Consider the following 230686-nt stretch of genomic DNA (forward strand, 5'->3'; position numbering starts at 1 on the left):
TGTACTGCCGGTGGAAGCGTTTGGCTCCGGGTTTGATAATGTGTTCAAGCAACGGATCGATGAAGCGGACCGTTATTCTAAATCGCTGGTCTCGCCGGGACTTTCGTCGGACGAACAGCAGATCATGAGGCAGGCCAATGCCGGCCTGTTATGGACGAAACAATTCTACCACTATGTGATTCCCCGCTGGTTGAAGAATCCACGCAAAGGGGAAGACGAAACCCCCTCACCGGGGTTGCCGAGCCCGCGAAATGCCGACTGGGGGCACTTGTACAACCGGAACATTATTTCGATGCCCGACAAGTGGGAATACCCGTGGTACGCCGCCTGGGATTCCGCGTTTCACCTGATTCCGTTTGCCAAAATCGATCCCTATTTCGCGAAGGATCAGGCGATCCTGTTCCTGCGTGAATGGTATATGCATCCCAATGGGCAACTGCCCGCTTACGAGTGGAACTTCAGCGATGTGAATCCGCCCGTGCATGCCTGGGCCTGCTGGCGCGTGTATCAGATGACTGCGTCCAATGGTGACCGCGATCGCAACTTTCTGGAACGCGTGTTTCAAAAGTTGCTGTTGAACTTTACGTGGTGGGTGAACCGCAAAGACATCCGCGGCAAGCATGTCTTCAGTGGTGGCTTTCTCGGGCTGGATAACATCGGGATCTTTGATCGTTCCAAGCCCTTACCCACGGGGGGACACCTGGAGCAGGCAGACGGGACCGCGTGGATGGCGTTCTACTGTTCCAGCATGCTGTCCATTGCCTTTGAACTGGCAGATGGCAACCCGGCTTATGAAGACATGGCGTCGAAATTCTTCGAGCATTACGTTTCGATCGCCGAAGCGATGAACTCGCTGGACGGGACCGGTCTGTGGGATGAAGAGGATGGTTTCTATTACGACCATCTACACCTGGATGGTCGGAGTATCCCGTTGAAAATCCGTTCGATTGTCGGGCTGATTCCGCTGTTTACGGTCGACGTGCTGTTTGACGAGACAATCGATAAGCTGCCCGGCTTTCGCAAGCGGATGGACTGGTTCCTCAAAAGCCGTCCCGATCTGACCAAATTCATGACGTATATGGAACGTGATCAGGAGACGGAAAACTGCGGTCGCCGCCTGCTGGCGATTCCCACCCGCGAGCGTCTGTTGCGAATGTTACGTTATCTGCTGGACGAAGACGAGTTTTTATCAAACTACGGGATCAGGTCGCTTTCGAAATATCACGAAGAGCATCCGTTCGAATACGACCTGAACGGAGAACGGCTGTGTGTGCAGTATATGCCGGCGGAGTCGGACAGTGGCCTGTTCGGCGGTAATTCCAACTGGCGGGGGCCGATCTGGTTTCCGCTCAACTATCTGTTGATTGAAGCGCTGGAACGCTATCACCTGTTTTATGGCAAATCGCTGCGGGTGGAATGTCCGACACGTTCAGGTAATTACATGGATCTGCAGGAAGTGGCTGACGAAATTCGTAAACGACTGTCGAGGCTGTTTCTCTCGAAAGAAGATGGGGGACGTCCCAGTTACGCGCGAACCGATAGCTTACTGAATGATCCGCACTGGCGAGATCTGGTTTTGTTCTATGAATACTTTGATGCGGAAACAGGACGCGGATTAGGAGCCAGCCACCAGACTGGCTGGACAGCGCTGATTTCACCGATTCTGGGGACGCTGGCCAGTCGCTGTAAGGAGGGTGACCAAAGCCAGCAGACAGCACCGGGAACGATGCAGCCAGAGGAAACTGAGCAGGGTCCTTAACGGGCAGGGGCTGACGCTTATATTCCAATCTTGAAATTATCGATTGCGAAATTGATCAGGGACACGAAATCGAGTAGCCTTTATGGCTGGTTCTGATTTCTTTTCCACTTGTCACCTGCAATCGATGGAATATATGATGCTGCTCAAATCGAAACATTTCTGTTATTTTCTCACAATCGCTGTAGCTGGATTTACTTCCAGTGTCGTGTTTTCTGCTGAGAAATATACAGAAGATCCAGGCAAGCAAGGGAATGGGAATCATGTGATTGGCCCCGACTACAAGATCGCCGCCGATCTGACTGACCAGGGAAATCCCAAAGGAAAACATTTTGAATTCGAGATGCCTCTGGCGGACAGCAAGATCTTTCCCGGTACCGATAAGACTCTCGACCCGAAAAAGCCGGTGCGGAAAACACGCAAGATATTCGTCTACGTTCCCGCTGAGTACAAAGATGGCACGAAAGCGCCGATTCTGGTGACGCATGATGGGCCGAGCCGTATGGACCTGGTCTGCAATGCGTTGGACAACCTGACGATCTCCAAAGACCCCGCACGTCGACTGCCGGCGTTTATCGTGATTGGCGTCCAGAATGGCGGTAACGACGGGAAGGGGAGTGAGCGTGGCCTGGAGTACGATACAATGTCCGATCGCTATGCCCGCTTCATCAATGACGAAGTCCTGCCAGCGGTTCTTAACAACAAAGAGATCAAAGCTGCTTACCCCCATATTGCTTTTACCGACAATCCCTGGGGCCGGGCTACCATGGGCTGCAGTTCGGGCGGAGCGGCGGCGCTGACAATGGGCTGGTTCCGTCCCGATTTGTTCCGTCGCCTGATTACCTATTCCGGCACGTTCGTCGATCAGCAGGACGACGATGCCCCTGAAGAAGCAGAGTTCCCCCTGGGTGCCTGGGAATACCATTCCAGCATGAAGCTGATCGAAAACAGCGACAAGAAGCCGCTGCGAATCTTCACGCACGTCGCCGAAAATGACCTCCGTGCCAACGACCCTGAAGAAACTTATCACAACTGGGTGATGGCCAACAAGCGGACCGCCGCTGCCCTCAAGGCCAAAGGCTACGACTACCGCTACGTCTTCAGCAAAGGCACCCGACACTGCGACCGCAAAGTCTTCGAACAGACTTTGGCTGATACACTGATCTGGATGTGGCAGGGATATCATGCTGAATGATTCGGTTGTAAACTATGAACAGTTCTAAAAGTACGATTATGGAAGGAAAAAGAGTAGCCTCGAACGCAATTCGGGGTGAGCGCAGCGAACAGGAAACGGTCAGTGTAAGCTTACTGGATTTGAAGTCTGGGCGTTTTACATTGCTCAATAGTTTCAGGTAATGTCCATGTCGATGCAACTCGATACGTGGAACAGACTGACGAACTCTGAACGGGTCGATGCGGCGATCGCAGCTGTGAAAGCGCTCCCCGTCCGTTTTGCCTATTCCGGCATCAGGACGTTTCAGTCGGGGGAGCAGAAAAATACCCTGGCGATCTTCACATACGATTGCGAGGAATTTGTGCTCATTCCCGGACAGACGCTCCAGCTGGGATTTACCTGGGAGCGGCCATTTCCGCTTACGGAAGAAGAAACAGAACTCTGGGAGATGGCCCGTGCGGAATTCGAATCTGAAATTTCCTTCGACGATTATCTTGATGAGCTTTTGACGCCGTCGCGTACGGTCTCCCTCTCTCCCTTTCTTCTGGAGGCACAGGCCCGGATTCCCGGAAGGAAGCAGGTCCAGGACAATCCCCCCGCGTATTTAGAACCGGCAGTGCGTCATTCACAGATCAAAGCGGAGCTGGAATCCCAGGGGTTCCGGCTTCCCACTTCAGACGAATGGGAATATGCCTGCGGTGCAGGGGCCGGCACACTCTATCGCTGGGGCGATCATAGACCACTCAACCGGAGCCCGTCTGCAGATCAGAACTGGCTGCATGCGTTACCCAATGCTTTTGGGTTAACAATCGCGAACAATCCCTGGAAATGGGAACTGGTGGCAGAACCCGGTGTCATGCGCGGCGGGGATGGCGGCGGAATGAGTTGTGGGGGAGACTTACCTTATATGTTCGAGTGGCACCTGCTGGCAACGTCGTATTCTTATCATTCTCAAACCTCTTTGGAAGATAAACCGATCTTCGGTGCGCATGTCCGTCGTACCGTCTCGGTTCAGCTCTGAAACGGCCTCTGTTTTATACCCGCGCATTCATATTTCAATGAGGGCTCTTGTCCTCCCGCAATGTTGTTATGTGAGAAAGCATCCGATGAAGCCGAAGTTTTATAAATTTGAAGACCACTTTGAGGGGGTAGGCGTGGTCCCGCAACACCAGACGATGGGGGCCGACTATGATTATGATGCGCCGGATTCCATACACCAGCTGTCCTTCGATGAGTTACCCGACTTCGCGCCCAACTTCAATACAGTTCTGCTGGCTGACCGGGCGATCGTTACTGATCTGATCAGCTCGGCACCGATCCGGAACTGCGGCTGGCTGATCAGCGGGAAGTTCAAGTCAATCCTGGAGACGTTCAAACTGCCACTGCACCGGTTTTACCCGGTACCGGTCATCCATCGCGGCACGGAGCTTCCTGATTACTGGTGGTTGCAGTTGCCGCAACCACCGGTGAGCATTCCACCTGAGGCAGCTTATGCCGAGGCGGAAGATCTGATTCTTGACTGTGAAGCTTTACATGACGTTGCCTTGTTCAGTCTTTATCGACCAGCCCGTTTTCCTGGATGTTATATACGCAAAGATCTAAAAGGGGAAATCGAAGCAGCTGGACTCACGGGCTATAGACTGAGTACTCCCCGCCTGTTCCGTTAGCTGGTGTGGGCGCTTTAGTTTCTCGATCCAGCAATCAAATCACGATCGAGTTCAGCGCTGCATCCACGAGTATCTGACAACTGGCAAACAGGGTGACTGTGGTCGCGACCAGAGTGGTCACATCAAACCGGCGAGAGCGGATTTCCGCGCCGAGCAGAATTGTTACATACAAAAAAACTGGTAACGAGCAGAGTAAAACGATCAGGTAGCACGAATCGTCCAGACGTTTCGCAATCGAGACGGTCACAAAAAACAGCCAACCTGCGGTATAAGAGGCCCAGAGTATCACTGCCGGTTCCAGCCGGCGGTCGCAGATCCGTTGACAGAGTAGTACCAGTGTCCCTGCCAGGAGAACAGAGAAGATGACTTGAACTCGATGGCATATCTGGATCGTGCTGTTTCTCACCTTGAACCGGAACAATAAGCTTATGACAGATGCCGAAATCCAGGAACTGGAATCTGCGACCGGCTGACAGTTGCGACTACTCAACTACCCGCAGCAGTTAGCCGATCTGGCGAATACGCTCGACATCGAAGAACTGAATCTGCTGTATCATTCCCAGGAATCGCTGGGGAGTATTTCAGTATCTGTTTGAGTCTGCTGCGTGTACCTTTTCTATTTCTCTATATGCTACTTGTCCTGATGTTAGCTGGCCCGATTGATATTCTGACTCAAGCATAGGACAGAATCCGACCTGCGAAGGGGTGATGTGAAGCGGAGGTAGACCGTTGCCATCGATTACTCAGGCTCGCTCAGCTTCCAGGTGAACGGGGGCTGGATGACGTGGCCGTCTGCGAAGAGGGCGTACTGGATTGTGGGTGAGGTACTGGCCTGGTCCCGCTGCAGTTGGTCGATTACCTCGGAGATCGAATAATCGACCGGTCTGGTCCAGGTGACACGTTCCGCTGCAGCGACGCCGACGCAAAGGACCGGTTTGCCGTTAATAGAAAGGACCGGCTCGCTGTCCGTGTCGGTGCCGTTCCAGTTGCCGCTGGGATTTTTCACCCCCAGGGCACTCGTCAGGCCGACCACACGCTGGTCACTCAGAGTGACCGGCCTGTCGTTGCCCGCATGTTCATACAGATCGGGAAGCAAACCCGTCAGCTCGCGGTTGCCGGGGGCGTCCCACGGTTCGGAATTTTGATAACCAGGCAGCGTCTCACTCACTTCTTCAGGTAGAAGCACACGCCAGCTGAGCAGGTTCTCGCCCGTTGATGTGTCCCTGATGTCATCTGGCAGTGACCCATGTCGCTCTTGATAATTATGGAGCGCCAGCCCCAGCAATTTCATCGTGTTTTTGAGCGGGGGAGTGCCGTTATAAGGTTCAAGTCGAGTCTGACAATAGCGCAAGAACTGATCAAATGCCACAACCAGAACCAGGAGCATCAGGACTGTGTAACCGATTTTCTTGCGAAGTGGTGAGTTTGTCATCAGGGAGCCCTCGGCGGAATCAGGGAGCATATAATGCTTGTAGAGAGCTCATCATTACAGGAAAATCAACGGAGAGCAAATTTATTTTCAGCTGGCTGCAATTCCACTTAAACATTCGGGACCAGAGATGATTCAGATTCACACCACCTGCCATCAACGTATCGCTGCTTTGACATTTCTCTGCCTGCTGGTGCTTCCGGGGTTCAGCGGATGCAGCCAGGAATCCCCTTCGCCGGTCTCAGAAGTCGTTGCGACGGAGGCGACTCAGAACAAGACAGGAGAGGTCAGCCTGGCGCAGGTGTATGAGGTCCTGCAGCAGAAGAAGTTCGTCGACCTGACGCATGCTTTCGAGCCGGGAATTCCGCACTGGCCTGGTTTTCCCGATGAGAGTGTGAAGACCATTTACTGGTACGACAAACGGCCCGATACGCTCGGATCGGGTTTTTTCGCGCAGATGTACTGTCATGTCGGCCAGTGGGGGACACACGCCGATCCGCCTGCGCACTTTGTCAAAGGGGGCCGCACGCTGGATGAGATTTCTGTCAAAGAGATGATCATGCCTCTAGTCGTATTTGATGTGCATGCAGCGGTCGAAAATAATCCGGATTACACGATCACGATGGACGATGTCCGCCAATGGGAGGCGCAACATGGCCTGGTTCCGAAAGGCGCGTTTGCGGTGATGCGGACCGACTGGTCGAAGCGCTGGCCCGATCAAGGTGCCATGCACAACTCAGACAAAAACGGCGTTGCCCATTACCCGGGCTGGAGCCTGGATGTGCTCAAATATCTCTACGAAGTTCGTGGCATCACCGCTTCCGGACACGAAACGACCGATACCGACCCCGGCATCGCTACCACCAAAGACGAATATTCCCTGGAAACTTATATTCTGAGTCAGGACCATTATCAGATTGAACTCTTAACGAATCTGGATCAACTGCCCGAAGCGGGAGCCCTGGCGGTGGTGACGTTTCCGAAACCCAAAGGGGGCTCAGGCTTCCCGGCACGGGTGTTTGCGATCCTGCCGTGAATTTTCCTGACACTTCTATTCTGCTTTCTTTCCTGACCGTGTCTGGAACTGCCATTCGTCCTGGGGGTCGAGTTGTTGCTGGCAAGGTTTGCCCTGGAGCCAGACTCGGGCGTTTTCGTTCCGGCGAAGATAGGTGTCCCAGAAAGCGGTGGTGACGGCCAGGATCTCTTCATGATATTTAGGATTGCGACGAAAACGGCCCGGGCGTTCGTTGCCGTCAGCAAAGGCGGAGTGCGGGGCGTCGATCAGCACGAGTTCGTATCTGTCGATTGAGTCGGGCAGACCCTGAAAGACTTTGCGGCGGTCTTCGACGGTCGTGTCGTTGATGGGGGAAGTATCTTTCGTGCCGGTCAACAGCAGCCAGGGAATTTTCACTTCGCCAAACGAGAGCGCGGGGTCGGTTCTGCCTTGTGTACTGGGGCTGAACATGATGGCGGCTTCGATGCGGGGGTCGGTAAACCGCTGGCCAACGAGCCGCCAGGCCTGGCCGCTGACTCCCTGGGTGGTGACCGCGCCATAGGAATGACCGGACATGCCGATGTGCTGCAGGTCCAGTTTTTTGTGGAACTGACTTGTGGAGTCGTTATTCCATAGTGCCAGTTGATCGAGTACGGCAGAGACATCCTGGTAGCGGTCGACCGTATTCTGCACCGTGGTCGCTGCTTTCATCGCCTTGAGTCGTTCGAGGAGGGGCGCCTGTTTCCACACTGCTTCATCGCTACCGGCATGCTGCATGTAGACGACGACATAACCGCGGGCTGACCAGTGTTCTCCCAGATACTGGCAGCCGGTTCGCGAACCACCCAGACCATGGCTGAACAGCACGACCGGAGCCGCCTGTTTCTGTGCGGGGAGGTAAATTCGCAGGGGAATGTCCCGATCCCGGTTTTTGTCCCGCATCGTAATGTCGATTGGTTTCGATGAGCTGTTTTCTATCGTTTTCAGGGGATTGTATGGCTCTGCCAGTGCGGAATTGTGGTCGAGCAGCAGCAGACTGGCGGTCAGAAAGAGACAGAGTGACAGAAGTTTCATGGGTTCATCCTGCTTTAGCTTACTGCTTTATGAGCGACTGGATTTCGATAGTGAGTAAATATGATGGCGCTCAGATCGCAGAGCAGTGAAAAGGTTACACCTGTTTAACACCTGGGAACAGCAAGTGTGTCGCTTGATTTTATGAAATCCGGATTGAAAAGCGAGGGGACTTTAGTATTAACCGGAATGGTTAACGCAGAAACAGGCGATAGACGGGGTTGGCTGTTTCATCGACGTGGCGGTAACCTAATGTGGCGAGAAAGTCCTGGAAGTCCGGCAACTCGTCAGCGGGGACCTGGATACCGACCAGGATGCGTCCGAAGTCGGAGCCCTGATTACGGTAATGAAACAGACTGATATTCCAGCTGGGATGCATGCGTGAGAGAAACCGCATGAGTGCGCCGGGGCGTTCGGGAAACTCGAAGCGGTAGAGCCGTTCATTGCCGACGAGGGGACTGCGGCCGCCCACCATGTAGCGGAGATGGTCCTTGGCCAGATCATTATCGACCAGGTCGAGGGCGACGAATCCCCGGGAAGCGAAGTCGTCTGTGATTTCCGGAACTTCGCTGCGATTACGGATCGACAGGCCGACCAGCACATGGGCTTCACGTTCATCACAGATACGATAACTGAATTCGGTGACACTTCGCTGGCCGACAATTTCACAGAACTGTTTGAAACTGCCCCGTTCCTCGGGGATGGTGACGGCAAACAGAGCCTCGCGTTCTTCCCCGACCTCGGCCCGTTCGGCGACAAACCGCAGGCGGTCAAAATTCATATTAGCGCCGCAGGTGATGGCGACCAGGTCCTGTCCCTGCAGTTGCTGCTGTGCGACAAACTGTTTCATCCCGGCGATGCCCATGGCACCGGCGGGTTCGAGGATGCTGCGTGTATCTTCAAAGGCATCTTTGATGGCGGCACAGACGGCGTCGGTATCGACGGTCACAAAGTCGTCAACCAGTTCTTGTGTCAGGCGGAAGGTTTCCGTGCCCACCAGTTTGACGGCGGTGCCATCGGAGAAGAGTCCCACATCGGGCAGGGTGACGGGGTGACCCGATTCAATGGACTGCAGCATGGCGTTGGAGTCGGCCATCTGAACGCCGATGACTTTGATTTCAGGACGCACGGCTTTGATGTAAGCGGCCACTCCCGAGATGAGACCACCCCCGCCGATGGCGACAAAGACGGCGTGAATGGGATGCTGGTGCTGGCGGAGGATTTCCATGCCGACGGTTCCCTGGCCGGCGATGACATCGGGATCGTCAAAGGGATGGACGAAGACGTACTGATGCTTTTTCTGAAGTTCGAGTGCGTGCAGGTAGGCATCGGAATAGCTGTCCCCGCAGAGGATGACCTGGGCCCCCAGTGCGCGGACCGCGTCGGATTTGAGTTCGGGAGTGGTTACGGGCATGACAATATGCGCCTGGCAGCCGAGCTGACGGGCACTGAGGGCGACACCCTGGGCATGGTTTCCGGCGGACGAGCAGACGACGCCGCGCTCGAGTTCGGCGGGTGTCAGTCGCGACATTTTATTGTAGGCACCACGGAGTTTGAAGCTGTGGACCGGCTGTTTGTCTTCGCGCTTGAGCCAGATCTTGTTTCCCAGTCGGTTTGACAGTTTTTCCGCCAGTTCCAGCGGGGATTCTATGGCGACATCATAGACGCGGGAATTGAGAATTCTCTGCAGGTAATCCAGCAAACGTGTTTCCATGAAGTGTGACTTTTACAGCAGGGGGTCGTTAATAGTAAAGTGTTTCTTATCTGACAAAGCGGAACCGTGCAGGTTCAATATGTCTACAGTCTGGTTCTATGTGTTCATCTGCATGCAGTTGGTTGAGATCCGTTAGAATACAGGTAAATTCAATATTAAGCCAGTGTGCTGTTAGCGAGTTGCGTTTGGGATCTGATTTGCCGGGTTGGGAGAGTTTATTCTGCCCTGTGAAACGATCATTCAGTTTTCTGCTCGCTGCGCTCGTCCCGGATGTGCGTCCGGGACCATCCATTCTTATTTTTTATCGTGAAAGGGACCTGACATGGTAGATCTCAAACAATGTTTCTATTTCGAAAGAAGGAGTTTCTGGCTCAAGTATTATGATGCCCTGCTGTTTCATACGACAGGATTTTCTTCAGCGGCGCGGGGGCGTCAAGGGGGGCGGCATCAAAGGATACGGCGATATTTGTTGATACGGGTACGATACTGGTATGAGCAGTGGTGGTGCCGGAACGAAAGGCTGCGATGTGCGGCGACCCGCAGGGATACATCACGAAGGGGTGTGGTTTCAGGCAGTGCAAATCTGGAAAAAACAGGCTGTATTGCAGTGAAGATTCAGAACAAGTGTCGTGTGTTTCAGTGCACTGTAAACTGGGCACGCGCGCGACTCAGTTTAGCACTTATCGCCAGCGGCGCAGCGAGGTCAAGTCGAATATTCACAGTTGGCAAAGTCTGAGCAGGTGTGGGCTGATGTCTCCTGCTGACTTAGGTTCACAGTTTATGCTGCCGGGGAAGGCACTGGGAAAGATCATTTTCAAAAAGAGGTGAGTAAAACGTCTGCCGCCTGCGCGGATTTCCCGGAATGAGACAGAGTGCAGTGAAAAGACAGGAGAGATGGTATTATCGCGAGTGTAGACTGCTGCTCTCGTTCGCGCCCGTTTGCTCAAGTATCATTGAGTTTAAACGGTATGTGACCTTACGAAACTTATCTGGAGAAAGAAGTTGTTCACCTGCATCTGCCGAGTCCAGTGGGAACGTGCGAATGAGGGTTGTGTCAGTTAACGAGTAGTCATCCTTGCCGTGGTATCCCGACGTGTCTGTGAGTTCTGGAATCACAATCTTTTGAAGAAATGTCCGGCTGTCTGCTGAGTAGATCAAGAGCGATTCTCCGTCGGTGTCATCGTTGATAAAGATAAACAATTCGGGCGTTCCATCCTGATTGAGGTCCCTGGCTTGGATGTCGGATATCAATCCGGTCAATGTTTCTTCGATCACTTTTTCCGGATGGAGTTTCGATGACGCTGTCAGTGTGAATGAATTACCAAAGTGAATGCCGGGTGAATTGATCCGAAAGACAATACCGTGGGATTTGAGAATATGCCTGTAGGGTGCGCCTGGGTTGATTCGATATTTTGTGGTTTGCTCAAATGCGAACGCCCGAGACAGGAGCTTTCCATCCTCTCCCTGCTTACCGATAAAAGTGACTCCGATGGGGGAACCAGCGTCATCCAGACCAAGGGGTATCGTTATTGCCGGATAACCTGCTGTGGAGTAAAGGGCAGACTGATCATTCGCGAGGCTGACGATCAGATCGATTTCATTGTCACCAAATATACTGGTGAGCGTGGCGGCGGCCTGTTTTCGCAGTTGCAGAGCCAGCTGCTCATACTGTTTTGCCAGATCATCTTGTTCAGAACCGACCTGATCTGCAAATACACCAATCAGTTTACAACCATAGTGGACCAGCAACTGTCCATAAGGGACGCGGATCTCAGGCTGTTGTGCATTGTAATCTCTCAGGTCTGTGAGCGAGCTAACAGGCGCACCTGCTTTCATGAGGTATCCAACGGTATCTTGTGCAAGCCCCATAAAAATGAGTTGATTTAAAGCACCGGAAGATCCTGGTGGAATCTGGATCGTATGTGGAATGGCGTGCGATTTTTCCAACCCCTGATCAATTCGCTGCATGATTGCATGTTGGTCAGATAAGAATTCCAGAGGGAGCGAAGGACCCGAAGACCAGAGAATTTCATCTCGCAGAATACCGACCGACACGTCTTTTAACGCATCTCTGTTTAACCCGGAAAGATAATCAATGTCTTTGGTATCGATTGCCCCCAGCATGATCGCGGCATCCGTAACATTTCGCGTGATGGGGCCGGCAGAGTCCTGGAACCGGATCAGCGGGATGACTCCTCTGCCGCTGACCATTCCCAGGCTGGGTTTCATGCTGACGCATCCATTCTGGGAAGCGGGAGAGATGAGTGATCCAGAAGTTTCCGTGCCGACACTGGCTGTGGTCAGATAGGCGGTGGTCGAAATGGCGGAGCCACTACTGGAACCGGAGACCTCAAGTTCTGGATCGTAGGGATTGACGCCGGCACCACTGACGGCATTGGCGCCCGTCGGATCCATTGTCAAAGCACCTGCGAATTCAGAGAGGCTGGCTTTTCCAAGAATGATGGCACCTGCCTCGCGTAATTTAGTCACAAGTATGGCATCCGATGCGGGACTGTGATTGAGCAGGATTTGCGAACCACCGGTTGTATGGAGGGGCGACTTTGTATTGATATTATCTTTGAGATTGATGGGGATCCCATGTAATTGACTACGTACGATGCCTTTTACTCTCGAGGCATCTGCGGCTCTGGCTTCTGTTAATGCATTTGGATTCAACTCGACATAGCTCCGCAGGTTCTCATCAAATCGCTGAATACGATCGAGAAAAAAGAGCGTGAGTTCTTCTGAAGACAGTTTGCCGGTTTGAAGCGCTGCCTGAAGATCCAGGATGGTGGCATCAAGGAGCAAATCCTCGATTTCCGTAAATCGGTGGCTGGAAAAGTGATCCAGTGAATTTTGAAAGGGCGAGAAGTCGAGTTTTCGTAACCGCGGCGTGTTATCCTCTCCCGCGAACAGTCTGCCCCACAACAGAGATGCCATCAGGGTAAATAAAACGCCATAGATCCTGCCGAGGCGATTCATACAATCTTCCTACTAAATCATTGCAAACAGTGCCAGTCCTGACAGCGCCAGTTACAAACTAACTGAACAGTACGTGAATTTATACATGTTACACGGATAAAAACCATGCTCCAAGACTGGGCTTCCTACTTAAGAAAAGTCGATTTCGTATGAATCAGCCTGTTAGCAGAACATTGAGTCGTTTCCTGTCGCAATGGGAGTCTCTGAATACTTTATTTGAGTCCTCGTTAAGTGTCCAGTTCAAGCGGGGAGCGGACCGTCGGCAAACCACGCATGCGAAAATACCCGTCCCATCTTCTGATAAGTTCAGAAACACAAGCGAGGAGTGACTTGCTGGGATCTCGTAAGCTACCTGCTGGATGGTACTTAAGCATGGATTCTTCTGCAGGGCATTTCAATCAGCAACTTCATATCAGAGAACAGAGTTCTCACGCGTAATCTTCAATACTGTCTCGCTGTGCCAGAAATCATACATTATTTTATTTGATATATAGTAATATCGTGATATAGCGATATAATGTGAATGCAGGACAGGAAGTCAAGGCGAACTGCTCGTCTGTAGCCTGCGAAACAGAATATCTGGACAAATCGGAACAGTGTCATGTTTTATATTTTGACTGGTTCTCTACTGATTGGATTGACCTTAGGTCTTCTGGGGGCAGGAGGGTCCGCGATCACAGTTCCTGTTCTGATCTATCTGGTGGGACATGGGACGAAAGAATCCATTACTGAATCGATGGCAATCGTGGGTATGATTTCTATTGCTGCAGCGGTTCCTTATGCAACTTCGAAGCAGATCGACTGGCGTAATGTTCTCTTTTTTGGGCTCCCCGGAATGCTGGGAACTTTGGTGGGGGCATGGTTAGGCGGACTTGCTGCTGAGGCAATTCAGCTGGTTGTTTTTGGCGGAGTCTTATTGGCTGCCGCATTGATCATGCTTAGAAGACCAGGAAAAACGGATGCAGCAGGTGAGGATTCGTCTCAACGATCCCCTGCCTGGAAAATTGGACTGGAAGGCATCGTCGCAGGCATTTTGACCGGGTTCGTTGGAGTTGGAGGCGGTTTTCTGATCGTGCCGGCGTTAGTTCTTCTCGGCAAACTTCCCATGCGTCTGGCCATCGGAACCAGTCTGGTCATCATCGCCTTTCAGGCTGCGGTTGGATTTACAAAATACGAATTCTATCTGCTGGCGAACAATATGTCGGTCGACTGGCAGACGATTCTGATTTTCACTGTCATCGGTATCATAGGCAGCATCATCGGGCGCCAAATTAACACTCGACTGAACCAGCAAAAGTTGAAAACAGTATTTGCGGGATTTCTGCTTCTACTGGGAGGATTTGTCATTGTCAATGAAGGTGGTAAATATTTGCATGCTTCAGTGCCCGACGCAGCCCCGCCTGGAATCGTCCATGCGAATCAAATTCAAACAAAGAGTCTGATCTCTGTTCATAATAACAAAGGAGAAAAGTGATGTTATTGAAATATTTCTATGACCCAAAACTGGCCCATGCTTCTTACCTGGTAGGGTGTCAAAAAACGAAAGAGGCAGTTGTCGTTGATCCGGGCAGAGATATCGATCAATACCTGGAAACAGCAAAACGCGAAGGCCTCAAGCTGACTGCAGTCGCGGAAACACACATTCACGCTGACTATGTTTCCGGTGCCCGTGAACTGGCTGATCGCGTGGGCGCCAAGTTATATGTATCAGATGAGGGTCCGGCAGAATGGAAGTATGAGTATGCAGGGCAGTATGACTCACAGTTGCTGAAAGACGGAGATACGTTTCTGATCGGAAATATTCAGTTTCAGGTGATGCATACTCCGGGGCATACTCCCGAAAGTATCTCGTTCCTGCTGACAGACCAGGGGGGCGGAGCGACTGAGCCGATGGGTATTTTCACCGGTGACTTCGTGTTCGTGGGCTCTATAGGTCGCCCTGATCTGCTGGAAGAAGCAGCGGGAATTAAAGGGAGTGCGGAAGCAGGTGCTCACCAGCTGTTTCATTCGGCGGAACGTTTCAAACAACTGCCGGATTACCTGCAGGTCTGGCCTGCCCATGGAGCAGGAAGTGCCTGCGGGAAAGGGCTGGGGGCGATTCCGTCTTCAACCGTCGGTTATGAAAAACGGTTCAATCCTGCATTGCAGTATCATGATGAAGCTGCTTTCGTACAATATATTCTGTCTGATCAGCCAGAAGCACCGAAATATTTTGCTGTCATGAAACGCGTGAATAAGGAAGGCCCTCTCATTATAGGGGATACTGGACTACCTGAATTTCTGGCCCCAGATCAAATTGGGAAATTCCAAAATCAGGCGACCATACTTGACCTCTCACCTTCCGCAGAGTTTTCACAAGCCCATGTACCGGGAACCGTGAATATTCCCCTGTCGATGCTGGCGAGCTGGGCCGGCTGGCTGGTGGATTACACGAGGCCTCTTTATGTCATTGCGGAAGCTGCTGAATTAGCAGAGGCAATTCGTGTATTACAGAAAATTGGTATTGATGAACAGTTACAGGGTGCGTTTCGCCGCTCCGAAATCATCACACAAGGGTTGGCGACAGAAAGTTATCAAGTGGCTACTCCCGCTGATCTGGCTCCACGGATCGAAGCGAACCAAGTCAAACTGATCGACGTACGTGCGGACGCGGAATGGAATGTCAGTCATATCCCGCAGGCAGAACATCATTTTCTGGGACGTCTTCCGGAACAACTGACTGAAATGGAGCGTTCTAAACCAATTGTCGTGCAATGTCAGAGTTCTGCGCGATCGGCGATCGCCGCCAGTTTTCTACAGGCTGCCGGAATGGATGTCATCAATCTCTCAGGCGGATTCCAGGCATGGCTGGCCGCTGGTTTACCGTCGACTTCTATGGTTCAGGATAAAGTCACCTGCAGTCCCAATAGTATCAAAGCCTGTTCTCTGGAGAAATAAGAATGATTCCGTACCTGGTTTTACTCTCAATCATCGCAGCATGGATCGTGTTTCATGTGTATCTCCTGCCTCGTCTGGGAGTCAATACATGTCGATTCAAAAGCTGCCACAGGTCGGGCCCGCCTCAAGTTGAAATACCCGGGGGCACAGCACGGCATCAGTCAAAAACTGACCACCATGATCAGAGTTCCCGTTTCATATCACCGTCTGCCGGAGAACAAAAATGATTTCCCATACCAGTGAAAACCGCCAGAAACCTGACCAGACCATACATGACTCTGATCAGGTGATTCACCATCAGGTTCTGATCGTCGGAGGGGGGACGGCAGGAATTACGGTTGCTGCCCAACTCACCCGTGGCTGGTCGAATCAACTTGATGTGGCTATCTTGGAGCCTTCGGACAGCCACTATTACCAACCTGCCTGGACACTCGTAGGCGGGGGAACCTTTCGCATGGCAAAAACACGCCGTGACGAAGCGTCTGTGATCCCCCGCAAGGCGAAATGGATTCGTGATGCGGTCGTCGAATTTGAACCACAGCAGAATCGCTTAAAAACTCGCGATGGAAGAACTATACAGTACGATTATCTTGTTGTGTGTGCCGGGATCCAGATCAAATGGGATGACGTCAAGGGGTTAAAAGAAAATCTGGGACACGCAGGAGTCTGCAGTAATTATTCCTTCGAGTCTGTAGGTAGTACCTGGGACAACATCAGTCATTTCAAGGGAGGGACAGCGATATTTACCCAGCCTGTCACCGGAATCAAATGCGGTGGTGCGCCGCAAAAGATCTGTTATCTGGCGGATGATTATTTTCGTCAGCAGGGGGTCAGGGAGAAGACTAAAATCATCTTTGTCTCAGGGACCAGTAGTCTGTTTGCCGTTGAGAAATATCGGAAGGTACTGGAACAGGTTGTTCAACGAAAAGATATTGAGACCCGGTTCAATCAGAGTCTGGTTGCCATTTCTGCTGACTCGAAGGAAGCGATCTTCCGCGATTTGGAAACAGGAGAGGAGAGCGCCATCGGCTATGACATGATCCATGTCACTCCCCCAATGGGGCCGCCGGCGTTTATCGCTGAAGGTCCTCTGGCTGATGAGAAGGGCTGGGTGGATGTTAATCAACATACGCTGCAGCATGTGCGGTTCCCCAATGTATTCGCGCTCGGAGACAGCAGTAATCTGCCGACTTCAAAAACGGCAGCTGCCATTCGCAAGCAGGCTCCTGTGGTAACCAGAAATCTGAAATCACTGATCGCGGGCAAACCACTGACAGCCAGCTATAACGGTTACACATCCTGTCCTCTGGTGACCGGATACGGAAAACTGGTTTTGGCAGAGTTCGATTATGACAAGCTTCCCGACGAAACGTTCCCCTTCAATCAGGCGAAGGAGCGCTGGAGTATGTGGCTGCTGAAGAAATATCTGCTGCCCGTGTTGTACTGGAAGGGCATGCTGAAAGGTCGTGTTTAAATGCTTTGAAATAAACTGATTGTTTCACGAGAACTGAGAATTTAAAAGGGAAGAAACAAATGAAGACATTACTTCTACGAAATGGGATGCTCATTATCCTGGTCTGTGTGGTAGCAGGTTCCGCTCTGGCCCAGCGTGGACCGGGTGGACGCGGTCCTGGTCGAGGAAAAGGAGGCCACGGGCAAGGACAGGGGCATGACCGCGATCATGTGGACTTTCGCTATCTGCTCACCAATCATAAGAAAATCAAACGCGAAGTACGGGAACTGCCAAACGGAGTCCAGACGCTAACGGAATCGGATGATCCTCAGGTTGCTGCGAAAATCAGGGAACATGTCTACTGGATGAAAGAACGAGTTGAAAAGCAGCAGCCCATTCGGATGCGCGACCCCCTGTTTGCAGAATTGTTTAAACACGCCGGACAAATCAAAATGGTCACCGAGAATACCCCCACAGGGGTTCGTGTGCTGGAGACTTCAGAAAATCCCTACGTTGTGAAACTGATTAAAGAACATGCGAAGACGGTTTCCGAATTTGCAAAACGTGGTTTCCCCGAAGCAATGAAAAACCACCCCGTTCCAACAACAAAAAATGAAGTGAAAAACCGGGAATACATTCATCCGGCAATACAACAGTACGGGAAAGTGGTTCAATTACCTGCCGCTGCCCAGCAACCACGGGCTGATAGTAAAATCTGTGTTGATCTGACCAAAGGGGGAGCAGTCGACCAGTTGAATCCTTCCATTGAGAAAATCGCGAGGTATATCAATATTTATCAGGGAGCCGGTAAAAGCCCGGCGTCGGTTCAAATCGCCGTAGTATTGCATGGGGATGCCACCCTTTGTGCGCTGAATGATGACGCTTATGCTGAACGGTTTAAAACAAAGAGTAATCCCAACCTGGAATGCTTGCACGAACTGCATGAGGCAGGAGTTGCGATTTATGTCTGTGGTCAATCGCTGATCGGAAAAGGGAGTCAGCCGGAAGAGGTGGTCGTGTTTGCCGATGTTGCGGTCTCCGCATTAACATCACTGGTTAATCTTCAGACAGACGGATATGCTTATGTGCCTTTATTAAAATAGTGTTTTGTATTCATTCATACAGAACCAGGATTTCTGAACGCGTATACTTCTGAGTTGAAAGGTATTGTGAGAAGTGGACGGGGGTGTACAGTTTCAGTACTAAATTGATAATCAGCACTAAGAAAGTATCTCATGCGACATCGTTGGAGTATTCTTTTCATTCTGCTTGTTGCGGCAAGTATTCTATCAGTCAAACTGTTTACTGAAGCATCTGAGGATCCACCTGAAGAATACAAAGTTCCAGCCGAATATCCTCCCCATGAACTGGGTGAGCATGTCAAACTGGGGCGCGCGATTGTAGAGCAGACCAATGTGCACCCGCTCTCAAAAGACTATGTCGGTAATTCACTGACCTGCAGTTCCTGTCATTTGAAGGCAGGAACCGATCCGCATGCTGCCACTTTTATCGGTGCGGCTGCAGCGTATCCTGCCTGGTCTCCCCGCGAAAAGCGAGTAATTACTCTGGAAGACCGTGTCTTGAACTGTTTCATGCGAAGCCAGAACGGCAAACGTCCTCCGCTGGGAAGTAAAGTCTCGACCGCGATTACTGCTTATATTACCTGGCTCTCGATGGGGCACATGATCAACATGAATCATCTGAAACCATTGGGGCCGAACCATGTCAAGCCTCTCGATATCAAAACAGATCTGGCGAATTCAGAACGGGGGGCGATCTTATATACAGACAAGTGTGCCGACTGTCATGGAGAAGAGGGGAACGGAACAGAAGAGGGACCACCTGTCTGGGGGGCACAATCGTATAATGCGGGGGCAGGAATGAGCCAGAATGCTAAGTTGGCCGCCTGGCTGAAGGTAGCAATGCCTATGGACAATACCGGTCTTACTGATCAGGAATCGCTGGATATAGCCGCCTATATCAATTCTCATGAACGCCCCGTATTTGTACTCGAGGAGCATTTACCAGGGGCAGATGGTCTGGGAAGCTACGGCTGGTGAGTCTCTGAATCAGAGTGCAGGCTATGTATTTATCAAAATCGAGTGAAGGGAGTCGATGTAACTGGTCCTTTTATTTTTTTGAACCGGGATACATCCAGCCTTTCAGCATCCAGCTCAAAAGTGGGATCATGACCCAGGTCATGAGAGGGACAGTGATAGTCGTGGTAATCGCACTGGCGAGCAAAAAATGCAGTTCACTCATGTAGGGACGAATGAGGGTGATAATAGGAATGACGGAGACATAGACGGCAATCCATACGATAACAGCAATTTTATATTTGGGAGGGTGATCGACCTGCTGTTGTTCGTCGTGATGTGTCAATTCAAACCAGGTTTCCAGCCCGGTGTTATGAGTGATCGCGGGAGGGCAATGTTCCAATGCATGCAGCTTGGATATCCAGTGCTCCCGTTCCGGTGAACTTTTCCAGCGGTCCAGATTCTCCAGTTGATCAAAACGCAAAACAATCTGGTAGGTAGGTTTCCGAGTGGATTCCTGTTTAAGGACCGTGGTTCCCAGATGGCCGGGGAACTTGAGTGAGGCCTGAATCGTATTCGTCAGCGTTTCTTCCCACTCTTTTTGATTTCCGGGAGCGGGATGGGCTGTCACCACCATGGTCACAGGGTCAGAATTGGTTGCGGACATCTAAATTTAGCTTTCATGGAATGTAAATTGCTTTCTTTAGTTACCAGCCAGAAACGATGTCGTCAGCAACATCATCCCACAGTAAATATTCCTGTATTATAGCAGTCACAAAGCAGGTTATTTTGGGTTTTTAAATATTAAAAACGATAAAAGATCATTGCATAACAGCTTAGGGGATCTGGTTGTGGCAAGTACTGAGACTGGTTTGAATAATTGTCTGTACAACATTTAAAATATCTGATAATTCAGGTCTGCAATCCCGATATATTTAGAGAGAGCCAATTGGACGGACTCTCTTACAATTTAAACTGCGCCAGGATTGTAAAAAGTGCAAGCGAAGGGTGGAAGGATTCACACAAATGAACTGTCTGTCACATAAATCAGGGGTTACTCTGCTGGCTCTGGGATTATTGACCCAGGTTGGTTGTGCTTCAATGAACCACACCGAAGCAGGAGCTGCCCATGGTGCTGGAATCGGTGCCATCACCGGTGCCATTATCGGGAATCATTCCGGTAACGCCGGCGCAGGTGCACTGATTGGTGCCGCAACCGGGGGACTGGCGGGAAGCCTGATCGGAAATGCAGAAGATGCCCGTGAAGAACGTGACGTGGCCATTGCCCAGGCAAATCACGAACGAATGGCCCGGGCTGCGATTCATAACAATGATGTCCTGCAGATGACCCACAGCGGTGTGAGTGACTCCGTAATTATGGGCGCTATTCGCAGTCGTGGCGGTGCATTCGATTTGAGCCCCCAGACGATTATTGCTCTCAAACAGCAGGGTCTCAGCGACCCACTGATCGAATTCATGCAGCAGCATAACTATGTGAGTTCAACACAGCCTGTGGTCGTACAACAGGCACCAACGGTTGTCAGTTCGCCATCTGTTGTTTTCGTACGACCACGTCCGCGGCCACGCTATGTCCGTCCACGCTATGGTATGCACGGACATTTTCACTTTTAACGGTTTAACTGCACGACCCGGGGCGCCTGGTTCTTCCAGTTAACGGTAAGCCATAAAATTGCCTGTCCATCCTGGCTGCCTGTTGCTACAAACCGTCCGTTTGGAGAAAAGTCGACCGAAGTGACTCCCTGTGCATGGCTGCTGAGTGTGAGGATTTCTTTCCCTGAATCGGTATCCCAGAGTTTGGCCGTGCCATCATCACTGGCAGTAAAGGCCCGGCTGTCATCAGGTGAGAAGACGACCGATTCCACCGGTGCGGTATGACCGGCGAGGACAGTTTTCTTCCCGGTGTCAATATTCCAGATAATCGCCGTGTTATCTTCGGACCCGGAAATCAGTCGTTTGCCATTATGTGAGTATGCTACTTCCCGTATAGGCCATTCGTGTCCCTGGAACGTTTTCAATTTTTTGCCATTTCCCGCATCCCACATGACCAGGGTTTTGTCGTTGGAAGCGGTTACAATTTGTGATCCGTCGGGTGAGAAAATGGCACTGCTCACATGAGTTTCGGGTTGATCCAGACTCATCAGCATGGCACCACTTTCGGCATTCCAGACTTTCGCGGTACCATCATCACTTGAGGTAAGGATGAGCTTCCCATCCGGAGAGTAGCGGACGGTGTTGACATAGCCATTGTGTTTCTGCTCCAGTTTCTTTTCCGCCTGGCCTGTCTGCGTGTTCCAGATTTTTGCAGAATTGTCCCAGCTACCTGTTACCAGCCATTTCCCATCTGGTGAGAACGCAGCAGAAGCAACGACACCATGTGGGTGAAATGCCATGACCTGTTGCGCGGTCACGTCGTTCCAGAGCCGGGCATCACGTCCGCCGACAGTCAGAATCGAATTGTGATAAGGCGAAAAGACAGCGGTCCACAGCATGCCCCCTTTGGTCCGAAAATCCAGAAACGGTTTGAGTTGACCATTCTTTCCCGGGACTCTCAGTTCGGCACCGGTTTCCAGAGCCCAGAGTTGAATCACGCGTTGTTGCACATTCGCAGTCAAGAGGCGTTTATTATCCTGGGAGACACTGACGGAGTTAATCAAACCGTTTACGGGTTGAATGGTTCGTGTGACTTTGGAAGTTTCCAGATCCCAGATGCGGACGAGACCGTCAGCACAACTGGTCGCCGCCTGCTTGCCCTGGTCAAAAATGGCCATGGACAGAATGGCATCGGGGTGCTTTAGAATCTGATCCTGATTTTCTTTACCTGTCACGACATCCCAGCTGCCGACCGTGTTATCTCCGCTGGCTGAGAGTACTGTTTTTTCATCAGGTAAAAAGGCAATCGCACTGATTCGTCGTGTATGCCCAGACAGTTTATGTAATAATTCACCAGATTCGACATCCCAGAGCATACAATGTCCGCGTGCATCGCCACTGGCACAGAATCGTTTGTCAGCTGAAATGGCGACCGCACTCACTTCAGAATGATGTCCGGAAAGTTCTTTGAGCAGTTCTCCTGAAGTGATATCCCAGATGCGAACCGTCTTTTCATCACTGCCTGTAACGAGCAGTTTTGAGTCAAACGAAACTGCAATAGCGGCACTGCGGCCGGTATGCTCAAATCGTTTGTGTTCGGTTCCAGTCTGGATATCCCAGATGCGAACCGAATTATCAACAGCAGCAGTGGCAAGTCGTTTGCCATCAGGCAGGAAGACCGCGCTCGAAGCCAGGAACGCGTGCCCTTCGGTGAATTCTTTATTGAGCTTTCCGGTAGAAACATCCCAGGAAATGGCGGTTTTATCACGACTGGCGGTGACCAGCTGTTTTCCATCGCTTGAGAAAGAAACGTCCAGAATCGCATCGACATGCTGAGCGAGAACCCGCCCCTTGAGGGTACGGATTTCAGCATAGTTGGCAATGTTCCATAATTTCAGCTGCGCATCGTGGCTGGCAGAAAGGATCCACTTACCATCATTCAAGATCGTCGCGTTCTGAACCCAACTGTCATGGCCACGAAATGTTTTCAGAGCTTTTGTCGTTTCAATATCCCAGAGTTTGACGGAATTGTCATGGCTGGCAGAGATAATCATCTTTCCATCGTTAGTGAATTCCGCAGACTGAACACTTTCCTGGTGACCATCAAAGGCGACGTAGGCTGGTGGCTCATTTTCTTTACCGGAGACCAGTTTTGAGAAATCGTAAGGAACGATATCTTCAGGTCGCCATAAAAGAATCCGGCGATCATAGCCGCTGGTAGCGACTTGTGTACTCTCTGCATCGGGTGAAAAGTGGGCTGAATACACGGGCCCCTGGTGACCGGTGAAGGGGGCTCCTTTTTCTCCGGTTTCGGTATTCCAGATGACCGCGGTTCCATCCTGGCTGGCTGTAACAATTCGTTTTTCATCCGTGGAGAAGTTCGCGTCCCAGACCCACCAGTTGTGTCCCCAGTAGCGTTTTAATTGATCGCCGGATTTCAGATCCCAGAGGCGGGCGGTTTTATCATAAGAACTGGTCAAAAGGCGTTTCCCATCTTTCGAAAACGAAATGCTTAATACGCCTTCAGTATGCCCCTGATCAAAGGGAGTTTTCTTTGAAGCATCTTTGAATGTGATCGGGATTTGTGCATACGAATCAAGATCCCAGACTTTGATAAATCCAGCTGGATCTTCGCTGCCTGTAGCCAGCGTTTTTCCGTCAGGACTGATGGCGACTGCGAGAACCGGGTGTTTCTGGTGATCAAAAGTGGCGAGGACTCTTCCGGTAGTACGGTCCCAGAGTCGGGCGACACCATCTTTGCCACCCGTTACAAACTGGGAATCATCCTGGGAAATCGCTAACGCGTCGATAGGAGCTTGAGCATCGAAAGTCCGACTGCTCTGGGAACAGAGATGCATTAAACGGCCCCACTCCCAGTTGCGCAGATTTTCGGGGCATTCGTTGAGTAATTCCACTGCGCTTTCGAATGCATTTTCATCGATTTTCGCAGCGGCCAGGCCGATGCGGGCGATATAGGCTTCGTATTCCTCTTTCTTTTTGGCTTCAATGGCCTTTTTCTCTTCGATTTCCGCTTTTTCTTTTTCAGAAAGAGCAACCTCGAGTGCAGCTGCTTCTTTCTTCTGTGCCTCTTTCGCTTTTGTTTCTGAAGCAATCGCTTCATCACGTGCAATGTCTGCTTTTTCCCGTTCTATTTTTTCCTGGGCGCGGGCTTCATCTGCTTTTTTACGTTCCTGGACTGCCGTGTCGCGTTCCGTTTCAGCGACTTTTTCTGCCTCTAGAGCACGATTGGCTTCTGCGCGGATCCAGAAGAAGGCACCCGTAACGACAAACATCACGGTTGCCAACATACCGACAAAAACGCGCTTCGCAGCGCGAAGACGCTGTTGACGTGCATCGCGTTCTGTCTGGGCGGCACGAATCTTTTCAACCAGTTCCTGGTGAGCGGGTTCTTCTGAATTTAATAGTGAGAGTCCCAGGTCATAGTCACCTTTGCCATACGCCAGACCGGCATAACTGAGTGTTGATTTTTCAGCACCGGCCTGCGCTGTGCTGTTTTCCGGCCAGAGCGAAAGGGCTTCCTGGAACCCAAACAGGGCACGAGAAAAGAGTTCGTAATTTTCTGTTTCAATGGCTTTATTCAAATCGGAATCGGCACGAGTTGCCAGTGAGATACTTTCCGAATGCGACTGATAAGCCAAGATCGCCTGTTGGAAGGCCTGCACGCTGGGATAACGATCCTGTGGCCGCAAAGCCATCGCTTTCATGGCGATCTCAATCAGCTCGCCTTTTTTCTCGGTTGGCACAATTTTATTCTTCGCAGCTGCCATCAGACATTTCATGGCAGTTTTACCGGTATGCGGCGGCCGTCCTGTTAGAATTTCGTAGAGAATGGCACCCAGCAGATAAATGTCCGAAAGTGGCGAAATTTTATCAACAGGACCAGTGGCCATTTCCGGTGCCATGTAAGCCGGAGTTCCCCCCATGCTGGAAGTCGTAATAATGCTGCTTGATTTGCGGAAACCGGAAGTCGATTGTGCCAGGCCCCAGTCCATGACCAGGACTTCACCAAATTCTCCCAGCATAACATTTTCTGGTTTCAGGTCGCGGTGCACGACGCTGCGGGAATGCGCAAACGCGACTGCATCCGCTACCTTCATTAGAATGTTAAGATTCTCTCCCAGTGTGTTTTTTCGAACGGTTTTGAGCCAGGGACGTCCTTCGACTTTTTTCATCGAGTAGAACAGCGCCCCGGAATTGTTACTGCCGACATCGTAAATGGGAACAATATTCGGGTGATCGAGTTCACCGGTGACGACAGCTTCTGCAAGAAACTTATGGCGTTGCTCACTGCTTTGCGCGGTTTTGCTTTTCAGCATTTTGACAGCGACCTGTCTGTCGATCGAAGTCTGTCGCGCAGTATAGACAACTCCCATACCACCCTGACCAAGGATCTCCAGCAGTTCGTATTCTGCATTGTCATTGAATTCTGAGTTTGTCGTATCGCTGAAATCACGTTTCTTGATCACCAGGGAGGTCTGATTTGAAATTAAATCCGCGGGGAGATCAGGGGCCTTGATCGTCATGTCCGGACGCTCTGCCATGGTTGCCATGTCATCACCCCAGGCAGAATTCATGGTCGCCATCAGCTCAGGCGGGACATCATCAGAAACCATGGTGGCTTCGATATCGGAGGGGGAGTTACCATCTTCAACAAAAGTGGCTCCCATATCGGAATTCTCAACGGAGTCATCCAGAATCATGGTCTGGTCGTTCCGGTCTTCTGGCTGCGCTTCGGGGTTTTCGTTAATCGTCTGCATGCCTGCCCAGTCACCTTGTTCATCCGATTCCATGGTCTGGTCAGAGTCACTGGAGTCAGGATCGACGATCGTGTCATAAATGTCCTCCTCGCCAGTACTGTCGACCATTGTCTGATCATTCGATGGCAGATCCTCAAACGTATCCTGCCCCGACTCTGCAGCATCGCGGGTCTGGAAAAGTTCTTCCGAATCAGCAGTGTCAAAGGTATCACTGCTGATCGTTTCAGAATCCCATTGATCAGAAATAATCGTCTGGTCAATTTCGCTGCTGCGATCATCAGAATCAAATTCCGAATCGGATTGAGTCTGGCCGTTTTGCTCATTCAGTTCAGCAGACGATTCTTCGTTTTCTTCATTTTTGTCTGGATTGTCATTCATAATGTTACCCGCGTTTTGACGTTACAGTCGATAGTGATCGTAACGTTGCTCTCTTTTCATAATTGAGAATGATGACTGTGTTCGGATATCTGATTTATTTATAACAGGAATGATGCAAGCAAAAGCTGACATCAGGGATTATTACGATAAATATTGTAACGGCGATTCAACAGCCGATTGCCATATTTCGCGAGTGCTGTTTCTCTCTCGTCAGTGGTCGCTGGCTTCTTCAGTAACGATTTTCCATGAAAATAACCTGAAAGCAGTGCCGCGCTACTCCAGGCCTGCTCGCCGCTGATCGTCTGCTGGTGTTCGGCTCGAAAGTCTGATTTGTTGATTTCCCGTAAAATATCGCTCGAATCCAGTCGGGGAAACTCATTCGCTCCCTCCAGGTAAGTCGCTTCAGACGGGAACCAGACCTGCATTAAATCGGAAATCCCGTTGTCGGCAAGAATGACTGTTACCATTTCCTCAATCTGTCGCAGTGAATCAGAAAGTGGATCTTCTGTATCCAGTTGACTTGTGCTTTGCTGATTTGTGCCATTACCCGAATCTTGTTCTGTCGGTGGAGCGGACTGCTCCTCTGTGACATCACTGGCTTTCCCATTACGAATATCGACATCCATCAGGAGACGAACTCGTTCTTCTCCCGCTTCTTTCAGGTAGATCTGATAGCGTCCGTCGGGCAGTGTTTTAAACAGTTTTGGCAGATTATCCAGATCTGATTCCTGGAGAGGGACATCATCGATGACATCGCCGTTGGGGGCCAGGATTCTCAAAAAGACCAGACGCTCTACATTTTTATTTGCTTCGTTAATTGCTGAGTCTATTAACTGCGTTTCTTTATTCGTGAAGATACTCTGGAAATTCGATGTGGAATCGAGAATCACTTCCTGTTGCGGAAAGATCAGGAGTGGCACTTGTGGAGTCGTGTCAATCGCGACGGTCGCGAGTCCTTCACCAGGAGTTTCCAGTAACCCTGATTGGGTCGTGAAATCCAGACTGCTGTTTCCATCAGTGAAAGTAAACTGCTTATCACCTTGCATTGTGACCAGAATCGGGATGTCAGCCGCCGGGTTTAGTGGATTTGGATTCCCGGCATAGGTATGCTGGAATTCGAATGAGCCGGGGTTATCGAAATTGAAGGTTTCAATAGTGCCATCACCCCAGTCGATGGTGATGAAGAAGTTCTGTTCCGTAAATCGTCCAAAGTCACCGGTCACAGTTCCGACACCGGTTGGTAGAATCTGAGGAGTGAGGATATTCCGTAAGTCAGGTGGCAAGCCTGCGATGGCGCCTGTCTGTGAATTTAGAGTGGTACTTGAATCAATGGAAACTCCACTGGTTCCATGGCCTGAAAAGATTCCGGTGCCTGCCACGCTGTAGTCAGATGTGTTGCCCGTGTCGTTGATATCGAGAATACCGTTACCTGCCTCGACATTTATATTTCCATTTCCACCAAAGGCACGGACAGGTGCATTCAGCGTTAAGTCACCTGGCCCTGTTGATTCCAGATCAATATTTCCACCAGATCCATTGACGACGGGCATATTAACGGTCAGCGGACTTGCATTCGAAATGATGATATCACCCGGCGTATCGGCTGAGTTTGTGATTCCCTCAACGCCATCTACGGTGCCAATGGTTAATAAAGCGCCTCCCAGATCGTTATTGATCTGGATATTGCCTGCATCGGTATTGACTGCTGCCAGCATTGACACAGCAGTCTCAATAGAGTCGGTTGAACCGACTCCAGTTGCCGTTTTGAAGACCAACTGGTTGGAGATGATGTCTCTGCCACCGGTATCACCGGAATCAGTCACGCCACCATCAGTACTTGTAAGTCGTGTGAATGTAGTTGTAATTAACTGACCGACGTCGATATTATCACCGGCTTGTAAATCCAGGCTTCCAGTTCCGGCATCAAAGATGGTGCCATCAGACATACTGATTCCGCCACCACCGGCGCCCAGATTAGCAGAATCGGCCAGTAATGTGATCATTCCATTATTCGAGCCGATATCACCGGCAGGACCGAAATTCAGACTCTTTTGTGCTGTCAGATCAATGGTTCCGCCAGCGGTCTGAATTCCATCATTGACTTGAATCAAGGAATCCAAGCCGCTTGCGGTAATATCGATGGTGCCTGATCCATCCGTTGATACAACATTGGTCAGAATTCCCGGATTTTCAAATAGTATCGAGCCATCAGTGATGATCGAGATTGCGGAACCGATCGTTGCGACTTCTTCGAAGGTTGTGTCTCTGCCGCCTGATTGTTGGAAATCAATAGTTCCGTTGCCTGTGGTCAGGCGGGTAAAACTGACATCGCCAGTTTCGGTCGAAGAAGTGTTATTCAGATCAATGTTACCGGTTGTGGTGTTGATTGAGAGTGTACCACCGGAAATTTCAACGGGGTCAATATTACCAATTCCGTTTTCGGCCTGAAGTGTAATTGATCCGCCGACAGCGTTGATATCAATTACAGGGGTGTCCTGATCGTCAACCGCATCATTGATTTCACCGGCTGAGGTGATGGAAATGATACCGCCCGGACCAGCCACGGAACCCAGCAGAATGTCACCTTCGCTGGAAAACGTGATATTTCCGGAGCCCGTAGTAATACTGGTTGCGGTGACCGACGTAATCGCTGTATTCTGCAGCAGAATGTCCCCGCCGGTTGTATCTGCCGTGAATGTGTCCACATTCAGCTCAAGCGTATCACCTGTGCCGATACCGGTCACAGCATTCATGGTCAGGCTGCTGGCATGGATATTAAGTGGGTCAGGTAATCCATCATTCTGGTCTATAATAGCAGCCTGAGAATCAATGAGAACATGCTTCGAGTCCGTCTCAATAAATCCGGTAAGGGTTACATCTCCTCCAGTCAGGATTTGAATATCTCCAGAGTTCGATGTGGTCTGAAGTATGTCATGCACGATCAGTGCATTGGTTTCTCTGATTTGTATTTCACCTGCCGTGGCGTTGACGATGTTAATCTGGTCGACATTCATTTCAATATGCTGATTAGAATCTGCGACTTTACCAACACCCTTTGTTGCGATAATTGTCACCAGTGCGCCGGATTTATTGGCGATCAGGTCTTCTTTGACGAGTAAACCTGTCCCAAGAGTGTCTCCCGAGTCAATCAGGCTGGAATCTGTTTCAATGTAGATCGCAGAAGTTGTCGCATTCGTCGTGATTATCTGGCTCAATTGAATATCGTCGGTCGCATCCAGTCTGACCGTTCCATCGCCGGCGTTGATGAGAGTACCGTCATTCATCATGATACCGAGGAGCGTATCCCCACCGCCGACTGCATCAGCGGTTAAAATAATGCTGCCTGACGTACTGGTGAGATTTGTTGTGTCTTTGAAGATGATATCATCGGCGGACATAATTGTGACTGCGCCTGCGTTGCTTAGAATATTGGCATTCAGAGTGAAGTCCGTATTAGTATCGGTCGTCTGTAGGAACAGGGTTCCCGAACCTTGTGTCTGTATCAAGTTTGAAGCAGTAATACTGCCTGTTGAGCTCAGTGATACATTCGTATTCGTTCCACCGAGCAACGCAATCGAATCGGAATTGACATCAACCAGTTCGAGGGCAGGGGAGTCATTGCTGATGATCAATTCGCTGCCGGTTGTTGTTCCGTCAAATCTTTGCGCTGTGATCTGAACTGTTTGCGCTGACTGTGACTGGAATAAAATTGTGTCTACTGCATTGATATCGATGACCCCGCCACCTTTGTTAACGATCTCAAAAGCATCAAGTCGTAAATTGGCAGATTGTAAATCTGGGCGAACCGTGATCGAACCATCAGAAACCAGGCCAATCGTGTCCTGAGAATTATCGACACCGTCTGTGGAAGAGACATCAATGTCACCACCGGTTACTTTCAAAAATGTGGTACCGGCTGTTCCGGGGCCTGCGTCCAGTTTGTGTAGCACTGGCGTTGTATCGAAATTGTGAATCGCAATTTGTGGATCGATGAGCGCATTGCTGGTGAGATTCATCTGGTTGACGGAAGTCTGCAGTGGATCCAGGCCTGCATCCGTAAAGATGTTTGCAATGCCGCCGATTTTGCCACCAGCAGTTATTGTTAACAGGTCCCCTGTAGTCCAGTTGGTGTCGCTGCTGTCTGAGTCCAATATATCGCGACCAGAATCGAGGGTGATGTCGGCCGTGTTTAGTGCAGTTGCCGTATTGATTGCATTTAATGTGGTGACAATAATATCGCTTTCAGTCCCAGTTGCCGTCAGTGTAATCCCATTGTCTGGATCTATCATGGTTTTATTGTTTGAGTTTACATTGACTGCATTGATGGTTCCGCCGGCATTCACAGTAATAAACCCGTCAAATGTAGTGAGCTGAGTCAATGTAACACTATCCACTTCATCGATGTGAATTCCTCCCGCATTGGTATTCACCTCTGCGGTAATGCTGTTGACGTCGGTGTCGACTTCAATTCCGTCGGCCGTCAGTCCCGCGCTGCTGGAGGTCAATTGCAGGTCGTCTGCGGTAATCCAGTGACCATCAGTCGCCGTGTCGAGAATCCCATCATCGGCAGTTAATATTACGTCAGCATTTCCAACCGCTTTAATTGTGGTGACGAGTATATCGCTGCTGCTGCCTGTGGCAGTTAAGGTGATGTCATTATTATCGTAGCTTGAATCATTGGTTGATAAAACAGAAGTAGCCGTGATCGTCGTTGTTGAATTGATGACGATTTCGCCATCGAAGGTGGTTAAGTGCAGCAAATTGATGGCGACGCCACTGTTATTAACAAATAAACCACCTGCTGCGGACACTGTTGCAGAAAGTGTTCCGATCTCTGTTTCCAGTGGATTGCCGGTCCCAATTCCACTTTTTGCGTTGAGAATGGCTACTGATGCAGTAATGTCGGTATGAGTAATACCATTGTCAAGAATGGATGCGGAGTGAGATTGTATATTGACGGTTCCACCGGTGAATACTCCGCCGAGTAACACGTCTCCATCTGCAGTCAGGTTAATGGTTCCTGTGACACTGTTGATCTGCGTTCCATCTTCCATAGTGATGGAATACCCGTTGGAGCCCACAGCATTATCGGCAATCAGAGTGATGGTTCCGTCCACTGTATTGAGCACACTGCTGTTCTTAACGATGATGTCTCGGGATGACGTCAACAGCATCGCGGCTGTTCCCATTGTAGACACCGTTGCACCGGAATCGAATGTCATCGTATCAGTGGAATCAATTGTGATGATACCTGCCATTGATTGTGTGTTTTCAACGACATCCAGAGTACCCGTGACATTGACCAGAATATTAGCCTCTGCTTTCAGCCCCACCTGAGAACTGATGCCACCAATTGTGAGGTCCCCGATATTATCCAGGAAGAAACCACCATCAGGTATTAATCCTCCCTGTCCGGCATTTGCTTCGAGGAAAGAAACCGCTGTGTTGATAGCATCCGTCGATTTGCCGACACTCAAATAAGAGTTCATGATTAACTGGCTGGCAGTGATATTAGCAGCGCCGGTACTGTCGTTGTCAGTGATACCACCATTCTTAGAGGTGATGTCAACCAGTCCTTCCGTTGTTGTGATCGAAGAAAGGGCGACATTATCGTAGGCAGACATCAGAATCTGTCCATCCTGCGATTCGATGGAACTGCCAGAGTCGAGAGTAATCGCGCCTCCACCCAAATTGTCTTTGTCAGCCGTCAGTGTGATCTGACTGCTGGATTGCGCAAAAATCCTGCCAGAGGATGTCAGATGAATATCATTGTCGGCAATGAAAGTCATGCTGCCGTGGGTGCTGGAAACCAGGGCAGTGATTATTACATCATTTCCGGCGACCGCTGAGATATATTCGTCGGTCGTGAACGCGCCATTGATGTTGATGTCGTTGGTGGAACTGATATCAACGGTAATACCATCTCCACCTGTAACCGATGCATTATAGGTGATATCGTCAGAGGTATTCGAAATGAATACCGTCGAAACTCCAAGAACTACATCATCCTGATATAGTTGGGCTCCTGTTGTCTGAACCAGACCACCATTAATATATGTAGTTCCACCATTATTTGTAGTTAGAGTTGAGAGTGGGTCTGTATTACCTGCAGAGCCGCCGAAGATCGTATCGCCTGCGGTGCTGATGATCAGGTTGATACCGCCATCGACCGTTGAGACAAATTCGATCGAGTCTCCGTCTGTACTGGAAAGCGTAATATCGTTCGTAAAATTGACAGCGTCATGATACAACTGTAACCCGGTCGTCGTGACAGTTGCTCCTGTCCCCGTAAATGAGATGGCGTCGAGTCCCAGGGTGTCGATTTCAACAGAAGCGGCAGTAATATTTCCCCGGATTTCTGCACTTTCCGCGAGGATATACAGGTCTCCGGGCCCCAGATCAAGGGAAGGCTTGATCGTCACCGGATCGTCATCCCCTGCCAAAATTGAAAGGCTGGCTTTGAACTGGCTATCAATACTTTCAACCAGGATGGTATCCACGCCCGCAGCGGTACCCGCACTGTTAGTCCGAATTGTCAACGAATTACTGGGGTTCAGGAACAGAACGGATTCACTGGCATCGGAATCAATAAAAGAATAGTGATCGACCAGACCAATATCGTCTGACAGAGAAATGGTTTCGACAGCGTCAGTAAAGTCAAAGTCGCGATTTGTTGCCAGCAGATTATCTATAATCGGTTCCAGACCCGTGAATGTGATTGTGGTGGAACCATCGCTGGGACTCCCCATGGGGAGCAGGCTGTTAAACATAATCGTAATGTTACCATCTTCCCCCTCGGCAGGAACGGAATCAGGGGTGAAGACGTAAGCGACCGAATCCGCTTCATCAGCTTCCAGTGGATTTGCATAATCGAGAACCAGAGTATCGCCACCGCTGGTGTTATTCAGATAATTACCGTCGTTGTTCTGCGAACCACCATGAAAGAAGATGCCGCCGGAAGGATTAGCAAACCCGTCATCAGGCTGGTTAAGGACTAAGACATCGTCGCCATCCAGACCATAGAAAGTGATTGAAGTAATGTCGGTCAGCACGACCGTATCCAGAATGATGGGAGTTCCCGTAACATCGCGTGTTAATACGAAGGTTGCTTCATTTTCACTGGTGAAAGTGACTTCGAGCAGATCGTCCTGACCAGTTCCATAAATGACGATATCACCGGTTCCATAAATACCGGGGTAAAGAGTCGGCGGGTTCTGGTACGCTCCGATATGCGGTGTCGTAGTGTTAGTGTCTGCGTCAAATTCAGAAGAACCATAGGCGGCCGCGGAGCCAAAACCGATGGTGAACTGTACTTCCAGTGATTCGGTTGGTGAGTAGTTCGGATCATTGGCATAAGCAAACAGAGGATCGCCGAATGTATTGGTTGAATCCAGAGTGACGTTAGAATCCAGGTCATTCCCATTGAAGGTATTATAAGTCACATTTGCATTCAGGGGAGCTAATACTCCGAAGCCTTGAATCGGGGGCAGGGGAGGCTCTGCTTGAATATAGAGTTGAATCGTCGTGCCACCATTTCCAGCAGCGATGGTAGTACCGGCGGTATCATTCAGATTCCAGTAAGCAATCAGGCGCGGATCACCATTTAGAGCAGAGCCTCCAATGCTGTTGTTCATAATATCAAGACGTTCTGTTTCTGACAAAACGTCATTGAACCAGCCGATGTCGTCCATCATACCATCAAAAGCACGTGAAGGGTCTCCCGGATCCCGTCCCACATTCATCAGACCGTTGATCGTATCTGTAAAATGAGTGCTGTCAAAACCTGACAGGTTTTGGTCATAGCCGGTAAGATAAGGATCCTCAACTCCATCAATATAGATATGCATTTCGCCGGTATCGGCGTCCCAGGTATATTGAATATTTGTCCAGTCGCCAGCTGCACTCCCCTGTCCACCGCCCTGGATTGTGAAATCGGAGCCATCCTGTGTGCGACCATAAAACTGACCGCCACTATTGTCACGATACTGGAACTCCATCCCACCATTTTCGGGGCCTTCGAACAGCTGATTCCGTCTATCAGTATTGTCCATCTTGACCCAGAAGTTGAGCGTTCCCTGGTAACCGACATCGAAGGTCGCATCCTGGAAGGTAGCGAAATCATCGATACCGTCGAATTCCAGAGCCCCACCAAATTGACCCTCTCCCGGTTTGAATTCCGGACCAAAGGGGACAATCCCATTGGTGGATATTAGCATTTCGATCCCACTGACGTTATCAATGGCAATATTGCCTGCCGTCTCATCAAAATCCCAGTGCGCGACCATACGACCGTCACCTGAGAGCGCCGCCGCACCATTAATACTGGTGCGGATGGTATCGAGATCGGCCTGATCTAAAGCTGCATTGAACCAGGCGACATCATCCATCAGACCATCAAAGAAGCGAGTGACGTCACCCGGGTCACGGCCCACATTCATCAGCTCATTGACCGTACTGACAGTGGCTGTCCACTGGCTTAGATCGGCATCGTAAGTTCCGCTGAGATAGCCGACCTCTGCACCACCTATGTAAAGGTGCATTTCAGGGCCAGAAGCGCCATTGAAATCCCAGGTGTACTGGATATTCTGCCAGTCTCCCGTTGTTCCTCCGGCTCCGCCGTCCTGAATAATATAGGTGTTTCCATTGCCATCATTACGATTGGGGCTGCCGAAGAACTGACCGCCACCGTTAGTACGATACTGGAATTCCATACCGCCATTGTTGGGACCCTCGAAGAACTGATTACGACGGCCCTGGTCATCCATATTAACCCAGAAGCTGAGAGTTCCCGCGGTACCAACATCAAAACTGGCATCCTGAAACAGACCAAAATCATCGACGCCGTCAAATTCAAGCGCCCCCCCAAAGACACCGCCACCTGGATTCCAGAGAGGGTCGGTTGTCGGCTGCGGTCCATCGTAGCTGAAACCATTAAAAATATTGTCGGTTATGTATACCTTATCCACAGCAACAGACAGGGCAGGATCGAAGTAAATTCCCCCTGGTTGTGCGTAGATTCCGTTACCATTGGTAACAGCGGAATCCTGCCAGTCAAACGTATTATGTAGGATAGCGATGCCATCGGCGGTCATACCACCATTGGTGATCGTCAGAGTGTAGTTCTGGTCTCCAGCTTCCTGGAAGTCGCCAGCGATCAGGCCATTACCAAAGTAGTTATATGAGATTTCTCCACTGAAGGCATTGTTGTACGGATCTCCAAATGTGCCCTGTGGTCCAATCGAGATCGGCCCCCAGCGGAAATGGTCTTCGCGGAATTCATTACGGGTGATCAGAAAGTCTTCCCCACTCCCGCTGTTTCCATCTCTGATCGCAGCGCGTCCGTAGATGCCTTCAAAGATCGAGTCAGAGATTTCCAGATGGTCTGCACCTTCAAACACAACTGCACTGCGGTAATTGTCACCGAACAGCAGATTATTTAACATCGTATAGTCAGCTGAAGTATAAAGGACATATCCACGGTAGTCTGTGGCTGACGTGTGAATTTCCCAACCCAGTTGTGCCCCTGTAATGGTGACATTATCAGCAGAGATGTTAACGGCAATGTCGTACGTTCCAGTCGGGGCGCCGGCTTTGCGGATTTCGACAACGTCTTTACCTGCGCCCAGCAGAGAGACCGATTCGTCAACCTCAAGAGTTCCATTCGTCAAGTAACTGCCGGCAGCAATATTGATGATTCCACCTGTGCCTGCGATATCGACAGCGTCCTGCAGGTCAGCTCCGCCAGCCGACCCTAATACATTGACAGTGGTCGCATCACCTGACACATTGTTAGAGACCAGGTCACCGTCCAGTACCACCGTTGTGGCATTGAACGCGATGGAAGAGGCAGTCAGGTTGATACCGTTGGCGACGGTGATATCCTCCACGTTGAATTCCAGGTTCTTCCCTGTATTGAATGAAATACTGTCGTTTGCATAAAGCGTATCAGCATCTCCCTCGCCATTGATGATGAGGTTGGCTGTAAAGTTTGTAGCCAATGAATCGAGAGAAATAATGTCTTCGCCGGCACCTGTGTTGATCGTCAGTGTGCCAGTGGGATTGTCAAAAGTGATGATTTCACCAGCCGTCGAGTCGACAGTCGTTTTACCGCCACCTGCGTCTGAAATGGTGATCGTTTCGTCAACACCACTGTAGTTCAATGTGACATTTGTTGTATTGACAGTTGAAGTAATGGGTTCGAGATCGGTGTAGATAATGAAATCGGACATTGTGCCGTTTACTTGAATACTGCCGGAACTACTGTTGACAAAGATGTATTCGACGGACGTGGAAGTTCCCTGTAGATTTAAGACATCACCAACACCACCCGGATCCTGCCCCTTACCATCGTAGTTGATCACGATCCCAGCTGCAGCCAGTGCAGTGTCGACAGTCAGGCTGTCATCTCCATCACTGCCGTTCACTGTAATGTTACTGGTGTCTGCTAGAGAACTGGTACCGATCAGAGTGCCGCTACTGTAGTATTCAACATTGTCACCCGAGACTCGGATCTCAATCTGTTTACTGCTGACGCCTCCATCAAACTGGAAATCGGCGTCCCCGGAAATCGTGAATTTTTCAATTTCGCTGTAAGTGACCGTGGAGAAAGTGCCGGTGACCGAACCTGAGCCATCCCCATTTGAAGAAACGACGGCAGTATCGGTTGTCGTGTTATAAATATTGAGCTGATCATTGGCGGGATCACCGCCTGCAATTGTAAAAGCTTCTGCATCGGGAGTGACATCAAAAATATCAGCCGCACTTCCACCAGTCAGATTAATAAAGCTACTGAAGTCGAGTGTATTGGTACTCTGGTAAGTATTGGCCCCAGTCAGGGTCCAGGTAGCATCGCTGTTAATACCAGTCAGAGAGTTCGTACCATCGCCGCCGGTGATCTGGTCAACATTCGCAAAACTGACTGATTTATTTGCTTCCGTACCGTCAAAGCCGTCCGTGCTTCCGAGAGCCGATAAAGTGACGTCCAGATCAGCGGTATAGCTGCTAAGGTTCAGATGATCGGTCCCGGCCTGGCCGTCAAATGTTCCGTTCAGGGTTGAACCATTATTGCTGAACTGCAGCGTATCATTTCCTGCGCCTGCTTTAATATCTACCGTCTGATTTCCGGAGATTATGAAGAGGTCAGTCTCACTGCCTCCCTGTAGCTGCTCAAAACTGGAGAAGCCAAAGGAATTCGTACTGCCATAATTCTTGGATGTTCCGATTGACCAGGTGGCGTCAGCATTACGGCCTGTTAACTGATCTGCTGCTCCTGTCCCTGCGATGGCCTGATTGATGTTGTCAAATCCACCAGAAATGGAAGTCACCGTTCCCTGATGACCATCAAACGATCCCAGAATGGACAATCCAATATCAATGGACGAAGTATAGAGTGAGTAGTCAAGCTGGTCTGAACCGGCCTGGCCATCGATGGTTCCTGTCAGAGTAGCTCCATCGGCAAAGGTGAAGACATCGTTCCCGGTATTACCGGCTAGATTGTGAGACTGACTGCCTGAGATCGTAAATGTATCGACCTGAGTACCACCGGAGAGATTCTCAAATCCATCGAAACTCAGGTTATTCGTCGACGTGTATTCATTGGTTCCATTAATTGACCAGGCAGCAGTCGCGTTGATGCCTGTCAGGGAATCGGTATTTGCACTTCCAACAATCGTATTAATGTTGTCAAATGAAGTCAGTGTGGATGAATCAGATCCGGAAAAGCCATCCGTAGTCCCGATGGCTGAGAGGATAAGATTCAATGCGATCGTGGAAGTGGAATAGTCAAGTACATCATTTCCAGTCAGACCATCAATGCTGCCTGTAATCTGTCCCGTACCACTGAATTGGAACGTATCTACTCCGGCTGCTCCCACCAGATGATTGAATGCTTCGAACGCGATGCCTGCAACGGTCCCCTGGTTGACGCCATCAATCAGGTAGGTCGTTCCGGCGGTATAGCCGATAATTCTGTCGAGTGAACCATCGCCGATGCCTTTGTCGATTCCGGTTGCCAAATTGATTCCGGTCGCGCTGCCATCATTGAGATTGACCGTCACCGCTGCTGTTACCGCTGAAAAATCGATGCTGTTAAAACCGATGCCACCAGCCAGGGTTCCGTCAATCTGTCCACCATCGAGCATGACGAACGTATCCGCGGCATCATTTCCAGTCAGGTTCTCCACATTCGAGAAGACAACCTCTCCGGTGAGCAGGCTACCGGAATTGACGCCGTCAATTATCCAGTCGTTGTCCTGGTTGGGAGCTACAATCGTATTCGAGCCAGCGCCGCCATTAAAGTTAATACCACCAATTGAGATGATATCGGCTTCACTCATATCGATTCGCAGAATGTTATCATTACCGTTTCCAGTAATCTGCACATCGGATACTTTGTCAAAAGCATGGGATGGCACAATTTCATTGGAAGTCCCGGTCTCCAGGATGCGAATCTGACTGCCATCTCTGATGATGGTAACATCGTCCACAGACCAGTCGACCGGATTAACGACCAGCGTTTCAGCCAGATCGTTCAGGTTGATTGTGATCGTGGCTGTTGCCGTTGAACCGGTATCATTAACAATCACATCCATGGTGTATGTGGGATTGGTTTCGAAGTTCAACAGGCTCTGGTCGGCAACAATAATCTGTCCGTCAGAAGTAATGTCAAATGCGGCAGATCCATTGACTACGGATTCCGTAAATGTAAGTGTGTCACCGGGCAAATCGGCGTCCGTGGCGACGATCACAGCACCGACACTCGTACCATTGGCAGAATTTTCATCGACAGTGCGAGTCTGATCGGCAATGACCGGATCGTTGTCATTCAGCGGATTGAGGTTAATGGTAATGGTTGCGGTATCTGTCGCCCCCGCACTGTCGGTGACCAGGATTTCCAACTCATATGAAGTCGCTGTTTCGTAGTCAAGTTGTGTTTGATCCAGAACAGTGATCTCACCAGTGGAACTGACGGCAAATGCCGTCTGACCGCTTCCCCCCGTGAGGCCGAAAGTCAGGCTGTCCGGTGGCACATCCACATCCGTAGCGACAATCGTTCCAACCGATGTGGTATTGCCGGTGTTTTCATCAATGGAGAATGCTTGGTTATCGGCAACAGGAGGGCTGTTCACAATCAGAACCACATCGTTGCCATCACCGCCTTTATAAGTGATGTAGACCTGATTGCCGTTAAAGGTAAACAGGGTTCCTTCCGCACGATCGACAAATTCACCGACAACCGGATCGACGTCATCGTTTTCAATCAGCAGAAATTCGGTTCCGGCTGCCGCGGTAAATGTACTGGAGATGTTGAGCTTCGCGCCGGTAAGATTCACTTCACCGGTGACCTGTACCTGATCGTATTCTGAACCAGCGGTGGTTCCGTTGATTTCAACATCCAGAGTAGAATCTGCTTCCAGTGTGAGGTGTTTTGTGCTGATGCTGCCGGGACTTGACCCCGGCGTAAAACTTCCATCACTGTAAACAGTCACATCCGCGTTGATTACGCCAGAACCACCAAGGACTGCGCCTGTATCCACAGTCACTTCAGCAGTGGTGAGTGAGCCATCAATGATTAATGTTCCGCTTTGTACGTAAGTAGAACCCGTGTACGAATTGGTTCCGGACAGAATCAACTCACCGTCTTCCAGTTTGATCAGACTGCCGTCACCTGAAATATCTCCTGCATAGGTTGCAGAAGTGGATGTGGGTATGAAAATGTTGAGTAATCCTGCCGCTCCTCCCAGCAAAACTCTGCCAGTCCCCTCCAAAGAAATGATTGACAGTTGGACGCCATTCACATCAAGCACACTGGAAGCCGAGGTAAGGCTCACACTTGAAGTTTCGGGAATAACAAAAGACTGTGCCAGTTGCAGTGTCCCATCATTGATAATGGTCTGGCCTGTGTAAGTATTTAAGGCATCCAGAATCACAGTTCCGGCGCCATTCTTAACCAGGTTGGTTCCATTCAATTGTGCGCTGACTGTGCCTGAGCGGAGATCAAGGTTCGACTGAGCCGTCAGGACGCCACCGGAGACGATGACGGTTCCATCTTCCAGAATAAAGTTGTTGACGGTTTCATCATAGTTGTCCAGATCCAGAGTCGCTCCACCAGCGAGTGTCAAGGAAACGGTATCAGCCAGCAGGTCACTGGCAGTCAGCTGGTACGTATCGCCAGTGTGGCCAGAGAGAATCAGATGGGTGGGGGCAAAGTCGACGTCAAATGAAACCAATTTTACGATTGAACCGCCACCGGAGGTATTGATTGTCAATGAATCTGCAGGGACTGCAAACGTAGTCAGTTCAAACTCAGACGATAAACTGCGGATCTGCATTTCACCCGGAATCGCCGAGTTTTCCAGAACAGCCTCAAATGTGTCGGCGGGAAGATTGATGACAATGTTGTCAGCAGTACTGTCACCACCAAAGAGTGGTTCCAGACCGCTGTAACTGATTTCGGTAATCCCGTTACCACTGATGTCGATGGTGCCTGAACCGGCGCCGGTCAAATCGTGCGTCACTGTCTCGAACGTGCCGCCTAGGAATTCCAGCGCATCATTACCGGCCGTGCCACCTTCGAAGATAATGGCAATTTGGGTCAGTTCCTGGTTGCTGTAATCCAGAGTCAGCAGATCTGATTCTCCATCTGTGCCAGAAAAATGGATTGAAGTTACTCCCGCTGCGGGAGTTGAGAAGAGCAGGGGAGTCGTCTGGTCGGGATCGAGAATCTCCAGATTCGAACCGTTGATTTGAACCACGAATGCATCATCAGCATTCAATTGATTCGGCAGAATCACATTTAATTGATCTCCCATCAGTTCAAATTGCCCCAGGTATGTTACCGTGGATTCCGTGCTGAACTGGGGGGGCGTACCGGAATCGACCTGCAGTTGGATTCCAATATTGACGTCACCCGTGAATCCTGTGAGATCGGCCGAACCTGATAAGACAAGCGACTCGTCTCCCAGAAACTGTACCGTCTGGGAGGGTTCTATCCCTGTTACGAGAATGGATGAGATCTGCGTCAGGTCAAACTGCAGAATACTGCCAGGCATACCCCGGCCATCGTCGACCTGAAGAGTATCGCCACCGTTGACCACTGAGACGGTCGCTTCATCGTCTGTCTCAGTCAGATTCAGCTCAAGCACACCGGTAGAAACGTCAACTCCTGCAGTGACATTGAGCACAATTCGATCTTCCAGTCGGACCAATTCCAGATCTGCGTTTCGGTCCTGCCTCAGACTGTTAAACTCAAGGTTGGGAGTAGGGTGAGATTTGCCCAGGCATCGATTCAGCCATTTTAAAAATCGCACGTGTAAGATGCTCCTTTGAGTTTTTGCCTGTGTCCAGGTTCATTTCAGTGTCTTCAGGTAATCAGACCCTGCAGGGAGTAGATGTGAAAACACTCTGGTTTAATAGATCGCGCTCTAAAATAGTTTATGTATTAAAATGGTATCCCTTTTTGAGAGATACCATTTTTGTGTGTCTCAAGTTAGAGGGGGATCGAGAACAGGGATGGTATAACGCAGGACCGGCCCTGAAATCCTGGTTTTACAGTAACACGGCAATGTCCCCGGTGCACTCAGGAAGTTGCCTGTGTCATGGCAGAATATCTCCCCCATATTATCTTTACCCACTCAATGTTATGTCAACGATATTTAACGGAGCAGATTCATCTCGTAAAAATCCAAAGCAGATGTCTGCACAAACGTCACATACAGTCTAATCAGTTGTTGGGGGTCGGTTTTGCCCCTGTTTTTAGTGCTGCTTCCTATAACCAGTTCAACTGTTGTACGTATTGTAACTGATAAAGTATGGGACCTGTTCGGTTAGATTTCATGAATGACTCACAATTCCCTACATTAAATAACCATAACCAGAATTTGTATGGCCTTGCGTACACTTCTTCTAGGTGCGGTATTGGCGTTGTGTATCAGGCAGGTTAGGGGTATTACAAAGACCTTGCTGCTATCTAAAGTGGTGATGCTCCCGTCTGAACCACGAAGCCGATAATTGAAAAGAGTACTCCCAGATTTCGAAATTGAGTTTTATTTACTGTTGTTTTCAGCCTAAAACAGCATACTTTCATGTGGAGCGCCTGATTCAATGAGGTTGCTATCTTATCATCCAATTATTTTGACTTGCGTATGCTGCCTGGTAATCAGTGGCTGTGCTGTGAATCAAGGTGCCCATTTCTCAGTAGCACCTGAATTTGATCACAGCAAGTACACCGCCATGGCCAAAGCAATGGAAGCCAGAAGCCAAGATACACCTCAAAAGACGATCGACGACGTAAATTCTGACAGTTTCAGGGTTACGGGTTTTAATAAATATGGTTTTACGACCAACCGGCGTAATCAGAAAGTATCAGGTACGACGATTCAGACAGATCAGCCAGTCGTTCCAGATCTCGAATTTGATGAAAGCTCTCAGTTTCAGTCGATAGAGCTGGTAGACGCTCGACTTGAATTGATTGAGGAACCGGTTGAAGCTCAAAAACCGGTTCTGGAAGTACCAGAAATCCAGTTTATTCTGGCCCCAAAACCGATGACCTTACCGTCTGTTCCACCCGCTCCCGAATCAGGGGCCGCTATTCCTGAAACAAAACAGATGAAACAGAAAACCAATTCACCACATCTGGTCGAACTGGGACTGAAACCTCTCACAGAATTAACGTTAAACACGAAACCATCCACTGGTGAATTACCTGTAAATACAGCAGGCGCGCAACTGGAAAAGATTCCCGTTGAACAGGTTGTCATGGGGACGACTCGTGACTGGTCTCTGACTACCAAAGAGTGGGAAGCCCCGGCGATTCCCTGTAATCCGCTGTATTTTGAAGAGCCGTATCTGGAACGCTATGGATACAATTACGGACCAGCGATTCAGCCATTTATATCTGCAGGTCGATTTTTCGGGCGCGTCCCGGCTTTACCTTACATGATCGGCGCTAATCCGATTCATGAGTGTGAATATGACCTGGGCTACGAACGGCCCGGAAATTGTCCTCCCTATCAGGTGGAACGGTTACCCTTCAGTGCACGTGGTGTCTTGTTTGAGAGTCTGACCGTGACGGGTCTGATCTTCCTGATACCCTGATCGGAATTCAGATCAGAGTCATCTCCCGTTCTTTCAGCCCTAGAATTAATTGCTTATCGACCGTGATACCAAGTCCCGGCCCGTTTAGTGCAGGAGCTTGACCTCCCCACTGAAACGAAAGGTCTTCCAGGATGATATTCTGTTTTAACAGATAGCGATCAAAACTGCCTTCCAGAAAATCAATCCCTTGAATGGAAGTCGCAAAGTGTCGGCCTGCTGCGGAAAGGATTCCCGTTTCTCCAACCTGACATCCCAGTTGAAACCGGATGCCCGCCTGCCGAGCCATTTGAGCCAGTTTTACTGTAGGAATCAAACCTCCCAGCTTCGAGATGCGGAGATTGAAGGCATCACAATAGCCTTCTGCTATCGCCAATTCAGCGTCCCGATCAGAACACAGCGATTCATCGAGCATGATCTGTGTTGCGAGTTGTCCTCGTATTTGGTGGAGTGTCTCGAGATCTTTATGAGATACCGGCTGTTCAATCGATTGAATCCCCAACGCATTGATTTCAGAAGTATGTTCTTCCAGAAAATGTCGCGACCAGGCCTCATTGGCGTCAAGGCGTAACCCCATCTTTCGTCCCGTGAGCCTTCTGATTTTTCGAAGCAGGGCAAAATCATCGATGTCAGGCAGTCCCACTTTGACTTTGCAGTTTTGAAATCCTGTCAGGCGGTAGAGCAATGCCAGGACGGTCTGTTTTACCGGTTTCATTGACGTAAGGACAGCACTGTATTGCACACTTTTTTGAGATTCACTCAGTTCCGCGGCACCTGGAAGTAACGGTATTAACTCTGAAAGCGACATGTTCCATTGACGTGCTGTGGCGTCCAGCAGACTGAGTTCAATCGCACAACGGGCTGCATTGCCGAAGCAGCCTCGTTCCTGGTATTCAACTGGTGCTTCAGTTAGTCCGGCCAACTTTAAATCAGAGCAGATTTGTACGACATTTTCGATCGTTTCCAGATTGTGCTCGACGAGAGACCGAAAATCAGTCGCCTCATATTGCGCCAGTACGGTTTCCGCTGACTCTCCAGTGACGTAAGGACGGGGAACCGATTCTCCCCAGCCTGTGGTTCCGTCTTCCAGCTCACATTTCACGATGATCGAGGTAGATTCCGATCGACTGAACGAGGCATGGCTGATTTTTCGCCGCAAGGGGACAGCAATCTGATATGCGTCAAGTCGGGTGATTCTCATGAGGTCGGCGTTAAACCTTCATTAACTCTATACTCTATTGAGACATAGGTACAAATTGGGGGTGACAGGAATTTCAGAAAGCACTAGGATTGCCGTATTCTGAATGGATTTCGAATTATTCGCAACATGGAGGCGATCGTGGGTGTTCCCCTTTCTCAAATGTGGACTGTAGCTAAGTATGTACTGACACAACGTATTAAAGGTGTCGAACGCTATCCACTGGTGCTGATGCTGGAACCTTTATTCCGTTGTAACCTGGCCTGTGCCGGCTGCGGAAAGATCCAGTTTCCTTCGCATATTCTGAAACAGAACCTGAGCCCCGAACGGTGTTTTGAAGCGGTTGACGAGTGTGGGGCACCCATTGTTTCCATCCCCGGCGGCGAGCCCTTGTTGCACCCCCAGATGCCGGAAATTGTGGCAGGGCTGGTTCAGCGAAAAAAATTCATTTATCTGTGTACCAACGCGATCTTACTGGAAAAACATTTAGAGAACTATCCCCCCTCAAAATATCTTACGTTTTCGATTCACCTGGATGGCATTCGCGAAGACCACGATGCAGCAGTCTGCCGGGATGGGATCTATGACAAGGCGATCAGCGCGATCAAAGCAGCAGTCAAAGCGGGGCATCGCGTGACGACAAACTCCACTCTGTTTGAGAATGCCGAACCAGAGAGGGTCCGTCAGATGTTTGATGAACTGGCCGAACTGGGTATTGAAAGTATGATGCTTTCACCCGGATATCAGTACGAGAAAGCCCCTGATCAGGAGCATTTCCTGAAGCGGAATCAGACCATTCAGAAGTTCCGCGAGATCCTGTCTGCCCCGAAAAAAGCCTGGAAATTCAATCATTCTCCGCTGTTTCTGGAGTTCTTGAAAGGCAACTGGGAGCTGGAATGTACTCCCTGGGGTAATCCCACTTATAACATCTTCGGCTGGCAGAAACCCTGTTATCTGCTGGAAGAAGGCTATGCCGAAACCTTTGCGGAGCTGATGTCTTCTACCCGCTGGGAACAGTACGGGAAAAAGAGCGGCAACCCGAAATGCCGCGACTGCATGGTCCACTGTGGCCACGAACCAACGGCCGTCGATCAGACTTTCTCATCCTGGAAAGGTTTCCTGAAAGTGGCTTCACTCACTCTGTTTGGTTCAAGAAAAGCAGACAAACCTCTGCCTGCCCCTGCAAACGAAAGCGTTGGCGCACCGCATTATACGATCAGTGACAGGGAACTGTTTCAACTGCCAACACTCGCCGAAGAATCCTCTGACGAAGAAGTAGAGGCATTGAATCTCTCGAATTGAGTTGTTTCGATAGAACCGCCACTATGCTCAGAGTTCGTGAATGCTGTGAGCCTCGCTCTCTCGGATCGTGCTTGACTTTCGCGGTACCGGCGACTACCACTATACACTGTTGCACAATCTTTGAATAATCAGTGTGTCTGACGCTCAGGTCGGCTGTTACAGGCTGATCGGTGGTCTCTTTCAATCTTAAGAGTCTGGCTGTAATTGAATTCGAATCACAGCCTCGACCGGTTTATCGTCCGGAGTTTTCAATGCGTTTCAATACAAACTATGGCTGGCGTACTCTTTCTCGATGTCTTCTCTTTGCGACCTTTTTTTTAGCTGTTGTCTATAGTGGACGCCCCTCTCTTGCTCAGGACAATGCAAAGCCAGACGCCAAGGGGCAAACTATATTGCCGGCGTTCCCATTCAGTTCGGTTCCTGATGTGGCATTCGGAGTGATTGCCGTTCGTCCTAAACAAATTCTGGCAGAAAAAGCAATGCAGCCGGTTCGGGAACTGATTCAGCAGGAAAAGAAGCAACCTCGAAAAATGGACTTATTGGGGATCGACCCCACTCAGCTGGAAAGCATTGTACTGATCTATCTGCCCTCAGATACGGGGGGCCAGGTGACTCCCTTCGTCAAGTATGTGAGTGTGATCAAATCGGACAGGGTGATTGATCGCAAGCAGGTGAAAGCAAAGTTCAGCAAGCTTGAGCTGAAAGCAGCTGACTACAAAGGCAAGCAGGTTCTGACAACAGGGGCTATCAATAGTGATAGTATATGTTTTCTAGATGAAAAAACCATAATCGTTTCAGACCATGTCAGTACGGTCATGCAGATCATCGACCAGCTGGAAAGCATGGACGAGAAATCCTGGAGTAAACGTCTACAAGCTGTGGGACAATCCTCTGTTGCCGCTGCCATCGATATACGGATTTTCCGCGAACTTGTCATCGGTCAACAGGTTCTTACGCTTGCTGAAAAATTGCCATTCTGGCCGGTACTCTCTCCCCTCTGGGATAATACTGATGTCGCTTTTTTCAGTCTGAAACTGGATCGCGAACTTTCAGTCAAATTGATTTTTGAACAGAAGGAAAATAGTGGGCAGATCAAACAGGCGCTGGAAGGGATCCTGTCACTGGGACAAAACATGTTCGCCCAAATACAGGAAACTGCCAGGCAAAATCCCCAGCGCGTTCAAAAAGACGATCTGGAAAAAATGAAAGTCATTGAATCTGCATTGCAGGCTGCCCGGGTAACACAGAATGCAGGTCAGATCACATTAGCAACTTCGCTGAATGACAATGAAAGTACCAGGCTCCTTGCCAGTCTGGTGCCGGGAATTAAGCAGGCACGGGAAGCGGCACGGCGTTCGCTATCCAAGAACAATATCAAGCAGATCATGCTGGCTCTGCATAATTATCATCAGGTTCACAAGCACTTTCCACCGGCTGTTGTGCTGGGGCCCGATGGAAAAACACCGCACAGCTGGCGAGTCGAACTATTGCCATTTCTAGACCAGCAGGAATTGTATGATTCCTATAAAATGAATGAGCCCTGGGACAGCGAACACAATAAAAAAATTGCGGAAACCCTGATTCCCACATATCACAATCCGAATTCAGAGAACCCGGCAAATGCTTCTTACTTCGTAGTGGTCGGAACGAATACTCCTTTTGGCACGAAAGAGGGCGTCCCTTTTTCGGCAATGACGGATGGGACTTCCAAAATCATTGCCATTGTGGAAGCCAATCGCGATATTCCCTGGACAAAACCCGAGGACATTGCTTTTGATGGCAAAAAGATGCCTGACTTCGGCGGATTTCATGACGGAGGATATCACACAGGTCTCTGTGACGGCTCCGTCCATTTCATTTCCAGCCGGATTGATCCAGAGACACTCAAAGGTCTACTGATCTTCAACGATGGTAAGCCTTGATCACCTGCCATGCCGTCCTGAATGCTTTGCAAATAAATAATTTTCAGATTCAAGTTGACATCCTTACTTATTGCATTACTATAAAACCAAATCTAAATAACCAAATATAAAATCAGAGCAGAGTTTCTTCAAGGAGCCGGAGATGGCCAGACCGAAAGCGAAAGAACTCACGGCACGTGAATTAGAAATCATGCATGTATTCTGGGAACGGAGTGCCTCAGATAAACAGATCGAATTAACCGTGACGGAAGTGCGCGATGCTTTAGAACGGGCAGGTAGAGAGCTGGCCTATACCACAGTGGCGACTCTGGTACGTATCCTGGTAGAGAAAGCTTTTTTGAAGCAGACAAATGAGGAACGGCCTTTTTTGTATTGTTCGATCCGGTCGTTTGATGACGTATCCGGCAGCATGTTGGGGGAGATGATTCAGAAAGTATTTGGGGGCTCGCATGAAAAATTGCTGCTGCGATTACTTGAAGAACGAGAGCTGAAACCTCACGAGCTTGAGAAAATCAAGGAAATTCTGAAGGAGAAGTCCTGATGCACACATTCGGAATCAGTCTGCTCTGGTTGGGGCTTCAGGTGACAATTGTGGCGATAGCGACCATCATCGTCTACTCGAGCACAAAGCATTTTGGCCCCCGTACGCGATCCTTTGTCCTGTCCAGTTCGATCGGAATGACACTGCTGCTGGCACTACTTGCATTCAGCCCCTGGCCGCGCTGGCAGGCAGACTGGAATACAAAAACGATCGTTGAGAAAACAGAACATATAAACCAGACATCTTCGCCCCCTAAAACTTCTACTCAGGAAGCGAAATCTCCGTTCATGGAAAGACCCCGCCTGGAGTCGGAGTGGGGAACTGTCTGGGACGGTTTCCTGAAAGGTTTAAAGCAGGAACCAGCGATCAATCAGACAAATTCGATACCCACCCCGGCCGGTCTGGTGGGCTGGCTGTTTGCAGGTGGATTTCTGATCGCGATAATCCGCTTCCTCATCGGTTTTGTGTCAGTAAAACACATGGTTCGTCAGTCGAATTCTCTGAATGGTTCTACTGCTGAAGAAACACTTGATATTCTGGCAGCGGAACAACAGCTGACGCGCCCTTTAAGGTTACTGGAACATGGTCAGCTGACGACAGCAGCAGTGATCGGCTGGTGGCGACCGAAGATTCTTCTGCCGACAGCCTGGCACCAATGGAGTCAGGAACAACTCCGCGCGGTCTTAGCGCATGAGTTAGCACATATCGAACAGAACGATTACCTGACGATCCTGGGGGCAGAACTCAGCCGGTCGCTCTATTTTTATCACCCGCTGATTCACTGGCTTGTCTCGCGATTACGCCTGGAGCAGGAACTGACGGCTGATGAGGCAGCAGCGGAAACCAGTGGTGGTGCCGGCCCGTATCTGGTCGTCCTGGCAGAGATGGCCGTCTCTCAGACACCCCATCGTCTCACAGGTCCGGCACGTGCCTTTCTACCCACTCATTCCACATTTATGAGGAGAATCGAGATGCTCAAACAGAAGCGATCACTGAAAACAGTCATCTCACACCCGGTGCGTGCGATGGTAATCTGTTCCATGCTGGCAACCGGTCTCCTGGCGGCAGGATTTAGGGGACAGCAGAGTAGTCTGGCACAACAGACCGCAGCAAAGTCCTTCGCACAGCCTGCGGAAGGGCCTGATAATTTGAATCAAAGCCTGCGAGGTCAGCATGAAGCGTTCAAGATCAACGCCGTCCCGAATGATGCGCTGGGGGTACTGGCGCTCCGACCGGCCGAACTGCTGTCGCAGCAGGCGCTGCAATATGCCAAGGCTCTGATGTTGCAGGCAGAAAAAGAAAATTCCCGTCTCTATCCACTGAGGATACCACTTACAGAAATCAAAACATTAACCGTGATCTTTCTGGCTCCCGAACCGGGAATACCTCACAGTCAGCTTTTGAACTATGCGACTGTGATTGAGACGACAAAGGATGTCGATCTGAAGCAGGTGGCAGTAGATTTTAGTGGCGGAAAACTATCCTCTCGTGATGGAGTCCACTACCTGCAAGACAAAATCAACTCAGGTGCCCGATTGGCGATACTTAACAAACGCGAGATGCTTCATACTGAAAACGAGAAAATTCTGCGGCAGATTCTGGATGTACGCAAGAACGAACAATCGGGACGCTGGGCAGAGCAATGGAAGCCGATTGAGAAGAATTCTATCGCAGCACTGTTCAACCTGCGGCATCTGCGGGAACTGGTCTGGAAAAACCAGTGGAAGGTGGACTTTAATGAATCAGTCTGGAAAGCTTCCCTTGCACCGGTTTGGGAGAATACAGATGTGATCACTCTGGGGGCTAATGTCAGTGACAAGACCTCGCTGCAGGCAACCCTCTATCAGCAACAGGACGGCAAACAGATCCTCAAAACTCTGGATGCTGCACATATCCTGGGGGCCAACTTGTTGCAGCAGCATGAACAGCAGATTCTCCTGCAAAAACAGAGGGAGCAACTTGTGAAGCTTCCCCTCGTAAAATTAGCTCTTCAACTGGTCAATTCAATCCAGTTCGAGCAGATGAATGAAAATGTCAGCCTGACAGCGTCTATGTCGGATCTGAGTGTATTGACTGAGAGCACTGCGATCTTTGTGCCGGCGATGATCGAAGCTCGCCAGGCGGCACTACGACTGGAATCAATGCGCAAACTGAAACGTTTGGTTTATGCTATGCATCTCTATCATGACAAACACCATCATTTCCCCCCCGCCGTCGTGATGGGACCTGATGGCAAAACTCCTCACAACTGGCGTGTGGCGCTGCTGCCTTACCTGGACGAGAATGAACTCTACAAGGAGTATCGGCTTGACGAGCCCTGGGACAGTGAACACAACAAAAAAGTGTTAGAGAAAATGCCGACTGTGTTTAAAAATCCGAATGAGAACCGACCCGGGTATTATACTTCCTACCTGGCAGTCGTGGGGCCCAATACTGTATTTGCCAAACCGACCCGTAATGCTGCTGGTGCACTAGGTGGAGAGTTTGGAATAAGCAGCGGTTTAGACGGGGAGATCGGCTTTAATAGCCGTCCAGAAGGAAAACAAGAGCCAGTTGCAGGTGTCAGATTGAGGGGTATCACAGATGGAACATCCAACACGATTGCGATCGTCGAAGCCAGACGCGAGATTCCCTGGACGAAACCGGAAGATATCTCCTTCGATGGAGAAAAACTACCGGAACTCGGTGGATTTTATGCGGGGGGCTTCAATGTCGGACTCTGTGACGGTGCAGTGCGTTTTTTGCCGGATCAGATCGATCCGAAGACATTGAAAAACCTGTTGCTGATCAACGATGGCAATGTTGTAGAATTTCCCTGACTTCAGTTGCTACTGAAGAGAATGAACTATCCCTTCAGGCTGGTTTGAATATGCTTTAGACGTTCAATTCTTTTGTGGAAGTCAAAGCTGATAAGCCGACTGAATTATGTAGTTCTCTTGATGGCAGGCACGATCCGGTTATGTCCATTTGTGTCGCAAAAATGAGTAGTGGAAGCAGAAAGATGCGGTGTTTGAGTTCCTGTCTCTGTTCCATAGCGTTTGACACGCATAAGAAATTGGTGAACGAGAAGTAGCAGATGCGGTATGCTCGAGATGAAAGTATTGAAATCCAGTAGTTTCTATAGGGTATGTCTCAACAGTGAGAACAATTTATCAGTTGCCGGAAAAACCGACTACGCGCGCGACGCATAATTAGCAGGATAAGCAAATGCGTCAACGCTTCAAGCTGAAAATCAGGAACAGGATGTGGCAAGTATTCACGTGTCTTAAAAGACAGGTTTTCGGTTTGCTTCGCTGGGGCAGCTCCGCTATCATATCAATCATAGTTTATATTGATTCGATGGTGCTGCGGATCAGAGTTCCCAGGGAAGAGATACTATGCTGACGATTCTTGGCAAACCGACCCGTAAAAACGGGCAATTTTGTGATGGCGTCTCCCGCCGCAGTTTCTTGAAAATTGGTGGTATGGCGTTGGGCGGAATTTCGCTGCCCGATGTGCTGAGAGCGGAAACCGAGAGCCAGTCTGGCAGTAACCACAAAGCCATCATCAATATCTATCTGCCCGGCGGGCCGTCGCATATTGATTTGTGGGACCCTAAGCCGGACGCCCCGAAGGAAATTCGGGGAGAATTCAGCCCGATCAAAACGAATGTACCCGGCATCGAAATTTGTGAGCTGTTCCCGCGCATGGCCACGATGATGGATAAGTTTATCCCTGTCCGATCAATTTCAGACGCAGATGGCAGGCATGATGCTTACCAATGTATGACAGGCCGCAAATTTGGTAGTCGTCAGCCTCCTGGCGGGTGGCCGGCAGCAGGCGCTTTTGTTTCCAAGCTACAGGGACCCGTCAATTCTGCCGTGCCCGCGAATGTTGCCTTGATGTATAAGACAGGAAACGGGACCTGGGGTGAACCCGGCACGGGAGGCTTTCTGGGGGTTCAGCATTCCCCATTCAATCTCGTAGGTCGCAAGGCCCGCAGTTCGCCTGAGAATATGGTTTTGCAGGGCATCACACTTGAACGGCTGCGTGACCGCGTCAAATTACAGCAGGCGTTTGACACGTTTCGCCGCGAAGCTGATACTTCAGGTCTGATGGAGAGCATGGATGTCTATTCGGAACAGGCCATGAATATTCTGACCACGTCCAGACTGGCTGACGCACTGGATCTTTCGAAAGAAGATCCTCAAATACTGGCCCGCTATGGTAAGAGTATTGAAACATTCCAGCGCGACGGTGCACCACCCATGATTGAGAACTTCTGCCTGGCTCGCCGTCTGGTTGAAGCAGGGGCGCGATTTGTCTCATTGAATTACAGCCGCTGGGACTGGCATGGTCCGGATGGAATGAACTTCCCTAAATCGCGCGAGGAGTTTCCATTATTGGATCAGGGTCTGTCTGCTCTGGTAACTGACCTGCATGAGCGGGGTCTCGATAAAAATGTGTCGGTCGTGGTCTGGGGTGAGTTTGGACGGACTCCCAAGATTAATCAGAATAACAGCCGCGATCACTGGCCTAAAGTCTCTTGTGCCATGCTGGCCGGAGGCGGTATGCGAACCGGGCAGGTCATCGGTAAAACCAACCGGAAAGGCGAATTTGCAAGCGATCGTCCCGTTAAATTCCAGGAAGTTTTTGCCACTCTGTATCAGAAAGCAGGCCTGGATCTGAATGGAACACGAATTTTTGATACCAGCGGTACGCCTCAGTATCTGGTGGACCAGGGAATCGAACCGATGCGGGAAGTGATTTAACCTGTATCCCGTTTCAGTGTAGCGTCTCCAGGTCCATTTGGACTGAGTAGATTAGATTGAGACGCTACTGGTAAAGGCGATGTGCTCTTAGAGCTTAACGCGTCCCGGTGCTTCCTCTGATTCTTCATCAAAGGAAGTGGGAGGTCGGAAAGGGTTCTGGTCGGGCAGGGGAGTCGAATCGTTTACTGGAAATGTTTCTGCATCTTCGAATCCGACGTTTGCTGGTTTCCATTGCGGCACCGATTCTGCAGGCACAGACCAGTTGGGTTCTGCCCGTTCTGCAATCCGCGAATCAATTCGCATGGGACGCGTCTCTTGCAGGGACGCCTGCTGTGACGGCAGATGTGCTCCCAGATCCAGAACCGGGTAGCCTGGATATTGTGGTACTTCCCAGACTTCACTGGGAACGTTGGCAGGATTGACGTCGATATTAGCCATCGTCATCGTCAACACGATTCCGGTTTGAGGCCAGTCGAGTTTAATGACGTGTGGCAGGATGGCATTGGTATTACTGCAATTTCGATATTCACCGAAGGTGGCAGTGGCAATACGCTGTCCCTGGCTGTCATACAGGGACTGTTCAATGATGTAGCCAGTACAGAGATTGACCACCAGGATTTTCTGAACGAGTTTCCCATTGGGTAACAGGCGATCTGAAATCAGTTTGACATTCGGTGAATTCTGGCCCTCTTTCTGGATGGAGAGTTCTTTTTCATTCAAGGGCACAACACGCAATGCTTCGAGTAACCAGTCAGGCTCGAAAGGGATATTCAGCTGGGACCCCATCGACTCATAGTGATCGTGCCTGAGTGTGAAGACCTGTTTGGGGTCGTTGCGTTTGACCCAGAACCAAAAGCGTTCGTGATTCGAGCCAAAATCGACTTCTGCTCCCAGCGGAGAACTGGCCCGTAAACGGAAGCGTTTGGGCTGTTCGACGATCAACATGGCATTTAACGCCGGCATCGGCAGCCCGCCTTTTTGACGCGCTTTGATTTTGACAGAAGAAGACTGCCAGCCATAAACGCCCGCCGTCTGGTTATTCAAATGATTTACGATTTGAGTGTAAGAAGCGTTGGGAGGTAATACACAAACAGGAGCCTGCTGAGGCAGGAAAGTTCGCACGGAAGCACAAGCGGGGAGGAACATGATAATGCAGAGCAGGAATACCATCTTTGTGGCCAGAAAGGGAGTGCGCATCGGGTGCGGAGACCTGCTGACTTCTGTTCTTCCTTGAACATCTGACATATGTTTAATCCAACAGCGGGGCGTACCCCTTATTCCCACTCTTCGAGAAATTGTGTATTCAGTTGTTGTTGTAATGCTTCAATCTCGGCTTCTTCGAGATCCTGGTCCCGGATATCAAAGTTTCCTTCGCCATGAGTCCCTGAAAGTTGCAGATATGATGTCTGGTCTTCCGATCGAGAGCCTTCCAGCTTTAATCGTCGTTTCTGAACTAGAAATAAAGCGAGAACGTAAAGAAATTTTTCCTGTACTTGATTGGGAGTTTCATAGAGTTGCTCGAAATACTGCATCAAAGCATCGGGGTCAATTTTTTTAGGGCCAGCAGCCACTGCTTCAGGGACCTGTAGTTTCCATTCCCCGACCGATCCTTCCGGCGGACCTGTCCAGGCTGCTTCTGAAAAATCCATCCTCACCAATTGTCCATTTTTTTCGATAATGACAGAATGAACCTGTTCACCAGGAACAAAGTCTTTGCCAGTTGATGAGCAGGATTTACCTAATGGTTTTAAATGATAGTCCATTTAAAATGCTTATCCTGTAGATTCAGATCACATTTCTATTACACACCGAATGATTTTGTACACACGGCGAATCCTAGAGTAATCTCGAAATTACCTCAAGGTGATTCTGAAGAGAATGGTACATTTCCCACGGTCATATTCAAAATATTCATGGGTGATAAAGGCATGACAGGTAGAGGTTTAGGGTTGTCCCGTCTTACAGTAGCATCTTCAAGGCCTTTGGGAGCGCGTGTATCAGATGGAGAGAAGTGATTGTTAAAGGCAATGTGATTCAGGAACCTGTAAAGAATCGGGTTGAAGAGCCCCCCTGTTCTACGATGGGGATTTCAATCTGAGCAGCACAACGGGGGCAATGGCCCGCATAGGCAGTCCCCGCATGATTCTGGAAAATATTGACATAGACATTGCAGCATTTGAAGTGCACGCCTACAGAGGGGCGAGGCTGATGAGGCGTGGGGCTTTGATCCGTCATCCTGTGACTCCAGATACAAAAATAAGCTGAAACGCGCGAGGCAATTCCAGCTTATTTATTAGATTCAACGTTGCAGATCAAGGTGAGTCTTATGATCTCAAATCGTTTATTTCTGATGAGCCAGGGCCAGCATGGCGCGAGCCCGGGTTTGATCTTTTTCACGAGTATTGCATTGATCGTCACCCACGGCAGTTCGGTTCAATGCTTCTTCAAGTAGTTTTTCAGCCTCAGCTGCATCCAGTTCGCTGACGGGGACCGCCTGTTCTGTAAGTACTGAAATGACAGTGCCTTGTACTTGAAGAAAGCCACCATCGACAAAGTATCTGCTTTCTGAACCATCGATCGACTCGAAGGAAAGTTCACCATATCCCAGACGCCCCACCATAGGCATGCGACCGGGTAGAATTCCGATTTGTCCGTCGAACAGGGTACAGCGCAAACTCTGAATCGGTTGATCCAGCAGAGTCGTTTCCGGAGTGACTAACAACAGGCGAAAATCTTGAGCCATTGGTGCTCTAACCACATCTAAAACAGGATTGCAGATAAAACCTGTAGCCGGAAGAAATATTCACAGCCACAGAGATGTCGAGTAACTATATAATCGAAAACTATTCAGCCATTCTCTTGGCTTGTTCTTCGGCTTCTTCAACAGAACCAACATACATAAATGCCGATTCAGGAAGATGGTCCCACTTACCGGCACAGATTTCTTCAAAGCTGCGGATGGTGTCTTCCAGTGGTGTGATTTTACCAGCTTTACCAGTGAAGACTTCCGCCACGAGGAATGGTTGTGACAGGAAGCGTTCGATACGACGGGCACGATGCACGATCAGCTTGTCTTCTTCGCTCAATTCATCAACACCGAGAATCGCGATGATGTCCTGCAGTTCGCGGTAACGCTGTAAAGTCTGCTGAACTTCGCGTGCTACCCGGTAATGACGCTCACCCACATATTGCGGGTCGAGAATACGACTGGAGGAAGCCAGTGGATCGATCGCCGGGTAAATCCCTTTTTCTGAAATCTTTCGTTCCAGATAAATGAACGCGTCCAGGTGGGAGAATGCGGTTGCCGGAGCAGGGTCGGTCGGGTCGTCTGCAGGTACATACACAGCCTGCACACTGGTGATCGCCCCATTCTTGGTTGAAGTAATACGCTCCTGGAGTTCACCCAGTTCGGTACCCAGTGTAGGCTGATATCCCACAGCAGAAGGCATACGTCCCAGTAACGCAGACACTTCACTACCAGCCTGTGAGAACCGGAAGATGTTGTCGACAAAGAGCAGGGTGTCAGTACCGGTTGTATCACGGAACCATTCCGCCATGGTTAAAGCGGACAGCGCGACACGCAGACGAGCTCCTGGTGGCTCGTTCATCTGACCGAACACCATACAGGTCTGTTCAATCACGGACCGGTCAGTCTGACCGATTTTAGTTTCCTGCATTTCGAGCCAGAGGTCGTTTCCTTCACGGGTACGCTCACCCACCCCAGCGAATACAGAGTAACCCCCGTGTGCACTGGCGATACGGGCGATTAACTCGGTCAGAATCACGGTCTTACCCAGTCCAGCTCCCCCGAACAGACCGGCTTTACCACCGCGAACGAATGGTGTCAGCAGGTCAACCACTTTAATCCCGGTTTCGAAGAGTTCAGTTTTCGCACTCAGGTTTTCCAGCAATGGTGGCTTACGGTGAATGGGCCAGCGCTCGTCTGTTGAAACTTCACCGCGACCATCAACAGGGTCACCCAGCAGGTTGAAGACGCGTCCCAGAGTTCCTTTACCGACAGGAACCGATACAGGAGATCCTGTGTCGATGACGTCCATGCCGCGGACCATACCATCAGTCGATGCCAAGGCCACGCACCGGACACGCCCACCACCCAGGTGCTGCTGAACTTCCCCAGTAACATTGATCTCAACACCTTTGTTGCTTGTCTTCACAGTCAAAGCGTTGTAGATTTCCGGCAGCTGATTCTCCGGAAATTCAGCATCAAATGTCGAGCCAATAATTTGAGTGATTTTGCCAACGGTCTGTGTTGTGCTGGCTTCGGTTGTCGCCATTGATATGTCTCTGCTTTCTGATATTGATCAATCTGTAAAAAACCATAAAGTGCCCACGTAAGGCATGACGGAAATTACTCCAGGGCAGCGGCACCACCAATAATTTCGAGGATTTCCGAGGTGATCTGTGACTGTCGTGCCCGGTTGTATTGAGCTGAGAGTGAGCCGACCATTTCGTTGGCGTTCTCTGTTGCTCCTTTCATCGCCACCATACGGGCAATCTGTTCGCTGACTGCTGCATCCAGGAAGCATTTAAACAAGCGTGCTTTAAATGCCGTCGGGACAATCTCTTCCAGGATTTCCTGGGCGGAGGGCAGAAATTCGTAGTCATATTTTTGAGTTGCTGGAGTCTCTGCTGCAGTATCCAGTACCCCAATTGGCAGCAGGGAGTGCACGGCAGGCTGCTGTCGGGAAGACGAAATGAATTCCGTATACGCGACGTCCAATCGATCAATCTTGCCTTCAATATATTGGGTAATATATCGACTGGCAAGTTCATCGACTTCTTCGAAAGTTGGACGGTCTTCGAAGTGAGTGTAGGAGTGGGAAGGCTCAATCCCCTGAAACTTCAGGAAACTGATTCCCCGCTTACCGGATATTTCCAGTCTCACATTTTGACCAGCGGCAGTCAGTTCATTATAGCGTTTTAAAGCCGCCTTTAATACGCCTGAGTTATAACCGCCACACAAACCACGATTCGAAGTTAACACAAGCAGAACAGTGTTTTTTTCTGTCTCATGTTTTTCCAGCAGTGGATGATGAAACTCCAGATTTGCCTGAGACAAATCTGAAACAAGCTCAGAAATCTTTTTGGTGTAAGCAGCAGCCTCCGACGCACGGTCCATGGCTTTTTTGAATCGCGCGGTGGCGATCAATTCCATGGTCCGTGTGATCTTACGGATGTTTTTTACCGCTTTTAATCGTTTAACGATGGCACGTGCTTTGGCCATTTGATTCTGAACCCGTTTTAGATTATCTGTTCAAACAATGAATTCGAAAGTTGATTAGGAATTTTTACGCAGAAACTGTTCTACGAAAGTCTTCAATACCGTTTTCAACTGTTCGATCGTGTCGTCTTCCAATTTACCTGTCTCAGTGATCTTATCAGTGATTTCCGGATACTGATCATGGATAAACTGTAGCATTTCTGATTCAGCTTGCGGTACCTGGTTGATAGGTACAGTATCGAAGAATCCTTTAGTACCAGCATACAGACTGACAACCTGATCGGCCATCGACATGGGATTGAACTGCGGCTGTTTCAGCAGTTCAACCATACGATATCCACGATCCAGTTGTGCCTGGGTTGCTTTATCCAGTTCAGTACCCATCTGAGCGAATGCTTCCAGTTCACGGAAAGCAGCCAGGTCCAGACGCAGACTACCGGACACACTTTTTGTTGCCTTAGTCTGAGCGTTACCACCCACGCGGGAAACACTGATCCCCACGTTAATCGCAGGACGAATCCCGGCGAAGAACAGGTCTGGTTCCAGATAAATCTGACCGTCTGTAATCGAAATCACATTGGTCGGAATGTAAGCAGAAACTTCCCCTTCCAGGGTTTCGATGATGGGCAGGGCCGTCATAGAACCACCGCCCAGTTCGTCACTCAGTCGAGCAGAACGTTCCAGCAGACGGCTGTGACAGTAGAATACGTCACCAGGATAAGCTTCACGTCCGGGAGGACGTCGCATCAGCAGTGACAGCTGGCGGTATGCCTGGGCCTGTTTGGACAGGTCGTCATACACAACCAGAGTATGTTTACCCTGATACATATAGTGTTCTGCAATCGCAGCACCAGCATAAGGGGCGATGTACTGCAAAGGAGCAGGGTCACTGGAAGAGGCACTGACGACAACGGTATAATCCATTGCGCCGTGTTCCTGCAACTGATTAACAATGCCAGCGATTGTCGCAGCACGCTGACCACAGCCAACGTAAACGCAGATGACATCTTTACCTTTCTGGTTCAGAATGGTATCGATGGCAATGGCGGTTTTCCCTGTTTTACGGTCACCAATAATCAACTCACGTTGACCTCGACCGACGGGTGTCATGGCGTCAATCGCCTTGATCCCGGTAGCCATGGGCTGCTTCACAGGTTGTCTGGCAGCAACACCAGGGGCTGCGAATTCCAGTGGGCGGGATTCCGTTGCCACAATGGGTCCTTTTCCATCAAGTGGAATTCCCAATGGATCAACGACCCGACCCAGCAGTTCATCACCAACGGGGATGGAAAGCAGGGTGCCTGTACTGCGAACTTCATCACCTTCAGCGATTGCCAGATAATCACCAAAGATAATAATACCAACTGAGTTTTCTTCGAGGTTGAAGACCTGGCCACGCACCCCATTCGAAAACTCTACCATTTCACCAGACATCGCAGATGAAAGCCCGTAAACGCGTGCGATACCATCGCCCACTTCCAGGACTCGTCCTACTTCACTGGTCTCAATTTCGCCGCGAAAGTCTTCAATTTCCTTCTGGATAACTGAAGCGATCTCGTCCGCTTTGAATTTCATGAATGCTCCTATTGCTCAACCGCCCGCGTAACTGTTTGAGACGCGTACGAAGAGAACCATCATATACTGTGTCATCAACCTGAATCACCAGACCACCGATAACAGACTGGTCTATAGATGTTTGTAATACTGGAGAAAAACCCAGTGTGTCACTCAAGCGTTGTTTAATACTCGTTAATGTTTCATCCGTCAGTTCAAAAGCAGAGCGAACAATTACCATTTTTTTACCAGATTCGGTATCACGCAGCTTAATCACCTGAGACATGATCTGCTCAAACAGTTCCAGCCGGTCATGCCGGGCCAGAACTCTGAGGAAATTCGTCAACAGTTCAGAAGCATGCGGGGCAATCGCACGATCAATCAGACTTAACCGTTCATCTTTATTCAAAGAATGTGATGTCAGGATCTGTCCGAAGTCCGGAAACTGAGTGGTCACCGCGTTCAGAAATTCAGAAACCTCTTCGATCGCTGAATCTTTATCAGACTCCTGAATCGTTCCCAGAAATGCTTTGGCATACACCTTCGCAATCGAAATTGCACTGGGGTCTTCCATTACACTGGGAATATGAGCTTTTACTTTTTTCTGATCGTTCACGCGGATCATAACTCACAACTAAAGGATAAATTAATTCAAACAAAACAACTGTGTTTGAATATGTCGTTATTACTGCAGATCAGTTAGAACTGCCGGAAATCTGAGACAGTGCCTCGTTAATCAGCCGATCACGATCTGATTCATTCAGGGCACGTCCGAGGACCTGCTCTGTGGCATCAATCACACGTCCATTCATCTGGTCGAACAGATCTTTCAAAGCCAGTTCACGTGCTCGTTCAATTTCGTCAACAGCATGAGTTTTGATGGACTCCGCTTCCTGACGAGCCTGTTCGAGAACGTCCTGCTTGATGCGATCTGCGTCAGATCGAGCTTCGACCATCATTGCCTGGATCTCATCCTGCGCCGCCTCGATTTTACGTGCATGTTCTTTAACTAGTTCTTCCGACTCTTTCTGCTTGGATTCTGCCGTATTGATAGCAGTGATCACTCGTAATTCCCGTTCGTCCAACGCCTGAATCAGAGGTCCCCAGGCAAATGCCCTGAGAACAAAGATGAAGACAACAAACACGATGAGTGACCACAGCGCCAAGTCCGTTTTCCAGTGCAGAGGTGGTCCTGATGGATGCTCAGCTCCTTCAGCCGCATACAACGATGCATCTAAGCCAAGCAATCCACTGCCCAGAATCACGCCACTGACAATCATCAGCATGATAAGACACCGGCTTGTAAAAAGACTTTTTAACATGATCAGAATTTCTCACATTGAAGTCGAAAGTAACAGTTGAGAACTCGCACGCTCACAAAGAGTGCGGCTTGTCCTGTAAGTTCGTAATACTGTTTAAAGTACAATTAAGACATGCAGATGATAAGTGCGAAGAATGTAGCACCTTCGATCAACGCTGCCGCAATAATCATTGCAGTCTGAATTTTACCACCAGCTTCTGGCTGGCGAGCAATTGCTTCTACAGCAGAAGCACCGATTTTACCAATGCCGAATCCAGCACCGATAATGGTAATGCCTGCACCGAGAGCCCCCAGTGAAATTCCGCCACCAGCTTCTTGCGCCATTGCAGGAACAGCTGTGGCCAATACAACAACACATGTCATGTACATAATCCGTAAAGCCTGGATCATTGTTTTTATCCCCTGACCTTTCTCAACGAGGAACACTCAAACGAAATATACTAAGCAAGTCTGTTACCAGGAGAGCTGATCCTCTAGTGAGGATTGACAGCAGCACCAATAAACAGAGTTGCAAGAAACGCAAAAACATATGCCTGCAGGAAGGCAACAAACAGTTCCAGCAGACCAACTAAAATCTGAGCGATGATGCTGGAAGGCATCACAATTGCCCACATGCCGGTATCAGCGGTCATGGCAATAAAACCCAGAAAGACAGCAATCACTGTATGACCAGCCATAATGTTGGCAAATAATCGAATTGCCAATACGGCATGTTTGATTAGAAAGCCGGCCAACTCAATCACCCAGATCATTGGCAGGAGTATCACTTTTAAGCCAATGGGTAATTCCATTGAGGGAGCCAGCGACAACCAGAAGCGAACCGGCCCCTGTTCCCGGGAACCATAGATAACCACTGCACAGAATGTGGTAAACGCCAATGCCATCGTCACATTCAATTCACCCGTCGCAGAACCCAGCCAGGGAAATACCCCCAGCAGGTTGCAGATGAGCACATAGAAGAAACAGGAGAGCACAAAAGGCAAATATTTATCAGCAGGGTGACCTACTTTCGGGCCATGGTGATGATGTCCATGCCCGTGATCGTCATCATGATGTCCTTCGCCGATGGTAGGTCGCACGACTTCATCCCGCATGTAGATGACAATCGATTCCCAGAAGTTCCACCAGCGTCCTGTTACTACCTGTCCTCCCGCAGCACGTTTTGCCAGGCCGCGGAATACTAAGAACAGGAATACAACAGCAACTAACTGCAAGAGCATAAATTTTGTGAGCTGCAATCCGAAGATCTGGGGCAAATCAATATGCATTTCCCAGGGGAGTTCGAAGTGCGAAATGTCGCGAACGTGATGGAATTTATCATCGTGACCGGCGGCCATTGTTTAAGCTCGATTCAAAATTATTTCTGATCAAAACATCGTTAACTAGAAACAGCTTCGGCAGGTTACCGAATGATCAACAAGGTTTCAACCAATAGAGAAGCAAAGTAACAAATCAGTAACCAAATCAGGAAATTCAAAAACTCTGCGGATCCAAAATCAGTTCGCAGCTTGATTATCACTAACGTACCGATGCCCACGATCATTAATCGGACCAGTGTGGAAACACCCATTACAGTGACGGGTGCGGCATCGCGATAAAGAAAACCCGAGATGAGAAACACCAGCATTCCGGGGACAAGACATAAAACAACAGCGTATGTCAAACCTTCAACGGCACGGAGACCCACAAACATATATGCGGGCACACACAGAAGGGCATATAAGCCCAGCAGGCTGAAAGTCAGAATGCTGCACTGCTTGAGCGGGTTTCTGGTTGGCGTATCTGGCGTTGATTGCATTTGACGAGTTAATATTGTTGCGATTTAGTGACCATCCAGTGAGAACTGTAATTTGACAGGAGTCGGTCGTCCACAGTTATCGTAATCAGTTATGGGTGATCGCTTCATCGGATTCACCCTTTGATCGATCTTTACTCTTTCGTTCTTTACGCTCTGCTTCTTTAGCCATATGCAGTAAATGTGTCATGCCGGTTGCAAAACCGAGCAGGGCACCTACTGCTGTCAGCCATGGAGATGTACCCCATTTTCCATCGAGCCAATGTCCCAGAAAAGCAGGCAGCGCCATCTCAAGACTCACTGACGTCAATTTACTGACCCACTGATGGGCTTCCGCTAATGACGAGCGAGTCTCCCGATCTGGTCGCGGCATGGTAGCTGCTTTCAGAAATGAAGCATTAACGCGAAAAACGTTACAGAACTGGCTGTCAGCTCAAGTCAAGCAGACAGATTAGAAACAGACTCTAAAGGCAATGTCCCGGATAGTCAAAGAACTCACTGGTGTAATTATTCGAAAACTATTTTTCTCAATATTGACATTGCCGCCGATCAGCAGCTATTAGCCATAGGAATCAAAATCAGACTTAAAGGTCAAAGTAACTGGTGTCGCCTGAGGCATCTCCCGCAGTATTCAAATTTATTCATGTAAATACGCCTGACGTTTGTTATCTCATCAACTTGTAAACGCCGGAAGGGCAACTTGTGCAGAGGGAGATTCGCTGGAAGTGATCTCTATGAAATTTTGACTAGACTAAATTTATAACTTCTATGATAGTAGAGTGATACGGTGTTGCACGGGATGATTCTTCATAAATCAGAATACTCCGATAGTTGCTTTTTGTATTGTCTCGTGTTAAAAGTAGACCCATGTTTCAATAATGATTCATACGTCAGCCTGTCGTGGTTGACAGTGAATCTGGGGCAGACAACCGCCTGAAAAATTGGCTTTTAGATTGTTAAACTGATTTTTCGACCTGTTTGAACGTCCATTGTTGTGGCACAAGGGTTACTGTAACAGGTTTTATGTAACTGGTTATGGTTCCTGAAAATGAGAATAACTACTTAGTGGCTTTCTGTTCTGAGGAGAGTAGCGTCCTGGTCGAAATTTAGATTTGACGTTTACATATTGTTCATCACATTACGGTCGTCCGAAATAAAGGACTTTTCATCTCAGGCGATTTGCTGAGTGTGCTGAAACGGGGCAGATGTGCTAAAACTTGAACCTGAGTGTCATGGATGACTAAAGCAAAATTAAGACGCCGACCAGTGTTTTAGTTGATATTTGGGAGTCATTCCTAATGTCCCCAACGATTCTAAAGTCCCTCGAGAGTCAAACTCGTCGTGATTTAGCAGCCACTGCAAAATCTCATGGTATTGCCGGTTGGCATGGCATGCGAAAGCAGGAGTTGGTGAAGGCCATTGCCAAGATCAAGATGGCGAAACCAAAACCGAAACGCAAAACAACGACTACAACACAAAAGTCCCCACCTGTTGAAGCTCCCAGACCTGCTTCTGTTCCTGCTTTCCCTTCTCAAAGTGCATCCAGCCAGACTCCTTCAGAGCATCAGGCCCGCATTCAAAAACTGCTCAAATCGAACGGGCACGCTTCTCATAGCGAAAAAATGCATCCGACATCCGAGTCGGTTGAAACAAAACTCAACGCTCAAGTGAAAGATTCTCACTGGTTACTGGCCAACTGGACGATTACCCAGGGAAGTCTTGACCGGGCGAAAGCAGCATTGGGTGCCTACTGGTATCAGGCGGTCCCTGTGATTCGTGTGTATGATATCACTACGAATGAAAATAGTCGCACCAGTAAAGCTTATGTCAAAGATGTCGAGATCAGAATCGACTCCGGCTTATGGTATGTTCAGATCGACCAGCCGGCTCGTTCTTACAAACTGCAACTGGGCTTCGTGACGCCTCAGAATAAATTCTTCGGCCTGGTTTACTCACATAAGCTGACTCCACCGATGCCTGAAGTCTGCGAAAAAGGAAGTAAAACCAAACGCGCTCTCGACAGTAATTATTCTGCCACACGTTCTCGCCGGTACACTTCCCGAAATGAGAATAGTGGTACTCCGATTTCTCGACTGTCTCTGCCATTATCACTGGATTCGAATGGTGATTCAAACGGATCGAAGAGTAAGAAAGCCAAAAAAGAGTTTCACGTTGAAACGGAGCTGTTGATTCACGGAACTTCAGACCCACAGGCAGAAGTCACTCTGCTGGGCGAAAAGATCCCGGTCAGCAAAGAAGGACGCTTCGCTCTGAGATTGAGTCTGCCCAACGGCAGACAGGTGATCCCGGCAGTGAATACATCCTCCAATAAACGTCGTCAGCAGACGATTGTGCTGGCAATTGAACGGAACACGAAAGATCTCGAGCCAGTTCAACTGGACGAGTAACGAATTCGCGCTCGCATCGCCAAATGACTGACAGAGAGCGCTTCTCTGTCAGTCGGCGTTTCCGTAGTAAACTTCGACCGGCAGCTTCGTTTGTTCGGTGACTTTGCGGGCGATATCATCCACTTGTGAAGTACTGAGCGAGGTGACATACTCCTCAGCAGTACGTCGCGCGATGGTATAGACCTGGACCAGTTTGATTTGCCCTCCAGCTTGTACAATCCCATTCAACCGTGAACAATAGGCGTCAATCTCTTCGTTCGACGGCGGCTGCTGATTCACCAGCATAAACAGACTCTGGATAACAATGGGGCGTTGTTTAGCTGCCAGTAGCAGATTATCAAGAACCTGGGAGAAGCGGATTTTGGTTCGATCGATGATTTTGAAATAGTCTTCCGTCCCCGCATCCAGTTTGGCCCAGATTTCCCCCTGGTTTTCATCGAAAACGGCAAGCGCTGCCTGAGTACTCGCTCGATGAAACATACTCGCATTGCTGATCAGCACCATCTTCACATCAGACGCGGAATGCTTTCGCTTCAGCCCTGCAACATCTTTCACGATCTGATCAAAGTTGCGATAAGTCGTGGGTTCCCCATCTCCTGAAAAAGCGAAGTCATTCAGACGTCTTAATTCCGTGGGGACTTCCGAAAATTTAGGGTCCTGATAGATCTCACCACTGAGTACAAACTTCAGCATGTGATCCAGTTCCTGCATCAACTGTTCTGTGCCAACAAATCGGGTTTCTGATTCTTCACGGCGATCAACCTGACAGTAGATACAGTCAAAGTTACAGATTTTATCGGGATTCAGATTGATCCCGATCGATATCCCCTTACTGCGGCGGGAAAGCACCGGGTAGACGAACTTATTATCATGATAAGTTCGCTGATGCTGTGAGTGCAGAGGCAGTGATGAAGACATGTCCTGGTTCCCATTGAATGAAAAAGTAGCTCTCTTTTTTATATGACTGATCCGTCATAAAGACAAGGCGCGCTGAAAATGTTATCACGGGGCGGAGGGAATCAGTCAATAAAAAAACGTGGTAGAAACTTCATAAGCTTCTACCACGTTTCCGGTTATGATTAATCATTTGAGTCGATTAAACTTCTTTGGAATCGATCCAGCTCATCATACGGCGAAGTTCTTTCCCAACGGTTTCAATGGGATGCTTTCGGTTCAGGCGACGGATGGCTTTGAATGAAGCCTGGTTTGCTTTGTTTTCCAGCAACCAGTTTTTCGCGAATTCACCAGTCTGGATCTCAGTCAGGATTTTTTTCATTTCCTGGCGAGTTTCGTCGGTGATGATCCGGGGACCACTGGAGTAGTCGCCGTACTCTGCTGTGTTAGATACACTGTATCGCATGTAGTTCAAGCCACCTTCGTAGAACAGGTCTACGATCAGTTTCAGCTCATGCATACATTCAAAATAAGCCATTTCAGGCTGGTATCCTGCTTCAACCAGCGTGTCAAAGCCGGCTTTCACCAGCTCACTGACACCGCCGCAGAGTACTACCTGCTCACCAAACAGATCTGTTTCTGTTTCTTCAGCAAATGAAGTTTCAATCACACCACCACGCGTACCACCAATCCCCTTAGCATAAGCCAAAGCGAGCTGACGGGTACTATCAGCGGCTCCATCGACCAGAGCAATCAGAGAAGGAACGCCGCCACCTTTGACGTATTCACTTCGTACGAGATGACCAGGGCCTTTGGGAGCGACCAGAGCTGCATCAACACCAGAGGGTGGAACAACCTGATTAAAATGAATGTTGAAACCATGTGAGCAGAGCAGCAGATTTCCTTTGCTCAGGTTCGGCAGGATTTCCGATTTATAGAGGTCACCCTGAACTTCATCTGGCAGCAGGATGTTTACCAGATCACCCTGTTTGGTTGCTTCTGCGATGGAGACGGGTTCGAAACCATGGCTGACGGCCAGATCGTAGTTTTCGCTCCCTTTACGCTGTCCAATAATGACATTGCAGCCACTATCGCGAAGGTTTTGGGCCTGTGCATGTCCCTGGCTTCCGTAGCCAAGAATGGCAATTGTCTTGTCTTTCAACAAAGACAAATCTGCGTCGTCATCGTAATAAATTGTTACTGCCATAATCCTGATCTCTTGTATTTTTCATGTAAGGCTGAGAGAAGCAGAACCGGATCTACTTCTATGGAAATTGGGCCGTCAATCGTCACTTTATGAGAAACAACATCCTGCCCGGAGAGAACAAAGCAACCGGGGTTCACAGCTTGAGTTGTTTGTTCTGGTGGAATATTTAAACTGTTTCTACAGTCTCTGAATCCACGTCTGCTTTCACTGTCTCTGAGCGTAACAGGGCGATTCGTCCTGTACGTACGATCTCCAGTATTCCAAACGGTCGCATAACATCAATGAATGCATTGATTTTTGATTCCTGACCGGAGATTTCGATCATCACGTTTTCAGTGCTCACGTCAACGATTTTCGCACGGAAAATGTCGACTAATTCACGAATTTCTGAGCGTGTTTTGCCAGGCGCTGAGACTTTCATCAGCATCAGGTCGCGTTCCACAAAATCCTGACCGGAAAAGTCAACCACTTTAACTACGGTGACCAGCTTTTCCAGTTGTTTTCTGACCTGATCGAGTTTGTTGTAATCGCCTACGACGAAAGTAATTCGGGAAAATTCAGGTTCTTCGGTCTCCCCGACGGCCAGACTCTCGATATTGAAGGCGCGCGAGGCGAGCATCCCCGAAATATGGGCCAGGACACCCGGTTGGTTCATCACAAGAGCAGAAAGAACGTGTTTCATCCCAAAACCTTAATTCGTAATTCAATCAGTTACAGAAGTATCGTGAAATCGATAGCAGACCACAGTTTAGTCAGGAAGCAGGGTCTCGACAAGTCACGTCATAGTTATCTCAGATTTCTGCCTTGATGATCAGTTCGATTGGATCGATTATGCTGCTATCGTACTGTGATGACTGACAATTCTCGGACAGAAGGGGTTCATCACCTGACAAACATCACCGGTTAGTCCTGTTTTTTGTTCATTTAGGGAATCCTGAAGTTTTGACAGCCGGACACGACTCTGTTTTAATTGTGAAACGCCGTACTTCTGATTTTAAACTTTATAACCTTGAATCGAGAGCAGGGATGACTCAAAACTGGCGTTTTGCCCCCCACGATGAATCACAGGTACGCGGTCTCAGTTCCGAAATGCGAATTTCGCCTTTATTGGCTCAGGTTTTGATTGCCCGAGGACTACAGGATGCCGCCACCGCCCGAAGCTTTATCGATGCCCGGATGACCGAGTTGCTGGAACCGTGTTCCATGCCTGGCGTCGAATCAGCCTCGGATCGGATTGTTGCCGCTCTGAAAGATAAACGTCGTATCACTATCTATGGTGACTACGATGTGGATGGGATGACGGCTACCAGTATTCTGTTGCAATGCATCACACTGGCAAACGGAAAGTGTGACTACTTCATTCCCAACCGACTTGATGATGGGTATGGCTTGAACTGCGATGCGATTCGGCAGTTGCACGAGGAAGACCCACAGCGATTGCTGATTACTGTCGACTGTGGAATCACCAGTGTGAAAGAAGCTGCTTTGGCCCGGGAACTGGGCCTGGAATTGATTATTACTGACCATCACCAGATGGCCGAGGAATTACCGGCAGCCGACTGCCTGGTGCATCCACGTCTGCCTGATAGTGATTATGAGTTCCCCCATCTCTGCGGGGCTGGCGTTGCTTTGAAGCTGGCCTGGGCGGTCTGTCAGAAACTGGGAGACGGTCAGAAAGCATCACCACAGATGCGCGAGTATCTCAAATGTGCCGTCGGTCTGGCGGCCATTGGTACGATTGCCGATGTCGTCCCCTTGGTGGGCGAGAACCGGATTCTGGTTCGCTACGGTCTGAGTGCACTGGCAGAACGAGCGCCACTGGGATTGCAGGAGCTGATGAAAGTCGCAGAAATTAAAGCCGGTCAAATGCTGGATACAGAAGATATTGGCTTTGCAATTGCGCCCCGCCTGAATGCAGCAGGCCGCCTGGGACAAGCCCGGCTGGCTGTCGAACTATTGACCACCAGTAATCAGGATCGTGCAGCTCAGTTGGCAGCCTATCTGGATGAGCTCAATAAGAATCGCCGGACCGTTGAACGGAGAATCTTCAAGCAGGCAAAGGAGATGGTCGAAGAAAACGCAGCCTGGGAAGATCATCAGACCCTGGTGCTGGCACATGCAGACTGGCATCCGGGAGTGATTGGAATTGTAGCAAATCGTGTTTCAGAACATTTTGAAAAACCAACTGTGCTGATTGCCTTGGATGCCACCACGCGAACCGGGCAGGGTTCCGCTCGGTCCTTTGCCGGGTTTGATCTCCATGCCGGCTTTTCTGCATGTGCAACTCATTTGACGCGATTTGGAGGACATCAGGCTGCGGCAGGGCTCAAAATCGAAGAAGGCAATATCGAAGATTTTCGGCAAGCGTTTGCGGAATATGCTGTTGATGCACCTAAGCTTTCTGACGACGAACTGCTCGTACGCATTGATGCCGAAGTCTGCCTGAATGAAATCACCAAACATGCGGTACGTGAACTGGACTGCCTGGGGCCCTTTGGTCAGGAGAACCCCCGACCTCAATTTGTGGCAACACGCGTGCAACTGGCTGAACCGCCTCGCACCATGGGTGAGGGGGGACGGCACCTCTCACTGGTCTTTCAGCAACATAATACCAAAATTCGTGCCATTGCCTTTGGTAAAGGGGAGTGGGCCAGTCAGATGGATGAAGATGGTGGTCCTTTTTCCATCAGCTTCGCCCCCGGTATCAATCGTTTTCGCGGATTTGAGAGTGTGCAGCTGCATCTGAAAGACTGGGTTTCGGAAAAATCAGAAGCCCCTGTCACATCCTGAGCTATTGTCCGGCTTCATTGATCAGCTCAACACCGGATATTACCGGTAAATACTTTGAGTTTTCAGCCGGTTTCAGCTCAATTTCGATGCGATCCTCAACCGGAACCTTATTAAACTGTAAAGCAAGACTCTGCATGGCCTGACCTGTTTGCCGTCTGATATCCAATGAGTCCTGGACCTGCTTTCCCTGTAGATAGATGTGGAACAACCTTTGGCCTGCTGCTACTTTTTCATCGGGCTCTGCGAAGGTCAGTTTCACTGTAAAATAATTTGAAACGGTAGTGTTGGCTGGTTTTGATATTGTATCCTGTTTTGCAGACGAATCTTTTTTCATTTTCAGAACCAGGCGTGCTGAACCTGATGTTGCCCCCTTATAGGACCGTGCGATGCGGGTACCTGTACCGGTTATCAGAAAACAGACAGAACTGCCTTTCGACCAGCCCGGCTGAGACTGCACTTCCTGAAGCAGCGTTTTCAAATCGGGGGTTGCCTGCCCGGCAGCATGTTCATCAACTTTCGACCAGGCAGGAGGTGACCATTCCACAGATGCTTTCGTTCTCTGTCGGGCAGAGAGATTCCGTTTCGATTCAACAAATGGTTTCGGGTTCGCTGAAGCTTCTGCTTCGATTTTCAATTGGACAGGAGACTTCCCTGTCTCATCCACGGTAAACTGAATCCACGCCGACTCCAGTTGATCACTGGATGAGAGTGGGACATTCGAAAATCGAAGTCCCACCACCTGTGGATCTCCCGCGTCTAACCCCAGTTCCAGATCGCTGCTGTGAAGCTTGACTTCTCCCTTGGAATCTTCTTCAGCATCATCCTCTACGCCGCCAATCGGAATGCCAGGTGGCGGCGCTGGGTTGGTCTCCTGCTGAATGGCGATCGTGATTTTCTGTGGATCGATCATGCCTGACGCGGCGACCCAGTTCATGCCATCCTTTCCGGATGAATTCTGAACCTTCAAGGCATGGTGGCGAAATACCTCATACTTTTTATTTGAAATAGTCACTTTCAAGTCCGGTGACCGCCCGCCTACGCTGGGATAATCCAGCCAGAGGGTCCCATTTTCTGAACTTCGGTCGCCTGGTGCACCAAAATTGATGCCTGCCTGTTTCACCATTCCCGCAGATTTTGCATCACTGCCTAACTGGCTGGTCGTCCAGAATTCTATTTCAGGCATATGAATCAATGCGAGCGAGGTCTGATTTTGATAGGAACAGCTGCAAGTACGTGTGTAATCAGGAGCATTCAAAACGCCGTTTGCTACTACCAGATTAGATGTGCAACTCGATTTGAAACCACCAAAATTTCCGGTTCCACTCTGGGATTGCAGATCATAAAAACCAGCAGCACCGGAGCGAAATGTCAGCAGGTTCTCACTGGCAATGACATAATTGCAACCATAACTTCGTGTAAACTTAAGTGCTTCCTGCTGTTGAGTAATCGGATTGGTAATGGTGTAGGGGGAGCCGTCCAGGATATTGAAAGCGCCTCCTGAGACTTCATAAGAATTCGCCGAGGTGATGATGAGATCATTATGCAGCACGCAAGGGCCGGTATATTTTCGCTTCTGATTCTGCCAGCGAATGGAGCCATCCTTAGCATTATAGGCGATCATTCCCTGTCCGATTTCATCGCTGAGCCGATCTTTCGCCCTTGCTCCGGCCTGCAGCAGCAGATCATGTTGTTCTGAATATCCCAGCCAGGATCCGAAAATGGTGTCACGAGTTGACCAGAGTTCTTTGCCGGTCAGAATATCAAGGCAGACGATGCGGTATTTTGAGGGATCAACAAGTCCACGCCGCGAAAGTTTTTTCTCGGCACTGGCGGGTAGTTTATCAAGACAGTAAATCCGGTCTTTGCCTGCTACGATGGCGTTATGCAGAAATGAATGAATCGCATCTGCCTGCCAGAGGACTTCTCCCGAATGGCGATCGAAGGCAATTAATCCCTGGCTGGCGGAAAGGTCTGCCGCAGCCGGTCCATCTTTACCCGGTTTTTCATCAACCTGTTTACCAAAATGGCCAAACCCGTTTCCTGCCAGGAGAATATCATCATAGACAGCGATGAACGCCCATTCCTTTCGTGGATCCGGCAGCTTAATGATGCGTTTTGTTGCTCCGTCTCGAGCGTCTAATACATGGCATTCGTGCTGCATGGCCAGATAAATTTCATCGGCAGTCGCAATATAATTTGTTCCGCGGGCATTCGCCCCCGGTATGTGGCGTTGATTGTATTTCGTACTGAGGGGGGTATCTTCATAAGTAGAGTTGAAATAAATTCCGAAGGTTCCCAGATCTTCAAACTCCCTATGCCAGAGGACCTGTCCCGTGTAGACATCACGCGCGCTGAGGCTGTTCATCCCTTCCAGAAAAGTGCGTCCGCCGATCACCTGTTCCGGTGGGCCATGTCCATGTCGGGGGAGAATGTCTTCGTGTGAATTTCCGCCGAACCAGAGGACACCCAAAGGAAGTTTCACGCGTTTGTCATTTGATTTGACGGTATTCGCAATGTCGCCATACTGATGCGTCCAGTCTGCAGAATCAGGCAGAGCACCTTCACGAGATAGCATATGGCCGGTTGCCGTTGTTTTCAGTTGTGCTTGAGCCAGATCGGATTCCTGCAACAGGCGATTGATCTTTTTCGTCAGGCTCTGACCAGCATCGGGGATCCAGATCACGCCTCCGTAAGGGCGGACAGAACGATAAATCTGCTGTAATTGTTCCGCGTTCAAGGATTGGGCAAAAGCGTTGCTAAGTAAAGTCAGCCGTGCTATATGCTGAGGGGCCTGGTAGGAATCGGGTGTCCCTTGATGGACTGAAATGCGGGAACCATACAAACCCAGAGCGTCGTAGCGGGCTCTCAAGCGGGCAATTTTGTCGCTGTTTTCTTCAACGACAATCAGTTGTAATTTCGAATTCAATAACAGTGCATCAAACAAGGCTGCATTCTCAGTTCCATGGCAGATCACATACCCCTGACTGGATTGTGCAGCATCAATGAGTGTATGAGCCAGTTGTACCGTTTTGGAGTCAGGAGCGGATAGAACACTCGGTGCCGGTTTTTCCTGTTCGATGGACTTACCCGAAGAGCCAAATGCCAGAATATCTCCACTCAATGTAATGGCAAATAATTTATCATCTGCGGCCAGCAAACGCATGATACCCTGCGGTACCTTTTGTTCCCAGGCAACGTTTGGTTTTTCATCAGGAGAAGCAGGAAGCTGGATTGCTGTTAACGAATTTTCACCAGCTGCATAGAGTCGTTTGCCGGCACGGATCAGGTCTCCCCGGCCATCAGCTGCGATGGTCCAGAGTGGTTGATGACTCATTTTACTAGCCTGGATCAAGGGCCGCTTATCTTTTTCGATTGTGGAGTAGATTCGGTCTTCATGGAGTACTGGTTCGTTATAAACAAACAGATTCGGCAGACCTGTCTCCAGATTATAAGCACGAACACCGCGGTAGCGAGTATGCACAAAGAACTCTTTCGTTCCGGCGATCACAAAGGAACCACCATTGCCTTTCCCCCCCAGGTGAAAATATTTGAGTGCTCCGGTTTTACGGTCCAAGGCAGCGGGTACGGAACGACCGCCGGGAACCAATAGCAGGTCCTCTGTTGCGACCAGGGTCCCCTGGGGAGCAACGCCGGCAAAAGACGGCGCACTGTGGGGCTGTTTGATATAACTGGCGCTGGTCGAATCATTGACCCAGACGACATTTCCGGTCTCTGCATCAAGCGCGTAAATAAACGTGCCCATGAAAGGCCAGATACTCGCAGCAAAATAGACTGTATCATCATAGAGTACAGGGCCGCCGCGCGCAGGCCAGGCTGAGATGCCCCGTTTGTTACCCAGGGCTTTTTGTGCTCCAGGAGCACCACTGAATTTCCAGACTAGTTTACCCGTTGCGGAATCAAGACAATATAAAAAACCATCATCACTGACCAGGTAGACGCGGGTATCAGTCGCGACCGGAGAAAACCGGATAGGACCTTCTGTGTAGAACGTCCAGAGTGTCCTGCCGTTCTCTGTATCCAATGCAAGCAGTTTGTCCGCCTCATTAAAACCGACATACATCCGTTTGCCGAACACAACCGGTTCAAGAACCTTATCATATGTCATCAAGTCATTATTAAGGGGATCATCCCACACCTGTTCGCGTGCACCAAATGTACGAGACCAGGTAGGAACCAGTTGATCGGGCAGATCGTCGGGAGAGGCTGCGGTGTGACCTGCATCGTATCGCCACATCGGCCAGTCCCCCGCAATAAGAGATCCCTGGTGCAGCGAGAGAAAACAAAGTAGACACAACAGATTTCGAAAAAACAATTTAGTAAAAGACATAAGCGTTTCTATGGGTTGGCAGGCTGGCTGACTGACAGGAGAGTGATCGTTAAAGCGTTCTCACTGATTTTAGTGTATAGGGAGTCCGCGATGCTATCATTTTATTGCTGATTATTTCCGGACCGGACATTCATACATAGCGTTGCGATTCCCCAGAAAAGGATAACAAATCCAGCGGAATTCCAGAACCAGGCAAGCTCTCTGTCAAGAGTGGCAAAATAAAGCATGCCCGCTCCAGCGGCGATGACAAACAAATCATCCTTATACATCTTGATGAATACTTTCAGGCGAGACAGCATATTTTAAATCTGATTTCTTTTCAAAAATAACGCACATCTTTAGAAGTGGATACGCAAAATGCAGGCCTGAAACTGTCTAACTCTTAGTCGGGCCCGGGGGAAGGTCTGTAAACATAAACAACAGATGGCTCCTGTTAACCATAGTGATTCTAACAACCTGTTCCAGTAAAGAGATAGGTCAGATCGAGCTTGTATTCATTATCTGGTGTTGTACAATTGACTATATATAAAAAGTTATCCTTTTCAAAGTCGGGGCAGGGATGGGCAGCCTCCTGAACCGGGTAAGTTCAACGCGATTGAGGATGGTGCTGAAGTGTTGAGTGAACTCAAACGGCAATTCGATCTCATTCAAAAGGCAGGTAGACTGTCTGGAGTGATTGTGATGCTGTTCGCTCTCATGAATTTCCAATTGCTTACTGCAATTGCTGATTCAGAAGTCCCGACAACTGCCGTTCCATTGTCAGCTCAAATCGATCGATTGATTCAAGAGGCACAACAACGCGAAGGGGTCATTGCTGCACCACGATCCACCGACGCAGAGTTTATGCGTCGCGTTTCTCTGGATTTGACGGGAAAAATACCGGCGGTCGCCGATCTGCGCCGTTTTCTAGCAGATCCGTCTCCGCTGAAACGGGAACAACTGGTAGATCGTCTGCTTGCCAGTCCTGGTTTTGTAGTGCACTTCACCAATGTCTGGCGTGATCTCCTACTGCCTGAATTGACCAAGAATCTTCAAGCCAGAGGGCAGATTCCAGAATTTGAAGCCTGGCTTAGATCACAATTTCAAACGAACACCCCCTACGATGAATTGGCCCGCCAAATCATCAATTCACCTCTGGGCGCCAATCCACAAAATCAGCCTGGTGAATTTGTGCAGGAACTGACGCCGCGTGCTTATTTTATAGTGAAACAGTTGAAACCTGAGAACCTGGCAGCGGGAACGTCGCGGGCCTTTCTGGGTGTGCGAATTGAATGTGCTCAATGTCATGATCACCCCTTTGACAGTTGGAAACAGCAGCAGTTCTGGGAGTACGCGGCATTTTTTTCGAACATTGATCAGCCTCAACCAAATCAGATTGCGACCGCTCTGAATCTCCGAGAATCAGGCGGTCGTCCTCAGATTAAAATTCCCGATACGAATCGGCTGGTGGCTGCCACGTTTCTGGATGGAATTCAACCCGACTGGGAAACGGGAGATCCTACCCCCCGGATGCTGCTGGCTGAATGGATCACAGCCAAAGATAATCCCTATTTTGCCAAAGCGACCGCAAATCGTGTCTGGAGTCTCTTTTTCGGACGAGGGATGATTGATCCGGTTGATGATTTTTCTTCCACCAATCGTGCCTCACATCCACAACTGCTGGAGTTACTCGCGAATTCCTTGCGTGAGCATGAACACGACCTGAAATTTCTGATCCGGGAGATTGTGAACAGCCAAACTTATCAGCTCACCAGCCATCAGACCGACCCCAGTCAATCCCGGTCTGAATGGTATGGAAAAATGCCGACACGGGGTCTGACGGCGGAACAGATCTTTGCCAATCTGGTGCAGGCAACCGGTTTCTTCCGACAAACAACCGAGGTCGATTCTTTTCTGTTTTCTCTGGGGAATAACAGTCCCGAGGCTGAAATTGGAGACTTGTTTCAGACGGATGCTGAGAATCAGCTGGACCCGCGGGCAACAATCCTGCAGGCATTGGCTCTGATGAATGGCACGTTTATGACCAACGCCACCAGCCTTGAACAGTCGGATGTTTTTACTGCTATCGTTGAATTTCCCGAACTGACAGTCTCAGCCAAAATTGAAGCATTTTACCTGTGCACATTATCCCGTTTCCCAACTGAGTCAGAAACAAAACGATTGACAGAATATATTTCGTCCGCCAAATCGGAAGATGAAATAACACATGCTTATTCTAATCTGTTCTGGGCGTTGTTAAACAGCAGCGAGTTTTTATTGAATCATTAGTGATGACACCTGTATTGAAAACTTTTATTTTGTTTTTTGCGACAGGGATATTGGGAACGCTTTTAACATCTCATATTCAGGCGGGAGAGGTACCGCCTGTTGCTGCTAATCAACAGTCCGCCCAGCGAATCATTCTGTTGGCGCCCTCTGCGCCCGTCATTCTGGAAATCAACCTGCTGGTTGATCAGGCTGATTTCCGTTCCATCAGTAACGATTACATCGACAGGATGTTCGCCTCGCTCGATCGGGATGAAGATGGGGTTCTTGATCTGAAAGAATTGCAATCTATACCAGCATTCGGAATCCAACGCTACGATAAAGGGACTCTGCAGGCACGTCTCAAACGGCTTGATACTGACCCGGTCGATCAGCGTCTCAGCCTGAAGGAGTTTTCCACCTATCTGCACAGTGGTCAGGGTTCTGCTTTTCGGATTGCCGGGGTACCGTCACGAAGCTCTCAGGTGATTGAACTGTTTCGTAAACTGGATCAGGATCAGAATGGCACGCTCAGCGATGCGGAACTGAAAGCCAGTCCTCAGACGCTGTTTCTGTTTGATCGGGATGAAGATGAAGTTTTGAATCTGGCAGAATTACGTCCGTTCGATTCAGGTCAATCGAATACAGCGTCTCAGAGCCCAATTCGCCAGACGAAAGTGGAAACCCCCTTTCTTCGGTTGGATCACGATCGCTCGGTCAATAAAGCCATTGATGAGATTCTGAAGAAGTATATTGAGCATACCAATCCCGCAAAAGATGCGATCGCAGTCGGCTGCTTTCAGCAGGATCGGCAGAACACAGAGTATTTACAAGAGGCAGATCGGAACACGGATGGTTTCTTAAACCGAGAAGAACTGTTTGATTATCTGCAAAACCCCAGCGCGGATGTTCAACTGCAAATTGCAATACCGCGTAAGCAAACTTTTCGGCCCCAGTTAAAATTTCTCAACAAAACCACAAACCGGGTCAATGAAGTTCAAGTCGTTTCGAGTTCGAAAATTGAATTTCATATTGATGGTCTGTTACTGGAATTGAGAGTCAAAAGTACCCGGCATCTGTTGGCTGATAATGTGAGATTTTATCAAACGCGATTTCGTGTAGTCGATGGTGATAAAAACGGGTATTTGACTGAGCCGGAATTTATGCAACTGAATTTGCCTGGCATTGAATATCAGAAAGTTGATAAAAATAAGGACGAGATGCTGTTTGTGGAAGAATTAACCGATTTTTTAATTAAAGATACTGCCGAAGTCCAGAATCAGGTTGTCATGAACGTCACCAATGATGGAAAATCACTATTTGAAATACTGGATACGGATCTGGATCGACGGTTAAGCCCGCGTGAATTGCGGAACAGTATGCAACGTGTTAAAGAATATGATGGCAATCGTGATCAGGCACTGGATCACAGCGAGTTGAAAGGGCATTTTAAAATCACGTTCGAACTGGGAAAACCGGAATTATTTGTTTTTGCCCCGCGAACGGCTGCCATGTCGATGCAACAGAATATGTCGATCCCCAGAACGGCTGACGGTCCACGCTGGTTTCAACGAATGGATCGCAACCGCGATGGTGATCTCTCCCCACGGGAATTCCTGTTTGATCAGGCTTTGTTTAAAGAATACGACACTGACCAGGATCAACTGATCAGCCCTGCAGAAGCAGCAGCGATCGGGGCATCAGAATAATACGATAGTACTCCTCCTTTACTTGAGGTGAGACCATGGAACAGATAACTAAATCCACTCGATTAATCGATCGTGTTCAACAGCGGCTGGTTTTAGCTGTGTGGGGGCGTAAGGTTTTCGTTTCCTTCTGTATCTCACTGGGGGGCTATCTGGCTGCCATGCTTTTCAGCCGTTTCTCAGGATACCTGACTGACTGGTTCAGCCTGCCTTCACTGGGAGCTGTGGTTGCCGGGACACTCGTGCTGTCGTTTATCCTTTTTCGTAAACCCGACAAAGAACAGGCGGCACGGCTGATTGACCAGAAGCAGAAAACCAAGGATCTGTTCCTGACAGTCATATTACTGGATGAGTCAATCGGCAACTATAAGCCACTGGTAATTCAGGATGCTGAACAACAGGCGGCGAAAATACAACCGGCTCATGTGGTTCCTTTTGTGTGGGCCAAACGATTTTCCATCTCCTGTTCTGCAGCGCTGGTGCTGTTTCTGTTACTGGAATACACACCACAATTTGATCCGTTTGACCAAATACAGGCGGCTGAAGTGGAGCAGGAAAAAGTGAAAGAGTTCCAGAATACGAAAAAAGCCACCAAAGCCCGGCTCGCAGAATTAAAAAATAAAGATAACGGCGAAAATGACGCAGAATCGAAAGATGTCAAGCTGGCAGTCGAAAACCTGAAATCCGATTTTCGCAAGATGGTACCTGGTAAAAAACAGAAAAACGCGGAGACCCTCGCCGCACATCAGAAATCTCTCGGCGGCCAATGGCGTAAACGGGCTGAAGAGAATATGAAAAACATGATGATGAAAACAGACCAGGCACAAAAGTTTGGCGGAATGACCAAAGCAGAGGGGATGCAGAAATGGAGCAAGGAACTGCAGGAAGGATCGACCCAGTCTCTGATGAAAGAAATGGAAGAACTGAAAGATCAACTGCAGAGATTACAGAAAGAAACAGATCCGGTAAAACGGGAAAAACTCAAAAATGAGATTCAGAAGAAAATGAAAGAGATGGAATCATTTGCCCGTGAGCAGACGAATTCCAAAGCGATGGCAGCAGCATTAAAACGGGCTATGAAACAAATGCAGATGGCACAATCCAAAGGCATCCCACAGGAGGAGGCTCTCAGAGAAGCCATGCAGTCAATGGATCTGGCAAAGATGGAATTAAAAGAAATCGCACAGTCGGTGAAAGATCTGAAAAAACTGGAAGAGGCGTTAACCGTCCTGTCCAAGGCGAAAAAAGCAAATGATAAATCAGGTCTGGACGGTGAAGCCTGCGAAAATTGTATGACACTGGAAGACTATGAAGATCTGTATGCTCAGCTGATGGGTGATATGCAGGGAGAAGGAACTGGCGGTGAAGGACAGGGGGGGGGTGGCAAAGTTGATGAAGATGATACCGGAGACAAAGGATTTAAAACTGAAAAATCAAAATCTGCCATTACCGCCGGTAAAGTACTCCTCTCCTTCAAGACAAAAGGGCTCAGTGACCGGGGAGAAGCTCAGAAGGATTACAAGAAACTGTTGGTTGATCTGAAACAGGGAATGAGTGAAGCGATTATGCAGGAACAGATTCCTCCCGGATATCATGAAGGCATCAAAAAGTATTTCAATTCGCTTGAGAAAAAAACTGAAGAGAACGCAACCGACAAATGAATGAAACCAGAGGACGCAGGACCTGGTCCGGATGGTTGATGCTGGCGTTTGTAGAATTCGCTGTTATCGGCATGATTGGAATGGTCTATTATTACCAGAAGCAGGATGAGGCTCTTGTTGTCTACTGCGCCCATGATGCTGTTTTCTCAGAAAAGATTCTCAAACAGTTCGAACAGCAGACAGGCATCAAAGTTGAACCCCGCTTTGATACGGAAGCCACCAAATCGCTGGGTCTGACGAATTTGATCATTCGGGAAAAAGACCACCCCCGCTGTGACGTATTCTGGAATAACCAGACACTGGGCACGGCAGCTTTAAAAGAGCATGATCTGCTGGCTTCGTATCAGGGACCAGGATACCGGAGAATTCCTGCTGAGTTTAAAGATCGGGAGGGGTACTGGACCGGATTTGCGGCCCGCCTGCGCGTTTATATTGCCAATACAGATTCGTATGTACTTTCCTATGAAAATGTTGAAACGACTTTAGCAGGGCCATTGAACCAGGTAGCGATCGCGAAACCCCTTTATGGAACAACTCTGTCGCATTTTTCCATTCTCTGCGATGCCTGGGGATTAGCTCATCTGCAGAAGTGGTACCATTCTGTACTGGAGCGGGGCATCCAGGTCACATCCGGTAATTCCAGTGTGAAAAACCTGGTCGCCTCTGGTGCCTGTATTCTGGGATATACTGACACGGATGATTACTTCGTCGCAGTCGATGCCGGGCAACCCGTAACGGCGCTACCGATATTAGTCGAAGAAAAAGCCCTGCTGATTCCCAACAGTGTAGCCATTATCAACGGCACGAAGCGACGTAAGCAGGCGGAGACGCTGGTTGATTTCCTGCTTTCAGCGGAGGTCGAACTGGAATTATCACAATCGCAATCACGTCAGATACCATTAGGTAAAGTCAACTGGGATCTGGTCCCTGAAGAAGTTCAGAAGTTTCGTCCTTACATTAAACAGGCATATCCGTTATCCGATCTGGTCAAACAGAGAAAATTGACTTTGGACTGGCTCAAGTCGGAGTATTTGAAATGAGCCTGACCACAATTTGTGGTGTGACCGTGTTACGTTGTCTCATCATTTCGCTGACCGGTGTCTTTCTCTGTCAGAGACTGTCAGCTCTGCTTGATCAATCGGAATCTCGGTTCACCTTTTTTTTATGGCTACTGATACTGTCTCCCTTACTGGTTCCGGAACTGATTGTCGGTTATGCCTGGTCGCTGTTGACTACACAACTGATTCATTTCCCGATTCTCGCTGAATTCGTCTATTCCTCTCTGGTTCTTTTAAGAGTCGTTCCTGTGGGAATCATCTGTTATCACATGACTGCTCGAACACAAATTTCGTCAGAATCTGATTTCATTCGCCGATCTGCTTCGATAGCAGGCACAGGGATTTCCCACATTTCTGTAATGTGGGGATTCTTTCTCCGCAAAACGTTAGTGCGAATTCTGCCCGTATGGTCTCTGCTGTTTCTACTCGTTTTTCAGGAATTTGAGATTGCCTCGCTGTTGTATCAGAATTCCTGGACGGTCTGGATCTTTGATGCGCAGGCAGGCGGGGTGCCCGTCAGAGAAACACTGGTTTATCTCATTGGTCCGTTGATCATTGAAATAATGCTGATGGCCGGTGTGTTAGCTCTGTTAAGAAATCTTGAGCAACGACCACATTATCTGCAACAGTATTCTGGTTCAAAAGTGAACCGATTGCGGCACCTGTTTGCTGGCAGCTATCTGGCTGTGGCAACGGGCTGCGTGGTTCTGATTCCTCTGGTTATGATCAGTTGGGGCACTTTACGTTCTCTGACCAGTGTTCTGCAAAAAAATCGCTTACAGATCATGGGCACGCTACAGGAATGTATCTGGGGATTGTTATATGCGACGATGTCCGCGATTGCTGCCTGGGGGCTGGCCAGCTTTTTTTTTCACCGAAATCAGTTCCCCATCATTAAAACAATGGGACTGGCGTGTTGTGTACCGGGCTTGTGTGGCGCTTTACCCCTGGCGCTTGTCATTGCCTCTTTGTTTTTGACTCAGGCAGGTGACTGGCTCTATGGAACCCCAGTGCCGGTTTTGACTGGCTTTGTGTTATACCTTTTTCCCAGAGCGGTATTCTTAAAGCTGGTTTTTCAAAAACAGAATGAAAACGATTCCTTATTCCTGGCTCATTTACTGAATCAATCTGATTGTCCTCAACAGGCAGCGAACGGCGGTCGTTTGTTATGGGTTACCAAGGGGCGTCCGCAATACTGGGCGGTCGCGGTCCTGGCTTTCTGGGTTTACTGGGATGTCACGATCAGTTCTATTCTCGCTCCTCACAGCGGCATGACTTCATCAGTCCGTCTGTATGGCCTGATGCATTATGGACAAAATTCAGTTTTATCTGCAATTAGTTTGATCAGTTTCTGTATTCCTGTTTTACTGGGGATCATACTGTTTCCTGTCGTCCGCAAAATCTGGATTCATTTCAACAACCAATCTGAACTCAGTCAGTTCGTTTAATGAGTATATCAACTCTCAGTCCAAAATCTGAATCGCTGTTATGGTCACTGACGGATGTCAGTCTGAACTGGGCAAACGGTACGAGGCTGACTGAGATTAATCTTAAGATTCCCACAGGTGTGACGTCGGTCATGGGATATTCAGGAGCCGGCAAGACGTCTCTTTTAAATTTACTGGTGAAATTCGATCGCCCTGATCAAGGGGCTGTGACAAGGATTGAAGAATCGTCGTCATCGGCTCACAGCCTGGACCTGTTCTGGGTTCCTCATACGCTGGGTCTGTGGCCGCAATATACGGTTTATGAGCATCTGACTTTAGTCTGCCCCCAATCTGAACGACCGAATATTTCAGCAGAATCACTGTTGGATGATTTTAATCTGAAACCTCTGGCAGCCAAATATCCAGGACAACTCTCACAGGGAGAAGCGTCCCGGTTAGCAGTCGCCCGCGCGCTGGCGAGCCATGCCCGTGTGATTGTGATGGATGAGCCGCTCGTACACGTTGACCAGGCACATTGGCCTGCATACTGGAATGTCATTCGAAAGTTCTGCCGCGCGCATCAGATTTCGCTCGTCTTTTCCTCTCATTCGCCGGAACTGGTTTTGCGGGAGGCAACTCATGTCGTGTGCCTCGAACAGGGGCGGGTCGTCTATGCGGGAGATGTCACAGAGTTGTACTATAATCCACCTTCTCTCCAGATCGCCAGCTATCTCGGCCGCATCAATGACCTGAGCATGATCGATACTCAAGCAATCACAGGCAGCGAGAGGAATTCACATTTCGCGCGCCCCGAGCAACTAGCCATCGTCAACGACGATCAGGGTGTCTGTGAGGTACAGTATGTGAAATTCAGTGGCTCAATTGAAGAAGTCACTTTAATCTGTGAACGGAACCCCCAAGTCATCACTACATTATTTCATCGTCCCGCTAGAGCCAAGCTGCAGAGGGGAGATCGTGTATCCGTTCGACTGCTACTACTTCTATTATGTCTGATTTTTCAAGTTGGTTGTGGAGGGGGCACTGCTCCCCAGTTGAAGTTTGCCGAAACCATTCAGTGGCCGGTACCCGCTGAGGGAATTAAAGTCCCTGCACCGCGTAGCTTAAATGTGGGGCCCGAGGACGAACTTTACGTTCTCGATAACGCTGGGCGTGTTCTGGTATATGATGCAGAGAATCAACTGGATCGACAATGGAAGATGCCCGATTTTGAAATTGGCAAACCCGAAGGGATCTGCCTGCTCAAAAATGGACAGATCGCAGTCGCCGATACGCACTATCATCGGGTTGTCTTCTTTGATCAGCAGGGGAAGGTCATTCAATTCCTGGGCGAATATGGAGAAGAACCCGGTCAGTTTATTTATCCGGTGTCTGTCGTTCAGGATCCGGCTGGTAATATGTACGTCAGCGAATATGGAAACAATGATCGAGTACAGAAATTTTCTGAGCAGGGAGATTTCCTGCTGGAATTTGGTACTGTTGGTACAGGACCGGGGGAATTTCAACGTGCTGCCGGGATGATCTGGCATGATGGAAAAATTTATGTTTCCGATGCGGTAAATAACCGGATTCAGGTTTTTACTGATGACGGTCAGTTTCTCGAGATTCTGGGCACGAAAACCGGTGGATTGCCCCTCTATTACCCGTACGACATTGCCATCGATCGCCATCACAATCAGCTTTATATCGTTGAGTATGGGGCCGGACGCATCACCAAAACAGACTTATCGGGTCAAATCTTAGGGGTATATGGTAAGACAGGGATGAATCAAGGGGAATTTCTGACTCCCTGGGGACTTACAGTAAATTCCAAAGATCAGGTATTCGTAGCTGACACGGGAAATCGATTGATCGTAAAATTGATACCATGAAAATCAAAGAACTTTATCGCCAGTTAGTTCCTCGACCACGCACACCTGTGACGTGGCTGCGGGCGATTCCCCTGGTTTTCTTTCTGGTCCTCTATGCGGGCTTGTGTATTGGACTGGAACAGACAGGAGTTCTGCTGTTCGCGCGACCCTGGGCGTTTTGTTTAATCCTGTTTTCCGTCTGGGTCTGGTGGCTGTCTATAGCTGGATATGGTGGCTTGAGTAAAGGCAGGGCGCTGGCGGCCTTGATCTCCCGACTGTTAATGCTGGGCCTGTTTGTGATGCTGATTGCAGAACCCCGGTCGGTCCGCGTGCGCGATGTCATTTCGGTCGTCTATGCCGTCGATCTTTCCGATTCGATCGGTGAATCCTCGGTCGAGTCCGCTCTGGAATTTGTGATGAAAACGGTGACCGAGAAACCCCAGACTGATGAAGCTGGTCTGGTAGTATTCGGCAGAAACTCAGCCGTCGAACTCCCACCCCGCGTTTCTTTTCCCTATGAAGCTTTGAATTCACGGATTGACCGCGATGCCACGAACCTGCAGCAGACCCTGTCTCTAGCCGCTGCGATGCTACCCGAAGAAAATCGGGGGCGGATCGTTCTGATCAGTGACGGAACGGAAACCGAGGGTTCCATTTCACAAGTACTGGATGAGCTGAAATCACGCGATATCGCCGTTGATGTTCTACCTCTTCAATATGAATATGACAAAGAAATCTGGCTGGAGAACCTGGAACTGCCCCGGTTTGTCAAGCTGGGAGAAAACTATGAAGCCGCGATTGTGCTCTCCTCATTGAAACCAGGTAAAGGAAAACTGGTTTTACGTGAAAACGGCAAAATGGTTGGTAATCCGAAAGAAGTAACATTTAAAGCCGGTAAAAACCGCTATGTGATTCCAATCTACTTAAAATCCCCCGGTTACTATGAATATTCCGCCACCATCGAAACAGACCGTGGAGAAGACCACCTTACTGAGAACAATACGGTCCTGAACTATCTCTATGTCGAAGGGGAAGGCAAAGTCCTGCTTGTCACTGATCCTAACCCTTCTGGCGACAACGAGGCTGACAAAAAAAAAGACTGGCTATCGCTGGAGAAAGCCATCCGGGAAGGGGAGCGAAATGTAGAGACGGTTTCTGCCTACGAGTTCCCCAGCGATTCACTTTCACTCATGCCTTATGATGCGATTGTATTTGTCAATGTCCCCGCCGATGCGTTCAATGTGATTCAACTGAAAGCAGTTCACGATGCTGTCTTCAACCAGGGCATCGGCTTTATGATGGTAGGGGGAGACAACAGTTTTGGTCCCGGCGGTTATCATCGCACTGTGATCGAAGATGCGCTACCCGTTACCATGGACATTACAAAAAAGAAAGTCCTCCCCAAGGGGGCACTCGCCATTATTCTTCATACTTGTGAATTTCCGGAAGGGAATACCTGGGGTAAAAGGATCACAAAGCAGGCCATTAAGGTGCTAGGCGCACAGGATGAAGTGGGTGTTCTGGTCTATGACTTTATGGATGGCGAAAAGTGGCTCTTTAAATTGATGCCGGCCGGCGACTATGAAAAAATGGTTCCGAAGATTAACGGAGCCCAGATCGGGGATATGCCCAGTTTCGCCAATACCATGCAACTTGGGCTGAATGGCTTAATCAATAGTGATGCTTCCACCAAGCACATGATCATCATCTCTGATGGTGATCCTCAGCCTCCTACGCCTCAGTTACTTGGCCAGTTTGTGAAAAATAAAGTCAGCGTCTCCATGGTTGCCATCTTCCCACACGGCGGACAAGACATTTCCTCAATGCGCGGCATCGCCGGGGCGACGGGCGGACGCTACTATTTTCCATCCGATCCGAATCAGTTGCCTTCAATTTTCATCAAAGAATCAAAAACGCTGAAGCGGAGCATGATTCAGAACGAAACGATTACCCCGGAAGTCGGCCTGATCTCACCGGTTCTGAAAGGGATCGATGCCATACCCGCATTACATGGATATGTGCTCGCAACAATTAAACCCCGAGCCGAAGGGGTTCTGAATGCTCCTGAAAAGAAAGAGGCGGAGGGTGAGATTGACCCGATTTTGTCATTCTGGCGGTATGGTTTGGGGACCACAGCTGCCTTTACTTCAGATCTCTCCCCCAACTGGGGTGCCGACTGGGTCAACTGGGATCATTACCAGGCATTCATCAAGCAGCTGATGATCAAAATCTCGCGGGTTCAGAAGCATGATCACCTGAAGATGTGGAGCCACACATCGGGGAATAAAACCACAATCATGGTAGAAGACTTTCATCCGGAAGAGTCATTCTTAAATGTGGCAGCCCGTATCTCTGGCCCGCATGATCGTCAGGAAACAGTTGTGCTCAAGCAGGTCAGTCCCCGACGATATCAGGCGACTGTGCCCCTCTGGGGAAAAGGCCGCTATCAGGTCATGGCAGTCGGGAAGTCAGGGGATCGGGAAGATCACGCAAACGGAGGATTCATAGTTCCTTATTCTCCCGAGTTCCTGCGGTTCCGATCAAATCCGATCGTACTTGAACAGATTGCAGCACGGACGGGGGGGCAGCAACTGCCACTGGAAAATGCATCTGAAATCATTTACGGTCGTCGGGCCCCCAAAATGAGCTCTAACCCGATCTTTGACTGGTTCCTGATTGCATTAGCGATTCTAGTGCCGTTAGATGTGGGAATCAGACGAATTCAACTTGACTGGTACATTATCAAAGGCTGGTTTGAGTTTGGTAAAGATGACAAAAAGAGTACAGCCACTATGGGCGCTCTGCTGCAGCGAAAACAGAATGTCACAGAAGAATTGGATTCACGCAAAGGTCAGCCAGACCCGCTAAATCAGCAATCAACGATTGCGAAACTGCAGGAGCAACGCCAGCAGACAACCAGGTCACCCAAGCCTGGCAAGACAGAAACAAAACCACCAGACAAGCACACGAAAGAACCTCCCAAGCCACCAGCAGGTGGTTCCGAGGGAAATCAGTCCACAACGGGGCGTCTGCTTGATTTGAAACGCCGCAGAAATTCCGACGACGATAAAGATAAATAAGATAGTTTAACATCGTGGAGATACGAAGATGAATCAGCCAGAAACCACTGAGGAACCAATTGTTCTGCAGGCGGAAGCCGACCATTTCAAAAAGGTTTTCAATGAAGCCAGATCCGAAATCGCGCGGATGATTATCGGACAGGAGCGGGTGGTAGAATCAACGCTATACGCCTTGTTTTGTGGCGGAAATGTTCTGCTGGAAGGGGTGCCGGGACTGGGTAAAACAGAGTTAGTCAAAGCCCTGTCACGTGTATTGGATCTAAACTTTCAGCGAATTCAGTTCACTCCCGACCTGATGCCGGCAGATATCATCGGAACCAATATCATGAGTACCGATGAAACAGGCACTTATCGTTTTGAATTTCGCAAAGGCCCCATTTTCACGCAATTACTGCTGGCCGATGAAATCAACCGTGCTTCTCCTAAAACGCAGTCTGCGCTGCTGGAAACCATGCAGGAGGGGACAGTGACTGCTGGCGGCACTCACTTCCGACTCGATCAACCCTTTTTCGTGATGGCAACACAAAATCCGATTGAACAGGAAGGGACATACCCACTGCCTGAAGCACAGCTTGATCGATTCATGTTCAAAATCAATGTCCCGTTTCCGAACCGAAGCGAATTGAATACCATCGTACAGCAGACGATTCTGAAACAACCGGTCGAACTGAAAAAACTGCTGAATAGCCAGCAGATCATGGAATTGAGAAGCATTCTGGAGAAAGTCGTGGTTGTCGAACCCATCCGGGACTATGCAATCCGCCTGGTCCTTTCGACCCATCCCGGGACCGATTTTGCCGTGGATGAAATCCGCCGGTTCGTGCATTGGGGAGCCAGCCCGCGTGCTGCCCAGTCATTAATTAAAGCCGCCCGAGTTCGGGCGCTCAGTGAAGGTCGGGCACATGCAGCATATGAGGATGTACGCTATTTTGCCAATGAGGTGTTACAACACCGTGTGCTGTTGAATTACGACGGCCAGGCCGAAAATGTCAGTGTGAAAGATCTGGTGGAACGAATCTGTCAGGAATTACCGGAAAAGGAATAGTCACAGGTGTCTCAGGGAACTCCACTCACTCAGTTCACAACATTATTCGATAACAAAACGTTATCGATGCTGGAACGGATGCGCTTAAATCCCACGCGCCGATTGACCAATCGCAGTCGTGGAGAGCATCTTTCGGGAAAAGGGGGGACGAGTACAGAATTTTCCGATTACCGCAATTATGTTCCCGGCGATGATGTCCGCTATATTGACTGGAACATCTTTTCCCGTTTGAACCGCCCCTTCATGAAACAATATCAGCATGAAGAAGAAATGCATGTGGTCTTAATTCTGGATGCTTCGTCTTCCATGGATTATGAAGATAAATTTCTGCGTTGTCGACAGTTGGCTGCTGCATTTGGTGTAATGGGGCTGCTCAATTTCGAAAAAGTCAGCGCTTATGTCTGCCATAACAAGGGAGGGCGTCCCGAACAGTACCTGCCGACAACCGGTCGTGGCAGTATGAGACGACTGTTTGATTTTCTGACCCAGATTGAACCAGGCGGCGATTCCCCCATTGAAAGTGCGGTCGATGATGTACTCCGGTCACATCGCGGTCGTGGAGTTGCGATCCTGCTTTCGGATTTTGAATCCTTTGGGGATTTGCAACGTCCGATGAACCTGCTTTACAGCTCGGGACTGGAAATATTTGGGGTGCAGATCCTGGCGCCTTCTGAAGTGAACCCGGAAATCAATGGCGATCTCAGACTGATTGACAGTGAAAGTGGTCAGACCCTTGATATTTCCTCCGCCGGGGATCTGTTAGGTCTGTATCATGAGCATCGCTGTTTACTGGAAGAGCATCTGGCATCACTCTGTCGCCAGCGTTCTGGTAAGTTCCTGATGGTCAACAGCGGCGATCCACTGGAACATGTCCTGTTTGATCAACTGAGACGGAAAGGTTGGGTCGTATGAATTTCTGGCCTGGCTTTTACGCTCTCCAGGGCGCCTGGTTTCTATTCCTGCTGGTACCACTGGTCATCTTTTATTTCCTCAAATTAAAACGACCACATCAGCGTGTACCTTCACTGGCACTCTGGAGTCAGGTGATCAATGACCGCCGTGTGAATTCACCGTTCCAGAAGTTTAAACGCAGCATCCTGTTGCTGCTGCAAATCCTGCTGCTGCTGTTTCTGGTATTAGCATTAATGCAACCATATGTTCAAAGTGGTGCAGAACGTGCTGAGTATCTCCCCATATTAATCGACTGTTCTGCGAGTATGGCGGCGACCGATTCGGAATCGGGTAAAACACGACTGGAGCTGGCGAAAGAACGTGTGACTGACCTGATTGATAATATGTTGCCTGACCAGCAGCTTTCACTGGTTGCAGTCAGTTCTACTGCCCGTCGTTTAACTGCTTTTACAGATAATCAGCGTGTCCTGAAGAAAGCACTCGCTGATTTAACAGTCGATGATGTTCCCAGTCAGCTTGAAGATGCACTGCGTATGACACAGGCGCTGTCACGTACTGCTCCTCTCAAAACAGTCCTGTTTTATTCAGATGGCAATTTTCCCCGCGAAGTGAATTTTGAACTACCCTTCGATCTGAACTTTCAGTTACTCCCGGCAGCAGGGGCAAACATGGGTATCACATCGTTCAATGCACGAAAAAACCAGGCTGGTAACTGGGATGTCTTTATTCGCATTGAAAACTCCAAACAGGCGGGTAGTCCCGCTGAAATAGAGCTGATTCAGGATGGGACCAGTGTCGCCAAAGAAGAGATCGTCCTGGGGAGTGGAGATTCTCAACGACTGGAGTTTTCCATTACTGCAGATAAAGAATCAAAACTGGAAGTGGTTTTAAATCCTGGATCGCGAGACAGTCTGGCTGCTGATAATCGTGCGTTCCTCACCATACCACAATCCAGATCCCTGTTGATCTACATTGATCCTGAATTAGCCAGCTATCGCTACGCGCTGGCCGATAATCAAGAATTGATTCTCTATCCACAGGAAAAAAGCCCCACGGCTCCACCAGACTATGATCTGATTATTGGAGGCTCAGAAAAAGATCTCAACAGGCCAGCGCTGGTGAAACTGGGAGTGGGGTTTGTCCCTGAAGATTTAAAAAAACTGATCTCGCTGGAGAGTAATCTGACGGATGTGGTAGACTGGAATCGCAGTTCATCGTTATTACGCCACGTTGAGTTGGCCGATGTACAGATTTCTCAACAACCAGTCTGGGCAGAGAATGCCAACATTGAAGATCTGGAAGCCATGGGTTACGAAGTTCTCATTCACGGGCGACTCGGACCTTTGTTATTACAGAAGCGTATTGGAGGGGAACTGGAATTCTATTTTCTGTTTAATACAGATCGCTCTACAATGCCTTATCGTGTCGGTTTCCCTATTATGGTATCGAATCTGATTCAATTGACATTACAGGAAGCGGGAATTTCCGAGACTCAGGCAGCGGCGACTCCAGTACTCCCTCCACTGGAGTTTCAGCCAGAAAAGCAGTATGAGATTTTAACTCCTGCCGGGAATGAATTGCGTGCGGAGAGTGATCAAAATGGTCGAATCTCTGGAGTCGCCGCTTTACATACTGGCCAATATACCATTAACGGGGCGGGAGCCGAGAATACAAAAATCAGCGTAAGTCTTTTAAACCCTTTAGAGACTTCTCTCGTTTCTGAAGAAGAGATTCAATTCAGTGAAGTGCCCGTCACAGCGACTCAAACGCAGATCGACAGCGACAAGCCCCTCTGGGGGGAGTTTGCCTTCATCGCATTTCTATTGCTGCTGGGAGAATGGTGGTATTTTCAGAAACGTCCGGCAGGAACAATGTCGTAAACAGATTATAAGAAAACAGGTTGGAAACGTATGAATTGGAAAGTCCTGCAACTGGTCTGGTTATCCTGCGTTTTGACAGCACACCTGGCGGCCGCGCAGACAACCCCGATCACAGTCGATATTTCTCAGACGGCTCAGTTCCCCAAAGGGAATGGTCCCCTTTCGTTTGTCTGGCAATGCTCAGTCTCCACTCCCGACCTGCTGGAAGGGCATTTTCTAGTCACTGCCTATGATGGGAATGAGCAGTTTGGACAGTTTCAGTCGCATGATGTCGCTTTGCATTCAGGATTTCATGAAGTCCCCATGATGCTACCGCCAATGAAGGTAGACAATGCCTATTCCGAGTTGAAATTACGCCTCAGTTTTATCACACCTGAGACTCGGTATGATTTTAAAGATCCTTATACTCTGAAAGTCGGTCGTAAATACCTGAGAACACTGACAGTTGGAGTCTGTGATCCGTTTATCGAAAATTTACCGCCTGCTCTGAAAACGTTTCTGGATCAATTAAAATTTGAAGCGATCAGCCCCGTAGGACCGATACAGATCGATCATGGTCAGGGAGAGGTCCCACCTCACGTCGCAAATCAGGGCGCGAAAATCGCTCCACCTCTTAAATTTAATCTGAAAACCTATTCGATTCACCTGCATCCGGAAGACTTTCCAAAGCTTCCCGTTGACTGTCATCAGTATGACATCCTGGTGATTACGGCCCGAGGACTGGAAGCTTTAGAATCGCGTCACCTGAATGCAATTCTGCAGTGGGTCCGTTCCGGGGGCAGTTTATGTGTACTTCCCGGTGAATCGACGGGGCCCAAACAGCTGGTATTTCTCAACGCCCTGCAGGAACGCGAAGGGGGCTCTCCCCTGTTACAGAATTCCAAGGGGCAAATTGACTTTTCTGATGAGAATCAAATCCTGTTTACCCGGACAGGTTGGGGGAGGTCCATTATTCTGCGCCAGCAGACACTGGAAAAAGGTTCGCTTACTTCCGATGAACAGGCGCGGATTCCATTCTTTTTATGGAAGCTGAAACAGTCACAAAAGAAATTCTATGACCAACGACATCACTGGGATGATCAGAAACTGATTCAGGATTACTTCCAGCGGGAACAACAAACGAACTATCGAAACTATAATGCCTATGCCGCTTCAGAAGTGCTCAGTATGGCCTATCAGCCCCTCTTTACCGGGGGGATGCTAATTACTGATCTCATGCCGGCAGAATTGCAGATTGTTCCCACCTGGATCATCGGTACCATTTTGCTGGGGTATGTATTGATGATTGGCCCCGGAGAGTATTATCTTCTGGGATATTTTAAAATACGACGGTTTACCTGGCTCACATTCCCTGTTATTTCAATTTTTGTTGCCTTATTTGCTTTTGTCATCTCTAATTATTTCATGCAGGCGTCCCACGAGCGAAAACCCCTTTCAATCATCGATCTGGACAGTAAAGGGAGACCAGTCAGAGAGAATGAGATTGAACTGCTCTTCACAGGTTCCTATCAGACCATTGAAACCAGGATCAAGTCAGGGCTATTCAGTCCGCTGAACCAAACGGAACTGGGCAGGGGTTTCAATAACTATAATTCTCCGCAGAGTACCTCACCTGCGATGGTAGGGGCTCCCTTCTATCAGGGATCCATTCCGACACAATACTCTGTCTATCAACGTATGCCTCAATGGACGCCTCAACTGAACCGAATTGTCAATAATTATCCTCAACAAGAACAACCTGGTTTTGACTGGTCGTCAATTACTGTCGATCAACTGAATTCGAACGATCGTCGCGCGAAACTGAAAACACAGGTTAAACAGGCTTATGGTGAGAATGCTATCCTGTTGATCTATCGAGGAACGACCGGTGGAAAACCAAAGCGATATACTGTTTATATGAACGCACGACTTTCCGGAAACCCGGTGCATGCTATAGGGGGCACCGCATTATTAACTCCCATTCACCGGCCGCATACACAGTATCAGATTCAGTCCCAGGAGCAAATCTGTTTTATGGACGATCTGTGTGTCCGGCAACAGCAGGGCATATTTCAGATTGTCTCCCAAACATCCCCTGCAGGCGGAAGTAATCTTGAGGACTTGAGTATTCTGGACTCCACTGACCCCCGTCAATGGCTGGTTGTTGTGTATGTTCCAGGCAAACAACAAAATACCATCTACCGTCAATTAATCGTGTCAGACACTTAACACCATACCCCATTTAGAGCGTTTTTAAATCTTATGAGTACACAACCTGCAATGGTGGAAGTCAAAAATCTTTGGGTCCGATACGGGAACTACGAAGCGGTCAAAGGTATCTCGTTTTCGATCCCCAAGGGAGAAGTCTTTGGCTTTATCGGACCGAATGGTGCAGGAAAATCATCAACGATCAAAGTTCTGGCGACTCTGCAACGTGAGTATGATTGTGACTCGGTCAAGATTAATGGGATTTCCGTGAAGAAAGCCCCGCATCTGATCAGGGAAATGATTGGTTACATGCCAGATTTTTTTGGGGTCTATGAAGATCTGACAGCCCGGGAGTACCTGCATTTTTTTGCAGCCGCTTATCGCATCAACCGCAATCGCAGAAAGGCAATTGTGAACGATGTTCTGGAACTGACCGATTTAACAGCAAAAATCGATGCGCCTGTGGATTCCCTTTCTCGCGGTATGAAACAGCGTCTGGCGCTGGCGCGTGTATTGCTACACGATCCGGACCTGTTATTGCTGGATGAACCTGCCAGCGGTCTGGACCCGCGTGCACGAATAGAAGTGCGGGAGCTGTTAGTCGCGCTCAAGGAGATGGGTAAAACCATTATCATTTCCAGCCACATTCTTCATGAATTATCACAGCTTTGTACCAGCATTGGAATAATTGAAGCCGGTCAGTTTGTGACACAGGGATCTTTAGATCATATCTACAAACGACTGGAACTCACGCGGGTTGTTCACGTGCAGATTGTCGGTGAAATGAATGGAATCTGTCAGAAAATCGAATCAATCGAAGGAGTCAAATCTGTCAGCGTGCAGGCCGACCGCCTGGCGATTCAACTTCAGGAAGATCAGCTGGCGGTAGAAGATTTACACACCAGGCTTGCTGCGACGGGCGCTAAAATCCGTATGTTTCAGGCTGAAGCGATGGATATGGAAACCGTCTTTATGAAATTGACGGAAGGAAAGACGGCATGAAACAGAGATCTCTCCAGCTCGGGCTGCCGCTGCTCTCCAAAGAACTGATCGAGATGGCAAACCGTCGCCGAACCTATATTATTCGCACGGTATATGCACTACTGTTTCTGGGATGGATGGCATTTGCTTTTATGGACAGGATGGCCTCACAAATGAGTAATCCTCTCGCGATGTTAGGGCGAGGGCGCGAAATATTTCGTGCCATGATCGAAATGCAGTTTGTCGCCATCTATCTCCTGCTCCCCGCGATCACCTGTGGCGTGATTACACAGGAAAAAGAACGCAATAGTTTGGGCTTGTTACTGATCACCCGATTAAGCCCAGCGACGATCATCCTGGAAAAGTATCTGGGGCGACTGATTCCCATGCTGACGTTTCTGATGCTGGGGCTACCCATTCTGGCGTTTGCCTACTCGCTGGGGGGAGTTTCTCCCGCCATGTTTATCAACGGTCTCTGGCTGCTGTTGCTGTCCATGCTTCAAATTGCGGCTCTGGGGGTATTATGCTCCAGTTTTTTCAGAACAACGGTAGGAGCTTTTATTGCAACCTATCTGTTTGGCTTTCTCTTACTGTTCGGCCTCCCGATCGCTTATGAATTGAATCTGCTGTATTATCAGAATGTCGCCAATCTGGTTACCGATGCACTCCAGCGTATCCCTTACCTGGGAGATATGTTTTTGCGGAGGAATCGTGGAAATGAGGAAATTAACTTTTTGTTTTTTGCCCCCTACTGGTTTAACAGGTTCTCCTGGAATCCGGGGGGATTTTCCGTTTTTAAAACTTTCATCTTCAGTCTCCCAATACTTTTGAGTACCTTTGTGTTTTTAACGTTCGCGCAATTCTTTCTGGTTAAACGTGCTTTTTTACCTTCGAATAACATCATCCTGAAAATATTTAAAAAGCTGGATCATCTGTTTTCCAATATCAATAACAATCGTGTGACACGTGGAATTGTACTGGTGAACGACAATGTTCGCCTCCCGGAGAGTAAGCCGATTGCCTGGCGAGAAACGTCCAAGAAATCACTGGGAACATTTCGTTATCTGTTTCGTATACTGGTTCTCCTGGAAGTTCCAGTTCTGTTTTTATGTATTGTCATCGCGACCGGCTCCCCAGAACCAATTGTCATGGGTGCCGTTCTATTACTATGGTTGATCTGGGGAATTACAGTGTTGTTCCTGGCAGTCTCTGCCACCAGTCTGATTGCCGGGGAGCGATCTCATGAAACGCTTGACGTATTACTGACCACTCCTATTTCGGGAAGTGAGCTATTGGACCAGAAAATTTCCGGTGTCAAACGTTTATGCCTGGTATTGCTGATTCCACTGTTAACAATAGTGCTGTTTGAAGCCTGGTGGAAATGGGAAAATGCCCAGATGAATCGAGGGAATCCCTATCAAGCCCAGTGGCTCCCCTATTTAGTCGGCTCCCTGCTGACCCTGGGGATCTACCTGCCAATGCTGGTCTACCTGTTCTGCTGGATTGGGATGAAAATCAAATCACAGACCAAGGCGATTTTGACAGCTCTGGGATGTATTCTTGTCTGGTGTCTGCTGCCGTTTATCCTGGCATTCCCGCTTTTTATTCTGACTCCCAATTTAAACGAAGAATCCGTTCTCTATGGTCTTTTTCTAGGTCCTGCCTCCTATCTGGTGTTGAATGAAATCGCTGAATTTCATGATTTTGGATCGATGTGGATACCCATGGTCGTCAATTCCATTATCTATGGTGGATGTCTTTTGTTGTTTCGTACGCTCTGTCGGAATCATATTGATGAAAAACTGGGACGCCTGGGTTATGATAACAGTAGCTACTATCGTCCTGATCTTGATTCAATCGATGGCATCTCCTTTGAACAACCATCTCAGCTGAGTTCTGATATATGAAATACCACTTGAGAATTTCCCCGTATTCTCCAATACCTAATTTAAAGCTGAGTTTCATATTGGGAACATTTATGGGAATGCTCCTGCCTGGCTCCGTTTTCGCAATTGATGTCGAAGAAGTTGTCTGGGGGTTTAACAATCAGCATACCAGTGGGAAGTGTATCCCCCTTTCGATCCTGCTTCGCAATAACACCCCTGAGGCATTTGATGAGCCAATTCAGCTAAACCGATTACTATATGGCGGCAGCAAAACAGGTGCGCCTTTGATGCGAAAAATCTTTCTGGCACCGTTCAGCTCTCAGTGGGTTCAATTCTATCCGTATATCATCGGGCCACGACAGGAAGACTGGTCGATTAACTGGGGACCAGAATTTATCTACGGTCAGAAACTAACCAGAGCAGAGAACAACATCGATTCCAACGCAGGTCTTCACGATGTGCGATCGCGAATCATATTGAGCCGATCTGATGCGCTCGTCACAAAAACAGGGCACTTCAAACGGTTTCCTGAAGAATTATTTCCACCATCAGTGACAGCAACAGACTCGCTGGATGAAATCCTCATTGGCCACGTTCCCCGCTGGGATACAGCCCGCAAGGTTTCATTTATGGATTGGCTTTACGAGGGAGGAATTGTTCATCTACTACCCGATGAGACAACAGGAAACAATCTGAGCTTCACAAGCAGCATGGTCGAATTAAATTCACCACTGGAATTTTTCAGAATTGGTGAAGGGCTGGTGATACGCCATACACTTAAGATGCCTCAGATGACTGAGAATGTGCTGACAGCGGCGGTCAATAAAATTCATGATCAGGAAGCAGAAAGCATCCTCCACCGTAAACCCGAAACCAGGCAGAGCAAAACTGTCACTGATCAATACAGTGTTCAACGTTATGGTGATATCAATTCCAGATTGATGCACCAACTGACAGACTTAACACATCCCGACCATAATTGGCCGCTCATCTATCTGATGTCTCTCCTGTATCTGTTCATGATATTTCCTGGATGTTTCCTGTTCAATAAACGCCAGAAAAATTCGCGCTACCGCAATTCGCTGTTATTCATCCTGTTGACCGTGGTCTGTTTCAGTACCATTTTCTGGAGCATCGGGAAACGGGGCTACGGTGAAAAAACCACCATTAATAGCCTGCTCGTTGCAGAACCTTTGCAGGGGAACTATTTCGACACGACCTGCTGGATCAACTCCTTTGTGACAAATGGAGGTAAGTATCAATTTACATCGAGCGGAGCAGGCTCCATCTTTACAACGGCTCAGGAAACGGAACGGATTAACGGAATCATAGCTAATGGAATCGATGGATTCTTTAAGGCTGATATTCCGGCGTTTTCCAGCCGACAGTTTATGTCTCGAATCAAAATACCGTATTCCAAACCAGAGTGTAAAGTTGTTGATTATGAACTCAATCGCGACGGGAACCTGAAAGACCTTACTCTCGAATTCCAGCCGGGCTTACCCGCCAACCATTCTCGTAGTCAGGTTTTATTTCGCGAGAAACTGTATTCCTTAGGTCAGAGTAAACAGAAAAACGGAACTCTCTTAAGGCTCAAAGAGGGGAGAGTGACTCCCGTTGCAACCTGGAGAACAAAACTGCAATCTGATTTAGGTTACGGACCGCGCTATGCGTATGGCAATCAAAATAAAGATCCCAAGAAAGTCTACAGTAAATTGTACGAAACCCTCGTCATCAAATCATTGGATTTGACTACCGAGGAGCAGGTTGTCAACTATCGAGATCATCAGTCTCGTTTCAAATTATTCTATTATTGCGACATTCCAGACGAATTTAAGCTTAAGACGGATGTGCGGGGAGACCAGCAGGGGCGCATCCTGTTCATCTATGATTTCGCCTTACCTGAGAAACAGATTGCGGAAAAAAATGAATCAGCCGATCAATAATAAACCTGTCATCGACATCCAGAATGTATCACATTCTTTTAAAGGGCATCGTGCATTACAGGGCATCAGTTTCCAGGTCCAGCCTCAATCGCTGCATGGTTTTGTCGGCCCGAACGGGGCAGGTAAGACCACCACTCTGAAAATCATCTGTACGCTGCTGCGTCCTCAGGGCGGAAAAGTGGAAGTCTTCGGGCATGATGTCCGGTCGGCTGTGAAAGAAATTCGAAAACGAATCGGGTTTATGCCGGACCATTTCAGTACCTACAGACAAATGACCGTATTTGAGTATCTCGACTTTTTTGGGGCTGCCTATGGTCTGGGGCTCGAGCAGCGGAACCAGGTGATCAATGATGTCCTGACGCTGACTGACATGGATGGCCGTAAGGATTCGCTGATCAGCGGATTGTCGCGGGGGATGCAGCAACGCGTCAGTCTCGCGCGTGTGCTGGTCAACGATCCCGACCTGTTATTACTCGACGAGCCTGCATCCGGGCTGGATCCCCGTGCACGCATTGAACTGATGGAAATATTGCAGGAACTGAAACGCATGGGGAAAACCATTTTCATCAGTTCGCATATCTTGAGCGAGCTGGCAGAATTGTGTGACAGCGTCACAATTATCGACAGGGGGCTGGTAAAGTACAGCGGTTCAATGGATGGGCTGCTGACGCACGAGCAGGAACATCCGGTCTACAAAGTCATGCTCGAAGCAGAAGTCGAAGGACTGATTGATTCGCTGTTAAGTGAACCTGGAATATTAAAAGTCGAAGCGACCGAAAAAGCACGTGAATTACGCATCATGTTCGATGTCTCGTTAACAAACACGGGAAATCTGTTATCTAAAATCATTGAGTTAAACGGAACCATTGAGTCGTTCCAGCGTGACAAGAAACACCTGAACCAGGCATTTCTTGATCTGACAGAGCAGGGAGTGCGTTAATGTTACAGGGAACATTTGCATTATTTCATCGTGCGTTATGTGTCGACTTTCGGTTGACGCGTACCCATTTATTCCGCTTTCTGTTTGCCGTTCTGATTTTATTTTGTCTGATGATTGCGCATTCCAGCAGCCGTTTCATGGGAGCTGCCGGTCTCTATTTATTCACACAGATTGTCTATCTGAATTTTGTATTTATTCTGATGGCCGGCATCAGTTTATTCGCCACCGCGATCACAGAAGAAAAAGAAGAACAGACGATTGGTTTACTGCTGATGGCGGGCGTGAACCCCATCGCCCTGCTGCTGGGAAAATCCCTCCCCCGACTGGTCTCAGCTTTAATACTGCTCTCGATCCAGTTTCCATTTACTCTTCTGGCAATCACTTTAGGTGGAGTCACTTTCTCACAGGTGATTGCGGCTTACGCGAGTCTGGCGGCATTTCTGATTGGATTATCCAACCTGGGTCTGGTCTGTTCGGTAGTCTGTGCACGTTCGCGGGCAGCTGCGACTCTGGTTCTGATCTCCCTGATCCTATATTTCCTGGGACCTCCCTTAGTGGGATGGTGTATTGATGGTGCTGTATCTGCAAAATGGATATCAGCCGGTTCATTATTTACCCGGGGCACAGAGGATTTCATAGAAAAATGTTACGAGTCCTCTGTCTTAATGCAGCTCAGTTTGATTCTGACTTCTGGTTTTAACGAAAGTGCCTGGGGATTCCAGTTCTGGACCAATATGGTTGCGGGTGTTCTGTTCTTCCTGTTGGCAAGTCTACTCTTTAGCCGTTTTGCACTGACCGAAGTCTCTACTGATCCGGGACGTGGGCTGATCTCCAAAAAACGGAACCGATTCCTTTCGCCTGGTCGTGCGTGGATGCAGGCATTGGCATGGAAAGATTTTTATTTTGTGAATGGTGGCCTGGGGATGGCGTTAATCAAACATGTCTGCTACGGAGTCGCCTTGTTTTCTCTGTGCGCCTATATCAGTTACACCTCGCGCAGTTATTCCCTGCGTGAAATGGGGCTGACTGTATTCTGGACCATGTTGATTGTAGTGCTGATTGAAATCAGTCTGATTTCGTCGCGAATTTTCCATGTGGAAGTTCAATGGAAAACCCTTGTATCTACCGCCATGTTACCTCAATCAATGGCGCAGTTAGCCTATGCCAAGGTCTTTGGATCATTGCTGGCAGTCATCCCCGCCTTCTTTTATCTAGTCATTGGAGGATTGATAGGAATTGAAGAGATGATTCAGGACCTGGGCCTGGTGCTTTCCCAGCCTGGATTCTGGCTGACCTGTATCGAGGTTCTGTTTTTCTGGCATCTGACCGCGCTGTTGTCGACATTTATTAAATGGGGGGCATTACCACTGGCATTTGTCCTGATGTGGGTCGGTAATATGGTCTTCCTCTTTTCCATGAGCATGGCTGTCATGGGAGGCGGAGGGGGCCCTGAAGTATATGAAGCAGTTCTTATCCTGTTTACTTTGTTTCTTTCAGCCGGTATCGTAGGGTCACATTTTTTAATTAATGAACGTCTGACATTTCTGGCTTCTCAATAAATGAGGCATTGACATTTCACAGAGAAATGGAGTTGTAATGGAATCTAAACTAAGTCGAAGAAGGCTTTTACAGTCATCCAGTATTTTAGCTGCTTCCGCACTCGGGCTGGACTTACAGCAGACAACAGCTGGTGAAAAACAACCGGTTGCACCTCAGTTACTGAAGGGGAATATCAATCAGTCAGTCGTGCACTGGTGTTTCAAAAAGTACTGGGATATCGAAAAAACGGCGCAAATTGCCAGTCAGTTGGGAATCAAAAGTGTAGAGCTGACTCCTGCGGAGAACTGGGACACACTGAAAAAGTATGGCTTAACCTGTGCCATCGCTTCCAGTCATGGTTTTAAAGCCGGTTTTAATAACCCGCAGAACTGGGATGAATGCATTGAGATTCTGCGCAAACGGATCGATGAGTGTGCCGCCGGAGGCGTCAAAAATGTCATCACGTTCACAGGCATGCGTGATGGCATTGATGATGAGACCGGGGCGAAGAACTGTGTCGCCGGTTTCAAAAAAATCATTGGCTATGCTGAGAAAAACAATGTGAATCTCTGTCTGGAAATGCTCAATTCCCGTGATGCCAGCCACCCGATGAAAGGGCATCCCGGTTATCAGGGAGACCATACAGACTACTGTATTGATATCATCAAGCAGGTGGGCTCTGATCGGATGAAGCTCCTGTTTGATATCTATCATGTACAGATTATGGATGGAGACGTGATTCGACGGATCCGTGAGCACAAAGATTATATTGGACACGTTCACACTGCAGGGAATCCAGGGCGAGGAGAACTGGACCAAAAGCAGGAAATCAACTACCCGCCCATCATGCAGGCATTACAGGAGATCGGCTACCAAGGCTTTGTCGGACAGGAATTTATTCCCACCCGTGATCCTTACGAGGGTTTACAGCAGGCAGTCATACTGTGTGATGTATAAACTGGATTCGGCTATAAAACGAAAGCGGCGGAGAACTGATTGATTCTCCGCCGCTTTTTTAGCTTAATTCAGAGTGATATTCAGGCAGAGAGTTCCTGAATAACACAGTCACCCATTTCTGTCGTGGAAATGCTTTTTCCGCCCGCAGCGATGTCGGCGGTGCGATGTCCGGCTGCCACAACCCGGGCGACAGCCTCTTCGATTGCAGTCGCTTCTGTTTCCAGATTCAAGGAATGCCTGAACAGCATGGCTGTTGCCAGAATGGTAGCCAGCGGGTTGGCAATTCCTTTGCCTGCAATATCTGGTGCAGAACCATGAATTGGTTCATAGAGTCCTGGCCCATCAGATCCTAATGAAGCAGAGGGCAGCAATCCCAGCGATCCCGGAAGCATCGAACCTTCATCGGTCAGGATATCACCAAACATGTTTCCTGTGACAACCACATCGAAGTCTGAAGGGCGGGAGATCAAGTGCATCGCCATCGCATCGACGAGTACGACATCATATTCGAGATCCGGAAATTCATTTTTGACCACATCTGCGGCGACCTGTCGCCAGAGTCGAGAAACTTCCAGTACATTGGCTTTATCCACAGAGGTCAGCTTACCACCACGATTGCGAGCAGCTTCCGCTGCCAGCCGAACAATGCGGGCAATCTCTTTGGTGGTGTAGGTCATGACGCTGAAAGCTTTTTCACCATCAGGATGCTCCATTCTGCCTGATTCGCCGAAATAAATACCACCAGTCAATTCACGGAAGAACAGGATATCAGTACCTTCGATAATTTCCCGCTTTAAAGGCGAAGCATCAAGAAGTTCACTGTAAGGCTTGATGGGGCGCAAATTAGCAAACAGTCCCAGCTCTTTACGAATTTTCAGCAGGCCTGCTTCGGGACGAGTCTTGGCAGAAGGATCATCCCATTTCGGGCCTCCGACTGCCCCCAGCAGAATTGCATCGGATGCTTTGCAGGTTTCCAGAGTTTCTGCAGGAAGCGGGTCTCCAAATTCATCAATGGCATTACCTCCCATCGGACAGGAAGGAGTTTCAAACTGATGATCATATTTTTGTGCGATTGTGTCGAGAACCCGTTTGGCCTGTTCTACGATTTCGGGACCAATTCCATCGCCGGGCAATAGTGTAATCCGAGCTTCCACAGTCATTTCCTCATTTGTTCTTTTTCAACGTGATGATTCAGGTGATTTCCTTTACGAAAAAACTAATTTAGCGACTGTATATCCAAAACTCCAGCCGGCCTCGTCATGAATTTTGTCGAGTCGACCTGCGAGCCCCTCACATAACGAAATCAATCAGTATTGATAAGTTTGTACAGGACGCCTGGCCGATTCTTACGACCGTTATAACCGTACACAAGAAATCAATGAAAAGCAGTTAATTCTACCTGTAAAATCAAGAATATCGCTCTTCGTACCGATAAGAGAGATTAGATCCCGCTATGGACTTTGTGTCTTGTCATAGCGGGCCAAACAATCAAATTCGTCGTCGATTCGCATTCACAGCCCTGAAATGAATTCAGGAAGATACTTCAAGACAAGGGCTTACGCTCAGGAGGAGCAAGCGAAATAGAAATCGATGTAAGCGACAGGACAGGGACATCGCATGTTTCGCTCTTCATTTTTTGCTACCGGTTTATTCGTCTTACTGACTGGTACTTCATTTTTATTTGTCGACAAGATGGTTCTCACCCACAAAGTAGCCGTGGAAGAAGAACCGGAACCAGTACGCGAACCTGAGTTTCGCGGTTTCCTGGGAATGACATCTCTGAATGAAGAGCAGCAGGAAGTATTAAATCCACCTGACTGGGCTGCTTTCAGTCTTATGTCAATGGGTGCCGTCACAATGCTCTATGCAGCTGCATTACCCAAAAAACGATCATAAAACCAGAGATTAATGCAGAACCAATAACCGTGATGAGCGCCTGTCGTTCATCACGGTTTTTTATTGATCAAACCGCAGCGTTGCCCAGAGACTGGGATCCTGGGCGAAAGGGAACTCATGATCCACAATCATGAACTGCTCTCCCAGTTCTGAGTCTGTGATTTTATAGTAAAAACCTGTCTGTGGATAAGAAGCCGGATCAAAACCATAGAGTTCAGAGGCTGGTAGCCAGACATCCAGTTCGTAGCCAGTTTTAGTGGTTTTTGACCAGAGTCTGACTTTTTTCAAATCTGCTGTGGGAGCATCTTCCTGCGCACGGTGAATCGGTTGTTGCTGGCAGATCGGTTTTGCTGAAGGACCAACTGGTTGAAATTCGAAGGAATGACAATAGCGGCTGGCCCGGTGGATGGTTTTGGTATCACGGGTATCAATCCAGACCTCAAGCGATTCTGCAGGTGTGACGGGATGCTGTTTCTGAGTTACCTGCAAGCTGATTGCCAGCCCCTCTGTATTCCAGGCGACTTTGAGTCCTCCCCATTTTTTTGATTTTTCAAATGTCAAATCAGGAATCAGTGCCGAATCAGGGAGGTTCAATAATCGTCCCCGCTTGCGAGGGATTTCCTGTATATGCGGCAGAGCAATAGAATGCCGAAACAAAAAAGAACAGGGAATAATTGACATAGTGAAACTGACTCTCTGATTGACGTGATCTTTTAAAAATGTCCTTACTGTGTAGAATCATAGCAGTCTGGTTTCTGAGATTCTATTCCCGACCCATCTACTTCACCCGTTTTTCAACAGCTGAATCACGTTCTCTCCTTAAGGCTCCCTATGCGATATCAGAATGAGCAGATGATTCGAATCCGGGGTGCACGCTGCCATAATCTGAAAAACATCGACGTAAACCTGCCGCATAATCAAATATCAATTGTGACAGGAGTCAGTGGGAGCGGGAAGAGCAGCCTGGTGTTTGATACCATTCACCAGGAAGGCCAACGACGTTTTCTGGAAAACCTGTCACCAGGTACCAGGCAATTGTTTAGCCAGGCTCAGCCCGTTGCTGTTGACCAGATTCTGGGCTTGCCTCCCACGATCTGCTTTGATCAAACACAAAGAGTACAGTCAAAGCGCAGCACATTGGCAACACTGACTGAATTGTATGACTATTTTCGACTACTCTATGCAAAACTGGGAATCGTTCACTGTGTGAATTGCGGGCAGGAACTGCATCAACAGACTCCGGAGCAAATCGTCGATCTGGTGCTGGCACTCGAAGACCGTAAAAAAGTGATGATACTGGCTCCGGTTGTCTCAGCCAAAAAGGGAAATCATGCTACTCTGTTCGATCAGATTGCTAAAGAGGGGTTTGTCAGAGCCAGACTTGATGGAGCAGTCATTGATATCACACAACCTCACGAATTCCCGGAGAATGTTCCGCATGATATCGAAATTGTAATCGACCGAATCATTGTCAAAGAGGGAATCCAGTCACGCCTGAAGGAATCGGTGGACCTGGCTTTAAAACAGGGGGGGGGCACCTGCCTGGTCAGTCAGCAGACAGAGGAAGGCTGGTCAGACCGGTATGTGAGCACCCGTCTGGCCTGCGGTCAATGCAATCTCAGTTTTCCTGATCCTGAGCCACTCACGTTCAGCTTTAACAGTTCCTACGGCGCCTGCGCAGCCTGTGATGGACTGGGGGTGATTGAACAATCCGATTCCGATGCAGATCAGATTTGTCCCGAATGCCAGGGAGCGCGCATCACTCAGTATGGACGTTCTATTCTGCTGAATCAGCATTCCATTGACCAGGTTTTGCGGTTAACAGCGCCTGAAATAATCGACTGGCTTGATCAGTGGGAATCAGTGGCTAATCAGGGATTGAGCCACCAGGATCACGTCATTGCAGATCAAATCGTGCCATCCATCCGAAAAAGGCTGGACTATCTGACTGAGATCGGACTGGGCTACATTCAACTGTCACGTCCATCTAAAACGTTGTCTGGTGGTGAATTACAGCGTGCCAGACTGGCTGCCTGCCTTGGTGCAGGAACAACGGGAGCCTGCTATATACTGGACGAACCCACGTCGGGTTTACACGCCAATGAAACTCAGAAACTGCTGACAATATTACAGCGTCTGAAGCAGGCTGGGAATACGATCATCGTTGTCGAACATGATCACGATGTCATGCGAGCTGGAGATTATCTGATTGATATTGGTCCCCGGGCCGGTATGGAAGGGGGAGAACTGGTCTTCTCCGGAGACTATGAAGAATTTATTCAGCATCAGGAATCGCTTACCGTTCGAGGTTTAACGGCACGCGCCCAACACAGATCGGAAACGGATCGTAGCAACGCGAGTAATGATCAGTTCCTGCAACTCACAGGAGCACGAACAAATAACCTGAAGACAGTCACACTCATGGTTCCGCTTCAACAGCTTGTCTGTGTGACTGGAGTCAGTGGTTCAGGAAAAAGTTCTTTGATCATCGAAACACTGGTCCCTGCCATCAAATCAGAGTTGTACCGGCGTCCGAATCCTGGTTTGCATTATGATTCATTACAGGGGGTTGAACATCTGCAGCAGATTAAAATCATTGACCAAACTGCCCTGGGGAAAAACGGGCGTTCCAATCCCGCGACTTATTGTGGGATCTGGGACGAAGTACGAAAACTGTTTTCGAAGACTAAAACAGCACGACTGCGAGGCTATACGGCACGACGATTCAGTTTTAATTCCTCTGAAGGCCGGTGTGGAGAATGCCGTGGCACTGGTGTGAAACGAATCGATCTGAAGTTTCTACCTCCCGTATTTCTTCCGTGTGAAAAATGCCATTCAAAACGATTTAACCAGCGAACTTTATCAGTCAGATATCGTGGCAAAACAGTCAGTGATGTTCTGGACATGTCCATTTCGCAAGCATGGGAGTTTTTTGAGTCGATTCCCCGAATCCGGAATGTTCTGCAGGTCATGCTGGATCTTGGTCTGGGATATCTGGCGTTGGGGCAGCCGGCAAATCTGCTTTCCGGGGGAGAAGCACAGCGGATCAGGTTGGCTTCAGAATTGATCTCCCCATTCAACGGGATGGCGCTGTTCGTTCTGGATGAACCAACCCGAGGTTTACATTCACATGATATCGATTGCTTACAGCAGACATTAAACAAGTTGATTGATGCTGGGAATTCGGTACTGGTAATAGAACATCACCCCCAGGTCATGTGTAAGGCTGACTGGATTATTGACCTTGGACCTGAAGCTGGTAATGCCGGAGGGGCCATCATCGATGAAGGTCCCCCCGCAGAAATCGCTGCCAACCGCCAGGGTGCGACGGGAAGACTACTGTACGAGTTGCTTGAGGATGATGTACACGATTGAGTTTTTTTAGAAGTCTATCAAAAGTAACTCCTGCAGAACCCACTCATTTTAATTATAATAGAGCGAACTGCATTTAAGAATCGCGTCTCTCAATCTAATTTACTCATCTCAAATGGCCGTGACGACGCTACAGTAAAACGGGTCCTAGAGCGCATCACATTTAACCATAGCGTCTCACAATCTATTATACTCGGTCCAAATGGCCCTGGAGACGTTACAGTAAAACTGGACACAGTCTAGTCCAATCACAGGCTGATCAATCGCGCACTGACTATCCGTCAACTCCCCTGGTTACCTTAGAGAAAGTTAAGCTGCAAGAATAATGAAATTATTTAATGAGTACGGCATTTCGTTTGAGTATCCTGATGACTGGGAACTGACAAAAGAAGTAAACGAAAAGAATGGAGAAATTCAAATCAGTGTCTCAGGCACTGACTCTTCGTTCTGGATGATTTCTCTGTTTCTGGTTGATATACCTGCTGAGGAACTACTGAAAAAGTCGCTGGAAGTTTTTCAGGAAGAATATGATGATCTGGATGTGTATGATGCCAAAGTCCGTTTGGCTGGCAAGGAATGTTCGGGTTACGATATCGAGTTTGTCTGCTCTGAATTAATCAACAGTGCCTTCCTGCGGGCCTTGAAAACCAGCCTGTTTACAGCATTTATCCTGTATCAGGGAACGGACCAGGATCTGCAGGACACTCTAAAAGATCTGGAAGCGATTTCTCTGAGCCTGGATATTTTTGATAATGAATTTGACGGATATCTGGATATAGTTTAAGTTTAATTCCTGCGAATGAACAATATCTCGGACAATCAATGATTGCTTACCAAAGTCGACCGGTTTTATATTTATAATAGTCAAACGAGACCGTTGCTAACTGGCGTTCAACGGCGTGACGCCGATGCAGCGTGATAGCAGTGGAAGCCGCAACCGTACCGTTACCGAAAACTGCAGGTTTATCGTTCAGGAGCATTTTGATGTCAGCGGAAATTGAATCACATCAGGTTGAGAGCATCGGTGTTGTTGCAGGGGTCGTCTGGCAATATTTAAGTGAACACGAACCGGTGACACTCAGTAAACTGTCACGTGAAATTGAAGCGCCCCGTGATCTGGTCATGCAGGCTGTCGGGTGGCTGGGCCGAGAAGGGAAAATTGAATTTCATCAGGGATCACGCAGTAAACTGATCTCATTAGTGAAAGAGTAAATAAACGAATACTCATGCTCATCTGACTGCAAAATACAGGGCACATTTTGTGGCAGAGCGGGGTGTCATTTTTCCGCCATCTGCCCTGCGGAGGTCACATCGTTGAGTGACTCAAAAATAAATGAACTGTATCAACAGGCACGTCTACTTCAGAAATCTCGTGAAATCGAAAAAGCCATCGAGATTTATCAGAGGATCATCAGTATCAAACCTGTTGAAAAGAAGGCACATGTCGCGATTGCTACCGCTTTTTTTCAGTTAAAACGGTATCCTGATGCCATCCACCATTTTGAAGAACTGACCCGCCTGGCTCCGGCAGATGCTTCCCCTTATATTAATATGGGAGCAATCTATAACCGTATGGGCGAATACAAACAGGCATTGAATGTCTTAAGAAAAGCGGTTCAGAAAAACAAGAGATCAACGGATGCATTCTACAACATGGGAATTGCTCACAAAGGGCTCAACCAGTTAAGCATGGCGGTCACCGCTTATAAACAGGCGATCGTATTTGACGATGAAATGGTCGATGCCCATTTCAATCTGGGAAATGTTTATCTGGAAATGAAAAATCATACACAAGCGCATTCCAGCTTTTCGCGGGCGCTGGAAATCTCGCCCGGTTTCAAGAAAGCTAGAAATGCCATGAATATCCTGGACGATGAATTAATGAAAGAGAAAGAGAAACTGAGTCCTTTTGGTCGCCTGGTAGATGAATCGACACTACAAAAAAAAGGCACTACCGTTTCTACTCGCGATCTCAGTGTTGAAGAACGTGAGAGTGACCGCCGAAAAATTCATCAACTGTGTGATGATGTTACTGAAATCACACACACCATCGTTGATAATTTAAAGAAAAGTGTGAATCCCGGTCTACTCAATCTGAATCGTTGTATCTCGCAGGGTGAAAAACACTACTCTGAACTGGATGAAGCTTATTCGACATTTCAGAAAAAAGTGAAATCACTGAATGACATGAGAAAGCTGTTAAAACATCGCATGCTCGAGTTGCGTTCTCATGAAGCATTAATCAATTCCAGCGACGTAGATTAAATTATACTACCGTTCAGTCAATTCGTAACTGTTACCAACCACCCTGAATGGATTTACCGTCAAGTTGCCTGCTTTGTCCACCTCACAGACAATTGCTCCATGCTGTTGCGTGGAATAAATCTGTGTGCTTTCCGGAAAAGTCTTTTTCAAATCAGGAATCGTCTGCTTCTTGCCTCCACTGACAATCACATGTGCAGGATTCGCCCATTCGCTCAGATCACGCGTATTTGCAGTTCGACTGCCGTGGTGAGGTGACAGCAGCACATCCACTTTGTCAGTTATTGGTTCACTTAACAGTTTTTTGAGTCCCGCTCCTTCTAAATCTCCCGTGAGAAGAATCTGACGCCCTCCATAACTGATGCGCAAAGTCAGGCTGGATGGATTGTCGTCCTCATATCGATCTCCAGAGTCGGGATGCAGAACCTCGATGGTCGTTTTTTCTCCCAAGGTAAAGTGGTCGCCTTTTCCGATAAGTTGTATGGGCACTTGAAACTCCAATGCTGTATCACACAATTCGATTGTACCCCGCTGCGACCGCATCAGAAACGATTGCGGAAAGGCAAGCTCACGCACATATCCATTTGTAACCAGTTCTGCTGCCGAATTAAAATGATCGCGATCGGCGTGTGAAATCAGTAGATAATCAACCCTGCGAATCCCACGTGATAGTAATGTGTTCTTAATTTTCGAGTAGGTTTGTTCCACAGGCGACATTGACCCCGCGTCGTAGAGAATCGTCTCTCCACCGGGAGCTTCAATCAAAATAGAGACTCCATGATTGACGGCAATAAAGGTACATCGCAGGGAAGGTTCCCGTATGTTCAACAGGGGCACCAACAGGCCCGTCACGATCCAGACAGGCAGTAGCAACAGCCTTATTTTTTTGACAGAGATGCTGGAGAACCAATGATGCTTCCAGAAAACCGTTAAAACGGATAATAGCAGCAGGGTATAATACATCAGTATCCACCAGAGGGCGGGAGCCGGTAACTCGAAATGGGACCAAGGCAAATTTGATGTCCACTCTACTATCCAAAGCAGCAACTGCAGACTCTGGTCAAAACAATAGCCCAAAAACCCAGCGGTAAACGGAAGCAACGAACCGACAAACATCAACAGATACCCCAACAGGAGTATCAGAAACAGAAAGGGGAAGATCAGAGTATTCACGACAAGCCCGACTGGAGCCAGCAGGTGAAAGTGATAGAGAACCAGAGGAGCTGTTGTGATCCAGATGAAGAATGTAACCAGAAAAATACTGTAAAGCATCCGAAAATACTGAAGACCAAACCGTTGTAAAGGTGTCTGTAAAAGCGGATCGCCGGCTTTCAGACGCCAGCGTAACGGAAGCCAGGTCTGCTGATACAGGTTTTTATAAAAGTCCTGGTTTACTGTCCAGAGAATAGACGCCACGGCTAGAAACGATAGCTGGGTTCCTACATCAAACAGGTCTGTTGGATTAATCAGTAGAATAATCAGCGCCGACAGACAAACCAGATTCAAGGTGGTAATCGTGCGCCAACTGACCAGCCCCAGCGTAACAAGCACACAAAATGAAGCAGCTCTTAAGATCGGCGGACGGATCTCGATGATCGACAGGTAAAACAGAATCGCCAGAATCAAAAAAGTCACTGTTACTGTGCGCGGCAGATTCAAGATATGGCAGCTACTCCAGACGATGATGCTGAAAAAACCTATATGTAACCCGGAGATCGCTAAAAAATGGATCAATCCGGACTTGCTGAATTCCTGACGCACTTTGGGGCTCAATTCCGCACGTTCACCCAGCAGGAGTGCCAGAGCGACTGGCTGAGAAGTCTCTGACGTATGCGCAACGATGCGTGTTTTGAACCAGTCATGAACTGACGCCCGAAGCCGGTTCCAGGAATAGTCGTTCGATTTCTGGATCAGTGCTATCGCTTCAGGGATTTTGACAGAGAGAATGGCATCAATTTTCTGTTTGCGAAAATAGATCGAAAAATCATAATCTTCAGGGTTATCGGGTTTCGCGCAATGCCTCAGCTCACCACAAATATTAATCAAATCCCCAGCTGCGAGCTGGCTTACGAGCCCCGGTTCGGATGGTTTTCGATTTTCTGTAATGAAAACACGTACTTTACCCGAAATGGGAATCTTGGAATCTTTGACCAGAAGATTCCGACAGGCAAGCGTAAACTGAATCCTTCGTTGAGGCTGTTCCGGATTCAACAATTCGTCTTCTTTTAAATCGCGAATATCTGGTTTGGAAGAAATATTACCGACCAGTCTGACAATACATTTGGGAACCTGCTGCTGACTCGCAGAAGGGAGCAGGCGAGTGACGTGCTCCGGAGAGCGAGAATGCCAGAATTCGTGATACCGCAAGGCTCCCAGTGAGACGACCACGACCAGTAACATGAGAGTGGCAAGTTTTCTCCAGTGGGCCCAATACGTCAGTAGCCAGCAGACTAAGGCAGTTCCAGCAAACAGGATCCAGACAGAAAGATCCAGGTTCAACCAGGCATCCAACAGGATCCCCGCAGCAAAGCAAATAAGCACACTCAAGGCAGGAGACCGCTGAGGATGATGCAGAATATGATCTCCTGGATTCGCTCTCTTTTCAATCTGTTTAGGGGATTCGTTCATCAAAACAGGAACCCCATCGAATTCAGGGGACTACGGGCAGATTTAAATCAACCTGATTGTGCATCGTATAAAAACGAAATCGATTCCCATCTGGAATCAATAAACCGCTCGACTGATTGACTTCGGGTCTGGTCAACGGGTTTCCTGAATATTTAACCCAGTCAATCATATTTTGGGAAGCAGCAATATTTGTGGTCCATAATGATGGTTTTTGGACGGCTGCAGTGCCGTGAAATACCATGTAATAAGTTCCCTGGTATTTGATCAGCTGATTCATGGCAATCATTTTTTGATCATAAGATTCAGGGCCGGGCAGCATAACTGGCTGGTCGTTGTTTATATTCGTCCAGACTTTCATATCCGGTGAAGTCGCCAGCCAGATCCCTGCATCCCGTCTTTCATAAAACAGATACCAGGTTCCTTTTTCATACCAGACGACAGGCGTTCCATAGGGGCCGGCGGCAATGGGTTTCCCGTCCGACATGCGAACATCCAGTGCACCAACGCGGGTCCAGTTTACCGCATCAGTGGAAGTCAGATGCTGGGCGATATCATTCTTGCCTTCGGCAAACATGTGATAGGTATTTCCCTGTTTGATTACCATCATGTCTTCTACCCAATGCTGCTGGTAGATGGGATTACAGGGGGATCGCGTCCAGTGAATCCCATCACAGGACCAGGCATATCCCAGTTTTTTTATTCCTTGGCGGGTTCCATCATAGCCGGTAAACCACAGGTGATAGAAATCTTCTTCTTTCAGAATCCAGCCACGCTCTCGGATTTTCACATCCCAGTGACCGGGCCCCTGTGCCTCAAAGATCGGGTTGGATGTATAGGGACGGAATTTGGTTAATTCATCCGGGAAACGGATTTCTTCAGCAACAAGCGTCGAAGAGATCCCGTAGAGAAATATTGTCAGTACCAGTAAACGGGAAGTATTAAAACGTATGTAGAATTTCACCGTGGGTCCGTTCATTTTATAACAATCATCAGGTTTCATGTGTTTCCACTGCCATCTCATTGAAGTTTCGTTATTATACGCAGATCACTTTCCGAAATTCAAAGTGTCAGAGATGAATTCTGAGTGCACCTGCGAGACAGGTCATTTTGAAATCAGAACCAAAAGGATTTACCATGCCAGAGACAACAGCTTTACTCGATATTCAGGGATTGAAAACGTACTTCCACACCAGCCGGGGAGTGGTAAAAGCGGTAGAGGATTTAAGCGTCACCCTTGAAAAAGGGAAAACCCTGGGACTGGTGGGTGAATCGGGGTCCGGCAAATCCGTGACCTCGCTTTCTATTATGAAACTGCTGCCCGATGCCGCTGCAAAAATCGATGCTGGCTCAATCTCATTCCTTGGCAAAGATCTCGTGAAGTTGTCTGACCCGGAAATGCGCAATATCCGCGGTCGTGAAATCAGCATGATCTTTCAGGAACCAGGAACCTCCCTGAATCCGGTATTTCGCGTCGGGAAGCAGGTGATGGAGGCAATTATGCTGCATCAGAAAGTGACGACTGAGGAAGCGAAAAAGCGAACGATCGACCTGTTTCACGAGGTGGGCATTCTTGATCCGGAAAGACGATTCTCAAGTTATCCCCACGAAATGTCAGGAGGTCAGAAACAACGCGTGATGATTGCAATGGCATTGAGTTGTAACCCCGAATTATTAATTGCGGACGAACCAACGACGGCACTGGATGTGACCATTCAGGCACAGATCCTGAACCTGATCCGCAAACTACGTGATGAGCGGGGCATGTCTGTACTGTTTATTACTCATGATTTAGGTGTCATTGCAGAGATTGCCGACGACGTGGCCGTCATGTTCCGTGGTAAACTGGTGGAATATAAACCGGTCGTCGAGATCTTTGAGAATCCGGAGCACCCCTATACGAAAGGTCTGTTAGCTTGTCGGCCTTCGCTGGATTCCACGTTTAAACGATTACCAACCGTCTCTGATTTTATGGACTTTGAAGAAACGGAGCCTGGAGAGTATCTGATCCAGGAAAAGGAATTTAATGAAGCAAAATTCAAGGACAGCACAGCGCACGGTCGACCACGGATCCTGCATCCGCGATCGGAACTGGAATCATTGGGTTACCGCTGGGACGATGTCAAAAATCTTCCGGAATCTCGATTTATCGAAGCAGGGGAGAGACCGATCCTCAGGCTGGATGAGCTTCAGGTCTACTACCCGATCAAGAGTGGAATTATCAAAAGAACTGTAGACCATGTGAAAGCCGTCGATGGTATCTCTTTGAATATTTACCGCGGACAGACGATCGGACTGGTGGGTGAATCCGGGTGCGGAAAAACAACAACCGGTAAGGCGATTGTCGGGCTGGCTCCCGTAACGGGGGGGAGAATCCTGCTGGAAGGAAACGATCTTGCACATATGACACGCTCCGAAAGAAAACCATTTCGGCGAAAAGTGCAGATCATTTTCCAGGATCCCTACAGTTCTTTGAATCCGCGCATGATGGTCTCGACGATCATTACCGAATCGATGATTGCGCATCGGCTGGGAAAATCGAAGTCAGACCGGCGCGATCGAGCAGCCTCTTTACTGGAAGAAGTTGGTCTGCCCGTTGACTATCTGGATCGTTATCCGCATGAATTTTCCGGGGGACAACGTCAAAGGATTTCGATTGCCCGTGCGTTGGCTGTCGAACCAGAATTTATTATCTGTGATGAATCGGTTTCTGCACTCGACGTTTCCGTGCAGGCACAAGTATTGAACCTGCTCAAAGATCTGCAGGAACAACACAACCTGACTTACATTTTTATCAGTCATGATTTGAGTGTTGTGAAATTCATGTCCGATATGATGGCGGTGATGAATGCCGGAAAACTGGTGGAACTCGGTCCGTCCGAAGCCATCTACCAGAACCCGCAACAAGATTACACTCGCAAATTAATTGAATCTGTCCCTGTTGATGATTTGTCACAAATCAAGGCTCGAGTTGCACATAGGAAAGAACAGACAACAATGCACAAATAAGAAAAAATATGTAGATTTGTCTATATGAATGGAGGTCTCCTATTTCTGCTTTCCGTACAGTAGACCACAGGAATTGCCATTGCTAATCTTGCCCTGCAGTCTACGGAACCGGCAAAGTTTATGCTGGTGAAACATTTTAACATCCTATTTACGGAAAGATTAGGAAAGTGGTAATGACTATAAAATCATCATGGAAAGTCGTTTTAACAGGTCTGTTTTGTCTGCTGTTGATCCAGCCTGTTTTTTCAGAAGAAGAAAAGAAGGAAGGTGAGCACGACTGGTTAGTGAAACACCCAACCATTCAGAAGCTGCTGAAACTGCATAACGCAGAACGCGCACGCAATGGAATGCCAGCCTTGACATTAAACACGAAGATGTGTCTAGAGGCTCAGGAGCATGCCAACTGGATGGCTCAGACTGGCTACTACCAGCACAGCAATTTGCCCTGGCCGGAAATTATTTTTCAAGGCCCCACTTCAGCCGCCGCAGCAGTAAATGGCTGGATAGCATCCCCTGCTCATCACTCTATCATGTTGACTGGTAGTCAGGCGGGATTTGGATACATGGTTTTGAATGGCAACTATTACTGGGTCGGTGTATTTAAATAAGCACACTTGAAAATGAGCCGATTCAAGAGCAGTCGGCACAGATTTAAAAAAACAAGGCTGATTTTGGTTGACGGTAAGTCTAAATGTAACTTACCTTTAAACCAGAATCAGCCTTGTTCTATTGGGATGAGTCTGCCACAATCTAGCTACAGCGTCTCACACTATGGTTCTGGATCAAAAACCCCATATAGACCTCCCGTGATTTTTCCGACTTTTCAATGGAGTAATTGAAGGAATATCCATGCATCAATATCCCCGCTTCAATCTATTATTCTTGTCCCTCTTTCTGATGATCACCCTGGCAGGCTGCCCTGGTCCCGCTTCTGATGAAGCAGAGGATGAAGCTGACTCAGAAACAAAAGAAGTTCTACTGGAGCCCTTCGACGCTCCCAAACTTGCTGATTTAGATGCGCAGGTGGAATGGGAAGAACAACCCGTGCTGGACAGTCTGGAACTTCTGCGGGAACGACAGAGCCAGGAAAAACCTCTGGTGAGTGTGGACGAGGCTCTCAAGCTGAAAAATACGAATCAGGAAATCAACGAAAAGATCCTGAGTGCTCTGGGACGATTACCCAAAAACGATGAAGAAGTAGACTGGGGAGCGACCATCAACCGACACGTTGGTGCCGACTTGAAAAGTACCAACCCGATTATGGGTAGCTCAGCAGTCGAATTTGAAGTCTCTTCTCTCACTGGTTTTGGCCTGTTCAGTTTTGATTGGAACTTCAAGCCATTTGCTGTTTCAGACACCGTGGTTTCCTGGCAGTCCAGTAAAGACAAACTTTACGACAAAGTGGTTCTGCGGGATGACCTGACCTGGTCAGACGGAGTTCCCATTACCGCTCATGATATCGTATTTACATTCAAGACGATCATGAACCCGGAGGTACCGGTTCCTGCGGTACGTTCAGGAACAGACCAGATTCGCTGGATTGAAGCCTACGATGACCAGACTCTGGTCTTCTTCCACAAAGAGTCTCTGCCAACGAACGTCTGGAATCTGAACTTTCCGATTATCCCCAAGCATATCTATGAAAAAGAACTCAAATCAGATCCGACATTGCAGGACAGCCCCTACCATGTGAAGTTTGAAAACGAACCTGTTACGGGTGGACCATACGAAATTGAGAAACGAGAACGTGGACAGGAAATTCTGCTGAAACGCCGTGAAAGCTGGTACATGCAGGACGGGAAGCAGGTTCGCACACGTCCGTACTTTGAACGGGTTCGTCTACGAATTATTGAAGATCCCAATACCGCATTACTTGCCTTGAAGAATGGTAAAATTGATGAGATGGCGCTCAATCCCGAATTGTGGAAAACACAGACAGAGGATGATGATTTTTACAAAACCTGTACCAAAGCAAACGGTCTGGAATGGGTCTACTTCTATTTTGGCTGGAACTGTGAGACATTGTTCTTCAAGGACAAAGAGGTGAGGCAGGCCATGTCTTACGCCTTCAATCATAAAGAAATGCTGGATGAACTGTGTTATGGGCTCTATCAGCCTTGTACCGGCATTTATCATGAAACGGCCTGGATGGCTCCTGATCCCATGAGTAAACCATATAACCAGAATCTGGCAAAAGCAGAGAAACTGCTGGATGAAGCCGGCTGGATTGACCACGATGGTGATGGAATCCGTGACAAAGAGTTTGATGGTAAAGTCATTCCGTTCCGCTTCAGTGTCATGACATCCAGTCAGCCCTTATCGCTCTCGATCTGTACGTTACTGAAAGAGAATCTTGCCCAGATCGGGGTTATCTGTGAAGTGAAACCAACTGAATTCACCGTCATGCAGGAGAAGGCACGAAATCATCAGTTTCAGGCCATGTTCGGAGGCTGGGGAACAGGTACGGATCCGGACACTTCGATCAATCTCTGGAAGACGGAAGCGGCTCGCAATTATGTCAATTACTCCAACCCCGAGGTGGACAAGCTTTTCGAAGAAGGTCGCCGTGAATTTGACGTCGAAAAAAGAGCAAAGATCTACGGCAAAATCCATGAGCTGCTGTACGAGGACCAGCCTTATACCTGGCTCTACTTCCGTAATTCCTTCTATGGCTTCAACAAAGATCTGAGAGGCTATGTATTCAGCCCGCGCGGCCCTTATGGGTACGGTCCGGGCTTCTCCAGTCTCTGGAAACCTGTTGAAAACTAGTCTGCTACTGGCTCACCAAACTGATCTGCAGGCATTTCTATTCTCATATAGAAATGCCTGACAGGTCTCTGGAAATATGCTGTTACTCATTACGGATTGATTGCAAAGCATGTTCAGCTATCTCGTGCGAAGGCTATTCATCGGGTTAATTACCCTGTTGTTGATCACCTTCATTATTTTCGGCCTGATCAGAAACATGCCGGGATCTCCGATCTCTGTCAACATGGCGATGATCGACCCGGGAAAAGAACTGAACCCTGCTGATATCGAACGTATGCGAAAAGCTTATGGTCTGGATAAACCCTGGCCTGAAGCCTATGTACTCTGGGTGGGGAATGTCTGCCGACTGGATCTGGGACGTTCTATTTCCCGGAAGCAGCCTGTCACCAGGCTGATTCATGAACGCATTGGGCCGACGCTGATTTTATCCATTACATCCCTGTTTCTGACCTATCTGCTGGCGATTCCCTTTGGTCTGTATTCCTCAGCACGCCAGGGAAAACTGGATGAGCGTACGATGGGAACGATCCTGTATATGCTCTATTCGTTTCCCAGCTTTGTCGCCGCGTTGTTTCTACAAATCTATTTTGCCAACAAGCTGGGCTGGCTCCCCCTGTATGGCATGAAGAGCGATAACTATTCTTCGCTGAGCAGCAGTCAGCAGGTCTGGGATATTTTCCAGCATGCCCTGATGCCGGTCATCTGTTACACGTATGGCAGTCTTGCGTATTACAGCCGTTTCATCCGAGCGAACATGCACGAAGTACTGCGGCAGGATTACATCCGCACCGCTCGTGCCAAAGGCCTGGGACCGATTAACGTGCTGGTAAAGCATGCCTTTCGTAATACGTTTATCCCCCTGGTCACGTTAATTGGATTAACTCTGCCTTCGCTACTGGGCGGTTCCGTGATTATTGAGCGAATTTTCAGCTGGCCTGGCATGGGGCAGTTATACTTCGAGTCGATTCTGGAACGAGACTATCCGACTATCATGGGTTTGACATTGATGTTTTCGATCCTGACGCTGGCGGGCCAACTGCTGGCTGACATCTTTTATGCATTAGCAGACCCCCGGGTTAAGATTTCAGATCACTGAAATCACCTGGTATGGAATCCTCGTGTTTATTGCAGATCATTTTTTGAATCATTAAGTTACTATGCAAGAACAATCAGAAAACAAGACCGCAATTTCAGCAGGGCTGAAACCCGTTAAAAAGTCCCCCAGTTTCTGGGTCGAAACGTGGCAGCGTTTCAAGGGACGTAAAATGGCAATGATGGCATTGATCTATATCGGTTTCCTCTGTTTTGTCGCAATTTTTGCCCCTGCGATTGCCGGGACAAAACCGATCATCTGTAAATACAAAGGTCATATCTATTTTCCAGCGCTGGGATACTTCCGGAGACAGTGGGAGAATCCCATTTTTTACAAAGATCGCTTTCGTAACCGCTATCCGGAAAATCTGAAACAGAAAGATCCGGACAGCTGGGCGATCTGGCCTCTGGTGTATCAGGATCCTTACCGCCGCGTCTACGATGATGAGTGGAAAGGGCAGCCGGGAAATCCGACACAGGATAATGGAGCGCCCAGCCTGCGCAACTGGTTTGGCACAGATCAGAGAGGTGTCGATGTTTTTGCACAGATGGTGCACGGTACTACGATTGCGCTGCTGGTGGGTTTTGTTTCGATGGGAATTGCGGGAGTGATTGGAATTCTGATCGGCGCCTTAGCCGGCTTCTATGGCAAGTGGATCGATATGGGGCTCAGTCGAGTGATTGAAGTGGTGATGTGTATTCCCACTCTGATTTTGATTCTTGCCATCATAGCTATTATCGAATCGCCTACAATCTGGCATATGATGGCGATTATCGGGCTGACCGGCTGGACCGGGATCGCGCGACTGGCGCGGGCGGAATTTATGAGACTTCGTGAGAGTGACTTTGTGCTCGCTGCGAAGACAACAGGAGTTGGTCAATTTCGCATTATCTTCCGTTATATTCTCCCGAACTCTCTGGCTCCCGTTCTCGTGCCGATCACGTTTGGGATTGCGGCTGCGATCCTGATTGAAAGCGGACTCAGCTTTCTGGGTTTTGGCGCACCACCTCCCAATCCCAGTTGGGGGACCCTGCTGAACCTGGGACGTCAGAACCTGCAGATGTGGTGGCTGATTTTCTTCCCCGGGATGGCGATCTTCCTGGCGGTCCTGGCCTATAACCTGATCGGCGAAGGCCTGCAGGAAGCATCAGATCCGCGCCTGCGTGATGCCTGAGCTTCACACTTTCTGATCTTCTGTCCGTTCACCCTGGGTCAAAGCAATCTCCAGTTCTGCCAGCTTCTGCCGCAGTTCTTCTGACTGCTCCGGATTCAGCGGGTGACCACCATAGCGGACCTGATAAAATAATTGTGTGAACAGATCGGGAGTTTCATCCAGATGTGCCTGCGACAGCTCGGATCTCAAATCGCTTTTAACATGAGTTGTGAATTCTTTCTGCGTTTCAACAGGATTACGCACCAGGCCACGGTTTGCCAGTAAATCCTGAAATTTTTCGTAGAATGCCACATTTCCTGCTCGTAGTTGTCGAGTCTGCTCTCCCTGCCTGTGTAGCAGTTTTCTGAGCAATCTGATCAATACACCAAACAGCCATTTGAACCCAAAGATCAGTCCTGCAATGATAAAAACAGCAGCGCCTCCTTCCCAGCTGAACCAGCGACGTGGGGAGGAAAGAAAGGCCTTAATCGACTTGAGTAAACTAACGACCGTTGCACGTAAATCATACAGTCGATTCCCTAATCTTTTACCGGCTCTCAACATCGGGTCGTAGAAGGCTGACTTCTGGCGTTGGAATGAGACACCAATGACATAATCGGACCAGAAATTGGTCAGCGTATTGGAGATCCCTTTCCAGCTGCCGAGGGATGTTGCATTCTGGGCAACGCTTTCTGCTCGCTGCAGACTGGGTGTAGCATCCAACGTCTGCCAGCGGTCATCCAGAAATGCTTCAACCCACGAATGGGCATATCGCTGCTGTACTTCAAACTGATTGGATAAATATCCCTGTTCGCCACCTTTGAAACCGCTGATTACGCGTGTGGGAATCTCGATCGACCGTAACATTAAAGCCAAAGCAGTCGCATAATATTCGCAATGCCCGGATTTACGGTTGAACAGAAAATCTTCAACGGGATCAATATCAGGATCTTGAATTGACATATTCAACGTGTAACTGAAATCCCCGGAATCACGCAGATAAGATTCAATGAACCTGGCTTTTTCAAGATTGGTCTTAAGCTGGGGGTTATCAGCGATCAACTTCTTCGTAAATGAAATCAGTCGTTTCAAATCATCCTCTGGTAATTTCAGATAATGTGCTTCATTATCTAACTCATCCATTACGACATTTTCTGACTGTTCTTTCGCGGTAAAGACATTATACCTGGTTTCGCCGTCCGCCTCCGGAGGTTGTGCCTGGCGAATTTCCAATGTTTCCAGGTTGATACTGTATTCGGTCCTGCTCATCATATCCATACCGACAAAAGGCTGCATGATGAACAGAACCTCGGTCCCGATCGAATCCAGTACCAACTCCTGTCGATATAGCTGCTTGATCTTAAGGTCTTTTTCAATTTCTTCCGAGTTATAGAGTCTCCAGCGCGACCGTCGTCGTATTTTACTCCAGCTCCCGTTCTCGTAACCCGAAAGCACTGCCCCGCGAAACAGCGGTTCATCCGTGCCGAATCGCGCTACGAAATCTGAGACTGGCACGGGTTCATCAGTTTGGTTGTCATAAATGGAGAGTTGAAGTACGCGTTCCGAACTTTCCAGAATTTCCCCCATTTCTCCCAGCTGTACTTTTTCTGCAAATCCGACCAGCGGTTTATCACTCGCGGCCAACGCTTCATTTTCAAAGAATGAGCGATTCACCCATAAACGAGGAATCAATAAAAAGAAACACATGGAAATCAGCAAGGCACTGATAAAATATCCAAAACAGGCGCCCAAATATTCTACGGACAACCATTGCCTGGAGAGATCAGACTGTATGCCACCGCGGACACAACTCTTCTGATTAGATAAAGAGTACCCGGGGCTTTGCCCGACAGTTGAGGATTTGGGAAAAGGAGAAGACGAATCATACTGCAGGAAGGAATTTCGTGTCCGATGTAGCGAGAAGACTGAAAGCGTCCAGATTGACAGGTACAGGTAAATCACCAGTAATAAACCATAGTAAACTGATTCGGTCAGCACAGCTCCTACTGCAATCTGCAGAAAACCGAGCGTGCACAACCACCAATACTGTGTGTCCCCTTTTTTCTGCAGAAGAATGATCCAGGTCAGGTAAACCAGGAAATGCGCTCCGGAGAGTAATCGGCCTTCAATAGTAGAAGAGAATTCAGCACAGACAACCAAAAACGCGAGCAGCCCCAGAATATTTGCCCAGAGAGGACTGAGACTGAATTTATTCCAGCGGTCCGTAAAAAACAGAGTGATGAGCCCGAGAGGAATCGTCACGATTTGTGGAATCACTCCCCCCTCAGCCATCATGAACATGATGCTGGATAAAACCACGAGCAGGTAGATACTGATCTGAAAAGTGAGGGTTAAATTCACCTGTCACGCTCTCATTAATAAAGTAGTGCTTTGTCAAGCTACGAATTGAGGGTTGGGGGGTGTTGTTTACGTGCTCCGTTGTCGCACTCTCGCGATATCTATCAACCCAATTTTAAAAATGACACTCCAGTAGTTTTCATCAGTTTGTTTCCAGCACCAGCCAGCGGCTGAGAATTTTCGGATCGGCCTCAATCGTTTTACAGGAACCTGAGATCTCTTTTCCCCGGGACCCCAGCAGCGAACTGAAACTGAATCGATTCGAAGAATCGTTTTCCTGCCGGGTTGTCACAAGAACTGTGCGTGTGCGTGGTGAGGCTGTTTCGGAGACAATTTTCACAAATTCACCTAATGCTGAGGTTTTGCCAGCATTCAGAGTTGCCAGAAAGTCCAGCAGATACTCCAGCCCCTGTGAGCCAATGCCCACTTCTAATACTTCCAGAGTTGCTGCCTGTGAAACGAGTGTTAATTTCGTATCCCGGCTGTTCTTGAGGTGTTCTCGACACAGCGTTCCAACAAAAGAAATGGCCCACTCTACACGTTCCCGCTGGTGCAGCACGGAATTGCCCGGCAGCCACAGGTCCAGACCAATCACCAGATCATAGTTTCGGTTCTGATGATATTCCTGAACCATCAACTCTCCCTGTCGCGCAGAACTCCGCCAGTGGATTGCGCGTTGACTGTCTCCGGTACGATACTCGCGAATATGATTAAATTCGTCATCAAATACACCACGACGGCTGCGATTCTGTTGAGCCATCTCTGCAATCGAAAAAAAATCTTCTGCCCAGTTTGAACTTAAACGTCCAATCTGTGGGTGTACTATGATTTCATTTTGTTCGTGAAAGATAGCCCCTCGTTTAACCAGACCCAGTGGATAACGAGTCGAAACGTGAAGTGGCCCGAACTGATAAATCCCCCGATGCATCAGTTTGACATAGTAATGCGCAGAGAGTTGCTGCCGAGGTCCGACTCTTCGAAATACGACAGAGGCTTCCAGGTCTTCATTACTGTTTTTAAACGTGTCGTTGACCTCCATCAGGTAGGCTGCGATGACCCGTTTCTTATTCTCCATCAGAATCTCAGCAGTGAAAGTCTCTCCGACCATCACCCGTTGAGGAATAATCCGTTTCAACTGGATGTTCTTGAGCATGCTGTATGTAATCCAGCCATTCAACACAAAAGGGCCAGTCATCATCGCAAAAACCAGCATCAGCATATTTTCCCGAGACAGAACCGACCCGATAAACAGAACAGTCATCATCAAAAGATAGACAACGCCATCGCGGGGGAGTGAAACTCGATTTCTCCCGATCCGTTTTACCTGAAAGCGTTCTAAATCAGGGAAAATGATAAGCAATATGTTTGAGACACCCCACAAGAATAATCCGGCGCTGGCAAACCTCAGGATCAAAGGGAGATTGTGATGAATTTCTTTCAGAGTCAGTGGAAACTGAAAGCTATAAGTAAAGATGAAGATTCCCACCAGCATTAAGATCAGCCAGGGGCGCCACTCTTTTCTTTTGTGCCAGAACTCGAACAGGTTATTTTTCATGTATGGTCAATACTACCGAATACCCTGGAAGACTGTTCATTCCTCAAGAAGGAACACCCTCTTGATTCATTTATTCTAGCAGCAACCGAAGAAAGATCTACGCTGAAAACAGGAGAGATCAAGAAGGTTACGAATGCGTTGATACCTGTCGAGATCGATTGAAGACGTTATTTCAGGGGATGCAATCCTGCTTCAAGCCGACGTTGATTTATCGTTGAGAATGCGCGAGGTTCTTTTTTCAAAAACTTGATTAACTGGGACGAAGAGCAACTCAGAAACTGACTCGCAGCCTTTATATCAAATTGATAGTAAAATATTGTATCCAGAGCTTCGGCAAGCAGTGCCGGAAACTCATCATGCTCTGAATTTACTTTCAGTGTTCCATTCATGATTCTGCGCTGCCAGAGCAATGAAGGAGATTCCGAGATTTCTGAGATGCGATATCCCAGAGCCAGATTCACACGCAAGCGAAACAGGGCAATAGACCGGTTTCGTCCCTGCTGTCGTCGTTCAGAAGCTTCTCCCCGAATATTGGTGGGGATATGTTTGATGACAACTCCGGTTTCGACTTTATTTCGATGCTGGCCGCCGGGACCGGATCTCCTGACATGCTCAATCTGACAATCTTTCAATAGTAATTCGAGATTACAACATGCGGGATGCGTCTTGCCAGAAAGTTCACGGTCCGAGTCAATTGCTGCCATCATAGGTCACACTCACTTGAATTCGCTTCGAAACCACGTCGAACTGAAGTTTCGACGGCCATTCGAATTTAACAGGTAGTTTTTAGTTTATAAAAGAAAGCGGGAGTTGTTTCAGCGTACTTCACAGATCAGCAGTCAAGGATTATGATGCACGAGTGACCTGTTATTATAGGCTGCATCACATTGATTTCGCCAGCCTGTATTCAGGTATATATTATTTCAAATCTCAGGCCTGTCTGATTGGAATACGGGAACCGTGTTCTCTGTGCTCAGGTACAGTGAATCCAGTCACTGTTTTCTCTGAAAGCCTGGCCCTTGGATATTCAGGTATCAGCATGCAACCCATTCTCAGACCGTCCAAAACAATTCCCAGTCTGCTGGTTGTTCTATCCATTGTCTGTAGCCTGGCTGTGGGTTGTGGTAAAACACATGACCCGAACAGTAAAGAAGCCACGGAATATGTGCTCAAACTGGGTGGAACCGTGATTCCAGTACACAGTGAACTTCCGATCGAAACTCCTGCCAAAATTCCCGAAGGAAATTTTGCGATCCGAAAAATTGACCTGACCAATGCAAAATTAAAAAATATTGAGCTGGGAAAACTGTCCAATCTCCGTTATCTCGAATCACTGAATCTGCATCGCACGAACCTGACCGATGAAGGACTGACCCTGATCACTGATTTACCGAAATTACAATCACTCGAAATCGCCTATACGCCCGTTACCGACAAGGCGATCAGCCAGTTGACCCGATTCCCGAAATTACGAAAAATCTTCCTGTATGGAACCGCAGCTAAACCTCAAACACTTGAGGACCTGAAATCAAATCTAAAGGGATGCACGATCTATAAATAATCGTGATGCAGAAAGTTCTCGATCGCATCACATTTAACCTTAGCGTCTCTCAATCTATTACACTCGGTCCAAATGCCTGCGAGACGCTATAATAATGGGACAGCGTCTAATCTTTTGAATACGGCGTGAGTGGTTTTTGCCACGGGACAGTGCCATACCGCTGGATTTCTGCTCTTAATAATACCGAGAGCTGATTGAATTTTTTCCGGTTACTCTCGGCCAGATTTTTCTGTTCCAGAGGATCAGCCTTCAGATCATACAGTTCCAGCGGCTCAAACGGACTGTTCTGTAGAAGTTTCCATTGCCCACTGCGCACCGCTTCAATCGTTTTCCCTCCATAACGAGTTCCCCCTTCTCGTCGTCGGAAAAACCAGTGTGTTCGTAACGGCTTCTGCTGTTTGCCTTGCAGGGTGGGTAGAAAACTGACGGCATCTAAACCCGCAGGTACAGTGAGACCACTTGCTTCACAAACCGTGGGAAAAATGTCCATACTCATTGCCATAAAATCCGTGTCTGAGTGGGGCGCAATGTGATTTTTCCAGACCACACCCGTGGGAACTTTTAATCCGCCTTCGTACATACTCTGTTTGCCATCACGCAAGGCTCCGTTATTGGCTCCCACACTCAATTGACCGCCGTTATCGGAACTGAAAACAATCAGAGTGTTCTCACTCAGACCGGTTTCATCCAGGGTCTGAACGACTTTCCCGATTCCTGCGTCCAGATGTTCAATCAATGCCACCAGCTTTGCCCGGCCGGGATCGATCCCCGTCTCCCGTTGTTTGATTTTTTCCAGCCATTCCTGGGGAGGCTGGATGGGAGTGTGTGGAGCGTTATACGCGAGATATAGAAAGAAGGGACTTTCATTCTTTGACTGCTGCTTTAAATACTCACAGGTCCAGTCAGTAAACAGATCAGTCGCGTGCCCCTGGGGATCGACTGTTTCCTGATTCCGTCGCATATAGTTCACATTGTGCCGACGATGTAGATAGTAATCGTCCATCATATCACCCAGAAAACCACGAAAGAGATCAAACCCCCGTTCGGTAGGTGTATTCGGCGATTCCAGCCCCAGGTGCCACTTACCTATGATTGACGTCTGATATCCCGCTTGATGAAAGACATCAGCCAGTGTGACTGCAGATGGTTTGAGATATCCCCAGCTGTTTTCAGGATGTGTGCGAATTACTCCCGGGATTCCCACCATATCCTGGTATTGTCCGGTTAATAAAGCGGCCCGTGTGGGAGAACAGACGGGGCAGTTTGCATAAAAACTGGTGAATTTCATACCCCGGTTTAGTAATCCGTCAATATGTGGCGATTTTAAATCGGTGGCACCGTAACTGCTTAAATCTCCATAACCCAGATCATCCACCAGAATCACCAGAACATTAGGGCGTGTCTGTTGCGCACTGGTTTCCCGTGTAATTAAGTGTGAATACAGTGTCAACAGAATGATTAACGTGGCTCGTAACAGGATTGTTTTTTTCATCGTCCGTAATACTTTCTGATTAAGTAGAACCAGGAATTCGATCATTGATTTAATCGATCTTATACATTGAAGTCATTCCATAGTTTTTCAAATTCGGATTCAAAACGTACCAGCAGTTTAGGATCATTAGTGATCACCAGGTTTTCTGAATTATTTCGAGAAGCGCTGCGTGTCCAGTTATAGCTGCCCGTTAAAACAGACTCGGAATCAAACAGGGCAAATTTATGATGCATGTGATATTCTGTCTGGTCAATTCTTACAGGGATGCCTGATCTTTCCAGTCGTTCAATGTCAGAGCCTCGATCAAAGGATTTATCGTTATCGGTAACGATTCTGATTTGAACCTGTCGCGCGTGTGCATCGAGTATGGATTCTGTGACTCGATCATCTGTAATTGTAAAAACGCAAATGTCTAATTTCTTACGAGCAGAAGCAATCAGCCTGCAGATTCGATGCGAGCAGTCGTCATGCGGGCTGAATAATGCTTCCGAGCTGAGAGTGGTTTCAATTGTGTTGGCATTGGCCAGGATTTTCATCAGATCTTCCAGCCAGGAAAGTGCCTGTGTATCGGAAACTCCTGCCGGTTTATTTTCACGAAAGATCTGAAACGCTTCATTGCGAACCAAAGATAGATTATGCTCTGTGAGGCTGATATGCGAAAATATCTGACTTAAAGCAGTACGTTCACTGCGTGTCATCTGAAAATCTTCAAACGTCTGCAGTAACATATTCCGAATTTGTGAGCGATCCATTTCAGGTAGCTGCCTATAATGTTTATGAAGGATTAACGAAATGGCAGATTGCGATTACATATGCAATCTGCTTCAATTTATACTAGCGTGAACATACTTTATGGAAAAGACACTCGCATGAAACTGTTGATTTCAGGCAGCTCCGGACTCGTCGGTTCTAACTTATGTCAGAAGCTGGATTCTGACCCTGCATATGAAACGGTGCGACTGGTTCGAAAGCAATCTTCAGAAAAGCAGGAGACGACCGTCTTGTGGCAACCCACCAGCGACGGCATGGATTTGAGTCTCTTTGCAGGAGTCGATGCAGTAATTCATCTGGGCGGCGTGAATATCGCGAACAAACGCTGGTCACCAGAAATAAAGCAGAGCATCTATAACAGTCGTGTGCAGTCAACCAGTCTGCTGGCAAATTCCATGGCCCAACTCGATCAGCCTCCCTCAATCTTTATCTGTGCTTCCGCGATCGGTTACTATGGAGATCGTGGTGATGAACGTCTCGATGAAAACAGTGAACGCGGAAACGGTTTTCTGGCCGATGTCTGTGAAGGCTGGGAAACAGCGACTCAGCCTGCCAGAGATGCGGGGATTCGTGTTGTCAATACGCGTTTTGGGATGATACTGGACAAGCAGGGGGGCGCTTTGGCGCAAATGCTGACGCCATTCAAATGTGGCGTTGGGGGTAAACTGGGAAGTGGCTCACAGTATTGGAGCTGGATTGCTTTACCGGATGTTGTGAATGCAATTCTGTTCTGCCTTCAGCATTCCGAGATTGAGGGGCCTGTTAATTTTGTGGCCCCCGATGAAGTCACCAATCTGGAATTTACTAAAACGCTGGGAAAAGTCCTCTCGCGTCCGACGTGCCTGCCCGTTCCGGCCTGGGCTATTAAAACGATCTTTGGAGAAATGGGGCAGGCGCTGATGTTGTGCAGTGCACGTGTCACTCCTCACAAACTGCAGGCAACTGGTTATGAATTCACTTACCCTAAACTGGAAGATGCATTTCGCGGCCTGCTGTGATGTGTAGATTTACTGCAGGATCGGCAGTGAAGAACCGGGATTGTGCTGGAATTCTTTCGTGACAATCCCGCCAATCAGAGTCGTAGGAGTTACATCGAAGATTTCCACACGGGTCAGGGAGCCTGCTAATCGTGGGTTGCCATCAAAGACCACAATGCGATCACAGTTGGACCGACCAACCAGTTGCTCTGCCAGCGATTCTTCAATCGCTTTCTGAGCTGACTTGCTGGGACCTTCGACCAGGACTTCGACCTGTTTGCCAATGAACTCCGCATTATCTTCTTCACTGATCTGGTTCTGCACCGCCAGCATTTCATTGTTGCGGCGTTTTTTGACTTCATCAGGAATTTCATCTTTGAACCGCTCTGCGGCTTTCGTACCCGGACGTTCGCTGTATTTGAAAATGAAACTGTTCTTGAAACGAAACTCGCGAATCGATTCCAGACTGAGTTGATGTGATTCTTCGGTTTCACCGGGATGGCCTACAATGAAATCACTGGAGACAGAGCAACCGGGGAGAATCTCGTTGACACGCTGCATCATCTCCCGGTAATCTTCTACCGTGTAACCCCGTTTCATGACTTTCAGGACATCATTGCAACCGTGCTGCAGGGGAACGTGCAGATAACGGGTGGCTTTGGGAAGATCCCGAATGGCCTCCAGCAGGTCGGTGGTCATGTCTTTGGGATAGCTGGTAACAAACTTGATGCGATTGATCCCTTCCACATCGTGGATCTGGTACAACAGATCAGAGAGGCGATACAGTTTACCATCCTGTGTATGTTTATAACTGTTGACGGTTTGACCGAGCAGTGTGACTTCTTTGACTCCCTGATCAGCGAGAACATTCACTTCCGATAGAATTTCGCGTGGAGAACGACTCTGTTCGGGGCCGCGGGTCGAAGGCACGACGCAGTAAGAACAGAATTTGTCACAACCGATCATGATCCGCACAAATGCCTGATAAGGCGAGGGACGCATCTCAGGATCGCGCAACGGATCATAACTTTGAAAACTGTTAGTGATTTCCGCGAGCTTTCCATCCTTGCGGCCCAGACCCACCGCCAGTTCACGGCTGCGCACATTCTGACTGTGATTCACGCGTGCTTTGTCGATCAGACTGGAAACCTGCGCCAGCTGGCCGGTCCCGACTACGAAATCGACCTGGGGGGCTTTTTGAAAAATCAGCTTCTGATCTTTCTGTGCCATACAGCCCATGACCCCGATCACTTTTTTGGGGTTTTTCCGGGCGCCGTAGCGCAACCTGCCTAAGGAACTATAAATTTTATGCTCCGCATGCTCCCGGACACTGCAGGTATTAAACAGAATGGTTTCTGCCTCTTTCACATTCTGTGTCAGTTCATAGCCACGTTTCCGCAGATCGGCTACGACCAGTTCGCTATCCAGCATATTCATCTGGCAGCCAACAGTTTCAATATAAAGCTTGTGGTTGTGATCCGTCACCACCTCTACCTGGCTTTCAGCTGTTTCAGCCGGTGTGTGTTCGGAATTTGATTCAGTGGTTTGATCAACGTGAGACATGGACTGCTTTTACTACTGTTTTAAATGAATGGGTCAATGTTCGTGCCGTAAACAAAATTACTGGCGTGTACTGAAACAGCGACGCCAGTAGTTAAGCTGCGGAAGCTTTTTGATCGGCAGAGTTCCGTTCCGTCTGCTGCTCGGACGGATTGTTTTCGGTTGCCAGATTCCCTGATTGAGAGAGTTCCTGGGTATATTCAATCGCCAGTTGCTGGACAACCACTTTCTTATGATGCGTCATCAGGGAAGCCAGCGACTTCAAAGCTAATAGAGATGCGACGACATACAAAACCAGATTCCAGACATCCATGTCAATCCTCCTTGAGATCCATGGTGGCGTTCAGTGCGAATTCCGTGAGACTCTACTTCATCACTCCCATAAACTCTTCGCTCAGTTACTGATACGAAGATGATTCATCTATTTTTGGCGACGCTAGTGAATAATTCAATATCATTTATGCCTGATTCATGAAACCTGCGCAAAAGAATCATAAAATCTAAGCATTTCGGGTCTGTTTTGGGGCTTTCCTTCACCATTCAGGTCCAAACCTCTGAATTTACCGTCTGAACTGATCGATTCTCAGTCGCGAATTCGTTCAATATAGGAACCGGTTGCGGTATCCACTTTGATTTTTTCGCCGACATTGATGAAAGCGGGAACCTGTACCGTGGCGCCCGTTTCAATTGTGGCGGGTTTGGTCACATTTGTGGCGGTATTCCCTTTGGCAGCGGGTTCTGTATAAGTGACTTCCACCACGACCTGTTGAGGCGGATCCATGCCAATCAACTGATCATTCCAGAACAGCAGGTTGCAGATGGCACCATCCAGCAGGTAGTCCGCTGCATTTCCACATACCGACTCGCCAATTGTATATTGTTCGAAGGATTCATTATCCATAAAGTGCAGACCTGTTGCGTCTTTATACAGGTACTGTCCGTCACCTTTCCGGATATCGGCCTGTTCCAGACTTTCTCCACCACTTTTATAAGTCCGGTCAAGGATCGTGCCTTTGAGCAGATTCCGCAGTTTCGTACGGTACAGGGCCTGTCCTTTGCCCGGCTTGACAAAGTTGACTTCAATCATTTCATAAGGATCACCGTCGACGATCACTTTGACACCCTTGCGAAAATCGCCTGTACTGATTTGTGGCATCGCTTAATTTCTCTGACAATAAAAGTGTTGTGAAAAGGTCATTTGAGTTTTGTTTCCAAGGGCGAGAGAATAACATATCTTCGAACCGTTGCAAACGAAGAGTAGCCGAAATGTCTTTCAATTTTTTCTGCCTGATAATACCCGGTTCCTCTCCGGAACGATGAGATCACTTACTGGATTACCAATTTTATAATGGCAATATCGCTTTCAGAAACGACCTGGCAAAAATCGCTGTCCCAGGCGATCCGTGATCCACGGGAACTTATTTCCAGACTGAATTTGCCGCAAGAGCTGCTGGAACCGGCCCGCAGCGGTGCGCATTTGTTCCCCGTCATGGTTCCAGTCAGTTATCTGAATCGAATTGAACCCGGTAATCTCGACGATCCGCTCTTGAAACAAATTCTGCCTGTTGAACTGGAAAACACGGATGTCCCGGGGTTTGAGACAGATGCTGTTGGTGATTTAAAAGTCAGATCCACGTCGGGAATCCTGCAGAAATACCATGGCAGGGCATTATTGATGGTCAGCGGTGCCTGTGCGATCCACTGCCGCTATTGTTTCCGCAGACATTACCCCTACGGCGATGAACCACGCACATTGGCGGAATGGGAACCGGTCTGGCAGTCCCTGCAGGCTGATTCGACCATTCAGGAAATCATTTTGAGCGGTGGGGATCCCCTCTTACTCACCGATATCCGCCTGAATGCGCTCTGTGAGCGGATCGCTGTAATTCCACATGTGAAACGACTCCGGATCCATAGCCGTCTGCCTGTTGTATTGCCCGATCGAATTCATGCTGGTTTGCTGGAAATGTTACAACGTCTGTCAGAGCAGGGCACGATGCCCTGGATGGTGATTCATGTGAATCATCCGAATGAAATTGCCGCTGATGTAGAATTCGCAATCAAACAGATGCTGCAGGCAGGCATCCCGGTTCTGAATCAGTCTGTATTATTGAAGGGAATTAATGATACCACTGAGACTTTGATTGCATTATCGGAAAAGCTGGTCAATCTGGGCGTCATTCCGTATTACCTGCATCAATTGGATCGTGTGACAGGTGCAGCCCACTTTGAGGTCCTGGAAGAGCACGGACGGAAACTGATTGAGGAACTGCGCACCCGTCTGCCAGGCTACGCGGTGCCTCAGTATGTCCGTGAGATTCCTGGTGAACCCCATAAAACTTCGCTTCTGGGGTAGCTCAATCAGACGCCGTCAGAAAGTTGCCGGAACAAGGCAGTAAAGCGCTCGCCGCGTTCTACGAAGCTGGAAAACCAGTCATAGCTGGCACAGCCAGGTGAGAGCAAAATCACATCCCCTGGAGCCGATTGTTGAAACGCCCAGTCAAAAGCGGCTTCAAAAGAAGTCTGAGGCAGTGACATTACTGCAAGTTCAGACTCTTGAATTGCGTCCTGTCTTTCCTGCAGAAGCTCATGCATGAGCTTACCTGTTTGGCCCATCAGAGCGGTCGCTTTGGTACCTGTCAGTAGTTTTTCGACAAATTTTGTCAGGTCCACCTGTTTATTTGAGCCACCAGCCAGCAGGATCACTGGGTTATTGTGAAAAGCTTCCAGGGCACAGATGACTGATTCCGGGGTCGTCGCCAGGGAATCATTGTAAAATTTTCGCTGCTGAAATTCGCCGAGAAATTCAAGGCGATGTGGTAATCCGGTGAACGACTCGAGTCCCTGTTTCAGTGCATGGTCAGCTATACCCGCTGCCCGACACGCCAGTATTGCTGCTGCTGCATTCCATCGATTGTGAGAACCGGGTACTTCCAACTCGGGCGAAAGTGCTAGCTTTTGATCTTTGAACTGAAATTGATCCTGATCGACAAACAGATCAGGGGCGAGTTCAGCGTGTGTACCAAAATAGAAGATGTCTCCAGGAGTCTGCCAGGTTTGCAATTCCAGATCATCCTGATTGAGAACTGCCACATCCGTTTCATTCTGCCAGCGCATGATCGTCTGTTTGGCTTGACGATAATGCGTCAGCGCCTGATGCCAGTCGAGATGATTGGGGCTGAAGTTTGTGACGACGGCAATTTGCGGGCTGACCTGGATACGGTTAAGTGCTTCCAGCTGAAAACTACTCAATTCCAGCACCACCCAGTCTTCGGACTGAATCTGCTCCAGTTCGGGCAACAGACTGATGCCAATATTCCCACCCAGCCAGCAGCGCTGGCCGGCGGCTTGCAACAGATTGTAGATCATGGCAGTCGTTGTGGATTTTCCATTGCTCCCGGTGACCCCGATGACGCGTCCCGGATTAAGCTGCCAGAACAGTTCAATCTCACTGCTGACTGGAATCCGTTGTTGAGTGGCATTCCTTAACAGGGCATGACCGGGAGGAATCGCCGGGTTCACGACCAGCAAATCGATGTCAGTTAATTCAGGAGACTGGTCTCCCAGTTGGAAGGTCACTTCCGGACAGTCTTCCAACTTTTGCAAGGAATCCTGTAGTGCCTGAGCTGATTTGGCATCAATGACAGTAACCCGTGCCCCTCTTTCAGCTAGAAATCGGACGGTTGCCACACCGCCTCCAAATTTCCCGAGACCGAGTACGGTAACATCCTTCCCGGCCAGGTCATTGTTCTGAATAAAATAGGGCAAAATGCTCATGGAATATGGTTATGCTCTTGGCACTGGTCTGAAAAATCTCTGCTGAAATTACGTGAGAGTCGTAACTGGAAATTGCGCTGGCATCAGTAGGTTTGCATATTTCATGAATCCGCGGTAGTCTGATTTCGAAACAAAATTTATGAATCCACAGTTCAATTTGAGGGTCAGCCAATGTTGCTTGCTGCCGAAAAGAATGTCTGGTTAGGACTGCACACAGCCGACTGGATCATACTGGCTCTTTACTTTGTTGTCATTCTTGCCATTGGTCTCTGGTCTGTCAAAAGGGTCAAAGACATGGCAGACTTCTTCATGGGGGGCCGCCGTTTCGGGAAGGTCTTCATGATGTTCTTCGCCTTTGGCTCGGGAACGAGCAGCGAACAGGCCATCAGTGTCGTCGCTGGTACCTGGCGGGCAGGACTGGCGGGCATCTGGTGGCAGTTTCTCTGGTTATGGGCCACCCCGTTTTACTGGATTGTCGCGCCACTCATGCGCCGCATGCGTGCCCTGACGACGGCGGATTTCTTTGAGACCCGCTTCAACGGGCCGACTGCGGTCATGTATTCATTTTACGGGATTGCCATTTCGATTACTTTTATCGCCGGCGGCCTGTTTGGCACGGGAAAGATGGTCGATGCATTAACAGGCAATGAGTTGGACCGGCTTTCCGTTGAAGCTAATATCATGGTTCCGGCTGCAGAATGGGATACCACTGAAAAGACATTTCACATCACAGAACGTCGGTTACAGGGTTATGAATTTGCGATTCTGGCCGTGACTGTCATGTTTGTAATTTATGGTATGGCGGGTGGCCTGGGAGCCGCCATTATCACTGACTTTATCCAGGGGATTTTGACCATCGTGTTTTCATTCCTGCTACTGCCGTTTGTGTTTTTCGAGATCGGCGGGTTTGGAATGCTCCATCAGCAGTCGGATCTCAAGAAAGGCATGCTGGATCTGACGGTCAGTCCCGAACTGGCTGCCACGATGGGAGAACCGATCACCCCGTTTTACGTCTGTATGCTATCAATTACTGCTCTGGCCGGAATTGTAATTCAACCTCATATTATGGGTGTCTGTGGGGCAGGGAAGACCGAATATGAAGGCCGCTTCGGATTCACTGTCGGTAATTTCCTGAAACGATTCTGTACGGTCGCCTGGACGTTTACCGGACTGGCCTGCATTGTCTGGTATATGGGCGATAACAGTCCGCTGAAAACATCACCTGATCCAGCCGACCAGGCGGTTTATCAGTCTCTCATGCTGCGAGCCAGTCCTGAATACGATCAGCTTTCTGACGAGGAAAAAGCGAAAGTAGAGACCACCGATAAGAACTTTGCAGACAAGCTCTTTGGCATGGCGGCACATGATATTCTGCCACGCATTGCCCCCGGTCTGATCGGGCTGCTGCTGGCATCCCTGCTGGCGGCAGTGATGAGTACCAGTGATGCCCAGATGATTATTTCCAGTGGTTTATTTACGGAAAATATCTACCGAAAATGTATCGCCAAAAATAAGTCCCAGCGGCATTACCTTTGGGTAGGGCGCGTGGCAGGGCTGGTGATTGTGATCATGGCGCTGATCCTGCAAACTACGTTTACAGATATTATCGATGCCTTGAAAATCATTGTAAAAACGCCGGCCTGTATCGGTATCAGCCTCTGGTTTGGCATTGTCTGGCGACGCTGGAATGTGATATCTGTCTGGGTCTCAACGATCACGGGAATCGTGGTCTGGTCCGTCGTCGCGTTTCATGCAGACACCTTATATAACTCAGGACTGCTGCCGGAGAGCATGTTTAAATCCGCAACAGAAATGAAAGATGTCTGGCAGATGTTCTCCTTCATGAGTCTGGCAATTCTCAGTGGTATTCTTGTAAGCTTCCTGACACCACGCCAATCACAGGAAAAGCTGGACCATTTCTATAAGCTGATGCATACGCCGGTGAGACTCAATGAAGTCATCGATGCCCCCTGTACGCTGCCAGCAGAGCCGGAACCCATGGGTAAAAAGCTGTTTCCCAACTCGAAAGATATTGAAATCCCCTATCCTACATTTCAGGATCTGGCCGGGTTTGCTCTGGCATGGGGGGCGGTTGCTGCGATCATCTTTCTGACACAATTCCTGGCTAAAGTGGCCTGAACCTGCTGCCGTTTGTGCCAAACCGGATTGAGGCCATCCCAAATCTGCGTAAAAAAACAGCCGAAAACATAACTGTTTCCGGCTGTTAAATATTGTGATGAAGCTACTACTTTATTTCATTAGCTGCGGTAAGTCACGGTGACTTTTCCACGGCGTGATTCGACAACCACGCTGTATTTCCCGTAATCAAAAATCTTGCGTCGTCCGTCTTTAGTGCAGCGAACGCATTCGCAGGCACAAGTGGGAGCACAAATTTCCACAGCCACACATCCTGGTTCGCAACAGCTGTGTTTGGGTGCACATGGATCAACAATCAATACAAGTTTTGGATTCGAACAGGGAGCGATGTTGCGAGGACGTTTGTATTTGACACAATCAAATACGGGAATCTCTTGTGAAGCAACATGGTGTTCATACGGTTGCGGTGCCAACTCAGGCATGGGTACAGGACCAACTGACGGCGGTAATGCAGTCGTCTGGCCCACCAATAACCCTTGTCCCAGATTAAATACAGGACCCTGAGCTTGCGCTGTTGAAGTTGAAACGGTCAAGGCAATCATGCCTAACGTGTAACAAACAATCTTGTTCATCTCTGAATACTCCTTTTGCTACCTTGGTGAACTCCATTAAGGCAGCTGATTGATAAAAATCAATGTTGTTTCCCCCGACAACGTGCTTGTAGTCATTCTCCAGAATGCATGCGATCAAGCAGGTGAATAGTCAGTTCGTTCTCGGTTGCTCACCAGTCAAATTATACTCTACTATCAATACGAGTCGCCAATTAATCAGCAAAGCAGGTGAAAAACCGGTATCAGTTACGTACCTGATAATGATCAGAGATAATAAGTGGAGTTTGAGATGACAAGGGTTGGCCAGCAATTATTTGCGTAATCAACCAGACAACCCCTGTCTCACTGACCGGAACAGTTTCACAGGCAATTGAAAATTATCTGTCTCAGCTTGAATTCGGTCTGATCCTGTTTTGATATCGACACGTGGGATATTTGAAAAAGGGATAATCTGAATTGCCAAACATGTACAAATCGTAATAAGATTTTACAATCCTTCCGGGATGCAGTTGCAAGCCGTGCTCAGATAACACATAATCTAATTGGTTTAATTTCAAGGACTTGAGGGAGACATCCATGAACAGACCGGCCTTCCGGTGGTACGGGAAACCGTTCTATAACACGCTTGCAATGATTTGTGGCGCACTATCATCCGTGATCTTAACAGGTTGTGGCGGAAGTGAACCTGCTCCCGTCACAACCCAACCGACAACTCCTGCACCGGTTACGCCCCCTCCGCAGGTCGCGCAAAACACACAGACTACACCTGCCAAAACGACACCCGTTAAAAAAGAAGCAGAGCTGAATGACGGTCGTAAAATGATCGATGGCATTCCTTACGATGTCTGGTTTGATAATCCACTGGCTGTCGCAGGGAACCAGCAGTCAGTCACCCCGGTCGCGCTGCCAGGGAATTCTGTCGCAGCAACTCCGACGAATCGCTCTCCTGCAACGGAAATGAAAACACCTGATACTCCTGCTGCTGCATCAGGTGGAGCTGACTGGAAAACGATCATTCCCATGCCAGTTCTGGATTCGCTGGTCAAGGATATTCGAAATCGCCTGACCAAGAATATGCAGTCCGTCGGAACTTATAACACGACTTATCTGGAGCTGCCCACGTTTACTTCTACTTTGGCAGCGCTTGCCGGAATCGCATCAGAGCATCCGGACGATATTGGCTGGAAAAAAAATGCGAAATACCTGCGTGATCTGTCAGCAGGGATTTCGTCGAAGCAGTTAATGCGGGGTGCCAAATCATACCGGGATATCCAGATTCCGTACGAGCAGATGATTGTAATTATGAATGGCAGCTTGCCCGCTGGGGTTCCCGATTCTGAAGATAAAAAACCATTCAGTGATGTCGCCTCAATGGGGGACCTGATGAAGCGGATTGATATTGCTTCCAAATGGCTGAAGTCCAATGTTGGCAATGCTGATGCTTTAAAATCGGAAAAAGAAAAAGTCATTGAAGAGGCACATTTACTGGCAGCCATTGCCAAAGTCATCACGACGGAAGGCTATGGATATGTCGACGACAACGGGTTTCTGGGACATGCAAATCCTATGCAGGAGGCCAGCCTGCAGATGGTAGAAGCAGCGAAAGCCGATAACTTCCCCGAATTTGACAAGGGCTTAACCCGTGTCTACAAGGCCTGCACTGAGTGTCACAGTGAATATAAAGAGTAGTATTTCCTGAAATCAAAGCTTTCGATCCACATCAAAAACCAGCACACCACAGTTAATAGGGGAAATCGACGGAATGATTCGCAACTTATGTCACCTCGGACTACTGCTCTCTATTTCATTGACGTTTCCTGGCTTTGTCAGTACTGCAGAAGCAGACTGGATTGAGCTGGTCAGTGGTCACAAAATCGAAGGCGATGTACTCAAGCAGAGCAACGATTACCTTCTGGTTGATATCGGATTTGAAGTGCTGAGGATCCCGCTGGAACAGATCCGATCTCGTAGTAAATCGGAAAAAACTGCTGATAGTAAAACACCGGTTTCTAAAAGTAAGGACAAAATTTACTCGGTAGCCGAACTGCCGATCAAAAGCATTAAGGAACTGGCGCGGCTTTATGGGGAGGCAGTGACACTCGTTCAAACCCCCAGTGGTCTCGGATCCGGTTTTATTATCAATGAGCGGGGATATTGTGTCACCAACTATCATGTCGTTGAAAAAGAAACCCGGATTGCTGTTACTATTTTTCACCGGACAGCCAATGGGGAATTCCAGAGACGACAGATCAAGGATGTGGAAATTCTCGCATTAAACCCCTTTTTTGATCTGGCACTTCTCAGAATTCCGCAACAGAAAGATTTTACATTTCGAACCGTCTATCTTGCAGAAAATGATCAACAGCGAGAAGGGGAGGAAGTCTTTGCGATTGGTAATCCGCTGGGCCTGGAACGCTCGGTTTCCCGCGGAATCGTGAGTACGCGCAATCGTAATAGGCAGGGTATCGTGTATATTCAGACGACCACTCAGATCAATCCTGGTAACAGTGGTGGTCCCCTGTTTAACTCCCGGGGTGAAGTCATCGGCGTCACGAATATGAAGCTGATTCTGGGAGAAGGACTGGGATTTGCGATCCCCATCACCTACGTCAAACATTTTCTTGATAACCGGGATGCATTTGCCTTCGATAAAACCAGTCCCAACACGGGGTATCGCTATTTTGATGCACCTCGCAGAAAAACTCCGGTTTCTGAAAAGTAAATCAAGAAAGTTGCAACCAGCGTCTCAGTTTTATGGTATTTCCCACACAGTGATACCGAAAACCGTTTTTGAGCCTGACCAGGATGATACTCAGGTTGGGGTTGTCAGAAAAAGAAGAATTGCTACAAATAAACAGTATGATTTTCGTCACGCGTCAAAGTCTAAGACAGGGCCATAAAGTCGGATCTAGCGTGAGGTTCCCTTAATATCCCCTCTGAAAGAGAAAGAATGAAGGCTCCCATGAGAAAGCCACTTTTGTTACTCACCATCATGTTCATGCAGGCGATGTTCCTGCTGACTGCCCAGGACAGTTTTGCGCAAGATCGTGTTTCCGCAGCACAGAGACTGCCAGAAGATTCGTTGTTTTACTTTTCCATCCCGGACGTCGAAGTCATGGAAGAAAAGTGGGCTGAGACTTCGATGGCTGAAATGATCCGTGATCCCGCTTTTGCAGGAATGCGTGATGACCTGGTAAAACTGGTGGAAAAATACTCAAAAAAGTTTGAGGATGAAACCAAACTGGGACTTAGTAATGTTCTGAGCATTCCCAGCGGCGAGTTCTGTCTTGCTTTCGTTAAAAGCAGCGAAGGTAAATTTGGTGGACTGGCATCGCTGGAGTATGGTGAGAGCGGCGAGGTCCTGGAAAAAATTCTGGAAAAAACGGCTGAGGTAATGGATAAGGAAGGCGCACGCCGTTCCATCCGCAGTATCTCTGGTACTAAAATTGTCATCTATTCCTTTGAAGCAGAAAACGCTGACGACGAGCCTGTGAAAGTTCCCCTCGCCAAGCAGTTCTCTTACTTCCTTAAAGATAAAACCTTTGTTGCTTCCAATGATGATAAAATCCTGGAAGCAGTTCTCGCCAACTGGGATGGTCAGGATCAACGCTCTTTGGCTGCGAAAAAAGAGTATCAGTACATTCAAAGTAAGTGCACTGATCCGCAGGCTCCCGCAGTCGCTCAATGGTACCTGAACCCGATTGGCGCTCTGCAGTCTATTCTGGGTGTCGCCAGTCGCGTCAATCCTCAAATTGGAATGGTCCAGGGTTTTCTGCCTGCGTTGGGAATTACCAACCTGAAAGCCGTAGGGGGAGCCAGCTTCATGGCGACCAAAGAATTCGATGCCATCTCCAAAACATTCACTTATGTGGAGATGCCGACATCCGGTATTATCGAAATGTTTAAATGCCCCGCTGTGGCTCAGCAGCCCCCCATCTGGGTCTCAGACAAAGTCTCCTCATACTACTCGATCAACTGGAGTATCATTGGAGCTTATGATTCGATCGAAACTCTGTTTGATGGTTTTCAGGGCCGACCTGGTGCAATGGCCGCTGTAATCGATTCGATGGCAGATAATCCGGATGGTCCCAAAATTCACATCAAAAAAGATATTATCGATAATCTTAGTGGACGTATTCAGGTTGCTACCCAGATTGAAGAGGGAGAGCAACTGGATCTGACAAAATTATCAGGTCAGTTCACTGTGGCATTGGGGCTGAAGAATTCAGACGCCTTCCAGAAAATTATCGCGTCGCTGACCACCCGTGATGACTTTCCCGGTCAGGCACGCGAATTCCAGGGAACGACACTGTATGAAATTCCCGGCGCGGTCATTAACTCTCCCACTTCAGCAGCCTTCTGCATCGCAGAAAATCAGCTGTTTATCTCAAACGATGTACAGCAGATTGAAGGTATCCTGAGAAAAGACCGTGGTGCAGGGGCGCTCCTTAATGATGCAAACTACAAACTCATCGCGGAAAACTTCCCTGAAAAAACGTCCATGATCACCTATCAGAATGCAGATGCCCAGGTACATGCCGTTTATAACTTCATCAAGAAGAATGACGCAGCGATTGATATTGAAGGAATTGATATGTCAAAACTGCCCCCATACAGTTTCTTCCAGAAGTATCTTCCTATTACCGGTGGCTATACGATTCCCGATGATCAGGGATTCTTTACCTCGACTTTCTCAGTCAGGAAATCGAAGTAAGTTACTGACGTCGATGAATTCTTTACGAAAACCCGGTGAGCTGCCTCGCCGGGTTTTTTTATTGACCGCAGTAGTTTTTCAGAAAGAAGCAATACTTTTCTGACCGGTTCGAGTTAAATAGGGAGTAGAGGACTCACACGGTTTAAGTCCTCGTCTGATTTCAGCATACCCATGAAAGGGGCGTCAATGCAGTATTCTTTCTTTTCACTGGCGACACTGGCAGTACTGGGACTCTCTGCAGGCACTCTTTCAGCCACTCCGGAACAGGGCGAATCCACATCCCAGAGTATATTTCAACAACTCGACAAAAACTCGGATGGCACTGTTTCAGCCGAGGAAGTCCCACAGGATAAAGAGCGGTTTTTTGACCATCTCATTCGAACCGGTGACCAGAACAAAGATGGGAAACTCACAAAAGCTGAGTTTGAATCGAGCCTGAAAAAAGAGGATCAGAAATTTCCTGCGGCACAAGGTTCTGATCAGGACCGGAATCGTCGAGGTATGCAGGACTTCATGAGTCGCCTGGATCGTAATGGCGACAAAAAGATTTCCCGTGACGAATTGCCGGAACCACTTCGTGATCGATTGGAACCACTCTTTAAACGCATGAATACCGACGCGATTCCACTAGACGCCCTACAGCGTTTTGGAAGTATGAATCGAGGCAGACCGAACGGAGACCGTAAAGAACGTCCGCGCCCGAGTGATGATAAAATGGCGCAGGATCGATACGAGCGTTTTTTCCAGTCTCTGGATACCAATAAAGACGGTAAACTGACCATGGACGAAGCTCCTGAAAGGGGTAAACAGATCTTGAAGCAGATTTATCGGCAAGCCAATAAAGATACGGATACACCACTTTCCAAACAGGAATTTACAGAAGCGGTCAAACAATCCCGATCTGAGCGGAGACCCGGCGACCGTGGACAGGATACCGAAATGAAACGTCCTGAAATGAACAATCGTCCCGAGGGTAGACGCGGTGATTCTCAGGGAAGAATGCCCCAACCAGCGTTCATGAAATCACTCGATACAAATCAGGATGGTAAACTGGATTCCAAAGAACTGGAACAGATGAAAGATCTGTTGAAAAAACTGGACCGTAATGAAGATGGTTCACTGGATCTGCGAGAATTGATGGGGGGCGACCGTGGTGGATTTAGCCCACGTGGTCGGCAACGTGATCGGATGAATCGTCCACGACGTCCCTCGGCTGACACACAGGAAAACAAAAAACAACCCGAGAGTGATTCTAAAAAACCAGATGCTTAGACTGTGTCCCGTTTTACAGTAGCGTCTTCAGGTACAGACTCACGAACTTCTTCTGTGATTAAGTCTGATTTTGAGAGGCAGTTTGCTCCAACGCGGGTAAACTGCCTTTTTCTTTCTGCAGGTGTTGAACCCAGGCAGGAGGTAGATTGCACCAGACCCAGCTGCGGCGAATCCGGAATTGACGCGTATAGTCGCCCATAATCTGATCAATTTCACGAATTCGCAGATTCTCGTCACCCCGTGAGACAACTTTGCGGACGGGGCGTACATACATGTATTCAAAATAAGTCAGGACGCCTCCCGGTTTAAGTAACCGAAAGTACGCTTTGAAAATATCGCTGACCAGCTCCGTCGGAAAATTATTTAAAGGCAGGCCGGATACAATATAATCGTATTCCTCTGCTGCGCCATAATCCTGTAAGGGACAATTATGGATCGCGGTCTGATGTTTGATTTCCTGAAAACCTTGTTCGGTATCGAAGCGCTTATGCAGGATCTCGACAAATTTATCATTCAACTCGACCAGATCGAGTTGATCGCCGGGACGTATCTGCTTGACGATCTCTCTGGTAACGGCGCCAGTACCAGGGCCGATTTCCAGAACTTTCTTGGAGCCCAGATGTTGCTTCATCGGCCCGGCCATATTCGCGGCCAGAAAACGGCTACTGGGAGCAATCGCACCTGTGGTTTCGAAAGTGGTCCGAAACTGCCGAAAGAATTCCAGATAATGTGACAAGATTATAATTCCTGATCGCTACACTAGATGAATTGGAAAAGATACCTGACGACTAAGAAAGTGCCTGACGGCGTAATGCCCCGATTTCACGGGCCTGCTGTAAAATATCAACTCCCACCGCCTGGCTCCAGGCAGTCAGCAGTTTCTGGTAAACGGGGCCGGGAATACCCTGTGACAACTGGTGATCTTCAAAGCGGGTGACAGGCATCAGACAATATGCTGTCGAGGACGTCAATGCTTCGTCCGCTTCGAGAATCATATTGGGAGAAATATCTGCCTCCTGATAGTCCAGCCCCAGCTGTTTTGCTAACCGCATTACCATTTTCTGACTGATTCCCCCGAGAACGTATTCAGGACGCGGTGAAAGAATCTGAGTTCCCATTATCAGAAAAAAGTTACCTACTGTGGTTTCAGCCACATAACCTGCCGGGTCAAATAATAAGGCAGAAGCCTGCGGGTTTTTCTGGCGAACCAGTTTGTCCGCGCGATAGAGATGAATTCTGCTGCGTGATTTGACCCCCGGATCAAAAATATTCGCGTTGAGTGGCAGAACCTCGGATCTTAGCAGATTCTGTCCACTTGAGTATTTTTGATCCCAGAGTTCAAAAGCCAATGGGAACGTGTGCACACAAACCGTCGGAGTCTGACAGGCCTCAAGTTCAGCCAGCCCCAGATATGGCAAATTGTGACCGGCTGTTATAAAGACCGTTAAACCCAGATCATGCTGGTCAGGTAACAGCGCGGCATTTCTTTCAACCAGCGTTTCACAGATCTGTTTCAGTTCCGAGACTGGGACAGGAGATTCAATGCCCACATACTCCAGTGCGTTAAACAGACGCTCCAGATGATCATCCAGCATAAACAACTGATGTTGGAACGTTCGCACCATCTCTGTGACAGACGCACCATACACAATTCCCAGATCGGTTACCGACAGCCTGGCTTCAGAGTCGGGAATGAAGGAACCGTTCAAATAAGCCTGAGCTTCGGTCATGGAGAAAGATTCGTTCTGGAAAGAGAGATCAGTAACAATTAAAACAGCTCTTCAGCTGCAGATCAGTATCCGTAATACACAACAGGCTGCGAATAAGCCGGATATGAATGGACAGGATACGGCGTAGGAGGAGGATTTGTCGCGGGATATTGCGAATTTAAATACGGTCTCCTGCCAAATAACCGGACCTGTAAATACATGGTATTGGCAATCATGCGGCATCCCAAAGGAAATGCAGAGTTGTCACACCTGCGATGTAATTCATTCCGCAACTGTAAATCACAATACCGGCGATTGATACCCGGAATCTGATAGCAGCGGTCATGCTGAGAACAGCTGCCTCGAAAATCCGCTCCCATAAATCCCTGGGGCGTCAACATCTGTAGCAGGGGAGCACCATCCGGTCCGCAGGGATATCCGTTTCCACAGGACTGCGCCTGCAGTTCAGAACTCGCTGAGCAGATGCAGGCAAAACAGAACATCCACCACACAACATATTTCAATATCATGACATAACCTGAATCCACATCTGAAAATAAGTCAACCAGGATCTGGCACTGTTCAAAAGCTCGTACCAGATCGGTCGGTTGATTTTCCCTACTTACCAGTCCAATCGCAAGTTTCTTTTGCTCCTGTCACTAAATTCCTGTCAGAAAAGGGTCTGCAGGCGTGATAGTTGACAAAAAAATGAACCAGTCATATGACTTCTGAGTCCGACCTCGATATACTGCGAAGGAGAATGATTGGTCTAACTTGAGATATACCAATCATTTTTTTACGATTTCAATGGACGTAACTGCATTGATGATTAAGTAATTCGAAGAAATGGAATCAGATAAAAGGATTGAGCAAGATGGCGATACCAACCATTCAACCAGGTCAGACGAAAATTGGCTGGATTGGAACGGGAGTGATGGGAGCCAGTATGGTCGGCCACCTGCTGGACGCTGGTTTTACGGCAACTGTGTACAATCGCAGTAAATCCAAAGCAGAGCCACTGATCAAAAAAGGGGCTAACTGGGCGGATTCTCCCAAAGAGGTTGCGGAAAAATCAGACGTCATCTTTTCGATCGTTGGCTTTCCTGCGGATGTCAGGGAAGTACTCCTCGGGGAGCAGGGTGCTCTGGCCGGCGCGACAGCTGGCAAGATTCTGGTTGACATGACAACCAGTGATCCTTCTCTGGCGGTAGAAGTAGCGGAAACAGCACAGGCTCAGGGTGTCTATAGTGTTGACGCTCCGGTTTCCGGCGGAGATGTCGGTGCCAAAAACGGGACTCTGTCCATCATGATTGGTGGCGAAGAAGCGGTTGTGGAGGCACTCAAACCCTGTTGGGATGCCATGGGGAAAACGATTGTCTATCAGGGGGGCCCGGGATCAGGGCAACATACCAAGATGGTCAATCAGATTCTCATCGCGACCAACATGATTGGCGTCTGCGAAGCGTTGCTGTACGGCTACAAGGCAGGTCTGGATCTGCCCACAGTCCTGGAATCAGTAGGCAGTGGCGCAGCTGGCAGCTGGTCTCTCTCGAATCTGGGCCCACGGATTATGGACAACAATTTTGACCCTGGTTTCTTTGTAGAACACTTTATCAAAGACATGGGAATTGCACTGGCAGAGGCCAAAGCGATGAACCTGAGTCTTCCCGGTCTGGCATTAGGGCATCAACTCTATCTGGCCGTCCAGGCACAAGGTCATGGACGGGACGGAACACATGCTTTGCAGCTCGCTCTGGCATCATTATCGAATGTTGACTGGGAACAGCGGGCATAGGCATCAAGTCATTCTCAGCTGGTCATAAAGAAGAACTGAACCAGCCAATCTGAACTGGCTGGAAGAATTTGTATTAAGGTATTAAAAGCATGGCGAATCAAAGTGACCTGTTCGCAGGTCTTGCGGTAGCAATGATCACCCCGTTTCAAAATGGTGAAATCGATGAGACAGCGCTCCGCGCTCTGGTTGATTATCACGTGGAACAGGGAACAGACACCTTGTGCCCCGTCGGGACAACTGGTGAATCTCCAACACTTTCCCACGATGAACACAAACAGGTAATCTCCATCGTCTGCAAACAGGCGGCCGGTCGGATTAAGGTGATGGCGGGAACGGGATCGAACAGCACGCGTGAAGCCATCGAGCTGACTAAATACGCACAAGAGGCAGGTGTCGACGGTGCCCTGCATGTGGCCCCCTATTACAACAAGCCTACGCAGGAAGGATTCTTCCAGCATTATCAGGCCATTGCGGAATCGGTTGATATCCCGATCGTCATCTATAACATTCCCGGACGAACAGCGAAAAACATTGAACCAGAAACGATTATTCGACTGGCTGATATTCCCAATATCGTCGCTGTTAAGGAATCCACGGGCTCCATGGATCAGGCGTCGCATATCCTGTCTGCCTGTGATCTGGCTGTTTTATCCGGCGATGACAGCCTGACTCTGCCGTTAATGGCATTAGGTGGGAAAGGCGTGGTTTCTGTCGTGGGTAATATTGTTCCCGGCGATGTGAAAAGTATGCTGAACGCGTTCAATGCTGGAGATTTAGCGCTCGCCCGCGAATGGCATTTCAAACTGTTTGGTCTCTGCCGGAATCTATTGGGGCTGGCGACCAATCCCATTCCCATTAAAGCGGCCATGCAGTTACTGGGGCGCGACAATGGTGAAGTTCGTCTGCCTATGACACAGTTAGACAGTGGTTCAATGCAGGTTCTGGAAAAAACCCTGCGGGATTATGGTCTGCTTTAAGAATTCCGCTAAACTAAACAGCATTAACAGTTGCTCCGGGTGAGAGACTCCAGGATCAATTTTCAGTTAGGCACTTAACCTGTTTCAAGAGGTATCTCTGGTGATATTTGGCTTTGGAAAATCCCGGGAAGATGATGATGATGATTTCGAAGAAGAAATCGAACCGGTCTCGTTTCAAGGGGCACTCAATGGTCAGCCTGCGAATCTGAAAGACAATGCCCGGCTGGTAAAAGCAGGTCTGATGACTGCGAAAAATATCGTTACCGATGGATTGGCGTTGCGTGCAGAATACATGCGGTTTGAGCCCAAGGGTGAACGATACCAGGTTCTGTTTTATGTGGATGGAGTTCCCAATCCCGGCCCGAAACTATCCAAGCAGCAGGGAATGGCTGTCGTGCAGGTCATCAAGCTGTTATCAGGACTAAACATCCAGGAACGCAAGCGTCCTCAGTCAGGCGGAGTCGCTGCGGAACTGGAAGAAGTATCCTATCAGTTGAGAGTGGCAACCGCGCCGACACCAGGCGGAGAGCGTCTATCCATCAAAGCGATCAACATGAAATATCCACTGGATCGCGCTGATGACATCGGAATTACCGAAGAAATCAAAGACAGGATCCGCGACTTGAGTCAGGGACGAAATGGGCTGATCATGATCAGCGGCCCCCCGAATTCCGGCACGACCACCACGACCATCGGTGTGGTACGTTCGGTTGATGCTTACCAATACACGATCTTTGCATTGGCAGATCCCGAACATCGCGAGCTGAGTCATATTGCAACCCTGGACAAAAAAGAAGGGGACACATTTGATGATGAATTGCGCCGCATCATCCGAATGGAAGCGGATATCATTTACCTGAATCCCATTACGGATGAACAATACGTCGCCAGTATCCTGAATGTCGCTGACGAAATTACGATGATTGCGGAACTTTCAGCAAAAGATGCCATTGCAGGTATTATGAAATACAGCAAACTGGCGGGCAGCCTGGAAAAGGGCGTGAACTCGCTCAAAGCTGCGATTGGTCATAAACTGATCAGAACCCTGTGTGATCAATGCAAAGAAGCTTTTCGCCCCAACCCGAAGCTCATTGAGAAAATGGGACTCCCCAAATCCACTAAAATGCTTTATCGTCCTCCCCGCCAGACCGTCGATGATGATGGCAATGAGATCGAACCGTGTGAAAAGTGTGATGGCCTGGGATATTACGGTCGTACACTCCTGCTGGAAATGTATGATATGACTGATGAAATGAAGAAGTTGATCATCAGTGGCGCTGAACCTGCGAAAATCAAAGCCTTCGCCAAAAAACAGGATATGCCTAGCTTCCAGAAAGATGGCATCCGACTGGTTGCCGAAGGTAAAGTTTCAATGGACGAATTGCAGCGCGCGTTCAAATCGTAATAGAAACCACGATTTAACCAGCAGAATTGACTTCAAAGATCGCCTGTAAGATCAGGGAAAATGCGCAAATCTTTCGGGCTGATCAAGCCGATAACATGCTACGCACCTCCTGAATCATCCTCTCAAATATCTCATCGATTCTACCTTTCAAACGTTGTTCACTTTCGCGAGGTTTCCGATGTTCACACGATCTTCGATGATTGTGCTCTTTACGATTCTTGCTGGATTCATCGCATATCCTTTTATCACTTCGGTTTCAGAGCAAAGCAGAGAAGTACAACCAGAGGCTATACCTGAATTCTATAGCAGAGATGTAGTACAGTATTACCCTGCTGATGTTGAAGAAGAGCTTGCTAACCAGTGCAAAATTGTGGAAGCTTATAAAATCGAATCCGCACGACGATCTGCCCATTCCGAACTCAAGTAAAACTTCCGTGATTCAAGCCACTGATCTGTCTTTGTGTCTATCAATTTCGTGTGAAATCGGTGACATCTCAATACGGAATCCTTAAACAGACCGTGAACACAGTGCCCACATGTCCACAACCCGCCATATCTATGTTCTGCAGACTTTCTTTATACAAAATCTTGTCCGATTAAGCAGAATATACCGAAGATTCCGGTTTTACGTGTCGATAAAAGAAGTACACACGTTGTAGTTTTGTGTGGCCTTGCAATCACTTTTTATCGAAGTGACTGGATTCAGTACACGGATGGACTGTTCCCAAGGTGTTCCCGGCTCCTGTCTTACCCTGTTTACACGTCTCCCCAACAGGTGCCATTCGACAACTTTATCATTCCGAGGAAAATCATGGTGATTCGCCAGCTAAAAAATTGGTCAGGTGTTGGAGTTCTGGGTTTGGCATTAATCGGATTAACCAGCACCGGTTGCCAGTCCAGCATTGGTGGCCAGACATTGCCTTCAGCGTATTACCTGAATGACGATGTGCAGTTCTACCCGGCAGGACCTGAAGAACAGCTTTATAATCAGCGGGAAGTACTGGAACAATACAAACTGGAACGCAAACTCCAGCAGGATCAATAATCAAAACTGAGAACTCCAGCAGGCGCGGTTTCGACCAGCCTGCTGTTTTCACCATCAGCGACTCCAAACAGGGGGGACCCTTTCGCGCCATAAGACAGCTCAATGCACTAATTTCATTTGAGCTGTCAGCGAAAGGACATTAGCCGGACGCAGAGAACGGGACTCTCGCCCGGCTTTTTTCTTTTATCGCTGCTGGTCTCTGTTCTGATTTACTGCACTACCCCAAAAGAGCGATTGGATACGAGCAGAAGGCGCTTCGGTTAAATGTGATACACGCTAAAGTGTTTTCGACATCTTGTCTGCCAGGCGTGTCAGAGCCGGGCTCACGTCGGTTGGATTGAGATGCACATTGATCACGCTCAAACTGTCCTTATTCGCCAGGGCGGCCTTGATGGCTTTCTCCAGATCACCTTCCGTGCGGACCTCAAAGCCCCAGCCACCGCCGATCAGATCCGTAATATTATGATATTTCCAGTCGGGAATATCATTGAATGGACCATCCTGTAGAAATCGTTCGGTTGTGTACCCCTTGTTATTGAGCACGATCACAATCGGGTTGAAACCCAGTTTGAGTGCCGTCGAAAGCTCGAGGCACGTCATCTGAAACGCGCCATCGCCAACCAGCACAATCGGTCTCAACTTCTGATTAGCAACCTGTGCTCCCAGAGAAGCAGGAATCGCAAACCCCATTGAAGTATAGTAGGCAGGACTGAGAAACTTGGTATGGGTATTGATCATCAGATCGACCGCTCCGAACAGACAGTCACCGACATCCGTTACCACCACCGTTTCATCTGTCAGAATCTGGTTGATGCTTTCAAAAAGATGTTTTGTCGTGACAGGCTGGGCCGGTTTGACTTTGAACTCCAACTGCTGCGGACGGACATTATCGGGGATTTTCCGAGTGACCACTTTCATTTTCTGTTTTTCCAGGGCAGTAACAAAGTCCGAGAAAATGACATCATGAAAATGATGATAACTGATTCGTAATTTTTCGCTGGTAGCATAGATACATTTGCCCGGGTCCAGATGGGCTGTATAAATCCCGAGATTAATGTCCGTCATAAAGGTCCCCAGAAGTATGACACAGTCACTCTCTTCGACATACTTCTGCACCTCGCTTCGCCCCATCGCACCTTCATACACTCCCAGGTAAAGCGGGTGGGATTCGCTCACTACCGACTTACCCAGAATTGTGGCGCACATCGGAATATTGAATTTTTCAGCAAACCGGAGCACCTCTTCGCGCAGACCAAAGCGATGGACTTCCACACCCGCGATGATCACAGGCTTTTTACTGGCCTCAATTAATCCTTTTGCTTCTTCCAGCGATTCTCGCAATGCATTTTCATCACTGACTGGCTGACTGTCATCGGGCACATGGGGTATCACAGCCTGCTTGTGAACGCAGTCGCGAGGCAATTCCAGGTAGACCGGCCGCTTAAATCTGACACATGCCTCCAGGCACCGATCGATTTCCTGGAAAGCCGTCATGGGATTATCGAGTAAAGCTGTTGCTACCGTAATTTTTTCGAAGACTTCGCGCTGCGTATTAAAATCTTTCACACGATGATGGAGCAGGGGGTCTGTCGCCCGTTCTGACATGCCCGGTGCCCCACTGATCACAACTACCGGAGATTTTTCTGCATACGCACCCGCTATTGAATTACACAGACTCAACCCACCTACACAATAGGTTACACAGACTGCTCCCAGACCGTGAACCCGCGCGTAGCCATCCGCAGCATAGCCTGCATTATCTTCCCGAGTTGTTCCCACAACACGAATCGGACTTTCTTCCAGCATCCCATAGAACTGCAAGACGAAATCGCCGGGGATACCAAATAGATCCGTAACGCCATAATCCTGTAATCTCTGCACGAGATAGCTGCCAATGGTGTGCACTTTTCCATTCTGCTTCTCTGCTTTAGTGCGGGAAGGCTGTTTTGAGGAAATACGCGATTTCGTTGAGGAGGACTTAGAACTGGTGGTGGATTTTCGAGCTGACATCTCAATTCCTTCCTTGCAGATATGATAATTCAATCAGAGAAATTGTGATCAAAGAACTGCCTATGTTTATTATAACATTCACGCGAGCGTGTATAAGGGGTAATCCCATAAACTATTTACAGAATGGTAGTTATGAGCCTGAGTACTCACGGAAGACAGGTGCGCAAAATCCAACACACTCAACGCTGAATCAGTTTTCTGATTCTTCTGCGTTCTGCGTGCTTTACCGGAGTCGGTTCACCGGCGGGAGTGACGGGGAGCTCACCAGTGTCCCCAAACTGCCCCCAATAGCTGCATAAGAGACGATAGCAGTCGAGATAGCGCTGTGAATCCCAGGCAAGAGACAGCGTTGAGACCAGCTTCGTCAACTGACGATCATCCTCAGGCGAAATCTGATGGATCTGCAGATCAACATCATCAATCCACAATTTTTCGGAGCCCAGTTTCTCGACGACGATATGGGCATTCTGAATTTGATCTGCTGGTATATCTTTGACACGAAACAGATATTTGCGCCAGTGCTGATCTACAGAAATAATCGCTGACTGCACTTTCAGCTTTCCATTCTGCTCCGCCTCTAATGCAATCCGAACTCGCATATCACTGGCTTTGGACTTCATCCAGACACTCATACTCAGATAGCGGGAATCCTGGAGTGGAATTTCATTTGTACGAAGGAAATTATTTCCCGGCGCACTTCCCAGCACCAGTGATGTTTTACCAGAATGCGCTTCGGTCGAATCAATCGTCCAGGCATTGCCTTGGGAAACCTTTGACTCCCAGCCAGCCAGAATATAGTCGCGTGAACTTTTACTTTCAAAATCTGCATGAAAGACAACGGCTGTCAACTCATCCATGGACTGATGAAGCTTCACCAGACTTTGTTTTTTCTGCTCAATTTTGGCCTGCAGGTGCATGCGGTCCTGTTCAGCAATATTACAACGAACCGCCTCGATCTGTATCTGCGAATCATCTATCCGAAATGCCTGAAAATCAAATGGCTCCAGAGTGACTGAATACCGCCTTGAGCCTTCCCCCAGTTGCTTTGCCGTCAGAGCTTCACCAGATTTGAGATCAATCACCGGTGCCTTAGTAGGAACTGTCATTTCGAGCGTAACCTGGCATCGATAGGGGAAATCGTTCACAACATAGAAAAAGGCTTTATCTTTACCGCGGGATAAGCGGGTAATCACAGGTTGTGCTGCTACATCAATTGTCTGAAAAGGGCGTGGAGGAAGTTGCTGGAACTGGCGACGAATCGATTCCGTTGCACGTTCCTGGCCAAAGGGGATGGTCCAGCCTCCATCAAATATGAAATAAGGGTCCTGTCTGGCAATTGAATGAATATATCGGATTCGATTACTTGCCGCCGCGGGTGAGACCTGCGAAACCAGCCAGGTAAATGCCGGCTGCCAGGGAGAAATCCGATCAAATTCAGCGATCCGGATTTCGACAGGGTCGTGATAAAATAGAGCACCACTCAAGCGAGCTTTAAAGGCACCATCGACTGAGGGATGTGTATTCAGCACGTGTGCCAATGAGGAGACCTGTTGTTGCGAATCGTAATGCCCGGGCCTGAGTACAACCGCATTTTCGATCTGATCATAATGGGAAAAATCCAGACCCAGTTCCATTAAGATGGGCCGAAACATGGATCCCGCCTTGAGAGCGGTGATCACATCACCTTCGTGACTGCGGGATGGCAGTAACTCCCGGGCAGAGAAAACAATCTGCGCATCAGGTGATTCTGCCTGTAGAACATCCGCTAACAGTTGATGCAGTTCCCGGATTTTCTGACAACGCCATAAAGTCCACTGCGGTAAAGCCGTTGTCGTCAGAAATCGATAACGATCCTGATATTTGTTTACTTCCGTACTAAAGGGTATCTTGATTCCTGTCTCTTTCTGAAACTGCTGAACTGTCTGGTCATCATAGCCCCAGTCCAATCCAGGAAGTTGCAGGTAACCATTCAAGCTTAATTGAACCGCAACCCCCTGAAACGAGGGGTGCTGTTTATAACGTACCACCAGCTCACGGAATATTTTGACAATCTCAGCCTGAACCCTTGGATCAATGGGGTTATAAAAAGGAGCCTGTCCGCGCGAGGTTCCTTTTGCTTCACGCCAGGTCTGTCCGGATGAATTCACCAGTTCAATCCCTGCAGACTTTTCGGAATTATCCTGCAGCATCTGTTCCAGTGAATTCAGCATGGAAGAAAACTGTAACTCCGGAACCAGTGTTAACTTCTCCCGGTTAAATATCCGAAACAACAGTTCTAAAACATCCTTACGCACGACATCCTGCCCAGACGAATGGTAGACTCCAGAATCATAACGGGGCGTCGGTGCCAGGAACTCGGAAGGATAGATGGCACTTCCATCTGCTGAGACAGCCATCAGAACACTGTTGAAACGGTGGTATTTTAAATAGTAAGTCAGGCGCTCACCCGCTTCCCGAAAAGTCTGCCAGTCGTCCAGACTGCGATGACTTTTGCTGTCTAACACCTGAGTTGCCCCAAATATTTCCGGTAACAATGGTTTCTGCAGGTAAGGTCCGGTCAGCCGACTCTTTTCTTTACCAGAACTGTCTTCGTCTTGAGACGCAGATCGCGATTGCAATATTGCAGGGAGCTCAAAAACTTCAACTCTCGTCACCTCTGCGGGATCTGTGGAACCCAGACTATGAAACAAAAGTATGGGATCATCAACTTTAGGCCAGAAGAGTATTTCAGCCTGCAATTCTTCGGGCTGGTCTGTAGCAGACACTTCAACATCAGTCTGATAAACGCCTGCATCAATACCGACGGGAACCAGCTGGCCAGCGGCATCAGGCTCCAGAATACTGAAACCCAGTTTGGCGCCGGTTTGTATCGGGTAGGTTACAAGCAATTTATGAGGACGATGCAGATTTTTAATCCGCAAGTGGCAGGCTGACCAGGGGGGAGACTGTTTCCCCGACTGTTCGAGGGCTGGATTGGAATTAAAAAATGACTTCAATGAATTTCTGAACCGACCACCGGGACGCCTTTTAATCAGATCACGATGATCGAGAGTACCATGCAGGGAGAGTTCATCTACCAGAATCCCGGTTTCTGGAATCAATGCCTTGATGTGAGGCCGAGGCTGCGATTGCGTAACAACTGCAAACTGGACCGCGGCCTGCTGACTTCCCATTGTCATCACCAGATCGTACTCACCTTTCGCCGGTGCCCTGACAGACAGGCTAACGCCTTGTTTCAGCAGTTCCGCACGATCCTGTGTGGGAAGCGGGAGAACTCCCGACGCAACAGACTCATCTGAACGTGCTCTTTGAATATTCCAGTTCAGTTCCTTACCGGGCACCGCTGTTTTATCGAAGAGGAAATGGGGAAAAGCCTGGACTTTGATTTCTTCATCTGGCTTGAAAACAAGATGAGGATGCCTGACATGTAAGGCGAAAGAGTCGCCAGGCGCCTGCTGTACGATCAACTGGGCAGCCGTCTGATTGAGGGGAATAATTGATTTTTGAACCAGAATATCCTTCAAGTCGAATTGCTGTTTCAATGAAACATGAGGATCATCCCGATCCTGCACCAGCACCCGGAGCTTTGCATCAGCCATTCCACGAATCACAAACTCAACACTGTTAAACACGCGCCGTGAGTGTGGCTGATACCGAATCGTCTGACCTGCTGTCTTTAAGACTGCGGCTTCATCCGCATCGACGCCGAGGGATTTCACTGAAAGCAGTTCACACCCCGTCAAATCGAATTGTGCCCCCCAGTGACGGGGAACCGATTCTCCCCACTCAACACGAATCCTGACCGGAATCGTAAGCGCATCCTCAGACTCGGCGTGCGCGGGAGCGAACAGCCCCATCCAGAGAAGAGACCAAATTAATATCAATGTTCGTTTCACAGAAACCTACTTTTCCAGGTAATGGAAGTCCGGAGATTCGGGGGCCCGCTCGAATTGAGCAATCGATTGAATGCCAACAGGCTGTGAAGAAATGAACTAAAGGTGAGCGGATGGATTATATGGATTTCCCGATCCGGGCCAAGGGCAATTATTTTCTAAAAAGTACAGTAAAACATGCCCGTTTCCCCAAGAACCACCTTGACTCAAATCAATAATCATGTCAAAAAACGCATCCTCTCTCACAACTCGCTTTCGGGCTCTCAAACCAGAAGCAGTTGTCACTTTTCATTCCTGAGCTTAGAACATCTTGAGTCACTCAGTTCAACAGTTCCGGGATTGCAACAACAAATCTCACTCCTCTCAAAACTTCAATACCTACCCGGACTAATCATGATGTTAAAAAACGGTTTCTCTCTGGTGAGCGGTCTTTTCCTACTGGCATTTGCGACGGGCTGCGCTTCGTTAGTCGAAGTAACAGCGATTGAACAGTTTTCAAAAGCCATCGAAAACGAAGATCTAAAGTCGTTGAAACATCACACGACAATGAAATTTTCGAAAGTTGCATTGCGGGACAAGACTTCGATGGACGATTTGAAAATCCTCAAGATTCCCACGGGTGAAACGACGATTGTTGAGATCACAGACATCTCTGAAAATCATAAAAAAGTGGTAGCAGAAGTCGGTAAAAACAAGAAAAAGCTGCTCTACGAACTTAAGCGAGTCACCAAAACCGGAGAATGGGTTGTGGATGACATCTATATCAAACAGAAGCAGCGGAACTTAACTGTCATGAAATCAGTGACTGAGCAGATGGATTTACTGCTTACAATTCGGGAATTCGTCGCCGCGTGGGAAACGGGTAATCGCGACGACATCCTCGGTACAACAGAGGGTGAATTTAAAAAGTACCTCGAACAGTTGCAGCCTGCGTTCCTGGCAAAACTGTCCCAAAAGGTCGCTGGAGATTCCAAGAGCTCGAAAAGTCGACGCCCCGATGCACAACTGGATAAGAATATCGCAATCGTCCGTTTGCCACGCCGCTCTGGCGAAATGGTAATTTCCATGAAGCTGAAAGATGGGAAATGGAAAGCGACTGATGTTGCCGTCGAGTCACGAGTGGATGGACAACATATTGCATCAGCCAAAAAACAGGCAAATATGCTCCTGACAGTCAGTAACTTCCTTGACGCCTATAACCAGAATGATAAAGAGAAACTGAAAGAATCTTCAGCAGATCAGTTTTTTCGCGGCAGTCTCGATTTTGCCGACCTGAAACTGGCTGCTTTGCCTCAGTCGCATGATGCTGCCGTAGACTATGACCTGCGAATTGAAAACAATCTGGCTAACTTTGTGACACAGAACAATGGTAAAATGATCAATTTATCGCTGATCAAAATAGAATCAGACGAAATTGATGTTCCTGAAAAATATCTTGTAGAAGAAGTAACGCTCTTTCAGGATCAGGGGAATCAACAGGTAACGTTGACATCACTCTTCTCATCTCGGGCAATCACTCTGGTATTCAGTGAAGCACTTTCGAAGCGAGATATGAAAATTCTGGACTTCAGTTCCACCCCCGACTTCTCATCGCGCGTCTGGAAGCAAGTCGAACCTCAACTGGTCACTCAGCTACCTCTGGATGAATTTACCGAGCCAGGGTTTGAAATTCTGGACATTCAATTCAATGGTGCCATCACAAAAGTATTTGCGCGACAGGGTAATCTGCCCGTCACTTACATCTTGCGAGAACACCTGGGACAACTGCTGGTTGATGACATTCAACTGGATCTGAAAGGCCGCCCTTCGTCAGTGAAAGCTACACTGGAAATGCTGGTCCAGGTTCAGAACTATGCCTTCTCTATGCACGAACAAAATATTAGAAACCTTCAGCGTCATTCCTCACGCGACTTCAATGAGTTGGTCTGGCGACAGGTGGATCAGGTTCCCCAGACGGCCTATAACATTCCCAAACTCATGATGTCCAAGCTTAACAGTCTCGAAATCAATGAAAACGAAGGCTATTCGCGAATTCAGCTGGGAAATGAGCGGCAGGGGGCGACCGTCCTGTTTAAAAAACAGCAGGGACAGTATGTAGTGGATGATATCATGATTCATTCCGACACCATGGCCTCAAATTATCTCTCCACCAAGAAAGAACTACGCATGTCAATGGCCGCCAATGCGGGCACTCTGAAGCAGAATGCCGTGCAGGCCACATTCACCATCTCGGGCCAGACAAAACCTGAGACTCCCGCTACCACTCAGCCTGTATTCGTTCCTGAGATTCAACCGGCAGCATTTGAGATCCCCCAACAGGAGCCTTAAAACTGCTGGGAGTGATCCGATCCCTCCTCGGTATTCAAATACCGAATGTGCTTATGAACGCTGACATTGATACTTTGATATCGGGTTTTCAGGTGCCCGGTATCAAACAGATCTTCGCGTAGTATTTCCAGATCATCGGAGCCAACTGCATTCGCGAAGATTTTGGAAAGGTAGTTCACTCCCAGTTTTGAAGGCTGATAACGATGTTCATCGTAAAAGGCCGGATGCAGAGTCCGCGCATGAATTCCGCGCCAGGCATCTCTCAGTGAATTTCCGTTGATCGAACTGACGTAAAATCCCTGCTGCTCATTCCACTGTAAAATCGCGACATAGTTATTCTGCCGTTGGACCAGCAAATCAACGGCCTTGCCTCCCAGTTGCGTTGCATAGTGACGGTCAAAGCGGATCGGACGGCCACCGCGTTGTGTATGCCCGATTTTTCGCGTGAATGTTGCCTGTTTTGCGAGATCATGCCGCTTTCGGGATACGAAATAGTGATCACCCAGGGATTCGATTAACATATTCTGCAGGACTTCTGCAGCACCGCTGAAGATGACATTCCCAGCCGGATCGACACTTTTCGAAATATCCCCCAGACGTTTTCCATCCTGATCACGTAATCCTTCACCGATGACGATGACCACATTCTTCTGTATTTCATAGAGGTCGCGAACGCGACGTTCGAATCGTTCATAATCCAATGGGACTTCAGGAATCAGAATGATATCAGGCTGGCCGTACGCGGCGCCTAATGCCAGGTATCCGGATTCTCGTCCCATGACTTCAATGATGGCAATTCTGCGATGGCTTTCTGCTGTAGAACGAATTCGCTGCACTCCCTGCACACAGACGTAAACGGCTGTCGCATATCCGGGTGTTGCAAAGTTAACGATATCGTCCAGTTCCAGATCCTGCTTACCAGGCATTTTGCGATATTTATACTTCTGAGTCTCAGGATTGCTTTCGCGTACCCACTCATTGGTTTCGTCCGGGTAATTCAGTCCCAGATCATTATCGATGGTTTTGGGGGCTAAGACGCAGGGCATGAACTGCGAAATCGGCTGCATCCCGTTCAAGGTACCGTCACCACCAATGCAGATGAGCCCCTCAATTCCTAATTGATCCAGTCGCTTTTTCACCAACTGCAACTCGCCAGCATGCGATTCATCAATATAAGTACGAGACGAACCGAGAATTGTACCCCCACAGCGGGGATCGAGCTCTGGCAGCGTTGAATACAGCGGATTTAATCGAATATGGGGGACGTTGGGATCGAGTAAGCCGCCGAAGCCTTTAATAATTCCGACAACCTGTACTCGCAGTTCATTGGCTCGTTCGACAGCTCCGAAGATAGTGGCGTTTAAAGCGGGCGTGTCGCCACCTGCTGTTAGAAGTGCAATTCGACGCATCTCAATCCTTTCGTCACGCTGAAACGGGAACGCTGCTGGAAAACATCAGTCATTCTTTAGAAGGAATTCAAGTAAGCCTTCTTTCACTGCCAGGGACTACTTGAATTCCTATTTACGCTGGCGAAAGAATTGTAATAATGAGATGGAATTCTTTCGGTTGACGATTTATTTTATCAGTCTCAGAACTTCACTGACATTCCGGCAAGGAATTATGATGGAGTTCGGTCAAGATTCCATGCTAATTTTAATAATTCTTTCAAAATCGAACCGCAACGTTATTTTCCGTCAGCTCCCTGGCTTCTTGTTTTACCCATTTTGCTAGTGTTTCGAGTTGTGCGAGGTGTCACATGAAATATGTTCTTGGTTGTATTGTATCAGCGATAATCGGTGGTCTGGTTGTGGCTTCATTTGAATCATCCGGGGCTGGGATGATGTCTACCTCTGAAGCTCAGGCACCTCCCCGCATCTCAGGTCCACAAATTCTACCTCCCACTCCACTGGCCGCAGAGGCGCCTAAGTCAACAGCCAATAAGACGCTGGCCGTTCCTGAAACCGTTCTGTTCAATCAGCGTGGGTTGTCACCTGAAGAAGAGATTAACGTCAGTGTCTATGAGAAATTAAATAAAAGCGTTGTTCATATCACGACAAAGAGCACCAAAACAGATGGGTTTTTCTTGTTGGAATATGATACGGAAGGGGCCGGCTCGGGAGCGATCATTGATCAATCCGGGCACATCCTGACAAATTACCATGTGATCGAAGACGCGCAACAGGTAAATGTGACTCTCTTCAATGGGAAATCATATACCGCCAAGTTTGTGGGCGCTGATGCAATAAACGATATCGCCGTCATTAAGATTGAAGAGGAGCCAGGCATTCTGAAACCGGTGATCATGGCTGATTCCAGTAAATTGAAAGTCGGGCAACGTGTGTTTGCCATTGGTAATCCTTTTGGCCTGGAACGAACCATGACTTGCGGCATCATCTCCAGCCTGAATCGCTCCTTGAAACTGCGGGGCAACCGTACGATTAAGTCAATTATTCAGATTGATGCTGCCGTAAATCCGGGTAATTCAGGAGGCCCTTTGCTCAATTCGCATGGTCAATTAATCGGGATCAATACCGCCATTGCCAGCAATACGGGGCAAAGTTCCGGCGTGGGGTTTGCGATTCCGTCTAATCTGGTTTCACGTGTCGTCCCCCAACTTCTGACCCATGGTCACATGGTTCATCCTGAAATTGGGATTCAACGTGTTTATGAGACCGAACAAGGCCTGTTAGTCGCCAAGTTGACTCCCGGTGGTCCCGCAGAAAAAGCTGGAATCCGTGGACCGAAAGTTGAAACGAAGCGCAGGGGGCTGCTCATGGTGGAACGGATTGATCGTGCTGCCGCTGATCTGATTGTAGCCGTCGACCAGAGACCGGTAAAAACGGCATCTGACTTCCTGGACTACATTGAAAGCAAAAAGCCAGGTGATACCGTTGTGGTAACCGTACTCCGCGGCAAAGAGCAGACTCCTACGAAAATCTCGGTCTCCCTGACAGCAGGGCATAACCGGTAAAACGAAAAAAGGCTTCCTGAATCAGTCGTTCAGGAAGCCTTCAGCTGTGTCTTGTACGGAAGAGTATCAGTTCAATACAGGCTCAACGTTGATGCGTCGGCCTTCATTATCGAAGTAAACTTTTCCTTCCACCAATGAAAAGATGGTGTAGTCGCGGCCTATGCCCACGTTTTTTCCGGGGTGCCATTTCGTTCCGCATTGACGGGCAATGATGTTCCCAGCCAGCACACTTTCGCCGCCGAATTTTTTAATTCCGCGTCGTTGTGCTTGTGAATCACGACCGTTACGGCTGGAACCCTGACCTTTCTTATGTGCCATTAAATCATTCCTCAGGTAGCAAAAGTTGCCCCTGTGCAGGAGCATTTTAAGAAAATACTGTTAATTGAGGCCGTATATTGGCGAATCCAGCCAGAACTTGCAAGAGATAATCCAATTTCTGGACAACTTCCCACTATATTTTTGATAAGAACTGGTTAAATTCTGTATCAGGAAGCAGGCTTCTCTTCCATGTTCAGTTCTTTTTTCATCTTTGCCGCGACCTGCGGATCATCGGGAAGATAAACCCAGTAGGGTTTACCTTTGGGCCGAAATTCCTGTTCCTGCTGTCCAAACTCATCGCCAGGACGCCAGTACTGCTGAACCAGAGTCTTGCGCAAAGTGATGGTTTTCCCATCCGGACCTTCGACTTTTTTATAGCCATTAGTGAGACCGGAAAACAGAACTGTGAAATAATCCGTTCCGGGATCAATGCCGGTCCAGAGACAGACACCATAAATGGCTTTTTCATCTTTGGAATCGGTCGGTGTCTCAGGAGGCAATTCTCCGATAATGTCCACGGCATTTTTGAATTGATACCGTTCCCGCTGATTAATGATTTGTTCCGCTTCAGGCAGAATCTGATTGGGATAAATCTTCTGTTGTCCGTTATCATTCGTAATCAATGTGATTTCCGGAACAAATAAAGGTGGTCCCGGTGGGGAGACTTCAGCGTTTTCAGGAGTGAACTCATTAGTCGAATTCGGTCGTTCAATTGGTCGCAATACGCATTTATAGACCAGGTACCAGACCAGGGTCTTCTCTTTTTTACCGGTTTGAGGGTTTGTCAGGTCCATTCGCACCATTCGCATTGGTTTGAAGACGGTTTCCAGGACCCACAGTGATTTCTGAGACGCCAGTTCTTCTCCCGTTGCCGCCAGATCCGGACTGATTGAGAATCCTCGATTCAACGTATTTTTCTGAGCGAATGCCTGATTTCCCAGGGAAATGAAAAACAGGCAGCTGCAGACAAAAACGGTCGCGAAAGAACATTTAAGTGATGGACGCATGAAATACCCCGGAGTTACTCTTCGATCAGAATAGAAAGTGGTTTTAACAGACCACAAACGTATTAAAAGTATATCGTCTCATCCCAGGAAATTCCCACAGAGACTTTGCTGAAACAGGCTGAAAACCTTAACTCCTGTATCCGGCCACCGAAACCCGTGTCGGATGTACACATCGAATGCTTGCGGGAGGATTGATCCAGCTTCGTAAGCCGAAAACGGCCATTTTGATATGATATTGACTATATCAGTGACAGGAATGGACGGTCAAGCTCTTGATTTAAGATCTCACTGGAATCGAACGTGATTCCACATGACTGAGTGGGTTCACCCAGTTTTAATGACTGTTTTGATAACGGGCATGTTTTTGAGAAACACCAGACGATCATCCAGCGATGTTTACAAACTATTTTCAGCAACTCACCAGCGGCGCTAAAATAAATGATCGTTACAATCACTCTAAGCGGATCTGATCAGACCGGAACATAATGCGGAATTAATGGAGATCGTATCCGGTCAACTTCTTTTCCACATCGTCGGCATGTTGTGCGACGGCAACAACACTCTTGCGGATATCCTCAGCATCCACGGTCGAGCGGGGGAAGGTATCTACCATGACAAATTTCGTTTCGCCGTTGACTTCGCGAATCGAAATCCCGCCATGTGAAATTTCCGCATTCAGTCTGAGTGCTTCTTCGTAATATTCAGGCTGGGCATCACAGCAGGTACTGTAAATCAACAACAGACGCTCGTGCATCTGATGGTCGCTCGGCTCGATGAAGACGGTCTGTTTTCGCTGTTCTGACTGCCGGACCTCCAGAATGTACTGTTGGCCCTTTCGTTTCCAGGTGACCAGACTGTTATCTGCAAATGCCTCGTGAAGCATGGCTTCGATATTCTGCACCTGTCCCAGAACCGCATTCAGAAATAAGGCAGCCATGTATCCATTCTGAAATCGATTCGCAGGGCTCTTATCGAGCATCAGCGAAACACACTCAGAAATCTCCAGCGGAATATCAGGACAGAGGTCACGCACACTCGGGGCAGATTTCGTCGTGACTTCCTGAATCAGTGAATTAAAATTCGAACCTCGATGTGGTAACTGCCCCGTCAGCAGTACAAAGAAGCAGACCCCTAAAGAATAGACATCTGAGGTTGCAGATGCGGGCGCTCCCTGGAACAGTTCCGGTGCCATATAATTGGGTGTTCCAGCCAGATTTTGCGGTGCGGCCAGTTTTTCATCGGCATTGATCCGTTTCGCCAGACCGAAGTCCGCGATCTTGGGAATGCCTGCAGTAGTGAGCAGAATATTTTCCAGTTTCAAATCCTGGTGGATAATTCCTTTCACATGTGCGGTCCCGAGGCCGGAAGCAACCTGAGCGATCAGGGAAGTGGCGTGCAGGGGCATTAATGGTCCGTCTTCACGGACCACGTGACTTAAAGCGCGACCGGCAATCAGTTCCATTTCCAGAAAACGGTACCCCCGTTCCTCACCAATCGCATGCGCTGTGACGATGTTCGGATGACTGAGTGTTGCGACAGCGCGTCCTTCGTGCAAAAACCGCTGGACATACTCGGGGTCACGTTTCGCAAGATGCGGCAACAGAATTTTTAAGGCACATTGTCGTCCCAGATCACGGTGTGTTGCCAGATAAACCATGCCCATTCCACCACGACCAATCAGTGACTGACAGCGATAGACGTGTAGATCCTGACCAGTAATTGGATCTTCCCTCTTACTGCCGGCATCCGAAGAAGCAGCATCCCTGTAATCTTTAATCACAAGTGTTTCCTGAAGGTCATCAACAGAAAGACCGGCGACCACCGCACCACAGTCTGGACAGTGCACACTGTCTTCTTTCTGAAAGAACGTCGCGTTACAATTCGCACAGTATTGTAACTGACTGTATTGGTCTTCTATTTCAGAATTGGAATCTGGTAACATTTCAGAATCTTGCCCAGCCAAACGGGGAAAATCAGTAAAAAATGACTCTTTCATAACAGGGCCCTGCTGCTATCATAACCGTTTGTGAGCGAATTGAAATCAAGAGTTTTTATCTGCCGTGATTGCGTAGCTGTCTTATTCGCTCAGCAATTTGGATTATTCCAGATAAATTACCGATTTCCTCGAAAAAAATGAAATTCAAACCCTGTCACAACGACTATTAAGACATAGACTGAATAAGGGGAGTTCTACGCTCCCTTGATCCATCTACTTCACATAAACCCCTGCAAGCCGCACACTTAAAACGCATCCCTGTCTGCGAATGCGGGGGATTCTCATCGAACACTTTCCGGAAACTGAGACCCTATATGGCTGCCTCCGAAAATCCCTCATCCGAGTCATCGGAGCCTCTGTTCGATTCACTGGATCAAACGGAAAGTTCTCAGATAGAGAATTCACAGATCGATCCGTTCTCTGAAGAGTCAAAGAAGACAATGGATGATCTTCTAAACGAAGCGGTGCAGACTGCCAGCGCAGAGGATGTTCCTCGACAAATCATGCCTGTTCGACCGCCGGGGCCCGGTTTATTCGAAGCGATCTGCTGGATGTTTGGAGTCATCTTTGTACATTTTATCGGACTCATGTTTTTTTTGGTCGGCTTTGTCGTCTTTCTGATGGCGACAAAACAACTCCCAGACACTGCAGCCAAAATCGCCAAGCTGCTCTCTGAAATCTCAGAGACTCATACGCTCGAACTGGCAGGAGTAGAGCAGGGCATCTTTGTGTTAATTGTGATGGCTGTGGTTGCTTTGCGTTTTGGCAAAAATGTACTGGGGAAACTGAACCTGCAACCCTTTGCTGTTTCGACCGGATTTCTGTTATTCATCTGCGTGTTACCATTGTCCATGCTGTCTGGTGAATTTTATCGCATTGCCTACGGTATCTGGACGGCGTTTGCTGAGCAGATACCCTGGCTCCAGCAGTTTGATAAGATGCAGACGATGGAAATCGTCAAGGATATGGCGGAAAAAAGTTCGTTGTGGGCACTGATCCTGGTGATCGCCGTCTGTCCCGCGATTGGTGAAGAGCTGGTGTTCCGCGGTGCGATTGGCCGCGGCCTGTTGGCCCGGTGGGGCTTGATTCCCGGCATTCTGATTACATCTATCATGTTTGGGCTGGTTCACATGCATCCGGCGCATGCCATTGCCGTGATTCCACTGGGTATATTCATGCACTTCGTGTATGTCGTGACCAAAAGTTTCTGGGCACCGGTACTGGTGCATTTTCTGAATAATGCGTTCGCTGTTACCGTAGCCAAAATGATGAGTCAGTTTCCCGAGAATGCAGCGAAACTAGGCGATGAAACGCAGTCCGTGCACCCTATGATTACAATCGCCGCTGTTTTGTTTCTGATCGTCGTTTGCCTCTACTTGTGGAAAACGCGGGTCAAGTATATCAAACCGAATGGCGGTGAATGGACACCCGGTTATCTTTCCAATGAGAAACCACCGGCGGGTGCACCGATCACCATGGCACGCGCAACCGCAGCTGCAGGATTTTATCTCTGGTTGCCTCTGCTGTTTTTGAACTTCATGGCGATGATGTACCTGTTTGGTATGCAACCGGAAGCGGAAGCCGGAATGCTGCAATTCATCAAAGCGTTTTAAGATACTCCAGAACGGCCTGCTTCTGTTCCTGTGTAAGCTCATCCGGGTAGTCGTGGCCTTTGGCCGATTTACCAAACTGGCTCGTATCAAAATAAAGTCGTTTTTGCACCGTTGAGAGATCTTGGGGCATTTTCGAAAACGTCTCCACTTCCAGCCCTACCTGGGTCTGATCATATCCGTTTTCTGTGCGCTGCCAGATTTCAGGCCGCTCCTGTGGATTCAAGACATGCCACAAGGTGGGAACAGACCCGTTATGAAAATACGGGGCAGAGGCCCAGACTCCGTTTAAGGGAGGAGCCACATAACCGCCCGGGTCTTCCACCACAGGATCTTTACCGTAGCGGGACAGCCAACTCAGGTTCAATGCGGCGCGATAATTGGGTGGTAGCGAATTCAACCGAACAGGATCAGTCTTGAGATCTGTGATCGGAACCGTTTTGAGCGGATAGTCACTTTCACTACCATAAGTTCCATGACAGTCGGCACAATGATTGTTGAAAACAACTTCTCCCTGACGGGCCAGTTTCTCATCAATGGACCAGCGATAACGGGGGGCTTCCAGTGATTCAATATAAGCCAGAATATCTGCAAAATCGGATTCCCATTTCTTGATTTGACGCGCGTTATTTCGTGGAATGAGAATAAACTGCATCAATGCCCTGTGATTTTTGGTGATAAATGCATCTGCGTAAATCCGTGATTTCCGTTTGACATTCCACCAGGGTTGGGGATCCATATCGTGATGCAGCAGACTGGGGACGGAACGGTTCCTGTCAAAATTCATATCCGGATCACGGAGAGAATCGAGAACCACCCCAAAGATCACGGCATTCGTGGTTCCATGCGTTGTGCCCAGCGGAATGCCGATCGCAGCCAGATCCATGTGGCTCAGTTTTTTCAACTGCTGCAGTTTGACTTTACTCACATCTTCGGTCAGGGTATGCAGGGCAACGTGACTGTTGGGGGCTCCGGGAATCACAGTTCCAGCCACCTTCCCCCCGTGACAGTTAAAGCAGTTCATGACCCACTTCTGCTCGGGCGTCACAACATAACCCAGCGGGGCCTCTTCAGAACCAGGCCGGTTCATGATTCCGTAATAGGAAAAAATCAGTTCGCGGCGTGCTTCCGGCGAAGCCTGTTCGGCTTTCTGTCTCCAGTCATCAGGCCAGACTTTCCACAAGTCGTTCAGAACTTCCTGATCAAAATCAGGTGGTAAATAAGCCTTTGTCGTCAGCAGGCGATAGCCACGTTCGGCGGCAGTTTCCTCTGCCAGGGAAGAGTCGATACTCAGCAGCAGACATACGACCGTTATCATTTTTAGAACTGGTATTCGCATGGATTTGATATTTCTCGTACAGTAAATTTGCAAGACATCAAGGCAGAAAAGGGAACAGGACTTTGCGATTTTCCTCTGTTAATGGGGAACCGTATTCGCAGGGCTCAAACGCTTCGATCAGCTGAATTTCCTGCCCCCGTTTTTCTCCATAAGTTTGAATGACTAAATCGCGATAGCGATCAGCCAGCGGGCCGATGCGCGCTTTCATTTTTTTGCTCAGAAAGGCTTTCCGCTGACCGGGATCTGCAGGGACCTCATCTTCATAAAAGTGATTAAAAGGCAGCCAGTCATAAAACTGGGACTGATGACAATCCAAAGCGTCAATCATCCGATCCCACACCGGTTCCACATCAATAACGACTGTTGGTGAAAATGGGTAGGGGCGGGTAAAATGATCGGAGAGATATGCAATGACAGGGTTTTTCCGCAATGCAGGAACCTCGGGCACAATCGGAGGCACCGTGACCATGTAGGCGGCGTCACAGACTAATTGTGAGGTGTAACGGTGATCAGGATGATAATCGTTGGGTCGATGTGTCAGGATCAGATTGGGGTGAAAGTTCCGAATCAGACGAATGATTTCGAATCGGGCTTCAATGGTCGGCTGCAGGTATCCATCCCGGTTGCCGAGTACTTCATATTCAATGCCAAGTGCATTTCCAGCCGCTGTGGCTTCTGCACGCCGAATATCGGCTAATTCAGACCCCGAAAGTCGTTGATGCCCCGACTCCCCATTGGTGACACTGACAAATTTCACGGTATGTCCAGCCTGCTGATACAGGGCCGCTGATCCGCCTGCTTTGATGTCGCAATCGTCCGGATGGGCGCCAAAAATCAGGATTCGTAATGATTGATCTGCCATAGAGTTCTAAACCTTCACGTTATTATATAGAATATCAACCGCTTGACGAGGATGATTTTCTGTAAACAATACTACTGCAGTTGTACTCGAAGGGTTTCAAATCATCCAGATTTAACTGATTGAAGTTATTGAACTTTTGACCGGTAGCCCGTGTCTGCCACGAAAACGGACTATTGACAGATATTCTATAAGGTGAAAGCCAATGTCGTTGCCCACAATTGATCACAGTGATGAAATCTATGAAGATCCTCTCGATCTGATGGATGAAATTGAATCACTTAAAAAGGAGAAGGATGCAACACTCCTGGCTCACTTTTATATTGATGGGGATATCCAGGAAATCGCCGATTTCACGGGTGACAGCCTGAAACTGGCCCGTGACGCCGTCAATGTGAAGACATCGACAATTGTATTTTCCGGTGTTCATTTTATGGCGGAATCCACAAAAATCCTCAGCCCTGACAAAACGGTTCTACTGCCGGACCTGACCGCGGGCTGCTCATTGGCCGACAGCTGTCAATTTGGAGATCTGGATCAGTTTCAGAAGAAATTACGTGCAGAAGGTCGTGATTTCGAAACCGTCGCCTACATTAATACCAGTGCAAAAGTAAAAAGTCTGTGCGACTGGATTGTCACCAGCGGAAATGCCCGGGAAATTATTGACCGGGTCCCCACAGATAAAGAAATCCTGTTTGTGCCCGATCAACACCTCGGCCGTTATCTGCAGGAAGTAACCGGACGAGAAATGATTCTGTGGCCTGGTTCCTGTATGGTGCATGAAATCTTCAGTGTCCAGGATTTACTGCGTGCTAAGAAGAATAATCCCGGTTCACTGGTCCTGGCACATCCCGAGTGTCCGCACTCGATTCTGGAAGTCTCTGACTTCATTGGTGGTACCGAAAAATTACGGCAATACGTGATGTCAATCACAGAGCCGGGAATCTTTCTGATCGCTACCGAAGCAAACATGATTCACCCACTGCAGAAGTCGGCTCCACAGCACACGTATCTTCCTGTTCCCGGTATCATGGCTTCCTCTGGTGAAACCTGCGCCTGCAATCGCTGTCCCCACATGGCGAAAAACACTCTGCAGAAAGTGCGCGACTGCCTGAAATATGGCAAACCGGAAATCGAATGGCAACCTTATTTCGATCAGGCCAAAGAAGTTCTGCAGCGAAGCCTGTTACAGTAAATTCTTAGCTGACTGCACAATAGACGTGCTTACTTCCTAAGCAGCTACTGCGATTTAACTGCACAAAAAATATATTGGACAATCGGCTCCCTTAATATTTTTTGATCCATGGAAACCTCAAAATCTCTACATATAGCAGAATTAATTCCAAGTCTTCCTAAAGCTACCCTTTTCTTAAGATAGTTGACTTATTTTCTGGCACATTCTTTGCCTTAGCTCTTAAGTGAAACGACAGTCACATGTTTTACTTGACGTGTGAATTGTCCCGCATTGAATTTCAGTTGCGCTGACTGTCATTCAAGACCACCCCATAATTCAAAGAGCATAAATCCTCGATAGCAATGGCCTCAACTCTGCTGGGAATTCATCTCGATTCTCAGTGGATCACTCTGTGAAATTCACGCGCAGAGGCGTTTTCTGATCCCCGGGTTGTTGATTCAGACTCTTTCTCTCAGTCAATCAATGATTGCGCGCCTGCGGTCTGTCTGCAAGTTCATATCAGTCGCTTAATTCGCTACTTAATCGCTCTCAGATACCAGCAGAAGGCACTCACAAAATGGAAATTCAAAACAAAGCAACCAGAATCAATCTGTTTAATTTCAGCACGCCACAAATGCGGGCGTTTCACATGTCCTGGTTTGCTTTTTTCCTGTGTTTCTTTGCCTGGTTTGGTATCGCACCATTAATGAAAGTGGTGCGTGCCGAAATGCATCTGACTCAAGAGCAGGTCGGCTGGTGCATTATCGGTTCTGTTTCTATTACTGTCATCGCCCGGCTGTTTATCGGCTGGCTCTGCGATCAGATTGGTCCACGGCTCGCATATACCTGGCTCCTGGTACTCGGTTCGCTGCCTGTGATGGGCATTGGCTTCGCACATGATTATACCACATTTCTGATTTTCCGGATTGCGATTGGAGCGATTGGAGCTTCGTTCGTGATTACCCAATATCACACGTCGATCATGTTTGCCCCGAACTGCGTGGGTACGGCGAATGCCACCTCCGCCGGTTGGGGAAACCTGGGTGGGGGTGTAACACAGATCATGATGCCTCTGATTTTCACCATGTTTATCGGCGTATTGGGATTCAGTGAATCCATGGGCTGGCGGGCATCCATGTTTCTCGCCGGTCTGGTATGTGCTCTGACAGGGATCGCTTATTACTTTCTGACTCAGGACGCTCCCGAGGGGAACTTCAAAGACCTGAGAGCTGCGGGAAAGCTGCCAGAAAAGAAACAGCAGAAAGGTCTGTTCTGGAACGCCTGCAAAGACCACCGCGTCTGGGCGTTATTTGTGATTTATGGAGCCTGTTTTGGCATTGAGTTGACCATCAACAATATTGCGGCACTCTACTTCCTGGACTACTTCGATTACTTCAAAAAAATGGACACCGTGGAAGCCATCAAAATGGCTGGTCTATTCGCAGGGATGTTCGGGCTAATGAATATTTTTGCCCGAACACTGGGTGGTGCTTTCGGCGACCGGTTCGGTCAGAAGTGGGGACTCAGCGGTCGTGTGAAATGGTTATTTATTGTCATCTTCTGTGAAGGAATTGCTTTGATGGTCTTTTCACAGATGAGTGTGCTGGCGATGGCATTACCGGCACTCATTGTCTTCAGCCTGTTTGTGCAGATGTCTGAGGGTGCAACTTACTCTGTTGTACCTTTCATCAACAAAAAATCTCTGGGAGCAGTATCCGGAATCGTGGGCGCTGGTGGAAACGCCGGTGCGGTCTCAGCCGGTTTTTTGTTCAAGACCCAGGCAATCAACTGGCCGACGGCATTATTCATCCTCGGTGCGATTGTGACCAGTTGTGCCTTCCTGACATTTTTAGTGCGGTTTACTGAAGAAACAGAAGAAGAAGCCCGCGTGGCGGTGGATACCGCTGTCACACTGAAAGCCGGTGAAAAAGAACTTGCTGCTTCCATGGGACAATAATTGATCACGATGAAAAGACGATAATTACGCGCTCCTCTGATTGATAAGGTAAAGATAAAAGTGATTCAGCAAAATTCCGAACAACAGAAAAATGTGGTCGTGATCGGGAACGGCATGGTGGGCTTGCGCATGTGTGAGCAACTTGTTGAGAAGGACCAGACCCGCGAATACAAAATTGTCACTTTCTGTGAAGAGCCTCGTGCCGCATACGACCGGGTTGGATTGACTCAATTTTTTGCCCACAACGACGCCGAAAAACTGATGCTGGCCCGCCTGGAATGGTACTCGGAAAATAATATCGACCTGCATCTGGCAGATCGCGCTATCAGTATAGATCGCCAGAATAAAATAATTCGCTCTCAAAAAGGGATCGAGATTCCCTACCACAAAGTTGTGATCGCGACCGGCTCGTATCCTTTTGTGCCAAATGTACCTGGTATCAAAAACCGGGGCGTCTTTGTCTACCGAACCATCAATGACCTGGAACAGATCATTGATTACGCCCGACATTCGAAAAAAGCAGCCGTGATTGGTGGAGGCTTACTGGGTCTGGAAGCAGCGAAAGCGGCCCTTGACCTGGGTCTGGAAACACACGTCCTGGAATTTGCTCCCCGACTGATGCCGCGCCAGATTGATGATGCAGGCTCAAAGGTCCTTGTACAGAAAATCGAAGAGCTGGGTGTGCAGGTTCATTTGAATAAAGCCACTGACTCGGTTCTGGGTGAATCCAGCGTAACAGGCATTCGCTTTCAGGATGGTGAAGAGCTGGAACTCGACATGATTATTGTCTCTGCAGGGATTCGTCCACGCGATGAGCTGGCGCGAGAATGTGAACTGGAAGTCGGTGAACGCGGTGGAATTCTGGTCAATGACAAGCTACAGACATCCGATCCTGATATCTACGCTGTAGGCGAAGTGGCATTACATTCCGGGATGGTTTACGGTCTGGTTGCCCCCGGTTACCAGATGGCAGAAGTCGCAGCGACCCATTTATGTCATGGCGCAGCAGAGTTTACAGGCAGTGAGCTATCCACCAAATTAAAGTTGATGGGAGTGGATGTCGCCAGCTTCGGTGATTATGAATTGGGTCCGGATATTTCGAAAAACCTGACATTCGAAGATCCCTTTAACGGTGTGTATAAAAAGCTCGTTTTCAATATAGAGGGGACAAAACTGCGCGGTGGCATCCTGATTGGCGATGCCTCTGATTATGGCAGCCTGTCCATCCTGGCGAAATCCAACGACTTACTTCCCTGCAAACCACACGAGCTTGTCGTTGGTGCAGGGGGCGGCATTCCCGGAAGCAGTGCCGCAGAGATGGCTGACGACGCTCAGATCTGTTCCTGTAACAACGTTACGAAGGGACAAATCTGTACCGCGATCAAAGAGCAAGACTTAACTTCGGTCGATGAGATCAAAGCCTGCACCAAAGCCGGTGGTGGCTGTGGAGGCTGTCTGCCTCTGGTGACGGATGTCTTCAAAGCAGAAATGAAAGCAGCGGGAATTACGGTCAGCAACCGGCTATGCGAACACTTTGATTTTTCACGCACGGAGTTGTTCGATATCATCAAAGTCAAAAAACTCAAGACCTTTTCTGCGGTCATTGAAGATTGTGGATCCGGTAACGGCTGCGAAGTCTGTAAACCGACTGTTGCCTCAATCCTTGCCAGTTTGTGGAATGAACATATTATCGATCACTCCGGCTTACAGGACACAAATGATCGTTTCCTGGCGAACGTACAGCGCGGGGGCCTGTATTCCATTGTGCCTCGCGTTCCCGGCGGTGAAATCACTCCGGAAAAATTGATCGTGCTGGGTGAAGTCGGTAAAGAATACGGGCTCTATACGAAAATTACGGGGGGCCAGCGCGTCGATTTATTCGGTGCGGAAGTTCATCAGCTTCCCGAAATCTGGGAAAGACTGATCAATGCCGGCTTTGAAAGTGGTCACGCCTACGGCAAAGCATTGCGAACAGTCAAGAGTTGTGTGGGCACCACCTGGTGCCGCTATGGGATCGGAGATTCCGTCGGTTTCGCGATACGACTGGAAGAACGCTACCGCGGAATCCGGGCACCCCATAAACTGAAAGGGGGCGTCTCTGGCTGTGTTCGTGAATGTGCCGAAGCCCAGAGTAAAGACTTTGGACTGATTGCGACCGAACATGGATATAATCTGTATATTTGTGGAAACGGAGGTGCTAAACCACGACACGCGGATCTGTTCGCTTCAGACCTGGATGAAGAAACCTGTATCAAATACCTGGACCGTTTCCTGATGTATTACATACAGACCGCGGATAAGTTAACGCGTACAGCCACCTGGCTGGAAAAGCTGGAAGGGGGCATCGAGTATCTGCGAGAAGTGGTCATTGAAGATAAACTGGGGATCTGTGATGAGCTGGAAAACATGATGCAGTCTCTGGTCGATTCCTATCATTGTGAGTGGAAAGAAGTCGTGACCAATCCTGAAAAACGGCGGCTGTTTGAGCAGTTTGTCAACACGGATGAACATGAGACATCGATCGAGCTGATTCCTCAACGCGGACAGACGCGTCCCGTTGACTGGGCTCCTGATTTTGTCGCGTTTAATGACATCAAGCAACCTGAGAAAAAGCCTGAGCAGAGCAGCGAAACACGGGAGTGGGTCAAAGTCGGAACTGTCAGTGATTTTCCAGCAGAATCCGGTTCAACCGTAAAATACGGCAATTCCCAAATTGCGGTTTTCAACTTCGCCAGCCGTGGAGAATGGTATGCCTGCCAGCAGATGTGTCCGCATAAAAAGGCGATGGTTCTATCGAGGGGAATTATCGGTGATTCTGCGGGAATTCCGAAAGTCGCCTGTCCGCTGCATAAGAAAACCTTCTCGCTGGAGAATGGTTCCTGCCTGAGTGGTGAAACAGAATATGAAGTCAACGTCTTTAAGGTTAAACTAGACGACCAGGAGAATGTGTACCTGGAATTACCGGACTCCAGTGTACTGGATGAACTCATCAATCACACGGAATGTGCTGGCGCTCACTAAGCACAGGTTATGGAATGATACTATTCAACCAACAAGACAGTAAAATACAAAAAGATCAGCTGATTTCGCTCCCGGTCACGCATGTGATCCAGGAAGCAGAAGATGTCTGTACTTTTCGACTTGATAACTCACAGGGATTGATTCCCCCCCATCATCCCGGGATGTTTGTCAAAGTCTGCCTCGACATTAATGGATCGGAAGTCTGGCGCAGTTTTTCCATCAGTTCTTCACCCCATCAGAGTGAGCGCATTGATTTAACGATCAAACGTAATCACGCAGGGCAGGTGGGGAATTATTTTTTTGAACACATTCATGTCGGCAGTCATGTACGGCTTAAAGGCCCGTTAGGGCAGTTTTATTTTGATCCTGCGCAACATGTTGAACCAGTCATTCTCCTGTGCGCAGGCATCGGGGTTACTCCCATGATGAGTATCGTACGATATCTGCATGCAACTAACGTGAACCGCAACTGTTATCTGTTTTATGGTGCCCGCACACCTCGGGATGTCATCTTTGATCAGGAAACACGGGACCTGATCACTGAAATGCCGGACTTCCATTACTTTCTGACTCTTTCTCAGCCGGTTCCTCACTGGCTGGGATATTGTGGGCATCTCAATTTTGATTTCATGATCTCTAAGATCCCCCAGGTTGAGTCGTCACGATTCTTTTTATGTGGCCCGCGGAATTTCAATCAGGATTTCACACTTCGTCTTCTCGAGATGGGAGTTCCACAAGAACTGATTCACAGTGAACAATTTCATAAAAAAAATAAAACCAGATAGATACACATGAACTTCGACGTTGAGGGACCTGATCTGAATCAGTCTTATACCAGTGATCCGGCATCTTCTGTAGCACAGAGGGGAGGAGCCCCCGAGCAGGAATTTGATCTGATCTCACTACTGCTGAAAGAACAGCAGACACTGACAGCCATCGATCAGTTTGCAAAGAAATATGATGCCGACCAACTGCCGGCACAGTCGCGTTATTATACAGATCTGATTCCCTCAGCAACCCCTCAGGCTGGTGAGCAGTATGCGTTCGGCGTGGATCTGGATCGTTGTTCGGGCTGTAAAGCCTGCGTGACAGCCTGCCACTCTCTGAATGGTCTGGATGAAAATGAAACCTGGCGCGATGTCGGGTTACTCACCGGTGGTACGAACCAGGATCCGATTTATCAGCATGTCACGACCGCCTGTCATCACTGCCTCGACCCGGGCTGTATGCAGGCCTGTCCGGTCAACGCCTACGAAAAAGATCCTGTCACGGGAATCGTCCGACATCTGGATGACCAATGTATCGGCTGCCAGTATTGTACGCTGGCCTGTCCTTATGATGTGCCCAAATATCACAGTAAGAAAGGCATTGTCCGTAAATGCGATATGTGCAGCCAGCGACTGTCCGATGGAGAAGCGCCCGCGTGTGTGCAGGCCTGTCCTCATCAGGCAATTTCCATCAACATCGTGAGTAAGGAACAGGTGATTGCCGATTCCGAAATTGATCAGTTTCTGCCCGCTGCTCCGGATCCACAGCACACGTATCCTACAACAACCTACAAATCGAAAAAGCCATTCCCCCGCAATACAATCCCTGCAGATTATTATTCTGCCAGCCCGCAACATGCGCACATACCACTGGTCATCATGCTGGTGTTAACACAGCTTTCGGTAGGCGCCTTTCTGACCAGTCTGGCCCTTGAATATTTTCTCAGTGCCGAAACGACTTCTGTCATGACACGTATGTCAGCCACGTTCGCGCTCTTTTTTGGCTTAGTCGCATTGGGTGCCAGTACGCTGCATCTGGGGCGACCGCAATATGCTTTCCGGGGAATCTTAGGGCTCAAACATTCCTGGCTGAGTCGTGAAATCCTGGCGTTCGGCGTCTTTTCCAATACCGCGATGGCCTATGCGTTATTGACCTGGCTTTCAGGAGATTCCTATGCCAACCTGAAAGCCTGGCAGCCCCTGGCAGGTCAAGTGGTCGGCTTGACAGGGATCATCGGTATTTTCTGCTCCATCATGATTTATGTCTTTACAAAACGGGAGTTCTGGAGTTTTGAATCCACGCTGATTAAATTTGGATTGACCGCCGTTCTGCTGGGAATTACCTCGACGTTGTTCACACTTTATCTACTGGGCATTTTTTCCAGTTTGCCTGAATCAAAATTACTGGCCGCGCAGGCAGGACCGATGCTGGCGAAAGCTTTGATTGTGACTGCTGTCTGCAAACTTGCATTCGAAGCTTCTATCTTCCGCTACCTGTTGCGACGTCAGAACTCTCCCCTCAAACGATCTGCTCTGCTGATGAGCGGGGAGCTTTCCAATGTCACGCTGGCACGATTTGCCTGCGGTATCCTGGGAGGCATTCTGATGCCGGCATTTTTATTAAATCACCAGGTTCAACCTTTACATACCTTAAGCCTATTCATCATCGTCTCCTTCCTGTTTGTCGCCAACCTCGCTGGTGAACTGCTGGAACGATACCTGTTCTTCTCTGCGGTCGCCGCTCCCCGCATGCCAGGTGTATTACGATGACATACTTTTTATCGCACTGGAATCGGTTCCGATGTCTATAATGGATCCCTCAAATTTAGGCTCCCTCATTCACCAGAAAGAGGGGCACCTTACCAGAGAATTATTGCTTTCTCCCGGCGGCTTTGGCTTGGGAAAGATACCCGAAAAAAACCTGCCTGATTCAACGACTCAAATGGTGTGTGGTTTTTGTGGCACGGGATGTAATCTGAATATCCATTTAAAAGAGGGGGAAGGGATCTGCGTCAGTCCGACGACCGAGTATCCGGTCAATCTCGGTATGGCCTGTCCGAAAGGCTGGGAAGCGTTATCGGTGCTGCAATCCCCCAATCGTGCGATCAGCCCCCTGGTCAAAAAATCTCCCAACCACTGGGAACCAGTCGACTGGGATACCGCTTTGAGCCTGTTTACCCGTAAGTTTAAAGGCATCCAACAGCAGCATGGAGCCGATTCGGTTGCCTTTCTGAGCACAGGCCAGATGGTCACGGAAGAAATGGCCTTCCTGGGAGCGCTGGCCAAGTTCGGCATGGGCATGAAGCATGGTGACGGAAATACCCGCCAGTGCATGGCTTCTGCAGTCACCGCTTACAAACAGTCGTTTGGATTCGATTCCCCACCATTCACCTACCAGGATCTGGAAGAATCAGACGTGCTGGTCTTTGTCGGTGCGAATCCCTGCATTGCCCATCCCATCATGTGGGAACGGGTGATGCGCAATCCGCATTCTCCCGAAATTATCACCGTCGATCCTCGAAAAACGGAAACCGCGATGCAATCCAGTCTGCATCTGCAGATTTATCCAAAATCAGATCTGCCCCTGTTTTACGGGATCGCACGCATTCTGATCGAGCAGGGGGCCATCGATGAAAAATACATTCAGGAACATACCGAGGGGTTTCAGGAGTTTGCAGATTATGTCACCGCCTATCCGCTGGAGCGTGTCATCGCAGAAACCGGATTGAGCCAGGCAATGATTGAAAAGTTTGCTGATCTGATCAAATCCGGCAAACGGGTCTCCTTCTGGTGGACAATGGGAGTGAACCAGAGTTACCAGGGAGTTCGTACCGCGCAGGCTTTGATCAACCTGGCGCTGATGACCGGCAATATCGGTCGACCGGGTACGGGAGCCAACTCGATTACAGGACAATGTAATGCGATGGGATCCCGTTTATTCAGCAACACCACGAATCTATTAGGCGGGCATGATTTCCTGAACGCCGAGCACCGTGACAAAGTGGCCCGTGTGCTCTCGATCCCCACGGAACAGATTCCCGATCAAAACAGCTGGCCTTATCACAAAATCATCGAAGGAATCCTGGCCGGTAAAATTAAAGGATTGTGGGTCATCTGCACGAACCCGGCTCATTCCTGGATCAATCAGGGACAGGTGCGTGACATCCTGGACCGTCTTGACTTCCTGGTAGTTCAGGATATGTATCATGATACAGAAACAGCGAAATTCGCAGATCTCATCCTGCCGGCCGCAGGCTGGGGTGAAAAAGAGGGAACGTTCATTAATGCAGAACGGCGGATTGGACGTGTGAAGCGTGTCAAACGCGCTCCCGGTCAGGCGCTGTCTGATTTTTCCATCTTTAAACTGATCGCGCAATACTGGGGCTGCGGCGAGATGTTCTCAAACTGGAAATCACCCGAAGATGTGTTTCAACTGATGAAACAGTTATCCAAAGGACAACCCTGTGACTTTTCCGGGGTCGAAGACTACACAGCAATTGACGAACAGGGGGGTATCCAATGGCCGTTCCCGGATACAGAGACACAGCCTCCCGCTCCCCAACGGCGATTATTTGAAGATGGTATCTATCCTCATGAGAATGGTCGGGCCCGGTTTATCTTTTCAGAACCATCCAAAATGCCGGAACCACCGTCCGATCAGTACCCCTTTATTCTGCTGACAGGACGAGGCACCGCATCGCAGTGGCATACGCAGACACGCACCAGAAACTCGGATGTGCTCCGCAAGCTTTACCCCGAGCGGATCTATGTAGAGATCAATCCCCAGGATGCCCGCGCCCAGTCCATTCAGCCGAATGACTGGATTATGATCGAATCACAGCGAGGGCATCTGAAAGCACGGGCATTCATTACACAATCGGTACAGCCGGGACAGCTTTTCATTCCGATGCATTATGAAGAGACGAATCAACTGACGGATGCGGTATTTGATCCGCATTCGAGTCAGCCATCGTACAAGTGTTGTGCTGTTAAAGTGAGTACAAACTGACTTCAATTCCCCACTGAATTCGGGAACACGCTTAATTAACTTCTACAAGGCATTGCACATCTTTTGATCTCCCACCTCTCATCCCGAGACCTCTACCCAGCCAGCTTTAACAAAACATTGGCATTGTCGGAAATCTCTGAATAATTCCTCGCAACAATCAATAAAACCGGAGATTGTATTAAATCGCGCTTATCGGTTCAGAAGAATACCGATATCAATTTCAAGCGCTGATCGTACGACCGAACAGGAAGTGCGCGCTGCATGTGAGAAAAGGTGCCCCCCCAACACTCATCCATTGAATTCAATAAATCAGGCCAATGAATTTATTACAATCTCAATTCATGCAGCTCAAAGTCCTTACTTTCTGCTGCCTGCTGTTGTTTATCACACCAGGTTATGCCCAGTCTGTACCTCCCGCACCCGCATGCGATACCCCTGCTGCAGAGTGTCTCAATACACCCGACTGCGTCAGTTGTGTTCCCGAGATCAACTACTGGGTTGTCAGCAGTCGTTGCTGTATTCAAAAAAGTAAATGCTGTTGTCCCTGCTGCGAGTTTGACGTGTATCACTCCAACTCAGTGGGCAGTGTTACAGAGCAGTCGATGGAGAGTCTGGTCCAGTCGATTCACCCGGAAGCCCCCATCTGTATCATGGTTCATGGCAGCTTCGTCGACTGGGACAGTGTGCTGAACGATTCTTACAATACCTATCTCTGGTTGCGAAGTGCCGCACCGCAGATGCCGTTAAACGTGATTTTCTTTACCTGGCCCAGTGATGAGATGAAGACCAGGATCATCCCCATTGATGTTAATATACTGGGGAAACGCGCAGAGTATAATGGGCATTATTTGACGAGACTGATTGCGAAACTTCCCGAACATCACCAGATCAGTATGCTGGGACACAGTCATGGAGCCCGCACGGTTGCTTCCGCCATGCATCTGATTGGCGGAGGTAGCGTGCAAGGCGTCTCGTTGCAGGATTGCGGCATTCACATCTGTTGTCGGTGTCGTCATTTTCGAATTGTCTTCGCAGCCGCTGCCATCAATCACAACTGGTTAAATCCGGGCGATCGATATGGCTGCGGCCTGAACTGTACCGACTGTCTGATCAATTTACGAAACCACAAAGACCGGATCCTGCTGTTTTACCCGATCCTCGCCCCCATCTCCCGCCGGGCGCTGGCCCGAACGGGATTCACTTACCTGGACAGAAGGGCCTTGGGGGCTGACGTCAATCGAGTCCATGATATTGATGTCTCAGAATGTGTCGGAGCAGGGCACATGTTTCCGAATTACTACAGCCATCCGGAAATCGCGGAAACGATTGTTCCCGCCATCTACTTCCAGAACCCATAATATCTCTTCCTGAACCCTGAGCTGCTGCAATCTGGAAGAGAAACTGTCTTTACGTCCACATTCTGGAACAGGAAGTCTCTCCCAATCCGCTTCCGGATCTGGAATTTATTTTGCATCTTAGCTCTCAGAAGTATATTCTGATTGAGGATTTCCCGGCAGCCGACATACTGAAATGTCTGTACTCTCCTGCAAAATAGAGACTTACGCGATTTCCATCCCTCTCGGAATATTTTTAAAAACCCTCCGCTTTCTGAAAATAAATCCGACTGCTCGTGCATCAGAATTACTAAAAGCCGTGGTTTTGTTATCAAACGGGAGTAGAAATTGGCCACCGGAAACGATGGCAAACTCGCCCCCGAGCTCGTCCATCAATTATTTGAAGACCATGCAGGCGAATTGCGCGCTTTTTTACTGGGTTTATTACGCAACCACGATCTGGTTGATGAAGTATTGCAGCTGACGTTTTCAAAAGCCCTGGAATCCGGGGGCACCTCGAAAGAAGAGACCCGCAAGGGCTGGTTGTTTCGAGTGGCCTACCATGCAGCGATGGGACTGATCCGTCGGAATAAAATACAGAAGAAATCATTGAATCAACTGGGACAGACGACGAAGTTTTTCTCGACCGATTCACCAGATCAACGGTTGCTGGACGACGAAAATGTTGAACAGATCCGACTGGCACTCACTCAACTCCCTGAATCACAACAGGCGGTGGTGAAAGCCCGGATTTATGAGAATAAGACGTTTAACGAAATTTCACAGGACCTGGAAATCCCTTTGGGAACTGTGCTGACGCGGATGAGACTCGCCATTAAATCACTTTCAAGTCGGCTTGATAATCCTTCTGACTAACTCGGATCTATATCTCACCGCTACTTGCCAAGACCATGATTATGAATCAATCTAAACCTGAATCTGCTGACCGTGATCTGAACTGGATCGCTTTCCAGTATATCACCAACGAACTCTCCGCCGATGATTCTCTCCAGTTTGAATCACTGCTGGCAGAGAACCAGTCGGCACGTGAAGCTTTGGCACACGCCACACAATTAATGGCAGGCTTACATGTCATAGAATCCATGCCCGCCACTGTGACTCCCCGGGTACAGTCTGTTGTTCCCCGTCGGTCGCTGAAATGGATTGTGATCAGTTGCTCTGTCGCGGCGATGCTGTTCCTCACAATCTCTCTGTTGCCGGAAACCCAGGCTCCAGAATCAGAACTGGTTTCACAGCCATCTTTGACCGATGCTTCCGAGGAAGATCTGGAACATCTGCTGAACCTCTGGTCTGAGTCTGCAGAAGAGAATCATCTGATTTCCCAGAATACTGTGACGGAATCCAGCGACGCACTGGACCAGCAAACGACGCTGGCTGAAAGCCATTCGCTCGAAATCCCAGACTGGCTTTATACAGCCGTCTCTCTCCCGGATGAAAGTGTGAACTGAATCCATGGTATCAAGCCCTCAAAAATCTGATACGTACTCGCGCCTGCTGCTGTTACTCCTCAGTGTCAGTTGCCTGCTGCTGCCTGCCCCTGTCTCTGCGCAAAACGGAGCGAAAGGGGAGACCGTCAACATCTCTCGAGACTCCACCAAAGCAAAACAGGCTGACACACCAAAAGCCAGCCCTGAAAAAGAGCAGAAAGCATCCAATTCACTCAACGCAAAACGGGAAAAACTGGCGATCGAATTTGCGCGCACACATCATCCGGAACTGGCGGACCTGATCCAGCGATTAAAAAAACATAAACCACGTGAATACAAGCGTGCCGTTCGCGACCTGGATACAACTCTTACGAAACTGGACCGGTTCAAGAAACGGGACGGCGATCGCTACCGCCTGACTCTGGAACGCTGGGAAGTGGATTCCCGCATTCGACTGTTGGCTGCCCGCGTTTCGATCATGGGCAGCGGCGATGATCAATCAGAATTAAAAACACTACTGAAACAGAGAATGGACCTGCAACTGGAACTGTTAAAGCACGAAAAAGCCATGGCTGAAAAACGTGTGCAGAAACTGAAAAAATCCATCGCCGATATCGAACAGAACCACGACAAGCTCGTTGATTCCGAGTTGACCAAAATCAATCGCAGTATCAAAAAATCGGGTCAGTCGAATAAGAAACAAAAGTAAACGGATTACTCTTTGACAGACTTAAACGTCGTCTTTAATGCAAGGTGTGATATGAAATCAATTCGGATGACAAGTTGTTTATTCTCCTTTCTGGCCGTCATCTCGTTGTCCGCAACGACCGAAGCAGCAGACCAGGCCGACGTCAAACAGCCGGTCAATCAGCGATTCTCTGATCCGGCCAGTACCGAAGTCCCTCAGTTTCAGCAACATGTTGTCCCGCTGCTGGGCAAACTGGGCTGCAACGGTCGTGCCTGCCATGGTTCCTTCCAGGGTAAAGGCGACTTCCGCCTCTCTCTGTTCGGCTACGATTTCACCATGGATCACCAGCAGTTGACTGATAAAGACGCAGAACGCATCAATTTGAAAAACGCGGCTGAAAGTCTGATCATTCAGAAGCCGTTAAACGAAATTGAACACGAAGGGGGCAAACGCTTCGAGAAAGACAGCTGGCAGCATCGCCTGCTGTTGAGCTGGGTGAAAGCAGGCGCTAATGGCGTACCGAAAGCAGCACCGAAATTTGAACAACTGATTGTCACCCCCAATACAATTCAGTTCAAAAAAGAAGGGGAAACCGTTTCCTTAAACGCAATCGCAGTCTGGTCTGACGGAACTCGGGAAGATGTGACTCCCCTCTGTCGCTTCCAGACCAACAACGAACAGATCGCGACGATTTCCGAAGCGGGTCTCGTCACTGCTGCCAAACCAGGAGACACCCATGTGGTTGCCTTCTACGATGCCGGCGTGATTCCGGTTCCAGTTCTGCAGCCTGTCTCCGAACAATATGGCGATAAATATCCCAAAATCGCCGCTGCCACAGCAGTCGACAAACATGTGGTCAACAAATTGCAGAAACTGGGTATGGTGCCCGCTGACAAATGTGATGATGCGGAATTCCTGCGTCGTGTCAGCCTGGACATTTCCGGTACACTCCCCGCACCTCATGAAATCGAAGCCTTTCTGAAAAATACCTCGCCTGACAAACGCTCGCAAAAAATCGATGAGCTGCTGGAAAGCCCCGGCTATGCTGCCTGGTGGGCAACTAAGCTGTGTGACTTCACTCAGAATAACTACGACGACCTCGTCAACGTCTCTCCCGTCCGCGAGCGTCCCAGCCAGGACTGGTACGACTGGGTTAAGAAACGTGTCGCCAACAACGCAGGCTACGACAAAATTACCGAAGGTATCCTGCTGGCCACCAGCCGGGAAAAGGGTGAAAGCTTCGAAGAGTTCACAAAAAACATCAATGCCATTTATCAGGACAAGCCAGGAACAGACATTACGGACCGTGATCACATGCCTTATTACTGGGCGCGGCGTGACCTGCGGAACCCCGATGACCGCGTGCTGGGCTTCGCTTATACCTTCCTGGGAATCCGGATTCAGTGTGCCCAGTGTCACAAACATCCGTTTGACCAATGGACCCAGAACGATTTCAAACAGTTCCGTGGTTTCTTCACACGGGTGAATTTCGGCGTTAATCCGGAATCAAAGAATGAATACAATGCAATGGTGGATGAAATTGGTGCCGACAAACTGCGTGGTAACCAGCTGCTCCGCGAATTGAGCAAAGAAGTCAAAAAAGGTAAAGATGTACCTTTCATGGAAGTGTATGTACCTAAAGCACGTCCTGTGAATAAGAACAACAAAAACAAGAAGAATCAGAATAAGAGAAGGCGTAACGCTCAGACTCCTGATACGGCCAAGCTCCTGGGGGCCGAAGTGGTTCAGATCAATGAACTGGACGATCCACGTACTGCTCTGATGGAATGGTTACGTCGTGAAGACAATCCGTACTTCGCGAAAGCCTTCGTCAACCGCGTCTGGGCCTCATATTTTAATCGTGGTATCATTGAGCCGGCCGACGACTTGAACCTGGCCAATCCGCCCAGCAACGGTCCACTGCTGGATTATCTGTCACGCGAATTCATTCGTCGCGATTTCGACATGAAATGGTTGCATCGTGAAATTACGAATAGCGACACGTACCAGCGCAGCTGGCAGACCAATAAAACCAACGAACAGGATGAAGTCAACTTCAGCCACTACATTCCTCATCGTCTGCCGGCAGAAGTTCTGTACGATGCCATTCACCAGGCAACTGCTTCTGATGATGCGATCGATAGTATGAAAAACAGCCTGAGTGATCGTGCGATCGCGATTGCTGCCTCGGGAACCCGCAACCGGGCCATGCGGGATCAGCAGTACGCGTTGACCATCTTCGGACGTTCCACACGTGAAAACAACTGCGACTGTGATCGTTCGGTCGACCCCAGCCTGTTACAGACAATGTATATCAAAAACGACAATGACGTGTACTCCGCTATCAACCGTACCAACAGCAGCTGGTTGTTCCAGGTCGGGCAGCAACTGGGTGCCGTACAGAAACCGAATGCTCAGAAAGAGCAGATGGGTAATCGTCTGGAGAAACTTCAGGAACAGGCCAAAGTGGCAAAACAGCGTGTTGCCCAGCTGAGAAAACAGGATGACAAGAAGAAACTCCAGCAGGCTCAAAAACGATTCAAGGAACTGAATGAGAATATGCGAAAAGTGCGGCAGATGGCCAGCAAAGCCGGCAATACTCCTGCCAGGCTCCAGACGTTTGAAGAACCAATCTCCGCTGAGAAATCAGAAGAGATCATTACCAACACTTACCTGAGAAGCCTGAGCCGTTATCCGACAGAAGAGGAAATCGCTTCTGCCCAAAAATATCTGGGTGACTCTGAGAATAAAATTGATGGTCTGTATGACCTGATCTGGGCAGTGATTAACACGAAGGAATTCATGCTCAATCACTAAATATAAATATTGAATCAACAGCGATTATCAACTGTATCACCAAACAACTTTCGCCTGAGTATCATATTCAGGCATCACAATGTGAAAGGAATTCCCATGGCCGTATCTATGACATGCGATGGAGTAAAGCGCCGCGATTTTCTGAAAATCGGCACACTTGGCTTCACTGGCTTGACCCTCTCTTCTTACCTGCGAATGGTGGATGCCGGACAGGCGAAACCGGAAAAAGCCAAATCGGCGATCTTCATCGAACTATCCGGTGGTCCTTCTCATATGGATACGTTTGACCTCAAACCGGAATCATCCAGTGAATACCGTGGGGAATTCAAACCCATTAAAACCAATGTCAACGGAATCGAAATCTCCGAGCATCTGCCGAAACTGGCCGCCTGCATGGATAAGTTCGCTCTGCTCCGCGGCGTCTCACACTCCGTCGCCGCGCATGCACTGGGTCGTTCTTATGTCAACACAGGCAGTCGCCCTTTGCCTTCCCTGGAATATCCTGGTTATGGGGCCGTCTTTACCAAAGAATATCCCGGTCCGGATAATCTGCCTCCGTATGTTTCGATTCCGAATTCGACTCAAAAACCGGGATTTTTGGGTGTCAAATATGCCCCTTTAAACACAGGCGCGACTCCTCGTCCTGGCCAGGCGTTTAACGTACGGGGGATCTCGCTGCGTTCCGGACTCACCATCGAAAATATCGAACGCCGTGAATCACTGTTGCGGGAGATCGACCAGAAATTCAGCAGTCTGGAAAAGAACTCACAGCTGATTGAAGGTCTGGATCGATTCGGTCAGCAGGCTCAATCGATTATCACTTCAAAAAGAGCCCGTGATGCATTTGATGTTTCCAAAGAATCACCCCATTTTGTCAAACCGTTTGGCGAATCGAGCTTTGGCCAGAGCTGCCTTTTGGCTTCGCGTCTGGTAGAGTCCGGCGTGCGGTTTGTGACCGTCTCCATGGGGGGTTGGGACACACACAACAAAAACTGGGATGCCCTGGAAAACCGTCAGTTGCCTCCGTTCGATGAAGGGCTGTCTGCTCTGTTCAACGGGCTGGCTGAAAAAGGCTTACTGGAGTCGACCGCCGTCTATGTGACAGGCGAGTTCGGACGTACTCCCAAAATCAATACACAGCGTGGCGGACGTGATCACTATCCACGCTGCATGTTTATGCTGATGGCCGGTGGTCAGGTCAAAGGCGGACAGGTACTCGGTAAGAGTACGGCCAACGGAACAGAACCAGCGGGAGATGGATTCTCTCCCGATGACGTCGCCGCTTCTTTCTACCATAACCTGGGCATCGATTTTACCAAAGAATATCACACCAACACCGGCCGACCGATTACTATCGTGCGTGACGGTGAGGTGATTAACAAGTTGTTCGCTTAAAACCTGACTGTGGCACTTCCCGCCAATATCCTTGTTGGATGTCTGGCATTAACTGTTATTTCCTGAGGGGGAATGAGAATGTTGAAAGTATCGAAAGCGCTTGTGGCTGTAGCTTTAATCATGGCGTGTGTTGCATCTGTCGATGCAGCAGAGAAAGGTGCCAAAAAGAAAAAAGGCAACAAAAAGCAGGCGAACGTCACGATTCAGGCTTTGAAATTACCTGAAACGATCGAACTGAATGCGGAGCAGAAAGAAAAAGTGGAAGCACTCAAAAAAGAGTACACACCACAGTTCGCTGCACTGCAGAAAAAGAATCGAGAGATTCTGACAGCAGATCAGATTAAAGCACGTCGTGCCGCAATGAAGGAAGCCAAGGACGCAGGCAAAAAAGGCAAAGAACTTCGTGAAGCAGTCAGCTCAGCTCTGAATCTGACTGATGATCAGGAAAAACAGATGAAAGCAGTCACCGGAGACATTCGTAAATTGAACGGTGAAGTCACCGGTAAACTGGAAGGCGTATTAACCGCCGATCAGTTTGCAAAAATCAAAAAACCTGGCAAAGGTGGCAAGAAAAACAAAAAGAAGAACAGCTGATCTCCGGGTCAGATCTGTTGATTTTCTGCGCTGAATGAATTTGCAGGCCACGCAGCCATTTGCGTTTCCCCCCCGGTTCAATTTTCTGAATCGGGGGTATTTTTTTGTTCTGTCTGAATCGGGCTCGATAAAATCGATTCAAACGGCGTAAGTTCAGAAACAGAGCTGGTTTGATGGCCTTTCCTGGCAGAAAAAGAGTTGTTTTCCGTCACAAATCCTGATATAAACATTAGTTGATTCAATTCCGATAAATGTACGAAGTGAAGGATCATCCCCAAACCGAGTGAGGAGCAGGGTGAATGTTGCGGACTGAACCAAAAGCCTGCCTGATACGAATACCAGTTTTGATACTGATCATGTCAGGCCTGCTGTCACCTGCCTGGAGCGCAGAAGCTGCCGGGAACGTGAGTGATAAGGGAATTGAATTTTTCGAATCGAAGATTCGCCCGGTCCTGATCAAACACTGTTATGAATGCCACGCCGCCGATTCCAAATCCATTCGCGGCGGTCTCTTGCTTGATACACGTGCCGGCCTCCTGAAGGGCGGCGATTCCGGAGCTGCTCTGGAACCTGGAAAAACTGAGGATAGTCTGCTACTGGAATCACTGCGGTTCGAAAGTTTTGAGATGCCGCCTTCCGGAAAACTGTCTCCGGAAATTATTGCCGACTTTGAAACCTGGATCACAATGGGGGCCCCGGATCCCCGGGATGGCGAAAGCAAGATCGTCAAACAGAGCATTGACATCGAAGCAGGAAAACAATTCTGGGCGTTTCGCCCAATCACTGACCATCCTGTCCCCACTGTCACCGATGCGGACTGGAATGAAACCGACATTGATCGATTGATTCGAGCACGTCAGGAACAGCAGAAACTCAAACCCTCTGCGACCGCTTCGCGCACCACGCTGGTTCGTCGATTGTATTACGATCTGACCGGTCTGCCTCCGACCCCCGCTCAAATAGATCGCTATCTGAAAGATCCGAGTCCCGCCGCAACGGAAAAGCTGGTAGACGAACTGCTGGCATCACCGCATTTCGGCGAACGTTGGGGACGTTACTGGCTGGATATCGCCCGCTATTCTCAGTCCACGGGAGGCGGTCGATCACTGCTGTATGATTCTGCCTGGCGGTATCGAAACTACGTCATCGATTCGTTCAACTCAGATAAACCTTACGATCAATTCATCACCGAGCAGATCGCCGGTGACCTGCTCGATGCGAAAGACTATCAGCAAGAGCGCGAACAACTGGTGGCCACTGCCTTTCTGCTGTTGGGCCCCACGAACTATGAACAGCAGGATAAAGAACAGTTGCGAATGGATGTGATCGACGAACAGATTCAGACCGTCGGCAGAGCCTTTCTCTCGATGACCCTGGGCTGTGCACGCTGCCACGATCACAAATTCGACCCCATCCCTGCTTCCGACTATTACGCGCTGGCGGGAATTTTTCGCAGTACAAAAATGCTGACCCCTGGCAATGTCTCTGGCTGGACCAAACGCCCGCTACCGCTGCCGACTCCTGAGAAGATGAAGTACGATGCCTATCATCAAACCCTGGCCAGCCTGGATTCACAGATTAAATCAAAGCAGGATGAACTCAAGCTGCTGCGCAAAAACCTGAATACCATCACTTTGGATGATTCCTCCGCCATTCTGATTGGCGACTGGAAAGAATCCACTTTTTATAAAGACTATATCGGCAAAGGTTACATTCACGACCAGCATACTGCCAAAGGGAAAAAGCTGGTGAAGTTTTCGCCCCGCAAGCTCAAGTCCGGTCGCTACGATGTCCAGTTGGCCTACAATTCGGCTGAATCGCGGGCTTCCCGCGTCCCAATTACGATTAAAACTCCCAAAGGGGAACAGACCGTTTATCTGAATCAGCGTATCCAGCCCACCGACGGTGCTTTCGCTTCTGTCGGCGAGTTTGAATTCTCGGGTACGAAAGGCGATGAAATCATCGTTTCCAACGAAGGGACTGACGGCTATGTGATTGTCGATGCCATCCGCTTTATTTCTGCTCCCGTCGATTCGACTGACACGAATCAACAGCAGTCCGCGGTCTCGGAGTACAAACAGACGCTGCTGAAGATTAAAGAAACCAAACATCAGCTCGTCGACCTTAAGACGGAAATGGAACAACACAAGAAAACGGCTCCTCCCGCAGTTCCCGAGATCATGTCAGTCGATGAGCAGGACGAACCAGCCGATTATCACGTGTTGATTCGCGGTGACGTCCATCACCCGGGCAAACAGGTCCCCCGTGGATTCATCACCGTAGCGCAAACATCAAAATCCCCCTCCATACCCGCTGATGCCAGTGGTCGCAGGGAACTGGCCCGCTGGATCACCGATCCTCAGAACCCGCTGACGGCCCGCGTGTATGTCAATCGGATCTGGCATCACCTGTTCGGTTCCGGTCTGGTACGCACGGTTGATAACTTTGGTTTTCGTGGCGAGACGCCTTCTCATCCGGAACTGCTGGATCACCTGGCTTTGAAACTGATCGAAAACGGCTGGTCGACCAAAGCCATGATTCGCGAGATTGTGCTTTCGAAAACGTATCAGCTTTCCAGCAGCTCTACTGTGAAACAGCGCGAACAAGATCCGAACAACCGGCTGTTATCACACCAGAATCATCGCCGCCTGGATGCGGAAGCGATCCGCGATACGATCCTGTTCGTCAGTGGAAAACTGGATCTGTCACAACATGATCAGACCATACGTCCGGATACCAAATCAGAATACGGTTACCAGTTCCATAATCAGTTTCGCAGCGTCTATGTCCCGGTCTTTCGAAACCGTCTGCATGAGCTGCTGGCGATCTTTGATTTCCCCGACCCGAATCTGTCGGTGGGACGACGAAACACCAGCACACTTTCCACTCAGGCGTTGTACCTGATGAACAACCCGTTTGTGCTGGAACAGGCACGGAATACGGCTGAGCGGTTGCTGGAAAAATATCCCGATGATGAGTCGGCCCGCATCAATGCCCTGTTTCGCATGTCACTGGGACGACTCCCCAGCGAGGCGGAAAAAAACAATACCGCTTCCTTCCTGAATCAAACCGGACCGCAGGATACTGTAACCGAACTGGAACGCTGGACCGCCTGTTGTCAGACGATTATTGCCTGCATCGATTTTCGCTATATTAAATAAACCTGGAGTGTTTCCATGTTCCCACAACATCAACCCGTTACCCGACGTCAGTTACTGGCCACCTCAGCCTGTGGTTTTGGTTCCCTGGCGCTCAATGGAATGTTGAATTCCGCTCGCGCGAACAGTCCTTCTGTCTCCCATCAGAATCCACTGGCACCCCAGGAGCCGATGTTTCCCCCCCGCGCCAAACGGATCATCTTTATCTTCATGCAAGGCGGTCCCAGTCAGGTTGATACCTTCGACTATAAACCGCTGCTGGCCAGTAAGGATGGGGAAGAACTGGAGTTCAAGGATTCCCGCAAGATCGCCAAGACAGGCGGCTATGGCAAAGAAAAGGTCATGCAGTCCCTCTGGAAATTCCGCCAGTACGGTGAAACCGGTCACTGGGTCTCCGATCTGTTTCCGGAAATCGGCAAACAGGTGGACGATCTGTGCTTCGTGCACAGCATGCACACCAACGGCGTAGCGCATGGTCCGAGTACACTGTTTCTGCATACGGGGACAACCAATCTGATTATGCCCTCGGTGGGTTCATGGGTCACTTACGGACTGGGAACCGAGAACGAGAACATTCCCGGTTTCATAACCATTTCTCCTTCTTCCTCGAACGGCGGCCCCCGCAATTATTCAAACGCGTTTCTGCCTTCCCATTACCAGGGAACCGCACTGGGACGCGCTGCTCAACCGGCGAAAGAAGCCCGCTTTAATAATGTCAAAAATCAACAGTGGTCACTCGCCAGGCAGCGTCAGCAGTTGAAGCTGCTGCAGTCACTCAACCAGAGCCAGTTGCAGTCCAACCAGGACGATGACGAGCTGGCGGCAGTCGTTAGTTCTTTTGAACTGGCATTCCGAATGCAGCAGCATGCACCGGGTCTGACTGATCTGTCGGGAGAATCAAAGGCCACATTTGATCTGTATGGTATCGGACAGCCAGAAACCGATGATTTTGGACGCCAGTGCCTGTTGGCCCGTCGCATGGCAGAAGCCGGAACGCGCTACATCCAGGTGAATTACGCCGACAATGGCAATACACCCCGCTGGGACCAGCACAGTAAAATCCAGAAACACGAAATTCATGCGAAAGCAAGCGACAAGCCAGTCGCCGGATTAATCCAGGATATGAAGCAGCGTGGTCTGCTGGAAGACACACTGATCTGGTGGGGCGGGGAGTTCGGTCGTAATCCATTCAAGCAGGGTGTTGACGGCCGCGACCATAACCCCAAAGGCTTCACACACTTCCTGTGTGGTGCGGGCGTCAAAGCTGGTTTCTCGTATGGCGCGACCGATGAATTTGGCCACGAAGCAGTCGAAAACAAGGTGCACATGCATGACATGCACGCCACGCTGCTGCATCTGCTGGGCATTGACCACGAGCGATTAACCTATCGCCACGCCGGCCGGGATTTCCGGCTGACCGATGTGGAAGGCCGCGTTGTTTCAGAACTATTTTCCTGAAGCAATTGCTGTCACTCTCAATGAAGATTCGATGAAATCAGCCACATCCGCAGTCCGTAGACTTAATCTGTCATATCCCTGCGCGATATAACCAGACTGACAATCACCGTCAGGCTCCTGCCATTCTACAGTATTCATACTCGCTGTTTCACAGTCCAAGGCACACCATGTCCCACCACTCCTGTATCCTGTTTCTCACACTCATTCTGCTCGGCTTCACTTTGCCAGCTCAAAATATAACCTATGCTAAGGAACCGGGCGCACAGATTTATCAGCCAACTCCCGTTCCAGACCGAATCATGCTGACATGGAAACAGGACCCCGCTCATACTCAATCAGTCACCTGGCGAACCGACACTTCCGTTACTAAATGTTATGGAGAAATCGCCGTCGCTGAAGCAGGGCCGGACTTTGTCAAAACAGCGCGTCAGCTCAAGGCGGAAACCAGTCAGTTGAAAACAGATCTGGGGGACTGTCATTTTCATGCAATCACATTTACCGACCTCAAACCGGACACACTTTATGCCTACCGGGTCGGTGCTGATGACATCTGGAGTGAGTGGATGCAGTTTCGCACCTTGAGTGATCAAGACGACCCGATTACCTTTATCTACTTCGGCGATGCACAGAATCAGATCAAATCGCTCTGGTCACGCGTGATCCGACAGGCGGTACTCACCGCTCCCGAAGCCCGTTTTCTGCTGCATGCGGGAGATCTGGTTAATCGCGGTAATAAAGATGAAGAATGGGGGGGATGGAATTATTCGGGAGGCTGGATTAACGGGATGCTGACTAATATGGCTATCCCGGGGAATCATGAGTATGACATCAACCGGGTGAACCCGACAGCTGCGGAAAAGAAGAGGGCTAAAAAACATCTGGCACGACGCTGGCGACAGCGGTTTGAATTTCCGGAGAACGGTCCTGGAGGTCTGGAAGAGACTGTTTATTATCTCGACTTCCAGGGAATACGCTTCATTGGCCTGAACTCGATGGACGACATTGAGGCACAGGCCAAATGGCTGGAAACCGTCCTCAAAGAAAACCCAAACCGCTGGACGATCATCACACATCACCACCCCATTAATTCCGTCAGTGAAGGGCGGGACAACCCGGAACTTCGCAAGCACTGGCAGCCGCTCTATGACAAATATCAAGTCGACCTGGTGCTGCAGGGGCACGACCACTCTTATGGTCGCACGGGATTAAAACTACAGCGCAACACCAAACGCAAGGCATCGCATCAATCGGCTGGAGGAACAGTCTATGCTGTCTCGGTGAGTGGACCCAAAATGTATGAGCTCAAGGCAAAGAATGAATTTTTAAGACGGGCGGCTGAAACCCAGCTCTACCAGGTGATAACAGTTGAGCCGAAAGAAATTCGCTACCAGGCATTTACTGCAACAGGCACCCTGTACGATGCGTTTACGCTGCGAAAGAATTCTCGCGTGGGGGGGCCGAATAAGCTGATCAATCAGATTCCCGATACGCCGGAACGGACAGGCTCTACGAAAAAAGATTGAATCAATAAAAAAACGCCCGGAAGAAATCCGGGCGTTTTGGCTTTTCAGTCCAGTAGTCGATACCTAATGAGTATCACATTTAACCATAGCGTCTCTCAATCTAGTGCTTTGTCAAGCTACAAATTGAGGGTTGGGGGACGTTGTTTACGTGCTCCGCTGTCGCACTCTCGTGATATCTATCAACCCAAGTTTTAAAAATGACACTCCACTAGTATACTCGGTCCAAATGGCCCTGGAGACGCTACAGTAAAACTGGACACAGTCTAGTCGACGACTTTCACGCCTGTCGCACAGGGACCTTTACGACCCTGACCGACTTCGTATTCGACCATCTGACCTTCCTGAAGTTCTTCGAGTGTCACACCCTGTACTTCAGAATAATGAAAAAACAGGTCGCCCCGTTCGCCTTCAATGAACCCGAATCCGCGATCTGAAACAATTCTCTTAATCTTACCTTGTGGCATTTCTGCTCTCCAACCAAATAAACCGGTGACACACGACAGCTCACATACAGAGCCCGCGATGGTCAAATAATGAAAGCAGATAAAGCTACAAAAATCGAAGCGGATACTTACGTAGTAGGCCAGCTACGCACAATGGAGCGGGAAGAGATGAACGACCCGAAGGAGGTTATTCTACACCTTGTCTCTGCTCGTCATACTATCATGACAGGTTCATTATACTTGGTACTGTTTTTTTGTAAAGTTCGACTAAACTGCTTTAGCCTATTTCTGACAGTCCCATAAGTACTGTCCAGAACCACCAGACAGGCATAAAAATGAGAAGATTTTCGCAGGGACCCCTATTTACCGAACTACTGGTTGATCCTGCTGGTCTATTTGAAGTTGAAACATTTCCCCAGCAGAGGCCAGATGGCGAAATCCCGGCATGATTCTCTCTATCCTGTATTGATACATCAGATGATTTTCTCCCAGAGTCCGATGTAAAATTCCACGATCGGCACCAACATCGGTACTTCAAACAGGGGCGTGTAAAACATACCGATATAATACATGGCAGGGGACGGCCCGACAGGACTGGCGGCAAACTGTCGACAAACCGCGATGACTGGTCCCACACTCAGCAGATAGAGTGCCAGCAGGATAGCGATACTGTAACCGCAGCGACGAATGATTTTCCTGGTGAGTTCATGACTGATTTTCACAGATCCTGACTCCTCAATAAAACAGAAACAGCGGAACTGGATTCGTGCAGGGAATGATTCTCCCGGGATTACCGAGTTTCATTTCCTGAAACGAATGAGCTCGTAATACTCAGTATAGAACCTTGCGAATAAATCGCTTCTGTCCAGTGTCCCAATCACAGGTGCGTAGAACATTTCCAGCCGCGCATGATACACACGGGGCACTTGTCCGTATTGGTCTTCCAGAAAGACCAGTACCGGTCCGAAACTCATGACATAGATCACCAGTAAAATAATCATCAATGAGCCGCATGATCGCAGTATTTTCAATTTCCCGTTCTCGGACATGCAGGATTTCTCCAGACAAGAACAATCGAAACGTATCTGATTATTTTAGCGGTCCTGCTTCAGAAAGATATCACAATTCTCGATATTCAGCGACAACCTGCGACAACTGCTTTCCGTCATCATGCCGGTTTCCTTATCATATAAGATCACAATGATTCTTTCTCATCGATCGAAGTCGTCTGGGATCATTCGACAAACCAGGAACCAGCTGCTACAGTTTCTATCAGGCAATTTGAGACTTTCCCACACATATTGCCCCTGCGGAATATTGAATATGGAACCATTAGTATTCAGTGAGGACCTGCTGACCCGTCAGCCTCCCCGGGGGATAGACGTCGATACGACGCTGGCCCACTTCGCCATCATCACCTGTCTGGTGGATCCTGAAGTCGCCCGCCTGCAGCTGCATCCCCGCTTTGAACTTGATCTCATTTACGTCGATGGCCAGGAATGGGCGCTGGTGTCTGTGGTGCCTTTCGTCGATCAGGACTTTCGCTTCGCCCACATCCCGTGGCTCAAGTGGCGGTTCGGGCAGACGAACTATCGAATGTATGCGACAGATACTGAAACCGGCGAACACATTGCCTGGTTCTTTGGAACGTCGCTTGCTTCCTGGACTGTTTCTGTCCCGCGATTTTTCTGGAAACTTCCCTGGCATCGCGCTCACATTGAATTCGATTGTGTCTTCGATAACACGTTACAACGTTACACGACCTATCGCATGCAGGCCACGAACAGTTGGGCCGACGCGGAAGTAGAACTGACCGATACAGGCCAGCCGCCGACGCAGCTCACCGGCTTTGACGATCTGGAATCGGGTCTGGTACTGCTGACGCATCCACGGAAAGGCTTTTTTTATCGGCGGGATGGCCAGCTCGGCTCCTATTCCATCTGGCACGACCGTTTGCAGACGACCGTCGGCAGCGTGAAATCTGCCCGCTTCGATCTGCTCACAACACTGGGTCTGGCTGAACCGGGTGAGGCACTCCATGTACACAGCGTTCTGATGCAGCACCAGACCGACTTCACGATCTATCTGCCGCCGCATCGTGTGAAATCAACGATGCGGTGAACTGGAACTGCTGACTCACAGCATCACACACAAGTATGTCTGCTCCGAATTCAGAACTGATCAAATAATGACCCGGACTGGGGCAGAAACAGGCTGCTGTAGAGGCGACTGGCGTACAGGTCGGTCATCCCCGAGACATAGTCAGACAGGACCCGTTTCGAGTTAGATGTTTTATAAAGCTCATACTCGTCCGGCTTCAACAGTCGTTCTGGATTTTCGAGCAGGGCCTCGAACAGTTTATCGACAATCATCTGGCCTTTGATTTCCAGAATCTGGTTCTGACGCTGACGGATCACATGTTTGAGCACGAATGTTTTGAGGATATCAAGAATGGCAGCCGAGTCGGCTTTGAGGCAGGCATTATAACGGATCAACTCATGATTGCCCGATTGCAGATCCCGGATTTCGGTATCGCGAATCAGTCCGCCGACGACATTACTGATGCCGTGCTTTAATTGTTTATGGGAACCGGAAAACAGTTTTTCCGTATAACGGGTGACGACATCCGCCAGGTAAGAGTCTTCAAACGACTGAATCTGCTCCATGACTTCGGCATCCCAGATCTTCTGCGACACGAGTCCGAGTGCGATGGCATCTTCGAGGTCATGTACGCCATACGCGATATCGTCTGCCAGTTCCATGATCGATGTATCGAATGACTTGCGGACCGTTTTCGCATGGCCGCCTGGCTTTGTCTTGATCTCTGAGAGAATCGCTTTGTCACTGTCGGAGAAGGGCTGCAGAATCCATTCCAGGAGATCGGCGTCATCATCGTGAATGCATTTGGGGGGACGATAGAGCGAAAGCTTCGAGGGAGAATCGTCGCTGTGGTTCTGCAGTTTTTCATAATTGGCCACCTGCGAATGGGTGGCGGGATATTTTAACAATCCCAGCAGGGTTCGTCTGGTGAGATCCAGGCCATGATGATCGGAAAATTCTCCCAGGCGGCAGACAATGCGCAGGGTCTGTCCGTTGCCTTCGAAGCCGCCATCTTTGTGCATGTGCTTATTCAGTGAATATTCACCGCCATGCCCATAAGGGGGGTGTCCCAGATCGTGCGCCAGACAGATCGCTTCGATCAGACTGCTGGAGGGGATCAGGTTCGAAAGCTGTTTCTGAGGCGACGAGAACCGCAGGTGCGAGGCAATACTGGCGCCGATCTGAGCCACTTCGAGGGAATGCGTAAGACGCGTGCGGTAGAAGTCACTGTCGCCCAGAGAAAAGACCTGCGTTTTGGACTGCAGGCGGCGAAACGCGGACGAATGAATAATCCGGGCTTTGTCGCGCAGGAACTGTGACTCAAAGTTTTCCGAGTCGGGATCGTTAAACGTTTTTCGCGGGTGGCCTTCTTCGTCCTCGCGTCTGCGTAATATCCAGTGATCTTCCATCGTAGCCCTGAAGCGGTTTTCCTGTGAATTTGTGGTCTTGTTATGTCAGCACGGTGCAGGATTATACACACATCCGGCGTAAATCAGAAGCATGGCCGGAACAGGGGGCCGATCACTGTTTTTTTTGGGGGAAGGGGAATCAGTGTAGTCAGATCAGCCTTAACCAGAGATCAACGTAAGACTGGAACAGACTTCGATACGAGGCACTGCACTCGACGGGCCAGCTGAGCGGTGCGTAGAGAAAATTGACGAGCCGAATCTGATCGGGGGACATATAACCATCGGAATAACTGAAAATGGCAATTACCGGTCCCACGCTGAGTACATAAATCACCACAAACAAACCCAACATACAACAAAGCGAGCGCAGAATGCTGATGACTTTCGTTTGGTGATGTGTGGACATGTTCGGATTCCCTTTAGAGTTGCTGATCAGGCAGATAGTTTAACTAATTCTGAAAATCAGGTAAGAGTAATCTCTGCTTTCCGCGCAGGCAGAGAATGATTTCACTCATAGAACAGGCCACGAAGCTTACGAAACGAGCCTGCTCCAGAAGGGGATATTCCGATGCGCAGCGAAATATTGTGCTTCTGTAAATTCGGCATAACGTTCCCCCGCATACCAGCCTTCTTCGTGCTCACCGAACTCCTGCTCGATATAATCCCACAGATTCTGACCATAATAGATGATGTCGGTCTGATGCACCGAAAAGATGGGATTACCGGCTTCGGAAGGAGTCGCGGGTATGTAGCGGTGACTATAGACGGGAATCAATGTGGGAGCCTGTGACACATACCGATGTGCTATATCAATCGCATCCTGGAGCTCATCTGGTTTTATTCCCCATTCGTCCAGCCAGAACGCATTCTGTTCGATATCAAAGACCATCCCCTCCCAGGGCCCGTCGAATCGCTTTTGCAGATCACTTTGATTTCCTGCTCGCCAGTCGGGGAAGGGTTGTCGATTCCCTGCTGTCTTCAGGGAAACCGGCAAAGCGATTTGCAGAAACGCCCGAAGATCGGGTGGAAAACAGAAACCAAACGTCGTTTCTATCTGTTCTACTTCCTGATCCGTCAGGCCCGGTCCGAAGTGAACGCCCCGGTTCTGCATCAACTCAACCGCTGCTCGGATTTCAGATTCAAACGGGCTACTCATCGGTTCCATTTTCTTTTTCTTTCAACCGCCTGCTGATCTCATCCCGCATTTTCTGCTGGTCCTCTATGACTGCCTTTATGATTTTTGCCGCCTCGGTATCTTCATCTTTCAGCGCATCGACGGCCAATGCCAGCTGTTTCTGATCCGCAGTTAACAGATCCAGGACCTTTTGATCGCGCTCTGAAATGACCTTTGTGATATTTTCGATCTATTCCTCTAAGACAGTTGTCTGATATTCCAGCGATTCGAGTTGCGCTTTGATGCCTGGCTCAGAACGGCAGGAGACAGCACCTGGTAGGAGCAGGGCCATTAAAAACAGGATTGCATATTGTGTTTTCATTTTCCCTTCCCTGATGTTTTGTTCGTTATTTGTGTACGTATTACTACACAATCCAGTCAATCAAATCCGACACAGCTCTCGATCCCGTCGTAGGCATTTTAACCTGATTATTTTTACGCCGGCTGGACTTTAATGTCGCAGTTAGATTCAGGAAAGCACAGGAGTAATAACGTGAATGCAGGCATACATATCAAGAACAGAAAAAAGAGCACTAATGATACATCGGCTCCGAGAAATCCGAGAAAGGAACTATGATTCCTGTACTTTGCAGGAGCGGGATAGCGTTGCTTGACGAAGTTTGTCGACTCGTAAGCAATGCCGAGGTCGGCAATGGAGTGAAAGGGTTTGACAATCTCTTCGAAAGGCCGGACTTCTGAACTGGGTGACTGAAGAAAAGCCAGCAGAATGGATGCGAGCCCTATCGGGATAAAGTACAGGAATAAATGAAATGTGAAACCGGTTAACAGTGCGATGACTAGACAGATAACTAACAGCACCTCGGCGACAGGCTGTGTCCAGAGTCGGTAAGGGGAAGCTTTCCAAAGAACTGTTGAATTGGACTCCAGCAGCAGAAGCAGGCGTTGAATATAATCCCACTTCTGTTTTGTGAGGGCGTTCGCATCGTTCTCCAGTTGAAGCGGGAGTTCCTCAGCAACAAAATAAAGTGCTGGGTCATCTGACTTGTAATTTTCATACTCACACTTTTCGAAATCAGAAGCATCCGCTTTTCCCTCCAGGTAGCGGCGTATCAGTGCCGCCAGCTGGTTGCGCCTTTCGCGATCGATCATCGTCTGTCTTCCCGTTATGAGAGGGGGCTCTAAAAAAGGATTCAGCAGCGCACGTCATAAAACAGAGAGTAGCAGTTGACGGTGCCATCCTGATCGTAAACAACCATGATCAATCCACCCGGATTCCTGAACTGGATCTGTCCTGCCTCTTTGTCACACTTCCAGTAGAGCCCCCCTTTGCGGGTAAATTCGTCCTGATCGGCGTTGGCGCGAAAGATCCGCATCGAAGCGGGCAGCATACTCACTCCTTCCTTGGGATCAGTCGGTTTGCGTACGGCGGAAGTAAAGATCAGACGGTATCCGGGTGAATTCGTCTTGAAAGTCCGCTGGGCGGTAAACATAAAACGGGAAGGGTTCGCGAGGGCATCCTGCAGCATTTTGTCTTCCGCTTGAGTGGTCTCCGCGCCTGCTGCATCTTGTGCCGCCAGTGTCCCCATTCCGATTCCGAGGCCTGCGACCAGTTTGACTGCCTCTCTTCTGCTTAAATCACTCATGTCTGTCTCCCGAGGCCAGGCATCGATCGCCTGTCAAATCGTTATGAAAGAAACTGTTCCTCTGATCGAACCGCGTGTCGATTGAATCTGTTTTCTCTCCCTGAATCATATCAGATAGGGGGCAGCAATCAACGTTTTTCCGCTGGAGGTTCGTAGCGGGAGAGAAACAGCTGATAGTTCACTTTCGACTTGGAGCTGGTCGTAGTCGATCCCTGTGTTCTGATTGAGTCTGTTTCAAACCCACCCACCGAAGTTGACTGGTCGACTTCCAGATCAACGGTCGTCTGTATCTCGCTTCGATCCAGTACCGGTTCAGTGATGACGGTCCCCTCGCTGTCAATGGCAACGGGTACAACAGTCCCCACATTAACCAGTCGCCGATAGTGCAGGCGGACTTTTAATTCCCCTTCCTCAGCATAGAATTTTCCCGACAGCATTTGCGTCTCAGGACCGGTTTTGACTTTACTGTGAAACAGCTCATCGAGGCGCGCTACCACTTCGATACTTTGCATAACCTCCTCCTGAGGGGGCTCCTCGGAAGATTTGTCATAACCGACTGCGTCCAGGCGCAGCAGATAGAGATCCTCGGCTGCCGCCGTTACACAGGTGCTGAAAAAGCTGAGAATGAGCAAGATTGTTAATTTCAATGGGAACTCCATTTCCTGTCAGACGCCAGGCAACGCTAAAGAATGCGATGCCAGAACTGCGCGTATTTACCAGCGATGATCATCAAAGAATCGTTGCTGTTGACGGCCCAATTTACAGGGGCATAGAAAGACTTGAGACGAGCAATCGCCTCAGGAGAGACATCAGCCCGCAATCCGGAAGGGGTATGTAGATACCCGGAAACAGGGCCGATACTCAAGACATACAGCATCGGCAGTAAGAGAATAAACCCATACACAAAATCCTTGAGGAAGGATCTTTTATTTTCTGACATCGAAATGTCTCCTGCGGTGATCAGTATGAACGGGTTTATTTTAATCGATGACAGGAGAAACGTAACCTCAATTCTTCAAAAAGAGTGGAGCAGGTCCAATAGGCGGAATTTCTCATACCGGGAATACCCTAATGACTGGTTTCGTGTCATTTCGTGTCTTTGGTGGTAGAAAAATCAAATTCGAGCGTTTCATCTGTTCCCATACCAGTGTGAAACCGGGTCGAACATCGCCAGGCGGGCGGACACATGGGTGCCGCCCCTACAGCAGAGAAGGTGGGTAACGTAAAACTGAATTGTGGGATTTCACTGACAGTTTCCTGTTGTCTGCGACAACCCCGGATTGCATCCGGGGGGCACCCTTTCATTCATTCCAACAGCCTTATCAGGTGTGACTTGGAATGATGCCTGCTCAATCATTATAGGCTCAGGGTCAACGATTGCGACCGCTAACAGTGTAGGTGACTCACCTGTAATACTTGCCATTGAGGCTACCGGGGATAGTTTTGTGATGCTTTCATGGGATGCTAATATTTGGAATAGTGACATAACTAATTGTGGTGCTAACCCTGATAATTGTTCATTTTTCGAAGATGCATAGAGCCTAAAGATAGTGAGGTGAATTCATACAGTGCGATTTTGAGTTTAGGAAAGACTTGTCTTGCTTTATCTGCTCTGTTTGTTGCTTCCAATCTAGGGAGCAGACAGAGAGGGAATGCAGACTGTCTGAGGCTCAGAGGTTGCAGATTCAAAGGGCAGGGCAAAAGCAGAAACGAAAGCCTTGCGGTTGTGGGAAAAAGAAAGCACTTAATTAATGGTTACTCTGTCTAAGGCTTCTGCTACATCATCGCCTCGCCAAGTAACTTCATAGGAAAAACCAGCCCCGGTATCTTCAATCAGATCCAAATCTAAAAGTTGTGCAAATGCCTCTTTGGCATTCCGATAATCTGACATGTAACCGGTATTACAGAATTCTCTATCGCCTACCTTAATTTCAGTTTCGGTGAGAGTTTCAGCATGGATAATCTCATGTGCAGGATGGTTGGCAGCATACATCAGCATATCACGTGCGGGATAAGTTAGACGTTTTAAACCTTCCTTATTCTGGAAAGAATCAAAGCGGATGTTATCAGCGAGTGAAACGCCCACATTTGTGATTTCAAACTTTTCTTTACCTACACGTCTAATCATACCATATTGTTCAAGCGATGAAATAGCGTTTACCCAAAGGTCTTCGCCTGACTCTTTTTTACCTTTGAATAATTCAACCTTGCCTGCTTCAAGAATTGTGAAATGCATATTCTTTGTGAGGTGCAAGTATCGATCTGGTGTGCGAGTGCAACCCAGTAGAACGGTATGAGCTTCTGCTGAAAGTGATATTTCGTGACTGCCTTTTGCGGTTGTAGTTTCTGACCTATAAGAATCATAGATATAATGAAAAAACGATAGTACGAAAATAGCAGCAGATATCCACAATGTTATAAGTGATTCAGTAGATTCCGTAACGTAATATGTCGCTACGCTGCCAATCACAACAATCAAGGCTCCAACAGCTGTACGGAATGAATTAATGTGTTCGCTCATGCTCTGTTAATTTCGTTTATTGACGTTGAAGTACAGGTCAGCACCTATAAAAAAAGCCTTGCTTAAATTGAATCAAGCAAGGCTTAGAGAATGTTTCTATTGCACATTAAAAATAGCACCGGAATAAAATATGCGGTTGCCTTCTCGGAAATATGGTGCCAATTTTTTAGCCAATATCTAAGCCAGAACTACTCATACCGGAAGGTGGTGGAGGCGGGGATGTTGCCCTACTATGCCAATACGGATAATCGTATCCTTCTTCTCTATCAGGCAAATCCACTGGAGCTCCATCATTGAAGCCATCGTAGACTGCAACAATGTACTCTCTTGCTTTGATAGTCAATGTAACCTGACTGGGAATAATTTCCTGTCCAGTAACTGCTGCTGCTAATATTGCGAATGATCCGATCGGTCCTACAAGCTTTTTAGTCATAGCATCAATCTTATTTAATGTATTCAAAGCAAGCACCACACAATCACCGACTTTACCAATAAAAGAAACCCCCGATTCTTCAAGGATCTTAGGATCATCCGTTATATTTATTTCGGAAGGCTCAACAACCTGCCCTGTCTTCTCTTGGATCAAACGTAGAGACTGTTGAATTCTTTCCGTATCTTCCCTTAACTTTTCAATCTCTTTTTTGGTTTCAGAGTCCATAATGAATTGTTCTCCACAAAATGAAATCCCCACAACATATATGTTGTGGGGATTTAGATTTTAAAGTTGTCCGTTATGCCCTGCTATGACTGCTCTTCCAATTTCAGCTTCTTGATTTGGTCCTGCGTCAATATGTCGTTCAATATGCTGATTATCATTATCAGAACAGACTACATACCTACCATTTCTAAGTTGTGTCTGCTTAATAATAACCACACCATCATTCATTCGATACGTACGTGTCGCATACTTCGAAGTCATTACATGCTCCTTTTCAAACGAGAACTATAAACTCGGAGGACGCCCCCCCTTTCAATCATCGATATTTTCATCTTCAGAGGATTCGCTTTTCTTATCCTCATCAATCGCATCAGATAAGCCTTGACTGAAATAAATCGTATCACACAAATCCACTCTGTGTACTAGACCGACATACCGTCCATCCTTCTTTGAATATTCAATCATACCTAATTTTTCAAACGTACGGAGTATAAGAATATTCATTTTATGTACATCATTCGTTGCTTCATGCAATTTCCTTGCTTCATTCCGCAGTTGTCGTCCAGATGCAATATGATAAATTATACCAGTAATTAGACCTGCAATAATCCCACTAATAATTGAGACACCCCAATCATTCATACTCTCTCCATTTAAATACCGTAAAATAGTAATGCAGGCTCCTAATAAGTAGAACGAATTTCCCCCAGGTAAGATCACAGTATTTATCATTTTTTAAAATTCGACTGGTACAAGAAAAAAAGACCACTGAATAAGCAGCGGTCTCTTCAGGTGTTCCGTCCTCAACATAGTCAAGAATTCTGCTGGCGGCTTGTCGTGTGTGGTCTTGTCATGAATTTATGACCGTTTTCACAAAGAAAATCAGTGTAACCAGTCCCGCCATTTGTGATGACAGCAGGTGCACCACCACAGACATCACAGGTTGCAAATTCATGATGATATGACCTGATGCACCTGCTATTAGGGCAGCACCAGTTTTCAGGCTCAGACATATCACGCTGACGATTTATAAGTGTTTCGCCACACTCATCACAGATAGGTAATTCCATTGGATAATCTCCTTATTATGGAATACGAAAAATAAGAAACTTCCTGATCTCTCAGTATATCAATTTTTTCTGATGAGAGAAGAACCTATTTTCCAATTGTGACTTATAAGTTACGACGCTTCCGTCTGTCTGCTTGCTACTTATGCACAACCGAAAACCAATCAGGTTGAAACAGAAAGCCTTGCCATCATCGTAAATATCTTGATAGCAATGTTTTAAGAGTGCCCGCCAAGAACCGAACCTAGAACCTACTCATTGAAGAGTCGGTTGCTCGAAGGAGTTTCTTCTAACAGGAATACGTCCCTATGATTGTTTTGCTGTCAGTTAGTGTCTTTTCGTGGAAGAAATATCAAATTCGAGCGTTTCATCGGTTCCCATACCGGTGTGAAACCGGGTCGAACATCGCCAGGCGGGCGGACACATGGGTGCCGCCCCTACGACAGGGGAGGTTGGAACTGATGAGTTGGATCGAGAGTCTGCTCTGACAGTTTCCTGTTGTCTGCGACAACCCCGAGAGTGGTTCTCTTAAATCATAGCGGCACCGTCGGTCAAGCCGAGCGGTGGCACACGGACGACTGATCTAATAAGGATGATTACCCAACTCTAGATAGATTTCCGTGTGCCACGGTCCGGCTCGTCCGGCCGTGCCTGGTAAATATAGGACGCTCGGTTCTGAAACAAACGCGGCAGCGGCAACCTCCTGCTCGCTCCGCTCGGCCCGAATTGCATTCGGACTTACCCACTTTTACTTTCGTGTGGTTTCGTGTCTTTTCGTGGTAGAAAAATCAAATCCGAGAGGTTCATCTGTGCCCATACCGGTGTGAAACTGGTTTGAACATCGCCAGGCGGGCGGACACATGGGTGCCGCCCCTACGGCAGAGAAGGTGGGTAACGTAAAACTGAATTGTGTGATTTCCCTGACAGTTTCCTGCTGTCTGCGACAACCCCGGATTACATCCGGGGGCACCCTCTGTGTTTATTGGTTCGGTATTTTCATCTGCGGGGCTGAGGGGCAGATCGTTTATAATGCTTTGTGAAACCTGGATATTTCACCATCACTGTTGGACGAGGAATTACAACGAGCCAACAGTGCCACCAGGGGATTTGCTTTTTCAGTTTTTTGCTACCACGAAAAGTACGAAACCACACGAACATTTTTGGGAGAGTTTATCTTACTCCAGGAGGAACGTAGGAAGATGAGTCGCTGTTTCAAACTAATCTTTATTTATGTTTACTTTGTGAGCGCTGATTTCAGGCTTTGTCTGATTTCTTTGATTGAAGGAATATTTTCTGCAAAGGCACGGGGGCGTCAAGGGGGGCTGAACAGAATCGGGTGGCGATACTGGTTGACAGGGGTCCGATCTGGTGCAACGCCGGGGCGGTTTCGAGACGAAACTCTGCGAAGTGCGGCGACCCGCAGGCATACATTGGGAACCAGTGTTGTTGTGCGAGCTGATTATCTGGAAAAAAGGGGTCGATTTGCGATGAACACCGGGAACAAGTGGCGTGTGTTTCAGTGCACTGTAAACTGGTCACGCGCGCGACTCAATCAGGCGCTTATTCTGGCTGGTGGCAAGACCTTATCAAGTCCAATTTATTCAGTGAAAATCGGGAGCAGGTTCGGATGAATCAAGCAGGAATTATTTATAAAGTTCCGGTCTGGGCTTGAGCTGTTCGGAAAACTCGTGATTGTTCTCACAGAGATAAGAGGTGTAGTGGTTACTGCCTCTCAATATTTTCGCAGGAGGAGCGCCACAGTCAGGACATTTGGCATCAGAATGAAAGATCGATTTCAGACAGCGGTTATTTTTACAAACCTGTTTTTCGGACTCGTCTGAATCAGACTTGATTTTAACCAGCGTCTTAAAGCAGGCAGGACAAGTGCGCATCTTGTCTAACTCCTTGATTGACCCTTTATAATAAAGCTTGGAACCCCACTACAATCATTTTAAACCGAAACTTGAACACAGGTCACTGAGCAGCCACACTGAAGCCGGATAAAAAATGAAAGCCTTGGGATTGCCGCAAATGCAGCAAACACAAGGCTTTAAAAGTGCCCCCGCTAGGAATCGAACCTAGAACCTACTGATTAAGAGTCAGTTGCTCTGCCGATTGAGCTACAAGGGCGTTGTTGTTATTCGTATTCTAGTTCGGTGAAATTCATCCGACAAGAGTATGCGGCACCTTCTCTCAGGTGATAACAATAATTATCGTCCGAGAGGTCGTCAAACATCGATAAACTTATCTGAAAATCAGGAACCGGCTGCGATTTCACAGCCGACTCCTGCATAAAATCTGAACTTCAAGTCAAGCAGGCCGGGATCAGATCTGATCCAGAGCCTGTTTGAGGTCATTGATCAGGTCTTCCTGATCTTCGGTTCCGACTGACAGCCTGATGAAATCAGGTGTGACACCGGAGCTGGCCTGTTCTTCCGGCGATAACTGCTGATGTGTTGTGCTGGAAGGATGGATAATCAAGGATTTACTGTCTCCCACATTGGCCAGATGTGAGAACAGTTTGACGCTGTTAATCATTTTCACGCCATTGGCCTGCTGTTCTTCAGGGGTTGCCCCCTGAATTCCGAAGCCAAAGACAGCTCCGGCTCCCTTGGGCATATATTTCTGAGCCAGTTGATAAGAAGGATGCGACTCCAGTCCGGCATAATTGACCCAGGAGACCTTGGGATGGCTTTCCAGGAATTTCGCGACAGCCATGGCGTTCTCGCTATGACGCTCCATTCTCAGGTGCAGCGTTTCCAGGCCCTGCAGGAACTGGAAGGCGTTGAACGGACTCATTGCCGGGCCCAGATCCCGCAGCAACTGCACTCGGATTTTCAGGACGTAAGAGACATTCATGCCACCAAAGGTTTCATAGAATTTAAGACCATGATAGCTGGGATCGGGTTCGGTCATGCCGGGAAATTTTCCGTTATCCCAGGGGAATCCCCCTTTTTCGATGATGATTCCGCCGATCGAAGTCCCATGACCGCCGATAAATTTGGTACAGGAAGCAACAATGATATCGGCACCGTGCTCAAAGGGTCGAACCAGAGCAGGGGAGGCGAGGGTGGTATCTACGATCAGGGGGATACCTGCTTCGTGGGCGATGGCGGCGATGGCTTCGAAATCGGGAATGTCACAACGGGGATTGCCGATGGCTTCGACATAGACGCAGCGGGTATTCTCGTCGATGGCATTCTTAAAGTTCTCGGGATCACTCTGATCGACGAATTTGGTCTGAATACCAAATTTGGGGAATGTATAGTGGAACAGATTGTAGGTTCCGCCATACAGACTGGAAGAGGAAACGATGTTCTGACCGGACTCGACGATATTCAGAATGGCCAGAGTTTCTGCAGACTGGCCGGATGCCACCGCCAGGGCACCCGCGCCGCCTTCGAGCAGAGCAAGGCGTTTTTCGAGCACGTCACAGGTGGGATTCATCAAGCGGGAGTAGATGTTCCCGAATTCCTGCAGGCCAAACAATTTGGCTGCGTGATCAGTGTCGTTGAATGTGTAGGAGGTTGTCTGGTAAATCGGCACGGCGCGCGAGTTGGTCGCGCTATCGGGTTCCTGGCCGCCATGCACACACAGAGTCGCTAGTTTCAATGCTTCGGCATCCATTGTTCATACCTTCTTATTTGATAATTCTTCAGGCTTGTTTAAGCACGTTTGCTTTTAAGGGGGCTCATCTATCGGAAATCACAAGTTAAAATCAGGCAGAATGATCCGAGATGAGTTAGAAAGAGGCGATTTTACAGCTGAAAAGGCCTCGATTGTTAATGAGCCATCGTATCGATGTTGATCGTAAAAAACAATTCGCCGGCGTGTCTTCGCTGACAGTAAGACTCAAGCATGAAAACTACCATTATTTCCAGACTTACGTTGTAATTTGGTACTATTTTCCGTTTTGCAAAGATTAGATTTTCGTTCTAATTCCACTTTTCTACAATGGATGATACTCTGAACAGAGAACTCTGTATTCCATCTCAAATTGCTGCCCCCCTTAGTGAAGAAGGTACAACGATGAGACGCTTACCATCTGTGAAACTGTCGGCTTGCCTGATGTCTGCTCTGGCTTTGTGTTTTGTCAGCCAGACTGAATCGTTTGGAAAAGGACCTGAGAAAACGACTCCCGAACAACCGGGGCTCGTCATGCAGGAATTTATCTACGATCAGGCTCCCTTTCCGTCGTGCCATGCTTCGACGATTGCTGAGACACCTGAAGGGCTGGTTTGTGCATTTTTTGGTGGAACGGCTGAGAAAAATCCGGATGTCGAAATCTGGTTGTCTCGCAATCAGGGGGAGGGCTGGTCGGCTCCTGTCAGTGTCGCAGATGGGGTTAAAGACTCATCCAAACGCTGGCCGTGCTGGAACCCGGTCCTGTTTCAAACTAAGCCCGGCACGCTACTGCTGTTTTATAAGGTCGGCCCTAATCCGAGTGAATGGTGGGGCATGCTCAAGATTTCTCACGACAATGGCAAGACCTGGGGCAAAGCGCGACGTCTGCCCGAGGGCTTTGTCGGCCCGGTCAAGAACAAGCCGTTCCTGCTGTCTGATGGCACCTTACTCTGCCCGGCCAGTACGGAGCACGATGGCTGGCAGTTGCAGATGGAATGGACGCCCGATCTGGGAAAGACCTGGCATCGTACGGGGCCGTTGAACGACGGACGTGAAATTGGTGCAATCCAGCCTTCGATACTTCAATATGGCGACAAACTGCAGATTCTCTGTCGCAGTCGTCAGGGTAAGATCGTAGAAGCCTGGTCGGAAGACAATGGACGATCCTGGAGCAAAGTCACGCCGACTTCGCTGCCTAATCCGAACAGCGGAACTGATGCGGTCACTCTCAAAGATGGCCGGGCGCTATTGGTTTATAATCCCACCCAAAAGGGACGTAGCCCACTGCATGTCGCGATTTCTGAGGATGGCAAACACTGGAAAACCGGACTGGTTCTGGAAGACCAGAAAGGGGAATACTCTTATCCGGCTGTAATCCAGACGTCCGACGGAAAAGTGCATATCACTTACACCTGGAGACGAGAGCTGGTTAAGCATGTGGTCATTGACCCCGACCAACTGGAACTCAAAGAGATTGATTGAGAGGCGGAGAAATTGGCTGAAGTAAATCAGGTTTCTCCTCCCCGCAGTAATCGCAGGAATTTTCTCTGGATTCTGTTTCAATGGATCCTGCAGGGATTCTTTGCGATCTGGCTGCGCTATCAGTCACGGGGCAAGGAGAATTTACCAGCTAAGGGAGGCGGCCTGCTGATCAGTAATCATCAGAGTTTTCTCGACCCGCTGTTGATTTGTCTGCCTCTGACTCGGCCGGTCAGTTTTATGGCCCGGGATTCACTGTTTCGGATTCCGATTCTGGGCCCGTTCATGCGATATGAATTCGTGATACCGATTAATCGTCGGACTACCAGTTCTCAAAGTTTTCGTGCTGCCATTGAGAATATCGAAAACGGGAACTACGTAGGCATTTTCCCCGAAGGAACACGAACGACCGATGGTTCGGTCGAACGATTTAAACCGGGATTTCTGGCTCTATTAAAGCGGACTGACATTGCAATTTACCCCATTGGAATTGCCGGGGCTGATCGTGCGTTACCACGGGGGGCGTACTTTCTGCGTCCCCGTTCGGTACGGGTTGTTTTTGGCGAACCGATTTCCGCAGAACTGATTCGGGAATACTGTGAACGCGGTGCCCAGAAAGCGCTGCTGGAGTTGACCCACCAGCGGGTGATCTCATGTCAGCAGCAGGCAGAATCCTGGCTGAATCCTGATCTTACCAGCTGATTTCTGACTGAGATGGGATTGTCAATCAAAGCGAACTCTACTATGTTTTGCGTAATATCGATTTAAGAGCACATTCACCCCGATTCACTTCAACTCCAGCTTGATCAGGTATATTTATGTCAGAACGGATTCTCAGTATTTCCGGTTTACGCGGTGTGGTTGGCAACGGTTTGACTCCCGATTATTTAACCAGGTTCGCCGCCGCCGTCGGTACGATTGCGAACCAGGGAACGGTCGTTCTCTCGCGTGATGGCCGCGGCAGTGGTGAGATGGTACGTCATGCCGTGATAGGCGGATTACTGGCAACCGGCTGCCGGGTGATTGATGCAGGGATCGCCACAACTCCGACCTGCGGCGTGCTGGTGACTCATTTGAAAGCAGCCGGGGGAATTCAAATCACCGCCAGCCACAATCCGATTCCATGGAATGGTTTGAAACCGTTTTCGTCCGAAGGTTCCGTATATAATCAGGAGCAGGGCGAAAAGCTGCTGTCTGTATTGAATAATGAAGATTTTAACTATGTCAGCTGGGATCAGTTAGGAGCTGTTGAAACACTGGAAGATGCCGCCGGACCGCATGTGGCCCGTGTCTTAGAGTTGATCGACCGGGACCAGATCAAACAACGAAAGTTCAAGGTCGTACTGGACTGCAACCATGGATCGGGAGCCGTTTCGACTCCCCGATTTCTCGAGTCGCTGGGCTGCGAAGTTATCGTACTCGGGGGTACTGCAGATGGAAATTTTTCTCACACGCCCGAACCGTTAAAAGAAAATCTAACGGGCTTGAGTGAGGCTGTTGTGAAAGAGGGCGCCGATGCTGGCTTCGCGCAAGACCCTGATGCGGATCGCCTGGCAATCGTTGATGAAACAGGCCGCTATATCGGTGAAGAACTCACCCTGGCTCTAGCCGCTGATTATGTACTCGCCCGGACTCCCGGTCCTGTGGTCGTGAATGGATCGACCAGTCGCGTGACCGCTGACATCGCTGCGAAATACAACTGTCCCTTCTTTCGTTCCTATGTAGGGGAAGCCCATGTCTGTGCCAAAATGAAGCAGGAATCGGCGATTCTTGGTGGAGAAGGGAACGGAGGAGTGATCGATCCCAAAGTAGGTTATGTGCGTGACAGCTATGTGAGCATGGCCTATGTACTGGCGGGACTGGCGTCATCGGGACAGACTTTGAGCCGTTGGGCAGACTCGCTACCGCAATATCGTATTGTAAAAAACAAAATCACCTGCCCGCGCGAAAAAGTGCAAGACGCCTGCAAAGCGCTTGAGTCTCATTTTGACAGCGCGAGCGCATCCCAAGGCGATGGTCTGCGACTGGACTGGGATGATCGCTGGGTACAGGTTCGAGCCAGTAATACCGAACCGATCATTCGCGTGATTGCGGAAGCCCCGGAGAATGAAACAGCCGAGTCACTCTGTGAATCAGCAATGCAGATCGTTGCGGACGCGGTCAAATAGCTCACCAGTACATAAAAATAATGGAGTAAACATTCAAAACGATGTTTACTCCATTTTCAATTGGAATGTAGACCGGGTGGGTGGTTAACCTTCCCAGCGTGTTTTCATGAATTCCAGACCTTTGGTTGCCAGATGTTCTTCGGAAGGGAACATTTTACGCCAGATGCGCGTGGCAGCGGCAAGATCGGGCAGAGCCAGACCGAAGGCTTCAATTGTCAACCAGCCATCGTAGTTCACTTCTTTCAGAGCAGAAAAGGTCTCATCCCAGTTCACGCCTCCTTCGCCAGGAGTGGAGCGATCATTTTCAGAAATATGCACGTGTACCATCTGGTCAGCACAGACTTTGACGGCAGAGGTAATACTTTTTTCTTCAATGTTTGCATGAAAGGAATCGTACATCATTTTGAGATAGGGATGATTCACTTCGCGCGTGAACTGTGAGCAGTCTTCCGCAGTATTCAGGAAGTAGCATTCAAAGCGATTCAGGTATTCGCAGACCAGCATGACTTTGTGTTCCTGAGCATAGTCGGCTGCTTTGGCCAGCGTGTCTTTTCCATACTTCCATTCATCGGCAGTACGACCCGCGCCGGAAAATTCCCCCAGCGCTGAATGGATCGGACCACACAGATGGGTGGAACCTGCGGCGGCGCACATATCAATCATGCGTTTCAGTCGTTCCAGGCCGGCTTCTCGGATTTTCGCATCACCGGAGATCGGGTTTTCTTCCGGAGTACAAACGGTAACCGCCGTACTTTCCAGGCCCAGTTCGGACAATTTCTTTCCCACCTGAGCAAACTTCTTTTCATCTGCTTCAAACACGGGAAGTTCAACACCATCGTATCCCCAGCCTTTAATCTGTTCCAGGAGTCCAAAATGGGATTCGTTGACGTCCGAGGTCCAGAGCAGCATGTTCAAGCCGTACTTCATCGTTGGTATCTTTCAATCAATTGAGTTTAAAAATGCTCAGGCGGCAATAAATCGTTGAGACGCTTTTCGACGATCTTCCGCCCTGTATTTAAAACTGAAATCGTTTCTGCGGGCAATGATTGTAGTTTGACCCGATTCATGACCTGATTCAAGCGTACCAGCATTCTTTGTGAATCAAGGTAATCCCTTAAAAAAGCTTCTTTCGAAAAACGGGCCAGCCAGAGCTTCAGCTTGTCGGTCTCTTTCGTCGCCATTTTATTAGTCAGGATCTCGGTCTGCAGTGGATCAATTTCATTGAAGGCAGCGTAATACTGGTCTATGAGTCCTGGATTTTGCTCAATCAACACACGATCCAGTAATAATTCGGTGACGATATGTCCCAGGAAACCGACCCGGGCAGACTCATCATTGGCAAAGATCTGGCGGAATAAAATTGACATGTCAGTACTGATTTCCAGAAATCCCTGAGTGGAATGAAACCAGTGATCGTCGTCGAGATGCTGCTTGATGCCCGAAGCGAGTTCCGCTTCGATTGACGGTTCATCGCTGACAAAGGGAGCGACGTTCCTGATACGCAGCCGCGCGCGTCGATCAACCACCGCCATCAGATCGGGCAGGGCAGTTCCTACCATAAAATAAGGACGGTCGACAAACCGCATTCCATGTGCAAAATAATTCATTTAGACGTATTACCGTTTGACTTCAGTCATAATTCAAGAGTTTATTCAATCCTAGCTCATCTGAATTCAAATTCACAGTTTGTCACCGGGATATCCTCTGCTGACAGAGGTTTTGTCGAAATTTCATCGCTCGTTTAAATCAGAAGCAGAGTCTCTTGATTGGATACTGATTCCTGTCTGCGTATAATGCCTGACAACACCTGTGTCCAAAACTCTTTGATTTCGTGCTGAAAGTGGGATATGTCTGAATCGCCTTTAAACCTGATGTTTCTGCTGCGGGATCAAAGTACGCACATTCAGACGGCCTGGGAACAAATTCACCAATATATTCAGGCACAAACTTCTGTTTACGTTTCATCCGTTTCTGTGATTGAGGATTTTATTCCCGATGATTCCGCAGCCGACCTGGTTGTGGTTCTGGGAGGAGACGGTGCCATACTCCGGGCGTGCCGCCAGATGCGTCTCAAACAGCTACCAATGATTGGTGTCAATCTGGGGCGACTGGGGTTCCTGGCTGACCTGACTCCGGAGGGATTCTGCAAAAATTTCTCTCTACTGCTGGATCGAAAATACCGCATCGTCGAACATCTGATGTTTGAATGCAAGCATTTTCACTCTGATGGAACGGTGAATACTTACCTGGGATTGAACGAAGTGGTAATCAGTTCCGCAGGAGCAATGGCTATGATTGATGTCGAGCTGGCCATCGATAATGAGATGGTGACTACCTATAGTGGCGATGGGTTGATTATCAGCACACCTGTTGGCTCGACTGCCCACAGCCTGTCTGCAGGCGGTCCCATCTTAAAACAGGACTTGCAGGCGTTTGTTATCACACCGATCTGTCCGCATACTCCCTCTAACCGTCCGCTGGTCGATAACGCCAATGCCCTGTATTCACTGACTGCAGGGAACGTTCCCGATGGGGCCATGCTGGTGATTGATGGACAGATTAAAGTGCCTTACTCCTCCGGTGATCGCCTGGAGCTGACACGCGCTCCCGTCACATTCAAACTCGCACGAATTCCCGGATTCAACTACTACTCTCGGCTCAATCGTAAACTCGGCTGGGGGGGACAGCCCAAATACGGGGCTGAATAGGTTTTTCTGACAGAAAATCTTCCTTCTTCCTCAATAATGCCCTCCCCATAAATTTCTGGATCTGCTAACTTCCTCACACGTTAAGGAGATTTATCAACCAGTTTTATAGGGAAGGAGTCCCTGATGCGGTCCTTTGTGTTCTGTGTGTTGTCACTTTTTGTCTGCCTTTTTCTGGCACCTGTTTCTGTCTCACACGCGGAAGAAGACGCAACGACCTACTCCCTGCGTTTTAAATTCACTCCCGGTGAATTTGCCCATTATCTGGTTGACTCTCAAAATCAGTTTACGGTCCAGTTAAATCAGGATAAAGAGGTTACTGTTAATTCCACGCAAACCCAAAAACACTATCGTGTGGTTGCGGTCGACGAAACAGGCAACGCAACTCTTGAAACCATGATTGATCGCGTGCAGATGAGTGTGCAGTTTAACGATGATGTGCCTAAGACGTTTGACAGCATCCAGCCACAAAAAAAAGATCTGGATCAGTTTGCCCCTATCCGTAAGAACATCGGTCACCCTTCACGCATCGTTTACTCTCCAGTCGGTGAAGTCATCTCGGTTTTAGAGTTGCACACAACATCGAAAGGTTCCACCTTCAAAGAAGTCTCCAAAAAAGTACCTGCCAAGCTGACGGATGAGAAATCTCGTAACCTGGGTTTCTTAATTCCACTGCCGGAACAATCTGTGAAAATCGGTGAAAGCTGGAATGAAGACTTTGATGTCGAAGTCTCCGTCAGCCCCGCATTACGTAAAAAAGTCCCCATTCGTCGTATTTTCACGCTGGATTCTGTGGAAGATCAACTGGCGGTCATCTCCTTCAAAACCAAGATTATGGAACGGCTGAATGACCCCAAATTTAGCATTCAGCTGATTCAAAAGACTCCATCTGGAACAATCAAGCTAGATCTGGAGAAAGGTCTGATCATCTCACAAAATGTCTCACTGGATAAAGCCCAGGTTGGTGTATTCAATGGGAAGGGCGCCATGCGGGCGATTTCCACTCTCAGCGAAACACTGGTTGATCCAGCAGAACTGGCTCAGAAAACTGCAGAGACTGCCGCAGAGTGAATCATAACCAGGTTCCTGAACAACAAAAATCGTTCGGACCTGAGGAAACGTCTCCTTTTTTAAGAGCCGATCAGTCCCTGTGTGTTGACGCTGGCGATAAATATTTTACACTTAGAGATCGCCGTAAAGGTATGTAAATCCTTGCATTCAACCATTTCACGTAGCCAACAGCTCTGTCCCACACTCAAGTGAACACAGACTGAACACTATTCCTGCCTGCAATATTCGTACATCAGGAATGATGCAGCTAACGCTATCTTAATAAATGGTCAACTACCTGAAATGGCACGAGCAATGAAATCACTGTGTCATTAACCATCAGCGCTGCGATTGAGATCGGATATGAAACGGGTAGAGCTTTCTCCACAATTGACCAGCTTATTAAAAGCGGCCAAGCGCCTGGCCAGTGATTGTGAGATTGAGGTCGTCTTCCTGTTAGCAGACATTCCTTATGACTTCCTTGAAATCAGTAAATCTTTGAGCAAACTGCGACTGGTCGTTTCCTCTGACAAGCCGGATGTCCAACGCGCCGCTCAGGAAGATGGAATCGCTTTGGTTCCCTTGATTCACGAACCCCAGACACGACAGGTTCAGATTAGCCAGGCCATCTTAGAAGCGATCGCTGATGAAATTCTGGCTTCAGGTGATCGAATCATTGCACTTTATGCAGGTTTCGAACGGGAACACGCAGATTCACTCAGCATTGTTAGCCTTGCTGACCACCTGGCAAAACTGACTTCGCGAGATTTACAACGCCTGGAAACCAAGGTCCCGCTACAGACATTAAGGGCAGTTGTCGATCTGGCTGTTGAGATTGGCCGAGAAGGCCGTGAAGGAAAACCCGTTGGTGCATTATTTGTTGTTGGCAACCACCGGAAGGTTATCGCGGCGTCACATGAACAGGTTCACGATCCGTTCAAAGGCTATTCGCAAAAAGAGCGCATGGTCAACAATCCGCGCGTTAAAGAGAGCATGAAAGAACTGGCCCAGATTGACGGAGCCTTCATCATCAGTTCCGATGGAGTCGTGCAATCTGCAGGACGGATTTTAAACGCCTCAGCCGAAGGGTTAACCCTTTCCAAAGGCCTGGGAGCCCGGCACTGGGCGGCAGCCGCAATCTCAAAAGAAACCGGTGCCATCGCCATTGCCGTTTCAGAGTCGACCGGCACTGTACGAATATTTCAGGATGGCTATGTGGTTCTGCGAATCGAGCCTATGAGTAGTGCGATGAAATGGTTCGATTTTGATACTGAACCTCCCCAGTCAGAATAAGCTCCAGGTTTTCTGAATGACGTGCTGATAGCTCTATCATCATCTTTTGCAAGCAGATACGTAAATTTTCGCAAATATCCTCTTCCCTTGAATTGTAAATTTTGCTATGAAACCCCCGCATGTTGTGGTGTTCCAGTTTAAATTTAGAGGGGGACCACATTTTGCAGCATCCGAAGTAGCAGAAAACGATCTGAATATCGTGGAATAACATTGATACCAGTCGTTGAATTCTGCAGAACTTAAGAGCTTATTCATCGGGAAGGGAGTCCCATGTCGAATGTAGCAATCAAGCTGGTCGCTGTCGCCGGAGTCGTAGGTCTTGGCGTATTAATGTTTCTTCAGGCGCAAAAAGGAATTCAGTCCGGCAGCCTGGAACAACAAATGAGTCAATTGAACCCTCTCGACTCAGAGCAGACTTCAGATCCAACAGAACTGTCTCCTGATGACTCTGATTCAGTTGCCTTAGATCAGGTACCCGCTGAGCTTTCAGAATTGGCAGCACGTGATGCACTCCCACTTAAAGCAGAGAAATCAAAAAAAGATGATTCTCCCTTTGCCCCTAATTCGAATTCGCCACTCTCTAAAATAAAACTCACCGCAGCGACCGATGAACCTGCTATCGGCGATCATGAATCAGCGGCGGCCAGTGAATTTGAACCCGCCGAAAAAGCAGAACTCCTTTCGTCGGCGAAAGGGTTGGATTTTCGCGAGCCACCGGAAATGAAAACTCCTGATCCGTCAGAGAATCCTTTCACCATCCCTGCAGAAACACCAGTTGTTACTCAGAAAGAAGTTGTCACTCCATCAACACCGGTTCTCCCGGAATTTGATGCTGGTCCCCAATTTGGACCTGTCACAACAGCAGATGCTGCTACTATCAAAGAAAACCCGGTTACTCACATCCCCCCGCGAGAAGCATTTACTGAAGTTTCAAATTTGGCAAATCCGTTTGGCGAATCGGCTGATAAAAAACCAGTAACATTCCCAGAACCTGACAGAGAAAACCTGGAACCTGAAACGGAAGAAATTCCCTTCTCACCAGGCAGTTTACCGCCAAAAATGGAGTTATCTGAAAACAGTCCCGAGCCTGTGGAATCTATTGAAACACCGACACCTGCGATTGAGCTCAATCCCTTTGGAGATGCCCCAAAGAATGAGCCGAAACCGGTTCCTGTACCAACTCTCGAACCAGAAACTCCGGCGCTCACTCCAACCATTGAACCTGAGTTCAATCCATTTCAATCCGAAACAGCAACCGCTCCTGCAAAACCGGCGATGGAACCGACGTTTAATTCGACTGCCACTCCCGAACCGGAGCCAGTGAAATTACCTGAAACGCAGCCTGTACCATTCACAGTGCAACCAGCTGGGAAAATCGAATCAAAGCCTGTCCCGGTCCAAGAAGAATCTGATGTCGTCATCATCAAAAAACGCCAGCCGGAATCAAATCTGCAAGAGCCACCTTTATTTCCGATTGAGGGTAAGGGGGAAACCGCTCACGCTTCACAGCCGCAACCAATTGAGATATCACCGGCTGAAGAGCCCAAACCACTGAGTCTCATCGAAGGCAACCAGGCGCTTACCCGGGAACCGACAATTGCCGCAATCCACCTGAAAACTCAGTCCCCAAAAATGACCATTCAGAAGATGGCACCCCCGGAAGCGGTGCTTGGCCAGCCATTCATTTATCATGTTCTTGTGAAGAACAGTGGAACGACGTCTGCCCAGTCCGTGATTGTGGAAGACCGGATCCCCAAAGGTGCAAAGTTAACCGGAACCATTCCCCGTGCTGAGCAAATAGAGGACCGAATCATCTGGCGACTGGGAGAGATGGGACCGGGAGCAGAAAAGAAAATTTCGATCCGCGTCATCCCGGAACACGCTGGGCAGATCGGCAGTGTAGCCACTGTCAATTTTGTGACGGAAGTCGCATCGGAAACAAAAATCACTTCTCCCAGACTGGTTATTAAATCGGATCAACCGGAAGCTGTAAAACCAGGGGAAATTGCTGTCGTCAACTATACGATTACCAATAACGGAACAGGCGATGCCAAAAATGTATTCGTCCGCAGCATCATTCCTCCCCAGTTTACACATCCTGGAGGAGATGACCTCGAATACAGCGTTGGTATCATTCCTGCTGGGGAAACCAAACAGATCCAACTGCAGCTCAAAGCTGTGAAACCAGGTGCAGGCAAAAATATTTCCAGCGTGGTCGGTGATGGAAATCTGAAAGCAGAAACCGAAGTCCCCCTGAAAGTCATTGGGAATGGAGAGCAGTTTTTATTGACTCGCAAAGGTCCGAAAAATAGATATCTGGGCAGCAAAGGTGAGTATGAGAACTCAATTACCAATAACACTGAAAAAACGATCGAAAATATCTCGATTTTCGAATCCATTCCGCCGGGCATGAAGTTTCTTTCCGCATCAGCAAACGGCAAATTTGATCAGATTCGAAAGGTAGTCCAATGGGATCTCAAAGAATTGCCAGCCGGTAGTACTCAGGCATTGAAAGTAGAACTCGAACCAACCGAAGTCGGCAAGATGATCAGTACTCTCCAGGTAGTAACAGATAATAACACTCAGTTTTCTGCCAATCTCCAATCGGAAACCGTCGTGATTGGGCAGCCATTGCTCAAAGTGGAAACAAGTGAGTTAAAAGGGCCGCTGGAAGTCGGCGAGAAGATGGCAATGCAGGTGCAGCTCATTAATCAGGGAAGCGCCTCAGCCACAAATGTCGAATTCCGGATCAAAATTCCTCAGGAACTGGTTTTCGTAGCCGCAAAAGGTCCCGGACGTTATCAGCAGGCTGGTTCTTATATCATCTTCGAACCGGCTCAGGAACTGGCAGCGAAACAGACTCTGAATTTCGAACTCACACTGGTAGCCCGTAATAAGGGAGACGCCCGGGTTTTAGTCCAGGTACAGTCCAAACAGATGGAAAAGCCTCTCAATCAGGAAGAAGCGATTCCCATATTGGATAAACTGCAATAAAAAGAAGTCCCCCTGAGCTTAAACTCAAGGGGACTGATCTGCTTTAAGTTTCCAGTTCTACATTCCAGTAGGTCTCGCTGATAAATCGAGACCAGCTGTCGATCCGCATGTTCTGCATTGCATAGAATGGTTTCCATTTCGGACGAACCGGTTCCTTCTGCAGTTTCATCCCTGCCTGTCCTGGCGTTCGGGCTGCTTTACGTGAATTGCATTCCACGCAAGCCAGCACACAGTTACTCCAGGAAGTCTCCCCCCCCTGGGCACGGGGAGTGACGTGGTCGATCGTCAACTCTTCACTACCGGGCTGACAACCACAATACTGGCAGGTGAAATGGTCACGTTTAAAAACATTTCGTCGACTGAATGTCACCACGTTGCGGGGCACTCGGTCGTACTTCAATAGTGTGATCACTTCCGGAACCCGGAATCGGGAATGACTGCTCTGGATCGCCAGTTCGTCATCCTCTGGTTTGAGCTGTGCCCAATCGGCCCAGGAATAGGTCTGGTAGTCAGACGGATCAACAATCCGTGCCGTCTCATTCCAGATTTTGACCACAGCCCGGGCAACCGTCGTTACACCGACGGGCTGCCAGTTTCGGTTGAGTATCAGCGTTGGCCGCTCCAGCGTTGATGACACCATGTTGGGATTCCTGTCTTTAGTAAAGGGGTGTTCGGGGGGAATTGAACCCGCCTCTTTAACAGTCACAGTGTTATGTGCGAAACCATTACACTACGAACACCATATCGAATCTGATTACAAAGCGGAAGGCATGGGATTCGAACCCACACACCCTGGCAGGCACACGCATTAGCAGTGCGGTCCGGCAAACCGTATCCGGCTACCTTCCAATCTCATAAAATTTACGGTTTTTTCATCTTTTCCACCCAGGTTCTTCTCTCTTTTCAAACCGGTAGACCAGCACCTATCTCCAGCGGAAGCCGTGGGACTCGAACCCACAAGCACTTTTTCAGCGCCCTCTGTTTTCAAGACAGAGCCCTCATCCAGCCGGATGACTTCCTGATCTCTTTCAACGATTAACTGACATTTGACACGACTTGAATACCCCGTGCGGGAATTGAACCCTGCGTCTCCGGCGTGAAAGGCCAGTATCCTGTCCGTTAGAAGAACGGGGCGTATTTTCTGATTATGAAGTGGATCGGGAGGTGCTCGAATCCTCGTCTGCGGTTCTTCAGACCGCCGCTAAACCATCTCAGCTACCGATCCCTGTAAAAAAAGCCTGATGTCGCTGAACACCAGACCGATATGACGATTCTAATGGAACGACCTGTAGCTACAACGCGAGCGAAAATTCTCCGATGGACTTTTCGCTTCTGAAACGAAGGGATTCATGACTGCCGTTCCGTGAATCAAGATATCGCATGTTGAGTTAAACCCTCTATCTACTTTACAACTCATTCAGACGTTAATAACAACTGTCGTCTGATTTACATAAAGACATCGCAGATGTAGGAAAAGTTCGCACCAGTCAGTGATTTTTTTTGGGTATTGGCGAAAATGAATAGCGGTAGAAACAACATCACAAAACAAGCGCAGCGAAAACAGAACCACCTGGAATTCGTTCTTAAATAGCAGATGAAGCTTAGACTACTTATTGAGAATTCGTTCCTGCATATGTTTCTCAACCACTTCAGCTGTCTTGCGAATATGCTGTTCCATCTCTGCCGCGGCCTTATCACAGTCCTGAGACTGCAGGGCGGCAATGATTGCAGTATGATCAGACAGCGCGATTTCCTGAGCCTGGCTTTCATTATCGACGACTTCGCGAATCGCCTGTACCAGCGTATTATAACGCTGTAATTCATCCTGCAATCTCATGCTGCCACAATGTGCTGCAATCAACGAATGCAACCGAATATCCAGTGACATTGCTTTCTGCGACCAGTTGCTATTGCGTTTTTCATTGCTGATCGACACAAACTCATCTGAAAGTTCCGCCAGAAATCGTGATTCAATTTTCCCGCAAGAAGTTCGGACCGCTTCCACTTCAAGAATCCGTCGCAACTGGTAAATCTCGCGAATCTGGGTGACACCAAATTCCCGCATCACGGCACCCCGATTGGGAAGATTCTCCACAATTCCAATGGACGCCAGTTCGACCAGCGCCTCCCGCACCGGCGTTGCACTCACTCCAAACTGTTCTGCCAGATTCTGGATAACCATCCGATGCCCAACGGGGAAATCACCGCGGATCACTGCCGCCAGAATTCTCTGTACAACAACTTCGCGAATATTCCCCCGAGGCACGAGAGCGAAGGAACCAGGTAGATTGGATGTCGACATAACACTTCCTCAAACAGCCTTGTAAAGGCTTATCATAAATAGACTAAGACGTCGTGTATATTATATATGATTCGTTGAGGAGAGAAAAGGAGTGTCTGGAAAGAACTCGAAAGAGGAGGACGACAAAGAAAGCAGGTAACGCCTGGTATCAGGCAATGATGTTTTGTACAACCTCGCCAGCGACATCCGTCAGTCGGAAATCCCGACCGGAATAATGATAGGTCAATCGCTCGTGATTGATACCCATCAGATGCAAAATCGTCGCGTGCAGATCGTGGACATGAACCTTATCCTGCATCGCGCGGAAGCCAAATTCATCCGACTCCCCATGCACGGTTCCCCCTTTGATGCCACCGCCGGCCAGCCACATACAGAATCCGAATGGATTATGATCACGACCGTTGATGCCTCCCTGTGCAGTCGGGGTACGACCAAATTCGCCTCCCCAGACAACCAGCGTTTCGTCCAGCAGTCCGCGCTGCTTCAGGTCGGTCAACAGTTGTGCGATTGGCTGATCAATGTCTTTACACAAACGTTCATTGCTCTTATCGTGATTGCTGTGCGTATCCCAGGGCTGTCGATTCCCATAGTAAACCTGCACAAACCGCACGCCACGCTCACTCAAACGACGAGATAATAAACAGGCCTTGGAGAACTCACTCTTCCCGTATGCTTCCTGAAGCTTCTCGGGTTCGCGCGAGATATCAAACGCATCGGTCGCCGCGAACTGCATCCGGTAAGCCAGTTCCATCGATTTGATCCGTGTCTCCAGTTCATTATCGCCGGCTCGTTTTGCCAGATGCTGCTGATTGATCGCCTGAACCAGATCCAGCTGCTTCTTCTGCTCAGTAGAAGACATCACTTCATTTTTCAGATACGGAATCATCTGTTCGGGAGTCAGGTCTTTATTGTTGATATGTGTTGCCTGATGTTTGCCAGGGAGAAAGGCACTGCCCCAGAGTTTGGGGCCCACCACTGGTTTACCCGGGCATAACGCCAGGAATCCGGGCAGATTCTGATTTTCTGTTCCCAGTCCGTAAGTCAGCCATGATCCCAGACTGGGGCGTGTGGGCGTCAATGTCCCCAGATTCATCATGCATAACGCTGGCGCATGATTCGGGAAGTCAGTGTGCATCGAGCGAATCACTGCCATGTCGTCGATGTGCTTTGCAATTTTCGAAAAATGCTCTGAGACCGGTATCCCGGATTTTCCCGCTTTAACGAATTTCACCGGGGAAGGCATCAACCCCATTGTTTTGGATGCAGTCCGAATATTCGCCGAAGCAGGCCGCTGGCCTTCATATTTCTTCAACAATGGTTTCGGATCAAAGGTGTCCATCTGAGAAGGACCACCGCTCATAAACAGAAAGATCACTCGCTTCGCTTTGGGGGCGAAATGAGGCGTCTGCTGGGGAACTTTCTGAGAGGCCCCCTCGGCTGAAGCCAGCATGCCAGCCAGGCTCATCATGCCAAAGCCACTACCGACTTTCTCCAGGATTTCACGACGATTGAACAGGTCCTGTCCGTTGAAATTCATCATAGCTCAGATCTCGTTATTAATTCGAAAGAATCGCTGACTGACTGGAATCACTCCATCATCAGTCAACATACATCATTTCATTACTGCACAATAACGCCAGGCAGTATCGCTGCCAGCTTGTCAATTGTTTCGGGTCGATATCCTGACGTCCTTCATAGACTCCGTTATGTTTGTTACCCGTGATATCTGCCGCCTGTGACAAGTTTGGATTGTCTGTCCGCAAAGGCCAGCAGGAAAGGGGATCGGAAGCCAAAATCGAAGCCACATAATCTGCATGCGCCAGTTGATCCTGTTTCAGTTTTGCAGCAGCGAAATGTTTCTGCACTTCCTCTGTATTCAAAACACGATTGAAAACGGCCACTGCTCCCAGTTGTCCCTGGAAATTCGAGAAATTATCATTGCGGCCGGCGATGATCAACTCCGCCACACCATCTGCATACCCGGGTTCTGCTTCGCCTATGATTTCCGGTTTAGGGTCGCCATTCAGATAGACGGCAATCTGCTTCTGATCGCGAATCAACACCACATGATTCCACGTACCTGGCTGAATCACCGTCGTTCCAAATAAGGAATCCCGCTTCAAATCGCCGTTATAAAAGAACAGGCGTCCGGCTTTTTTCGGTCGATACTTCCCGGCAATTCCCAGATGATCTCCAGCAGCCTTCGCAGCAGAATCTTTCCCCCGCGAGAAGAAGTAGCCAGTAATAATCCGCTGCTCATTGGGAATCTGGTTCTTGACCCAGAGCTCCACCGAGTAGGAATCTCCCAGCGATTTCACATCTGCCTTCATTCGCTTGCCGGCAAATGTGGGAATCTGCTCGATTTGATTGTCTGACTCACCCGCAGTATCACTGTTTTCCAGGAATTTCAGACCAATCTGCATTTCGGACGAAGTCGGTTCCCGCGAGAACAATAATTGATAAACACCATCAATCCGCTTTTCAGAAGACTCACCTTCCAGTCGGGTCGCCAGTTGCTGTGCCTGCTGTCTGACAAAAGGAGAATTCAACACAAACAGCTGCTGTAGCGGTGTCGTCGTTTTTGAGCGACGAGCCGCATGAATCGCGGGATCGGGAAAATCATAAGACTGCAGGAACGTGCTCAATTTATGCCGGGAAACCGTGGCATAAATGCCACGTCGCTGAAACGTGGGATCATCAATATCACCAGAGGGACCTGCCTGTCTCGCATCCAAATTATTTCCTGCTGCCAGTAATGCATCACGATAAATCTCGGCTTCCAGTCGCCGACGATTGAAATACGAGAGCAACCTGTTGTTTGGATCCTGCTTCTTTTGAGTTTCCGACAGTTCGATATTGGAGGACTGTTGATACGTCGCCGACAGCATGATCAGTCGGTGCAGTTTTTTCAGCGACCAGCCCTCATCCATAAACCAGACAGACAGATCGTCCAGCAGTTCCGGATGACTGGGCAGGGAACCGGTTTTCCCATAATTACTCGGCGTATCGACCAGTCCTTCCCCAAAATGATGCTGCCAGATCCGATTCACCATCACCCGAGCGGTGAGGGGATTCTCGCGACTGGCGATTTTCTGAGCCAGCTCCAGACGACCACTGCCTTTCTGGAATGGTTCCGGCTGTCCCTCAGACAGCACACGTACAAAACGACGGGGAACCAGATCTCCCAGATTGGCCGCATTTCCTCGAATGAATACATTCAGGTCGCGAGGCTTGGGATAATACACGATCTTCATCTTATCTTCAGTGATCTCTTCCACCCGCACCTGTTCTTCGGTCAAAGCATTCGCCAGAGGCAACTCAAAACCGGGTGTCGATTTCTTGATCTCTGCCGCCTGCGCTTTATTCTCTTTGATCGTCTTATTATGAGCGGCGATCAACGCTGTATTCTGCTTCAATTCTTCCGGAGGAACCGGAAATTTGATTGTCGTCTGTTTTTTCAGATCCGGTCGCGAAGCAATCAACGGGAACTCGGCTTTGCCGGCCTGTTTGATGATCTGCTTCAGCTCTGTATTCCGCTTCGTCAATGTTTTGACTTTCGCAGCCAGGTCTGTATTCACTTTGTTTAAAGCTTCTACTTTATCTCGGGCTGGTTGAGTCTTCGCGACTTCTTCATCAGGGATAATCGGTCGCGTCGTCTGCCTGATAGATGCGAAGACACCGGCGATGCCATAATAGTCTTCCACGGTTAACGGATCATATTTGTGATCGTGACAGCGGGCACAGGCCATCGTCAGGCCCAGTAATCCCCGACACAAACTGTCAACACGATCTTCCCAGTCATCTGCATAGCGATTTTCCAGAGTGAGCTGTGACAGAGCGACTTCCTTGTGATAGGAAGGCCCCAGCCCCATGAACCCCAGGGCAGGGTAGTCCTCGGGCCCCGTCTCCGGCAGAAAGTCAGTTGCCAGCTGACGAATCACAAATTCATCGTAAGGCATATCTTCATTGAACGCCTTGACCACCCAGTCACGATAACGATAGGCGTAAGGAAACGGACCATTGTGTGGGCCCATGTTCGTATTATCTTCCGCGTAACGCGCGACATCCAACCAGTGTCGACCCCAGCGTTCGCCGTAGTGGGGTGACTGTAACAGCTGATCGATCACCCGAGCATACGCGTCCGGAGATTGATCTTTCACAAACGCATTTACCTCAGCAGGCGTGGGAGGCAGACCGATCAAATCAAAATACGCACGACGAATCAGAGTCTGTTTCGTAGCAGCGGGCGCAGGCGAGAAGCCTTTCGCTTCCTGCGCTGCTAAAATGAATGTATCAATTTTATTTTGAGGCCAGGCTTTCTGTTTCACCTTGGGAGCAGGGTAATGGCGTGGAGATTGAAACGACCAGAACTCGCGGGCCTTGTCGAAATCGATTTCCGTCTTTGCCGTTTTCTTTGATTTCTCTGTCCGCGGGTCAGCGGCCCCCATCGCGATCCATTTTTCGAAGTCCGCAATAATCGCATCAGACAGCTTCCCCTTGGGAGGCATCTGATAGCTGTCTTCGCCATACTTCATCGTTTCCAGCAGCAGGCTCTCATCTGGTTTTCCAGGAACCAGAGCCGTACCCGAATCACCGCCATCCAGCAGTCCCTGCTGTGAATCAACAAGCAGACTGCCTTTCAGGTTTTTCGAATCCGCGGAATGGCATTCGTAACAATGCTTTATCAGAACCGGTCGGATCTTCTTCTCGAAGAAATCCAACTGCTGCTGAGTCGGTTCAGAACCGGCAGCCGAGAGCGAAACAGCGGAGCAGAGAAACAGGCTCGTGCATACGATGACAGCTGTCACTTTTCGCAAAGTTTTCATAGTCATGTCTACGATGTTAAAGTCAGGTGGGAAAAAGCCGCGCAGGCTGGGGATGATTCAACTGTATCTCGTTAATTCACAATCAGATACATCAAGTCATTTTTATATCGTATCGGGAATTCCGTCGGATAACAATATAATATTTAAAAAAGGCTCAGCAATAGGGAAAGATTCACAGAATTCCACTGTTTCACAGTATTTACTCTGATAACCTGTATTGAACCTCCCCCAACGCGACGTTAGTCTTGAAAATACATGTTGGTCAAGAAAACAACCGGCATGCAGGGCATTGTGATCCAGGTCGATTTACTCTGATTTAAAACACCTCTGACGTAAGGACTTGCCATGATTCCTCAAGTGGACCTCTCTGCAAAACTGGCAGTGATCTTCGCCCTGAGCTTCAGCAGTCACATCAACTGCCTGAACGCAGCCGATCCCCCCAGACAGGCTCCCAAAGCTCCCGGGTTCACCATTCCTTATATCGATCTCGATGCTCAGTCGCATCGCCAGACCGTCGTTGATCGCGAAGAAAATCAGTACCTCGGCCATCCTACCACCGTTCTTCTTGAAGACAACAAAACCATACTCTGCGTTTATCCCAAAGGTCACGGGAAGGGGGGCATTGTTTATAAACGCTCCACCGATGCCGGAAAAACCTGGAGCGATCGTCTGCCCACTCCCGCTTCCTGGGCCACCTCGCGCGAAGTCCCCACGCTGCATCGCGTTGTCGATGCCTCCGGTAAAAAACGTATCATCATGTTCTCCGGACTGTATCCCGCTCGCATGGCAGTCACCGAAGATGACGGCAAAACCTGGAGCGAACTCAAACCGATCGGCGACTGGGGCGGCATCGTCGTCATGGGTGGTGTCGAACCACTCAACACCGGCAAAGGCCATTACATGGCTCTGTTCCACGATGACGGTCGCTTCATCTCTAATGATTCCAAACAGGAATCACCGGTCGTGTTCACCCTGTATAAAACACTCTCCACCGATGGCGGCTTAACCTGGTCCGCCCCGGAAGCGATTCACAAATCATCCGAATATCATATCTGCGAGCCCGGCATCATTCGCTCGCCCGATGGCAAACAACTCGCCGTCCTCCTCCGCGAAAACAGTCGCCGCCACAATTCACAAATCATCTTCTCCAACGATGAAGGTAAAACCTGGACCGCACCCCGCGATCTACCCGGTTCATTGAACGGCGATCGCCACACCGGCAAATACGATCCCGTCAGCGGTCGTTTGCTCATCTCCTTTCGCAGTAACACACCCAAAGGGCACACCGCTCCCACCGAAGGAGACTGGGTCGCCTGGGTGGGAACTTACGATGATCTCGTCAACGGCAAAGAAGGCCAGTACCACGTCCGTCTCAAAGACAACACCAAAGGCGCCGACTGCGCCTATCCCGGCGTCGAAGTCCTCCCCGATGGCACCTTCATTATCACCACCTACGGTCACTGGGAAAAAAACAAAGCTCCTTTTATCCTCAGTATCCAACTCAAACTGGCGGAACTAGACGAACTGGCAAAATAATCAATCAACGGTTGCACTAAACCTCTTCCAACAAAAAAGGGGTGGTCCCGAATGTAATTCGGGATTGCCGCAGGCAACAGGAAGCTGACAGTGTAAGCCCGCAATGAAGTGTAACTTTCCCATCTTCAATCTCATTCACAAACTACAGGTCCATAAATCCTGTATTGACAGGTAGTCAATATCAGGTGAGCACACCAACGAGTGTGCGTACCACTTGAACCAACGTGCCATTCCAAGTCTGAAAAGACACTACGCTGTTTCCAACATCCCATCCTCATCATCCACAACCAACTTCCGGGAAGAATCCACAAACAGCGACGCCACCCCCGCAATGAAAAAAGCAATCGCACACGTGACAAACGCCATGTCCCAGTGATGCTCCTCGCCACTCGCGGTATTCACGGTAATTACTGCAATCATCAACGAAGGCGCGACAGCCGCCCCCAGGTTGCCCCACATGTTTCCCCAGCCCAGCACCGAACCCACGTGCTTGCCGGCGATATCCTGGTTGAACGCCCACATCGCAGGCGAACCAAAGTCAGTAGAAAACGCCACAATCGAAAACATGATCACGGAAGTCCAGGGAGAGATATCCAGCAGACAGACCAGGTACGCCGCCATCGCAGTAAATCGCGAGAGCGCAATCGGCAGCACACGACTCCAGCGCAAACTGATCCGTTTCATCAACCAGTCTGTCACTTTCCCTCCTGACAAAGTTCCAAACCAGCCCACTGCCAAAGCAATCGTCACCATTTTCCCGCGTTCTTCCAGCGGAACCTGGTACTCCTCATCCAGAAATCGTGGCAGCCACGTCACCAGAAACAGCCAACCCACATTCGTGCAGAATTGCGACAACGACAGCAGCCACAAACTCTGGTTTTTCACGATCGCCTTAAAGGGAATCCCGCCGATCTGCTTCGAATGATCTTTATCCGACTCCAGACGACCATGTTCAATCAGTGCGAGTTCCTGTTCAGAACAGGCGGGATGCGCACGCGGATAATCGCGAATCACCCACCAGAAAATCCCGGCAATCAGAATTCCTACCAGGCCGTAGGTCATCATCATCTTACGCCAGCCTTTTCCCTGCACCTTGCGTACGTGGGCTGAATAGCGTGCTTCAAACAGCAATCGATTCAACCGGGAGCGTTGCTCAACATTAAGCTCTCCAGGACTCACATTTAACAGCTGTTCCGCCTGCTGATTGAGCGTCAACCCTTCAAAGTCTGCCGGATCATAAAGCTGCTGTTCCTGCAAAATGGGATTCAGATTCTCCAGGAACGAACTCTCTGCTTTCGTAAATGATGCCACCAGCGATTTAGCTTCAACTGCCGCATCAGCGGCAGCAGTTGCTTCTGTCACCGCTGACTCCGCTGCATTGGCCGCATTCTTAGCTTGGGTTTCAGCCAGGACTTTATTCTCACCACTGGCATTTGCAGCTATGGTTGCAGCATCCTTAGCTGCAATCTTAGCCCTAGTCGCAGCTTCAGCGGCAGCATCCGCCTTAGCGGCAAGAGCCTCCGCATTGAGATAGTTTCTACTTTCCGACGTCAGTCCCCCATAGATCTTTGTTTCAAATTCCTGTTTCTCATCCACTCGTTCCAGAAACGTCGTCGCCAGGCCGTGCGGGTTCATAATGTCCCCCGACTTCAGATCAGAAGACTCTGTCATGGGCACATAGAGGATAATCAGAAACGCAGTCAACACCGGCGCCAAGGCACCACCAATCCGTCCGCCGACAGTAACCATACTGCTGGCAAAGCCGCGCTCTGTCAAAGGCATCCACTTACTGACAATGTTGGCACTCGTGGGATAGGCACCGGCCTGACTCAGACCAAAGCCCAGTCGAAAGATCAGCAGCATGATGAAACCGGTCGCCAGCCCCGTCATCGCCGTAAACAGGGACCACATCAGAATGTAAATCGTCAACATTTTTCGCGCACCGAAGCGGTCACTGAACCACCCGGAAGGGACCTGGCATAATGCATAAGACACAAAAAAAGAACCGAGCAGAATACCGATCTGCTCGTCACTCAATCCCAGCTCATCTTTGATAAAGACCTCGGCGAAGGAGATGCAGAACCGGTCCAGGTACAACAGCACCGCCATCAGCATGCAGACAAAGATCACACGATAACGAACATACGAACTGGTCGGTTCCACACTGGCCATAAGTCATTCAGCTTTCATTCAGAGTCGGTGCGCATTGATTGAGTGGCAGCAGTATAACAGCAGATTTTCCTGAAAACGAGCATCAAATCCGTTCCTCTCTCCCAGTTTCTCAACGAAATTCACTGCACTTCACCTGAACTTACTGGCGTCTCTTCAGCTTGACTGCCAGCCGCACCTCGATAACTTATGCGATAAGCGCGTCGCGCGCGTGGCTTAATTTTCGATCAGGTCTATCGTCATGAGAATTCAGCAGTTACCACAATCGAGTCTCAAACCGCATCAACCACTTTCATTCCCTGTTACTCTCTATGTGAAAGGTTTTCCGTGCTGTCATAGTAGATTATATTCAATGTCACGAACCGTGTTAGTTC

Annotated in this window: 161 protein-coding genes and 6 tRNA genes (1 of these 167 running past the window's edge); 86 read left to right on the forward strand and 81 right to left on the reverse strand. The window is 48.8% G+C overall.

Annotated features, from left to right (window positions below):
* The 4 genes from Pan161_RS02180 to Pan161_RS02195 form a co-directional block, all read left to right on the forward strand.
* Positions 1-1759 carry the 3' portion of an MGH1-like glycoside hydrolase domain-containing protein gene (locus tag Pan161_RS02180; protein ID WP_145223963.1) on the forward strand. 986 nt of this gene lie to the left of the window's left edge, so the window shows 1759 of its 2745 coding nt (coding positions 987-2745); its start codon lies beyond the left edge, outside the window; it ends in the stop codon at positions 1757-1759.
* Between the two features lie 124 nt (positions 1760-1883).
* Positions 1884-2951: an alpha/beta hydrolase gene (locus tag Pan161_RS02185; protein WP_390620738.1), complete on the forward strand. Its 1068-nt coding sequence runs from the start codon at positions 1884-1886 to the stop codon at positions 2949-2951.
* 166 nt (positions 2952-3117) lie between these two features.
* On the forward strand, positions 3118-3951 hold the full coding sequence (locus tag Pan161_RS02190) for an SUMF1/EgtB/PvdO family nonheme iron enzyme (protein WP_197995659.1): 834 nt from the start codon (positions 3118-3120) through the stop codon (positions 3949-3951).
* 85 nt (positions 3952-4036) lie between these two features.
* The gene (locus Pan161_RS02195) at positions 4037-4597 is read left to right on the forward strand and encodes a hypothetical protein (RefSeq protein ID WP_145223965.1); all 561 of its coding nucleotides are present in this window, start codon (positions 4037-4039) and stop codon (positions 4595-4597) included.
* Between the two features lie 34 nt (positions 4598-4631).
* Here the strand turns inward: Pan161_RS02195 and Pan161_RS02200 are convergent, their stop codons facing one another.
* Both Pan161_RS02200 and Pan161_RS02205 read right to left on the reverse strand, forming a co-directional pair.
* Entirely contained in the window at positions 4632-4886 is a 255-nt protein-coding gene (locus Pan161_RS02200; RefSeq protein WP_145223966.1) for a hypothetical protein, read from the reverse strand.
* A gap of 450 nt (positions 4887-5336) precedes the next feature.
* Complete coding sequence (locus Pan161_RS02205) at positions 5337-6029, reverse strand: DUF1559 family PulG-like putative transporter (protein WP_197995660.1); 693 nt, start codon at positions 6027-6029, stop codon at positions 5337-5339.
* Between the two features lie 127 nt (positions 6030-6156).
* Here Pan161_RS02205 and Pan161_RS02210 point away from each other — a divergent pair, with 127 nt between their 5' ends.
* Positions 6157-7062 (forward strand): cyclase family protein, encoded by a 906-nt coding sequence (locus Pan161_RS02210; protein ID WP_145223968.1) that lies wholly within the window; start codon positions 6157-6159, stop codon positions 7060-7062.
* Between the two features lie 15 nt (positions 7063-7077).
* On the opposite strand, the gene Pan161_RS02215 is transcribed toward Pan161_RS02210, so the two are convergent.
* The 3 genes from Pan161_RS02215 to Pan161_RS02225 all read right to left on the reverse strand — a co-directional run bounded on the left by Pan161_RS02215 (position 7078) and on the right by Pan161_RS02225 (position 12787).
* Positions 7078-8094 carry an alpha/beta hydrolase family protein gene (locus Pan161_RS02215; RefSeq protein ID WP_145223969.1) on the reverse strand — a complete coding sequence of 339 codons (1017 nt, stop codon included), beginning with the start codon at positions 8092-8094 and terminating at the stop codon, positions 7078-7080.
* Between the two features lie 190 nt (positions 8095-8284).
* The gene (ilvA, locus tag Pan161_RS02220; protein WP_145223970.1) at positions 8285-9805 is read right to left on the reverse strand and encodes a threonine ammonia-lyase, biosynthetic; all 1521 of its coding nucleotides are present in this window, start codon (positions 9803-9805) and stop codon (positions 8285-8287) included.
* 900 nt (positions 9806-10705) lie between these two features.
* Positions 10706-12787 (reverse strand): amidase family protein, encoded by a 2082-nt coding sequence (locus tag Pan161_RS02225; protein WP_145223971.1) that lies wholly within the window; start codon positions 12785-12787, stop codon positions 10706-10708.
* A gap of 601 nt (positions 12788-13388) precedes the next feature.
* On the opposite strand from Pan161_RS02225, the gene Pan161_RS02230 reads away from it, so the two are divergent.
* From Pan161_RS02230 to Pan161_RS02250, 5 genes are all read left to right on the forward strand, one after another.
* Positions 13389-14261, forward strand: a complete 873-nt coding sequence (locus Pan161_RS02230) for a sulfite exporter TauE/SafE family protein (protein ID WP_145223972.1) — start codon at positions 13389-13391, stop codon at positions 14259-14261.
* A complete protein-coding gene (locus tag Pan161_RS02235) occupies positions 14261-15724 on the forward strand; it encodes an MBL fold metallo-hydrolase (protein ID WP_145223973.1) in 1464 nt (487 codons plus the stop codon). The genes Pan161_RS02230 and Pan161_RS02235 overlap by 1 nt, the downstream gene beginning before the upstream one ends.
* Before the next feature lie 223 nt (positions 15725-15947).
* Positions 15948-17198: an NAD(P)/FAD-dependent oxidoreductase gene (locus Pan161_RS02240; protein ID WP_232103592.1), complete on the forward strand. Its 1251-nt coding sequence runs from the start codon at positions 15948-15950 to the stop codon at positions 17196-17198.
* Between the two features lie 59 nt (positions 17199-17257).
* The gene (locus Pan161_RS02245; RefSeq protein ID WP_145223974.1) at positions 17258-18280 is read left to right on the forward strand and encodes a DsrE family protein; all 1023 of its coding nucleotides are present in this window, start codon (positions 17258-17260) and stop codon (positions 18278-18280) included.
* 132 nt (positions 18281-18412) lie between these two features.
* Positions 18413-19237 (forward strand): c-type cytochrome, encoded by an 825-nt coding sequence (locus Pan161_RS02250; protein ID WP_145223975.1) that lies wholly within the window; start codon positions 18413-18415, stop codon positions 19235-19237.
* Positions 19238-19307: 70 nt separating this feature from the next.
* Here Pan161_RS02250 and Pan161_RS02255 read toward each other — a convergent pair whose 3' ends face one another.
* Positions 19308-19880 carry an antibiotic biosynthesis monooxygenase gene (locus Pan161_RS02255; RefSeq protein ID WP_145223976.1) on the reverse strand — a complete coding sequence of 191 codons (573 nt, stop codon included), beginning with the start codon at positions 19878-19880 and terminating at the stop codon, positions 19308-19310.
* Between the two features lie 359 nt (positions 19881-20239).
* On the opposite strand from Pan161_RS02255, the gene Pan161_RS02260 reads away from it, so the two are divergent.
* Positions 20240-20845, forward strand: coding sequence for a glycine zipper domain-containing protein (locus Pan161_RS02260; protein ID WP_145223977.1), 606 nt, complete (start codon positions 20240-20242; stop codon positions 20843-20845).
* On the opposite strand, the gene Pan161_RS02265 is transcribed toward Pan161_RS02260, so the two are convergent.
* Positions 20842-25980, reverse strand: a complete 5139-nt coding sequence (locus tag Pan161_RS02265; protein WP_145223978.1) for a protein kinase domain-containing protein — start codon at positions 25978-25980, stop codon at positions 20842-20844. The two genes, Pan161_RS02260 and Pan161_RS02265, sit on opposite strands and share 4 nt — an antisense overlap.
* A gap of 131 nt (positions 25981-26111) precedes the next feature.
* Positions 26112-41288: a LamG-like jellyroll fold domain-containing protein gene (locus Pan161_RS02270; protein WP_145223979.1), complete on the reverse strand. Its 15177-nt coding sequence runs from the start codon at positions 41286-41288 to the stop codon at positions 26112-26114.
* A gap of 922 nt (positions 41289-42210) precedes the next feature.
* Here Pan161_RS02270 and Pan161_RS02275 point away from each other — a divergent pair.
* Entirely contained in the window at positions 42211-43074 is an 864-nt protein-coding gene (locus Pan161_RS02275; RefSeq protein ID WP_145223980.1) for a hypothetical protein, read from the forward strand.
* Between the two features lie 7 nt (positions 43075-43081).
* Here the strand turns inward: Pan161_RS02275 and Pan161_RS02280 are convergent, their stop codons facing one another.
* A complete protein-coding gene (locus Pan161_RS02280; protein WP_145223981.1) occupies positions 43082-44272 on the reverse strand; it encodes a mandelate racemase/muconate lactonizing enzyme family protein in 1191 nt (396 codons plus the stop codon).
* 138 nt (positions 44273-44410) lie between these two features.
* Here Pan161_RS02280 and hpnH point away from each other — a divergent pair, with 138 nt between their 5' ends.
* The 5 genes from hpnH to Pan161_RS02305 all read left to right on the forward strand — a co-directional run bounded on the left by hpnH (position 44411) and on the right by Pan161_RS02305 (position 52785).
* The gene (hpnH, locus tag Pan161_RS02285; protein WP_232103593.1) at positions 44411-45571 is read left to right on the forward strand and encodes an adenosyl-hopene transferase HpnH; all 1161 of its coding nucleotides are present in this window, start codon (positions 44411-44413) and stop codon (positions 45569-45571) included.
* A gap of 251 nt (positions 45572-45822) precedes the next feature.
* Complete coding sequence (locus Pan161_RS02290; RefSeq protein WP_145223983.1) at positions 45823-47493, forward strand: DUF1559 domain-containing protein; 1671 nt, start codon at positions 45823-45825, stop codon at positions 47491-47493.
* 142 nt (positions 47494-47635) lie between these two features.
* Positions 47636-48034 (forward strand): BlaI/MecI/CopY family transcriptional regulator, encoded by a 399-nt coding sequence (locus Pan161_RS02295; protein ID WP_145223984.1) that lies wholly within the window; start codon positions 47636-47638, stop codon positions 48032-48034.
* Positions 48034-50853 carry a M56 family metallopeptidase gene (locus tag Pan161_RS02300; protein ID WP_145223985.1) on the forward strand — a complete coding sequence of 940 codons (2820 nt, stop codon included), beginning with the start codon at positions 48034-48036 and terminating at the stop codon, positions 50851-50853. The genes Pan161_RS02295 and Pan161_RS02300 overlap by 1 nt, the downstream gene beginning before the upstream one ends.
* Before the next feature lie 558 nt (positions 50854-51411).
* Positions 51412-52785 carry a DUF1501 domain-containing protein gene (locus Pan161_RS02305; protein ID WP_145223986.1) on the forward strand — a complete coding sequence of 458 codons (1374 nt, stop codon included), beginning with the start codon at positions 51412-51414 and terminating at the stop codon, positions 52783-52785.
* Positions 52786-52872: 87 nt separating this feature from the next.
* On the opposite strand, the gene Pan161_RS02310 is transcribed toward Pan161_RS02305, so the two are convergent.
* The 12 genes from Pan161_RS02310 to Pan161_RS02365 all read right to left on the reverse strand — a co-directional run bounded on the left by Pan161_RS02310 (position 52873) and on the right by Pan161_RS02365 (position 63070).
* Positions 52873-53982, reverse strand: coding sequence for a hypothetical protein (locus tag Pan161_RS02310; protein WP_145223987.1), 1110 nt, complete (start codon positions 53980-53982; stop codon positions 52873-52875).
* A gap of 77 nt (positions 53983-54059) precedes the next feature.
* Positions 54060-54434, reverse strand: a complete 375-nt coding sequence (locus tag Pan161_RS02315) for a hypothetical protein (protein WP_232103594.1) — start codon at positions 54432-54434, stop codon at positions 54060-54062.
* 385 nt (positions 54435-54819) lie between these two features.
* Positions 54820-55020 (reverse strand): hypothetical protein, encoded by a 201-nt coding sequence (locus tag Pan161_RS02320; RefSeq protein ID WP_145223989.1) that lies wholly within the window; start codon positions 55018-55020, stop codon positions 54820-54822.
* Positions 55021-55126: 106 nt separating this feature from the next.
* Positions 55127-55528, reverse strand: coding sequence for a FoF1 ATP synthase subunit delta/epsilon (locus Pan161_RS02325; RefSeq protein ID WP_145223990.1), 402 nt, complete (start codon positions 55526-55528; stop codon positions 55127-55129).
* Between the two features lie 100 nt (positions 55529-55628).
* Complete coding sequence (gene atpD, locus Pan161_RS02330; protein WP_145223991.1) at positions 55629-57080, reverse strand: F0F1 ATP synthase subunit beta; 1452 nt, start codon at positions 57078-57080, stop codon at positions 55629-55631.
* A gap of 74 nt (positions 57081-57154) precedes the next feature.
* Complete coding sequence (gene atpG, locus Pan161_RS02335; protein WP_145223992.1) at positions 57155-58030, reverse strand: ATP synthase F1 subunit gamma; 876 nt, start codon at positions 58028-58030, stop codon at positions 57155-57157.
* Between the two features lie 54 nt (positions 58031-58084).
* Complete coding sequence (gene atpA, locus Pan161_RS02340; protein ID WP_145223993.1) at positions 58085-59602, reverse strand: F0F1 ATP synthase subunit alpha; 1518 nt, start codon at positions 59600-59602, stop codon at positions 58085-58087.
* Positions 59553-60206, reverse strand: a complete 654-nt coding sequence (gene atpH / locus Pan161_RS02345; RefSeq protein WP_145223994.1) for an ATP synthase F1 subunit delta — start codon at positions 60204-60206, stop codon at positions 59553-59555. Before atpH ends, atpA begins: the two co-directional genes overlap by 50 nt.
* A gap of 70 nt (positions 60207-60276) precedes the next feature.
* The gene (gene atpF / locus Pan161_RS02350; RefSeq protein ID WP_197995661.1) at positions 60277-60867 is read right to left on the reverse strand and encodes a F0F1 ATP synthase subunit B; all 591 of its coding nucleotides are present in this window, start codon (positions 60865-60867) and stop codon (positions 60277-60279) included.
* Positions 60868-61007: 140 nt separating this feature from the next.
* Positions 61008-61292 carry an ATP synthase F0 subunit C gene (locus Pan161_RS02355; protein WP_002643745.1) on the reverse strand — a complete coding sequence of 95 codons (285 nt, stop codon included), beginning with the start codon at positions 61290-61292 and terminating at the stop codon, positions 61008-61010.
* A gap of 83 nt (positions 61293-61375) precedes the next feature.
* Positions 61376-62239 carry a F0F1 ATP synthase subunit A gene (gene atpB / locus Pan161_RS02360; RefSeq protein WP_145223996.1) on the reverse strand — a complete coding sequence of 288 codons (864 nt, stop codon included), beginning with the start codon at positions 62237-62239 and terminating at the stop codon, positions 61376-61378.
* A 546-nt stretch (positions 62240-62785) separates the two neighbouring features.
* Positions 62786-63070 carry an AtpZ/AtpI family protein gene (locus tag Pan161_RS02365; RefSeq protein WP_145223997.1) on the reverse strand — a complete coding sequence of 95 codons (285 nt, stop codon included), beginning with the start codon at positions 63068-63070 and terminating at the stop codon, positions 62786-62788.
* A gap of 925 nt (positions 63071-63995) precedes the next feature.
* Here Pan161_RS02365 and Pan161_RS02370 point away from each other — a divergent pair.
* Complete coding sequence (locus Pan161_RS02370; RefSeq protein ID WP_145223998.1) at positions 63996-65105, forward strand: DUF4912 domain-containing protein; 1110 nt, start codon at positions 63996-63998, stop codon at positions 65103-65105.
* A gap of 48 nt (positions 65106-65153) precedes the next feature.
* On the opposite strand, the gene Pan161_RS02375 is transcribed toward Pan161_RS02370, so the two are convergent.
* From Pan161_RS02375 to ilvN, 3 genes are all read right to left on the reverse strand, one after another.
* Entirely contained in the window at positions 65154-66023 is an 870-nt protein-coding gene (locus tag Pan161_RS02375) for a radical SAM protein (protein ID WP_145223999.1), read from the reverse strand.
* A 178-nt stretch (positions 66024-66201) separates the two neighbouring features.
* The gene (ilvC, locus tag Pan161_RS02380; protein ID WP_145224000.1) at positions 66202-67206 is read right to left on the reverse strand and encodes a ketol-acid reductoisomerase; all 1005 of its coding nucleotides are present in this window, start codon (positions 67204-67206) and stop codon (positions 66202-66204) included.
* 166 nt (positions 67207-67372) lie between these two features.
* On the reverse strand, positions 67373-67888 hold the full coding sequence (ilvN, locus tag Pan161_RS02385) for an acetolactate synthase small subunit (protein WP_145224001.1): 516 nt from the start codon (positions 67886-67888) through the stop codon (positions 67373-67375).
* A 344-nt stretch (positions 67889-68232) separates the two neighbouring features.
* On the opposite strand from ilvN, the gene recJ reads away from it, so the two are divergent.
* The gene (gene recJ, locus Pan161_RS02390; RefSeq protein ID WP_145224002.1) at positions 68233-69996 is read left to right on the forward strand and encodes a single-stranded-DNA-specific exonuclease RecJ; all 1764 of its coding nucleotides are present in this window, start codon (positions 68233-68235) and stop codon (positions 69994-69996) included.
* A gap of 1 nt (position 69997) precedes the next feature.
* Here recJ and Pan161_RS02395 read toward each other — a convergent pair whose 3' ends face one another.
* Positions 69998-74251 (reverse strand): outer membrane protein assembly factor BamB family protein, encoded by a 4254-nt coding sequence (locus tag Pan161_RS02395; protein ID WP_197995662.1) that lies wholly within the window; start codon positions 74249-74251, stop codon positions 69998-70000.
* 194 nt (positions 74252-74445) lie between these two features.
* Complete coding sequence (locus tag Pan161_RS02400; RefSeq protein ID WP_145224004.1) at positions 74446-74643, reverse strand: hypothetical protein; 198 nt, start codon at positions 74641-74643, stop codon at positions 74446-74448.
* Between the two features lie 382 nt (positions 74644-75025).
* On the opposite strand from Pan161_RS02400, the gene Pan161_RS02405 reads away from it, so the two are divergent.
* From Pan161_RS02405 to Pan161_RS02485, 17 genes are all read left to right on the forward strand, one after another.
* Positions 75026-76612, forward strand: coding sequence for a DUF1549 and DUF1553 domain-containing protein (locus Pan161_RS02405; RefSeq protein ID WP_145224005.1), 1587 nt, complete (start codon positions 75026-75028; stop codon positions 76610-76612).
* Positions 76613-76662: 50 nt separating this feature from the next.
* The gene (locus Pan161_RS02410; RefSeq protein WP_232103595.1) at positions 76663-78297 is read left to right on the forward strand and encodes a CREC-EF hand family protein; all 1635 of its coding nucleotides are present in this window, start codon (positions 76663-76665) and stop codon (positions 78295-78297) included.
* 35 nt (positions 78298-78332) lie between these two features.
* Positions 78333-79955, forward strand: coding sequence for a hypothetical protein (locus Pan161_RS02415; RefSeq protein ID WP_145224007.1), 1623 nt, complete (start codon positions 78333-78335; stop codon positions 79953-79955).
* Positions 79952-80995, forward strand: a complete 1044-nt coding sequence (locus tag Pan161_RS02420) for an extracellular solute-binding protein (RefSeq protein WP_145224008.1) — start codon at positions 79952-79954, stop codon at positions 80993-80995. The genes Pan161_RS02415 and Pan161_RS02420 overlap by 4 nt, the downstream gene beginning before the upstream one ends.
* On the forward strand, positions 80992-82461 hold the full coding sequence (locus Pan161_RS02425; protein WP_145224009.1) for a hypothetical protein: 1470 nt from the start codon (positions 80992-80994) through the stop codon (positions 82459-82461). The genes Pan161_RS02420 and Pan161_RS02425 overlap by 4 nt, the downstream gene beginning before the upstream one ends.
* On the forward strand, positions 82461-84329 hold the full coding sequence (locus Pan161_RS02430) for an ATP-binding cassette domain-containing protein (protein WP_145224010.1): 1869 nt from the start codon (positions 82461-82463) through the stop codon (positions 84327-84329). The genes Pan161_RS02425 and Pan161_RS02430 overlap by 1 nt, the downstream gene beginning before the upstream one ends.
* Positions 84326-87388 (forward strand): VWA domain-containing protein, encoded by a 3063-nt coding sequence (locus tag Pan161_RS02435; protein WP_145224011.1) that lies wholly within the window; start codon positions 84326-84328, stop codon positions 87386-87388. Before Pan161_RS02430 ends, Pan161_RS02435 begins: the two co-directional genes overlap by 4 nt.
* A gap of 28 nt (positions 87389-87416) precedes the next feature.
* Positions 87417-88433 carry an AAA family ATPase gene (locus Pan161_RS02440; RefSeq protein WP_145224012.1) on the forward strand — a complete coding sequence of 339 codons (1017 nt, stop codon included), beginning with the start codon at positions 87417-87419 and terminating at the stop codon, positions 88431-88433.
* 6 nt (positions 88434-88439) lie between these two features.
* Positions 88440-89345 (forward strand): DUF58 domain-containing protein, encoded by a 906-nt coding sequence (locus tag Pan161_RS02445; protein WP_145224013.1) that lies wholly within the window; start codon positions 88440-88442, stop codon positions 89343-89345.
* Positions 89342-91225, forward strand: a complete 1884-nt coding sequence (locus Pan161_RS02450) for a vWA domain-containing protein (RefSeq protein ID WP_145224014.1) — start codon at positions 89342-89344, stop codon at positions 91223-91225. The genes Pan161_RS02445 and Pan161_RS02450 overlap by 4 nt, the downstream gene beginning before the upstream one ends.
* Positions 91226-91255: 30 nt before the next feature.
* A complete protein-coding gene (locus tag Pan161_RS02455) occupies positions 91256-93433 on the forward strand; it encodes a hypothetical protein (RefSeq protein ID WP_145224015.1) in 2178 nt (725 codons plus the stop codon).
* A 33-nt stretch (positions 93434-93466) separates the two neighbouring features.
* On the forward strand, positions 93467-94414 hold the full coding sequence (locus Pan161_RS02460; RefSeq protein WP_145224016.1) for an ABC transporter ATP-binding protein: 948 nt from the start codon (positions 93467-93469) through the stop codon (positions 94412-94414).
* A complete protein-coding gene (locus tag Pan161_RS02465; protein WP_145224017.1) occupies positions 94411-96300 on the forward strand; it encodes an ABC transporter permease in 1890 nt (629 codons plus the stop codon). Before Pan161_RS02460 ends, Pan161_RS02465 begins: the two co-directional genes overlap by 4 nt.
* Positions 96301-96371: 71 nt before the next feature.
* Complete coding sequence (locus Pan161_RS02470) at positions 96372-98225, forward strand: hypothetical protein (RefSeq protein WP_145224018.1); 1854 nt, start codon at positions 96372-96374, stop codon at positions 98223-98225.
* The gene (locus tag Pan161_RS02475; RefSeq protein WP_145224019.1) at positions 98206-99165 is read left to right on the forward strand and encodes an ABC transporter ATP-binding protein; all 960 of its coding nucleotides are present in this window, start codon (positions 98206-98208) and stop codon (positions 99163-99165) included. The genes Pan161_RS02470 and Pan161_RS02475 overlap by 20 nt, the downstream gene beginning before the upstream one ends.
* A complete protein-coding gene (locus Pan161_RS02480) occupies positions 99165-100724 on the forward strand; it encodes an ABC transporter permease (RefSeq protein ID WP_145224020.1) in 1560 nt (519 codons plus the stop codon). Before Pan161_RS02475 ends, Pan161_RS02480 begins: the two co-directional genes overlap by 1 nt.
* A gap of 37 nt (positions 100725-100761) precedes the next feature.
* Positions 100762-101661, forward strand: coding sequence for a hydroxypyruvate isomerase family protein (locus Pan161_RS02485; protein ID WP_145224021.1), 900 nt, complete (start codon positions 100762-100764; stop codon positions 101659-101661).
* Between the two features lie 80 nt (positions 101662-101741).
* On the opposite strand, the gene leuB is transcribed toward Pan161_RS02485, so the two are convergent.
* A complete protein-coding gene (leuB, locus tag Pan161_RS02490; protein WP_390620739.1) occupies positions 101742-102815 on the reverse strand; it encodes a 3-isopropylmalate dehydrogenase in 1074 nt (357 codons plus the stop codon).
* 463 nt (positions 102816-103278) lie between these two features.
* Here leuB and Pan161_RS02495 point away from each other — a divergent pair, with 463 nt between their 5' ends.
* A complete protein-coding gene (locus Pan161_RS02495) occupies positions 103279-103557 on the forward strand; it encodes a hypothetical protein (RefSeq protein WP_145224023.1) in 279 nt (92 codons plus the stop codon).
* Positions 103558-103617: 60 nt separating this feature from the next.
* Here Pan161_RS02495 and Pan161_RS02500 read toward each other — a convergent pair whose 3' ends face one another.
* A complete protein-coding gene (locus Pan161_RS02500) occupies positions 103618-104238 on the reverse strand; it encodes a DOMON domain-containing protein (RefSeq protein ID WP_145224024.1) in 621 nt (206 codons plus the stop codon).
* A gap of 171 nt (positions 104239-104409) precedes the next feature.
* On the opposite strand from Pan161_RS02500, the gene Pan161_RS02505 reads away from it, so the two are divergent.
* The 4 genes from Pan161_RS02505 to Pan161_RS02520 all read left to right on the forward strand — a co-directional run bounded on the left by Pan161_RS02505 (position 104410) and on the right by Pan161_RS02520 (position 109194).
* Positions 104410-106932, forward strand: coding sequence for an excinuclease ABC subunit UvrA (locus Pan161_RS02505; RefSeq protein ID WP_197995663.1), 2523 nt, complete (start codon positions 104410-104412; stop codon positions 106930-106932).
* A gap of 322 nt (positions 106933-107254) precedes the next feature.
* Positions 107255-107713 (forward strand): hypothetical protein, encoded by a 459-nt coding sequence (locus Pan161_RS02510; protein ID WP_145224026.1) that lies wholly within the window; start codon positions 107255-107257, stop codon positions 107711-107713.
* 200 nt (positions 107714-107913) lie between these two features.
* Positions 107914-108141, forward strand: coding sequence for a winged helix-turn-helix domain-containing protein (locus tag Pan161_RS02515; RefSeq protein WP_145224027.1), 228 nt, complete (start codon positions 107914-107916; stop codon positions 108139-108141).
* Positions 108142-108243: 102 nt separating this feature from the next.
* The gene (locus Pan161_RS02520; protein WP_145224028.1) at positions 108244-109194 is read left to right on the forward strand and encodes a tetratricopeptide repeat protein; all 951 of its coding nucleotides are present in this window, start codon (positions 108244-108246) and stop codon (positions 109192-109194) included.
* 6 nt (positions 109195-109200) lie between these two features.
* Here the strand turns inward: Pan161_RS02520 and Pan161_RS02525 are convergent, their stop codons facing one another.
* The gene (locus tag Pan161_RS02525; protein WP_145224029.1) at positions 109201-111819 is read right to left on the reverse strand and encodes a ComEC/Rec2 family competence protein; all 2619 of its coding nucleotides are present in this window, start codon (positions 111817-111819) and stop codon (positions 109201-109203) included.
* Between the two features lie 22 nt (positions 111820-111841).
* A complete protein-coding gene (locus tag Pan161_RS02530) occupies positions 111842-112819 on the reverse strand; it encodes a glycoside hydrolase family protein (RefSeq protein WP_145224030.1) in 978 nt (325 codons plus the stop codon).
* A gap of 134 nt (positions 112820-112953) precedes the next feature.
* On the opposite strand from Pan161_RS02530, the gene Pan161_RS02535 reads away from it, so the two are divergent.
* The 5 genes from Pan161_RS02535 (at position 112954) to Pan161_RS02555 (ending at position 119861) form a co-directional block, all read left to right on the forward strand.
* Complete coding sequence (locus Pan161_RS02535) at positions 112954-114825, forward strand: ABC transporter ATP-binding protein (RefSeq protein ID WP_145224031.1); 1872 nt, start codon at positions 112954-112956, stop codon at positions 114823-114825.
* 173 nt (positions 114826-114998) lie between these two features.
* Positions 114999-115433, forward strand: a complete 435-nt coding sequence (locus Pan161_RS02540) for a CAP domain-containing protein (protein ID WP_145224032.1) — start codon at positions 114999-115001, stop codon at positions 115431-115433.
* 241 nt (positions 115434-115674) lie between these two features.
* Positions 115675-117594 carry a peptide-binding protein gene (locus Pan161_RS02545; RefSeq protein WP_145224033.1) on the forward strand — a complete coding sequence of 640 codons (1920 nt, stop codon included), beginning with the start codon at positions 115675-115677 and terminating at the stop codon, positions 117592-117594.
* A 109-nt stretch (positions 117595-117703) separates the two neighbouring features.
* The gene (locus Pan161_RS02550) at positions 117704-118690 is read left to right on the forward strand and encodes an ABC transporter permease (protein ID WP_145224034.1); all 987 of its coding nucleotides are present in this window, start codon (positions 117704-117706) and stop codon (positions 118688-118690) included.
* Positions 118691-118751: 61 nt separating this feature from the next.
* Positions 118752-119861 carry an ABC transporter permease gene (locus Pan161_RS02555; RefSeq protein ID WP_145224035.1) on the forward strand — a complete coding sequence of 370 codons (1110 nt, stop codon included), beginning with the start codon at positions 118752-118754 and terminating at the stop codon, positions 119859-119861.
* A 3-nt stretch (positions 119862-119864) separates the two neighbouring features.
* Here the strand turns inward: Pan161_RS02555 and Pan161_RS02560 are convergent, their stop codons facing one another.
* The 3 genes from Pan161_RS02560 to Pan161_RS02570 form a co-directional block, all read right to left on the reverse strand.
* Positions 119865-122201, reverse strand: a complete 2337-nt coding sequence (locus tag Pan161_RS02560; protein ID WP_145224036.1) for a transglutaminase TgpA family protein — start codon at positions 122199-122201, stop codon at positions 119865-119867.
* A gap of 139 nt (positions 122202-122340) precedes the next feature.
* Positions 122341-123753, reverse strand: a complete 1413-nt coding sequence (locus tag Pan161_RS02565; RefSeq protein WP_145224037.1) for a DUF58 domain-containing protein — start codon at positions 123751-123753, stop codon at positions 122341-122343.
* Positions 123754-123920: 167 nt separating this feature from the next.
* Positions 123921-124460, reverse strand: a complete 540-nt coding sequence (locus Pan161_RS02570; protein WP_145224038.1) for a peptide chain release factor family protein — start codon at positions 124458-124460, stop codon at positions 123921-123923.
* 332 nt (positions 124461-124792) lie between these two features.
* On the opposite strand from Pan161_RS02570, the gene Pan161_RS02575 reads away from it, so the two are divergent.
* Positions 124793-125314: a leucine-rich repeat domain-containing protein gene (locus Pan161_RS02575; protein ID WP_145224039.1), complete on the forward strand. Its 522-nt coding sequence runs from the start codon at positions 124793-124795 to the stop codon at positions 125312-125314.
* A 106-nt stretch (positions 125315-125420) separates the two neighbouring features.
* On the opposite strand, the gene Pan161_RS02580 is transcribed toward Pan161_RS02575, so the two are convergent.
* Together Pan161_RS02580 and Pan161_RS02585 are read right to left on the reverse strand one after the other, a co-directional pair.
* Positions 125421-126806, reverse strand: coding sequence for a sulfatase family protein (locus tag Pan161_RS02580; RefSeq protein ID WP_145224040.1), 1386 nt, complete (start codon positions 126804-126806; stop codon positions 125421-125423).
* Between the two features lie 59 nt (positions 126807-126865).
* Positions 126866-127558, reverse strand: a complete 693-nt coding sequence (locus Pan161_RS02585; protein WP_145224041.1) for a phospholipase D-like domain-containing protein — start codon at positions 127556-127558, stop codon at positions 126866-126868.
* A 117-nt stretch (positions 127559-127675) separates the two neighbouring features.
* On the opposite strand from Pan161_RS02585, the gene Pan161_RS02590 reads away from it, so the two are divergent.
* Positions 127676-128575, forward strand: a complete 900-nt coding sequence (locus Pan161_RS02590) for a TIGR01777 family oxidoreductase (RefSeq protein WP_145224042.1) — start codon at positions 127676-127678, stop codon at positions 128573-128575.
* 9 nt (positions 128576-128584) lie between these two features.
* On the opposite strand, the gene miaB is transcribed toward Pan161_RS02590, so the two are convergent.
* The 3 genes from miaB to efp all read right to left on the reverse strand — a co-directional run bounded on the left by miaB (position 128585) and on the right by efp (position 131270).
* Positions 128585-130117 carry a tRNA (N6-isopentenyl adenosine(37)-C2)-methylthiotransferase MiaB gene (miaB, locus tag Pan161_RS02595; protein ID WP_145224043.1) on the reverse strand — a complete coding sequence of 511 codons (1533 nt, stop codon included), beginning with the start codon at positions 130115-130117 and terminating at the stop codon, positions 128585-128587.
* 91 nt (positions 130118-130208) lie between these two features.
* Entirely contained in the window at positions 130209-130427 is a 219-nt protein-coding gene (locus tag Pan161_RS02600) for a hypothetical protein (protein ID WP_145224044.1), read from the reverse strand.
* A gap of 270 nt (positions 130428-130697) precedes the next feature.
* On the reverse strand, positions 130698-131270 hold the full coding sequence (gene efp, locus Pan161_RS02605; protein ID WP_145224045.1) for an elongation factor P: 573 nt from the start codon (positions 131268-131270) through the stop codon (positions 130698-130700).
* A 192-nt stretch (positions 131271-131462) separates the two neighbouring features.
* On the opposite strand from efp, the gene epmB reads away from it, so the two are divergent.
* The gene (gene epmB / locus Pan161_RS02610) at positions 131463-132470 is read left to right on the forward strand and encodes an EF-P beta-lysylation protein EpmB (protein ID WP_145224046.1); all 1008 of its coding nucleotides are present in this window, start codon (positions 131463-131465) and stop codon (positions 132468-132470) included.
* Positions 132471-132475: 5 nt separating this feature from the next.
* Here epmB and murD read toward each other — a convergent pair whose 3' ends face one another.
* The gene (murD, locus tag Pan161_RS02615; protein ID WP_145224047.1) at positions 132476-133891 is read right to left on the reverse strand and encodes a UDP-N-acetylmuramoyl-L-alanine--D-glutamate ligase; all 1416 of its coding nucleotides are present in this window, start codon (positions 133889-133891) and stop codon (positions 132476-132478) included.
* Positions 133892-134062: 171 nt separating this feature from the next.
* Here murD and Pan161_RS02620 point away from each other — a divergent pair, with 171 nt between their 5' ends.
* Positions 134063-136030, forward strand: a complete 1968-nt coding sequence (locus tag Pan161_RS02620) for a sodium:solute symporter family protein (RefSeq protein WP_145224048.1) — start codon at positions 134063-134065, stop codon at positions 136028-136030.
* A gap of 119 nt (positions 136031-136149) precedes the next feature.
* Here Pan161_RS02620 and Pan161_RS02625 read toward each other — a convergent pair whose 3' ends face one another.
* On the reverse strand, positions 136150-136620 hold the full coding sequence (locus Pan161_RS02625; RefSeq protein ID WP_145224049.1) for a hypothetical protein: 471 nt from the start codon (positions 136618-136620) through the stop codon (positions 136150-136152).
* A 555-nt stretch (positions 136621-137175) separates the two neighbouring features.
* Here Pan161_RS02625 and Pan161_RS02630 point away from each other — a divergent pair.
* The 4 genes from Pan161_RS02630 to Pan161_RS02645 all read left to right on the forward strand — a co-directional run bounded on the left by Pan161_RS02630 (position 137176) and on the right by Pan161_RS02645 (position 142585).
* Positions 137176-138288, forward strand: coding sequence for a cytochrome c (locus tag Pan161_RS02630; RefSeq protein ID WP_145224050.1), 1113 nt, complete (start codon positions 137176-137178; stop codon positions 138286-138288).
* A gap of 73 nt (positions 138289-138361) precedes the next feature.
* Positions 138362-139321 carry a S1C family serine protease gene (locus Pan161_RS02635; RefSeq protein WP_145224051.1) on the forward strand — a complete coding sequence of 320 codons (960 nt, stop codon included), beginning with the start codon at positions 138362-138364 and terminating at the stop codon, positions 139319-139321.
* Positions 139322-139561: 240 nt separating this feature from the next.
* Complete coding sequence (locus Pan161_RS02640) at positions 139562-141313, forward strand: hypothetical protein (protein ID WP_145224052.1); 1752 nt, start codon at positions 139562-139564, stop codon at positions 141311-141313.
* 186 nt (positions 141314-141499) lie between these two features.
* Entirely contained in the window at positions 141500-142585 is a 1086-nt protein-coding gene (locus Pan161_RS02645; RefSeq protein ID WP_197995664.1) for an EF-hand domain-containing protein, read from the forward strand.
* A gap of 58 nt (positions 142586-142643) precedes the next feature.
* Here the strand turns inward: Pan161_RS02645 and Pan161_RS02650 are convergent, their stop codons facing one another.
* From Pan161_RS02650 to Pan161_RS02660, 3 genes are all read right to left on the reverse strand, one after another.
* Entirely contained in the window at positions 142644-143321 is a 678-nt protein-coding gene (locus Pan161_RS02650) for a class I SAM-dependent methyltransferase (protein ID WP_145224054.1), read from the reverse strand.
* Positions 143322-143373: 52 nt separating this feature from the next.
* Positions 143374-144315: an aminotransferase class IV gene (locus Pan161_RS02655; RefSeq protein WP_145224055.1), complete on the reverse strand. Its 942-nt coding sequence runs from the start codon at positions 144313-144315 to the stop codon at positions 143374-143376.
* Positions 144316-144377: 62 nt separating this feature from the next.
* Positions 144378-144824 (reverse strand): hypothetical protein, encoded by a 447-nt coding sequence (locus Pan161_RS02660; RefSeq protein ID WP_145224056.1) that lies wholly within the window; start codon positions 144822-144824, stop codon positions 144378-144380.
* A gap of 344 nt (positions 144825-145168) precedes the next feature.
* On the opposite strand from Pan161_RS02660, the gene Pan161_RS02665 reads away from it, so the two are divergent.
* The 4 genes from Pan161_RS02665 (at position 145169) to Pan161_RS02680 (ending at position 149516) form a co-directional block, all read left to right on the forward strand.
* Complete coding sequence (locus Pan161_RS02665) at positions 145169-146089, forward strand: NAD(P)-dependent oxidoreductase (RefSeq protein ID WP_145224057.1); 921 nt, start codon at positions 145169-145171, stop codon at positions 146087-146089.
* Positions 146090-146178: 89 nt separating this feature from the next.
* Positions 146179-147066 carry a 4-hydroxy-tetrahydrodipicolinate synthase gene (gene dapA, locus Pan161_RS02670; RefSeq protein ID WP_145224058.1) on the forward strand — a complete coding sequence of 296 codons (888 nt, stop codon included), beginning with the start codon at positions 146179-146181 and terminating at the stop codon, positions 147064-147066.
* A 100-nt stretch (positions 147067-147166) separates the two neighbouring features.
* Complete coding sequence (locus Pan161_RS02675; RefSeq protein ID WP_145224059.1) at positions 147167-148471, forward strand: ATPase, T2SS/T4P/T4SS family; 1305 nt, start codon at positions 147167-147169, stop codon at positions 148469-148471.
* Positions 148472-149330: 859 nt separating this feature from the next.
* Positions 149331-149516, forward strand: coding sequence for a hypothetical protein (locus Pan161_RS02680; protein WP_230682492.1), 186 nt, complete (start codon positions 149331-149333; stop codon positions 149514-149516).
* 276 nt (positions 149517-149792) lie between these two features.
* Here the strand turns inward: Pan161_RS02680 and Pan161_RS02685 are convergent, their stop codons facing one another.
* Positions 149793-151526, reverse strand: coding sequence for an alpha-keto acid decarboxylase family protein (locus tag Pan161_RS02685; protein ID WP_145224061.1), 1734 nt, complete (start codon positions 151524-151526; stop codon positions 149793-149795).
* A 179-nt stretch (positions 151527-151705) separates the two neighbouring features.
* The gene (locus Pan161_RS02690; RefSeq protein ID WP_145224062.1) at positions 151706-155422 is read right to left on the reverse strand and encodes a family 10 glycosylhydrolase; all 3717 of its coding nucleotides are present in this window, start codon (positions 155420-155422) and stop codon (positions 151706-151708) included.
* Positions 155423-155812: 390 nt separating this feature from the next.
* On the opposite strand from Pan161_RS02690, the gene Pan161_RS02695 reads away from it, so the two are divergent.
* Entirely contained in the window at positions 155813-157747 is a 1935-nt protein-coding gene (locus Pan161_RS02695) for a hypothetical protein (protein ID WP_145224063.1), read from the forward strand.
* Here the strand turns inward: Pan161_RS02695 and Pan161_RS02700 are convergent.
* Positions 157744-159156 (reverse strand): 6-phosphofructokinase, encoded by a 1413-nt coding sequence (locus tag Pan161_RS02700; RefSeq protein ID WP_145224064.1) that lies wholly within the window; start codon positions 159154-159156, stop codon positions 157744-157746. The genes Pan161_RS02695 and Pan161_RS02700 overlap by 4 nt on opposite strands.
* A gap of 428 nt (positions 159157-159584) precedes the next feature.
* Between Pan161_RS02700 and Pan161_RS02705 the strand changes: the two genes are divergently transcribed.
* Positions 159585-160718, forward strand: a complete 1134-nt coding sequence (locus Pan161_RS02705; RefSeq protein WP_232103597.1) for a S1C family serine protease — start codon at positions 159585-159587, stop codon at positions 160716-160718.
* Between the two features lie 66 nt (positions 160719-160784).
* Here Pan161_RS02705 and rpmA read toward each other — a convergent pair whose 3' ends face one another.
* The 3 genes from rpmA to Pan161_RS02720 all read right to left on the reverse strand — a co-directional run bounded on the left by rpmA (position 160785) and on the right by Pan161_RS02720 (position 163889).
* Positions 160785-161036, reverse strand: coding sequence for a 50S ribosomal protein L27 (gene rpmA, locus Pan161_RS02710; RefSeq protein ID WP_145224065.1), 252 nt, complete (start codon positions 161034-161036; stop codon positions 160785-160787).
* Positions 161037-161203: 167 nt separating this feature from the next.
* Positions 161204-162043, reverse strand: a complete 840-nt coding sequence (locus tag Pan161_RS02715; RefSeq protein WP_145224066.1) for a hypothetical protein — start codon at positions 162041-162043, stop codon at positions 161204-161206.
* A 493-nt stretch (positions 162044-162536) separates the two neighbouring features.
* Positions 162537-163889: a serine/threonine protein kinase gene (locus Pan161_RS02720; protein ID WP_197995666.1), complete on the reverse strand. Its 1353-nt coding sequence runs from the start codon at positions 163887-163889 to the stop codon at positions 162537-162539.
* Positions 163890-164353: 464 nt separating this feature from the next.
* On the opposite strand from Pan161_RS02720, the gene Pan161_RS02725 reads away from it, so the two are divergent.
* Positions 164354-165652, forward strand: coding sequence for a CPBP family intramembrane glutamic endopeptidase (locus Pan161_RS02725; protein WP_145224068.1), 1299 nt, complete (start codon positions 164354-164356; stop codon positions 165650-165652).
* Here Pan161_RS02725 and Pan161_RS02730 read toward each other — a convergent pair.
* Both Pan161_RS02730 and Pan161_RS02735 read right to left on the reverse strand, forming a co-directional pair.
* The gene (locus Pan161_RS02730; RefSeq protein WP_232103598.1) at positions 165639-166988 is read right to left on the reverse strand and encodes a c-type cytochrome; all 1350 of its coding nucleotides are present in this window, start codon (positions 166986-166988) and stop codon (positions 165639-165641) included. The two genes, Pan161_RS02725 and Pan161_RS02730, sit on opposite strands and share 14 nt — an antisense overlap.
* 37 nt (positions 166989-167025) lie before the next feature.
* Entirely contained in the window at positions 167026-167850 is an 825-nt protein-coding gene (locus Pan161_RS02735; RefSeq protein WP_145224069.1) for a PIG-L deacetylase family protein, read from the reverse strand.
* Between the two features lie 202 nt (positions 167851-168052).
* On the opposite strand from Pan161_RS02735, the gene nadA reads away from it, so the two are divergent.
* The 16 genes from nadA to Pan161_RS02815 all read left to right on the forward strand — a co-directional run bounded on the left by nadA (position 168053) and on the right by Pan161_RS02815 (position 193190).
* A complete protein-coding gene (nadA, locus tag Pan161_RS02740) occupies positions 168053-169042 on the forward strand; it encodes a quinolinate synthase NadA (protein WP_145224070.1) in 990 nt (329 codons plus the stop codon).
* Positions 169043-169598: 556 nt separating this feature from the next.
* Positions 169599-170978 carry an MFS transporter gene (locus Pan161_RS02745; protein WP_145224071.1) on the forward strand — a complete coding sequence of 460 codons (1380 nt, stop codon included), beginning with the start codon at positions 169599-169601 and terminating at the stop codon, positions 170976-170978.
* Between the two features lie 60 nt (positions 170979-171038).
* Positions 171039-173999 (forward strand): nitrite reductase large subunit NirB, encoded by a 2961-nt coding sequence (nirB, locus tag Pan161_RS02750; RefSeq protein ID WP_145224072.1) that lies wholly within the window; start codon positions 171039-171041, stop codon positions 173997-173999.
* A 14-nt stretch (positions 174000-174013) separates the two neighbouring features.
* On the forward strand, positions 174014-174784 hold the full coding sequence (locus Pan161_RS02755) for a ferredoxin reductase (protein ID WP_197995667.1): 771 nt from the start codon (positions 174014-174016) through the stop codon (positions 174782-174784).
* A gap of 6 nt (positions 174785-174790) precedes the next feature.
* Positions 174791-176536 carry a DmsC/YnfH family molybdoenzyme membrane anchor subunit gene (locus tag Pan161_RS02760; protein WP_145224074.1) on the forward strand — a complete coding sequence of 582 codons (1746 nt, stop codon included), beginning with the start codon at positions 174791-174793 and terminating at the stop codon, positions 176534-176536.
* A 40-nt stretch (positions 176537-176576) separates the two neighbouring features.
* Complete coding sequence (locus tag Pan161_RS02765; protein ID WP_145232482.1) at positions 176577-178775, forward strand: molybdopterin oxidoreductase family protein; 2199 nt, start codon at positions 176577-176579, stop codon at positions 178773-178775.
* A gap of 317 nt (positions 178776-179092) precedes the next feature.
* Positions 179093-180133, forward strand: a complete 1041-nt coding sequence (locus tag Pan161_RS02770) for an alpha/beta hydrolase (protein ID WP_145224075.1) — start codon at positions 179093-179095, stop codon at positions 180131-180133.
* Positions 180134-180457: 324 nt separating this feature from the next.
* On the forward strand, positions 180458-180985 hold the full coding sequence (locus tag Pan161_RS02775; protein WP_145224076.1) for an RNA polymerase sigma factor: 528 nt from the start codon (positions 180458-180460) through the stop codon (positions 180983-180985).
* A 41-nt stretch (positions 180986-181026) separates the two neighbouring features.
* Positions 181027-181578: an anti-sigma factor gene (locus Pan161_RS02780; protein WP_145224077.1), complete on the forward strand. Its 552-nt coding sequence runs from the start codon at positions 181027-181029 to the stop codon at positions 181576-181578.
* Between the two features lie 4 nt (positions 181579-181582).
* Positions 181583-182266 (forward strand): hypothetical protein, encoded by a 684-nt coding sequence (locus Pan161_RS02785; protein ID WP_145224078.1) that lies wholly within the window; start codon positions 181583-181585, stop codon positions 182264-182266.
* A 66-nt stretch (positions 182267-182332) separates the two neighbouring features.
* Positions 182333-185062 carry a DUF1549 domain-containing protein gene (locus Pan161_RS02790; RefSeq protein WP_145224079.1) on the forward strand — a complete coding sequence of 910 codons (2730 nt, stop codon included), beginning with the start codon at positions 182333-182335 and terminating at the stop codon, positions 185060-185062.
* A 96-nt stretch (positions 185063-185158) separates the two neighbouring features.
* The gene (locus tag Pan161_RS02795; protein ID WP_145224080.1) at positions 185159-186457 is read left to right on the forward strand and encodes a DUF1501 domain-containing protein; all 1299 of its coding nucleotides are present in this window, start codon (positions 185159-185161) and stop codon (positions 186455-186457) included.
* Positions 186458-186535: 78 nt separating this feature from the next.
* A complete protein-coding gene (locus Pan161_RS02800) occupies positions 186536-187051 on the forward strand; it encodes a hypothetical protein (RefSeq protein WP_145224081.1) in 516 nt (171 codons plus the stop codon).
* 299 nt (positions 187052-187350) lie between these two features.
* Positions 187351-190212, forward strand: coding sequence for a DUF1553 domain-containing protein (locus tag Pan161_RS02805; protein WP_145224082.1), 2862 nt, complete (start codon positions 187351-187353; stop codon positions 190210-190212).
* Between the two features lie 15 nt (positions 190213-190227).
* Positions 190228-191667 carry a DUF1501 domain-containing protein gene (locus Pan161_RS02810; protein ID WP_145224083.1) on the forward strand — a complete coding sequence of 480 codons (1440 nt, stop codon included), beginning with the start codon at positions 190228-190230 and terminating at the stop codon, positions 191665-191667.
* 167 nt (positions 191668-191834) lie between these two features.
* Entirely contained in the window at positions 191835-193190 is a 1356-nt protein-coding gene (locus tag Pan161_RS02815) for a purple acid phosphatase family protein (protein WP_145224084.1), read from the forward strand.
* A gap of 263 nt (positions 193191-193453) precedes the next feature.
* On the opposite strand, the gene Pan161_RS02820 is transcribed toward Pan161_RS02815, so the two are convergent.
* The 3 genes from Pan161_RS02820 to Pan161_RS02830 form a co-directional block, all read right to left on the reverse strand.
* Positions 193454-193654, reverse strand: a complete 201-nt coding sequence (locus Pan161_RS02820; protein ID WP_002646585.1) for a cold-shock protein — start codon at positions 193652-193654, stop codon at positions 193454-193456.
* A gap of 452 nt (positions 193655-194106) precedes the next feature.
* Positions 194107-194355 carry a hypothetical protein gene (locus Pan161_RS02825; RefSeq protein WP_145224085.1) on the reverse strand — a complete coding sequence of 83 codons (249 nt, stop codon included), beginning with the start codon at positions 194353-194355 and terminating at the stop codon, positions 194107-194109.
* A 78-nt stretch (positions 194356-194433) separates the two neighbouring features.
* A complete protein-coding gene (locus Pan161_RS02830; protein ID WP_145224086.1) occupies positions 194434-194682 on the reverse strand; it encodes a hypothetical protein in 249 nt (82 codons plus the stop codon).
* 274 nt (positions 194683-194956) lie between these two features.
* Between Pan161_RS02830 and Pan161_RS02835 the strand changes: the two genes are divergently transcribed.
* Positions 194957-195754: a DUF2071 domain-containing protein gene (locus Pan161_RS02835; RefSeq protein ID WP_197995668.1), complete on the forward strand. Its 798-nt coding sequence runs from the start codon at positions 194957-194959 to the stop codon at positions 195752-195754.
* Positions 195755-195804: 50 nt separating this feature from the next.
* Here Pan161_RS02835 and Pan161_RS02840 read toward each other — a convergent pair whose 3' ends face one another.
* The 15 genes from Pan161_RS02840 to Pan161_RS02905 form a co-directional block, all read right to left on the reverse strand.
* Positions 195805-197142, reverse strand: a complete 1338-nt coding sequence (locus Pan161_RS02840; protein ID WP_145224088.1) for an anti-phage deoxyguanosine triphosphatase — start codon at positions 197140-197142, stop codon at positions 195805-195807.
* Between the two features lie 148 nt (positions 197143-197290).
* Entirely contained in the window at positions 197291-197548 is a 258-nt protein-coding gene (locus tag Pan161_RS02845) for a hypothetical protein (protein WP_145224089.1), read from the reverse strand.
* Positions 197549-197674: 126 nt separating this feature from the next.
* On the reverse strand, positions 197675-198307 hold the full coding sequence (locus Pan161_RS02850) for an SMI1/KNR4 family protein (protein WP_145224090.1): 633 nt from the start codon (positions 198305-198307) through the stop codon (positions 197675-197677).
* A complete protein-coding gene (locus Pan161_RS31190; protein ID WP_261342938.1) occupies positions 198291-198425 on the reverse strand; it encodes a hypothetical protein in 135 nt (44 codons plus the stop codon). Before Pan161_RS31190 ends, Pan161_RS02850 begins: the two co-directional genes overlap by 17 nt.
* A gap of 81 nt (positions 198426-198506) precedes the next feature.
* Positions 198507-198638 carry a hypothetical protein gene (locus Pan161_RS31195; protein WP_261342939.1) on the reverse strand — a complete coding sequence of 44 codons (132 nt, stop codon included), beginning with the start codon at positions 198636-198638 and terminating at the stop codon, positions 198507-198509.
* 113 nt (positions 198639-198751) lie between these two features.
* A complete protein-coding gene (locus Pan161_RS02855) occupies positions 198752-199426 on the reverse strand; it encodes a hypothetical protein (protein WP_145224091.1) in 675 nt (224 codons plus the stop codon).
* A gap of 41 nt (positions 199427-199467) precedes the next feature.
* A complete protein-coding gene (locus Pan161_RS02860) occupies positions 199468-199920 on the reverse strand; it encodes a hypothetical protein (protein ID WP_145224092.1) in 453 nt (150 codons plus the stop codon).
* A 128-nt stretch (positions 199921-200048) separates the two neighbouring features.
* The gene (locus tag Pan161_RS02865) at positions 200049-200567 is read right to left on the reverse strand and encodes a hypothetical protein (RefSeq protein ID WP_145224093.1); all 519 of its coding nucleotides are present in this window, start codon (positions 200565-200567) and stop codon (positions 200049-200051) included.
* Between the two features lie 35 nt (positions 200568-200602).
* Positions 200603-200860, reverse strand: coding sequence for a hypothetical protein (locus tag Pan161_RS02870; RefSeq protein ID WP_145224094.1), 258 nt, complete (start codon positions 200858-200860; stop codon positions 200603-200605).
* Positions 200861-201664: 804 nt separating this feature from the next.
* A complete protein-coding gene (locus Pan161_RS02875) occupies positions 201665-202441 on the reverse strand; it encodes a hypothetical protein (protein WP_145224095.1) in 777 nt (258 codons plus the stop codon).
* Positions 202442-202607: 166 nt separating this feature from the next.
* A complete protein-coding gene (locus Pan161_RS02880; protein ID WP_145224096.1) occupies positions 202608-203099 on the reverse strand; it encodes a hypothetical protein in 492 nt (163 codons plus the stop codon).
* A gap of 60 nt (positions 203100-203159) precedes the next feature.
* A complete protein-coding gene (locus Pan161_RS02885; RefSeq protein WP_145224097.1) occupies positions 203160-203360 on the reverse strand; it encodes a hypothetical protein in 201 nt (66 codons plus the stop codon).
* A gap of 51 nt (positions 203361-203411) precedes the next feature.
* A complete protein-coding gene (locus Pan161_RS02890) occupies positions 203412-203741 on the reverse strand; it encodes a hypothetical protein (protein WP_145224098.1) in 330 nt (109 codons plus the stop codon).
* Between the two features lie 2482 nt (positions 203742-206223).
* Positions 206224-206296: transfer RNA gene (locus Pan161_RS02900), tRNA-Lys, on the reverse strand.
* Between the two features lie 195 nt (positions 206297-206491).
* Positions 206492-207793 carry an O-acetylhomoserine aminocarboxypropyltransferase/cysteine synthase family protein gene (locus Pan161_RS02905; protein ID WP_145224100.1) on the reverse strand — a complete coding sequence of 434 codons (1302 nt, stop codon included), beginning with the start codon at positions 207791-207793 and terminating at the stop codon, positions 206492-206494.
* A gap of 402 nt (positions 207794-208195) precedes the next feature.
* Between Pan161_RS02905 and Pan161_RS02910 the strand changes: the two genes are divergently transcribed.
* The 3 genes from Pan161_RS02910 (at position 208196) to glmM (ending at position 211437) form a co-directional block, all read left to right on the forward strand.
* Positions 208196-209272, forward strand: coding sequence for a sialidase family protein (locus tag Pan161_RS02910; protein ID WP_232103600.1), 1077 nt, complete (start codon positions 208196-208198; stop codon positions 209270-209272).
* 12 nt (positions 209273-209284) lie between these two features.
* The gene (locus Pan161_RS02915; protein ID WP_145224101.1) at positions 209285-209971 is read left to right on the forward strand and encodes a lysophospholipid acyltransferase family protein; all 687 of its coding nucleotides are present in this window, start codon (positions 209285-209287) and stop codon (positions 209969-209971) included.
* A 116-nt stretch (positions 209972-210087) separates the two neighbouring features.
* Positions 210088-211437, forward strand: a complete 1350-nt coding sequence (glmM, locus tag Pan161_RS02920) for a phosphoglucosamine mutase (protein WP_145224102.1) — start codon at positions 210088-210090, stop codon at positions 211435-211437.
* An 84-nt stretch (positions 211438-211521) separates the two neighbouring features.
* Here the strand turns inward: glmM and Pan161_RS02925 are convergent, their stop codons facing one another.
* Together Pan161_RS02925 and Pan161_RS02930 are read right to left on the reverse strand one after the other, a co-directional pair.
* Positions 211522-212364 carry a sugar phosphate isomerase/epimerase family protein gene (locus Pan161_RS02925; protein WP_145224103.1) on the reverse strand — a complete coding sequence of 281 codons (843 nt, stop codon included), beginning with the start codon at positions 212362-212364 and terminating at the stop codon, positions 211522-211524.
* A gap of 26 nt (positions 212365-212390) precedes the next feature.
* A complete protein-coding gene (locus Pan161_RS02930) occupies positions 212391-213044 on the reverse strand; it encodes a hypothetical protein (protein WP_145224104.1) in 654 nt (217 codons plus the stop codon).
* Between the two features lie 240 nt (positions 213045-213284).
* Here Pan161_RS02930 and Pan161_RS02935 point away from each other — a divergent pair, with 240 nt between their 5' ends.
* The 4 genes from Pan161_RS02935 (at position 213285) to Pan161_RS02950 (ending at position 219479) form a co-directional block, all read left to right on the forward strand.
* Positions 213285-214145, forward strand: a complete 861-nt coding sequence (locus tag Pan161_RS02935; RefSeq protein WP_145224105.1) for an NAD(+)/NADH kinase — start codon at positions 213285-213287, stop codon at positions 214143-214145.
* Between the two features lie 123 nt (positions 214146-214268).
* Positions 214269-215213, forward strand: a complete 945-nt coding sequence (locus Pan161_RS02940; RefSeq protein WP_145224106.1) for a DUF6263 family protein — start codon at positions 214269-214271, stop codon at positions 215211-215213.
* A 342-nt stretch (positions 215214-215555) separates the two neighbouring features.
* A complete protein-coding gene (locus Pan161_RS02945; RefSeq protein WP_232103601.1) occupies positions 215556-216485 on the forward strand; it encodes a DNA integrity scanning protein DisA nucleotide-binding domain protein in 930 nt (309 codons plus the stop codon).
* A gap of 270 nt (positions 216486-216755) precedes the next feature.
* Positions 216756-219479: a DUF11 domain-containing protein gene (locus Pan161_RS02950; protein ID WP_145224107.1), complete on the forward strand. Its 2724-nt coding sequence runs from the start codon at positions 216756-216758 to the stop codon at positions 219477-219479.
* A 43-nt stretch (positions 219480-219522) separates the two neighbouring features.
* Here the strand turns inward: Pan161_RS02950 and Pan161_RS02955 are convergent, their stop codons facing one another.
* The 9 genes from Pan161_RS02955 to Pan161_RS02985 form a co-directional block, all read right to left on the reverse strand.
* Positions 219523-220119: an HNH endonuclease gene (locus Pan161_RS02955; RefSeq protein ID WP_145224108.1), complete on the reverse strand. Its 597-nt coding sequence runs from the start codon at positions 220117-220119 to the stop codon at positions 219523-219525.
* 26 nt (positions 220120-220145) lie between these two features.
* Positions 220146-220219 (reverse strand) — tRNA-His (locus Pan161_RS02960).
* Between the two features lie 22 nt (positions 220220-220241).
* Positions 220242-220327 (reverse strand) — tRNA-Ser (locus Pan161_RS30390).
* An 85-nt stretch (positions 220328-220412) separates the two neighbouring features.
* Positions 220413-220498 (reverse strand) — tRNA-Ser (locus Pan161_RS30395).
* A gap of 42 nt (positions 220499-220540) precedes the next feature.
* Positions 220541-220613: transfer RNA gene (locus tag Pan161_RS02965), tRNA-Glu, on the reverse strand.
* Between the two features lie 19 nt (positions 220614-220632).
* A tRNA-Phe gene (locus Pan161_RS02970) sits at positions 220633-220704 on the reverse strand.
* Positions 220705-221085: 381 nt separating this feature from the next.
* On the reverse strand, positions 221086-221781 hold the full coding sequence (locus Pan161_RS02975; RefSeq protein WP_145224109.1) for a GntR family transcriptional regulator: 696 nt from the start codon (positions 221779-221781) through the stop codon (positions 221086-221088).
* A gap of 148 nt (positions 221782-221929) precedes the next feature.
* Positions 221930-223321 carry a DUF1501 domain-containing protein gene (locus tag Pan161_RS02980; protein ID WP_145224110.1) on the reverse strand — a complete coding sequence of 464 codons (1392 nt, stop codon included), beginning with the start codon at positions 223319-223321 and terminating at the stop codon, positions 221930-221932.
* A gap of 58 nt (positions 223322-223379) precedes the next feature.
* On the reverse strand, positions 223380-226607 hold the full coding sequence (locus Pan161_RS02985; protein ID WP_145224111.1) for a DUF1553 domain-containing protein: 3228 nt from the start codon (positions 226605-226607) through the stop codon (positions 223380-223382).
* Between the two features lie 345 nt (positions 226608-226952).
* On the opposite strand from Pan161_RS02985, the gene Pan161_RS02990 reads away from it, so the two are divergent.
* On the forward strand, positions 226953-228143 hold the full coding sequence (locus tag Pan161_RS02990) for a sialidase family protein (RefSeq protein WP_145224112.1): 1191 nt from the start codon (positions 226953-226955) through the stop codon (positions 228141-228143).
* A 249-nt stretch (positions 228144-228392) separates the two neighbouring features.
* Here the strand turns inward: Pan161_RS02990 and Pan161_RS02995 are convergent, their stop codons facing one another.
* Positions 228393-230315, reverse strand: coding sequence for an MFS transporter (locus tag Pan161_RS02995; protein WP_145224113.1), 1923 nt, complete (start codon positions 230313-230315; stop codon positions 228393-228395).
* Between the last annotated feature and the right edge of the window lie 371 nt (positions 230316-230686).

This window comes from Gimesia algae, from assembly GCF_007746795.1.
In the GTDB taxonomy this organism is placed as follows: domain Bacteria; phylum Planctomycetota; class Planctomycetia; order Planctomycetales; family Planctomycetaceae; genus Gimesia; species Gimesia algae.

Coding starts and splice junctions, on each gene's coding strand:
- Pan161_RS02185 (WP_390620738.1), top strand. CDS start 1,884: ATGGAATATATGATGCTGCTCAAATCGAAACATTTCTGTTATTTTCTC.
- Pan161_RS02190 (WP_197995659.1), top strand. CDS start 3,118: ATGTCGATGCAACTCGATACGTGGAACAGACTGACGAACTCTGAACGG.
- Pan161_RS02195 (WP_145223965.1), top strand. CDS start 4,037: ATGAAGCCGAAGTTTTATAAATTTGAAGACCACTTTGAGGGGGTAGGC.
- Pan161_RS02205 (WP_197995660.1), bottom strand. CDS start 6,029: ATGACAAACTCACCACTTCGCAAGAAAATCGGTTACACAGTCCTGATG.
- Pan161_RS02210 (WP_145223968.1), top strand. CDS start 6,157: ATGATTCAGATTCACACCACCTGCCATCAACGTATCGCTGCTTTGACA.
- Pan161_RS02215 (WP_145223969.1), bottom strand. CDS start 8,094: ATGAAACTTCTGTCACTCTGTCTCTTTCTGACCGCCAGTCTGCTGCTG.
- ilvA (WP_145223970.1), bottom strand. CDS start 9,805: ATGGAAACACGTTTGCTGGATTACCTGCAGAGAATTCTCAATTCCCGC.
- Pan161_RS02225 (WP_145223971.1), bottom strand. CDS start 12,787: ATGAATCGCCTCGGCAGGATCTATGGCGTTTTATTTACCCTGATGGCA.
- Pan161_RS02230 (WP_145223972.1), top strand. CDS start 13,389: ATGTTTTATATTTTGACTGGTTCTCTACTGATTGGATTGACCTTAGGT.
- Pan161_RS02235 (WP_145223973.1), top strand. CDS start 14,261: ATGTTATTGAAATATTTCTATGACCCAAAACTGGCCCATGCTTCTTAC.
- Pan161_RS02240 (WP_232103592.1), top strand. CDS start 15,948: ATGATTTCCCATACCAGTGAAAACCGCCAGAAACCTGACCAGACCATA.
- Pan161_RS02245 (WP_145223974.1), top strand. CDS start 17,258: ATGAAGACATTACTTCTACGAAATGGGATGCTCATTATCCTGGTCTGT.
- Pan161_RS02250 (WP_145223975.1), top strand. CDS start 18,413: ATGCGACATCGTTGGAGTATTCTTTTCATTCTGCTTGTTGCGGCAAGT.
- Pan161_RS02255 (WP_145223976.1), bottom strand. CDS start 19,880: ATGTCCGCAACCAATTCTGACCCTGTGACCATGGTGGTGACAGCCCAT.
- Pan161_RS02260 (WP_145223977.1), top strand. CDS start 20,240: ATGAACTGTCTGTCACATAAATCAGGGGTTACTCTGCTGGCTCTGGGA.
- Pan161_RS02265 (WP_145223978.1), bottom strand. CDS start 25,980: ATGAATGACAATCCAGACAAAAATGAAGAAAACGAAGAATCGTCTGCT.
- Pan161_RS02275 (WP_145223980.1), top strand. CDS start 42,211: ATGGCCAAAGCAATGGAAGCCAGAAGCCAAGATACACCTCAAAAGACG.
- Pan161_RS02280 (WP_145223981.1), bottom strand. CDS start 44,272: ATGAGAATCACCCGACTTGACGCATATCAGATTGCTGTCCCCTTGCGG.
- Pan161_RS02290 (WP_145223983.1), top strand. CDS start 45,823: ATGCGTTTCAATACAAACTATGGCTGGCGTACTCTTTCTCGATGTCTT.
- Pan161_RS02295 (WP_145223984.1), top strand. CDS start 47,636: ATGGCCAGACCGAAAGCGAAAGAACTCACGGCACGTGAATTAGAAATC.
- Pan161_RS02300 (WP_145223985.1), top strand. CDS start 48,034: ATGCACACATTCGGAATCAGTCTGCTCTGGTTGGGGCTTCAGGTGACA.
- Pan161_RS02305 (WP_145223986.1), top strand. CDS start 51,412: ATGCTGACGATTCTTGGCAAACCGACCCGTAAAAACGGGCAATTTTGT.
- Pan161_RS02310 (WP_145223987.1), bottom strand. CDS start 53,982: ATGCGCACTCCCTTTCTGGCCACAAAGATGGTATTCCTGCTCTGCATT.
- Pan161_RS02315 (WP_232103594.1), bottom strand. CDS start 54,434: ATGGATTTTTCAGAAGCAGCCTGGACAGGTCCGCCGGAAGGATCGGTC.
- Pan161_RS02320 (WP_145223989.1), bottom strand. CDS start 55,020: ATGACGGATCAAAGCCCCACGCCTCATCAGCCTCGCCCCTCTGTAGGC.
- Pan161_RS02325 (WP_145223990.1), bottom strand. CDS start 55,528: ATGGCTCAAGATTTTCGCCTGTTGTTAGTCACTCCGGAAACGACTCTG.
- atpD (WP_145223991.1), bottom strand. CDS start 57,080: ATGGCGACAACCGAAGCCAGCACAACACAGACCGTTGGCAAAATCACT.
- atpG (WP_145223992.1), bottom strand. CDS start 58,030: ATGGCCAAAGCACGTGCCATCGTTAAACGATTAAAAGCGGTAAAAAAC.
- atpA (WP_145223993.1), bottom strand. CDS start 59,602: ATGAAATTCAAAGCGGACGAGATCGCTTCAGTTATCCAGAAGGAAATT.
- atpH (WP_145223994.1), bottom strand. CDS start 60,206: ATGATCCGCGTGAACGATCAGAAAAAAGTAAAAGCTCATATTCCCAGT.
- atpF (WP_197995661.1), bottom strand. CDS start 60,867: ATGCTGATGATTGTCAGTGGCGTGATTCTGGGCAGTGGATTGCTTGGC.
- Pan161_RS02355 (WP_002643745.1), bottom strand. CDS start 61,292: ATGATCCAGGCTTTACGGATTATGTACATGACATGTGTTGTTGTATTG.
- atpB (WP_145223996.1), bottom strand. CDS start 62,239: ATGGCCGCCGGTCACGATGATAAATTCCATCACGTTCGCGACATTTCG.
- Pan161_RS02365 (WP_145223997.1), bottom strand. CDS start 63,070: ATGCCGCGACCAGATCGGGAGACTCGCTCGTCATTAGCGGAAGCCCAT.
- Pan161_RS02370 (WP_145223998.1), top strand. CDS start 63,996: ATGTCCCCAACGATTCTAAAGTCCCTCGAGAGTCAAACTCGTCGTGAT.
- Pan161_RS02375 (WP_145223999.1), bottom strand. CDS start 66,023: ATGTCTTCATCACTGCCTCTGCACTCACAGCATCAGCGAACTTATCAT.
- ilvC (WP_145224000.1), bottom strand. CDS start 67,206: ATGGCAGTAACAATTTATTACGATGACGACGCAGATTTGTCTTTGTTG.
- ilvN (WP_145224001.1), bottom strand. CDS start 67,888: ATGAAACACGTTCTTTCTGCTCTTGTGATGAACCAACCGGGTGTCCTG.
- recJ (WP_145224002.1), top strand. CDS start 68,233: ATGACTCAAAACTGGCGTTTTGCCCCCCACGATGAATCACAGGTACGC.
- Pan161_RS02395 (WP_197995662.1), bottom strand. CDS start 74,251: ATGTGGCGATACGATGCAGGTCACACCGCAGCCTCTCCCGACGATCTG.
- Pan161_RS02400 (WP_145224004.1), bottom strand. CDS start 74,643: ATGCTGTCTCGCCTGAAAGTATTCATCAAGATGTATAAGGATGATTTG.
- Pan161_RS02405 (WP_145224005.1), top strand. CDS start 75,026: ATGCTGTTCGCTCTCATGAATTTCCAATTGCTTACTGCAATTGCTGAT.
- Pan161_RS02415 (WP_145224007.1), top strand. CDS start 78,333: ATGGAACAGATAACTAAATCCACTCGATTAATCGATCGTGTTCAACAG.
- Pan161_RS02420 (WP_145224008.1), top strand. CDS start 79,952: ATGAATGAAACCAGAGGACGCAGGACCTGGTCCGGATGGTTGATGCTG.
- Pan161_RS02425 (WP_145224009.1), top strand. CDS start 80,992: ATGAGCCTGACCACAATTTGTGGTGTGACCGTGTTACGTTGTCTCATC.
- Pan161_RS02430 (WP_145224010.1), top strand. CDS start 82,461: ATGAGTATATCAACTCTCAGTCCAAAATCTGAATCGCTGTTATGGTCA.
- Pan161_RS02435 (WP_145224011.1), top strand. CDS start 84,326: ATGAAAATCAAAGAACTTTATCGCCAGTTAGTTCCTCGACCACGCACA.
- Pan161_RS02440 (WP_145224012.1), top strand. CDS start 87,417: ATGAATCAGCCAGAAACCACTGAGGAACCAATTGTTCTGCAGGCGGAA.
- Pan161_RS02450 (WP_145224014.1), top strand. CDS start 89,342: ATGAATTTCTGGCCTGGCTTTTACGCTCTCCAGGGCGCCTGGTTTCTA.
- Pan161_RS02455 (WP_145224015.1), top strand. CDS start 91,256: ATGAATTGGAAAGTCCTGCAACTGGTCTGGTTATCCTGCGTTTTGACA.
- Pan161_RS02460 (WP_145224016.1), top strand. CDS start 93,467: ATGAGTACACAACCTGCAATGGTGGAAGTCAAAAATCTTTGGGTCCGA.
- Pan161_RS02465 (WP_145224017.1), top strand. CDS start 94,411: ATGAAACAGAGATCTCTCCAGCTCGGGCTGCCGCTGCTCTCCAAAGAA.
- Pan161_RS02470 (WP_145224018.1), top strand. CDS start 96,372: ATGGGAATGCTCCTGCCTGGCTCCGTTTTCGCAATTGATGTCGAAGAA.
- Pan161_RS02475 (WP_145224019.1), top strand. CDS start 98,206: ATGAATCAGCCGATCAATAATAAACCTGTCATCGACATCCAGAATGTA.
- Pan161_RS02480 (WP_145224020.1), top strand. CDS start 99,165: ATGTTACAGGGAACATTTGCATTATTTCATCGTGCGTTATGTGTCGAC.
- Pan161_RS02485 (WP_145224021.1), top strand. CDS start 100,762: ATGGAATCTAAACTAAGTCGAAGAAGGCTTTTACAGTCATCCAGTATT.
- Pan161_RS02495 (WP_145224023.1), top strand. CDS start 103,279: ATGTTTCGCTCTTCATTTTTTGCTACCGGTTTATTCGTCTTACTGACT.
- Pan161_RS02500 (WP_145224024.1), bottom strand. CDS start 104,238: ATGTCAATTATTCCCTGTTCTTTTTTGTTTCGGCATTCTATTGCTCTG.
- Pan161_RS02505 (WP_197995663.1), top strand. CDS start 104,410: ATGATTCGAATCCGGGGTGCACGCTGCCATAATCTGAAAAACATCGAC.
- Pan161_RS02510 (WP_145224026.1), top strand. CDS start 107,255: ATGAAATTATTTAATGAGTACGGCATTTCGTTTGAGTATCCTGATGAC.
- Pan161_RS02515 (WP_145224027.1), top strand. CDS start 107,914: ATGTCAGCGGAAATTGAATCACATCAGGTTGAGAGCATCGGTGTTGTT.
- Pan161_RS02525 (WP_145224029.1), bottom strand. CDS start 111,819: ATGAACGAATCCCCTAAACAGATTGAAAAGAGAGCGAATCCAGGAGAT.
- Pan161_RS02530 (WP_145224030.1), bottom strand. CDS start 112,819: ATGAAACCTGATGATTGTTATAAAATGAACGGACCCACGGTGAAATTC.
- Pan161_RS02535 (WP_145224031.1), top strand. CDS start 112,954: ATGCCAGAGACAACAGCTTTACTCGATATTCAGGGATTGAAAACGTAC.
- Pan161_RS02540 (WP_145224032.1), top strand. CDS start 114,999: ATGACTATAAAATCATCATGGAAAGTCGTTTTAACAGGTCTGTTTTGT.
- Pan161_RS02545 (WP_145224033.1), top strand. CDS start 115,675: ATGCATCAATATCCCCGCTTCAATCTATTATTCTTGTCCCTCTTTCTG.
- Pan161_RS02550 (WP_145224034.1), top strand. CDS start 117,704: ATGTTCAGCTATCTCGTGCGAAGGCTATTCATCGGGTTAATTACCCTG.
- Pan161_RS02555 (WP_145224035.1), top strand. CDS start 118,752: ATGCAAGAACAATCAGAAAACAAGACCGCAATTTCAGCAGGGCTGAAA.
- Pan161_RS02565 (WP_145224037.1), bottom strand. CDS start 123,753: ATGAAAAATAACCTGTTCGAGTTCTGGCACAAAAGAAAAGAGTGGCGC.
- Pan161_RS02570 (WP_145224038.1), bottom strand. CDS start 124,460: ATGATGGCAGCAATTGACTCGGACCGTGAACTTTCTGGCAAGACGCAT.
- Pan161_RS02575 (WP_145224039.1), top strand. CDS start 124,793: ATGCAACCCATTCTCAGACCGTCCAAAACAATTCCCAGTCTGCTGGTT.
- Pan161_RS02580 (WP_145224040.1), bottom strand. CDS start 126,806: ATGAAAAAAACAATCCTGTTACGAGCCACGTTAATCATTCTGTTGACA.
- Pan161_RS02585 (WP_145224041.1), bottom strand. CDS start 127,558: ATGGATCGCTCACAAATTCGGAATATGTTACTGCAGACGTTTGAAGAT.
- Pan161_RS02590 (WP_145224042.1), top strand. CDS start 127,676: ATGAAACTGTTGATTTCAGGCAGCTCCGGACTCGTCGGTTCTAACTTA.
- miaB (WP_145224043.1), bottom strand. CDS start 130,117: ATGTCTCACGTTGATCAAACCACTGAATCAAATTCCGAACACACACCG.
- Pan161_RS02600 (WP_145224044.1), bottom strand. CDS start 130,427: ATGGATGTCTGGAATCTGGTTTTGTATGTCGTCGCATCTCTATTAGCT.
- efp (WP_145224045.1), bottom strand. CDS start 131,270: ATGCCACAAATCAGTACAGGCGATTTTCGCAAGGGTGTCAAAGTGATC.
- epmB (WP_145224046.1), top strand. CDS start 131,463: ATGGCAATATCGCTTTCAGAAACGACCTGGCAAAAATCGCTGTCCCAG.
- murD (WP_145224047.1), bottom strand. CDS start 133,891: ATGAGCATTTTGCCCTATTTTATTCAGAACAATGACCTGGCCGGGAAG.
- Pan161_RS02620 (WP_145224048.1), top strand. CDS start 134,063: ATGTTGCTTGCTGCCGAAAAGAATGTCTGGTTAGGACTGCACACAGCC.
- Pan161_RS02625 (WP_145224049.1), bottom strand. CDS start 136,620: ATGAACAAGATTGTTTGTTACACGTTAGGCATGATTGCCTTGACCGTT.
- Pan161_RS02630 (WP_145224050.1), top strand. CDS start 137,176: ATGAACAGACCGGCCTTCCGGTGGTACGGGAAACCGTTCTATAACACG.
- Pan161_RS02635 (WP_145224051.1), top strand. CDS start 138,362: ATGATTCGCAACTTATGTCACCTCGGACTACTGCTCTCTATTTCATTG.
- Pan161_RS02640 (WP_145224052.1), top strand. CDS start 139,562: ATGAGAAAGCCACTTTTGTTACTCACCATCATGTTCATGCAGGCGATG.
- Pan161_RS02645 (WP_197995664.1), top strand. CDS start 141,500: ATGCAGTATTCTTTCTTTTCACTGGCGACACTGGCAGTACTGGGACTC.
- Pan161_RS02655 (WP_145224055.1), bottom strand. CDS start 144,315: ATGACCGAAGCTCAGGCTTATTTGAACGGTTCCTTCATTCCCGACTCT.
- Pan161_RS02660 (WP_145224056.1), bottom strand. CDS start 144,824: ATGATATTGAAATATGTTGTGTGGTGGATGTTCTGTTTTGCCTGCATC.
- Pan161_RS02665 (WP_145224057.1), top strand. CDS start 145,169: ATGGCGATACCAACCATTCAACCAGGTCAGACGAAAATTGGCTGGATT.
- dapA (WP_145224058.1), top strand. CDS start 146,179: ATGGCGAATCAAAGTGACCTGTTCGCAGGTCTTGCGGTAGCAATGATC.
- Pan161_RS02685 (WP_145224061.1), bottom strand. CDS start 151,526: ATGTCAGCTCGAAAATCCACCACCAGTTCTAAGTCCTCCTCAACGAAA.
- Pan161_RS02695 (WP_145224063.1), top strand. CDS start 155,813: ATGATGTTAAAAAACGGTTTCTCTCTGGTGAGCGGTCTTTTCCTACTG.
- Pan161_RS02700 (WP_145224064.1), bottom strand. CDS start 159,156: ATGCGTCGAATTGCACTTCTAACAGCAGGTGGCGACACGCCCGCTTTA.
- Pan161_RS02705 (WP_232103597.1), top strand. CDS start 159,585: ATGATGTCTACCTCTGAAGCTCAGGCACCTCCCCGCATCTCAGGTCCA.
- rpmA (WP_145224065.1), bottom strand. CDS start 161,036: ATGGCACATAAGAAAGGTCAGGGTTCCAGCCGTAACGGTCGTGATTCA.
- Pan161_RS02715 (WP_145224066.1), bottom strand. CDS start 162,043: ATGCGTCCATCACTTAAATGTTCTTTCGCGACCGTTTTTGTCTGCAGC.
- Pan161_RS02725 (WP_145224068.1), top strand. CDS start 164,354: ATGGCTGCCTCCGAAAATCCCTCATCCGAGTCATCGGAGCCTCTGTTC.
- Pan161_RS02730 (WP_232103598.1), bottom strand. CDS start 166,988: ATGCGAATACCAGTTCTAAAAATGATAACGGTCGTATGTCTGCTGCTG.
- Pan161_RS02735 (WP_145224069.1), bottom strand. CDS start 167,850: ATGGCAGATCAATCATTACGAATCCTGATTTTTGGCGCCCATCCGGAC.
- nadA (WP_145224070.1), top strand. CDS start 168,053: ATGTCGTTGCCCACAATTGATCACAGTGATGAAATCTATGAAGATCCT.
- Pan161_RS02745 (WP_145224071.1), top strand. CDS start 169,599: ATGGAAATTCAAAACAAAGCAACCAGAATCAATCTGTTTAATTTCAGC.
- Pan161_RS02755 (WP_197995667.1), top strand. CDS start 174,014: ATGATACTATTCAACCAACAAGACAGTAAAATACAAAAAGATCAGCTG.
- Pan161_RS02760 (WP_145224074.1), top strand. CDS start 174,791: ATGAACTTCGACGTTGAGGGACCTGATCTGAATCAGTCTTATACCAGT.
- Pan161_RS02765 (WP_145232482.1), top strand. CDS start 176,577: ATGGATCCCTCAAATTTAGGCTCCCTCATTCACCAGAAAGAGGGGCAC.
- Pan161_RS02770 (WP_145224075.1), top strand. CDS start 179,093: ATGAATTTATTACAATCTCAATTCATGCAGCTCAAAGTCCTTACTTTC.
- Pan161_RS02780 (WP_145224077.1), top strand. CDS start 181,027: ATGAATCAATCTAAACCTGAATCTGCTGACCGTGATCTGAACTGGATC.
- Pan161_RS02785 (WP_145224078.1), top strand. CDS start 181,583: ATGGTATCAAGCCCTCAAAAATCTGATACGTACTCGCGCCTGCTGCTG.
- Pan161_RS02790 (WP_145224079.1), top strand. CDS start 182,333: ATGACAAGTTGTTTATTCTCCTTTCTGGCCGTCATCTCGTTGTCCGCA.
- Pan161_RS02795 (WP_145224080.1), top strand. CDS start 185,159: ATGGCCGTATCTATGACATGCGATGGAGTAAAGCGCCGCGATTTTCTG.
- Pan161_RS02800 (WP_145224081.1), top strand. CDS start 186,536: ATGTTGAAAGTATCGAAAGCGCTTGTGGCTGTAGCTTTAATCATGGCG.
- Pan161_RS02805 (WP_145224082.1), top strand. CDS start 187,351: ATGTTGCGGACTGAACCAAAAGCCTGCCTGATACGAATACCAGTTTTG.
- Pan161_RS02810 (WP_145224083.1), top strand. CDS start 190,228: ATGTTCCCACAACATCAACCCGTTACCCGACGTCAGTTACTGGCCACC.
- Pan161_RS02815 (WP_145224084.1), top strand. CDS start 191,835: ATGTCCCACCACTCCTGTATCCTGTTTCTCACACTCATTCTGCTCGGC.
- Pan161_RS02820 (WP_002646585.1), bottom strand. CDS start 193,654: ATGCCACAAGGTAAGATTAAGAGAATTGTTTCAGATCGCGGATTCGGG.
- Pan161_RS02830 (WP_145224086.1), bottom strand. CDS start 194,682: ATGTCCGAGAACGGGAAATTGAAAATACTGCGATCATGCGGCTCATTG.
- Pan161_RS02835 (WP_197995668.1), top strand. CDS start 194,957: ATGGAACCATTAGTATTCAGTGAGGACCTGCTGACCCGTCAGCCTCCC.
- Pan161_RS02840 (WP_145224088.1), bottom strand. CDS start 197,142: ATGGAAGATCACTGGATATTACGCAGACGCGAGGACGAAGAAGGCCAC.
- Pan161_RS02845 (WP_145224089.1), bottom strand. CDS start 197,548: ATGTCCACACATCACCAAACGAAAGTCATCAGCATTCTGCGCTCGCTT.
- Pan161_RS02850 (WP_145224090.1), bottom strand. CDS start 198,307: ATGGAACCGATGAGTAGCCCGTTTGAATCTGAAATCCGAGCAGCGGTT.
- Pan161_RS31195 (WP_261342939.1), bottom strand. CDS start 198,638: ATGAAAACACAATATGCAATCCTGTTTTTAATGGCCCTGCTCCTACCA.
- Pan161_RS02855 (WP_145224091.1), bottom strand. CDS start 199,426: ATGATCGATCGCGAAAGGCGCAACCAGCTGGCGGCACTGATACGCCGC.
- Pan161_RS02860 (WP_145224092.1), bottom strand. CDS start 199,920: ATGAGTGATTTAAGCAGAAGAGAGGCAGTCAAACTGGTCGCAGGCCTC.
- Pan161_RS02870 (WP_145224094.1), bottom strand. CDS start 200,860: ATGTCAGAAAATAAAAGATCCTTCCTCAAGGATTTTGTGTATGGGTTT.
- Pan161_RS02875 (WP_145224095.1), bottom strand. CDS start 202,441: ATGAGCGAACACATTAATTCATTCCGTACAGCTGTTGGAGCCTTGATT.
- Pan161_RS02880 (WP_145224096.1), bottom strand. CDS start 203,099: ATGGACTCTGAAACCAAAAAAGAGATTGAAAAGTTAAGGGAAGATACG.
- Pan161_RS02885 (WP_145224097.1), bottom strand. CDS start 203,360: ATGACTTCGAAGTATGCGACACGTACGTATCGAATGAATGATGGTGTG.
- Pan161_RS02890 (WP_145224098.1), bottom strand. CDS start 203,741: ATGAATGATTGGGGTGTCTCAATTATTAGTGGGATTATTGCAGGTCTA.
- Pan161_RS02905 (WP_145224100.1), bottom strand. CDS start 207,793: ATGGATGCCGAAGCATTGAAACTAGCGACTCTGTGTGTGCATGGCGGC.
- Pan161_RS02910 (WP_232103600.1), top strand. CDS start 208,196: ATGAGACGCTTACCATCTGTGAAACTGTCGGCTTGCCTGATGTCTGCT.
- glmM (WP_145224102.1), top strand. CDS start 210,088: ATGTCAGAACGGATTCTCAGTATTTCCGGTTTACGCGGTGTGGTTGGC.
- Pan161_RS02925 (WP_145224103.1), bottom strand. CDS start 212,364: ATGAAGTACGGCTTGAACATGCTGCTCTGGACCTCGGACGTCAACGAA.
- Pan161_RS02930 (WP_145224104.1), bottom strand. CDS start 213,044: ATGAATTATTTTGCACATGGAATGCGGTTTGTCGACCGTCCTTATTTT.
- Pan161_RS02935 (WP_145224105.1), top strand. CDS start 213,285: ATGTCTGAATCGCCTTTAAACCTGATGTTTCTGCTGCGGGATCAAAGT.
- Pan161_RS02940 (WP_145224106.1), top strand. CDS start 214,269: ATGCGGTCCTTTGTGTTCTGTGTGTTGTCACTTTTTGTCTGCCTTTTT.
- Pan161_RS02945 (WP_232103601.1), top strand. CDS start 215,556: ATGAAACGGGTAGAGCTTTCTCCACAATTGACCAGCTTATTAAAAGCG.
- Pan161_RS02950 (WP_145224107.1), top strand. CDS start 216,756: ATGTCGAATGTAGCAATCAAGCTGGTCGCTGTCGCCGGAGTCGTAGGT.
- Pan161_RS02955 (WP_145224108.1), bottom strand. CDS start 220,119: ATGGTGTCATCAACGCTGGAGCGGCCAACGCTGATACTCAACCGAAAC.
- Pan161_RS02975 (WP_145224109.1), bottom strand. CDS start 221,781: ATGTCGACATCCAATCTACCTGGTTCCTTCGCTCTCGTGCCTCGGGGG.
- Pan161_RS02980 (WP_145224110.1), bottom strand. CDS start 223,321: ATGATGAATTTCAACGGACAGGACCTGTTCAATCGTCGTGAAATCCTG.
- Pan161_RS02985 (WP_145224111.1), bottom strand. CDS start 226,607: ATGAAAACTTTGCGAAAAGTGACAGCTGTCATCGTATGCACGAGCCTG.
- Pan161_RS02990 (WP_145224112.1), top strand. CDS start 226,953: ATGATTCCTCAAGTGGACCTCTCTGCAAAACTGGCAGTGATCTTCGCC.
- Pan161_RS02995 (WP_145224113.1), bottom strand. CDS start 230,315: ATGGCCAGTGTGGAACCGACCAGTTCGTATGTTCGTTATCGTGTGATC.